This is a genomic window from Shewanella marisflavi (assembly GCF_002215585.1).
Lineage (GTDB): Bacteria > Pseudomonadota > Gammaproteobacteria > Enterobacterales > Shewanellaceae > Shewanella > Shewanella marisflavi.
In genome coordinates, this window is the sequence record NZ_CP022272.1 from 115344 (window position 1) to 346029 (window position 230686).

197 protein-coding genes, 10 tRNA genes, 6 rRNA genes and 1 other RNA gene (2 of these 214 only partly in view) are annotated in these 230686 nt (G+C 49.5%); 126 read left to right on the plus strand and 88 right to left on the minus strand.

From position 1 onward, the window contains the following. From CFF01_RS00520 to CFF01_RS00555, 8 genes are all read right to left on the minus strand, one after another. Nucleotides 1-419 carry the beginning of a chemotaxis protein CheA gene (locus CFF01_RS00520; RefSeq protein ID WP_088903521.1) on the minus strand. 1603 nt of this gene lie to the left of the window's left edge, so 419 of the gene's 2022 nt are visible here — the first part of the coding sequence; it begins with the start codon at nucleotides 417-419; its stop codon lies beyond the left edge, outside the window. Nucleotides 420-441: 22 nt separating this feature from the next. After that, on the minus strand, nucleotides 442-804 hold the full coding sequence (locus CFF01_RS00525) for a response regulator (protein WP_033538855.1): 363 nt from the start codon (nucleotides 802-804) through the stop codon (nucleotides 442-444). Further along, nucleotides 801-1100, minus strand: a complete 300-nt coding sequence (locus CFF01_RS00530; RefSeq protein ID WP_033538854.1) for an STAS domain-containing protein — start codon at nucleotides 1098-1100, stop codon at nucleotides 801-803. Before CFF01_RS00530 ends, CFF01_RS00525 begins: the two co-directional genes overlap by 4 nt. Nucleotides 1101-1262: 162 nt before the next feature. Further along, nucleotides 1263-1898, minus strand: a complete 636-nt coding sequence (locus tag CFF01_RS00535; protein ID WP_088903522.1) for an SCO family protein — start codon at nucleotides 1896-1898, stop codon at nucleotides 1263-1265. A 4-nt stretch (nucleotides 1899-1902) separates the two neighbouring features. Next, on the minus strand, nucleotides 1903-2805 hold the full coding sequence (cyoE, locus tag CFF01_RS00540) for a heme o synthase (RefSeq protein WP_088903523.1): 903 nt from the start codon (nucleotides 2803-2805) through the stop codon (nucleotides 1903-1905). Between the two features lie 12 nt (nucleotides 2806-2817). Continuing rightward, nucleotides 2818-3801 carry a COX15/CtaA family protein gene (locus CFF01_RS00545; RefSeq protein ID WP_088903524.1) on the minus strand — a complete coding sequence of 328 codons (984 nt, stop codon included), beginning with the start codon at nucleotides 3799-3801 and terminating at the stop codon, nucleotides 2818-2820. Beyond that, nucleotides 3801-4352 carry a hypothetical protein gene (locus tag CFF01_RS00550; protein ID WP_088903525.1) on the minus strand — a complete coding sequence of 184 codons (552 nt, stop codon included), beginning with the start codon at nucleotides 4350-4352 and terminating at the stop codon, nucleotides 3801-3803. The genes CFF01_RS00545 and CFF01_RS00550 overlap by 1 nt, the downstream gene beginning before the upstream one ends. 178 nt (nucleotides 4353-4530) lie before the next feature. Beyond that, nucleotides 4531-5271: an SURF1 family protein gene (locus tag CFF01_RS00555; protein ID WP_088903526.1), complete on the minus strand. Its 741-nt coding sequence runs from the start codon at nucleotides 5269-5271 to the stop codon at nucleotides 4531-4533. Between CFF01_RS00555 and CFF01_RS00560 the strand changes: the two genes are divergently transcribed. Continuing rightward, complete coding sequence (locus CFF01_RS00560; protein ID WP_198387100.1) at nucleotides 5270-5488, plus strand: DUF2909 domain-containing protein; 219 nt, start codon at nucleotides 5270-5272, stop codon at nucleotides 5486-5488. The two genes, CFF01_RS00555 and CFF01_RS00560, sit on opposite strands and share 2 nt — an antisense overlap. Before the next feature lie 15 nt (nucleotides 5489-5503). Here the strand turns inward: CFF01_RS00560 and CFF01_RS00565 are convergent, their stop codons facing one another. From CFF01_RS00565 to yrfG, 7 genes are all read right to left on the minus strand, one after another. After that, on the minus strand, nucleotides 5504-6379 hold the full coding sequence (locus CFF01_RS00565; RefSeq protein WP_033538848.1) for a cytochrome c oxidase subunit 3: 876 nt from the start codon (nucleotides 6377-6379) through the stop codon (nucleotides 5504-5506). Beyond that, complete coding sequence (locus CFF01_RS00570) at nucleotides 6376-6945, minus strand: cytochrome c oxidase assembly protein (RefSeq protein WP_088903527.1); 570 nt, start codon at nucleotides 6943-6945, stop codon at nucleotides 6376-6378. The genes CFF01_RS00565 and CFF01_RS00570 overlap by 4 nt, the downstream gene beginning before the upstream one ends. A 1-nt stretch (nucleotide 6946) precedes the next feature. After that, nucleotides 6947-8557: a cytochrome c oxidase subunit I gene (gene ctaD, locus CFF01_RS00575; protein WP_052125561.1), complete on the minus strand. Its 1611-nt coding sequence runs from the start codon at nucleotides 8555-8557 to the stop codon at nucleotides 6947-6949. Between the two features lie 9 nt (nucleotides 8558-8566). Next, nucleotides 8567-10093 (minus strand): cytochrome c oxidase subunit II, encoded by a 1527-nt coding sequence (gene coxB / locus CFF01_RS00580; protein WP_088903528.1) that lies wholly within the window; start codon nucleotides 10091-10093, stop codon nucleotides 8567-8569. Nucleotides 10094-10488: 395 nt separating this feature from the next. Beyond that, nucleotides 10489-10998, minus strand: coding sequence for a cell division inhibitor SulA (locus CFF01_RS00585; RefSeq protein WP_088903529.1), 510 nt, complete (start codon nucleotides 10996-10998; stop codon nucleotides 10489-10491). After that, nucleotides 10995-11612, minus strand: a complete 618-nt coding sequence (gene lexA, locus CFF01_RS00590) for a transcriptional repressor LexA (protein WP_033538844.1) — start codon at nucleotides 11610-11612, stop codon at nucleotides 10995-10997. Before lexA ends, CFF01_RS00585 begins: the two co-directional genes overlap by 4 nt. Before the next feature lie 120 nt (nucleotides 11613-11732). Beyond that, nucleotides 11733-12407, minus strand: a complete 675-nt coding sequence (yrfG, locus tag CFF01_RS00595) for a GMP/IMP nucleotidase (protein ID WP_088905835.1) — start codon at nucleotides 12405-12407, stop codon at nucleotides 11733-11735. A 97-nt stretch (nucleotides 12408-12504) separates the two neighbouring features. Here yrfG and nudE point away from each other — a divergent pair, with 97 nt between their 5' ends. The 5 genes from nudE to CFF01_RS00620 all read left to right on the plus strand — a co-directional run bounded on the left by nudE (nucleotide 12505) and on the right by CFF01_RS00620 (nucleotide 16932). Then, nucleotides 12505-13050, plus strand: a complete 546-nt coding sequence (nudE, locus tag CFF01_RS00600) for an ADP compounds hydrolase NudE (RefSeq protein ID WP_033538843.1) — start codon at nucleotides 12505-12507, stop codon at nucleotides 13048-13050. Nucleotides 13051-13101: 51 nt separating this feature from the next. Beyond that, nucleotides 13102-13914 (plus strand): 3'(2'),5'-bisphosphate nucleotidase CysQ, encoded by an 813-nt coding sequence (gene cysQ, locus CFF01_RS00605; protein ID WP_088903530.1) that lies wholly within the window; start codon nucleotides 13102-13104, stop codon nucleotides 13912-13914. Next, nucleotides 13907-14362: a GNAT family N-acetyltransferase gene (locus CFF01_RS00610; RefSeq protein ID WP_088903531.1), complete on the plus strand. Its 456-nt coding sequence runs from the start codon at nucleotides 13907-13909 to the stop codon at nucleotides 14360-14362. Before cysQ ends, CFF01_RS00610 begins: the two co-directional genes overlap by 8 nt. A 105-nt stretch (nucleotides 14363-14467) precedes the next feature. Further along, entirely contained in the window at nucleotides 14468-15079 is a 612-nt protein-coding gene (locus tag CFF01_RS00615) for a TetR/AcrR family transcriptional regulator (protein WP_088903532.1), read from the plus strand. Next, a complete protein-coding gene (locus tag CFF01_RS00620; protein ID WP_088903533.1) occupies nucleotides 15070-16932 on the plus strand; it encodes an MFS transporter in 1863 nt (620 codons plus the stop codon). The genes CFF01_RS00615 and CFF01_RS00620 overlap by 10 nt, the downstream gene beginning before the upstream one ends. Nucleotides 16933-16987: 55 nt before the next feature. Here the strand turns inward: CFF01_RS00620 and mnmH are convergent, their stop codons facing one another. The 3 genes from mnmH to CFF01_RS00635 all read right to left on the minus strand — a co-directional run bounded on the left by mnmH (nucleotide 16988) and on the right by CFF01_RS00635 (nucleotide 20431). Continuing rightward, a complete protein-coding gene (mnmH, locus tag CFF01_RS00625) occupies nucleotides 16988-18103 on the minus strand; it encodes a tRNA 2-selenouridine(34) synthase MnmH (RefSeq protein ID WP_408640500.1) in 1116 nt (371 codons plus the stop codon). Further along, nucleotides 18103-19146: a selenide, water dikinase SelD gene (gene selD, locus CFF01_RS00630; protein WP_088903534.1), complete on the minus strand. Its 1044-nt coding sequence runs from the start codon at nucleotides 19144-19146 to the stop codon at nucleotides 18103-18105. Before selD ends, mnmH begins: the two co-directional genes overlap by 1 nt. A gap of 178 nt (nucleotides 19147-19324) precedes the next feature. Beyond that, a complete protein-coding gene (locus tag CFF01_RS00635) occupies nucleotides 19325-20431 on the minus strand; it encodes a fatty acid desaturase (protein ID WP_033538837.1) in 1107 nt (368 codons plus the stop codon). A 140-nt stretch (nucleotides 20432-20571) separates the two neighbouring features. Here CFF01_RS00635 and fabR point away from each other — a divergent pair, with 140 nt between their 5' ends. Further along, entirely contained in the window at nucleotides 20572-21186 is a 615-nt protein-coding gene (fabR, locus tag CFF01_RS00640; RefSeq protein ID WP_033538975.1) for an HTH-type transcriptional repressor FabR, read from the plus strand. Nucleotides 21187-21247: 61 nt separating this feature from the next. Here the strand turns inward: fabR and trmA are convergent, their stop codons facing one another. Then, nucleotides 21248-22345, minus strand: coding sequence for a tRNA (uridine(54)-C5)-methyltransferase TrmA (trmA, locus tag CFF01_RS00645; RefSeq protein ID WP_088903535.1), 1098 nt, complete (start codon nucleotides 22343-22345; stop codon nucleotides 21248-21250). Between the two features lie 201 nt (nucleotides 22346-22546). On the opposite strand from trmA, the gene murI reads away from it, so the two are divergent. Continuing rightward, nucleotides 22547-23350: a glutamate racemase gene (gene murI / locus CFF01_RS00650; RefSeq protein ID WP_088903536.1), complete on the plus strand. Its 804-nt coding sequence runs from the start codon at nucleotides 22547-22549 to the stop codon at nucleotides 23348-23350. A gap of 29 nt (nucleotides 23351-23379) precedes the next feature. Here murI and CFF01_RS00655 read toward each other — a convergent pair whose 3' ends face one another. Next, nucleotides 23380-23838: an RNA recognition motif domain-containing protein gene (locus tag CFF01_RS00655; RefSeq protein ID WP_088903537.1), complete on the minus strand. Its 459-nt coding sequence runs from the start codon at nucleotides 23836-23838 to the stop codon at nucleotides 23380-23382. A gap of 619 nt (nucleotides 23839-24457) precedes the next feature. Between CFF01_RS00655 and CFF01_RS00660 the strand changes: the two genes are divergently transcribed. The 7 genes from CFF01_RS00660 to birA all read left to right on the plus strand — a co-directional run bounded on the left by CFF01_RS00660 (nucleotide 24458) and on the right by birA (nucleotide 32578). After that, a 16S ribosomal RNA gene (locus CFF01_RS00660) occupies nucleotides 24458-26002 on the plus strand. A gap of 70 nt (nucleotides 26003-26072) precedes the next feature. Further along, nucleotides 26073-26149 (plus strand) — tRNA-Ile (locus tag CFF01_RS00665). 54 nt (nucleotides 26150-26203) lie between these two features. After that, nucleotides 26204-26279, plus strand: a tRNA-Ala gene (locus tag CFF01_RS00670). Between the two features lie 334 nt (nucleotides 26280-26613). Next, nucleotides 26614-29506, plus strand: a 23S ribosomal RNA gene (locus CFF01_RS00675). Between the two features lie 312 nt (nucleotides 29507-29818). Then, a 5S ribosomal RNA gene (gene rrf, locus CFF01_RS00680) occupies nucleotides 29819-29934 on the plus strand. Together the 16S, 23S and 5S rRNA genes with 2 tRNA genes alongside form the textbook arrangement of a ribosomal RNA operon. A 651-nt stretch (nucleotides 29935-30585) precedes the next feature. After that, nucleotides 30586-31626 (plus strand): UDP-N-acetylmuramate dehydrogenase, encoded by a 1041-nt coding sequence (gene murB / locus CFF01_RS00685; protein ID WP_088903538.1) that lies wholly within the window; start codon nucleotides 30586-30588, stop codon nucleotides 31624-31626. After that, nucleotides 31619-32578 (plus strand): bifunctional biotin--[acetyl-CoA-carboxylase] ligase/biotin operon repressor BirA, encoded by a 960-nt coding sequence (birA, locus tag CFF01_RS00690; protein WP_088903539.1) that lies wholly within the window; start codon nucleotides 31619-31621, stop codon nucleotides 32576-32578. Before murB ends, birA begins: the two co-directional genes overlap by 8 nt. Before the next feature lie 43 nt (nucleotides 32579-32621). Here birA and coaA read toward each other — a convergent pair whose 3' ends face one another. After that, nucleotides 32622-33572 (minus strand): type I pantothenate kinase, encoded by a 951-nt coding sequence (gene coaA / locus CFF01_RS00695; protein WP_033540862.1) that lies wholly within the window; start codon nucleotides 33570-33572, stop codon nucleotides 32622-32624. Nucleotides 33573-33807: 235 nt separating this feature from the next. On the opposite strand from coaA, the gene CFF01_RS00700 reads away from it, so the two are divergent. The 44 genes from CFF01_RS00700 to rplQ all read left to right on the plus strand — a co-directional run bounded on the left by CFF01_RS00700 (nucleotide 33808) and on the right by rplQ (nucleotide 66185). Then, nucleotides 33808-33883, plus strand: a tRNA-Thr gene (locus tag CFF01_RS00700). Between the two features lie 7 nt (nucleotides 33884-33890). Further along, nucleotides 33891-33975: transfer RNA gene (locus CFF01_RS00705), tRNA-Tyr, on the plus strand. A gap of 36 nt (nucleotides 33976-34011) precedes the next feature. After that, nucleotides 34012-34085: transfer RNA gene (locus CFF01_RS00710), tRNA-Gly, on the plus strand. A gap of 188 nt (nucleotides 34086-34273) precedes the next feature. Beyond that, nucleotides 34274-35458 carry an elongation factor Tu gene (tuf, locus tag CFF01_RS00715; protein ID WP_088903540.1) on the plus strand — a complete coding sequence of 395 codons (1185 nt, stop codon included), beginning with the start codon at nucleotides 34274-34276 and terminating at the stop codon, nucleotides 35456-35458. A 278-nt stretch (nucleotides 35459-35736) separates the two neighbouring features. After that, entirely contained in the window at nucleotides 35737-36108 is a 372-nt protein-coding gene (gene secE, locus CFF01_RS00720) for a preprotein translocase subunit SecE (protein ID WP_033540843.1), read from the plus strand. A 9-nt stretch (nucleotides 36109-36117) separates the two neighbouring features. After that, on the plus strand, nucleotides 36118-36660 hold the full coding sequence (gene nusG / locus CFF01_RS00725; RefSeq protein ID WP_011863955.1) for a transcription termination/antitermination protein NusG: 543 nt from the start codon (nucleotides 36118-36120) through the stop codon (nucleotides 36658-36660). 126 nt (nucleotides 36661-36786) lie between these two features. After that, the gene (gene rplK, locus CFF01_RS00730; RefSeq protein WP_011863956.1) at nucleotides 36787-37215 is read left to right on the plus strand and encodes a 50S ribosomal protein L11; all 429 of its coding nucleotides are present in this window, start codon (nucleotides 36787-36789) and stop codon (nucleotides 37213-37215) included. 4 nt (nucleotides 37216-37219) lie between these two features. Continuing rightward, the gene (gene rplA, locus CFF01_RS00735; protein ID WP_033540842.1) at nucleotides 37220-37921 is read left to right on the plus strand and encodes a 50S ribosomal protein L1; all 702 of its coding nucleotides are present in this window, start codon (nucleotides 37220-37222) and stop codon (nucleotides 37919-37921) included. A 267-nt stretch (nucleotides 37922-38188) separates the two neighbouring features. After that, nucleotides 38189-38686, plus strand: coding sequence for a 50S ribosomal protein L10 (rplJ, locus tag CFF01_RS00740; RefSeq protein ID WP_033540841.1), 498 nt, complete (start codon nucleotides 38189-38191; stop codon nucleotides 38684-38686). Between the two features lie 53 nt (nucleotides 38687-38739). Then, a complete protein-coding gene (gene rplL / locus CFF01_RS00745; protein WP_033540840.1) occupies nucleotides 38740-39108 on the plus strand; it encodes a 50S ribosomal protein L7/L12 in 369 nt (122 codons plus the stop codon). Nucleotides 39109-39346: 238 nt separating this feature from the next. Beyond that, nucleotides 39347-43378 (plus strand): DNA-directed RNA polymerase subunit beta, encoded by a 4032-nt coding sequence (gene rpoB / locus CFF01_RS00750; protein ID WP_033540839.1) that lies wholly within the window; start codon nucleotides 39347-39349, stop codon nucleotides 43376-43378. An 82-nt stretch (nucleotides 43379-43460) separates the two neighbouring features. Beyond that, nucleotides 43461-47675, plus strand: coding sequence for a DNA-directed RNA polymerase subunit beta' (rpoC, locus tag CFF01_RS00755; RefSeq protein ID WP_088903541.1), 4215 nt, complete (start codon nucleotides 43461-43463; stop codon nucleotides 47673-47675). Between the two features lie 189 nt (nucleotides 47676-47864). After that, the gene (rpsL, locus tag CFF01_RS00760; RefSeq protein ID WP_011863962.1) at nucleotides 47865-48239 is read left to right on the plus strand and encodes a 30S ribosomal protein S12; all 375 of its coding nucleotides are present in this window, start codon (nucleotides 47865-47867) and stop codon (nucleotides 48237-48239) included. An 80-nt stretch (nucleotides 48240-48319) separates the two neighbouring features. Then, nucleotides 48320-48790 (plus strand): 30S ribosomal protein S7, encoded by a 471-nt coding sequence (gene rpsG / locus CFF01_RS00765; RefSeq protein WP_011863963.1) that lies wholly within the window; start codon nucleotides 48320-48322, stop codon nucleotides 48788-48790. Nucleotides 48791-48865: 75 nt separating this feature from the next. Next, nucleotides 48866-50962: an elongation factor G gene (gene fusA / locus CFF01_RS00770; protein WP_033540837.1), complete on the plus strand. Its 2097-nt coding sequence runs from the start codon at nucleotides 48866-48868 to the stop codon at nucleotides 50960-50962. A 79-nt stretch (nucleotides 50963-51041) separates the two neighbouring features. Further along, nucleotides 51042-52226, plus strand: a complete 1185-nt coding sequence (gene tuf, locus CFF01_RS00775) for an elongation factor Tu (protein WP_088903540.1) — start codon at nucleotides 51042-51044, stop codon at nucleotides 52224-52226. A 348-nt stretch (nucleotides 52227-52574) separates the two neighbouring features. Beyond that, the gene (gene rpsJ / locus CFF01_RS00780; RefSeq protein WP_011070616.1) at nucleotides 52575-52886 is read left to right on the plus strand and encodes a 30S ribosomal protein S10; all 312 of its coding nucleotides are present in this window, start codon (nucleotides 52575-52577) and stop codon (nucleotides 52884-52886) included. Between the two features lie 27 nt (nucleotides 52887-52913). After that, on the plus strand, nucleotides 52914-53552 hold the full coding sequence (rplC, locus tag CFF01_RS00785) for a 50S ribosomal protein L3 (protein WP_033540771.1): 639 nt from the start codon (nucleotides 52914-52916) through the stop codon (nucleotides 53550-53552). 16 nt (nucleotides 53553-53568) lie between these two features. Next, entirely contained in the window at nucleotides 53569-54174 is a 606-nt protein-coding gene (gene rplD, locus CFF01_RS00790; RefSeq protein WP_033540772.1) for a 50S ribosomal protein L4, read from the plus strand. Continuing rightward, nucleotides 54171-54470, plus strand: coding sequence for a 50S ribosomal protein L23 (gene rplW, locus CFF01_RS00795; RefSeq protein ID WP_028774664.1), 300 nt, complete (start codon nucleotides 54171-54173; stop codon nucleotides 54468-54470). Before rplD ends, rplW begins: the two co-directional genes overlap by 4 nt. A 16-nt stretch (nucleotides 54471-54486) precedes the next feature. After that, nucleotides 54487-55314, plus strand: coding sequence for a 50S ribosomal protein L2 (gene rplB / locus CFF01_RS00800; RefSeq protein ID WP_033540773.1), 828 nt, complete (start codon nucleotides 54487-54489; stop codon nucleotides 55312-55314). An 11-nt stretch (nucleotides 55315-55325) separates the two neighbouring features. Beyond that, nucleotides 55326-55604, plus strand: a complete 279-nt coding sequence (rpsS, locus tag CFF01_RS00805; protein WP_006083596.1) for a 30S ribosomal protein S19 — start codon at nucleotides 55326-55328, stop codon at nucleotides 55602-55604. 15 nt (nucleotides 55605-55619) lie between these two features. Further along, a complete protein-coding gene (rplV, locus tag CFF01_RS00810) occupies nucleotides 55620-55952 on the plus strand; it encodes a 50S ribosomal protein L22 (protein ID WP_011863971.1) in 333 nt (110 codons plus the stop codon). A gap of 9 nt (nucleotides 55953-55961) precedes the next feature. Next, on the plus strand, nucleotides 55962-56651 hold the full coding sequence (gene rpsC / locus CFF01_RS00815; RefSeq protein ID WP_033540774.1) for a 30S ribosomal protein S3: 690 nt from the start codon (nucleotides 55962-55964) through the stop codon (nucleotides 56649-56651). A gap of 11 nt (nucleotides 56652-56662) precedes the next feature. Next, nucleotides 56663-57073 carry a 50S ribosomal protein L16 gene (gene rplP, locus CFF01_RS00820; protein WP_011863973.1) on the plus strand — a complete coding sequence of 137 codons (411 nt, stop codon included), beginning with the start codon at nucleotides 56663-56665 and terminating at the stop codon, nucleotides 57071-57073. Beyond that, the gene (gene rpmC, locus CFF01_RS00825) at nucleotides 57073-57264 is read left to right on the plus strand and encodes a 50S ribosomal protein L29 (RefSeq protein ID WP_011863974.1); all 192 of its coding nucleotides are present in this window, start codon (nucleotides 57073-57075) and stop codon (nucleotides 57262-57264) included. Before rplP ends, rpmC begins: the two co-directional genes overlap by 1 nt. After that, on the plus strand, nucleotides 57264-57512 hold the full coding sequence (rpsQ, locus tag CFF01_RS00830) for a 30S ribosomal protein S17 (protein ID WP_033540775.1): 249 nt from the start codon (nucleotides 57264-57266) through the stop codon (nucleotides 57510-57512). The genes rpmC and rpsQ overlap by 1 nt, the downstream gene beginning before the upstream one ends. Nucleotides 57513-57692: 180 nt before the next feature. Further along, nucleotides 57693-58061 (plus strand): 50S ribosomal protein L14, encoded by a 369-nt coding sequence (rplN, locus tag CFF01_RS00835; protein ID WP_011863976.1) that lies wholly within the window; start codon nucleotides 57693-57695, stop codon nucleotides 58059-58061. Between the two features lie 11 nt (nucleotides 58062-58072). Continuing rightward, nucleotides 58073-58387 (plus strand): 50S ribosomal protein L24, encoded by a 315-nt coding sequence (rplX, locus tag CFF01_RS00840; RefSeq protein WP_033540776.1) that lies wholly within the window; start codon nucleotides 58073-58075, stop codon nucleotides 58385-58387. Between the two features lie 12 nt (nucleotides 58388-58399). Further along, complete coding sequence (gene rplE / locus CFF01_RS00845) at nucleotides 58400-58939, plus strand: 50S ribosomal protein L5 (protein ID WP_011863978.1); 540 nt, start codon at nucleotides 58400-58402, stop codon at nucleotides 58937-58939. A gap of 10 nt (nucleotides 58940-58949) precedes the next feature. Continuing rightward, nucleotides 58950-59255 (plus strand): 30S ribosomal protein S14, encoded by a 306-nt coding sequence (gene rpsN, locus CFF01_RS00850; RefSeq protein WP_033540777.1) that lies wholly within the window; start codon nucleotides 58950-58952, stop codon nucleotides 59253-59255. Nucleotides 59256-59278: 23 nt separating this feature from the next. Next, a complete protein-coding gene (rpsH, locus tag CFF01_RS00855) occupies nucleotides 59279-59671 on the plus strand; it encodes a 30S ribosomal protein S8 (RefSeq protein WP_033540778.1) in 393 nt (130 codons plus the stop codon). A 10-nt stretch (nucleotides 59672-59681) separates the two neighbouring features. Further along, nucleotides 59682-60212 carry a 50S ribosomal protein L6 gene (gene rplF / locus CFF01_RS00860; protein ID WP_033540779.1) on the plus strand — a complete coding sequence of 177 codons (531 nt, stop codon included), beginning with the start codon at nucleotides 59682-59684 and terminating at the stop codon, nucleotides 60210-60212. 10 nt (nucleotides 60213-60222) lie between these two features. Continuing rightward, entirely contained in the window at nucleotides 60223-60573 is a 351-nt protein-coding gene (gene rplR / locus CFF01_RS00865) for a 50S ribosomal protein L18 (protein WP_028764670.1), read from the plus strand. Between the two features lie 13 nt (nucleotides 60574-60586). Beyond that, complete coding sequence (gene rpsE / locus CFF01_RS00870; protein ID WP_011863983.1) at nucleotides 60587-61090, plus strand: 30S ribosomal protein S5; 504 nt, start codon at nucleotides 60587-60589, stop codon at nucleotides 61088-61090. A 5-nt stretch (nucleotides 61091-61095) separates the two neighbouring features. Then, complete coding sequence (gene rpmD / locus CFF01_RS00875; RefSeq protein WP_011863984.1) at nucleotides 61096-61278, plus strand: 50S ribosomal protein L30; 183 nt, start codon at nucleotides 61096-61098, stop codon at nucleotides 61276-61278. Nucleotides 61279-61281: 3 nt separating this feature from the next. Next, entirely contained in the window at nucleotides 61282-61716 is a 435-nt protein-coding gene (rplO, locus tag CFF01_RS00880; RefSeq protein WP_033540780.1) for a 50S ribosomal protein L15, read from the plus strand. A gap of 7 nt (nucleotides 61717-61723) precedes the next feature. Next, complete coding sequence (gene secY, locus CFF01_RS00885; RefSeq protein ID WP_041510733.1) at nucleotides 61724-63064, plus strand: preprotein translocase subunit SecY; 1341 nt, start codon at nucleotides 61724-61726, stop codon at nucleotides 63062-63064. 21 nt (nucleotides 63065-63085) lie between these two features. Next, nucleotides 63086-63199, plus strand: coding sequence for a 50S ribosomal protein L36 (gene rpmJ / locus CFF01_RS00890; RefSeq protein ID WP_006083579.1), 114 nt, complete (start codon nucleotides 63086-63088; stop codon nucleotides 63197-63199). A 116-nt stretch (nucleotides 63200-63315) separates the two neighbouring features. Further along, entirely contained in the window at nucleotides 63316-63672 is a 357-nt protein-coding gene (rpsM, locus tag CFF01_RS00895; RefSeq protein ID WP_011863987.1) for a 30S ribosomal protein S13, read from the plus strand. Nucleotides 63673-63689: 17 nt separating this feature from the next. Beyond that, nucleotides 63690-64082, plus strand: coding sequence for a 30S ribosomal protein S11 (gene rpsK / locus CFF01_RS00900; RefSeq protein ID WP_011863988.1), 393 nt, complete (start codon nucleotides 63690-63692; stop codon nucleotides 64080-64082). A 36-nt stretch (nucleotides 64083-64118) separates the two neighbouring features. Continuing rightward, a complete protein-coding gene (rpsD, locus tag CFF01_RS00905; protein WP_011863989.1) occupies nucleotides 64119-64739 on the plus strand; it encodes a 30S ribosomal protein S4 in 621 nt (206 codons plus the stop codon). A gap of 24 nt (nucleotides 64740-64763) precedes the next feature. Next, nucleotides 64764-65753 carry a DNA-directed RNA polymerase subunit alpha gene (locus CFF01_RS00910; RefSeq protein WP_011863990.1) on the plus strand — a complete coding sequence of 330 codons (990 nt, stop codon included), beginning with the start codon at nucleotides 64764-64766 and terminating at the stop codon, nucleotides 65751-65753. Nucleotides 65754-65792: 39 nt separating this feature from the next. Then, nucleotides 65793-66185 carry a 50S ribosomal protein L17 gene (rplQ, locus tag CFF01_RS00915; RefSeq protein ID WP_011863991.1) on the plus strand — a complete coding sequence of 131 codons (393 nt, stop codon included), beginning with the start codon at nucleotides 65793-65795 and terminating at the stop codon, nucleotides 66183-66185. Nucleotides 66186-66275: 90 nt separating this feature from the next. Here rplQ and CFF01_RS00920 read toward each other — a convergent pair whose 3' ends face one another. The 6 genes from CFF01_RS00920 to ccmA form a co-directional block, all read right to left on the minus strand. Then, nucleotides 66276-67004, minus strand: a complete 729-nt coding sequence (locus CFF01_RS00920) for an ABC transporter substrate-binding protein (protein WP_157704912.1) — start codon at nucleotides 67002-67004, stop codon at nucleotides 66276-66278. A gap of 352 nt (nucleotides 67005-67356) precedes the next feature. After that, a complete protein-coding gene (gene ccmE, locus CFF01_RS00925) occupies nucleotides 67357-67842 on the minus strand; it encodes a cytochrome c maturation protein CcmE (RefSeq protein WP_033540784.1) in 486 nt (161 codons plus the stop codon). Then, on the minus strand, nucleotides 67839-68039 hold the full coding sequence (gene ccmD, locus CFF01_RS00930; RefSeq protein WP_033540785.1) for a heme exporter protein CcmD: 201 nt from the start codon (nucleotides 68037-68039) through the stop codon (nucleotides 67839-67841). Before ccmD ends, ccmE begins: the two co-directional genes overlap by 4 nt. After that, on the minus strand, nucleotides 68039-68785 hold the full coding sequence (locus CFF01_RS00935; RefSeq protein ID WP_033540786.1) for a heme ABC transporter permease: 747 nt from the start codon (nucleotides 68783-68785) through the stop codon (nucleotides 68039-68041). The genes ccmD and CFF01_RS00935 overlap by 1 nt, the downstream gene beginning before the upstream one ends. Before the next feature lies 1 nt (nucleotide 68786). Continuing rightward, nucleotides 68787-69473, minus strand: coding sequence for a heme exporter protein CcmB (gene ccmB / locus CFF01_RS00940; protein WP_033540787.1), 687 nt, complete (start codon nucleotides 69471-69473; stop codon nucleotides 68787-68789). An 11-nt stretch (nucleotides 69474-69484) separates the two neighbouring features. Beyond that, on the minus strand, nucleotides 69485-70135 hold the full coding sequence (ccmA, locus tag CFF01_RS00945; protein WP_088903543.1) for a cytochrome c biogenesis heme-transporting ATPase CcmA: 651 nt from the start codon (nucleotides 70133-70135) through the stop codon (nucleotides 69485-69487). Nucleotides 70136-70468: 333 nt separating this feature from the next. Here ccmA and CFF01_RS00950 point away from each other — a divergent pair, with 333 nt between their 5' ends. Then, a complete protein-coding gene (locus tag CFF01_RS00950; protein WP_033540789.1) occupies nucleotides 70469-70762 on the plus strand; it encodes a c-type cytochrome in 294 nt (97 codons plus the stop codon). Between the two features lie 137 nt (nucleotides 70763-70899). Here CFF01_RS00950 and ccmI read toward each other — a convergent pair whose 3' ends face one another. After that, entirely contained in the window at nucleotides 70900-72144 is a 1245-nt protein-coding gene (gene ccmI / locus CFF01_RS00955; RefSeq protein ID WP_088903544.1) for a c-type cytochrome biogenesis protein CcmI, read from the minus strand. 411 nt (nucleotides 72145-72555) lie between these two features. On the opposite strand from ccmI, the gene CFF01_RS00960 reads away from it, so the two are divergent. The 9 genes from CFF01_RS00960 (at nucleotide 72556) to CFF01_RS01000 (ending at nucleotide 83891) form a co-directional block, all read left to right on the plus strand. After that, complete coding sequence (locus CFF01_RS00960) at nucleotides 72556-74532, plus strand: heme lyase CcmF/NrfE family subunit (RefSeq protein ID WP_088903545.1); 1977 nt, start codon at nucleotides 72556-72558, stop codon at nucleotides 74530-74532. Nucleotides 74533-74549: 17 nt separating this feature from the next. Beyond that, entirely contained in the window at nucleotides 74550-75107 is a 558-nt protein-coding gene (locus CFF01_RS00965; protein ID WP_033540792.1) for a DsbE family thiol:disulfide interchange protein, read from the plus strand. After that, nucleotides 75107-75586: a heme lyase NrfEFG subunit NrfF gene (gene nrfF, locus CFF01_RS00970; RefSeq protein WP_033540793.1), complete on the plus strand. Its 480-nt coding sequence runs from the start codon at nucleotides 75107-75109 to the stop codon at nucleotides 75584-75586. The genes CFF01_RS00965 and nrfF overlap by 1 nt, the downstream gene beginning before the upstream one ends. After that, entirely contained in the window at nucleotides 75583-76173 is a 591-nt protein-coding gene (locus tag CFF01_RS00975) for a TlpA disulfide reductase family protein (RefSeq protein ID WP_088903546.1), read from the plus strand. Before nrfF ends, CFF01_RS00975 begins: the two co-directional genes overlap by 4 nt. A gap of 524 nt (nucleotides 76174-76697) precedes the next feature. Then, a 16S ribosomal RNA gene (locus tag CFF01_RS00980) occupies nucleotides 76698-78242 on the plus strand. Between the two features lie 289 nt (nucleotides 78243-78531). After that, nucleotides 78532-81424, plus strand: a 23S ribosomal RNA gene (locus CFF01_RS00985). A gap of 183 nt (nucleotides 81425-81607) precedes the next feature. Then, a 5S ribosomal RNA gene (gene rrf / locus CFF01_RS00990) occupies nucleotides 81608-81723 on the plus strand. 36 nt (nucleotides 81724-81759) lie between these two features. Next, nucleotides 81760-81836: transfer RNA gene (locus tag CFF01_RS00995), tRNA-Asp, on the plus strand. A 780-nt stretch (nucleotides 81837-82616) separates the two neighbouring features. Continuing rightward, on the plus strand, nucleotides 82617-83891 hold the full coding sequence (locus CFF01_RS01000; protein WP_088903547.1) for a CinA family nicotinamide mononucleotide deamidase-related protein: 1275 nt from the start codon (nucleotides 82617-82619) through the stop codon (nucleotides 83889-83891). A 50-nt stretch (nucleotides 83892-83941) separates the two neighbouring features. Here CFF01_RS01000 and CFF01_RS01005 read toward each other — a convergent pair whose 3' ends face one another. The 3 genes from CFF01_RS01005 to argE all read right to left on the minus strand — a co-directional run bounded on the left by CFF01_RS01005 (nucleotide 83942) and on the right by argE (nucleotide 88403). Then, nucleotides 83942-84481 (minus strand): DUF1439 domain-containing protein, encoded by a 540-nt coding sequence (locus tag CFF01_RS01005; RefSeq protein WP_088903548.1) that lies wholly within the window; start codon nucleotides 84479-84481, stop codon nucleotides 83942-83944. After that, nucleotides 84481-87117: a phosphoenolpyruvate carboxylase gene (gene ppc, locus CFF01_RS01010; protein WP_088903549.1), complete on the minus strand. Its 2637-nt coding sequence runs from the start codon at nucleotides 87115-87117 to the stop codon at nucleotides 84481-84483. Before ppc ends, CFF01_RS01005 begins: the two co-directional genes overlap by 1 nt. Before the next feature lie 128 nt (nucleotides 87118-87245). Then, nucleotides 87246-88403: an acetylornithine deacetylase gene (argE, locus tag CFF01_RS01015; protein ID WP_088905837.1), complete on the minus strand. Its 1158-nt coding sequence runs from the start codon at nucleotides 88401-88403 to the stop codon at nucleotides 87246-87248. A 276-nt stretch (nucleotides 88404-88679) separates the two neighbouring features. Here argE and argC point away from each other — a divergent pair, with 276 nt between their 5' ends. From argC to argH, 5 genes are all read left to right on the plus strand, one after another. After that, nucleotides 88680-89660: an N-acetyl-gamma-glutamyl-phosphate reductase gene (argC, locus tag CFF01_RS01020; protein WP_033540432.1), complete on the plus strand. Its 981-nt coding sequence runs from the start codon at nucleotides 88680-88682 to the stop codon at nucleotides 89658-89660. Nucleotides 89661-89690: 30 nt separating this feature from the next. After that, nucleotides 89691-90476, plus strand: a complete 786-nt coding sequence (argB, locus tag CFF01_RS01025) for an acetylglutamate kinase (protein WP_088903550.1) — start codon at nucleotides 89691-89693, stop codon at nucleotides 90474-90476. A gap of 42 nt (nucleotides 90477-90518) precedes the next feature. Next, nucleotides 90519-91424 carry an ornithine carbamoyltransferase gene (locus tag CFF01_RS01030; RefSeq protein ID WP_088903551.1) on the plus strand — a complete coding sequence of 302 codons (906 nt, stop codon included), beginning with the start codon at nucleotides 90519-90521 and terminating at the stop codon, nucleotides 91422-91424. Nucleotides 91425-91479: 55 nt separating this feature from the next. Further along, a complete protein-coding gene (locus CFF01_RS01035; protein WP_088903552.1) occupies nucleotides 91480-92703 on the plus strand; it encodes an argininosuccinate synthase in 1224 nt (407 codons plus the stop codon). Between the two features lie 82 nt (nucleotides 92704-92785). Continuing rightward, on the plus strand, nucleotides 92786-94147 hold the full coding sequence (argH, locus tag CFF01_RS01040) for an argininosuccinate lyase (protein WP_033540428.1): 1362 nt from the start codon (nucleotides 92786-92788) through the stop codon (nucleotides 94145-94147). A 171-nt stretch (nucleotides 94148-94318) separates the two neighbouring features. Here the strand turns inward: argH and CFF01_RS01045 are convergent, their stop codons facing one another. Continuing rightward, nucleotides 94319-96868 (minus strand): penicillin-binding protein 1A, encoded by a 2550-nt coding sequence (locus tag CFF01_RS01045; RefSeq protein ID WP_088903553.1) that lies wholly within the window; start codon nucleotides 96866-96868, stop codon nucleotides 94319-94321. A 184-nt stretch (nucleotides 96869-97052) separates the two neighbouring features. Between CFF01_RS01045 and CFF01_RS01050 the strand changes: the two genes are divergently transcribed. From CFF01_RS01050 to CFF01_RS01090, 9 genes are all read left to right on the plus strand, one after another. Next, nucleotides 97053-98132, plus strand: coding sequence for a pilus assembly protein PilM (locus tag CFF01_RS01050; RefSeq protein WP_033540426.1), 1080 nt, complete (start codon nucleotides 97053-97055; stop codon nucleotides 98130-98132). After that, nucleotides 98120-98707 carry a PilN domain-containing protein gene (locus tag CFF01_RS01055; RefSeq protein WP_033540425.1) on the plus strand — a complete coding sequence of 196 codons (588 nt, stop codon included), beginning with the start codon at nucleotides 98120-98122 and terminating at the stop codon, nucleotides 98705-98707. The genes CFF01_RS01050 and CFF01_RS01055 overlap by 13 nt, the downstream gene beginning before the upstream one ends. Further along, complete coding sequence (locus CFF01_RS01060) at nucleotides 98704-99327, plus strand: type IV pilus inner membrane component PilO (protein WP_033540424.1); 624 nt, start codon at nucleotides 98704-98706, stop codon at nucleotides 99325-99327. The genes CFF01_RS01055 and CFF01_RS01060 overlap by 4 nt, the downstream gene beginning before the upstream one ends. Continuing rightward, nucleotides 99324-99839 (plus strand): pilus assembly protein PilP, encoded by a 516-nt coding sequence (locus CFF01_RS01065; RefSeq protein WP_033540423.1) that lies wholly within the window; start codon nucleotides 99324-99326, stop codon nucleotides 99837-99839. The genes CFF01_RS01060 and CFF01_RS01065 overlap by 4 nt, the downstream gene beginning before the upstream one ends. 22 nt (nucleotides 99840-99861) lie before the next feature. Next, nucleotides 99862-101913, plus strand: coding sequence for a type IV pilus secretin PilQ (locus tag CFF01_RS01070; protein WP_088903554.1), 2052 nt, complete (start codon nucleotides 99862-99864; stop codon nucleotides 101911-101913). Nucleotides 101914-102129: 216 nt separating this feature from the next. Further along, on the plus strand, nucleotides 102130-102645 hold the full coding sequence (gene aroK, locus CFF01_RS01075) for a shikimate kinase AroK (RefSeq protein ID WP_033540421.1): 516 nt from the start codon (nucleotides 102130-102132) through the stop codon (nucleotides 102643-102645). A 15-nt stretch (nucleotides 102646-102660) separates the two neighbouring features. Continuing rightward, the gene (gene aroB, locus CFF01_RS01080) at nucleotides 102661-103737 is read left to right on the plus strand and encodes a 3-dehydroquinate synthase (RefSeq protein WP_088903555.1); all 1077 of its coding nucleotides are present in this window, start codon (nucleotides 102661-102663) and stop codon (nucleotides 103735-103737) included. Between the two features lie 16 nt (nucleotides 103738-103753). Beyond that, nucleotides 103754-105187, plus strand: a complete 1434-nt coding sequence (locus tag CFF01_RS01085) for an AAA family ATPase (protein WP_088903556.1) — start codon at nucleotides 103754-103756, stop codon at nucleotides 105185-105187. Between the two features lie 52 nt (nucleotides 105188-105239). Next, the gene (locus CFF01_RS01090; protein WP_033540418.1) at nucleotides 105240-106079 is read left to right on the plus strand and encodes a Dam family site-specific DNA-(adenine-N6)-methyltransferase; all 840 of its coding nucleotides are present in this window, start codon (nucleotides 105240-105242) and stop codon (nucleotides 106077-106079) included. Nucleotides 106080-106184: 105 nt separating this feature from the next. Here CFF01_RS01090 and CFF01_RS01095 read toward each other — a convergent pair whose 3' ends face one another. After that, complete coding sequence (locus CFF01_RS01095; protein WP_033540417.1) at nucleotides 106185-106358, minus strand: DUF2970 domain-containing protein; 174 nt, start codon at nucleotides 106356-106358, stop codon at nucleotides 106185-106187. A gap of 8 nt (nucleotides 106359-106366) precedes the next feature. Beyond that, nucleotides 106367-106711: a hypothetical protein gene (locus CFF01_RS01100; protein ID WP_088903557.1), complete on the minus strand. Its 345-nt coding sequence runs from the start codon at nucleotides 106709-106711 to the stop codon at nucleotides 106367-106369. 211 nt (nucleotides 106712-106922) lie between these two features. Between CFF01_RS01100 and rpe the strand changes: the two genes are divergently transcribed. From rpe to trpS, 3 genes are read left to right on the plus strand one after another with little or no spacing between them, the layout of a single operon-like run. Continuing rightward, on the plus strand, nucleotides 106923-107597 hold the full coding sequence (gene rpe / locus CFF01_RS01105; protein WP_088903558.1) for a ribulose-phosphate 3-epimerase: 675 nt from the start codon (nucleotides 106923-106925) through the stop codon (nucleotides 107595-107597). 2 nt (nucleotides 107598-107599) lie between these two features. Next, the gene (locus CFF01_RS01110) at nucleotides 107600-108295 is read left to right on the plus strand and encodes a phosphoglycolate phosphatase (protein ID WP_088903559.1); all 696 of its coding nucleotides are present in this window, start codon (nucleotides 107600-107602) and stop codon (nucleotides 108293-108295) included. A gap of 6 nt (nucleotides 108296-108301) precedes the next feature. Continuing rightward, nucleotides 108302-109300 carry a tryptophan--tRNA ligase gene (gene trpS, locus CFF01_RS01115; protein WP_011864028.1) on the plus strand — a complete coding sequence of 333 codons (999 nt, stop codon included), beginning with the start codon at nucleotides 108302-108304 and terminating at the stop codon, nucleotides 109298-109300. Between the two features lie 68 nt (nucleotides 109301-109368). Here the strand turns inward: trpS and CFF01_RS01120 are convergent, their stop codons facing one another. Continuing rightward, on the minus strand, nucleotides 109369-110247 hold the full coding sequence (locus tag CFF01_RS01120) for a LysR substrate-binding domain-containing protein (RefSeq protein WP_033540413.1): 879 nt from the start codon (nucleotides 110245-110247) through the stop codon (nucleotides 109369-109371). Nucleotides 110248-110372: 125 nt separating this feature from the next. Between CFF01_RS01120 and CFF01_RS01125 the strand changes: the two genes are divergently transcribed. Then, entirely contained in the window at nucleotides 110373-111254 is an 882-nt protein-coding gene (locus CFF01_RS01125; protein WP_088903560.1) for a DMT family transporter, read from the plus strand. 4 nt (nucleotides 111255-111258) lie between these two features. On the opposite strand, the gene CFF01_RS01130 is transcribed toward CFF01_RS01125, so the two are convergent. From CFF01_RS01130 to CFF01_RS01145, 4 genes are all read right to left on the minus strand, one after another. After that, nucleotides 111259-111828, minus strand: a complete 570-nt coding sequence (locus tag CFF01_RS01130; protein WP_033540411.1) for a BON domain-containing protein — start codon at nucleotides 111826-111828, stop codon at nucleotides 111259-111261. Next, nucleotides 111825-112418 carry a phosphoheptose isomerase gene (locus CFF01_RS01135; protein WP_033540410.1) on the minus strand — a complete coding sequence of 198 codons (594 nt, stop codon included), beginning with the start codon at nucleotides 112416-112418 and terminating at the stop codon, nucleotides 111825-111827. Before CFF01_RS01135 ends, CFF01_RS01130 begins: the two co-directional genes overlap by 4 nt. A gap of 66 nt (nucleotides 112419-112484) precedes the next feature. Then, entirely contained in the window at nucleotides 112485-112829 is a 345-nt protein-coding gene (locus CFF01_RS01140; RefSeq protein WP_088903561.1) for a YraN family protein, read from the minus strand. Continuing rightward, nucleotides 112826-114691, minus strand: coding sequence for a penicillin-binding protein activator (locus CFF01_RS01145; protein WP_088903562.1), 1866 nt, complete (start codon nucleotides 114689-114691; stop codon nucleotides 112826-112828). Before CFF01_RS01145 ends, CFF01_RS01140 begins: the two co-directional genes overlap by 4 nt. An 88-nt stretch (nucleotides 114692-114779) precedes the next feature. On the opposite strand from CFF01_RS01145, the gene rsmI reads away from it, so the two are divergent. Further along, entirely contained in the window at nucleotides 114780-115622 is an 843-nt protein-coding gene (gene rsmI, locus CFF01_RS01150; RefSeq protein ID WP_088903563.1) for a 16S rRNA (cytidine(1402)-2'-O)-methyltransferase, read from the plus strand. Between the two features lie 79 nt (nucleotides 115623-115701). Beyond that, an RNA gene (gene rnpB / locus CFF01_RS01155) (RNase P RNA component class A) lies at nucleotides 115702-116047 on the plus strand. 95 nt (nucleotides 116048-116142) lie between these two features. Here the strand turns inward: rnpB and CFF01_RS01160 are convergent. The 9 genes from CFF01_RS01160 to CFF01_RS01200 all read right to left on the minus strand — a co-directional run bounded on the left by CFF01_RS01160 (nucleotide 116143) and on the right by CFF01_RS01200 (nucleotide 128133). After that, complete coding sequence (locus CFF01_RS01160) at nucleotides 116143-116616, minus strand: hypothetical protein (protein ID WP_088903564.1); 474 nt, start codon at nucleotides 116614-116616, stop codon at nucleotides 116143-116145. A gap of 16 nt (nucleotides 116617-116632) precedes the next feature. Continuing rightward, a complete protein-coding gene (locus CFF01_RS01165; protein WP_088903565.1) occupies nucleotides 116633-117301 on the minus strand; it encodes a TorD/DmsD family molecular chaperone in 669 nt (222 codons plus the stop codon). Nucleotides 117302-117350: 49 nt separating this feature from the next. Beyond that, entirely contained in the window at nucleotides 117351-118013 is a 663-nt protein-coding gene (locus CFF01_RS01170) for a DMSO/selenate family reductase complex B subunit (RefSeq protein ID WP_088903566.1), read from the minus strand. Between the two features lie 14 nt (nucleotides 118014-118027). Beyond that, nucleotides 118028-120547, minus strand: a complete 2520-nt coding sequence (locus CFF01_RS01175; protein ID WP_088903567.1) for a DMSO/selenate family reductase complex A subunit — start codon at nucleotides 120545-120547, stop codon at nucleotides 118028-118030. 32 nt (nucleotides 120548-120579) lie between these two features. After that, nucleotides 120580-122592 (minus strand): MtrB/PioB family decaheme-associated outer membrane protein, encoded by a 2013-nt coding sequence (locus tag CFF01_RS01180; protein ID WP_232479483.1) that lies wholly within the window; start codon nucleotides 122590-122592, stop codon nucleotides 120580-120582. 11 nt (nucleotides 122593-122603) lie between these two features. Further along, complete coding sequence (locus tag CFF01_RS01185) at nucleotides 122604-123548, minus strand: DmsE family decaheme c-type cytochrome (RefSeq protein WP_088903569.1); 945 nt, start codon at nucleotides 123546-123548, stop codon at nucleotides 122604-122606. A gap of 637 nt (nucleotides 123549-124185) precedes the next feature. Further along, nucleotides 124186-124974, minus strand: coding sequence for a substrate-binding periplasmic protein (locus CFF01_RS01190; RefSeq protein WP_157704914.1), 789 nt, complete (start codon nucleotides 124972-124974; stop codon nucleotides 124186-124188). Nucleotides 124975-125066: 92 nt separating this feature from the next. Next, on the minus strand, nucleotides 125067-126728 hold the full coding sequence (locus CFF01_RS01195) for a ShlB/FhaC/HecB family hemolysin secretion/activation protein (protein WP_088903571.1): 1662 nt from the start codon (nucleotides 126726-126728) through the stop codon (nucleotides 125067-125069). A gap of 184 nt (nucleotides 126729-126912) precedes the next feature. Beyond that, the gene (locus tag CFF01_RS01200; RefSeq protein WP_033540404.1) at nucleotides 126913-128133 is read right to left on the minus strand and encodes a threonine/serine exporter family protein; all 1221 of its coding nucleotides are present in this window, start codon (nucleotides 128131-128133) and stop codon (nucleotides 126913-126915) included. Between the two features lie 260 nt (nucleotides 128134-128393). On the opposite strand from CFF01_RS01200, the gene CFF01_RS01205 reads away from it, so the two are divergent. From CFF01_RS01205 to CFF01_RS01240, 8 genes are all read left to right on the plus strand, one after another. Beyond that, a complete protein-coding gene (locus CFF01_RS01205; protein ID WP_088903572.1) occupies nucleotides 128394-128789 on the plus strand; it encodes an MAPEG family protein in 396 nt (131 codons plus the stop codon). Between the two features lie 141 nt (nucleotides 128790-128930). Next, nucleotides 128931-131222, plus strand: coding sequence for a YgiQ family radical SAM protein (locus CFF01_RS01210; protein WP_088903573.1), 2292 nt, complete (start codon nucleotides 128931-128933; stop codon nucleotides 131220-131222). Nucleotides 131223-131296: 74 nt separating this feature from the next. Next, nucleotides 131297-131644: a YkvA family protein gene (locus tag CFF01_RS01215; RefSeq protein ID WP_088903574.1), complete on the plus strand. Its 348-nt coding sequence runs from the start codon at nucleotides 131297-131299 to the stop codon at nucleotides 131642-131644. Nucleotides 131645-132154: 510 nt separating this feature from the next. Continuing rightward, nucleotides 132155-132745: a hypothetical protein gene (locus CFF01_RS01220; RefSeq protein ID WP_408640501.1), complete on the plus strand. Its 591-nt coding sequence runs from the start codon at nucleotides 132155-132157 to the stop codon at nucleotides 132743-132745. Between the two features lie 739 nt (nucleotides 132746-133484). Then, nucleotides 133485-134372, plus strand: a complete 888-nt coding sequence (locus CFF01_RS01225; protein WP_088903576.1) for a hypothetical protein — start codon at nucleotides 133485-133487, stop codon at nucleotides 134370-134372. Between the two features lie 78 nt (nucleotides 134373-134450). Continuing rightward, complete coding sequence (locus CFF01_RS01230) at nucleotides 134451-134798, plus strand: Imm8 family immunity protein (RefSeq protein ID WP_088903577.1); 348 nt, start codon at nucleotides 134451-134453, stop codon at nucleotides 134796-134798. Nucleotides 134799-134947: 149 nt separating this feature from the next. After that, the gene (locus CFF01_RS01235) at nucleotides 134948-135523 is read left to right on the plus strand and encodes a GIY-YIG nuclease family protein (RefSeq protein WP_157704915.1); all 576 of its coding nucleotides are present in this window, start codon (nucleotides 134948-134950) and stop codon (nucleotides 135521-135523) included. Nucleotides 135524-135632: 109 nt separating this feature from the next. Next, nucleotides 135633-136268 (plus strand): hypothetical protein, encoded by a 636-nt coding sequence (locus CFF01_RS01240; RefSeq protein ID WP_088903579.1) that lies wholly within the window; start codon nucleotides 135633-135635, stop codon nucleotides 136266-136268. A gap of 636 nt (nucleotides 136269-136904) precedes the next feature. Here the strand turns inward: CFF01_RS01240 and CFF01_RS01250 are convergent. From CFF01_RS01250 to CFF01_RS01265, 4 genes are all read right to left on the minus strand, one after another. Next, on the minus strand, nucleotides 136905-137483 hold the full coding sequence (locus CFF01_RS01250; RefSeq protein WP_088903580.1) for a lipid-binding SYLF domain-containing protein: 579 nt from the start codon (nucleotides 137481-137483) through the stop codon (nucleotides 136905-136907). Between the two features lie 122 nt (nucleotides 137484-137605). Beyond that, complete coding sequence (locus CFF01_RS01255; protein WP_088903581.1) at nucleotides 137606-139684, minus strand: S9 family peptidase; 2079 nt, start codon at nucleotides 139682-139684, stop codon at nucleotides 137606-137608. Nucleotides 139685-139785: 101 nt separating this feature from the next. Then, nucleotides 139786-140673, minus strand: coding sequence for a hypothetical protein (locus tag CFF01_RS01260; protein ID WP_088903582.1), 888 nt, complete (start codon nucleotides 140671-140673; stop codon nucleotides 139786-139788). 124 nt (nucleotides 140674-140797) lie between these two features. Beyond that, entirely contained in the window at nucleotides 140798-141199 is a 402-nt protein-coding gene (locus tag CFF01_RS01265) for a nitrous oxide-stimulated promoter family protein (RefSeq protein ID WP_088903583.1), read from the minus strand. A gap of 321 nt (nucleotides 141200-141520) precedes the next feature. On the opposite strand from CFF01_RS01265, the gene CFF01_RS19190 reads away from it, so the two are divergent. The 7 genes from CFF01_RS19190 (at nucleotide 141521) to CFF01_RS01300 (ending at nucleotide 147009) form a co-directional block, all read left to right on the plus strand. Beyond that, on the plus strand, nucleotides 141521-142327 hold the full coding sequence (locus tag CFF01_RS19190; RefSeq protein ID WP_088903584.1) for a hypothetical protein: 807 nt from the start codon (nucleotides 141521-141523) through the stop codon (nucleotides 142325-142327). Between the two features lie 250 nt (nucleotides 142328-142577). After that, entirely contained in the window at nucleotides 142578-142889 is a 312-nt protein-coding gene (locus CFF01_RS01275) for a hypothetical protein (protein ID WP_088903585.1), read from the plus strand. Nucleotides 142890-142906: 17 nt separating this feature from the next. Continuing rightward, nucleotides 142907-144361, plus strand: coding sequence for a protein adenylyltransferase SelO (locus tag CFF01_RS01280; RefSeq protein ID WP_088903586.1), 1455 nt, complete (start codon nucleotides 142907-142909; stop codon nucleotides 144359-144361). A gap of 51 nt (nucleotides 144362-144412) precedes the next feature. Next, nucleotides 144413-144718 (plus strand): DUF3630 family protein, encoded by a 306-nt coding sequence (locus CFF01_RS01285; protein ID WP_408640502.1) that lies wholly within the window; start codon nucleotides 144413-144415, stop codon nucleotides 144716-144718. Further along, complete coding sequence (locus tag CFF01_RS01290) at nucleotides 144715-145716, plus strand: serine/threonine protein kinase (RefSeq protein ID WP_088903587.1); 1002 nt, start codon at nucleotides 144715-144717, stop codon at nucleotides 145714-145716. The genes CFF01_RS01285 and CFF01_RS01290 overlap by 4 nt, the downstream gene beginning before the upstream one ends. A 131-nt stretch (nucleotides 145717-145847) precedes the next feature. Beyond that, nucleotides 145848-146459, plus strand: coding sequence for a thiol:disulfide interchange protein DsbA/DsbL (locus tag CFF01_RS01295; RefSeq protein ID WP_088903588.1), 612 nt, complete (start codon nucleotides 145848-145850; stop codon nucleotides 146457-146459). A 337-nt stretch (nucleotides 146460-146796) separates the two neighbouring features. Further along, a complete protein-coding gene (locus tag CFF01_RS01300) occupies nucleotides 146797-147009 on the plus strand; it encodes a DUF1107 domain-containing protein (protein ID WP_088903589.1) in 213 nt (70 codons plus the stop codon). A 20-nt stretch (nucleotides 147010-147029) separates the two neighbouring features. Here the strand turns inward: CFF01_RS01300 and CFF01_RS01305 are convergent, their stop codons facing one another. The 3 genes from CFF01_RS01305 to CFF01_RS01315 form a co-directional block, all read right to left on the minus strand. Next, nucleotides 147030-147236: a cell division protein ZapB gene (locus CFF01_RS01305; protein ID WP_033540389.1), complete on the minus strand. Its 207-nt coding sequence runs from the start codon at nucleotides 147234-147236 to the stop codon at nucleotides 147030-147032. Nucleotides 147237-147422: 186 nt separating this feature from the next. After that, nucleotides 147423-147692, minus strand: a complete 270-nt coding sequence (locus CFF01_RS01310; protein ID WP_088903590.1) for a Rho-binding antiterminator — start codon at nucleotides 147690-147692, stop codon at nucleotides 147423-147425. A gap of 141 nt (nucleotides 147693-147833) precedes the next feature. Continuing rightward, nucleotides 147834-148424 (minus strand): outer membrane beta-barrel protein, encoded by a 591-nt coding sequence (locus CFF01_RS01315; protein WP_088903591.1) that lies wholly within the window; start codon nucleotides 148422-148424, stop codon nucleotides 147834-147836. A 183-nt stretch (nucleotides 148425-148607) separates the two neighbouring features. Between CFF01_RS01315 and CFF01_RS01320 the strand changes: the two genes are divergently transcribed. Continuing rightward, nucleotides 148608-149954 (plus strand): esterase/lipase family protein, encoded by a 1347-nt coding sequence (locus tag CFF01_RS01320; protein ID WP_088903592.1) that lies wholly within the window; start codon nucleotides 148608-148610, stop codon nucleotides 149952-149954. A gap of 58 nt (nucleotides 149955-150012) precedes the next feature. Here the strand turns inward: CFF01_RS01320 and CFF01_RS01325 are convergent, their stop codons facing one another. The 5 genes from CFF01_RS01325 to CFF01_RS01345 all read right to left on the minus strand — a co-directional run bounded on the left by CFF01_RS01325 (nucleotide 150013) and on the right by CFF01_RS01345 (nucleotide 155226). Next, a complete protein-coding gene (locus tag CFF01_RS01325) occupies nucleotides 150013-150756 on the minus strand; it encodes a cupin domain-containing protein (RefSeq protein ID WP_088903593.1) in 744 nt (247 codons plus the stop codon). A gap of 170 nt (nucleotides 150757-150926) precedes the next feature. After that, entirely contained in the window at nucleotides 150927-151991 is a 1065-nt protein-coding gene (locus CFF01_RS01330; RefSeq protein WP_088903594.1) for a hypothetical protein, read from the minus strand. A 168-nt stretch (nucleotides 151992-152159) separates the two neighbouring features. Beyond that, the gene (locus tag CFF01_RS01335) at nucleotides 152160-153293 is read right to left on the minus strand and encodes a hypothetical protein (RefSeq protein ID WP_088903595.1); all 1134 of its coding nucleotides are present in this window, start codon (nucleotides 153291-153293) and stop codon (nucleotides 152160-152162) included. 41 nt (nucleotides 153294-153334) lie between these two features. Next, nucleotides 153335-153703, minus strand: coding sequence for a cytochrome c3 family protein (locus CFF01_RS01340; protein ID WP_088903596.1), 369 nt, complete (start codon nucleotides 153701-153703; stop codon nucleotides 153335-153337). A gap of 5 nt (nucleotides 153704-153708) precedes the next feature. Next, nucleotides 153709-155226, minus strand: a complete 1518-nt coding sequence (locus tag CFF01_RS01345; RefSeq protein WP_088903597.1) for a flavocytochrome c — start codon at nucleotides 155224-155226, stop codon at nucleotides 153709-153711. Between the two features lie 343 nt (nucleotides 155227-155569). On the opposite strand from CFF01_RS01345, the gene CFF01_RS01350 reads away from it, so the two are divergent. Both CFF01_RS01350 and CFF01_RS01355 read left to right on the plus strand, forming a co-directional pair. Continuing rightward, nucleotides 155570-156355: a TetR/AcrR family transcriptional regulator gene (locus CFF01_RS01350; RefSeq protein ID WP_088903598.1), complete on the plus strand. Its 786-nt coding sequence runs from the start codon at nucleotides 155570-155572 to the stop codon at nucleotides 156353-156355. Between the two features lie 218 nt (nucleotides 156356-156573). Then, on the plus strand, nucleotides 156574-157671 hold the full coding sequence (locus CFF01_RS01355) for a branched-chain amino acid aminotransferase (protein ID WP_088903599.1): 1098 nt from the start codon (nucleotides 156574-156576) through the stop codon (nucleotides 157669-157671). 52 nt (nucleotides 157672-157723) lie between these two features. Here the strand turns inward: CFF01_RS01355 and CFF01_RS01360 are convergent, their stop codons facing one another. The 5 genes from CFF01_RS01360 to CFF01_RS01380 all read right to left on the minus strand — a co-directional run bounded on the left by CFF01_RS01360 (nucleotide 157724) and on the right by CFF01_RS01380 (nucleotide 162766). After that, nucleotides 157724-158143 (minus strand): hypothetical protein, encoded by a 420-nt coding sequence (locus CFF01_RS01360; protein WP_033540571.1) that lies wholly within the window; start codon nucleotides 158141-158143, stop codon nucleotides 157724-157726. A 223-nt stretch (nucleotides 158144-158366) separates the two neighbouring features. Next, on the minus strand, nucleotides 158367-159059 hold the full coding sequence (locus CFF01_RS01365) for a GntR family transcriptional regulator (RefSeq protein ID WP_232479485.1): 693 nt from the start codon (nucleotides 159057-159059) through the stop codon (nucleotides 158367-158369). A gap of 217 nt (nucleotides 159060-159276) precedes the next feature. Beyond that, the gene (locus CFF01_RS01370; RefSeq protein WP_088903601.1) at nucleotides 159277-160224 is read right to left on the minus strand and encodes an acyltransferase; all 948 of its coding nucleotides are present in this window, start codon (nucleotides 160222-160224) and stop codon (nucleotides 159277-159279) included. A gap of 24 nt (nucleotides 160225-160248) precedes the next feature. Then, the gene (locus CFF01_RS01375) at nucleotides 160249-161133 is read right to left on the minus strand and encodes an acyltransferase (protein ID WP_088903602.1); all 885 of its coding nucleotides are present in this window, start codon (nucleotides 161131-161133) and stop codon (nucleotides 160249-160251) included. A 112-nt stretch (nucleotides 161134-161245) separates the two neighbouring features. Then, nucleotides 161246-162766 (minus strand): YifB family Mg chelatase-like AAA ATPase, encoded by a 1521-nt coding sequence (locus CFF01_RS01380; protein ID WP_088903603.1) that lies wholly within the window; start codon nucleotides 162764-162766, stop codon nucleotides 161246-161248. Nucleotides 162767-163091: 325 nt separating this feature from the next. On the opposite strand from CFF01_RS01380, the gene CFF01_RS01385 reads away from it, so the two are divergent. Then, nucleotides 163092-164423, plus strand: a complete 1332-nt coding sequence (locus CFF01_RS01385; RefSeq protein ID WP_088905840.1) for a hemolysin family protein — start codon at nucleotides 163092-163094, stop codon at nucleotides 164421-164423. Here the strand turns inward: CFF01_RS01385 and CFF01_RS01390 are convergent. From CFF01_RS01390 to ilvY, 3 genes are all read right to left on the minus strand, one after another. Further along, complete coding sequence (locus tag CFF01_RS01390; RefSeq protein ID WP_088903604.1) at nucleotides 164420-165253, minus strand: GGDEF domain-containing protein; 834 nt, start codon at nucleotides 165251-165253, stop codon at nucleotides 164420-164422. The two genes, CFF01_RS01385 and CFF01_RS01390, sit on opposite strands and share 4 nt — an antisense overlap. 184 nt (nucleotides 165254-165437) lie before the next feature. Next, a complete protein-coding gene (locus tag CFF01_RS01395) occupies nucleotides 165438-166241 on the minus strand; it encodes a substrate-binding periplasmic protein (protein ID WP_232479486.1) in 804 nt (267 codons plus the stop codon). 69 nt (nucleotides 166242-166310) lie between these two features. Beyond that, the gene (gene ilvY, locus CFF01_RS01400) at nucleotides 166311-167195 is read right to left on the minus strand and encodes an HTH-type transcriptional activator IlvY (protein WP_033540565.1); all 885 of its coding nucleotides are present in this window, start codon (nucleotides 167193-167195) and stop codon (nucleotides 166311-166313) included. A gap of 182 nt (nucleotides 167196-167377) precedes the next feature. On the opposite strand from ilvY, the gene ilvC reads away from it, so the two are divergent. The 9 genes from ilvC (at nucleotide 167378) to CFF01_RS01445 (ending at nucleotide 178962) form a co-directional block, all read left to right on the plus strand. After that, nucleotides 167378-168859 (plus strand): ketol-acid reductoisomerase, encoded by a 1482-nt coding sequence (ilvC, locus tag CFF01_RS01405; protein ID WP_088903606.1) that lies wholly within the window; start codon nucleotides 167378-167380, stop codon nucleotides 168857-168859. Between the two features lie 495 nt (nucleotides 168860-169354). Then, entirely contained in the window at nucleotides 169355-171028 is a 1674-nt protein-coding gene (ilvG, locus tag CFF01_RS01410; protein WP_088903607.1) for an acetolactate synthase 2 catalytic subunit, read from the plus strand. Further along, entirely contained in the window at nucleotides 171025-171294 is a 270-nt protein-coding gene (ilvM, locus tag CFF01_RS01415) for an acetolactate synthase 2 small subunit (protein ID WP_033540562.1), read from the plus strand. Before ilvG ends, ilvM begins: the two co-directional genes overlap by 4 nt. Nucleotides 171295-171319: 25 nt before the next feature. Further along, nucleotides 171320-172243 carry a branched-chain amino acid transaminase gene (locus tag CFF01_RS01420; protein WP_088903608.1) on the plus strand — a complete coding sequence of 308 codons (924 nt, stop codon included), beginning with the start codon at nucleotides 171320-171322 and terminating at the stop codon, nucleotides 172241-172243. 118 nt (nucleotides 172244-172361) lie between these two features. Further along, nucleotides 172362-174212 carry a dihydroxy-acid dehydratase gene (gene ilvD / locus CFF01_RS01425; RefSeq protein WP_088903609.1) on the plus strand — a complete coding sequence of 617 codons (1851 nt, stop codon included), beginning with the start codon at nucleotides 172362-172364 and terminating at the stop codon, nucleotides 174210-174212. 1 nt (nucleotide 174213) lies between these two features. Further along, on the plus strand, nucleotides 174214-175764 hold the full coding sequence (gene ilvA, locus CFF01_RS01430) for a threonine ammonia-lyase, biosynthetic (protein WP_088903610.1): 1551 nt from the start codon (nucleotides 174214-174216) through the stop codon (nucleotides 175762-175764). A 231-nt stretch (nucleotides 175765-175995) separates the two neighbouring features. After that, nucleotides 175996-177138, plus strand: a complete 1143-nt coding sequence (locus CFF01_RS01435; protein ID WP_088903611.1) for a pyridoxal-phosphate-dependent aminotransferase family protein — start codon at nucleotides 175996-175998, stop codon at nucleotides 177136-177138. 423 nt (nucleotides 177139-177561) lie between these two features. Further along, entirely contained in the window at nucleotides 177562-178032 is a 471-nt protein-coding gene (locus tag CFF01_RS01440) for an Hsp20/alpha crystallin family protein (protein ID WP_033540557.1), read from the plus strand. 321 nt (nucleotides 178033-178353) lie between these two features. Then, the gene (locus CFF01_RS01445) at nucleotides 178354-178962 is read left to right on the plus strand and encodes a TetR/AcrR family transcriptional regulator (RefSeq protein ID WP_088903612.1); all 609 of its coding nucleotides are present in this window, start codon (nucleotides 178354-178356) and stop codon (nucleotides 178960-178962) included. 138 nt (nucleotides 178963-179100) lie between these two features. On the opposite strand, the gene CFF01_RS01450 is transcribed toward CFF01_RS01445, so the two are convergent. From CFF01_RS01450 to ubiK, 6 genes are all read right to left on the minus strand, one after another. Next, the gene (locus CFF01_RS01450) at nucleotides 179101-180438 is read right to left on the minus strand and encodes a metal-dependent hydrolase family protein (protein WP_088903613.1); all 1338 of its coding nucleotides are present in this window, start codon (nucleotides 180436-180438) and stop codon (nucleotides 179101-179103) included. Between the two features lie 588 nt (nucleotides 180439-181026). Beyond that, nucleotides 181027-182385, minus strand: coding sequence for a sodium-dependent transporter (locus CFF01_RS01455; protein ID WP_088903614.1), 1359 nt, complete (start codon nucleotides 182383-182385; stop codon nucleotides 181027-181029). Between the two features lie 237 nt (nucleotides 182386-182622). Then, nucleotides 182623-183126, minus strand: a complete 504-nt coding sequence (locus CFF01_RS01460) for an Lrp/AsnC family transcriptional regulator (protein ID WP_088903615.1) — start codon at nucleotides 183124-183126, stop codon at nucleotides 182623-182625. Between the two features lie 25 nt (nucleotides 183127-183151). Then, nucleotides 183152-183886: a phosphatase PAP2 family protein gene (locus CFF01_RS01465; protein WP_088903616.1), complete on the minus strand. Its 735-nt coding sequence runs from the start codon at nucleotides 183884-183886 to the stop codon at nucleotides 183152-183154. A 74-nt stretch (nucleotides 183887-183960) separates the two neighbouring features. Then, a complete protein-coding gene (locus tag CFF01_RS19340) occupies nucleotides 183961-184092 on the minus strand; it encodes a hypothetical protein (protein WP_269768268.1) in 132 nt (43 codons plus the stop codon). Nucleotides 184093-184359: 267 nt separating this feature from the next. Beyond that, nucleotides 184360-184620 carry a ubiquinone biosynthesis accessory factor UbiK gene (gene ubiK, locus CFF01_RS01470; protein ID WP_033540556.1) on the minus strand — a complete coding sequence of 87 codons (261 nt, stop codon included), beginning with the start codon at nucleotides 184618-184620 and terminating at the stop codon, nucleotides 184360-184362. Nucleotides 184621-184901: 281 nt separating this feature from the next. Between ubiK and rep the strand changes: the two genes are divergently transcribed. Then, complete coding sequence (gene rep / locus CFF01_RS01475) at nucleotides 184902-186914, plus strand: DNA helicase Rep (protein ID WP_033540555.1); 2013 nt, start codon at nucleotides 184902-184904, stop codon at nucleotides 186912-186914. 39 nt (nucleotides 186915-186953) lie between these two features. On the opposite strand, the gene CFF01_RS01480 is transcribed toward rep, so the two are convergent. Further along, nucleotides 186954-189599 carry a sensor domain-containing diguanylate cyclase gene (locus CFF01_RS01480; protein ID WP_088903617.1) on the minus strand — a complete coding sequence of 882 codons (2646 nt, stop codon included), beginning with the start codon at nucleotides 189597-189599 and terminating at the stop codon, nucleotides 186954-186956. Nucleotides 189600-189817: 218 nt separating this feature from the next. On the opposite strand from CFF01_RS01480, the gene CFF01_RS01485 reads away from it, so the two are divergent. From CFF01_RS01485 to CFF01_RS01500, 4 genes are all read left to right on the plus strand, one after another. Beyond that, nucleotides 189818-189894, plus strand: a tRNA-Arg gene (locus tag CFF01_RS01485). Between the two features lie 44 nt (nucleotides 189895-189938). After that, nucleotides 189939-190014: transfer RNA gene (locus tag CFF01_RS01490), tRNA-His, on the plus strand. A gap of 98 nt (nucleotides 190015-190112) precedes the next feature. Next, nucleotides 190113-190189: transfer RNA gene (locus tag CFF01_RS01495), tRNA-Pro, on the plus strand. 53 nt (nucleotides 190190-190242) lie between these two features. Beyond that, a tRNA-Pro gene (locus CFF01_RS01500) sits at nucleotides 190243-190319 on the plus strand. 107 nt (nucleotides 190320-190426) lie between these two features. Here the strand turns inward: CFF01_RS01500 and CFF01_RS01505 are convergent. The 12 genes from CFF01_RS01505 to hemC form a co-directional block, all read right to left on the minus strand. Then, complete coding sequence (locus CFF01_RS01505) at nucleotides 190427-192349, minus strand: bifunctional diguanylate cyclase/phosphodiesterase (RefSeq protein WP_088903618.1); 1923 nt, start codon at nucleotides 192347-192349, stop codon at nucleotides 190427-190429. Between the two features lie 8 nt (nucleotides 192350-192357). Next, a complete protein-coding gene (locus CFF01_RS01510) occupies nucleotides 192358-192996 on the minus strand; it encodes a transglutaminase-like cysteine peptidase (RefSeq protein WP_373681773.1) in 639 nt (212 codons plus the stop codon). An 85-nt stretch (nucleotides 192997-193081) separates the two neighbouring features. Continuing rightward, entirely contained in the window at nucleotides 193082-193687 is a 606-nt protein-coding gene (locus CFF01_RS01515) for an OmpA family protein (RefSeq protein WP_088903619.1), read from the minus strand. Beyond that, on the minus strand, nucleotides 193687-195099 hold the full coding sequence (locus CFF01_RS01520) for a TolC family outer membrane protein (RefSeq protein ID WP_088903620.1): 1413 nt from the start codon (nucleotides 195097-195099) through the stop codon (nucleotides 193687-193689). The genes CFF01_RS01515 and CFF01_RS01520 overlap by 1 nt, the downstream gene beginning before the upstream one ends. A gap of 31 nt (nucleotides 195100-195130) precedes the next feature. Further along, nucleotides 195131-196513, minus strand: a complete 1383-nt coding sequence (locus CFF01_RS01525) for an HlyD family type I secretion periplasmic adaptor subunit (protein ID WP_033540549.1) — start codon at nucleotides 196511-196513, stop codon at nucleotides 195131-195133. Then, the gene (locus CFF01_RS01530) at nucleotides 196506-198686 is read right to left on the minus strand and encodes a type I secretion system permease/ATPase (RefSeq protein WP_033540548.1); all 2181 of its coding nucleotides are present in this window, start codon (nucleotides 198684-198686) and stop codon (nucleotides 196506-196508) included. Before CFF01_RS01530 ends, CFF01_RS01525 begins: the two co-directional genes overlap by 8 nt. Before the next feature lie 134 nt (nucleotides 198687-198820). Further along, the gene (locus CFF01_RS01535) at nucleotides 198821-212416 is read right to left on the minus strand and encodes a retention module-containing protein (RefSeq protein WP_088903621.1); all 13596 of its coding nucleotides are present in this window, start codon (nucleotides 212414-212416) and stop codon (nucleotides 198821-198823) included. A gap of 240 nt (nucleotides 212417-212656) precedes the next feature. Further along, nucleotides 212657-220633, minus strand: a complete 7977-nt coding sequence (locus tag CFF01_RS01540; RefSeq protein WP_198387105.1) for a retention module-containing protein — start codon at nucleotides 220631-220633, stop codon at nucleotides 212657-212659. A gap of 290 nt (nucleotides 220634-220923) precedes the next feature. Further along, nucleotides 220924-222090: a heme biosynthesis HemY N-terminal domain-containing protein gene (locus tag CFF01_RS01545; protein ID WP_088903623.1), complete on the minus strand. Its 1167-nt coding sequence runs from the start codon at nucleotides 222088-222090 to the stop codon at nucleotides 220924-220926. After that, the gene (locus CFF01_RS01550) at nucleotides 222087-223232 is read right to left on the minus strand and encodes a uroporphyrinogen-III C-methyltransferase (RefSeq protein ID WP_088903624.1); all 1146 of its coding nucleotides are present in this window, start codon (nucleotides 223230-223232) and stop codon (nucleotides 222087-222089) included. The genes CFF01_RS01545 and CFF01_RS01550 overlap by 4 nt, the downstream gene beginning before the upstream one ends. Nucleotides 223233-223286: 54 nt before the next feature. Further along, a complete protein-coding gene (locus tag CFF01_RS01555) occupies nucleotides 223287-224018 on the minus strand; it encodes a uroporphyrinogen-III synthase (RefSeq protein WP_033539117.1) in 732 nt (243 codons plus the stop codon). 3 nt (nucleotides 224019-224021) lie between these two features. Beyond that, complete coding sequence (gene hemC, locus CFF01_RS01560; RefSeq protein WP_033539116.1) at nucleotides 224022-224951, minus strand: hydroxymethylbilane synthase; 930 nt, start codon at nucleotides 224949-224951, stop codon at nucleotides 224022-224024. 210 nt (nucleotides 224952-225161) lie between these two features. Between hemC and CFF01_RS01565 the strand changes: the two genes are divergently transcribed. After that, complete coding sequence (locus CFF01_RS01565) at nucleotides 225162-227582, plus strand: class I adenylate cyclase (protein ID WP_088905841.1); 2421 nt, start codon at nucleotides 225162-225164, stop codon at nucleotides 227580-227582. Nucleotides 227583-227588: 6 nt separating this feature from the next. Here CFF01_RS01565 and cyaY read toward each other — a convergent pair whose 3' ends face one another. Then, on the minus strand, nucleotides 227589-227921 hold the full coding sequence (gene cyaY / locus CFF01_RS01570; protein WP_088905842.1) for an iron donor protein CyaY: 333 nt from the start codon (nucleotides 227919-227921) through the stop codon (nucleotides 227589-227591). A gap of 541 nt (nucleotides 227922-228462) precedes the next feature. Here cyaY and lptM point away from each other — a divergent pair. The 3 genes in view from lptM to dapF are tightly spaced (at most 36 nt apart) and all read left to right on the plus strand, a layout consistent with a single transcriptional unit that may run on beyond the window. After that, nucleotides 228463-228627: an LPS translocon maturation chaperone LptM gene (lptM, locus tag CFF01_RS01575; RefSeq protein WP_081953805.1), complete on the plus strand. Its 165-nt coding sequence runs from the start codon at nucleotides 228463-228465 to the stop codon at nucleotides 228625-228627. Nucleotides 228628-228632: 5 nt separating this feature from the next. After that, a complete protein-coding gene (lysA, locus tag CFF01_RS01580) occupies nucleotides 228633-229877 on the plus strand; it encodes a diaminopimelate decarboxylase (protein WP_088903625.1) in 1245 nt (414 codons plus the stop codon). Nucleotides 229878-229913: 36 nt separating this feature from the next. Further along, nucleotides 229914-230686: the 5' portion of a diaminopimelate epimerase gene (dapF, locus tag CFF01_RS01585; RefSeq protein WP_033539113.1), read on the plus strand. 67 nt of this gene lie beyond the right edge of the window; the window shows 773 of its 840 coding nt (coding positions 1-773); it begins with the start codon at nucleotides 229914-229916; its stop codon lies off the right edge, out of view.

The window sequence follows — 230686 nt, forward strand, 5'->3', positions numbered from 1 at the left end:
TCTTCTTGTGCAGTTTCTCCTTGGGGCTGAGCTTGACTTAACTCGGCGGCAAACTTCTGTTCCAGTTCGGCGAGCATAGGATCGTCGAAGGTGCGCTGATGCATCACAGCGTCTAGCATATTGCGCAGCAAATCGACCGATAGCAGTAAGATATCTTGATGATGACCAGTCATCTCGCGGCGGCCATCGCGGATCTCGTCGAGTAGAGTTTCAAGTAGGTGGGTGTAATTGGCGACTTGGTTAAAGCCAAAGGTACCACTGCCCCCCTTGATGGAGTGTGCAGCCCTAAAAATTGTATTGATGGCCTCGGGATCTGGCGAGGAGATATCGAGCTTTAGCAGCTCTGACTCCATATTTTCTAAGCCTTCTAGACTTTCTTCGAAGAAGACTTGGCTAAATTGACTGAGATCAATTTCCATATCAATACCATCCGCGATCAGATTAACGTAAGACCTTGTTGACTGTGGCGAGCAGCTGGTCTGGATTGAAAGGCTTAACTATCCAGCCGGTAGCGCCAGCCGAACGTCCTTCCTGTTTCTTGTCGCTGCCCGATTCAGTGGTGAGCATCAGCAAGGGAGTAAACTTATAGTTGGGTAGGCTGCGTAGATTACGGATCAGGGTGATACCATCCATAACAGGCATGTTGACGTCCGAGATCACCAAGTCATAGTCTTGGCTTTTTGCCTGAGTCAGTGCTTCATCGCCGTTGCAGGCCTCGGTTACATCGAATCCTGCCGTTTTTAGGGTAAATCCCACCATTTGGCGCATAGAGGCAGAATCATCCACAGCTAATATTTTCTTCATTCCTGTTTTGTCTCCTGGGCAAGCGCAAATATCTGGGTAGCGTCCAGCCCCAGTTCGGCCAAGATCTGATCGACTTCTGTGGCAGGGCGGGTCCACTGGATGTTCTGGTGATGCGATTGACAATAGTGGCTCAAAAAATAAAGCAGCTGAGCTCCGGCAGTGTCGATACGAGACAACTGGCTGGCATCGACATGTAAAGCATCAGAATTGGCGAGTTGTTCGACAATATCGTGGTGAACCTGCTGGATGTTACGAATCGTCAGCTCAGATGCTAAGCGAATCGGACTCTGGGTCATGACGGGCTCCTCTACAATCCCTGTTATTAAAACTCCACTAAGATCAAAAGATAGACGGTAATTTAGAGGCTTGCCTGAAAAATAACAGTTTTTTAGCTAAATCTGATGTAATGGCAGCGACCCAGTCACCACCACTTAGAGGATGTTGGTAGGGCTATGCTGCTATTCACCATAGTGAGTGGCGACAGCGATCACGTCATGGATGAGATCTTTATTGCGGATTTGCGGGATTTGCTTGGGATCTTGGCTGCTAGGCTTTACCGTTGCCACCCGCGTGCCATCGGGTGAGATCAGTACCATAGAGGCACTATGGTCGACCTGATAGTTTTCTCCGTCACCCACCATGGTGTAGACGAAACCCAGCTCCCGTGTCAGTGGGAGTAACTGGGCGTGGGGTGCCGTGACGGCGATGAAGTTTGGATTGAAGAAGTTTATGTAATCATAGAGCTTTTGCTGGGTGTCTCTGGCGGGGTCCGCGGAGAGAAAGATCACTTGCAGATCAACGACGCCTTCGAGTTGCTGATAAGCCGCCGCCAGCTTTCCCATTGTGGTGGGGCAGACATCCGGGCAGGAGGTGTAGCCAACGAAAACCAGGTTCCATTTATCTTTTAGCTGCGCATTGGTAAAAGGGTTTCCTCGCTGATCTGTCAGGACAAAGGGCGACAGTGGCCGCTGCTGAGGATATATGTAGCTGGTGAGTAGTTCGGGCGGCGGTGTAGGCCGCGTGTAACTGACGGCAGCCAGCGTTCCCAGCAGGGCAAAAGCGAGTAAGGCTGAGATAACAAATACTGGCTTCATCGAGTTAGCTCCAAAGATAGTGGTCGACCAAGAGCAGCAAAAATAGCAGCATCAAATGGTAGATTGAGAAGCGAAATACCTGCATGGCAAGACCCGGTTCATCCCGGTATTTGAGCTGCCAGGCCTTGTAGATAAAGCCGCAGCTTAGCAAGGTAGAGCCTACAAGGTAGAGGGGACCGCACATACCCACGAGCACAGGGTAGAGACAAGCCAGAGCCAGCAGTACCGTATAGAGCAAAATACAGGTCTTGGTAAACTCAACGCCATGGGTGACGGGCAGCATAGGTACATCGACCTTGGCGTATTCGGCACGTCTGTGGATCGCCAGCGCCCAGAAATGGGGTGGTGTCCAAGCGAAGATGATGATGACCAGCAGCAGGGCATGGCCATGAAACTCACCGGTGATCGCCGTCCAGCCCAGCAGCGGTGGCATGGCCCCAGCGAGTCCGCCAACGACGATGTTTTGTGGTGTGGCTCGTTTCAGATAGGCGGTGTAGATCACGGCGTAGCCAACAAGACTAGCGAAAGTGAGCCAAGCGGTAAGCGGGTTAACGGCCCAATAGAGTAGCCAAAAGCCAAGTACCGCCATGCTGGTGGCAAAGGTCAAAGCCTTGGAAATAGAGACGCGCCCTTTAGGCAGCGGTCGGTTGTAGGTGCGAGCCATCAGCCCGTCGATGCGGCGATCGATCAGGTGGTTATAGGCCGCTGCTGCGCCAGCCATCATGCCTATCCCGACTAGGCCTGCAACCAAGGGCTGCAGGGGGACTGCACCAGGAACCGCCAGGCACATCCCGACTAATACTGTGAGTAACATGAGGGCGACCACCTTAGGTTTGGTCATCTCTAGATAGGCTCGCCAGGGAAGGGGCGTTACGGCATGCTTGGTCATTATCATAGGTTTGGCCATGGCAGTGCCTCCTTATGCTTTACGCCACAGGGCGTAGTTGATGAAGACTAACGTGAGTAATAAGAGTGCAGCACCAGCGTTGTGAGAGACGGCTATCCCTAACGGCAGGTGCAGTACTACATTGCTGATACCCAGTGCTATTTGAAGGCATAACAGGCCCAGCAGTATCCAGGCGCTGCGTTTCATTAGCTGAGACTGGGACAGTGTGACCATGCGATACACTAACCATAATATGGCGCAGGCGGTGATGATGGCCCCAAACCTGTGGGCGACATGAATCGTCATTCTCGATGAATAATCCAGGATGCCAAACTCATAGCTGCCCTCTGTCGTATGCAGAGGGTAGAAGGCGTGCAGTGGGTCTAAGTTGCTCATCCAGTCGCCTTCGCAGATTGGCAATGTAGTACAGGCCAACGCAGCATAGTTAGATGAGGTCCATCCGCCCAAGATGATCTGCAGTATGAGTAACATGAGGCAGAGCAGGGCATAGGGGGCCAGCTTTCTGAGCCTGGGGTCACCGCCGGGGATTCGTAGTGGCTTGGTTCTAAGGTAAAGCACCCACAGCAGGGAAAAGAGGGCGAAGCCGCCGATTAGATGAGACATCACCACTATGGGCATGAGCTTCATCGTTACCGTCCACATCCCTAATGCCGCCTGAAACAGGATCAGCAAGGCGATGAAACTGGGCAGTTTCTTCGGCGCGTCAGCTTGTCTGAAGCTGATAAAGAGAATGTATAGCACCAACAGCCCAAGCGTTCCGGCAATATACCTGTGTATCATCTCAAGCCAGGCTTTATCTTGTTCTATCGTGTGTTCGGGAAAGTTGTCTTGTGCTTTTGCCAGCTCATGGCTTTGAGTAGGCACCTTGAGCATGCCATAGCAGCCTGGCCAGTCTGGGCACCCCAAACCCGCGTCAGACAGCCGGGTATAGGCGCCCATGAGAATGACGCACAGGGTAAAGACTAAGGTGAGTTTAAGTAGGGATGTGATCTGCATTAGCCAACCCTCGACAGTTTAAGCATCTTTCTTAAGTCGGCGATCAGCGCCTTGCCAAGCATGATTTGGGCTTGTTCATCGTCTACCTGCTGATAGCGCATAACCAGAGAACCTAGGGGATCGACTATGATGATCTCTTGCTGGGTGAGCATCTGGCCCATTGCCTCAGTGGCCTTGGCCGTGGTAAAGCTAAATGTGCTTTTTTCTAATGCAGCCAGATCGCTATCTTCTTGCAGTAAAATAATCGGATTGACCCTATGTTGATCGCGTCCGAGTGCTATTTGGCTCTGATGCAGTATGTAGAGCCTATCCTGACAGGCTTGAGCACAATCTTGGGGTAGCAGATAGATCATCTGCCAGTGCTTAGGCATGGGATTGGTCATTGCCAGGCTAGCATAGTTGGTATCGGGCGGTAATAGCTCGCCCTTATTGGTGGCGCCACCATGATAGAGGTTCAGGCTGAGCACCAATTTAGCGACAGCGACCGGTAAGACAAATACCAGTAACAGTATGAGTAAAGGTTTCGCGCCTCGTGTCTTTGGGGATTTCATCTTAATCCTCTGGTTGATTATTTTATGGGCTTAGCACTGGCCAGACACCGAAAAATTATCAACTCCCCGAGACGGCTAGGAAGTGACGATTTATTGCGTTTAGTACGCCTGTGATCAGAAGTACTTAGTGTTTAACCTACAGGGTCTGGTTCATTAGCGCAACATTTGACAAACCTCTTTATTTTTCTTTGGATTTTTTATTTTTTCTCTTCAATATCAACAGGTAAATCATTAGTAGTAGAAAGGCGCCAGCCATTGAAAACCACTGTATGGCATAGCCTTGATGCTTCTGCGCGCTCAAGGGAATGGGTTGCCAGGGATGAGGTAAATCACTACCGGGTATCACTTGAGGCTGCAGTATGGCCGGGGCAAGCGCAAATTCGAGCCGCTGTGCCAGTTCCGGCAGATTAAGGTTCTGTATGCGCATGGGGTTACCGGTTTCCGCCAGTAGCTGTTCACTCAAGGGGTTAGTGGATTTCTGGTACACACGTCCTTCGAGAAATATGGGGGCGGTGAGCCTGTCCAGATGAGGTAACTGGCGACGATCTGGGCCCCCTGCAATGAAACCAAGTTCTACCAAGAGTCGTGGGCCGTTTTCTTGGACACGCATGACTTGGTAGGCCAGGTAACCGACCCGTCCTTCGTAAACCTGATTGTCGAGCAATATGATTGGCGCATCGACAGGACTCGCCGTTACCGCTAGCCGATAACCAGTTAACGATTCAGTTTTTCCCAGCGCCAGAAGCTGGGAATAGGTTAGGGGGGCCTCTGCTTGCCTGAGTTCAAGCGTTTGCTCAAGCGCCTGCTTCTCGGTCGCTCTTTCGAGTTGCCAAAGACCTAGCTTGACCAAGATAGCGAATACCAGCAAAGTAACTAAAACGATAAAAATCGTGCCGCCGCGAATTGTGGGAGCCTTCATGAGCGAAATATTGCTGTTTAAGATCGTCTTAGTACTGCTATTAGTCTTCATTATCTTTAATCTTGGTAGAGCTTTATTTGTCTTGGTGAAGGGAGAGGGTAAGGCGCCCATGAGCCAGTATCTGGGTCGGCGCGTGCTCTTCTCTGTGCTAGTGGTACTTTTACTCTTGATTGCGCTGGGGCTCGGCATTATCGCACCTAACCCCAGACCCTATTAGCCTGTCGATTTGTCGCTAAAGCACATAGACGAACACGAATAGGCAGAGCCAGACCACATCCACAAAGTGCCAATACCAACTGCCTGCCTGAAAGGCGAAATGCTTCTCCGGTGTAAAATGACCTTTTAGAACTCGTAAAAACAGCACGAACAGGAAGACAGTACCTAGGGTCACGTGCATACCATGAAACCCTGTGAGTAAGAAGAAGGTGTTGCCATAGATGCCTGAGGTGAGGGTGAGTCCCATCTCTTGGTAGGCGTGGGCATACTCTTTCGCCTGCAGGTAGAGAAAGACCAGGCCTAATAGTATGGTGATGCCGAGCCAAAGTGTCAGCGCCGTGCGCTTGCTCTTTTCTAAGCTTACGTGGGCAAAATGCAGGGTGACTGATGAGGTCAGCAGTATGATGGTGTTGTATAGGGGGAGGCCTGTCCAGCCCATGGCCTCCGTCTTAGTGCCATCTGGCGTGGTGACTAAGGGCCATACCGCCTGAAAGGTTGGCCAGAGCACCTCGTGGGTCATAGCGTTATTAGAGGCGCCGCCCAGCCAAGGCACGGAAATAGTGCGGGCGTAGAGCAGGGCCCCAAAGAAAGCGGCAAAGAACATCACCTCAGAAAAGATAAACCAGCTCATGCCTTGGCGAAAGGAGCGGTCCATCTGTTTAGAGTAGAGCCCGGACATGGACTCATTGATCACGGTTCTGAACCAACCAAATATCATATAGAGGATAACGGCAATGCCTGCGGTGAGAATGTAGCCGCCACTGGTTTTATCCGTTTGTAACTGTTGTATATAGCTGCCTGCGCCGAAGGCGATCAGGAAGAGACCAATGGCGCCAATAATGGGCCAGGCGCTCTGGGCGGGAACATAATAATGTTCATGTTTGCTTGTCATTTCACAGCTCCTTGCTCAACAGCACCCACGTACCCCTTGTCGGTGATGTTGTATAGCGTATAAGAGAGAGTCAGTGTCGATATCTGCTCTGGTAGCTCGGTATCGACATAGAAGATCAAAGGTAATTGTGCATCGGCATTAGCATCGAGTAACTGCTGGTTGAAGCAGAAACATTCTGTCTTGTGGAAGTAAGCGGCGCCCTGTCCTGGAGAAACGGAGGGGATAGCTTGTCCGACAATCTGCAGAGTCGAGAGGTTCTTGGCATTAAACTGGGTGCGAATGACTTCACCGGGATGCACCTGCATACGTTTCACCTCAGGAGCAAAGACCCAGGGCATATCTTTCTGGGTCTGAGCCATAAATTCGACCGTTACCGTGCGACTGGTATCTATGGTCATTGGTTTATACTCGGCGGGCGTCGACTGCGTTTTGCCATTGATGCCTAATTTTTCGCACAGCACATCGTAAAGAGGCACTAAGGCGAACCCAAAGCCAAACATGCCCACGCAACCAAGCAGTAGCAGGCCGATCAGTTTGCGGTTGGAGTGCGCCTTAGTGTCTGCCATGCTATTTCACCTCGGGTGGTGTCGAGAATGAATGGTAGGGTGCTGGACTCGGTAGGGTCCATTCTAAGCCTTCTGCACCATCCCAAGGTTTACTCGGTGCCGCTTCGCCACCGCGAATACACTTGATCACTACCACTAAAAAGATCAATTGCGACAAGCCGAAGGCAAAACCGCCGATAGAAACAATTTGGTTCACATCGGCAAATTGAATCGCGTAATCGGGAATACGTCTTGGCATGCCTGCCAGTCCCAGGAAGTGCATGGGGAAGAAGAGTACATTGACCGAGATAACCGAACACCAGAAATGTAGTTTCCCCAATTTCTCGCTGTACATGTGTCCGGTCCACTTAGGTAGCCAATAGTAGGCCGCCGCCATGATGGAGAAGATGGCGCCCGAGACCAATACGTAGTGGAAGTGAGCCACAACGAAGTAGGTATCATGGTACTGGAAATCGACTGGCGTGATTGCCAGCATCAGCCCGGAGAAGCCCCCTATGGTGAAGAGAATGATAAAGGCGAGTGCGAATAGCATGGGCGTCTCGAAGGTGAGCGAACCACGCCAGAGGGTAGCCACCCAGTTGAATACCTTGACCCCTGTTGGCACCGCAATCAGCATGGTGCAGTACATAAAGAAGAGCTCTGCAAATACTGGCATCCCAGTGGTAAACATGTGATGTGCCCAGACCAGAAAGGAGAGGATCGCGATACTGGCCGTGGCGTAAACCATGGAGGAGTAACCAAAGAGTTTCTTACGGCTGAAAGCCGGTACGATAGCTGAGATGATGCCGAATGATGGCAAGATCATGATATAGACCTCGGGGTGGCCGAAGAACCAGAAAATATGCTGGAACATCACAGGATCCCCGCCCCCGGCGGCATCGAAGAAGCTAGTACCGAAAAACTTGTCGGTAAGAACCATGGTGACCACACCGGCGAGCACCGGCATTACTGCGATCAACAGGAAGGCCGTGATCAACCAGGTCCAGACAAACAGAGGCAGTTTCATCCATGTCATGCCGGGGGCACGCATATTAACTATGGTGACGATCACGTTGATGGCACCCATGATGGAGCTGATCCCCATGATGTGAACCGAGAAGACAAAGAGCGCCGTGCTGTCCGGGCTGTAGGTCGTCGATAGAGGAGCATAAAAGGTCCAACCGAAGTTAGGGCCGCCCCCTTCCATAAACAGTGAGCTAAGGAGGATCGCAAAGGCAAAGGGTAGGATCCAGAAGCTCCAGTTGTTCATGCGCGGCAGCGCCATATCGGGCGCCCCTATCATCATAGGGATCAGCCAGTTGGCCAGGCCGGTAAAGGCCGGCATCACGGCACCAAACACCATGATAAGGCCGTGAACTGTCGTCATCTGGTTGAAGAAGTTAGGCTCCACCAGTTGCAAACCCGGTTGGAATAGTTCGGCACGGATCACCATCGCCATGGCGCCACCGGTCAAGAACATGATGAAACTGAACCAGAGGTACAGAGTGCCGATATCTTTGTGGTTAGTGGTAAACAACCAACGTTTTATGCCCGTTGGATGCTCCTCGTGGTGATCTGAATGTTCGCCAATATGAGTGGCATCCATTTCTGCTTCACGCGTTATTGCATTCATAATGCCTCCCTATTGACCGTGTTGGTTAACGTCTGTTGCCTGAACCGCATCGCCCGTATTGTTTCCCCAGGCGTTACGCTCATAGGTGATCACGGCTGCTAGTTCTTGCGGGGTTAATAGGGGGCCAAATGCCTGCATGGCTGTTCCTGGCTTCCCTTTTATCACCATCTCTAGGTGCTCACTTTTAGGCCCCGTGGCAATGGCGCTACCTTTCATAGCAGGGAAGGCGCCGGGCAATCCCATTCCGTTAGCCTGATGGCAGGCTGCACAATGGGACAGATACACTTGCTCCCCCTTGGTCATCAGTTCATCCATGGTTAAATCATCTAACACCACAGCTTTAGGTTCTTCTGTGGCCATCTCGGGCGCCACTTGATCGGCGCTGGCCGCTGGTGTTGTCGCTTCACTGCCGGACGGCGTGCTTACATTGCTGACATCGGCGGCTTGAACCGTGTCGCCTGAATCATTACCCCAAGCATTACGCTCGAAGGTGACGACAGCGGCAATATCGGTAGCGGTCAGCTGCTGCGCAAACGCCTGCATCGCTGTGCCTGTTCTGCCATTTAAGACCACATCGATATGCTCGGCAACTGGGCCTTTAATAGCTGGGCTGCCAATCAGCGACGGGAAGACTCCTGGCAAGCCGGCACCGTTTGGCTGGTGGCAGGCTGCACATTGCGCCATATAGACCTGTTCACCTCGGCTGATGAGTTCTTCTTTCGACAGTGTCTTAGACAGGGCTGCCTGAGCTTCGGCCGCAGCGGCGTTGGCCAGGGCTTTTTGATCGACCACCCATTTATCGAAGTCGGCTTCGGAAAGAACCTGTACCACGATAGGCATAAATCCATGGTCTTTTCCGCATAGTTCGGCGCATTGGCCACGATAGATGCCGGGTTTGTCGATGCGGGTCCAGGCCTCGTTGATAAAGCCGGGGTTGGCGTCTTTTTTCACCGCAAAGGCGGGGACCCACCAAGAATGAATTACATCCTCTGAAGTCATCAAGAAACGAACTTTACGGTTAACCGGGAGGACTAACGGTTTGTCGACTTCAAGAAGGTAGTGCTCGCCTTTGGCTTCTTTGCCCTCTATTTGGTCTCTTGGTGTCGACAATAGGCTGAAATAGGCAATGTCATGATCAAAGTAGCTGTAATGCCACTTCCATTGAGAGCCAGTAACCTTAATGGTGAGGTCCGCATTACTGGGGTCTTCCATGGCGATAAGTGTCTTGGTTGCCGGGATGGCCATCACGATTAAGATCACGAAAGGGACAATGGTCCAGGCGATCTCAACCTTGGTGCTCTCATGAAAGTTTGCCGCAACGGCACCCTTTGAGCGTCTGTGGTTGATGATGGAATAGATCATCACCCCAAAGACGACCAGGCCTATGGCACAGCAGATATAGAGAATCGTCATATGCAGGCTAAACACCTGATTACTGATCTCTGTGACCCCTGATGTCATGTTAAGGGGCATATCGGCTGCGAGTATGGTGGGCGTAATTAGCAACGCCAGCAAACAACACAACACTTGCTTCACTAGACTTCTCCTCTGTCAATTGCGAAGGCAACTACAAAGAAGAGCCACACAGTATGTCTCGGCTCTATGCAAACTCTTCAGTTCCCAAAAAAGCAACGATGACTTCAAAGTGCGTCGGTGGTGAATCTTTTGTTTTGCTGGTGGTAACCACGCTTGCACTTACGGCTGAATATATCAGACGAATTTCAGCTCTTAGGGCGATGTGGTGCAGATTTATTCGCCGCTCAAGCCGACAACCAAATTGTTCGACATAACAAATAATCGTTGATATCTACTACTAACTTAATGGCTGTTTAAATATTGATCAAGATCACTTTTATTTTATTTTGCTAAATAAAACAGATACAAAAACGCCCCTTTCGGGGCGTTAGTATGGAAAGAATTGGCAAGGATGATCAGTGAAGAGAGGTAAACTGATTGGCGGCCTTGGTACCAAGATCCTCTTGGCTAAAAGGGTTGGCAGGTAAGTGACTGTTCGCATCTTCGATAACCACCCCTAAGGCGCGGGTGTTTTTTGCGACGATCTGCAAGCGGCGATTGTCCCGTGCATCCAATGATTGTGTCCAGCTGATCACTGCACTGGATGTACCACTTGTGAGAGCCTTCTCCATAGCCCAAAGTGCTTCAACTTCATCTTTGGTGTGTACCAGCAAGATGCGATCCATCCGCACGCCGCCGTCGGCCAGCATCTGCTTATAGCCAATATTGGGTGGGCTGATCAGCACGACCCATTGCCCTTGCTGGCTGAGTCTCGCCAGTTCAGGTGTAAGACTCTGTAACTCTTGCTTGCCCTGAGTCGAACTGGAAACCGTTGAAATAGTGTTCTTGCTGCCGCTTTTAAGCGAACTGTCGAGATCGATCCAAAGCCCCGGATGACGAGGTGCCATGCCCATGAGATTATTCATTGCCAGTCTCCATTACGAATCACGCCGACGGCTAAACCTTCTATACTCAGGCTCTGAGTCGTCAGGTCAACAACGATAGGTGAGTATTCTTCATTTTCTGCATGTAGATAAACTGTGCTGCCACGCTTCTCGAAGCGCTTGACCGTCACATCATCCTCTACGCGAGCAACGACTATCTGTCCGTTTCTTGCTTGTTCGACCTTATGTACCGCTAGCAGGTCGCCCTCAAGGATGCCGATATCTTTCATACTGTCGCCCCTTACACGCAACAGAAAGTCTGCACTTGGGCGAAACATGCTCGGGTCAACCTGGTAGTGCTGTTCAACATGTTCCTGTGCCAGAATCGGCTCACCGGCTGCTACCTGGCCAATCAGAGGTAAACCGAGATCTTCAGGCTCTTCCTCTTGAGTCAGCTTAATGCCGCGAGAGGTGCCCGGCATGATCTCGATGCAACCTTTTTTGGCCAGTGCCTTAAGGTGCTCTTCGGCGGCATTCGCGCTCTTAAAGCCTAATCGGCGCGCAATTTCGGCACGGGTTGGTGGCATGCCCGTGTCTGCAATATTGCGTTTTATTAGCTCTAAAATCTCGGCTTGTCTTGGTGTTAAGGGTCTCATGATTAATCCTGTCTTTCCATACAGTACCTGTCAGTATATACAGTATTTTATACAGTGCAAGTATTAACCAGTTTTTCTATCAATCAGCTCAAATGGTTAGCGAGTTAACCCCACGAATATTTAGCCAGTAATCGTTTTCTCAAGGGAGATCAACAGCTGATGATAATCATCGATGGCGGGAAAATCGGTAAAGGTTTTGTGTGGCTTTTGGCTGTCGGGATTCTTGATGCCGAGTTGATAGCCAACTCCTGCGGTTCTGGCAGCCTGCAAGATGGGTTCGCTATCGTCGATAAACAGGCAACGGCTTGGATCTAGGGAGAAGCGCTCAAATAGGCTAAGCCAAAACTGGGGATGCTCTTTGGGGTAACCAGTGTGGTGGCTTGAGAGCATATGATCTAACCCGGAAGCCAGCTCGGTATGTTTGAGCTTTAATGACAAGCTTTGTGGGTGTGCGTTGGTGACTAAGATACGCTGCTTGTTGCGCCTGGCAAGTGCCGAGAGAAAGGGCATGCTGTCTTGGCGCAGTTGGATTCTGTCTACCAGAGTGTGGTGCAGGGCAAGAATATCTAGGCCAAGCTCTTGCTGCCAATATTCCAGACAATACCATTCTAAGGTGCCAAATACCTTGGCATAGGCGGTTTCGACCAGTTGCTGCGCCTCAGATAAGGGGATCTGTTTCTCTTGGCACAAGGCTTGAGGAACCAGGCTGAGCCAGAAGTGATTATCGAAATGCAGATCCAGCAGGGTGCCATCCATATCAAGCAGCACAGTATCTATCTTATTCCAGGGAAACATAAAGGTGTGAAAAAAATTCCTTGGTGAGAGTTGTGGATTAGGCACATCATAGTAAGATTGAGTGGTTAAGCAAACGCCATTTTTATCAGGAAGTTTCATGCCGGACAAAAAGCCGCAGATCCTACATGCCGAAGTTGTTGCACAAAGCCGTCTATTTCAGATTGAGCAGGTGCATTTAAAATTTTCGAATCAGGTTGAGCGTCAGTATGAGCGCATGAAAGGCAATGCCCGTGGCGCCGTCATGGTGGTGCCTGTGCATGGTAAAGACCTCCTTTTAGGGCGCGAGTACGCGGCGGGAACCCATAGCTATGAGCTTGGCTTCCCTAAGGGCTTGGTTGATCCAGGTGAGAGTCACGCCGAGGCGGCCAATCGAGAGCTGCAAGAAGAGATAGGCTTTGGCGCCCATAAGTTGACCCATCTGATGGAGCTAAGTCTGGCGCCAGGCTATTTTGCCAGCAAGATGCAGATCTTCGTAGCCGAAGATCTGTATGAGAGTCGACTGCAAGGTGATGAGCCAGAACCGATAGAAGTGGTGCGTTGGCCCTTGAGTCAGTGGTCTGAGCTGTTATTAGAAGACGACTTTTCCGAGTCTAGAAGCGTTAGCGCCTTGTTTTTGGCGCAGAAACATCTAAAACTAAAGTAGTTAATCTAAACGATAAATAGGCATTGCCAGATGTAGGCTGTTGGAGTTGTGATGAAGCCAGAAGAGTATATTGAGCAGGCGATAAGTATTGCCATCGAGGCGGGAGAGGCGATTAAGACTATCTACCTCGACGGAAGCTTCGAGCGAGAGGTAAAGTCTGACAATACCCCTGTGACCTCTGCCGATATCGCGGCGCATAAAATCATCTCTTCACAGCTTGAGCGCCTAACGCCTGATATCCCCGTTTTATCCGAAGAAGATGCTGATATTCCTTTCTCTGAGCGCGCCGACTGGCAACGCTACTGGTTGGTCGATCCCTTGGATGGTACCGGTGAATTTATTGCCGGCAGCGGCGACTTCTCGGTGATCATCGCCCTGGTTGAGCATAACCGCCCTATCATGGGGATCGTTTATGTGCCCATGACGGACGTGGTCTATTATGCGGTGGCGGGCCTGGGTGCCTACAAACGTAGCAGTAAGGGTGAGGTACGTATCGCCAGTAAACAGCTCACCACTGACGATGAACCCTGTCTGCGCTTGGCGGTGAGTCGCCGTCAAGATCCTCATTCAGTGCTGAAGTTATTCCATCATCCTAAACACTGCGAACTCGTGGTTTTGGGGGGCGCAGCACTAAAGAGCTGCCTGGTGGCAGAAGGGCGAGCCGACTGTTATGTGCGCATCGGCCCCACCGGCGAGTGGGATACCGGCGCGGCGCAGATCATCATTGAAGAGGCCGGCGGCCAGGTGATGGATCTTGAATTGCAGCCCCTAAGTTATAACGAGCGTGAGTCGTTAGAGAATCCCAATTTTATCGTTGTGGGCTCAACCCACCTGCCTTGGGATAAACTGTTAACCAGTGAATAATCCCGAATCTATTGTTATTCAAGCAGCCGCTAAGTCGCAGTTGTTGCCACTTTATCGTTTGGAGCAGCAGCTGTTTGGCGAGCATGCCTACCCCGATTTTTTCTTTCGTCAGAGTTATGATTGCTGGCCCAGTGGTCTGCGTGTTGCCTGTGATGCACAGGGCTGTGTGCTGGGCTATATCCTGCTGGCCAGAAGTGAACAGCCCTCTTGCGCCTGGATCCTTTCGGTGGCCGTCGATAGTGCCGCTCAGGGCAAAGGAATAGGCAAGCGGTTGATTGTCGAGACGCTAGCGTCGCTGCCCGCCGAAGTCAGGCAAGTTAAATTGACTGTCTCGCCCGACAATCCAGCCCGCCATCTCTACGCCAGGTTGGGGTTTGTTGAGCAGGGTTTAGAAGTCGACTATTTCGGTCCCCATGAAGATCGCATCCTGATGATCCTCGATCGTTAAAACTTCCCTTTTAAACATAGAGCTAAAAAACAAACTTATTATGAACATTGTTTTTTATTTTGTTTGCTGCTAACTTAACCCAAAAGCCAAAAAGGATGGGATGAGATGGCTAGGCGCAAAGAACATACTCATGAAGAGATTAAGGTAATGGCCATCGCGGCTGTGTTGGCGCATCTTAAGGATGAATCGCTCGATTCCCTCAGTTTACGCAAAGTGGCGGCGGTTATTGGCTATGTGCCTAGCACGCTGGTAAATCTCTTTGGCAGTTATCAGGGATTGTTGCTGGCGGTCGCCGAGCAGACCCTGAGTGAGCTATTTGAGCTATTGGCAGGTCAAGCGCAAACGCCAGAGTTCGGTGGATTAACGGCTATGGCTGCCGCCTATCAAGAATTTGCCTTTGAACAGCCAAGAGCCTTTCAATTGATCTTTGAACTTAAGGCCACCAAAGAGCAGGGGATAAGCGAGCGTCATGCCAGGCTAATTGAGCAGTTGTTTGCCTTGGTCGAGTCGCGTCTGGCGAGTTTGTTACCGGAACTACCTCAGCAGCAATGTCTGCTGGCAAGTCGCGCTGTGTGGGCTGGGGTGCATGGTTTGGTGAGTCTGGATCTGGAGGACAAGCTTTTTGCACCTGGGGTTAGCCTTACCCAAGCCATCCAGCATCATTTAGAGGTTCAACTTAAAGGATTGGGTTATCACAAGGAGACGTTATGCTGCTAACCAGACGCTTTTTTCCCTATTTTGCCACTCAGTGCCTGGGCGCACTTAATGACAATATTTATAAGAATGTGCTGCTGCTGATGGTGACCTATAGCCAGATAGACGCCCTGCCCATTAGTGTGAACCTATTCGTTAACCTCGCCGCTGGCGTGTTTATCTTGCCATTTTTTCTGTTTTCCGCTCATGCGGGAATGGTGGCCGATAATATGGATAAGGCAAAACTGATCAGACGCTTAAAACAGCTTGAGCTGGTGATCATGTCCTGCGCGGCCATGGCGATACTGACTCAAAGCTACATGGTGATGCTGGTACTGCTCTTCTTAACCGGTAGTCAGTCGGCCTATTTCGGTCCGGTAAAATACTCTCTGCTGCCTCAAGCGTTGGCTGAAGATGAACTGGTGACGGGCAATGCCTGGGTGGAGATGGGCACCTTTCTCTCTATCTTGATCGGTACCCTAAGCGCCGGGCTCTTGGTGGCCAGTGACAAAGGCGTTATCGCCACGGCACTAACAGTATTTGTACTCGCTATCGCTGGATACTTAGCCAGTCGAGCGATACCTGCCATGCCGCCTCAGGGGGCGATCACTAAAATACGTTTTGCACCCTTATCTGGCACTTGGCGCAGTATCGCTAAGGTGAGAAATACGCCAAGTATCTGGATGGCAATCTTGGCGATCAGCTGGTTTTGGTTTCTAGGTGCCACCTATCTGACTCAATTTCCTAACTTTGCCAAGTTACATCTGCACGCAGATGCTACTGTCGTTTCACTGCTACTGGCGCTCTTCTCAATCGGTATCGCGGTAGGCTCCTTTCTGTGTGAGCGTTTCTCCTATGGCCATGTCGAGCTGGGGTTGTTGCCTTTTGGGGTGGCAGGTCTGACATTGTTTGGGGTCGATCTCTTGTGGGCGCTTCCCGACTTACCTGCTCAGGGACAGGCGATCTATACCTTCAGTAGCTTTATTGATGAGTCACAACACTATCGGGTGATGTTTGCCCTGTTTATGGTGGGTGTGAGTGGTGGCTTGTTTATCGTGCCTCTTTACGCCTTTATTCAGTCGAGGGCAGAGAGGGGCGAGTGTGCTCAGGCGATCGCCGCAAACAACATAATGAATGCTTTGTTTATGGTGGTCTCGGCACTCTTATCTATCTTGCTGCTAGAAGTGTTTGAGTGGCAGATCACAGAGCTGTTTCTATTGTTGGCGCTGCTTAATGCCGTGGTGGCCCTGTATGTTTATAGTCAGGTGCCAGAGTTTACCCAGCGCTTTGTCAGCTATTTGCTGAGTCATATTCTTTATCGCGTCACTGTGTCTGGTCGCGAAAAGCTGCCCACTGAAGGCGCCGGCATCATAGTCTGTAATCATGTCAGTTATGTGGACGCTCTGATCATCATGGGCGCGTCGACTCGACCGATTCGCTTTGTGATGGATAAGTCGATCAGCGAGATACCTTTGCTGAAATATCTTTTTAGACACGCAGGGGTGATCCCCATCTGTTCGCCACGCCAGTGTGAAGCCACTTATGAGCAGGCGTTCGAGTCGATTCATCAGGCATTGGCCAATGAGGAGTTGGTGTGCATCTTCCCTGAGGGACGCCTGACGCCTAACGGCGAGTTGGGTGAGTTCAGACCTGGGATAGATAAGATATTGGCACGAGATCCTGTGCCTGTGATCCCCATGGCGCTCAAAGGCCTCTGGGGTTCCTATTTCAGCCACCATGGTGGGCATGCTCTCAGTACGCGTCCGAAGCGCTTCTGGTCAAAGATATCGGTGAGACTGGCCGATGTGATCTCCGGTACAGAGGCCAATCGCCATCAGCTGCGCGAACGGGTTGAGACCATGTTATCTGAGTCGTAGAGACGCTATGCACAAAGAGAAAAGCCAGACGTTTTGTCTGGCTTTTTTGTTGTTTCTATCGCTTGGCGTAGTCATCCAGCCATTGATGCATAGCCTGATGGTCACCTTGGAAGATCACCCGCTCGGCCTTTTTCTCTATCTGATACTGATACATGGGATCGTAATATTTATTGAGTAGTAGGGCGATCCACTCCAGATGAGCCTGGGTATCCCCATCTTGCCATTGCACAGCTAATGCCTGTTTGATTATGGCTTGTAGCTCATCATGTTGCTTGCCGCCCAGGCGTTTCTTGATGCCGCTGATGCTATTGGCCAGATAATGGCCAAAGGCTTCAAAGCCAGCTTCCTCACCCAGACGCTCGACATAACCTTGATGCATCTTATGTACATATTCGTCGAGTAATCGGGTGAGCCTGGCCTCCATTGGTTCCTCTAGGATCACGACCTTGGCCGCCTGCATCCCCATGTAGAAAGCTTTAGGCAGAGCTGAGCGACCAATCAGATAACTCTCATCTTCCAGTAACAGATCTCGTGCTTGGCTCTGCTGATGCTTTAGTAGCGCGACACCCAAACTATTTTCGAAGTTGATCTGTGTTGGCTGCTCTTCATGATAGCGGCCGAAACTGGAGCCTCTGTGGTGGGCCAAGCCCTCAAGATCGACGGATTCTGGACGTTGCAGCAAAAAGTCTGTCTTACCACTGCCTGTTATGCCGCTTAGGATCAGCATGGGCTTGACCTGCGGCGTCGTATCTATGGTGTCGATCAGGCACTGGCGCATCGCCTTATAGCCGCCCTGAATATAGGGTACCTCTTTGCCCGCCTCTTTAAGCCACTGTTGTGTCAGCTGTGAACGCAGGCCGCCACGAAAACAGTAGAGATAGGCGTTGGGGTGCTGGTTCAGATAGGTGAGCCAAGCGTCTACGCGCTGTTGCTTGACGCGGCCGCATACCAGCGAATGGCCGAGGGCGATGGCGGCGTCCTGTCCTTGCTCCTTGTAACAGGTGCCTACCTTCTGTCGCTCATCATCTTGCATCAGCGGCTGATTGCTACTGGCGGGAAAGGCGCCCTTGGTAAATTCTATCGGGGCGCGTACATCCATGATGGGATGATCGCCGGCCAGGATACGGGCATATTCGCTCGCGGGGATAACTCTGCCCATTTGATTGCCCATTAGATCAGTTCCACCAGAGCCTGCGCCTTGGTTGGCGGCACCAATTGTCCGATGCACTGGGTCGGGAGTCCCTCTTTCTCGAGCAGTGCAAGCAGCTGAGATTCATGGCTGGCCGAGACCGCAATCAATAAGCCACCGCTGGTTTGAGGGTCGCATAACAGTGCTTTTTGTTCATCAGTGACCTTGGGTAGGTGCTCACCATAGCTGTCGTAGTTGCGATGAGTGCCGCCGGGAATACAGCCAAGCTTGAGGTAATCCATCGCCTTTGGGAGTAAAGGGAGGGCGGCTAGATCAACTTTGGCGGCCAGTTCAGCCCCTTGGCACATCTCGATCAGGTGCCCTGCCAGACCAAATCCGGTCACGTCAGTCATGGCGGTAACGCCAGGGATCTTGGCGATGGTCGGCCCTGCCTTGTTGAGCTGGCACATAGCATCAGGGGCGATATTGATATCTTGCTCGGCCAGCTTTTTCTGTTTCTGCGCCGTCGTTAAGATACCTATTCCTAAAGGTTTGGTGAGGTATAACTTATCGCCAGCCTTAGCCGTATTATTTTGTTTTAGTTCGGGTAAGGGGATCTGTCCGGTCACGGCGAGGCCGAAAATAGGTTCTGGCGCGTCGATACTGTGGCCACCGGCCAACATGATGCCGGCATCTTTACAGGCCTGGCGTCCGCCATCGACGACCTGCTGAGCTATCTCGGCGGGTAGCGTATTGACCGGCCACCCAAGAATGGCGATAGCCATCATAGGCGTGCCGCCCATGGCATAGATGTCGCTAATGGCATTGGTGGCGGCGATGCGTCCGAAGGTAAAGGGATCATCCACAATCGGCATAAAGAAATCGGTAGTGCTGATAATGCCGGTTTCATCATTGAGACGATATACAGCGGCGTCATCGCGGGTTTGATTACCCACCAGAATGTTAGGGTCATCGAAGGTGGGCAGTTGGGAAGCCAGTATGGTGCCCAGTACCTTTGGCGATATCTTGCAGCCACAGCCGGCGCCATGGCTATATTCGGTGAGTTTAATCTTTTCTACTGACATGAACGCAAACTATCTCTAGATGAAGGATGAGCCGCTCATGATAGACCCATAGGTGCGGCACTTCAATCGCCCAGCGCTACAGATGTGAACGCAGAAGCTGGTGCCTAAGGGTGATAATGACCGTCGCACTATTGATATAAAAAGCCACCCAGTTTGGGTGGCTATTGAAAGTCGGATGTTAGGCAAATCCAGTGGTGAGGTTTTTCCACTGCTTTTTACGCGCCATCAGCTCTTGTTTGAGATGCTCAACCTGCTGCATTAAATGCTGTGTGGTCAGCTGTTTGCGCTTGGCCTCCAGCAGTTCCTTTTGTGCCTGATAGTAATCGGCGATATGGTTTTTCAGCAGTTCATATTCGGTATGGATCTTCTCGAGGATCTCTTCGTGATTGGCCAGCTGGGTGACCTTGTGCTGTGCCTTTTTCAGTTGCATCTGGAGTTTGGCGCTCTCGATACGCTCCTGGGGAGTGACTCTGAGATTGTGGGCCAGTCCCGTCCAGGCCAGGGTGTTGATCAGCCACTTGGTGGGATCGTAGTGCCACCAGAGGATGCCGTTGCGGTAATCGTTTTCGAAAATATGGTGGAAATTATGGTAGCCCTCACCATAGGTAAATACCGCCAACAGGCCATTGTCCCGCGCCGTGTTTTTGTCTGTATAAGGCTGGCTTCCCCAGATATGGGCGAGGGAGTTAATAAAGAAGGTGCAGTGATGGACTACAACTAAGCGTAGCAGCCCCGCCATCAGCAACATGCCCCAGATATCGCCGTTCAGCCAGCCTAAGAATACAGGAAGACCTATATTCATCAGGATGACCAGCGGCAGATAGTATTTGTGCTGCCACATCACAATTTTTTCGTTTTGCAGGTCTCGTACGTTCTTATAATCGTGATAACGCTGGGCCTGATACTCTCTTAGCATCCAGCCGATGTGGCTGTACCAGAAACCCATGTTAGCCGAATAGGGGTCTTTATCGTTGTCATCGACATGCTTGTGATGGATACGGTGATCCGATGACCAATGCAGGGCACTATTTTGCAGTGCAAGCGCTCCGCCCAAGGCAAAAAGAAAACGCACTGACCAGTGTGCCTTGTAGGTTCTATGTGACCAGAGCCTGTGGTATCCGGCGGTTATCGACAAACCACTGGCAAAGGCGAGGCCAATAAAGGCTGCCCATTCTGCCAGGCCGTAGCCATGGGTAATGCCGTACCAAGGGACGAGAATGGCAGCACCCAAGAAGGTGATGGCAAAGAGCAAAATATTGGTCCAGATGAGGGGAGGTTTTTTCATTATTGTTTCCAGGGTTTATGTTGAGCGTACAGCTGTAAGCCAATTTTACTGACTTCGCTGGAGAGATCAAGGCGGGCTGCGTTTTTGTATTAAAGAAGGTATTATTGGCAGATTGAGTTTTATCTAGCGGATTCATCATGATGGGTATCAGAGCACAGCAAAAAGAAAAAACGCGTCGCGCCTTGGTCGATGCGGCATTTAATCAATTAAGTGCCGAGCGCAGCTTTTCTAGTCTGAGTTTGCGAGAGGTGGCCCGTGAAGCCAATATTGCGCCGACCTCGTTTTATCGCCATTTTAAGGATATGAACGAGCTGGGTCTGACTATGGTGGATGAAGGCGGATTGACCCTGAGACAGATGATGCGTAAAGGGCGTCAGCGCGCGGAAGCCGGCGGCAGCGTAATTCGTATTTCTGTCGATACCTTTATGGAAGTGTTGGAGTCTAACCCTAACGTCTTTCGCATTTTGTTGCATGAGCGCTCGGGCACTTCAGCACCTTTTCGCGCCGCGGTAGCCCGAGAAATTGAACACTTTATCTCAGAGTTGGCCCACTACACCGAGGCGACTGCCAAACGTACGCCTGAACTGGCCAGGGCGCAGGCCGAAGCTTTGGTGACCTTGGTCTTTAATGCTGGCGCGGCGGCGTTGGATATGAAACGTGTCGATCGTAAGATTTTAGCCGACCGCTTGGTGATCCAACTGCGCATGGTGGCGAAAGGCGCCGAATCTTTGCAGCAGAAGATGGAACATCGCTAGGGTGCGTTATCAAAACGATAAAATAAAAAGGGCCATTTGGCCCTTTTTATTTTATCGCGGATTATCGGCGTTCCAACAGGACGCCAGACTCCATATGATCCGTATAGGGGAATTGGTCAAATAGCGCGAAGCGAGTGATCTTGTGGGTCTTATCTAATACCTTAAGGTTATCGAGTAAGGTATTAGGGTTGCACGAGATATACATGATCCGCTCGTAGCCTTGCACCATGGCCAGAGTATTGTCATCGAGCCCTGCCCGTGGCGGATCGACGAAGATGGTATTGCAGTTGTAACTGTCTAAATCCACCCCTTCTAGTCGTCTGAAGCTGCGCTTCTTTGCTAGAGCATCGGTAAAGTCTTCAGCCGACATGCGAATGATCTGCAGGTTTTCGACTTTATTGGCTTCAATGTTGTACTGCGCCGAGTCGACTGAAGGCTTAGCCAGCTCTGTGGCTAGGACGCGATTGAAATTTTGTGCCAGGGCGATGGAGAAGTTGCCGTTGCCACAATACAGCTCTAGCAGGTCGCCACTGCTGTCACGGGTGATGTCGATGGCCCACTCCAGCATCTTGATGGCGACTTCGCCATTGGGTTGGGTAAAGCTGTTTTCGACCTGTTTATAGACTAGCTGCTGCCCGTTAACCGGCAGGGTTTCTATTACGAAGTCGCGATCCAGCACCAGCTTCTGCTTGCGAGCACGGCCAATGATGTTGACATTGAATCTGTCTGATAGCTGTTGCTTCAGTACTTTAGCTTCGGCTTCCCACTGTGCATCTAGCTGTTTATGGTATAAGAGTGAAATTAAGATCTCGCCGCTAAGGGTCGACAAAAAGTCCACCTGAAACAGCTTGTGTCTGAGTGTCTGATTGGGACGCAGGGCGGCCATCAACTCTGGCATCACTTCGTTGATCAGTTTGCTCGCCGGCAAGAATTGATCACAACGCACCTTCTGGTTAAGTGCCTTATCGAACATATAGTAGTAGAGGTCTTCCCCTTCGTGCCAGACGCGAAATTCGGCGCGCATGCGATAATGTGCGTCTTGTGAAGCAAAGACTTCCAATTCAGGTGTTTCGAAGTCGGCAAATAGCTGAGCTAATTTCTCACGTTTCGCATCGAGTTGCTTATCGTATTGCTTAGGATCCATTGCGTCTAAATTCATTTCTTAACACCGTTACTATCATTGGGGGCGCAAATAGTATACTACCTGTCGTTGATGTCTAGGGGGTGTTTTACATTCCAAGTGTCTATAGAGTCAGGTTTGTCGCATGAGATACAAATCTGCACGTATCAGCTTTAGCTTTTGCACTGAATGTGAAAAAATCGCTGCTCGAGTGTCATATATCTTTATCGGAGAGCCAATTTGTCTGCAAATATACTCGTGTTTGATTCTGGGGTAGGGGGCCTATCTATTTTGGCCGAAGTGCGCAAACAACTTCCTCAGGCCAACTATTGTTATTTGTTCGACAATGCCAGACTGCCCTATGGTGAGCTCGACGAGCAGGAGTTGATCCAAGGTTGTGTTGAGCTGATAGCTCGAGCCGTCACTCTGAGCGAAGCTGATATTGTAGTCGTGGCCTGTAACAGCGCCAGCACCTTGATTCTGCCAGCGTTGCGAGAGACTTTAACTGTTCCTGTTGTCGGCGTGGTCCCAGCCATCAAACCGGCGGCGCGCCTATCGAAGAATAAACACCTCGGTTTACTGGCGACGCCGGGTACAGTGAATCGTCGTTATACTCAGGAGTTGATCGATAAATTTGCCCGTGACTGCCGAGTCGATCGCTTTGGCTCTTCTGAACTCGTCTATATAGCCGAAGCTAAGATGGCGCAGCAGCCATTAGATCTTCAGACCTTACATGAGGTGCTTAAGCCTATAAAGGAGTCTGGGTTAGATACCTTGGTTTTAGGTTGTACTCACTTTCCGATTTTAGCATCTGAGCTACAAGACTATTTAGGTGAGGGGGTTACACTGCTGGATTCATCCCGTGCAATTGCAGCTAGGGTGATGACTTTAATTCAGATGGAAGGTAAACAAGGGCTCCGTGGTCAAAGCCAGGCTTTCTATACAACAACTACTATTGCGGAAGGTCTTAAAACGACCTTGGCTGCCTGGGGATTCTCATCGGTAGTATCTTTTGCAGAATGTGCGATAGAGACAGGCAGCTAGTGTCGGTAATAAGCTAAGTGGTTTAAAGCTTAGCTTTCTTGCGTGGTCTCGTTTTTATCAGCGTCCTGAGACTTAGCTTCACGAACTTTCAGTGTACGCTCCTGAAATTCAAATTCGTTTAGTTTGTTCATTGCCTTTTTCGCGCCCGCCTCAGACATTTCGATAAAGCCAAAGCCTTTGCGACGGCCAGTCTTGCGATCGCGCACTAGGCGAACCGAGTTAACCGGGCCAAACTTTCCAAATAACTCTTTAACTTCACCCTCATGAACACGATAAGGCAGGTTTCCAACATAGAGTGTCATGGTTGGTCCGGTATAGGTCTCGGCGGTACCTGCAGTAGAAGGTGATGATTGCAGCGTAAAAATAACACTAGCGATAATGGCACCAGTAAAAAATGCGATTGCCGAATAAAGCTCTGGTGTGAATTGAGATATTGCCAATGCGCCAAGGATGGCGACTATCAAAACAATAAGAAATGGCTTTTGCATATAATTGGTTCTCTGAAGAATTGATAATTAACTGTTAACAGCTCGTATATGGTAATGAATTATTAGCAATTACACTAGCATATTGATGAAAAAACGAACTTTAGCTAGGTTTGATATAGAAAGGTTTCGTCCTGATTTGTCTAAATTCGACGCGTATTGCTAGTTAATTCAGCAAAGCGATTAAAAGATCGTCTTGCGATCGATGATCGTAGAAAAACCCCTTGCGCCCAAATCAGAACTGCCTATAATGCGCATCCACTGACACGGCAAAGCAGATAACGCAGCGTCGAAACACTTGGTAGCCAAGGCGATAAGGTGGTCAGTCACTGAAAAGTGAAGCCTCAAAAAGTTTGCAAAAACTGCTTGACGCGAACACGGGATTGCGTAGAATACGCAGCCCTAGCCACTCGGAACTACCGGGATGTGCTAAACGCTCTTTAACAATTTATCAAGTAATCTGTGTGGACATTCACAGGTGTTGAGTTAATCGAAAACGATTTATATCTCAATGCAACGATGAATGTTCATAGCAATATGTACAAACATTTAGATGATTCTTCCGAGTCATTTAAATGAATCAGAATTCATTGAGCCGAAGCTTTTAGCTTCACCAAAACTTTAATTGAAGAGTTTGATCATGGCTCAGATTGAACGCTGGCGGCAGGCCTAACACATGCAAGTCGAGCGGTAACAGGAAGGAAGCTTGCTTTCTTTGCTGACGAGCGGCGGACGGGTGAGTAATGCCTAGGGAACTGCCCAGTCGAGGGGGATAACAGTTGGAAACGACTGCTAATACCGCATACGCCCTACGGGGGAAAAGAGGGGACCTTCGGGCCTTCTGCGATTGGATGTACCTAGGTGGGATTAGCTAGTAGGTGAGGTAATGGCTCACCTAGGCGACGATCCCTAGCTGTTCTGAGAGGATGATCAGCCACACTGGGACTGAGACACGGCCCAGACTCCTACGGGAGGCAGCAGTGGGGAATATTGCACAATGGGCGCAAGCCTGATGCAGCCATGCCGCGTGTGTGAAGAAGGCCTTCGGGTTGTAAAGCACTTTCAGCGAGGAGGAAAAGTTAAGTGTTAATAGCACTTAGCTGTGACGTTACTCGCAGAAGAAGCACCGGCTAACTTCGTGCCAGCAGCCGCGGTAATACGAGGGGTGCAAGCGTTAATCGGAATTACTGGGCGTAAAGCGTACGCAGGCGGTTTGTTAAGCGAGATGTGAAAGCCCCGGGCTCAACCTGGGAACTGCATTTCGAACTGGCAAACTAGAGTCTTGTAGAGGGGGGTAGAATTTCAGGTGTAGCGGTGAAATGCGTAGAGATCTGAAGGAATACCGGTGGCGAAGGCGGCCCCCTGGACAAAGACTGACGCTCAGGTACGAAAGCGTGGGGAGCAAACAGGATTAGATACCCTGGTAGTCCACGCCGTAAACGATGTCTACTCGGAATTTGGTGTCTTGAACACTGGGTTCTCAAGCTAACGCATTAAGTAGACCGCCTGGGGAGTACGGCCGCAAGGTTAAAACTCAAATGAATTGACGGGGGCCCGCACAAGCGGTGGAGCATGTGGTTTAATTCGATGCAACGCGAAGAACCTTACCTACTCTTGACATCCAGAGAATTCGCTAGAGATAGCTTAGTGCCTTCGGGAACTCTGAGACAGGTGCTGCATGGCTGTCGTCAGCTCGTGTTGTGAAATGTTGGGTTAAGTCCCGCAACGAGCGCAACCCTTATCCTTACTTGCCAGCGGGTCATGCCGGGAACTTTAGGGAGACTGCCGGTGATAAACCGGAGGAAGGTGGGGACGACGTCAAGTCATCATGGCCCTTACGAGTAGGGCTACACACGTGCTACAATGGCGAGTACAGAGGGTTGCGAAGCCGCGAGGTGGAGCTAATCTCAGAAAGCTCGTCGTAGTCCGGATTGGAGTCTGCAACTCGACTCCATGAAGTCGGAATCGCTAGTAATCGTGGATCAGAATGCCACGGTGAATACGTTCCCGGGCCTTGTACACACCGCCCGTCACACCATGGGAGTGGGCTGCACCAGAAGTAGATAGCTTAACCTTCGGGAGGGCGTTTACCACGGTGTGGTTCATGACTGGGGTGAAGTCGTAACAAGGTAGCCCTAGGGGAACCTGGGGCTGGATCACCTCCTTACCTATACGATTGATTTAGTGCTTGTTGAGTGTTCACACAGATTACTTGATAGAAGATAGAGAAATACGTTGGGTCTGTAGCTCAGCTGGTTAGAGCGCACCCCTGATAAGGGTGAGGTCGGTGGTTCAAGTCCACTCTGACCCACCAATCTTTCCAAGGAAAGATTCGGTATTAAACGTATTATTCTCGCTGCATGTAAATGGGGCTATAGCTCAGCTGGGAGAGCGCCTGCCTTGCACGCAGGAGGTCTGCGGTTCGATCCCGCATAGCTCCACCATTTGCTCTTTGATGAGGGCATGCAGTTTAGGTTAGAGATGCCAAAGATAAATGCAGAATTTATCTTTGGCTTTTTTAAGCCCGGTCGAAATCGTTCCATACGATTTTCGACACTTCCACCATCCGTGGAGGTCGCTCTTTAAAAATTTGGAAAGCTGATAGTGTTAATGTGAAAGGGATAGTGACGTACTTGTACGTGATTATTTGTAGCATTAGCGCGAAAAAATAATTGAGTTCTCAAAACACACTTTAATCAAGTGCATTGAGTATTCTTTTGGCGAAAGTTGAAACCATTAGTTGCGATGCAGCTCAGATGAAACTCATTTGGGTTGTATGGTTAAGTGACTAAGCGTATACGGTGGATGCCTTGGCAGTCAGAGGCGATGAAGGACGTAGTAACTTGCGAAAAGCGTTGGCGAGCTAGTAACAAGCATTTGAGCTAACGATGTCCGAATGGGGAAACCCGGCAGCATAAGCTGTCATCATTAAGTGAATACATAGCTTAATGAGGCGAACGAGGGGAACTGAAACATCTAAGTACCCTTAGGAAAAGAAATCAACCGAGATTCCCCTAGTAGCGGCGAGCGAACGGGGATTAGCCCTTAAGCCTAGAGGGTGTTAGTGGAATGTGTTGGAAAGCACAGCGATACAGGGTGATAGCCCCGTACATGAAAACTAACTTTAGGTGAAAACGAGTAGGACGGGACACGTGATATCTTGTTCGAATATGGGGGGACCATCCTCCAAGGCTAAATACTCCTGACTGACCGATAGTGAACCAGTACCGTGAGGGAAAGGCGAAAAGAACCCCTGTGAGGGGAGTGAAATAGAACCTGAAACCGTATACGTACAAGCAGTGGGAGCGGTTCTTGAGACCGTGACTGCGTACCTTTTGTATAATGGGTCAGCGACTTACATTTTGTAGCGAGGTTAAGCGAATAGCGGAGCCGTAGGGAAACCGAGTGTTAACTGCGCGTTTAGTTGCAAGGTGTAGACCCGAAACCCGGTGATCTAGCCATGGGCAGGTTGAAGGTTGAGTAACATCAACTGGAGGACCGAACACACGTATGTTGAAAAATGCGGTGATGACTTGTGGCTGGGGGTGAAAGGCCAATCAAACCGGGAGATATCTGGTTCTCCTCGAAAGCTATTTAGGTAGCGCCTCGAGCGAATACCATTGGGGGTAGAGCACTGTTAAGGCTAGGGGGTCATCCCGACTTACCAACCCTTTGCAAACTCCGAATACCAATGAGTACTACTCGGGAGACACACGGCGGGTGCTAACGTCCGTCGTGAAAAGGGAAACAACCCAGACCATCAGCTAAGGTCCCAAAGTTATTGCTAAGTGGGAAACGATGTGGGAAGGCTTAGACAGCTAGGATGTTGGCTTAGAAGCAGCCATCATTTAAAGAAAGCGTAATAGCTCACTAGTCGAGTCGGCCTGCGCGGAAGATTTAACGGGGCTAAGCAATACACCGAAGCTATGGGTACTAGCGCTTGCGCTAGTGCGGTAGAGGAGCGTTCTGTAAGCCGTTGAAGGTGAAGGGGTAACCCACGCTGGAGGTATCAGAAGTGCGAATGCTGACATGAGTAACGATAATGGGGGTGAAAAACCTCCACGCCGAAAGACCAAGGGTTCCTGTCCAACGTTAATCGGGGCAGGGTAAGTCGACCCCTAAGGCGAGGCCGAAAGGCGTAGTCGATGGGAAACGGGTTAATATTCCCGTACTTCTGCTAACTGCGATGGAGAGACGGAGAAGGCTAGGCTAGCGCGGCGTTGGTTGTCCGCGTTTAAGACTGTAGGTAGGGTACTTAGGCAAATCCGGGTACCTAATACTGAGAGTTGACGACGAGGTTCTACGGAACTGAAGTAGTTGATGCCATGCTTCCAGGAAAATCTTCTAAGCTTCAGGTTAGCAGGAATCGTACCCCAAACCGACACAGGTGGTCGGGTAGAGAATACCAAGGCGCTTGAGAGAACTCGGCTGAAGGAACTAGGCAAAATGGTACCGTAACTTCGGGAGAAGGTACGCTGCTGTTGGTGATGGGACTTGCTCCCTAAGCTGACGGCAGTCGCAGATACCAGGTGGCTGCAACTGTTTATCAAAAACACAGCACTGTGCAAAATCGCAAGATGACGTATACGGTGTGACGCCTGCCCGGTGCCGGAAGGTTAATTGATTGGGTTATCTTCGGAGAAGCTCATGATCGAAGCCCCGGTAAACGGCGGCCGTAACTATAACGGTCCTAAGGTAGCGAAATTCCTTGTCGGGTAAGTTCCGACCTGCACGAATGGCGTAATGATGGCCACGCTGTCTCCAGCCGAGACTCAGTGAAGTTGAAATTGCGGTGAAGATGCCGTATACCCGCGGCTAGACGGAAAGACCCCGTGAACCTTTACTATAGCTTGGCACTGAACATTGACCCTACATGTGTAGGATAGGTGGGAGACTTTGAAGCGGGAACGCCAGTTCTCGTGGAGTCAACCTTGAAATACCACCCTTGTAGTGTTGATGTTCTAACTCTGGCCCCTGAATCGGGGTTGAGGACAGTGCCTGGTGGGTAGTTTGACTGGGGCGGTCTCCTCCCAAAGAGTAACGGAGGAGCACGAAGGTTGGCTAAGTACGGTCGGACATCGTACGGTTAGTGCAATGGCATAAGCCAGCTTAACTGCGAGACATACACGTCGAGCAGGTGCGAAAGCAGGTCATAGTGATCCGGTGGTTCTGAATGGAAGGGCCATCGCTCAACGGATAAAAGGTACTCCGGGGATAACAGGCTGATACCGCCCAAGAGTTCATATCGACGGCGGTGTTTGGCACCTCGATGTCGGCTCATCACATCCTGGGGCTGAAGTCGGTCCCAAGGGTATGGCTGTTCGCCATTTAAAGTGGTACGCGAGCTGGGTTCAGAACGTCGTGAGACAGTTCGGTCCCTATCTGCCGTGGGCGTTGGATGATTGAAGGGAGCTGCTCCTAGTACGAGAGGACCGGAGTGGACGAACCGCTGGTGTTCGGGTTGTCATGCCAATGGCATTGCCCGGTAGCTACGTTCGGAATCGATAACCGCTGAAAGCATCTAAGCGGGAAGCGAGCCCTAAGATGAGTCATCCCTAGACCTTTAAGGTCTCTAAAGAGCCGTCCGAGACTAGGACGTTGATAGGCAGGGTGTGTAAGCGTTGTGAGGCGTTGAGCTAACCTGTACTAATGACTCGTGAGGCTTAACCATACAACCCAAAAGGGTTTTTACTGCAAAGTACCGGAAATGAGTCCAATCATTTCTTGGCACTTCCTCCATCCATGGAGGTCGTAATAATGGTTACTGAATCAGAAGAATACAAGTACTTGATTGAAGTGCGAACTCAAATTAGCTCTTGAATAAAGAGTACAGCTTTTCAAATTTATTATTTTGGTTAATTACGCAGGTAATTGTTTGGCTGACAAAGCCGTAACGAAGCGAAGCGCGGAGTGTACTAGAGTACATGAGCACTGTAGCGAGGAAACAATGCCGTTAGACGAAGAATTAACCAGTAAAAATTTGTCTGGAAACCATAGCATTGTGGTCCCACCTGATCCCATCCCGAACTCAGAAGTGAAACGCAATCGCGCCGATGGTAGTGTGGGGTCTCCCCATGTGAGAGTAGGTCATTTCCAGACGCCTAATAAAGCAAAAAGCCCTAGCCTAAATCGCTAGGGCTTTTTGCTTTTTACGCTTCGCGAAAGCATCTACTTCACCTGCAGCCCAAAGCTGCTTACGCAGTGTGCGCCCCTCAGCTCGCAGTCTAGCCATCCATCAAGCTTCGCTTGATAAACGGATGCCTTTCGCCCCCATGTGAGCGTATGTTTGTACAAATATCTAAATGTGGCTGAAGCTGGCCATAACAGTCGCTTATTTTCGTCGTCCCGCCGCGGAGCTTGTTCATAAACAGCATCCTGCGTAATGACACTAGGCACATTTATGTGCCTTGCCCCAGTTCTCAGCCTAGCTGCTTTGTACTGCAGTCATTTATCAAGCTTTGCTTGATAAGCGGATGCCTTACGTGCCCATGTGAGATACGGCTTTCTATAAACGTGAGTGAAAAAATGCTTTTAGTTAGTAAATGCTAGTCTCCGAGGTGTTAGCAACTGTATGAGTACTCCTTTAACATGTGTTGATTAACGAACGGTACAATCCTTTCCATTCTCAGTGTCCATTGATAAGTGAATCATGAGCTCTATCGAGATTAATCTTTGTTGGGATTTAGGTTGCGGGGACCAGATACGTTACAATGGCTTTTTGGGCTAACTGACATAAATCACGCTTCCTCTATGGACTCCAAAATCACAGATTCTTTAACGCAATTTAATACCCTGGGCCTCAAGGCTGACTGCTTTCGATTGGTTAGAGCAAAACAGGATACTGAGCTGCTTGCCGTCTGTTTGCAGGCCTTTAAGCAGCAAGAGCCGCTATTGCTGATAGGTGGTGGTAGCAATATTGTACTGACTGAAACCTTTCAAGGGACTGCGGTATTGGTAGAGACCAAGGGGATCGAGGTGAGTCAGGATGATCAGTACTATTACCTCAAGGTCGAGGCAGGCGAGGTGTGGCATGAGCTGATTAAGTTCTGTCTCGATAATGAGATGCCAGGACTCGAGAACCTTGCGTTGATTCCTGGTTCTGTTGGTGCTGCGCCCATTCAGAATATAGGTGCCTATGGCGTTGAGTTTGGGCAGTTCTGCGATTGGGTAGAGTATCTTGATCTACCAAGTGGCCAGATAAAACGGCTTAATGGCAGTGATTGCGAGTTTGCCTATCGAGAATCCATCTTCAAGAATGCCCTAAGAAATCGCGCCGTGATCTTGCGGGTGGGCTTTGTGTTGCCCAAGGCCTGGCAACCTAATCTCAGTTATGGACCACTGCAGGAATTAAGCGAGCGTACTCAAGGCATTACCCCTAGAGAGGTGTTCAACTGCATCTGCGAGACGCGCATGGCTAAATTGCCCGATCCTGCCCTGTTAGGTAATGTGGGCAGTTTCTTTAAGAACCCTGTGGTTAGCCAGCAAAAATTCAACGCGCTTAAACAGCAATATGCAGACATTGTCGGCTATCACCTGGAGGATTCACAGGTTAAGTTAGCCGCTGGTTGGTTGATCGATAAAGCTGGCCTTAAAGGAGTGTCTGTGGGTGACGCTTCGGTTCATTTAAAGCAGGCGCTAGTGATCGTCAACAAGGGCGAGTGCACAGGTCAGGATGTGTGTAACCTAGCTAAGTTAGTGGTAGATAGGATATATCAAGAGTTTGGCGTAAGGTTGGAAGTTGAGCCGAGGATTATCGGTGCTACCGGACAGAAGGAATTAGCTGATGCATGATCAATGGGCCCGTCGTCGGGATATTATTCGCCTACTCAGCCAAGGTAGCTTCGTCTCTGGCGAGGCATTGGCAAGTGAACTGGGGATTTCTCGTGCTGCGGTGAGCAAGCAGGTGGCCAACTTAGAAGAGTTTGGTGTCGATATCTATAGTGTGAAAGGCAAAGGGTATCGACTTGCTACGCCTGTGTCTTTGATCGATGAGGCGCGTCTTAAGCAGGGGGTAAAAAATCGCTGCTTCTATTTCAATGAGATCGCTACGACCAACGGTTTCTTATTGGGCCATGTCAATGAGCTGAGTAGTGGTGATATCTGCGTGGCCGAGTATCAGTCGGCTGGTCGTGGTCGTCGTGGTCGTCAGTGGGTCTCGCCTTACGGTTGTCATCTTTATACTTCTTTTTATTGGCAATTTTCTCAAGGAATGGCTCAGGCGATGGGCTTGAGCTTGGTGGTTGCTTGTTCGTTAGTGACAGTGCTTCGCAGTCTGGGTGTTGAGGGAATTGGGGTTAAATGGCCCAATGATATCTACCTGAATCATAAAAAGCTGGCAGGCATTTTAATTGAGATGAGTGGCCAGGCAGACAGTGTTTGCGATCTGGTTATTGGTATAGGCATCAACCTCTCAATGTCACCGGCGCAGGCCGATAAGATAGATCAGCCCTGGAGCGATCTGTCAGAACTTGCGCAGCAGCCTGATAAGACAGATTTGATGGTTGCACTGCAGCAGCAACTGGTTAGGGATCTAGAGTTATTCCAGCAGCAGGGTCTTATGGCATTTCAGCAAAGATGGCGTGAGGCAGATCTCTTTGATGGCCAGCCGATTAAATTGCTGATGGGAGATAATAGCGTTGAGGGGATCTGCTGCGGTATCGATGAGCAGGGCGCCATATTACTGAAAACCGAGCAGGGAATTAAAGCCTTTGTGGGGGGAGAGATCTCCATGCGTCCCGTCTAATAGACAAACGGCCGTTAATTAACGGCCGTTTTTTTAGGAGGTTTTATTTACGCAGTAGCACCTGGTGCATCATATGATCGGTTCCCTTGCGTAAGATCAGGTGTGCTCTATCTCTAGTGGGTTGAATATTGAGATTAAGGTTAGGCCCGTTGATGCTATCCCAAATATTGCCAGCTATCTTAGTCGCCTCATCGTCACTTAACTCTGAGTAGTGATGAAAGTATGAGTTAGGATCGCTAAAGGCACCGGAGCGGAACTTTAAGAAGCGAGAAATATACCAGTCTTTTAATAGCGGTTCTTCAGCATCTACATAGATGGAGAAGTCGACGAAATCCGACACGAAAGGCTGCTGAATTGCTACGTGGGTGTCTTGTCCGGTTTGTAAAACATTGAGCCCTTCTATTATCAGAATATCTGGCTGTTGTATCGCCTGTTGGGTATCGGCAATCCTGTCGTAGCTTATATGAGAATAGATAGGCGCATGTACTAAGCTCTCACCTGCCTTAATCTTAGAGATAAACTCAACCAGCATCTTCATATCATAGCTTTCTGGAAAGCCTTTGCGCTGTAAAAGCCCTCGACGTTTCAGCTCAGATAATGGGTAGAGAAAACCATCTGTGGTCACCAAGTCGACCTTAGGATGCTCTGGCCATTGGCGTAATAAGGCTTGTAGGATACGCGCCGTAGTACTCTTTCCTACCGCGACGCTGCCAGCGATGCTGATAATATAAGGACGTTTAGGTGGCACACGACCGAGGAACTGACTCAATACCAGTCCTCTCTGCTGCTTGCCGCCGACAATGAGATTGAGCAGGCGGCTCAGAGGGAGATAGATGTCGGTCACTTCATCGAGGGAGATAGATTCGTTGATGCCGCGCAGGTCGTCAAGATCGGATTCGCTGAGTGTTAACGGCACTGATTTTCGCAGCTCTGCCCACTGCTGACGGGCAAAGGCAAGATAGAGTGCATTATGTATTTGGTTGTCGACGTGCATGAATAAAATCTCCCCTTAGGCAAGGCACAGTACACCATCGTCCTCAGGGGAACAACACCAAAAATGCGATTCCATTCTAGGCTATGAGGCTTACGGACTATTATGGATAAATAGTGAACTTTATTGTGCTTTCGTGGCGGAAAAAACGTCGTTTAAATGATTTTTTTGCAGATTTTTAAAATTAGGTATTGCACTTGTGCTCACTATTACCTAATATCCGCTACCGAAATGACACGCCGGCATAGCTCAGTTGGTAGAGCAACTGACTTGTAATCAGTAGGTCCCGAGTTCGACTCTTGGTGCCGGCACCATTTCTCTGGAGGGGTTCCCGAGTGGCCAAAGGGATCAGACTGTAAATCTGACGGCTCAGCCTTCGAAGGTTCGAATCCTTCTCCCTCCACCATTTTTCTAGGTAGTTAGGTAACCTTAGTTAGGTTGCGCGGATGTCGTATAATGGTATTACTCCAGCCTTCCAAGCTGATAACGCGGGTTCGATTCCCGCCATCCGCTCCAATTTTCGCTGATTGTGCCCGTATCTATGAGCCGCCCTTTCGGGTCCAGTTCTCGATAAACTGCCTTCAGCCTGCCAAACTAAGCTTCCGTAATTATCTTAATTAAATCGATTCGATGACATTATAGGCATCGGATTTTTTGTTGTATGTAGATTTCATCACCAAGTATCTCTTAATTGGGGCAATACCATGGCTAAAGAAAAATTTGAACGTAGCAAACCTCACGTAAACGTGGGCACCATCGGTCACGTTGACCATGGTAAAACAACTCTTACAGCTGCTATCTCTCACGTACTGACTAAGACGTACGGTGGTGAAGCTAAAGATTTCGCACAGATCGATAACGCTCCAGAAGAGCGTGAGCGCGGTATTACCATTAATACTTCTCACATCGAGTACGATACTCCTTCTCGTCACTACGCACACGTAGACTGCCCAGGCCACGCTGACTATGTTAAAAACATGATCACTGGTGCTGCACAGATGGACGGCGCTATCCTAGTAGTAGCTTCTACAGATGGTCCAATGCCACAGACTCGTGAGCACATCCTGCTTTCTCGTCAGGTAGGTGTACCTTTCATCATCGTATTCATGAACAAGTGTGACATGGTAGATGACGAAGAACTACTAGAACTAGTAGAGATGGAAGTTCGTGAACTGCTATCTGAATATGACTTCCCAGGTGATGACCTACCAGTTATCCAAGGTTCAGCTCTGAAAGCCCTAGAAGGCGAGCCAGAGTGGGAAGCTAAGATCCTAGAACTAGCTGAAGCTCTAGATTCTTACATTCCAGAGCCAGAGCGTGCTATCGACGGTGCATTCATTCTGCCAATCGAAGACGTATTCTCAATCTCAGGCCGTGGTACAGTAGTAACAGGTCGTGTTGAGCGCGGTATCGTTAAAGTTGGTGACGAAGTAGAAATCGTAGGTATCAAAGATACTACTAAGACTACTTGTACTGGTGTTGAAATGTTCCGTAAGCTGCTTGACGAAGGTCGTGCAGGTGAGAACTGTGGTGTACTACTACGTGGTACTAAGCGTGATGAAGTTGAGCGTGGTCAAGTACTGGCTCAGCCTGGTTCAATCACTCCACACACTCAGTTCGAATCAGAAGTATACGTACTGTCAAAAGAAGAAGGTGGTCGTCACACTCCATTCTTCAAGGGCTACCGTCCACAGTTCTACTTCCGTACAACTGACGTAACCGGTACTATCGAACTGCCAGAAGGCGTTGAAATGGTAATGCCTGGTGACAACATCAAGATGGTTGTTACTCTGATCTGCCCAATCGCGATGGACGAAGGTCTACGTTTCGCTATCCGTGAAGGTGGCCGTACAGTTGGTGCTGGTGTTGTAGCTAAGATCATCGCTTAATCGCTTTGATTTTAAATAGACACTGAAAAAGGCAGCTTAGGCTGCCTTTTTTGTTTTAAGTGATTTAGATTTTGTGTTTATCGGGCTGCAGCTTGCCTTGCCAACAGCACCGAATAAGAATACAATCTATGGCCGATTTTTGACCCTCTGGGCTTACTGTTTGCTCTGGGAGTAAGTTCGGAGAATGTAGTGGTATGGTCAGGGTGAGCGCTGTTTTGCCTGATGTTAAAAACTGACCAGACTTAAGCTCAGGTCGTAATGAGTAACGGAATTAACCGATGACAACAAATACTGAAAACCAGGGAAATTCTCTGGATATCGTTAAATGGGGCGTAGTAGTTATTCTGCTAGCGGCGGCCATTATTGCTAATCAGATGTATAGCGAAGCTAGTGTATTGGTTCGTGCTATCGGTGTCGTAGTGGCATTTGCGATAGCAGGTTTTATCGCACTTCAAACTGAGAAGGGTAAGCAAGCACTGTCTTTTGCTCGTGAATCTCATATTGAAGTACGTAAAGTAGTTTGGCCGACGCGTCAAGAAGCCCTAAATACGACATTTATCGTACTAGCGGCAACAGGCATACTTGCATTGATTCTTTGGGGAATGGACGCGGTATTGCTGAGAATTGTTAATTTTATTACGGGCGTATAGGCATTTCCTATGACTGAAGCTAAAAAAAGATGGTATGTGGTTCAGGCCTTTTCAGGTTATGAAGGTCGTGTATGCAAATCATTGCTTGAACACATCAAAATGCACGGTATGGAGCACTATTTCGGTGAGGTACTAGTACCGACCGAGGAAGTAGTCGAAATGCGTGCAGGTCAGCGTCGTAAGAGTGAGCGTAAGTTCTTCCCTGGCTATGTGTTAGTGCAGATGGAAATGAACGATGAAAGCTGGCACTTAGTGAAGAGCATCCCGCGTGTGATGGGTTTCATTGGTGGGACTTCAGATCGTCCAGCGCCTATCTCTGATCGCGAGGCAGATGCAATTCTGCAGCGTCTACAAGAGACTACTGAGTCACCGACTCATCGCGTGATGTTTGAGCCAGGTGAAGTGGTTCGTGTAACCGATGGTCCATTTGCCGACTTTAATGGCACAGTGGAAGAGGTTGACTACGAGAAGAACCGCGTCAAGGTGTCGGTAATGATCTTCGGTCGTTCAACGCCTGTAGAGCTAGATTTCAGCCAGATCGAAAAAAGCTGATTAAATAAAGCACAAAACGTATTGGAAATGGGTGCGGATTTTTGTATAATCCGCCCCCATTATTTTCGGGGAGCTAATCGGCATGTCGCCGCTAGCGTTTGTACCCAAACTTGAGGAAAATGTCTCATGGCAAAGAAAGTTGATGGTTACATCAAACTACAAGTAGCAGCCGGTGCTGCAAACCCGTCGCCACCAGTTGGTCCTGCATTGGGTCAAAAAGGTGTTAACATCATGGAATTCTGTAAAGCATTCAACGCTCGTACTGAAAAGTTCGAGAAAGGTATGCCGATTCCAGTTGTGATCACAGTTTACACTGATCGCTCTTTCACTTTTGAAACTAAGACTCCACCTGCTTCATTCCTGCTGCTTAAAGCTGCTGGTCTTAAGTCAGGTTCTGGCCGTCCTAACACTGAAAAAGTGGGAACTATCAAGCGTAGCGCTGTCCAGGAAATCGCTGAGACTAAAGCCGCTGATATGACTGGTGCTGACATTGAAGCGATGACTCGCTCAATCGAAGGTACTGCGCGTTCAATGGGTTTGGTAGTAGAGGATTAATATCATGGCAAAGCTAACTAAACGCGCGCGTTTGATCCGCGAAAAAGTAGAAGCAACTAAGAGCTACGACATCAACGAAGCTGTTGCATTACTTAAAGAACTAGCTACTGCTAAGTTCGTTGAAAGTGTTGACGTTGCGGTTAACCTAGGTGTTGACCCACGTAAATCAGACCAAAACGTTCGTGGTGCTACTGTACTACCACACGGTACCGGTCGTGATGTACGTGTTGCTGTGTTTACTCAAGGTGCTAACGCTGACGCCGCTAAAGAAGCTGGTGCTGAGCTAGTTGGTATGGACGAGCTTGCTGCACAAGTTAAAGCTGGTGAAATGAACTTCGACGTAGTTATCGCATCTCCTGATGCAATGCGCGTTGTTGGTCAGTTAGGTCAAATCTTAGGCCCACGTGGTCTGATGCCTAACCCTAAGACAGGTACTGTAACGCCTAACGTTGCTGAAGCTGTTAAGAATGCAAAAGCTGGTCAGGTTCGCTACCGTAACGATAAGAACGGTATCATCCACACTACCATAGGTAAAGTGGACTTCGAACCTGTTCAACTGAAAGAAAACCTGGACGCACTACTAGGCGCGCTTATCAAAGCTAAGCCTGCTTCTGCGAAAGGCGTTTTCGTTAAGAAAGTAAGCATCTCTACCACTATGGGTGCAGGTGTTGCTGTTGATCAGAGCACTCTGAATCCATCAGCTTAATTTCTTAGCTTGTTTTACAAGGTGTGGGTATTAGTCTATAATGCGCGCACCTTGTGGGTTGAGGACTATTTTCACTTGTGGATTTAGTTCACGTCCAAGATCGTAGGTGTTAGCGATAGCGTTAACTTAATTTCCTACGTAGACGGTGTCGGACCCCAGATAGATTTTATTCTGCCTGGATATTCGCGCCGTAAGTAACTGAGTATTTTGATACTTAGTATGGTAATTGCTAGGGAATTCCCTAGATTGAATCCAGGAGTAAAGCCAATGGCATTAAGACTCGAAGACAAAAAAGCGATTGTTGCTGAAGTCAACGAAGCTGCCAAAGGTGCTTTATCTGCAGTTGTTGCCGATTCTCGCGGTGTAACTGTAGGTGATATGACCGGTCTTCGTAAAACCGCTCGTGAATCTGGTGTTTACGTTAAAGTTGTACGTAACACACTAGTTAAGCGCGCTGTTGAAGGTACTGCTTTTGAGTGCCTAGCTGAGACGTTTACTGGTCCTACTTTGATTGCATTCTCTAATGAGCACCCAGGTGCAGCTGCGCGTCTTCTTAAAGATTTCGCTAAAGCGCAAGAGAAATTTGAAATCAAAGCAGCAGCCTTTGAAGGGGAATTAATCCCTGCAAGCGACATTGATCGTTTAGCAAAACTACCAACATACGAAGAAGCACTAGCACAGTTCATGATGACTCTGAAAGAAGCATCAGCTGGCAAGTTCGTTCGTACATTGGCCGCTCTACGCGATCAGAAAGAAGCTGCTTAATTTTACAAGCCGCTTAAATAAATTGAATTCAGTACAATTAGGAATTTTTTGTTATGTCTATCACTAAAGACCAAATCTTAGAAGCCCTTGCAGAAATGTCTGTAATGGAAGTTGTTGAACTAATCGAAGCAATGGAAGAGAAGTTCGGCGTATCTGCCGCTGCTGCTGTTGTTTCTGGTGGTGCTGATGCAGGCGCTGCTGCTGAAGAGAAGACAGAATTCGACGTAATTCTTACTTCACACGGCGACAACAAAGTTGCAGTAATTAAAGCTCTTCGTGGCGCTACAGGTCTAGGCCTGAAAGAAGCCAAAGGTATGGCTGAATCAGCTCCAGTAGCTGTTAAAGAAGCTATCTCTAAAGAAGAAGCTGAAGCTCTTAAGACTGAACTTGAAGCAGCTGGTGCTGCAGTAGAGATCAAGTAAGTTATACTCTAACTTACAACCTCCCGAGTGATCGGGCGGAGGCTGGCGGTTTTTTAACCGTCGGCCTTTTTTGCGCTGTAAGCGTAGGCGATTTTTTTTTCACCGTTTGTCGCCAGATTTCGCAGTTCCTAGCAGAGATTATTGGTTAGGTTCTTGCTTTCAACGGTGATGGGCAAACGTGCTGTTGCAACCTAAGGTTGTTTCAGTCTTGGTCATATCTCGCAATCAGAGGAAACCCATGGTTTACTCCTATTCTGAAAAGAAGCGTATTCGCAAAGACTTTGGTAAGCGTCCACAAGTGTTGGATATCCCTTACCTTCTGTCAATCCAGTTGGACTCGTTTAAGAAGTTCACCGATCAAGATCCTACAGGTGAGCGTGGTTTAGAAGCCGCTTTCCGTAGCGTTTTTCCCATCAAGAGCTTTTCTGGTAATTCAGAGCTGCAATATGTCAGCTATAAGCTAGGTGAGCCAGTTTTTGATGTGAAAGAGTGTCAAATTCGCGGTGTTACATACTCTGCGCCACTACGCGTTAAGCTGCGTATGGTGTTGTATGATCGTGAAGCTGCGCCTGGCACAGTAAAAGACATCAAAGAACAAGAAGTCTACATGGGGGATATCCCTCTGATGACTGAAAACGGTACCTTTGTTATCAATGGTACTGAGCGTGTTATCGTATCTCAGCTACACCGTAGTCCAGGTGTATTCTTCGATCACGACCGTGGTAAGACCCACTCTTCTGGTAAGGTGCTTTATAACGCACGTATTATTCCTTACCGTGGTTCATGGTTAGACTTTGAATTCGATCCTAAAGATGCACTGTTTGTGCGTATTGACCGTCGTCGTAAGCTTGCGGCGTCAATCATCCTACGTGCATTGGATTACTCTACCCAGGATATCCTAGATCTGTTCTTCGAACGTGTTCAGTACAAGATCAAGAAAGATACCTTGGTGATGACGCTAGTTGCAGACCGTCTACGTGGCGAGACTGCTAGCTATGACATCAAAGATGCTGAAGGTAACATCTTAGTTGAGAAAGGGCGTCGCATTACTGCACGTCACATTCGTCAACTTGAAAAGACAAATACCACAGAGCTTGAAGTACCTGTTGAGTACATTTCAGGTAAGATCGCTGCACAAGATTACATCGACCCAGATACGGGCGAAGTATTGGTTTCTGCTAACGCCGAAATCAGCCTTGAAGATCTTGCTAAGCTATCTATGGCCGGCATCAAAGAGATCGACACCCTGTACATCAACGAGCTTGATCACGGTGCCTACATCTCTGACACATTGCGTATCGATTCAACCACTAACCGTCTAGAGGCTTTGGTTGAAATCTATCGCATGATGCGTCCTGGCGAGCCGCCAACCAAAGATGCTGCCGAAGCGCTATTCCAAAACCTCTTCTTCAGTGAAGAGCGTTATGACCTGTCTAAAGTAGGTCGTATGAAGTTCAACCGTCGTCTCGGTATCGATGATGACGAAGGTACAGGTATCCTGACCAAAGAAGATATCGTTGCAGTAATGCAAAACATCATCAAGATCCGTAACGGTAATGATGAAGTGGATGATATCGATCACTTGGGTAACCGTCGTATCCGTAGTGTTGGTGAAATGGCTGAAAACCAGTTCCGTGTCGGTCTTGTTCGTGTAGAACGTGCCGTACGTGAGCGTCTAAGCCTTGGCGATCTTAACGAGCTGATGCCACAAGATCTGATCAACGCTAAGCCAATTTCTGCGGCAGTGAAAGAGTTCTTCGGCTCATCTCAGCTGTCTCAGTTCATGGACCAAAACAACCCGCTGTCAGAAGTGACTCACAAGCGTCGTATTTCGGCTCTTGGCCCAGGCGGTTTGACCCGAGAGCGTGCAGGTTTCGAGGTTCGAGACGTTCACCCAACTCACTATGGTCGTCTATGTCCAATTGAGACCCCTGAAGGTCCAAACATTGGTCTGATCAACTCGTTAGCAAGCTTCGCGCGCACTAACTCTTATGGCTTCTTAGAAACACCATACCGCAAGGTAGTTGATGGTGTGATCACTGACCAGGTCGACTACCTGTCAGCTATCGAAGAAGGTCGTTATGTGATCGCTCAGGCGAACATCGAAGTTGATGCGACTGGCCGTATGGTTGAAGAGCAGATCGCGTGTCGTCATAAGGGTGAATCTACCTTTATGCGTGCTGCAGACGTTCAATATATGGACGTATCACCACAACAGATCATCTCTGTGGCGGCATCTTTGATTCCGTTCCTAGAACACGATGATGCGAACCGTGCATTGATGGGTGCGAACATGCAACGTCAGGCGGTACCAACACTTAGAGCTGACAAGCCTCTAGTTGGTACAGGTATTGAGCGCACATTGGCTGTTGACTCAGGCGTGGTTGTTGCGGCTAAGCGTGGCGGTTACGTTGATTATGTCGATGCAAGCCGTATCGTGGTTAAGGTCAATGAAGATGAATTGACACCTGGTGAAGCGGGTATCGACATCTACAACCTGACCAAGTACACCCGTTCTAACCAGAACACATGTATCAACCAGCGCCCATGTTGTAGCGTTGGCGATCCAGTTGTTCGTGGTGATGTTCTAGCCGATGGTCCGTCTACCGATTTAGGTGATTTGGCACTTGGTCAGAACATGCGTATCGCGTTCATGCCTTGGAACGGTTACAACTTCGAGGATTCGATCTTAATCTCTGAGCGCGTAGCGCAAGAGGATCGTTTCACCACTATCCACATTCAAGAGCTTTCTTGTATCGCTCGTGATACTAAGCTGGGTAGCGAAGAGATCACTGCCGATATTCCTAACGTTGGTGAGTCTGCGCTATCTAAGCTGGACGAGTCAGGTATCGTTTATATCGGTGCAGAAGTGAAGGGTGGCGACATCCTAGTTGGTAAGGTTACACCTAAGGGTGAAACTCAGCTGACCCCAGAAGAGAAGCTATTGCGTGCTATCTTCGGTGAGAAGGCTTCTGACGTTAAAGACAGCTCTCTACGCGTACCTAACTCTGTTAAGGGTACTATCATCGACGTTCAGGTGTTTACCCGTGACGGCGTTGAGAAAGACAAGCGTGCGGTAGAGATCGAAGAGATGCACATCGCTCAGGCTAAGAAAGACCTGACCGAAGAGTTCAAGATCCTTGAAGAAGGTGTCTTTGGCCGTGCACGTAACCTGTTAGCCGCTTCAGGCTTTAGCGAAGCAGAGCTTGATGCACTGCCACGTCCTCAACTATTGGTGCAAACCATTGATGACGAAGGTAAGCAAACTGAGCTTGAGCAGCTAGCCGAGCAGCATGAAGAGCTAAAAGCTGACTTCGATAAGAAGTTTGAAATTAAACGCCGTAAGATCACCCAAGGTGATGACTTGGCGCCTGGCGTACTTAAGATCGTTAAGGTTTACCTAGCGGTTAAGCGTACTATCCAGCCTGGTGACAAGATGGCGGGTCGTCACGGTAACAAGGGTGTGATCTCTAAGATCAACCCAGTTGAAGATATGCCGTACGACGAAAAGGGTAACCCAGTGGACATCGTCTTGAACCCACTAGGTGTACCATCACGTATGAACATAGGTCAGGTTCTTGAAGTGCACTTAGGTGCCGCAGCCAAGGGCATAGGTGATCGCATCACCGCTATGCTTGAAGAGCAGCGTGAACTTGCAGAGCTTCGTGGCTACATCAAGAAGGTGTACGAATTAGGTGAAGACGTGCAGCAGCAGGTCGATATCGACTCGTTCACCGATGAAGAAGTTCTACGTCTTGCTAAGAACCTCAAAGGCGGTATTCCGACTGCGACTCCGGCATTCGACGGCGCGAAAGAGAAAGAGATTAAGGAAATGCTAGAACTAGCAGGTCTGCCAACCTCTGGACAGCTTAAGTTGTTTGACGGTCGTACCGGTAATGAGTTTGAACGCCCAGTAACCGTTGGTTACATGTACATGCTTAAACTTAACCACTTGGTTGACGATAAGATGCACGCGCGTTCAACAGGTTCTTACAGTCTTGTTACTCAGCAGCCTCTGGGCGGTAAAGCTCAGTTTGGTGGTCAGCGTTTCGGTGAGATGGAAGTATGGGCACTTGAAGCATACGGTGCTGCTTACACTCTACAAGAAATGCTTACTGTTAAGTCTGATGACGTTAACGGTCGTACTCAGATGTATAAGAACATCGTCGACGGTAACCATCAGATGCAACCAGGTATGCCTGAGTCCTTCAACGTATTGCTGAAGGAGATCCGTTCACTCGGTATTAATATCGAGTTGGATCAAGAGTAAGACTTGGCCATCGCCGAAGTTTGGCAATAAACGGTGCTCTGCGAGAGCAGGGCACCTGGTTTAACTCCTTCAGGAGAGAAACGTGAAAGACTTATTAAAGTTTCTGAAACAGCAAAGCAAGACTGAAGAATTTGAAGGCATCAAGATCGGCCTAGCGTCGCCAGATCTGATCCGCTCTTGGTCATTTGGTGAAGTTAAGAAGCCAGAAACCATCAACTACCGTACTTTCAAGCCTGAGCGTGAAGGTTTGTTCTGTGCGCGTATTTTTGGTCCAGTTAAAGACTACGAGTGTTTATGCGGTAAGTATAAGCGTCTAAAGCACCGTGGTGTGATTTGTGAAAAGTGTGGCGTAGAAGTTACCCAGACTAAAGTGCGTCGTGAGCGTATGGGTCACATCGATCTCGCTAGCCCAGTGGCACACATTTGGTTCTTGAAGTCACTTCCGTCTCGTATCGGTTTGATGCTGGATATGACTCTGCGTGATATCGAGCGCGTACTTTACTTCGAATCATTTGTAGTGATCGAGCCTGGCATGACCAGCCTTGAGCGCGGCCAAATGCTGACTGAAGAAAACTACCTCGACGCACTCGAAGAGTACGGTGATGAGTTTGAAGCTAAGATGGGTGCCGAAGCGGTACTTGAGCTGTTACGTGCTATCGATCTTGAGAAAGAGATTGAAGAGATGCGCGAAGAGCTGCCATCGATCAACTCTGAGACTCGTCGTAAGAAGATCACTAAGCGTCTAAAGCTCATTGAAGCTTTCTTCACTTCAGGCAACAAGCCAGAGTGGATGATCCTCAAGGTGCTACCGGTTCTGCCACCTGATCTACGTCCTCTAGTTCCGCTAGATGGCGGTCGTTTTGCTACGTCTGATTTGAACGACCTTTATCGTCGTGTGATCAACCGTAACAACCGTTTGAAGCGTCTACTAGACCTGGCGGCACCAGACATCATCGTACGTAACGAAAAACGTATGCTGCAAGAGTCTGTCGATGCGCTATTAGATAACGGTCGTCGTGGTCGTGCTATTACGGGTTCTAACAAGCGTCCGCTTAAATCTTTGGCCGATATGATCAAAGGTAAGCAAGGTCGTTTCCGTCAGAACCTGCTCGGTAAGCGTGTTGACTACTCAGGCCGTTCGGTAATTACCGTTGGTCCTACTCTGCGTCTACATCAGTGTGGTCTTCCTAAGAAGATGGCACTGGAACTGTTTAAGCCATTCATCTATGGCAAGCTTGAAGGTCGCGGTCTAGCCACGACAATTAAAGCGGCTAAGAAGATGGTTGAGCGCGAAGTACCTGAGGTTTGGGACGTACTTGATGACGTGATCCGCGAGCACCCAGTAATGCTTAACCGTGCACCAACACTGCACAGATTGGGTATTCAGGCGTTCGAACCTGTACTGATTGAAGGTAAAGCGATTCAACTGCACCCATTAGTGTGTGCGGCCTATAACGCTGACTTCGACGGTGACCAAATGGCGGTTCACGTGCCACTGACGCTAGAAGCTCAGTTAGAAGCACGTTCACTCATGATGTCGACCAACAACATTCTGTCACCTGCAAACGGTGAGCCGGTGATCACACCGTCACAGGACGTTGTATTGGGTCTGTACTACACCAGCCGTGAATGTGTAAACGGCCGCGGTGAAGGTATGGCCTTCGAATCAGTTGCAGAAGTTGAAAAAGCTTACCGCACTGGTTTTGCCGAGCTACATGCTCGCGTTAAGGTTCGTATCACTGAAACCACTATTGGTGAAAATGGTGAGCATACCGAGTCACGTCGCATTGTCGATACGACTGTAGGTCGTGCATTACTGTCTCAGGTACTGCCAAAAGGTCTGTCTTATGATTTGGTTAACCAAAACATGGGCAAGAAGCAGATCTCTAAGCTACTGAACACCTGTTACCGTCAGCTGGGTCTGAAAGATACAGTTATCTTTGCTGACCAATTGATGTATACCGGTTTCCACTTTGCGACCGTATCGGGTGCCTCTGTAGGTATCAACGACATGGTGATCCCGGATGAGAAGTACACGCTTGTTGCTGATGCAGAAGCTGAAGTACTTGAGATCCAGGAGCAGTTCCAGTCGGGTCTTGTAACCGCCGGTGAGCGCTACAACAAGGTTATCGATATCTGGGCAAGTGCGAACGAAAAGGTTTCTAAAGCGATGATGGATAACCTGTCTACCGAGACAGTGATTAACCGTGATGGCGAAGAAGAGACACAAGCTTCGTTTAACAGCATCTATATGATGGCCGACTCAGGCGCTCGTGGTAGTGCTGCACAGATTCGTCAGCTAGCGGGTATGCGTGGTCTGATGGCTAAGCCAGATGGCTCGATCATCGAAACCCCAATTACCGCGAACTTCCGTGAAGGTCTAAACGTACTCCAGTACTTTATCTCTACTCACGGTGCGCGTAAGGGTCTAGCGGATACGGCACTTAAGACAGCGAACTCGGGTTACCTGACTCGTCGTCTGGTTGACGTTGCACAAGACTTAGTGGTTATCGAAGAAGATTGTGGTACCCACGAAGGTCTGACCATGAAGCCGCTGATTGAAGGTGGTGACGTAGTTGAGGCGTTACGTGAGCGTGTTCTGGGCCGTGTGGTTGCAGAAGATGTTTACTACCCAGGTACTGAAGATGTGCTTGCTCCACGCAACACGCTGCTTGACGAGGCTTGGTGTGACAAGCTCGAAGAGCACTCTATCGATGAAGTTATCGTACGTTCAGTAATTAGCTGTGACACTGATTTCGGTGTATGTGCGGCGTGTTACGGTCGTGACTTGGCACGTGGTCATCTGATCAACCAAGGTGAAGCTATCGGTGTTGTTGCCGCTCAGTCAATCGGTGAGCCTGGTACACAGCTGACGATGCGTACCTTCCACATTGGTGGTGCGGCATCGAGAGCGTCTGCAGAGAACAACGTACAGGTGAAGAATGCCGGTACCGTTAAGCTGCACAACGCTAAGCACGTTAGCAACACAGACGGTAAGCTGGTTATCGTATCGCGTTCATCTGAAATCGCGATTATCGATGAGCTGGGTCGTGAGAAAGAGCGTTACAAGGTGCCTTACGGTACTATCCTGGAGAAGCTAGAAGATGCATCGGTTAACGCCGGTGAAGTCATCGCTAACTGGGATCCGCATACTCACCCAATCGTTTCTGAAGTAGCGGGTAGCATTAAGTTTGTCGATATGATTGAAGGTGTCACCATGACACGTCAAACCGACGAACTAACGGGTCTCTCTTCAATCGTGGTGCTAGATGTTGGTCAACGTCCTTCTGCTGGTAAAGAGATGCGTCCTGCGATTCGTCTGGTTGGTGCCGATGGCAACGACTTGATGATCCCAGGTACCGAAGTACCAGCTCAGTACTTCCTACCAGGCAAGGCGATTGTTAACCAAGACGATAATGCACAAATTGCCGTGGGTGACGCGCTTGCACGTATTCCACAAGAATCGTCTAAGACTCGCGATATTACCGGTGGTCTACCACGCGTTGCTGACTTGTTCGAAGCGCGTAAGCCAAAAGAGCCTGCGATTCTGGCTGAGTACTCAGGTACTATCTCCTTCGGTAAGGAGACCAAAGGTAAGCGTCGTCTAGTTATCACGCCTGCTGATGGTGGTAAGCCATATGAAGAGATGATTCCTAAGTGGCGTAACCTGAACGTGTTCGAAGGTGAGAAAGTTGAACGCGGTGAAGTGATCGCCGACGGTCCAGAAGCTGCACACGACATTCTGCGTCTACGTGGTATCCACAAGGTGGCTAACTACATCGTTAACGAAGTCCAAGACGTATACCGTCTACAGGGCGTGAAGATTAACGATAAGCACATCGAAGTGATTATCCGTCAGATGCTGCGTAAGTGTGAGATCACTGAGTCTGGTGACAGTGACTTCCTACCGGGCGAACAGGTTGAAGTGTCACGCGTGAAGATCGCTAACCGCGAACTTGAAGCGCAAGGCAAAGCACCTGCTAAGTTCGAACGTGAACTGCTCGGTATCACCAAGGCATCGTTGGCAACTGAGTCATTTATCTCAGCTGCATCCTTCCAGGAAACCACGCGCGTATTGACCGAAGCTGCCGTAGGCGGTAAGAGCGATAAGCTACGTGGCCTGAAAGAGAACGTGATCGTGGGTCGTCTGATCCCTGCGGGTACTGGTTATGCGTATCACAACAAGCGTAATCAGGCAGCACAAAGTGGTCCGGCAGAAGAAGTGCCGGCTATCAGTGCCAGTGAAGCAGAGCAGAACCTTGCCGATCTATTAAACCTGGCGGGAAGCCCTGATTAATCAGGTCTGTTGGTAAATAGATTGTAAAAAAGGCACCGCTGGTGCCTTTTTTTTACTTAAATTGGGTAAAAAGTTGGCTATTTCTTGACAGCGACCCATTACCTTTCTAAAATTTCGCGTCCCACACCTGTGGGATATAGATTTTTCACACCTTACTGTTGAGTTTATTCAACTGATTCGGAGCTATACATGGCAACTGTAAACCAGTTGGTACGTAAGCCTCGCTCGCCAAAAGTCATCAAGACTAATGTGCCTGCGTTGAATGCGTGTCCACAAAAACGTGGTGTTTGTACTCGCGTGTACACAACCACACCTAAAAAACCTAACTCTGCACTACGTAAAGTAGCTCGTGTGCGTCTAACTAACGGTTTCGAAGTAACTTCGTACATCGGCGGTGAAGGCCACAACCTGCAGGAACACAGCGTGATTCTAATCCGTGGTGGTCGTGTTAAAGACTTACCAGGTGTTCGTTATCACACTGTTCGTGGCGCATTAGACTGTGCTGGTGTTAGTGAGCGTCGTCAAGGACGTTCTAAGTACGGAGCTAAGCGTCCTAAGTCTTAACGTTTTCCGTTAAGTAAGGCCAAGCTAGAGATAATTGAGATTCCAGTTTTGGGGTCCCTGAAGCATACGGAGAAATTGTTATGCCAAGACGTCGCGTTGTAGGACAACGTAAAATCCTACCAGATCCAAAATTTAATAGTGAGTTGCTGGCTAAGTTCATCAACGTCATTATGCAGGACGGCAAAAAGTCGACTGCTGAAAAAATCATTTACAAGGCACTAGATGTTGTCGCTGAAAAGAAAGGCGAAGAGCACCTAGTAATCCTTGAAGCAGCCCTGGATAACGTTCGCCCAACTGTCGAGGTTAAGTCTCGTCGTGTTGGTGGTTCTACTTACCAGGTACCATGTGAAGTTCGTCCTGTGCGTCGTAACGCACTAGCGATGCGCTGGTTAGTTGAAGCTGCTCGTAAGCGTGGTGAAAAATCTATGGCTCTACGTCTAGCTGGTGAAATGCTAGATGCTGCCGAAAATAAAGGCACTGCTGTTAAGAAGCGCGAAGACGTGCATCGTATGGCAGAAGCAAACAAAGCGTTTGCTCATTACCGCTGGTAATCTTTTGGTGCAGGCGTTTGCCTGCACCATGTTTTACATCACTAAGGTTTTTACCTTAGTAAAGAGGGTTTAATCGTGGCTCGTACAACTCCAATTGAGCGCTACCGTAATATCGGTATTTGTGCTCACGTTGACGCAGGAAAAACCACAACAACAGAACGTGTCCTTTTCTACACCGGTATGTCTCATAAGATAGGTGAAGTTCATGATGGCGCAGCCACCATGGATTGGATGGAACAGGAGCAGGAGCGTGGTATTACTATCACCTCGGCGGCAACCACTACGTTCTGGCGCGGTATGGATGCTCAATTTACTGAGCATCGTATCAACATCATCGATACTCCTGGCCACGTTGACTTCACTATTGAAGTTGAACGTTCGCTGCGTGTACTTGATGGCGCAGTCGTTGTGTTCTGTGGTTCATCTGGTGTTGAACCTCAGTCCGAAACTGTATGGCGACAAGCGGACAAGTACCACGTCCCGCGCTTAGTGTTTGTCAATAAGATGGACCGCGCTGGTGCTGACTTTGAACGCGTCGTTGGACAGATACGTAACCGTCTGGGAGCGACCTGTGTACCGATCCAGTTAAATATCGGTGCAGAAGAAGAGTTTAAGGGTGTCATTGACCTGATCAAGATGAAGGCCATTAACTGGAACGAATCAGATCAAGGTATGACCTTCACTTATGAAGAAATTCCCGCAGAGCTGGCCGATAAGGCCGCTGAGATGCGTGAATACCTAGTTGAGAGTGCGGCCGAAGCCTCTGAAGAGCTGATGGATAAATACCTTGAAGAAGGTGAACTGTCAGAAGAAGAGATTAAGTCTGCATTACGTCAGCGAACTCTGGCTAACGAGATTGTGCTAGCTACCTGTGGTTCTGCATTTAAGAACAAAGGTGTCCAGGCAGTTCTCGATGCTGTGGTTGACTATTTGCCATCGCCAGTCGAAGTGCCTGCTATTAAGGGTATCGACGACAAAGAGAATGAGGTTGAGCGTCCTGCGGACGACAACGCGCCTTTCTCTGCGTTAGCATTTAAGATCGCAACAGACCCATTCGTTGGAACGCTCACCTTTATGCGTGTTTATTCAGGCGTATTGGAAACCGGTTCAGGCGTATATAACTCGGTCAAACAAAAGCGTGAGCGTATTGGTCGTATGGTGCAGATGCACGCAAACGACCGTAAAGAGATCAAAGAAGTGCGCGCTGGTGACATCGCCGCTGCCATTGGTCTTAAAGATGTTACTACCGGTGACACCTTATGCGATGCTGACCATAAAGTTATTCTCGAACGTATGGAGTTCCCTGAGCCCGTAATCACGATTGCGGTGGAACCAAGATCCCAGGCCGACCAAGAGAAGATGGGGATTGCGCTGCAAAAGCTTGCTGCGGAAGATCCTTCATTCAGAGTCGAGACCAACGAAGAGTCGGGTCAAACCCTGATCTCGGGAATGGGTGAATTGCACTTAGACATCATCGTTGACCGTATGCGTCGCGAGTTTAGTGTCGAGTGTAACGTGGGTAAACCACAAGTCGCGTATCGTGAAACTATTCGCTCGCGTGTAGAAGTTGAAGGCAAGTTTGTGCGTCAATCGGGTGGCCGAGGTCAATTTGGTCATGTTTGGTTGCGGCTCGAACCTCAAGAAGAAGGTTTTGGCTACGAATTTGTCAACGAGGTTGTTGGTGGTGTTGTTCCAAGAGAATACATCCCTGCAGTAGATAAAGGTATTCAGGAACAGATGAAGAACGGTGTATTAGCCGGTTTCCCTGTGCTGGACGTTAAAGTGACGCTGTTCGACGGCTCTTACCATGATGTCGACTCGAATGAAATGGCGTTTAAAGTTGCCGGTTCCATGGGCTTTAAGAAGGGTGCTCTCGAAGCAGATCCTGTGTTACTCGAACCTTGTATGAAGGTTGAAGTAACTACCCCTGAAAGTTACATGGGAGATGTAGTAGGCGACTTGAACAGACGTCGCGGCTTGATCGAAGGTATGGACGACGGCATTGGCGGCGTCAAAATCGTTCGAGCTGTAGTACCTCTATCTGAAATGTTTGGTTACGCAACGGACTTACGTAGTGCAACTCAAGGACGTGCTTCTTACTCTATGGAGTTCCTGAAGTACTCTGATGCACCGCAGAATGTTGCTAAATCAGTTATAGAAGCGCGCGGATAACCGCAAACTAGTCTATAACTCATAATTGAATGCTATTGCTCAGCGAGACTGAGCATTTCTGAAAAGAAAGGAATATATCGTGGCTAAAGAAAAATTTGAACGTAGTAAACCCCATGTTAACGTTGGCACCATCGGTCACGTTGACCATGGTAAAACAACTCTAACTGCTGCTATCTCTCACGTACTGACTAAGACGTACGGTGGTGAAGCTAAAGATTTCGCACAGATCGATAACGCTCCAGAAGAGCGTGAGCGCGGTATTACCATTAATACTTCTCACATCGAGTACGATACTCCTTCTCGTCACTACGCACACGTAGACTGCCCAGGCCACGCTGACTATGTTAAAAACATGATCACTGGTGCTGCACAGATGGACGGCGCTATCCTAGTAGTAGCTTCTACAGATGGTCCAATGCCACAGACTCGTGAGCACATCCTGCTTTCTCGTCAGGTAGGTGTACCTTTCATCATCGTATTCATGAACAAGTGTGACATGGTAGATGACGAAGAACTACTAGAACTAGTAGAGATGGAAGTTCGTGAACTGCTATCTGAATATGACTTCCCAGGTGATGACCTACCAGTTATCCAAGGTTCAGCTCTGAAAGCCCTAGAAGGCGAGCCAGAGTGGGAAGCTAAGATCCTAGAACTAGCTGAAGCTCTAGATTCTTACATTCCAGAGCCAGAGCGTGCTATCGACGGTGCATTCATTCTGCCAATCGAAGACGTATTCTCAATCTCAGGCCGTGGTACAGTAGTAACTGGTCGTGTTGAGCGCGGTATCGTTAAAGTAGGTGACGAAGTAGAAATCGTAGGTATCAAAGATACTACTAAGACTACTTGTACTGGTGTTGAAATGTTCCGTAAGCTGCTTGACGAAGGTCGTGCAGGTGAGAACTGTGGTGTACTACTACGTGGTACTAAGCGTGATGAAGTTGAGCGTGGTCAAGTACTGGCTCAGCCTGGTTCAATCACTCCACACACTCAGTTCGAATCAGAAGTATACGTACTGTCAAAAGAAGAAGGTGGTCGTCACACTCCATTCTTCAAGGGCTACCGTCCACAGTTCTACTTCCGTACAACTGACGTAACCGGTACTATCGAACTGCCAGAAGGCGTTGAAATGGTAATGCCTGGTGACAACATCAAGATGGTTGTTACTCTGATCTGCCCAATCGCGATGGACGAAGGTCTACGTTTCGCTATCCGTGAAGGTGGCCGTACAGTTGGTGCTGGTGTTGTAGCTAAGATCATCGCTTAATTGCTTTGATTTTAAACTGACACTGAAAAAGGCAGCTTAGGCTGCCTTTTTTATTGCTCGAAATAGGGCTGGTTTTTCTGATCGAGTTGAGTATAATACTCGCCACTTTGACAGTTAGCGCGAAAGTGATGCTAATTCGTTCAATGGGCTTGATCTCCGAGTTTAGATCAGTATAATAGCCCCTCGCCTTAACCATTAGGCGAAAGATTGTCGGTTCTCGAAGCCGACGTAAAATAATACAGCGACTCCGATTTGGAGTCGAACGGTTAAATCATCTCGCTCTGCTTTTCCAGTAAGGAAGAAGCTAGAGGGTGATTTTTTATGTGTCCATTTTAGGAGCTCTGGTCAATGCAGAACCAAAGAATCCGTATCCGCTTAAAAGGATTTGATCATCGTCTGATCGATCAGTCTACTGCGGAAATCGTTGAAACTGCTAAGCGCACAGGCGCCCAGGTACGTGGTCCAATCCCACTACCAACGCGTAAAGAGCGTTATACCGTTTTGATCTCTCCACACGTTAATAAAGATGCGCGTGATCAGTACGAACTTCGTACTCATAAGCGTCTTGTTGACATCGTAGAGCCGACTGAAAAGACTGTAGATGCACTTATGCGTCTAGATCTTGCGGCAGGTGTTGACGTTCAAATTAGCTTAGGTTAATTGAGATCCTTAGAAGAGGTTTGAGAGATGGCTATCGGTCTTATCGGTCGTAAAGTAGGTATGACTCGCATCTTCACTGAAGATGGTGCGTCAATACCTGTAACAGTAATTGAAATTGCAGCTAACCGTGTTGCTCAAGTGAAAACTTTAGAAACTGACGGTTACCGTGCACTTCAAGTTACTACTGGTACCAAAAAAGCTAATCGCATCACTAAACCAGAAGCAGGTCACTTTGCTAAGGCTGGCGTTGAAGCTGGTCGTGGTTTGTGGGAAATGCGTTTGGCTGATGGTGAAGGCGAAGGCATCGAAGTAGGTGCTGAGCTTAATGTTGATATCTTCGCTGACGTAGCGAAAGTTGATGTTACTGGTCAATCAAAGGGTAAGGGCTTCCAAGGCGGTATCAAGCGTTGGAACTTCCGTACTCAAGATGCAACACACGGTAACTCATTGGCACATAGAGCTAACGGTTCTATCGGTCAAAACCAAACACCTGGTCGCGTTTTCAAAGGTAAGAAAATGTCAGGCCACATGGGTGCCGAGCAAGTAACGACTCAAAATCTAGACGTTGTACGTGTAGATGCTGAGCGCAACCTGCTATTGGTTAAGGGTGCAGTTCCAGGCGCTACTAATGGCGACCTGATCATCAAGCCTGCCGTTAAAGCTTAGGTCTGAGGAGATAGTAATGGAATTGGTATTGAAAGACGCACAGAGTGCTCTTGAAGTTTCCGAAACTACCTTCGGCCGTGACTTTAATGAAGCACTGGTTCATCAGGTAGTTGTAGCATACGCTGCAAACGCGCGTCAGGGCACTCGTGCTCAAAAGACTCGCGCAGAAGTAACTGGCTCTGGCAAAAAGCCATGGCGCCAAAAAGGTACTGGCCGCGCACGTGCTGGTACTGTTAAAGGCCCAATCTGGCGTGGCGGTGGCGTATCTTTCGCTGCTAAAACACAAGATCACAGCCAAAAAGTAAACAAGAAGATGTACCGCGGAGCGCTTAAGAGCATTCTGTCTGAATTAGTACGTCAAGATCGCCTTGTTGTTGTTGAATCATTCGGTGTTGAAGCTCCTAAGACTAAAGAGTTGAAGGCTAAGCTTAAAGACATGAACCTGGAAGACGTATTAATTGTTACTCCAGAGATTGACGAGAACTTGTTCTTAGCTGCACGCAACCTATACAAAGTTGACGTTCGTGACGTTGCTGGTATCGACCCAGTTAGCCTAATCGCGTTCAACAAAGTACTAGTTACTGCCGATGCTGTTAAGCAAATCGAGGAGATGCTGGGATGATAAGCGAAGAACGTTTGCTAAAAGTTATTCTAGCGCCACACATCTCTGAAAAGAGTACTGTTTGCGCTGAAAATAACAACACGGTAGTTTTCCGTGTGGCTATCGATGCGACTAAAGCTGAAATTAAAGCTGCAGTAGCTAAGTTGTTCGAAGTTGAAGTAGATTCAGTTCGCACTCTAGTTAACAAAGGTAAGACTAAGCGTCACGGTGCCCGTACTGGCCGTCGTAGCGATTGGAAAAAAGCCTATGTGACTTTAGCTGCTGGTGCTGACATCGATTTCGTCGGCGCTGAGTAAGCAAAGGAGAATTATCATGGCAGTTATTAAGTGTAAGCCAACCTCTGCTGGTCGTCGCCACGTTGTTAAAGTGGTAAACAGCGATCTGCATAAGGGTAAACCCTTTGCTGGCCTGTTGGCGAAAAAGTCTAAGAGTGGTGGCCGTAACAACACTGGTCGCATCACTGTTCGTCACGTAGGTGGTGGACACAAGCAGCACTACCGTATTGTTGACTTCAAGCGCAACAAAGACGGTATCCCTGCAAAGGTTGAGCGTTTGGAATATGATCCAAACCGTACCGCAAACATCGCACTTGTTTTGTATGCTGATGGTGAGCGTCGTTATATCCTTGCAGCCAAAGGCATGCAAGCTGGTGATAAGATCCAGTCTGGTATCGATGCTGAAATCAAAGTGGGTAACGCTTTGCCATTACGCAACATCCCAGTAGGTAGTGTGGTTCACGCTGTTGAAATGAAGCCTGGTAAAGGTGCTCAGATCGCACGTTCAGCCGGTACTTATGTACAAGTTGTAGCTCGTGATGGCGCTTACGCCACTCTACGTCTTCGCTCTGGCGAAATGCGTAAAGTGCCTGTAGATTGCCGCGCGACATTAGGTGAAGTTGGTAATGCCGAGCATATGCTACGCCAGTTAGGTAAAGCAGGTGCTAAGCGCTGGAGAGGCGTACGCCCAACAGTTCGTGGTGTTGCAATGAACCCAGTAGACCATCCACATGGTGGTGGTGAAGGCCGTACTTCTGGTGGTCGTCATCCAGTATCTCCATGGGGTGTCCCAACTAAGGGTTATAAGACCCGTAGTAACAAACGCACCGACAAGTACATCGTACGTCGTCGTAACAAAAAGTAAGAGGATTCGCCATGCCACGTTCTCTCAAGAAAGGTCCATTCATTGACCTACACTTGCTGAAGAAGGTAGAGAAAGCGATGGAAGCGGGTGACAAGAAGCCTATTAAGACTTGGTCTCGCCGCTCAATGATCATCCCTAACATGATTGGGTTGACCATCGCTGTCCATAATGGTCGTCAGCACGTACCTGTGTTCGTAACTGACGAAATGATCGGCCACAAGCTTGGTGAATTTTCACCAACTCGCACTTATCGCGGCCATGCTGCTGATAAGAAAGCGAAGAAGCGTTAATACGGGAGACTCAAGATGGAAGTTTTAGCTAAACATCGTTTTGCCCGTACGTCGCCTCAGAAGTGTCGTTTGGTTGCAGATCAAATTCGTGGACTGCCTGTTGCTAAGGCTCTAGAAATTTTAACTTTCAGCCCAAAGAAAGCTGCAGTACTTGTTAAAAAAGTACTTGATTCTGCTATCGCTAATGCTGAGCACAACGAAGGTGCTGACATTGACGAGCTGAAAGTTGGAAAAGTCTTTGTAGACGAAGGTCCAACTATGAAGCGTATCATGCCACGTGCTAAAGGCCGTGCTGATCGTATTATCAAGCGTACCAGCCACATTACTGTGGTTGTATCAGATCGCTAGGAGTTAGCAATGGGACAGAAAGTACATCCTAATGGTATCCGTCTGGGTATCACTAAGCCTTGGATCTCGACTTGGTACGCTGATAAATCAGAGTATGCAAATAACCTGAGCAGCGACTGGGAAGTGCGTAAGTTTCTAGAAAAGAAACTTAAGCAAGCATCAGTCTCTAAGATTGTTATCGAGCGTCCAGCTAAGAGTGTTCGCGTTACTATTCACACTGCCCGTCCAGGTGTTGTGATTGGTAAGAAAGGCGAAGATGTTGAAAAGTTGCGCAACGAAGTTGCCAAGTTGACTGGTATTCCAGCTCAAATCAACATCGCTGAAATCCGTAAGCCAGAGCTAGATGCGAAGCTAGTTGCCGAAGGCATCGCTTCTCAGCTAGAGCGTCGTGTAATGTTCCGTCGTGCTATGAAGCGCGCAGTACAGAACGCAATGCGTCTAGGTGCTAAGGGTATCAAAGTTGAAGTGAGCGGCCGTCTAGGCGGTGCTGAGATTGCGCGTTCAGAGTGGTATCGTGAAGGTCGTGTGCCTCTACATACACTGCGTGCTGATATCGACTATTCTACTGCAGAAAGTCACACTCAATACGGTGTGATCGGCGTTAAAGTTTGGGTCTTCAAAGGTGAAGTTCTAGACGGCGTTGTACCTGCGCTAGAAGAGCCGAAACAGCAGCCGAAGCGTAAGCCTCGCGGTAAATAGGAGAGCTGGCAATGCTGCAACCAAAACGAATGAAGTTTCGTAAAATGTTCAAAGGCCGTAACCGCGGTCTGGCGAACGGCACTGAAGTAAGCTTCGGTGAGTTTGGTTTGAAAGCTGTTGGACGTGGTCGTCTTACTGCTCGTCAAATCGAATCTGCGCGTCGTGCTATGACACGTCACATTAAACGTCAAGGTCAAATCTGGATTCGCGTTTTCCCAGACAAGCCAATTACCTCTAAGCCTCTTGAAGTGCGCATGGGTAAAGGTAAGGGTAACGTTGAATACTGGGTTTGCCAGATTCAACCTGGTAAGGTTCTTTATGAGATGAATGGTGTTTCAGAAGAGTTGGCTCGTGAAGCTTTCACTCTTGCTGCTGCCAAGCTTCCTATTAAGACTACCTTCGTAACTAAGACGGTGATGTAATGAAAGCGAGCGAACTAACACAGAAGAGCGTTGAAGAACTGAACGCTGAACTGCTTGGTCTGCTGCGTGAGCAGTTTAATCTGCGTATGCAACACGCCACTGGTCAGTTGACTCAGACTCATCAGCTTAAAATCGTGCGTCGTAACATCGCGCGCGTTAAGACCATTATTACTTCTAAGGCGGGTGCATAATGTCTGATAAAATCCGTACTTTGCAAGGTCGTGTACTTAGCAACAAGATGGACAAGTCTATCACTGTAGCTATTGAGCGTAAGGTTAAGCACCCTCTATATGGGAAGTTTATCAAGCGCACTACTAAGATCCATGCACATGACGAAACAAATCAGTGTAATGCTGGCGATATCGTGACTATTCGCGAATGCCGTCCGCTGTCTAAGACTAAGTCTTGGACTCTGGTTGAAGTAGTATCAAAAGCCTAAGCTTATTAGGTAATTAGCGAAACGGCTCCTAGATTTGGGGCCGTTTTTATTTTTAATACTATCTATTCCTTTTTTGCGGTGTTATACTTGCGCGCCATTTTAGTCGATATTCTGGTCTAAAATGGTTTAAATATGCCCCAAATATGGGATTAGTGAAGTAACGATAGCGGAGCACTTAAAATGATCCAAATGCAATCGACTCTAGAAGTCGCCTGTAACAGTGGCGCTCGTAGAGTTCAGTGTATTAAGGTCTTGGGTGGCTCTCATCGTCGTTATGCCGGTATCGGCGACGTCATCAAAGTTTCTGTAAAAGAAGCAATTCCTCGCGGTAAAGCGAAGAAAGGTGACGTGTATAACGCGGTGGTAGTCCGTACTAAGAAAGGCGTACGTCGTCCAGATGGTTCTGTCATTCGCTTCGATCGCAATGCAGCGGTATTGCTGAACGCAAACCTTGCACCGATTGGTACTCGTATCTTTGGACCAGTGACGCGTGAACTGCGTACAGAACAATTTATGAAAATTGTTTCTCTGGCACCAGAAGTACTGTAAGGAGCTTCAAAATGGCAGCTAAAATCCGTCGTGAAGACGAAGTAATTGTACTAGCAGGTAAAGACAAGGGTAAACGCGGTAAGGTTTCTCGAGTTTTACCAACTGGTAAGTTAATTGTAGAAGGCATCAATCTTGTCAAGAAGCACCAGAAGCCTAACCCACAAATGGGTGTGACTGGTGGTATCGTTGAGAAAGAAGCGCCAATACAAGCATCAAATGTAGCGATTTTCAACTCTGCCACTGGCAAAGCTGATCGCGTTGGTTTCCGATTTGAAGACGGCAAAAAAGTCCGTTTCTTTAAGTCGAACAGTGAACTCGTTAAGTAATTGGAGTAAACGATGGCGAAACTGCATGATAAATATAAAGAGACTGTTATCGCTGAGCTTTCTAAGAAGTTCGGTTATACCAGTGTCATGCAAGTCCCTCGGATTGAGAAAATCACCCTTAATATGGGTGTTGGCGAAGCTGTAGCAGATAAGAAAGTTATGGAGCATGCGCTTCGTGACATGACTGCTATCGCTGGTCAAAAGCCAGTTGTAACTGTTGCTCGTAAATCAGTTGCTGGTTTTAAAATCCGTGATGGCTACCCGATCGGCTGTAAGGTGACTCTGCGTGGTGAACGCATGTGGGAATTCCTTGAGCGTTTAGTTGATATCGCAATCCCGCGTATCCGTGACTTCCGTGGTTTGAGCGCTAAGTCGTTCGACGGACGCGGTAACTACGCAATGGGTGTACGTGAGCAAATCATCTTCCCGGAAATCGATTACGATAAAATCGATAAAATCCGTGGTATGGATATTGTAATCACTACTACTGCGAAGAATGACGAAGAAGGCCGTGCTTTATTAGACGCCTTTAACTTCCCATTCAAGAAATAAGGGTAGCGAAATGGCAAAAAGTTCAATGAAAGCACGTGAAGCAAAACGTGCCAAGCTCGTGGCTAAGTATGCTGAAAAGCGTCTAGCTCTTAAGGCTATCATTAGCAATCCAACTACTTCTGATGAAGATCGTTGGGATGCAGTTCTTAAGCTGCAAGGTCTACCACGTGACTCAAGTTCTGCGCGTCAGCGTAATCGTTGTAGTCAAACTGGTCGCCCACATGGTTTCCTACGCAAGTTCGGTCTAAGCCGAATCAAATTGCGTGAAGCTACCATGCGTGGTGAAGTTCCTGGTCTGCGTAAGGCCAGCTGGTAATACTTGTCACGGAGTAAGCTAATATGAGCATGCAAGATCCAATTGCGGATATGTTAACTCGCATTCGTAACGGCCAAGCTGCTAACAAAGTATCAGTATCTATGCCTTCTGCTAAGCTGAAAGTTGCTATTGCACAGACGCTTAAAGAAGAAGGTTATATCACTGACTACACCGTAGCAGGCGAAGCCAAGCCGGTTTTAGAAATCACTTTAAAGTATTTCCAAGGCCAACCAGTCGTTGAGACTATCCAGCGCGTAAGTCGTCCTGGTCTTCGTATTTACAAAGGTAAAAACGAACTACCAAAGGTGATGGGCGGTCTGGGTGTCGCAATCGTGTCCACTTCTAAAGGTTTGATGACTGATCGTGCCGCCCGCCAAAATGGCATGGGTGGAGAAGTTATCTGCTACGTAGCATAAGGAGCTAGCAATGTCTCGTGTCGCAAAAGCACCAGTCGCTATCCCTGCAGGCGTAGAAGTGACTTTAAACGAACAAACTATCACCGTAAAAGGTACTAAAGGTAGTTTGACTCGAGTGATCAACGCTGACGTTTCTGTTGTTGTTGAAGACAACGAAATCAAGTGTTCTCCAGCTGAAGGCGTAACTAGCGCTGCACAAGCTGGTACCGCTCGAGCACTAATCAACAACATGGTTGTTGGTGTTAACGAAGGTTTTGAAAAGAAACTGACTCTAGTTGGTGTTGGTTACCGTGCAAAAATTGCTGGTAACGGTATCGACCTGACTCTAGGTTTCTCTCACCCTCTAGTACACCAGCTTCCAGACGGCGTAACTGCAGAGTGTCCAACTCAAACTGAAATCGTACTTAAGAGTACTGATAAGCAGCTTGTTGGTCAGGTTGCTGCAGAAATTCGTGGCTACCGTCCACCAGAGCCTTACAAAGGTAAAGGTGTTCGCTATGCTGATGAACAAGTACGCCGTAAAGAGGCTAAGAAGAAGTAGGTAACGCGATATGGATAAGAAAACATCTCGCTTGCGCCGCGCTACTCGCGCCCGTAAGAAGATCCAAGAGCTGGGCGTTAACCGTCTGGTTGTACATCGTACACCACGTCACACATACGCACAGGTTATTGATGCCAACGCGCAAGTTGTGGCGGCAGCTTCTACTGCTGAGAAAGCGGTATCAGAGCAGCTTAAATACACAGGTAACGTTGATGCAGCAAAAGTAGTGGGTAAAACCGTTGCAGAGCGTGCTATCGAGAAAGGCGTAACTGTAGTTGCATTCGATCGTTCCGGCTTTAAGTATCACGGACGCGTAGCTGCCTTGGCAGACGCTGCTCGTGAAGCTGGCCTACAGTTCTAAGGAATGATTAAAAATGGCTAAATTTGAAGCTCCACAAAAAGACGACCTGCAAGAGAAGTTAGTTGCAGTAAATCGTGTTTCTAAAGTAGTTAAAGGCGGACGTATCTTTAGCTTCACTGCACTGACTGTAGTGGGTGACGGTAACGGTAAAGTCGGCTATGGCTATGGTAAAGCGCGTGAAGTACCTGCTGCTATCCAGAAAGCAATGGAAAAGGCTCGCCGTAACATTGTTTCTGTTGAACTTGTAAATGGTACTTTGCACCACCCTGTTAAGGGCCGTCACACTGGTTCGCGTGTTTACATGCAACCAGCCTCTGAAGGTACCGGTATTATTGCCGGTGGTGCGATGCGTGCCGTATTGGAAGTAGCAGGCGTTCATAACGTTCTGTCGAAAGCATACGGTTCTACTAACCCGATCAACATCGTTCGCGCAACTGTAGACGCGCTGGTACACATGAAGTCACCAGCACAGATTGCAGCTAAGCGTGGCCTGAATGTTGATGAAATTCGAGGTTAAGCACCATGGCTACTAAAACTTTAAAAGTAACTCAGACTAAGAGTTCAATTGGACGTTTGCCTAAGCATCGCGCCACATTGACCGGTCTAGGTCTACGCCGTATTAACCATACTGTTGAGCTGGAAGATACTCCTGCAGTTCGCGGTATGATTAACAAGGTTTACTACATGGTTAAGGTGGAGGATTAATCAATGAAATTGAATACTCTATCACCTGCTGCAGGTGCAAAATCAGCAGCCAAGCGTGTAGGTCGCGGTATCGGTTCTGGCCTAGGTAAGACTGCTGGTCGCGGTCACAAAGGTCAGAAGTCACGTTCAGGCGGCGGCGTTCGCGTCGGTTTCGAAGGTGGTCAAATGCCACTTAAGATCCGTTTGCCTAAGTTTGGTTTTACTTCGCGTAAAGCGTTGGTAACTGCCGAAATTCGTGTAAGCGAACTGGCTAAAGTTAACGGTGATGTTGTCGACTTGAATGCACTGAAAGATGCGAATCTTGTTACTCGCAACATACAGTTTGCTAAAGTCGTTCTTTCAGGTACCATTGAACGCCCAGTGACCGTTAAAGGTCTGAAGGTAACCAAAGGTGCTCGTGCAGCTATTGAAGCTGCCGGCGGAAAGATCGAGGAATAATACGTCGATGGCAAAACCAGGACTTGATTTAAAAAGCGCGAAAGGCGGTCTATCAGAATTGAAAACCCGTCTCCTGTTCGTGATTGGTGCGATTATCGTCTTTAGAGCCGGTTCGTTCGTGCCAATTCCTGGTATTGACGCAGCTGTATTAGCAGAGCTGTTTAATCAGCAAAAGGGTACCATCTTAGGCATGTTTAACATGTTCTCTGGTGGCGCCCTTGAACGTGCTTCTATCTTTGCTCTTGGTATCATGCCGTATATTTCGGCATCGATTATCATGCAGCTATTGACTGTGGTACATCCTGCATTGGCCGAACTGAAAAAGGAAGGCGAGTCAGGACGTAAGAAGATCAGTCAATATACTCGATACGGCACGTTGGTCTTGGGTACATTCCAAGCGATCGGTATCGCAACAGGTCTGCCTAACCTGGTTCCTGGTTTAGTTGTAAACCTTGGATTCGGGTTCTACTTTGTTGCTGTTGTCAGTCTAGTTACAGGAACCATGTTCCTAATGTGGCTAGGTGAGCAAATTACCGAGCGAGGCATAGGTAACGGTATCTCGATTCTTATTTTCGCAGGTATCGTCGCTGGTCTGCCATCTGCTATCGGCCAAACGGCTGAGCAAGCGCGTCAAGGCGACTTGAACGTACTAGTATTATTGTTGATTGCAGTGATCGTATTTGCTGTGACCTATTTCGTTGTGTTTGTTGAGCGTGGACAACGTCGTATCGTTGTTAACTATGCTAAGCGTCAGCAGGGCCGTAAGGTGTTTGCCGCGCAGAGCACTCACTTACCGCTTAAGGTCAACATGGCAGGTGTGATTCCACCAATCTTTGCGTCAAGCATCATTTTGTTCCCAGGCACACTGGCTCAGTGGTTTGGTCAAAATGAAGGTTTATCTTGGTTAAGTGATTTTTCACTTGCTGTATCACCAGGTCAGCCGCTTTACTCATTATTGTATGCAACAGCGATTATCTTCTTCTGTTTCTTCTATACTGCGTTGGTATTTAACCCACGTGAGACAGCAGATAACCTTAAGAAGAGTGGTGCGTTTATTCCCGGGATCCGTCCTGGAGAACAGACTTCGCGATATATAGATAAAGTAATGACTCGCCTAACTCTGGCTGGTGCATTATATATAACCTTTATCTGTTTAATTCCGGAGTTCATGTTAATCGCGTGGAAAGTACAGTTCTATTTTGGCGGTACTTCACTACTAATTATGGTAGTCGTGATCATGGACTTCATGGCTCAGGTTCAGACCCATATGATGTCACATCAATATGAGTCTGTGATGAAGAAAGCTAACCTAGTTAACAAAGCGAATTTAGATCGCTTTGGACGCTAAGTAGCTTTACGGAGTGATGAAATGAAAGTTCGAGCTTCCGTGAAGAAGATCTGCCGTAACTGCAAGATCGTAAAGCGTAGCGGCGTTGTACGCGTTATCTGTGTTGAACCAAAACACAAACAGCGTCAAGGCTAAAAACTTTTGACCAGCTCAGTTTCTGAGCTGGTCAAAATATTATTTGCAAAATCGTCATCTGTCGAGTATCCTACCGGGCTTTTCACAGATGGCCTTTAACTTATGAGGAGTGCATAGTGGCCCGTATCGCTGGCATTAACATTCCTGATCAAAAGCACACAGTCATTGCATTGACTGCTATCTATGGTATTGGACTGACTCGCGCACAACAAATCTGCGCAGCTACTTCAATTGCTGAAGATGCTAAGATCAAGGAATTGAGCGAAGCTCAAATAGACACACTACGCGAAGAAGTTGCTAAATACATTGTAGAAGGTGACTTGCGTCGTGAGATCTCTATGAACATCAAGCGTCTGATGGACCTTGGTTGTTATCGTGGTCTCCGCCACCGTCGTAGCCTGCCCCTTCGTGGGCAACGTACTAAGACCAATGCGCGTACGCGTAAAGGTCCACGTAAGCCAATTAGAAAGTAACGGGAAGGTAAACCAATATGGCTAAAGTTCCGTCACGTTCAACGCGCAAGCGCGTACGTAAACAGGTTGCTGATGGCATGGCTCATATCCATGCATCTTTCAACAACACCATTATCACCATTACAGATCGTCAAGGTAATGCACTTTCTTGGGCAACTTCTGGTGGTTCAGGTTTCCGTGGTTCACGTAAATCTACCCCATTCGCTGCACAGGTAGCTGCTGAGCGCGCAGGTGTTGCAGCTCAGGACTACGGTGTCAAAAACCTTGAAGTTTTCGTGAAGGGTCCAGGTCCAGGGCGTGAGTCAGCTATTCGAGCGCTGAACGCGGTTGGTTACAAGATAACCAACATTACCGATGTGACGCCGATCCCTCATAATGGTTGTCGTCCTCCTAAGAAACGTCGCGTTTAATCGCCCCGTTTTTAATAGGATAGTTGGAGAAAGAACATGGCAAGATACTTGGGTCCAAAGCTCAAGCTCACTCGCCGAGAAGGTACAGACCTTTTCCTAAAAAGCGGTGTGAGAGCAATTGATTCGAAGTGTAAGCTAGAAGCTGCACCTGGACAACACGGCGCTCGTAAAGCTCGTTTGTCTGAGTACGGCGTACAGCTGCGCGAAAAACAAAAAGTTCGTCGTACTTATGGTGTGCTTGAAAAGCAATTCCGTAACTACTACAAAGACGCTGCACGTCTAAAAGGTAACACTGGTGAAAACCTACTTACTCTTTTAGAAACCCGTTTAGATAACGTAGTTTATCGTATGGGTTTTGGTGCTACCCGTGCTGAAGCACGTCAGCTAGTTAGCCATAAGTCAATTATGGTAAACGGCCGCGTTGTTAACATTCCATCATTCAAAGTGTCTGCGAATGATGTAATTAGCGTTCGTGAGAAGTCTCAAAAGCAAGCTCGTATTAAAGCTGCTCTAGAAGTTGCTTCTCAGCGCGAAAAGCCAACATGGGTTGAAGTAGATGCCGCTAAGATGGAAGGTGCTTTCAAGCGTCTGCCTGAGCGTAGCGATTTATCTGCGGATATTAACGAACAGCTGATCGTCGAGCTTTACTCTAAGTAAAGCTAATAAACAAGAGAGGACACAATGCAGGGTTCTGTTACAGAATTTCTTAAACCGCGTCTCGTTGATATCGAGCAGGTTAACCCAACACGTGCCAAGGTTACACTGGAGCCGCTTGAGCGTGGTTTTGGTCATACTCTAGGTAACGCGTTGCGTCGTATCCTATTGTCGTCTATGCCCGGCTGCGCGGTTACCGAAGTCGAGATTGATGGTGTACTGCACGAATACAGCAGCAAGGAAGGCGTACAAGAGGATATCCTAGAAATCCTATTAAACCTTAAAGGTTTAGCAGTGGTTATCGAGGGTAAAGACGAGGCTATGCTTACTTTAAGCAAGTCAGGCGCAGGCCCTGTTACCGCAGCAGATATCACGCACGATGGTGATGTTACTATTATGAATCCTGATCATGTTATCTGTCATCTGACTGGTAATAATGACATTAGCATGCGTATCCGTGTTGAACGTGGTCGTGGTTATGTGCCTGCTTCTGCACGTGCACAGACCGAAGACGATGATCGTCCAATCGGTCGTTTGTTAGTGGATTCATCTTTCTCACCTGTCGCGCGTATTGCTTACAATGTTGAAGCAGCACGTGTTGAACAGCGTACTGACTTAGACAAACTCGTTATCGATATGACCACTAACGGAACTATCGATCCTGAGGAAGCAATTCGTCGTTCTGCGACCATCTTAGCTGAACAGCTAGATGCGTTTGTTGAGCTTCGTGATGTCACTGAGCCAGAGCAGAAAGAAGAGAAACCAGAGTTCGACCCAATTCTGTTGCGTCCTGTCGACGATCTAGAGCTAACTGTACGTTCGGCTAACTGTTTGAAAGCCGAAGCGATTCATTACATCGGAGATCTGGTACAGCGTACTGAGGTTGAGCTACTTAAAACTCCTAACTTGGGTAAGAAGTCTCTTACCGAAATTAAGGATGTGTTGGCTTCTCGCGGACTTTCATTAGGTATGCGTCTAGAAAACTGGCCTCCGGCTAGTTTAGCAGACGACCTATAAGTCCTAGTTTGTACAGATTTAGGTAATAAGGATTAGGTCATGCGCCATCGTAAGAGTGGTCGTCAACTAAACCGTAACAGCAGTCATCGTCAAGCTATGTTCCGTAACATGGCAAGCTCTTTAGTCCGTCACGAAGTGATCAAGACTACTGTAGCTAAAGCGAAAGAATTGCGTCGCGTAGTTGAACCTCTAATAACACTTGCTAAGAGTGATAGTGTTGCAAACCGTCGTTTGGCATTTGCACGTACTCGCGACGCTGAAGTCGTAGGTAAGTTATTTAATGAATTGGGTCCACGCTACCAGGAACGTCCTGGTGGATATACCCGTATCCTTAAGTGCGGTCTACGTACTGGTGATAAAGCGCCTATGGCGTATATTGAACTAGTAGGTCGTCCAGAAGCTGCTGAAGCTGTTGAAGAAGCTGCTGAGTAACACTTAAGTTCATTGTTAAAAAGCCGGGCTATGCCCGGCTTTTTTATTTCTTATCTCAAATTCATCTCTAAAGGCATTCTTGCCGCCATATTAGTCAACCCACTGTGCCTTATCAGACATCTCCTTGGGAATCGACAGGTGCCATCTGGCAACGCCTGAGAGGCTAAAGCGAAAGCTGCCCTTGCTGTCACTGATATAGCCCAAGTCTTTGGCCTTGGCGCCATGTAATAACTTGTTGATTAAGGTTGCCGCTAGCTTGCCATGTTCATAGCCATTGAGCACATAACCACCTGTATTGGCTTGTTTACCTATAGTGAAATCCCAGAAACCAAAATTCGGCACGGGAGACTCCTTAGCTGTCCAGGCAATAATTTTTTCGGGGTCTACATGCTCTCCTTGCTCTGAAGTGATGGTGTGATAGAGGGCGATGAATATTCCCTGGTAGCCTGCTTGTTTCGCATTGAGTACTGCCTGTCGCCATGCTTGTTCAGAGTCAGCGAGCTTAAATTCTATGGTCAAATTGCCTAGCCTGATCGGTTTGAGCTCATCACTGATTGGACTTAGGGCGGCCCGACTCGTAGCGCTGTTATCCGAGAGGACAAGCAGTTTTCTCGACTCAGCTTTCGGCAATATGTGATCGACGAGTAATAGTGAACGTTTAAATAAAGGACGTTCTAAGACACCGGTGAATTGCTCGTATGTTTGGATTCCATGATCTCTTGGATTCGTGTTCAGCCCTAGAAAAACAACCGGGATATTGGTGGTCGCAATGCGTTCACTCAATAGCGTGATGGCATTGTCGTCGGCAAGGACTATCATATCTGGTCTACGGCTTTTTATGACGTTCCATGCCATATCAGCGCGTTTGACATATTCTTCAGAGGGTAGGCGTTTGGAGTCTAGGAGAAAGTCCTCTACTTGGACTGGTTGGCTTAGATTATCCAATATGGCTCGCCGGTAATCTTGCACCCAAGGGTAGCCTTCATGATAGCTATGTATAAATAGAAGGTTTGTTGCAGCGCCCGGCAGGCTGTAGAGCAATAGGAGTAAAACAAGGATACGCATGGATGATTTTCCAAAGCACTTTTATATAGTTATAGCTGATTTTCCTGTGTAAGTAAGTGGAAGCGCATTAAAAAAGGCCTCGTAAGAGGCCTTTAATGTAAGTGGCTTAATAGCCTGATTTTTGTGTCGTGTTGTAGTCGAGTTTTTCGTGGGTTTGTCCCATCGCTTCGGCGACTTCTGGCGGCATATAGTTTTCATCATGCTTGGCCAGCACTTCCGTTGCTTCCAACTTCCCATTTTCAATCAGTACGCCTTGAGCCACAATGCCCTGGCCCTCACGGAACAGATCAGGTAGCAAGTCGTCATAGGTCACTATGACTTCACCACCGGCTGCATCATGTACAGCAAATTCAACGTGGAGGCTGTCAGGATCGCGGATTAGAGACCCAACGGTTACCATGCCACCGACACGGATACGCTGGCCCACTTCGGGTTTAACGCCTGTGTCTTTTTTACCATGGACAATTTCTGTTGGTGTGTAGAAAAGGTTCAGGTTTGAATTTAGCGCATAAAGCAATAATGATGCGATTGCGGCTACGCCACCTATTAAGGCGGTTGCTAAGGCGAGTCTTTTCTTACGTCTGGCGTTCACTGTTCTTTACTCCGGTTGGCTTTAAGGCGTTCTTCGCGTTGCATTTTCTTTGAGATTTCAGTGAGGATTTTGCGCTTTTGGCGCAGGCTCACCAAGATCAAGGTGCCAAGTGCGAAGGCGGTTATGCCGTAAGATAGCCACACATAAAAGGCGTAGCCACCCATGTTAAAAAAATCTGTTAATGAATCGAACTGCATTATTTGACTCCTTCAGCTTTCGCGAGTTCCCTAACCCAAGGACGCATACCATTTCTGGCTAAGATCTCGGCTCTGAAACGTACTAAAGTGATGGCTCCAATCATGAGACCAAAACCAAAGATGTTGATCAGTAACGGGTACAGCATCTCAGGTGCCATCGAGGATTTCTCGGTGATTTTAATCGTTGCTGGCTGATGAAGTGAGTTCCACCACTCTACTGAATACTTAATGATTGGTATGTTGATCACACCTACAATCGCTAGGATGCCAGCGGCTCGTGCTGCAAGTACCTTGTCCTCGAAAGAGGCGTATAGTGAGATCACACCTAGGTATAGGAATAGCAGTACCAGCTCAGAGGTTAAGCGAGCATCCCACACCCACCAAGTACCCCACATAGGCTTACCCCAGGCGGCACCAGTGATCAGAGCGATAAAGGTGACAACGGCACCGATAGGTGCGATGGCTGCCGCCGCCCAGTCAGCCGACTTGATCTGCCATACCAAGCCAATGAAGGCTGAGGTAGCCATCGCCATGTAGGCCGACATAGACATTGAGGCGGCTGGTACGTGGATGAAGATGATGCGGTAGCTGTCACCCTGTTGATAATCAACCGGAGCGAACAGCAAGCCCCAGATAGAACCAACGCCAATAAATGCGATAGCAAGTGTTGCAAACCAAGGTAGTAGCCTGCCTGATAGGTTATAGGCCTTTTGAGGGTCTGCGTAAGAATGTAGCCATTTCCACATATTAGTTAGTACTCACTCTTAATGAGGCACCAATAGCAAATGGTGCCAATATTAACGAACCGACCAGCATAGCGCCTATAATAGCGAGATGGCCGCTGTAGGGTAGATTTAAACCAGCTGCATCAATAGCGCTGGTTGCAAAAATTAGAACTGGGATATAAAGCGGTAGAATCAATAGGCTCAATAAAACACCGCCTTTGCGTAACCCTACCGTAAGCGCAACACCAATTGCCCCTAAAAGGCTCAGTACAGGGGTACCAAGTGCCAGGGTGGACAGCAGCGCACCATAACTATTAGCTTCGAGGTGTAACAATACGGCTAACAGTGGTGCGACTAAGATAAGCGGTACGCCGGTTAATAGCCAGTGTGCAAGTACTTTAGCCAATACCATTAAGGATAATGGCTGTGGGCTTAGCAGCATCTGCTCTAAGCTGCCGTCTGAAAAGTCTGCCTTGAACAGCCGCTCAAGCGAAAGCATAGAGGCGAGCAGGGCGGCGACCCAAATAATACCGGGAGCAACGCGCGAAAGCACCTGAGGTTCAGGCCCAATGCCCAGCGGAAACAGAGTGACCACTAGGATAAAAAACAGTAGCGGATTGAAGATGTCGCCCTTGTGGCGGACAGCTATTTGAAGATCGCGCTTTAGCAGGGTAAAAAAAGCTTGAGTAAAGCTGATACCTTTGTTCATTCACTACACCTTTATATAAAGCGATAATCTAGGCGGATTTTACGCAGAATATCGTCACCGATAATACTCATATCCTGGTGGGTGGTCATGATGACGCAACCGCCGTTTTGAGCATGTTGTAAAAACAGGTGTTCCAATTCTTCGACGCCTTTCTTATCGATTGCAGTAAACGGTTCATCTAACAGCCATACCTTGCAGTTGGTGTGCCAGAGTCTGGCTAGGGCTGTTCGACGATGTTGGCCTGCCGAGAGGTGGCCAGCTAGCGCTTCTTCAAAACCAGATAGATTCACTTTCGCGAGGATCTGATTAGTATTGAAGTCATCATACCCACTGATTCTTAAATTGAAGTTAAGATTCTCTTCGGCCGTTAACTCGCTTTTTACACCTGCAAGATGGCCAAGATACAAAAGATCATCATTATATTCGTCGCGGCAGCGGGTAATGTCAGTGCCCTTGTACTTAGCTTCTCCGCCATAGGGTCTAGATAAGCCAGCAAGAATACGCAGTAGGCTGGTTTTTCCTGCGCCGTTAGGCCCTTCTATTTGTACAATTTCACCCGCTTGGATATCAAAACTGAGTTCGTCGAATAGAATTCGCTCTTCGCGGATACAAGTCAAGTTGTCGGCCGATACCAGTGTCGTTGCTGTTTTTTCTTCTACCACTGAACCCTCTATCTCAAGCCAGATGTGAACGTAAGCGATATTAACATAATCCCCTTGAGGGGTTTAGTCTTGGTCTCTGTTTAGTGTCAGCAATTTGATATGCTTCCAAAAAGCAAAACCTTTTAGTACTTGGGATTGAACTTTTTCAACAATTGCTAATGTATCAGTTAAAGGGAGTGCCTATAACATGTTGAACTGTCAAATTCTGATATTAGTCACAAAAAGGTGAGTTTTGTTGAAGTTTGATGTATCCTAGTACCGCTATAAAATAAGTCTGCCCCATATTTAGGGTGGCATAGAGCTCTGTTAATATTTGCATTAGGAACATTGAACATGAAAAAACTGTTAGCATTGTCTGCAGTGGCTGCATTGACCTTGTCTGCAAACGCTTTTGCACAAGAAGGTGAGGCTGTATATAACAAGGCATGCCAGGTATGCCACAGTATGGGTGTCGCTGGTGCGCCTAAAGCTCATGATGCAGCTGCATGGGAGCCACGTTTGGCTAAGGGCTTAGACGCTTTAGTTAGTAGCATTAAGACAGGTCTTAACGCTATGCCACCAGGCGGTATGTGCACGGATTGTACCGACGAAGATTACAAGAACGCTATCGAGTTCATGTCTAAGTAATCCAACTTCGTTGAGAAAAAGCCGACTTCAAGTCGGCTTTTTTTATGTTCGGGACTCAATGTTCGGGCAACAAAAAAGCCGGCGAATGCCGGCTTTTGGTTTCTGAGAGAGTAGCCCAGAATGTAATGACCTAGGGTTTACTGGACTAACGTGTCAATCACAAGTTTGGCCGTTGTACCGACTTCCATGGTTTCTAGGCGCCCCTGCATATCACCGGGTTGTGCCTTCACAGAACCATGCTTTGAAAGAACCGCAATGATCTCAACCTGTTTGGCATCACTTAGCTTGATGTCTCCGCCCATGCCGGTGCTGTCGTCTAGAGTAATGGAGACAGGTAAAGACTTGGCAGACACTTTGGTCGCAGCTAAAGGTACTTTAGGGCCTTCAGTGTTACGAGCAAAGATGAACAGCATATCGCTACCACCGACCTGTTGTGCTAGCTCTGGTGAGATGGAGACATCGATAGTCACTGTCTTACCTGCGGTGGCCGGCTGATGGGTTGCGTCATTTGGCATTTCACCGGTTTCAGCTTGTATTCTCATCTTGGCACTTTCAATTGCATTGATGATAGCGCTGCGATCGACATCGTTTCTGTCGCTGTCGAGAATGATCTGCCAAGCATCGATTGCTTTTTGATAATGGGCATTAAAGAAAGCATCCATTCCAACCAGTAGCAGTGTAGAAGGATCTTTAGGATCTAGCGCCAGAGATTGGTCTATGATGGACTGAACCGCGGGTGTTATACGCTGATTAGCCTTATAGTAGAGTGCAGTCGCTTTAGGCCCTAGCAATTCGGCATGAGTACCAACCAGTTCCATGGCCTTATCAAATGATTTTACCGCATCGTCATAACGATTGGCGTTGATGTAGGCATGACCTAGACTAAACAGCAGTTGGCTATTATCAGGCTCGGCTTGTAGTTGTGACTCCATCATCTGGATGCGCTGAGCCATAATCTGGCTAGCATCCATTCCTGCGTGTGGATTATCAGGGACGGCTTTGTCCAAGTTAGCATAAGCCCCTAAGGTGGCATAGAAGTAACCGGATAAACCGAGCAAGACGACAGACATAAAGGCTGGCCATAATATGCTCTTAGGTTTAAGCTGGCCGACTAAGGATTCATCCTCGCCCTGCTTCATGTCCTGTAGCAAACTGATTTCGAGTTCTTTCTTTAGAGCGTCAAACTCATCTTGATCCAGAAGCTCATCTTCGAGTTCCTTTTCCAGTGTCGCTAAACGGTTATTAAAGAGTTCGAGGTTAGTGGCCTTACGCACACCAGCCTCTTCGGCCTGCAACATCTGTTGCTGGCGAAAGTGTGGAAACCAAATCAGCACTAGGCTGACTAATACAAAAAGCGCAATAAAAATCCAGAGAGTGGTCATTATTTCTTTTTCACATTAGTTGCAGAAATGCGGGGATGCCGCGCGATATAGGGATCAGATTATACGGAAAGATTATTCATTGAACAGTAATATAAGGGATTAGTGTCGTTAAATACTGATACTTTTGCACTGGTTCACAGTTCGATTCTATTTTCAAAAATTGGCTGAAACTTAAGTTTCAAACAAGGGTCAGAGCATAAAATCTGTCAGTTTATAACAATTGTAACCCTGCGTTTCTGTTCGCAAGAATGAGACAGGTCACCCAGAATTGTGCGAAAGAGGCAGACAGATACAATAGCAAATACTAAAATGACTCAAATTTTGTACCTTGAGTAGTGTGAATTGCAAACTCTCGTGAATTAGTAGAGGCTAAAGCTTCAACTGATTCTTATATAGGACTGAGGAAACCCCATGATCCCTGAATTAGGACACTTTTCGTTGATAATAGGATTGGCATTTGCCTTTCTATTGGCCAGCGTCCCACTAATCGGTGTTGCTCGAAAAGATCAATATCTGGTTCGTTATGCTTGGCCGTTAAGTTACGGCATGTTTTTCTTTATTGCTCTTTCTGTCATCGTCCTCGGTTATAGCTTTGCCGTAGACGATTTCTCTGTTGCCTATGTTGCACACCACTCTAACTCACAACTGCCGATTTTCTTTAAGATCGCCGCGGTATGGGGTGGTCATGAAGGCTCATTACTCTTCTGGGTATTTGCCTTGTCAGTCTGGACTGCAGCTGTCGCCTTTTTTAGTAAAGGTCTGGAAGAGGTATTCACCGCTCGCGTTCTCGCTATTTTGGCGATGATAGTGATTGGTTTCAGTCTCTTTATGCTGTTAACTTCGAGCCCATTTGAGCGTCTATTCCCTATTCCTATGGAAGGACGTGACCTTAACCCTATGCTGCAAGACGTTGGATTAATCTTCCATCCGCCTATGCTGTACCTGGGTTATGTCGGTTTCTCAGTGAGCTTTGCCTTTGCGATTGCGGCACTCATGGGGGGGCGCCTGGATTCTGCGTGGGCACGTTGGAGCCGTCCGTGGACCTTGGCTGCTTGGATCTTCCTGACAGGTGGTATTTCACTGGGTTCTTGGTGGGCATACTACGAATTAGGCTGGGGCGGCTGGTGGTTCTGGGACCCCGTTGAGAACGCTTCATTCATGCCTTGGTTGATCGGTACTGCATTGCTGCATTCAGTAATCGTAACTGAGAAGCGCGCAACCTTCCGTAACTGGACTGTATTACTCTCTATCTTCGCTTTCTCTTTGAGTTTGTTAGGTACCTTTATTGTTCGTTCAGGGGTACTGACCTCTGTGCATTCATTTGCCGCCGATCCAAGTCGCGGTATGTTCATCCTGTTATTACTCGGTTTAGCCATTGGTGGCTCGCTCACCTTGTTTGCCTTCCGGGCCAGTGACATGAAGAGCCCAGCACGTTTCGAGTTGATGTCTAAAGAAACTATGCTGCTGGTGTGTAACATCCTGCTGACCGTTGCTTGCGGTACTGTATTACTTGGTACACTTTACCCACTGCTTATCGATGCCTTGAATATGGGTAAGATCTCTGTAGGCCCACCATACTTCAACGCGGTATTCGTACCTATTGTGCTAGTACTCTTTGGGTTTATGGGTATTGGTCCAAATATTCGTTGGAAGCGAGCGAAAGCTGGTGAGCTAAGGGCTAAATTGCTGGTTCCGGCAGTAGTGTCAGCCGTTATTGGTGCAGCTACGCCTTTCCTCGTCGATGGTAAGTTCAATGCTTGGGTGATGTTCGGTATTGGTGCTGCAGTTTGGGTTACTTTAGCAACCTTGCGTGCCGCTTACGAAATCATGCAGTCAAAAGAAGGCTTAAGCTTGGCGCGTATGGGGCGCAGTCAGCTGGGCATGATCATCGCTCACTTGGGTATTGCAGTGTCTGTAGTGGGTGCCACTATGGTGTCAAACTACTCGATAGAGAAGAGTGTTCGTATGGGACCTGGTATCACGCAAGAGTTGGCGGGTTATAGCTTCCATTACATCGAAACCAAAAATGTTGTTGGGCCTAACTATACGGCGCAGCAAGGTCAGGTTGAAGTTACCAAAGATGGCGAGTTTATTACGCTGCTAAAGCCTGATCGTCGTCAGTACAATGTGCGTACTATGGATATGACTGAAGCTGGTATTGATTGGGGGCTGTTCCGCGATCTTTATATCACTATGGGCGATCCGATTAGCCGCACCGAATTTGCGGTACGTCTAAACTACAAACCTTTTGTTCGCTGGTTGTGGTTTGGTAGCATTTTCATGATGGTGGGTGGCTTCTTCGCTGCGTCTGATAAGCGTTATCGTAGAGCTAAAGCTACTGATGCGGCTGACGAAAAAGCTAAACAAGAAAAATTAGCAACGGCATAACTTGAATTGGGGCAAGTATGAAGAAAAGGCTAGTATTATTTATTCCTTTGATTCTGTTTCTGGTGATGGGAGTCTTCCTTTATAAGGGACTCTTCCTGAACCCGCAGCAGTTGGACTCAGCATTGGAAGGAAAGCCGATACCGGCTTTCCAACTAGAGCGTCTTGAAGATGCCAATGAGATCATTTCCAATGAAAGTCTCAAGGGACAGGTCTCGCTATTAAACGTGTGGGCGACTTGGTGTCCTTCATGTAAATATGAGCATCCTTATTTGATGCGATTAGCAAGACAAAATATCTTGCCTATCTATGGGATTAATTACCGTGATGATCGCGCTTTAGCGATCCGCGAATTGAGCCGGGAAGGCGACCCCTACACCAAGAACATCTATGATCATGATGGCCGTTTGGGCTTAGATCTCGGTGTTTATGGTGCACCCGAAAGTTATCTGGTGGATCATAACGGCATCATACGTTTCCGTTATGCGGGGCCAATTGATATGCGAGTCTGGAAAGAGACCCTTTACCCAATGATTCAAGAGCTACAAGCACAGGCTAAAGCTGAGGGAGCATCTTAATGAAAAGCTTAGTCGGGATTATCTCCGCAGTATTCTTATCTTTCGTGCTGGTGGGGTCAGTAATGGCTACACCTGTCGATACCTATGAGTTTAAGTCGGTAGACAATCAGAAGCGAGCATTGGAGTTGGCGCATTCTCTGCGTTGTCCCCAGTGCCAAAATCAGAATCTGATTGATTCTAATTCACCTGTGGCACAAGACCTGAGACTCGAGGTCTATCAAATGGTTGATGAAGGTAAAGGAGATGAAGAAATCATCGAGTTTATGACCAGCCGTTATGGTGAGTTTGTTCTTTATAAGCCGCGTATGGAAGCCAAGACCTACGTGCTGTGGTTAGGTCCTTTAGGGTTATTGTTAGTAGGATTAATGATTGGCTTCGTCTTTGTTAGAAAGCAGCGAATCAGTAATGCTGTAGAGCAAGAAATAAGCCCTGAAGAGCAAGCTGAGTTGGATCGACTGCTGAAGCGAGACAACAAATGAAGTTAAAGTCTATCGCTGCTGCAAGCTTAGCCTTAAGCATGGCTGCACTAAGCTTTTCTAATGTTCTGCATGCCTATCCAGGCATGCAGAAGAAAAATAGTGGTGAAGTGCAATCAAGCGTAGACCTAATAAACGTATTGCCTAAGTCATATCCGATAGAAGCTGTACCTTTTAAGGACGCGCAGGGGAAATCGATAGACTTCAGTCAGTATAAAGGTCAGGTGGTGATGGTTAACATGTGGGCCACCTGGTGCCCACCTTGTGTGCGTGAGCTGCCGGCTATCGATCGCTTTAAGGCTAAGTTTGATCCAAATGAGTTCCGTATCTTACCTATTTCGATCGATATGAAGGGTAAAGAGCAAGTCGAACCTTTCTTAGCTTCTTTGGGCATGGACAAGTTTGAGACCTATTACGATCCTCAGCAGCAGCTAGGACAGGTCTTTCCGCTTGATACCATACCGGCAACCTTTATTCTCAATCAGCAAGGTGAATTGATCGCATTTGTCAGGACATTTGTCGATTGGGATGATGAAAAAGCGGTAGAGCTGATCCAGGGCTTTATTAAGCAGGCAGCCCAAAAGCCGTAAAACAGGCAGTTTTTGCTCGCTATCTATACGAAAAAGATCGTAATTGCCTAAAAGATCGGCATGCGATCTTTTTTTTGTAAAAAGCCCTTGCGTAAAAGATTCTGCTCCCTATAATGCGCTCCCACTGACACGGCAAACGGCGCTGCTTAGCAAAGTAAGTAAGCATGTAGGTTGAGTCAGGGTGGTAAGTGCCTTCGGGTTTTTAAGCCGTTAGTTACACAGCGAAAGCACAGTAATTAACCACTTAAAAAACTTTTGAAAAAAGCGCTTGACGCCGACAGGAAGAAGCGTAGAATACGCAGCCCTAGCCCGCTGGACTCCAGTATGAGGCAAACGTTCTTTAACAAGATGAAACAAGAAATCTGTGTGGACATTCACAGGTGTTGAGTTAATCGAAAACGATTTATATCTCAATGCAACGATGAATGTTCATAGCAATATGTACAAACATTTAGATGATTCTTCCGAGTCGTTTAAATGAATCAGAATTCATTGAGCCGAAGCTTTCAGCTTCAACAAAACTTTAATTGAAGAGTTTGATCATGGCTCAGATTGAACGCTGGCGGCAGGCCTAACACATGCAAGTCGAGCGGTAACAGGAAGAAAGCTTGCTTTCTTTGCTGACGAGCGGCGGACGGGTGAGTAATGCCTAGGGAACTGCCCAGTCGAGGGGGATAACAGTTGGAAACGACTGCTAATACCGCATACGCCCTACGGGGGAAAAGAGGGGACCTTCGGGCCTTCTGCGATTGGATGTACCTAGGTGGGATTAGCTAGTAGGTGAGGTAATGGCTCACCTAGGCGACGATCCCTAGCTGTTCTGAGAGGATGATCAGCCACACTGGGACTGAGACACGGCCCAGACTCCTACGGGAGGCAGCAGTGGGGAATATTGCACAATGGGCGCAAGCCTGATGCAGCCATGCCGCGTGTGTGAAGAAGGCCTTCGGGTTGTAAAGCACTTTCAGCGAGGAGGAAAGGTTAAGTGTTAATAGCACTTAGCTGTGACGTTACTCGCAGAAGAAGCACCGGCTAACTTCGTGCCAGCAGCCGCGGTAATACGAGGGGTGCAAGCGTTAATCGGAATTACTGGGCGTAAAGCGTACGCAGGCGGTTTGTTAAGCGAGATGTGAAAGCCCCGGGCTCAACCTGGGAACTGCATTTCGAACTGGCAAACTAGAGTCTTGTAGAGGGGGGTAGAATTTCAGGTGTAGCGGTGAAATGCGTAGAGATCTGAAGGAATACCGGTGGCGAAGGCGGCCCCCTGGACAAAGACTGACGCTCAGGTACGAAAGCGTGGGGAGCAAACAGGATTAGATACCCTGGTAGTCCACGCCGTAAACGATGTCTACTCGGAATTTGGTGTCTTGAACACTGGGTTCTCAAGCTAACGCATTAAGTAGACCGCCTGGGGAGTACGGCCGCAAGGTTAAAACTCAAATGAATTGACGGGGGCCCGCACAAGCGGTGGAGCATGTGGTTTAATTCGATGCAACGCGAAGAACCTTACCTACTCTTGACATCCAGAGAATTCGCTAGAGATAGCTTAGTGCCTTCGGGAACTCTGAGACAGGTGCTGCATGGCTGTCGTCAGCTCGTGTTGTGAAATGTTGGGTTAAGTCCCGCAACGAGCGCAACCCTTATCCTTACTTGCCAGCGGGTCATGCCGGGAACTTTAGGGAGACTGCCGGTGATAAACCGGAGGAAGGTGGGGACGACGTCAAGTCATCATGGCCCTTACGAGTAGGGCTACACACGTGCTACAATGGCGAGTACAGAGGGTTGCGAAGCCGCGAGGTGGAGCTAATCTCAGAAAGCTCGTCGTAGTCCGGATTGGAGTCTGCAACTCGACTCCATGAAGTCGGAATCGCTAGTAATCGTGGATCAGAATGCCACGGTGAATACGTTCCCGGGCCTTGTACACACCGCCCGTCACACCATGGGAGTGGGCTGCACCAGAAGTAGATAGCTTAACCTTCGGGAGGGCGTTTACCACGGTGTGGTTCATGACTGGGGTGAAGTCGTAACAAGGTAGCCCTAGGGGAACCTGGGGCTGGATCACCTCCTTACCTATACGATTGATTTAGTGCTTGTTGAGTGTTCACACAGATAACTTGTTCTTGTTAGAGCGAGTGGCACGTCCGAGCGACGATGCTTGTTCTTTAAAAATTTGGAAAGCTGATAGTGTTAATGTGAAAGGGATAGTGACGTACTTGTACGTGATTATTTGTAGCATTAGCGCGAAAAAATAATTGAGTTCTCAAAACACACTTTAATCAAGTGCATTGAGTATTCTTTTGGCGAAAGTTGAAACCATTAGTTGCGATGCGACTCAGATGAAACTCATTTGGGTTGTATGGTTAAGTGACTAAGCGTATACGGTGGATGCCTTGGCAGTCAGAGGCGATGAAGGACGTAGTAACTTGCGAAAAGCGTTGGCGAGCTAGTAACAAGCATTTGAGCTAACGATGTCCGAATGGGGAAACCCGGCAGCATAAGCTGTCATCATTAAGTGAATACATAGCTTAATGAGGCGAACGAGGGGAACTGAAACATCTAAGTACCCTTAGGAAAAGAAATCAACCGAGATTCCCCTAGTAGCGGCGAGCGAACGGGGATTAGCCCTTAAGCCTAGAGGGTGTTAGTGGAATGTGTTGGAAAGCACAGCGATACAGGGTGATAGCCCCGTACATGAAAACTAACTTTAGGTGAAAACGAGTAGGACGGGACACGTGATATCTTGTTCGAATATGGGGGGACCATCCTCCAAGGCTAAATACTCCTGACTGACCGATAGTGAACCAGTACCGTGAGGGAAAGGCGAAAAGAACCCCTGTGAGGGGAGTGAAATAGAACCTGAAACCGTATACGTACAAGCAGTGGGAGCGGTTCTTGAGACCGTGACTGCGTACCTTTTGTATAATGGGTCAGCGACTTACATTTTGTAGCGAGGTTAAGCGAATAGCGGAGCCGTAGGGAAACCGAGTGTTAACTGCGCGTTTAGTTGCAAGGTGTAGACCCGAAACCCGGTGATCTAGCCATGGGCAGGTTGAAGGTTGAGTAACATCAACTGGAGGACCGAACACACGTATGTTGAAAAATGCGGTGATGACTTGTGGCTGGGGGTGAAAGGCCAATCAAACCGGGAGATATCTGGTTCTCCTCGAAAGCTATTTAGGTAGCGCCTCGAGCGAATACCATTGGGGGTAGAGCACTGTTAAGGCTAGGGGGTCATCCCGACTTACCAACCCTTTGCAAACTCCGAATACCAATGAGTACTACTCGGGAGACACACGGCGGGTGCTAACGTCCGTCGTGAAAAGGGAAACAACCCAGACCATCAGCTAAGGTCCCAAAGTTATTGCTAAGTGGGAAACGATGTGGGAAGGCTTAGACAGCTAGGATGTTGGCTTAGAAGCAGCCATCATTTAAAGAAAGCGTAATAGCTCACTAGTCGAGTCGGCCTGCGCGGAAGATTTAACGGGGCTAAGCAATACACCGAAGCTATGGGTACTAGCGCTTGCGCTAGTGCGGTAGAGGAGCGTTCTGTAAGCCGTTGAAGGTGAAGGGGTAACCCACGCTGGAGGTATCAGAAGTGCGAATGCTGACATGAGTAACGATAATGGGGGTGAAAAACCTCCACGCCGAAAGACCAAGGGTTCCTGTCCAACGTTAATCGGGGCAGGGTAAGTCGACCCCTAAGGCGAGGCCGAAAGGCGTAGTCGATGGGAAACGGGTTAATATTCCCGTACTTCTGCTAACTGCGATGGAGAGACGGAGAAGGCTAGGCTAGCGCGGCGTTGGTTGTCCGCGTTTAAGACTGTAGGTAGGGTACTTAGGCAAATCCGGGTACCTAATACTGAGAGTTGATGACGAGGTTCTACGGAACTGAAGTAGTTGATGCCATGCTTCCAGGAAAATCTTCTAAGCTTCAGGTTAGCAGGAATCGTACCCCAAACCGACACAGGTGGTCGGGTAGAGAATACCAAGGCGCTTGAGAGAACTCGGCTGAAGGAACTAGGCAAAATGGTACCGTAACTTCGGGAGAAGGTACGCTGCTGTTGGTGATGGGACTTGCTCCCTAAGCTGACGGCAGTCGCAGATACCAGGTGGCTGCAACTGTTTATCAAAAACACAGCACTGTGCAAAATCGCAAGATGACGTATACGGTGTGACGCCTGCCCGGTGCCGGAAGGTTAATTGATTGGGTTATCTTCGGAGAAGCTCATGATCGAAGCCCCGGTAAACGGCGGCCGTAACTATAACGGTCCTAAGGTAGCGAAATTCCTTGTCGGGTAAGTTCCGACCTGCACGAATGGCGTAATGATGGCCACGCTGTCTCCAGCCGAGACTCAGTGAAGTTGAAATTGCGGTGAAGATGCCGTATACCCGCGGCTAGACGGAAAGACCCCGTGAACCTTTACTATAGCTTGGCACTGAACATTGACCCTACATGTGTAGGATAGGTGGGAGACTTTGAAGCGGGAACGCCAGTTCTCGTGGAGTCAACCTTGAAATACCACCCTTGTAGTGTTGATGTTCTAACTCTGGCCCCTGAATCGGGGTTGAGGACAGTGCCTGGTGGGTAGTTTGACTGGGGCGGTCTCCTCCCAAAGAGTAACGGAGGAGCACGAAGGTTGGCTAAGTACGGTCGGACATCGTACGGTTAGTGCAATGGCATAAGCCAGCTTAACTGCGAGACATACACGTCGAGCAGGTGCGAAAGCAGGTCATAGTGATCCGGTGGTTCTGAATGGAAGGGCCATCGCTCAACGGATAAAAGGTACTCCGGGGATAACAGGCTGATACCGCCCAAGAGTTCATATCGACGGCGGTGTTTGGCACCTCGATGTCGGCTCATCACATCCTGGGGCTGAAGTCGGTCCCAAGGGTATGGCTGTTCGCCATTTAAAGTGGTACGCGAGCTGGGTTCAGAACGTCGTGAGACAGTTCGGTCCCTATCTGCCGTGGGCGTTGGATGATTGAAGGGAGCTGCTCCTAGTACGAGAGGACCGGAGTGGACGAACCGCTGGTGTTCGGGTTGTCATGCCAATGGCATTGCCCGGTAGCTACGTTCGGAATCGATAACCGCTGAAAGCATCTAAGCGGGAAGCGAGCCCTAAGATGAGTCATCCCTAGACCTTTAAGGTCTCTAAAGAGCCGTCCGAGACTAGGACGTTGATAGGCAGGGTGTGTAAGCGTTGTGAGGCGTTGAGCTAACCTGTACTAATGACTCGTGAGGCTTAACCATACAACCCAAAAGGGTTTTTACTGCAAAGTACCGGAAATGAGTCCAATCATTTCTTGGCACTTCCTCCATCCATGGAGGTCGTAATAATGGTTACTGAATCAGAAGAATACAAGTACTTGATTGAAGTGCGAACTCAAATTAGCTCTTGAATAAAGAGTACAGCTTTCTAAATTTCCGAATTTGTCTGGAAACCATAGCATTGTGGTCCCACCTGATCCCATCCCGAACTCAGAAGTGAAACGCAATCGCGCCGATGGTAGTGTGGGGTCTCCCCATGTGAGAGTAGGTCATTTCCAGGCGCCTAATTTAGTATCCCGCGTAAGCGTTTTACTAAAGGAGCGGTAGTTCAGTTGGTTAGAATACCGGCCTGTCACGCCGGGGGTCGCGGGTTCGAGTCCCGTCCGCTCCGCCAACATTAAGACGAAAGCCCTAGCAGAAATGCTAGGGCTTTTTTCGTTTTATCGCTTTGAAACTTTTAAGTTATCGTGAGCTTGTGGGTCATGAGATAAGAAGCTTAGTCATATCGAAAATGATTACTTATCGGCACTTAGGGCTTATGACGATGCCTATTCACCCTGTCTCGCGTGTCGAAGACACAAGTATTCGAGTCCCGTCCGCCCCGGCTACGTTGACACTTAGCGCGCATGAGCACATCGCTTCGCGATATGCGCCCACCAACATTAAGACGAAAGCCTCTGCAGAAATGCAGAGGCTTTTTTCGTTGTGTGATGAAAACTATCGCGTGCTAAGGCACATGCAGTCAAATCTCGTCTTTCTTAGCTGTATTGGCTCTTTACGAGCGTAAGCACATCGCTTCGCGATATGCATCCATGCAAATTGGCTGCTCGACATTCCCAGTTTCTCGTTCATAGGCCTATGAGTACGTCATGAGATAAAAAGGAAATGATGGCTTATCGGCATTTCTCGCTTGTGATGGTTAAGAGCCAGAATCCTCATTAGGATTAGTTTATGCGTATCTCTTCCCTGCAGTTTCGTTTGCCATATTGATTTAATGAGTCTAGTTCGCTTGTAGCGGCTGACTTTAAAATTGTTTAGAGCGATAAGACCTGTAAAGGCGCGCTAACGCCGACGAATGTGAATATCTGCTGAGTTGTCCTATTGTCTATTGCTATTCAGAGCGGCCTTACCTACCTTATGGCAAAGTTAAATCGCTTAGTTTCAAGGGATGGATATGAAAATAGAAATGATCTGTACTGGTGAAGAGGTGCTGTCGGGACAGATAGTCGATACCAATGCGGCCTGGGCAGCCAATACTATGATGGACCATGGTATAGAGATGCAGCAGCGTATTACCGTTGGTGATCGTATGGATGATCTGGTTGAAGTCTTTCGTCAGCGTAGTGAGCACGCCGATGTCATCTTAGTTAACGGTGGTCTGGGGCCAACCAGTGACGACATGTCTTCTGAGGCAATGGCGATTGCCAAGGGGGAGCCATTAGTTGAATGCACCCTATGGCGCGAACGTATTCAAGAGTGGTTTACGCGCAATGGGCGACAGATGCCCGCAAGTAATCTCAAGCAGGCGATGCTGCCCGCTTCGGCCATCATGGTGGACAATCCTGTTGGGACAGCCTGTGGCTTTAGAGTGAAGCTTAATCGTGCCTGGCTTTTTTTCACGCCAGGTGTGCCCTTTGAATTTAAAAAGATGGTGACTGAGCAATTTATTCCCTTTGTCGAGCAGATTGCCGATAGTCATGTCGAAGTCGAGGTTCAGAAATTATTGACCATAGGTCAGGGGGAGTCGGCGCTGGCTGACAAACTCGAAAGTATCGCGCTTCCCAGCGGGATCACCTTAGGCTACCGCTCTTTTATGCCTTATATCGAAATTAAGCTATTTGCCAGAGGGCAGGATGCTATCGCCAAGTTAGATGAGCTAAAGGCTGAGGTGATGAGCCGACTCGGCAATGCGGTTGTCGGGCAGAATGTGACCTCCTTGGCGCAAGTGATTCATAACCGTCTGTTAGCCTCGGGCAAGCGTTTGAGTGTGGCCGAGTCTTGTACTGGCGGTATGATTGCCAGCAACCTGGTCGCCTTTGCCGGAAGCTCACAGTATCTAGATCAAGGGCTGGTGACCTACAGCAATGAGTCTAAGGTCAAGGTGTTAGGGGTTCAGCCTGCGACACTGGACGATCATGGCGCTGTTTCGATTGCAACGGTCGAGGAGATGGCTAAAGGCGCTAGAGCTCTACTAGATAGCGATTACGCGCTTGCCACCAGTGGCATTGCCGGTCCTGATGGTGGCTGCGATGCTAAGCCTGTGGGGACGGTGGCCATCGCTTTAGCCACCAAACAAGGGGTATATAGCCAGATGCTAAAATTTCCGGCGCGCTCCCGTGAGCTGGTGAGGCAGCTGAGCAGTGCCGTCGCCTTGGATATGCTCAGGCGCGAGTTGGACGATACTTCTGTATTGGTCGACTATGCTTCTTATCCCAGATTTGCCAAATAATCGGCTGATGTGAGACTCAGGCAATAGAGTTAGGGCGAGCCTTGAACGCCCTAGTCTTTAAAGATGAGATTAATTTTTCCGGGGACCACCTCGATGCGTTTGGTCATCTCTGCCAGAAGCGCCTGATTGCCTTCTTGTGTATCGAGTACATATACAGGCTGGGTTTCCAGAAAGTGAGTGATAAAGCGCATGACCTGAGGCGCGGCCTGTCCCATGGCTTGCTCAAGATCTTTGGGGCTAGAGGTCAGTTTGACCAGTTTTAGTTCTCTGAGGTAGAGGCTATGCTGGTTGGTATCATACCAAGGCTTAGCCTCGAACTCGGCCGTCGTGGTGGCGTTTATGGGCATTAGCGGATTTGCCACCTTAATCTGACTGTTTGCCGCAATCGCCATAGTGTCAGCCTTATGACCTAACTTGACCTTCACATCATTAATCTTCATCTCTATGCCGAAGAAGCGATTGCCTTCTTTGACCTCGAAATGCATCTCCTCATTGAGATAGTTGGTGAGCTGGCGCTCACTGATGCTGTATTGACTGACACAGGCGGTCAATAGCAGCATCATGAGGCCAAGTAGGGTCAGCTGTTTCATTAGCCTGTGTTTCTCATACCTGCCGCGACGCCGGCTATGGTCAACATTAGCGCTAATTCCACATTACTCGACCCCGCTTCTTCTTTGCGAGTTCGGGCCAATAGCTCTGCCTGAAGGAAGTTGAGCGGATCGATGTAGGGGTTACGTAGCTCTACCGACTCGCGGTTCCACGGCGTATGGGACATCAGGGCATCAGATTGTGTCAGCTCCAATACCACCTTGATCCCGGTTGCCATTCTGGCGCGCAGCGCTTCACCTAGGTGATGCAGTTCCTTAGGTACCAGACAGGTTTCATAGTATTTTGCCAGATTGGGTTCTGCCTTGGCATAGACCATCTCAAGCATGGAAATGCGGGTCTCAAAGAAAGGCCACTCTTTCTCCATCTCTCGTAGCAGGCCTAACTCACCTCTGTCGGCTGCTTGTTGTAGTGCTTCTCCCGCGCCTAACCAAGCGGGCAGCATCAAGCGGTTTTGCGACCAGGCAAAGATCCAGGGAATCGCACGCAGGCTTTCGATGCCTCCATCGACACGGCGTTTGGCCGGACGACTGCCCAGGGGCAGCTTGCCCAGCTCGACCTCTGGTGTCGCCGCGCGGAAATAAGCCACAAAATCGGGTTCCTCACGTACGATAGCACGGTAAGCTTGCACAGAATCGCCGGCGAGGCGCTCCATTGCTTCACGCCATTCAGGCTTAGGTTCTGGCGGCGGCAATAGGGTGGCCTCCATCACGGCTGAGGTGTACAGCGCCAAGCTTTGCACCGCCAGCTTAGGCAGGCCGAACTTGAAGCGGATCATCTCTCCCTGCTCGGTGACACGAATACGCCCATCTACAGAGCCCGGGGGCTGTGACAAGATCGCCTTGTGTGCCGGTCCGCCACCACGGCCTATGGTGCCGCCACGGCCGTGGAATAGCGTGAGTTTGATATCGGCTTGGGCACAGACCTTAACCAGTTTCTCCTGAGCACTATATTGAGCCCAGGCGGCGGCCATAACGCCGGCATCTTTAGCCGAATCTGAGTAACCTATCATCACCTCTTGGCTACCCTTGCAGTAGCCACGATACCAGTCGATGGCAAATAGCGCCGACATGCAGCTAGAGGCATTATTAAGATCGTCCAGAGTTTCGAATAGGGGGACGACACGCATTGGGTATTGGCAGCCAGCCTCTTTAAGTAACAGGAGTACGGCCAATACATCTGAGGGCTGGCTAGCCATGGAGATCACATAGGAGCCTAACGCCTTCGAAGACTGATTAGCGATCAGCCTGACTGTGCTGATCACCTCGGCCACATCGTCGCTGGGCTGCCAGTTATGGGGGATGAGAGGGCGTTTGCCACTTAACTCCCTGAGCAGGAAGGCCTGTTTTTCATGTTCGTCCCAGTGATCATAGTCGCCTAGACCCAGATAACGAGTCAGTTCGGCAATAGCGTCGCTATGACGCTGGGCATCTTGGCGGATATCCAGGCGTAGCATATGGATTCCGAAGCAAGCGAGTCGACGCAGCATATCCAATAGCAGACCGTTAGCAATCAGGCTCATACCCGACTCATTTAGGCTTTGGTAAAGCAGGGTCAATGGCTGCTTAAGATCTTCCTCGTGCCAGATCAAGGTGTCGAGATCCACTTCGGGCGAATGACCCTCAAGACGGGCATTTAAGTAATCTATGGTATCGCGCAGTTTTTGCCTTAGCTCGCGCAGCACCTCTCTATATGGCTCATGGCTATGATTGGTGAGGGCTAGCAGCTCGTCATTAGCCTCTTCCATCGACAGCTCATTAACGAGCAAGACCACATCTTTAAGGTAGAGACGTGCCGCCGTGTGGCGGTTGCGATCCAGCACTTCCTGAGTGATTTTGGCTGTGACGAATGGGTTGCCATCGCGATCGCCCCCCATCCAGCTAGAGAAGCGGATCGGTGCCATGTCGCTGGGCAGTTGTTTGCCGGTGCGCTCTTCGACTTGCTCGTTGAGTTGACGCATGAAATCGGGAATGGCGTGCCAGAGCGAGGCTTCTATTGTGCTGAGGCCCCAGCGGGCTTCATCCACTGGTGTTGGTCGCTCGTGGCGTATCTCGTTGGTGTGCCAAATCTGGGCGATAAGCTGTCTGAGCCTGAGGTGATTTCGTTTTTTCTCTTTTTCGGTGAGCAGCGGGTTTTCCAAGGTGGCAAGACAATCAACCACGGCGGAATATTTCTGGATCAGGGTGCGACGTGAGATCTCTGTTGGGTGGGCCGTGAGCACTAGATCGATATCGAGTGTCTGCAGACATTCAAGCATTTTATCTTGATCTATGCGGCCGTTGAGCATGCGTCCTAAGAGTTGATCCACTGGGTCTGGTACGCATACCAGTTCGTCACAGTTGCGGCTGATGGTATGAAATTGCTCTGCGATATTGGCTAGGTTTAAAAATTGATTGAAGGCTTTGGCAAAGGGGACTAGCTCTTCATCTGGTAAGGCGGCCAATAGGGTGAGCATCTGTTCTCTGGCGGTATCATTACCCTGACGAGAGCTTTTAGCAAGATGTCTTATCTGTTCAATTTTATCTAAAAATGGTTCGTCCATGTGCGTGCGAATGGTATCGCCTAATATTTGGCCTAAGGTGCCTACATTAGATCGCAGCGACGCGTACATATCTGTCATAAATGCTCCATACCCACTAGTTAATCAATCACCATACCTAGGCTATCAGGTTTAGGTCAATACAGCATATCTTCATATCGTATGCTTATGTGTTCTATATCACCTTGCGTGAATTTTTTATGGTGATCTTAAGACGGCTTTATACAAGCTTGGTAAATCAACTGCTTAAGTAAGTCTACGGTTTTGTTGATGTAGGCGGTGTCCAGATACTCGTCTGGTTGATGGGCCTGCTCTATGCTGCCCGGTCCCCACACCAGGGTTTGACAGCCTAGCTGTTGAATATAGGGGGCCTCGGTGGCGTAGTTAACGACTTCTGGCGCCGTATTAGATAGCTGGGCAACTAGCTGTGACCATTGATTATCGGCTTGTCCGGCAAAGGGCTGAGAGCCGGGATAAAGCTGACTAATCTTGATAGCCCCTGGGTAACGCTGGCTAAGCTCGGCAAGGTATTGGATCAGTAGTTGCTCCAAAACCTCTAGCGGCAGACCGGGAAGGGGGCGGATATCCAGATGGAGATCGCAGCAGCCGCAGATGCGATTGGCGGCGTCGCCTCCATGAATATGGCCGAAGTTCATGGTGGGATACGGCACGCTGAAGGCTTCTTCGCGATAGTTGTCGGCCAAATGTTGTTTTAGCTTGAGCAGCTGGCCAATGACCTGGTGCATGATCTCAATGGCGTTTAGCCCTTTGTCGGGATCGGAGGAGTGACCGCTGCGCCCCGTGATGCGAATGCCTTGGGCCAGATGTCCCTTATGCATATATACGGGTTTTAATCCGGTGGGCTCGCCTATGAGTGCATATTCAGGGGCAATGGCCTTGGATTGGGCGAAGGCCTTGGCGCCGTTCATCGTGGTCTCTTCATCTGCACTGGCGAGTATATAGAGTGGCCGAACGAAATCCTGTGTCGGCATCTGGCGTACAGCCTCAATAACCAAGGCAAAAAAACCTTTCATGTCGCAGGTGCCGAGCCCGTACCAACGGTTATCTTTCTCCGTCAGGGTAAAAGGATCTTGGCTCCAACGGCCTTCGTCGAAGGGGACTGTGTCGGTATGGCCTGCCAGTAGCAGACCGCCACGTCCCTGACCTATCTTGGCAAGTAGATTGTTTTTGCCGCGGGTATCGGCAACCGCTTGTATTTGGCATTCGAAGCCGAGATCACTGAGCCATTGACTGAGCAGCGTCACCACTCCCTGATTACTCATATCCAGCTCTGCTTCTAGGGCGCTGATAGAGGGGGTAGCGATGAGTTCACTGAAGGACTGTTTGATATCAGGAAAATTTTTCATCATTTAATTCAATTCACCAAATTTATTTGAAAATATCTATTCAATATTATTGCATAATTAGTTTGTTGTGGTAGTCTATCAAACAGCTGAAACAAGCGCCATTATTTAAGGCTTAACTTCGAGACAAAAAATGAACAATTCATTCTTACATTCTGCATATAAGGTTAGCTGTATTCACTTCCTGCGACGATAATCTTGTCATATTGGTATCTATACCAGGGCTTAAGTAGTGCCCCTCTCTTTTTTAGCGTTAACTTAATATAGAAGTCACAAAGTATGAAAAGCATAGCGATAATTGGCGCCAGTGGTTACACAGGTGCACAAATTACTTCACTGATCCAAGCGGATGATCAGCTAGAGATTCAAGGTCTTTATGTTTCGGAAAATAGCCTGGATAAGGGCAAAACATTGGCCAGCCTGTATCCGGTTTATAGCCATATCGATCTTTGTTTGGCGCCCCTGACTGAGCAGGCCAAGCAAGCTATAGTCGATGAGGCCGATGCCGTGGTGTTGGCGACAGATCACGGTGTGAGCCTGCATCTGGCTGCTTGGTTCTATCAGGCGGGTCTGGCGGTATTCGACCTTAGCGGTGCTTACCGTTTCGCTGATATCGAGCAATATCCTAAATGGTATGGTTTTGAACATCTCTATCCAGAGGTGTTGGCTCAGGCTGTCTATGGTCTGGCAGAGTGGAATGCCGAAGGGATTGCTAGTAGCAAGATGATTGCCGTGCCTGGCTGTTACCCAACGGCCTCGCTAACGGCACTGAAACCTCTTAAAGATCTCATGACAGACAGCCTACCCGTGATCAACGCCGTCAGCGGCGTGACGGGTGCAGGCAGAAAGGCCCAGCTACATACCAGCTTCTGTGAGGTGAGCCTGACTCCTTACGGCGTACTAGGTCACAGACATCAACCTGAGATCGCCACTCAGTTGGGGCAGCAGGTGATCTTTACCCCTCATCTAGGCAACTTTAAACGTGGCATTCTGGCCACTATCACGGTGCAGATGAAGCCAGGCGTGACTGAGAGTGATATTGCCAAGGCCTATCAAGTGTATGACTCAGCACCTTTGGTGAATGTGTACCATAATCAATTTCCTAAGGTGGACGATGTGGTGCACACCCCAAACTGCCTACTGGGATGGAAGTTTGATCCTCTCAATGGTTACCTGGTGGTGGCGAGCGCCATCGATAACCTGATGAAAGGTGCGGCCAGTCAGGCGCATCAATGCATAAAGATTCATTTTAATTATTAATTTTGTCACCTGGATAAGAGAGAAGTAGCTATGTCGGCAAGTAAGAAAACCTTAGTGCTTAAAGTGGGTGGCGCCTTAATGCAATGTGAAATGGGGCTGACACGCTTGATGGCCAGTGCCGCCAACATTATTAAGTCGGGGCAATCTGTCGTTTTGGTTCACGGTGGCGGTTGCCTGGTAGACGAGCAGTTAAAAGCCAATGGTATGGAGACGGTTAAACTGGATGGTTTGCGTGTCACTCCCGAAGAGCAGGTACCTATTGTCGTCGGTGCGCTAGCCGGTACCTCCAATAAAATTTTACAGGCCAGTGCGGTCAAAGCCGGCATTACCTGTGTCGGTATGAGCCTGTGTGATGGCGGCATTGTGAATGCAGCCATCAAAGATGAGCAACTCGGCTTTGTGGGTGAAGTCTCCCCTAACAATCCTGCTTATCTCGACTTCTTGTTAGCGCAAGGCTGGATGCCGATTGTTAGCTCAATAGCCGTAGATGACGCGGGCAATCTGCTTAACGTCAATGCCGATCAGGCGGCGACTGTGATCGCCAAGCTAGTGGAAGGTCAATTGGTATTGTTGTCAGATGTCAGCGGCGTGCTAGACGGCAAAGGGCAGTTGATTAAGACCTTGGATAAGGCTCATGCCGATGAGTTGACCAAGTTGGGCGTTATCGAGAAAGGTATGAAGGTTAAAGTTGAGGCGGCATTAGAGGTTGCACAGTGGATGGGGCAACCTGTGCAGGTGGCTTCCTGGCGCGACGCCGAACAGTTAATCGCGCTGGAGAAGGGCGAGTCTATTGGCACTCAGGTATTGCCACATTAATTAAACGGAACATGAGAAGAGTATTCATCTAGGAGTAGAGCTATGAATCACCTATTATCGATAAAAGAGCTAAACCAGCAGCAACTGATCGACCTACTCGCTCTGGCGAAAACGATCAAGGCCAATCCAGAAGACTATCGCAAAGCACTCGATGGTAAGAGTGTCGTGATGTTATTCGAAAAGCCATCGCTGCGTACTCGCGTGAGCTTTGACATCGGTATTAATAAGTTAGGTGGTCATTGTCTTTACCTGGATCAGCAAAATGGTGCCTTGGGCAAGCGTGAACCAGTATCTGATTTCGCCGCTAACATCTCTTGTTGGGCCGATGCCATTGTGGCGAGAACTTTTGCTCACTCGACCATTGAACAGCTTGCAGAGTATGGCAGTGTGCCGGTGATCAACGCGTTGTCGGACATGTACCATCCCTGTCAGGGATTGGCCGACTTCCTGACTCTGTCGGAACAGTTCGACGATGTCAGCAAGGTTAAGCTAGCCTATGTCGGTGATGGTAATAATGTGACCCACTCGCTCATGTATGGTGCGGCGTTACTCGGTGCCAAGATGACGGTGATCTGTCCCCAAGGTCATTTTCCTGATGGTAAGGTGGTTTTGGAGGCGCAGGCGATAGCCGAGGCCCATGGCGGTGAGCTGGTATTGAGCTCAGATGTCGAAGCGATCGCTGGCCATGATGCCATCTATACTGATACCTGGATCTCCATGGGAGATAGCGCCAGTCTAGATGAGATCAAAGCTAAATTTGCCCCATATCATGTCGACACCGATTTGATGAACAAGGCCGGGGCCAAGTTCTTCATGCACTGTCTGCCAGCCTACCGTGGGGTGGAAGTGGCCGCCGAGGTGGTCGACGGGGCTGGCTCATTGATCTTGCAGCAGGCAGAAAACCGCATGCATGCACAAAATGCCGTATTAGTGACCCTACTGAGTTAATGAACAATCCCAATGGGTGAATTGGGCCAACGAATTGAGTATTTAGGAAAACGAAATGTCTATCGAAAACAACAACACATCAGTGAAGAAAGTGGTACTGGCCTACTCAGGTGGACTGGATACATCGGCGATCATTCCTTGGCTAAAAGAGAACTATGACAATTGTGAAATTGTCGCTTTCTGTGCCGACGTCGGCCAGGGTGAGGCTGAGCTCGAAGGTCTGCATGAGAAGGCAATCGCCTCTGGTGCGTCCGAGTGCTATATCGTCGATCTAAAAGAGGAGCTGGTGGCCGATTACATCTATCCGACTATCGCGACCGGTGCCATCTATGAGGGGACTTATCTGCTGGGTACCTCTATGGCCAGACCTATTATCGCCAAGGCCCAGGTGGAAGTGGCGCGTAAAGTCGGTGCTGATGCCGTTTGTCATGGTTGTACCGGTAAGGGTAACGATCAGGTGCGTTTTGAAGGCTGTTTTGCCGCCTTGGCACCGAATCTTAAGGTGATTGCCCCATGGCGTGAGTGGAGCATGGTCAGCCGTGAAGATCTGTTGGATTATCTGGCGGAGCGTAACATCAAGACCACAGCCTCGGCGACTAAGATCTATAGCCGTGACGCTAACGCCTGGCATATCTCTCACGAAGGCGGTGAACTGGAAGAACCATGGAACGAGCCTAGCAAAGAAGTATGGACCATGACGGTTGCACCGGAAGATGCCCCTGATGAGCCTGAGTATGTTTCGGTTGAGATGGAAGCTGGTCGCATCACTAAGGTTAATGGTCAGTCATACACTCCCTATGGTGCCCTGATGGCGCTCAATGAGATTGCCGGTGCTCATGGCGTAGGACGTATCGATATCACCGAAAACCGTTTGGTGGGCATGAAATCTCGTGGTTGTTACGAAACCCCGGGCGGTACGGTAATGTTCGCCGCGCTAAGAGCGATTGAAGAACTGGTGCTAGATAAGACCAGCCGTGAATGGCGTGAGCAAGTTGGCGCTAAGATGGCCCATCTTGTATATGACGGTCGTTGGTTTACCCCATTATGTGAGTCACTGCTGGGGGCTTCACAGCCACTGGCAAATCTGCTCAATGGTGAAGTGGTGCTTAAGCTTTACAAGGGTCAGGCTCAGGCGGTGAAGAAGCGTTCGCCAAACAGCCTCTATTCCGAAGAGTTTGCCACCTTTGGTGAAGATGAAGTCTATAACCAGAAAGATGCCGAAGGATTCATTCGTCTTTATTCATTGGCGAGCCGTATCCGGGCGCTGAACGTTAAGTAGAGTCGACGAGTTAATAAAGGGGCGGCGGACGCCCCTTTATGTTAAGAGCAGATTTAAAGAGCTTATTTAAGAGGATAGTAAGATGGCGTTATGGGGCGGCAGATTTAGCCAAGAAAGCAGCACATTGTTTAAACTTTTCAATGACTCATTGCCGGTCGACTATCGTCTGGTAGAAGAAGATATTATCGGCTCTATTGCCTGGGCCGATGCCATCACAGGGGTAGGGATTCTCACCCAGGAAGAATGCCAGTCACTTAAGCAGGCGTTACAAGATTTACTCGATGAAGTAAAAGATCAGCCTGAGACGATTTTAGCCTCGGGTGCCGAAGACATTCATAGCTTTGTCGAACAAGCCTTGATTGCCAAAGTAGGGGATCTGGGTAAGAAGTTACATACAGGCCGCTCGCGTAACGATCAGGTGGCGACCGATCTTAAGCTCTGGTGCAAGAAGGAAGGCCAAGCCTTGCTTGAGCTGCTGGCACAGTTAAAGGCAGCCTTGCTGTCGCTTGCTGAGCGTGAGCTGGATGCTGTGATGCCTGGCTATACCCATCTGCAGCGGGCGCAGCCTGTAGCCTTCGGTCACTGGTGTCTGGCCTATGTGGAGATGTTTGAGCGTGATATTAGCCGTCTGCAAGATTGTTTACAGCGTCTCGATACTTGTCCGCTGGGCACAGGTGCGCTGGCCGGTACCGCATATCCGATGGACAGACATGCGTTGGCCAAGTCGCTGGGATTTGCCTCGCCAACCCTTAACAGCCTAGATACAGTGTCAGATAGAGATCACGTGATTGAGCTATGCTCAGACGCTGCAATCAGTATGATGCACCTTAGCCGTATGGCCGAAGATCTTATCTTCTTCAACAGTGGCGAGGCGGGCTTTATCGAGCTGGACGATCAGGTTACTTCGGGCTCATCGCTGATGCCGCAGAAGAAAAACCCAGATGCACTTGAGCTGATCCGGGGGAAGACGGGTCGGGTATATGGCAGCCTGATGGGTATTCTGACGACCATGAAGGCGTTGCCACTGGCCTATAACAAGGATATGCAGGAAGACAAAGAGGGCTTGTTTGACGTGATGGACAGCTGGTCTATCTGTCTGGAGATGGCGGCTCTGGTGCTATCAGGCCTTAAGGTGAACAGAGAGAATACCCTGTCGGCCGCCCAACAAGGATATGCCAATGCCACAGAACTGGCCGATTACCTAGTCGCGAAAGGCATGCCATTTAGAGAGGCGCATCATGTAGTGGGTGAGGTGGTGGTCGAAGCGATTGCACAGAAAAAGCCTATCGAAGACTTTGAGTTATCTAGCCTGCAGGCGTTCGCTGGTGTCATCCAAGAAGATGTTTATCAATGTCTGACGATCGACTCTTGTTTAGCGAAACGTGAGGCCTTGGGCGGCACGTCACTCACTCAGGTGAAGGCTGCGCTCGCATCGAAAAGCTAAATTAGATAATTCCAGCCATATCAATCGATTAAAAAACCTGCAGTCGCAGGTTTTTTTACGTCTAAAGTTTTATAAGCTCCAAAAAATTGGCGCTATAAATTCACTGAAAAATGGCTTGAAGCTAGTGAAATGTACTGGGCTGGTGGCGAGTGACACCAGCCCATCTGAAGGTTATTGGAAGAGATCTTCCACCGAATCATCGATAAAGATATCTTCTTGAGTCTGTGCCTCGGTAGCGAACTCTTTGGGTTCGGTTCCCTGAATGAAGTACTCGAACTTACTCGTGTGATCTGTTTTGCGGCTCAGTTTACCAGTGGCCAGATCGATACGAGCCGATACTATGCCTTCCGGTGGTGGAGACGGCAGTTCAGGCGTGCCTTCGAGGGCATGTTTCATAAACTCGTTCCAACCAGGACCGGCCGTCTTGGCACCAGCTTCGGCGCCCGAGATCTGATCTTTCGCGCCATTGGTATTCCAAGCGGTGCGGCCTAGCTCAATACTATGATCATCGAATCCGACCCAGACAGTGGTCGCGAGTGTCGGTGTGTAGCCGCTGAACCAGGTGTCCTTCGATTCATTGGTGGTACCTGTCTTACCCGCGATATCGCGGCGGTTAACGACACGCGCAGCGCGCCAGGCCGTCCCGTTCCAGCCAGTACCTTTACTCCAGTCGCCGCCACCCCAGATAACACTCTTAAGGGCTTCGGTGATCAAGAAAGCGGTCTGTTCGCTGATGATCTGCGGTGCATGGCGTGCCGTGCTGGGGCAGTTAGGATCCTCTGTCGCGGTAACGTCCTGGCTAGGCAGTTCTTGGGCCATAGCGGCGAAAGGATCGTTTGGCTGAGCCTCCTGCGGCTCTGGCAATTCCGGGGTACAGGCTAACGTTGGGTTGGCCTGCTCTACAGTTTGCTCGTAGGCATTATCGATATGATCAATAAAATAAGGTTCTACCCGGTAGCCACCGTTAGCGAATACCGAGAAGGCAGTAACTACCTGTAGTGGAGTCACAGAAGGTGAGCCCAGTGCCAGTGATTCGTTTTGCGGCAAGTCTTCACGATCGAAACCGAATTTGACTAAGGTATCGATGGCACTCTCCAGTCCGGTATAACGCATGGCACGTACCGACATCACGTTGATCGATTGCGCTAGGCCAACTCGCAGGCGTGTCGGCCCCGTGTATTTGTCGGGCGAGTTTTTAGGTCGCCATGCCGTCCCCTGACGTATGTCAGCATTGTTGATAGGCGCGTTATTGATCAGTGTGGCTAGGGTATAGCCTTTTTCGAGTGCACCCGTATAGATGAAAGGTTTGATGTTAGAGCCCAATTGGCGCTTAGCTTGGGTGACACGGTTGTATTGACTGGTGTGGAAGCTGTAGCCGCCTACGAGTGTCCTGATGGCGCCGTTATGAGGATCTAAGGAGACGATTGCGCTAGCCACCTCTGGTATCTGTGAAAGCTGCCAGATGTTACCGTTGTTTCTGATCCAGATCTGTTCGCCAACCTTTAGGATTTCGTCGGCTGTCTTAGGGGCCTTGCCTTGACGCTTATTGGTGATGAACTTGCGTGCCCATTTGATCCCTTCCCATTCAAGGGTAATGGTTTCGCCTTTATCATTGATGACCTTAACACTCTGTTCGGCGATCTCCATCACCGCAGCTGGCTCTAGCCCCTGGAAGCTTTTGGTCTGTTTAAGCTGTTCGATGATCTGGGCTTGAACGGGTTGGCTCTTATCGCCAGTCTCGCTCTCCCACAACACCTTAGTCGGCCCGCGGTAGCCGTGGCGCTCGTCATAGGCATAGACATTATTACGTAAGGCTTCTTGGGCCAGCAGCTGCAGGCGAGAATCGATGGTGGTATAGACGTTATACCCGCCGGTATAAGCTTCTTCTTCGCCGAGCGTTTCAACCAGATAGTCACGAGCCATCTCGGAAATATAAGGAGCGTATAGCTCAACCTCGGCTCCATGGTATTTGGCCGTGATCGGTGCTTGAATGGCGGCTTGATACTCTTCCTGAGTGATATTTTCCTTCTCCAGCATACGGCTGAGTACCCAGTTACGACGATTCATCGCACGGGCTGGATTACGAATAGGGTTCGCCGCAGATGGGGCCTGTGGAAGACCGGCAATCATGGCCATTTCGGGCAGGGTAAGCTCTTCGAGCTCCTTACCATAATAGACCTGTGCAGCAGCACCTACACCGTAGGCGCGATTACCTAAAAATGAGCGGTTGAGATAGAGGGTTAAGATCTCTTTCTTGCTTAGGGCTTTTTCTATCTTAAGCGCTAAAAAGATCTCTTTGATCTTACGTATGTAGGTTTTTTCTCTAGATAGGAAGAAGCCGCGAGCAACCTGCTGGGTGATGGTACTCGCCCCCTGGCTCTTCTTACCTGTAGTGGCCAAAATAAAGGCTGCACGTATGATCCCTATAGGATCGATACCTTTATGTTCGAAGAAGCGGGCATCTTCTGTGTCGAGTACCGCATTAATTAACTGTTGCGGTACCTGTTCATATTCGACGGGAATGCGGCGTTTTTCTCCAAATTGTGAGATTAGTTTGCCATCAGCGCTGTAAATTCGTAATGGAGTCTGTAACTTTACGGTTTTAAGGGTGGTAACATCGGGAAGATCCGGTAGTACATAAAAATAGGCCGCAGCAATTGCACCTATTCCCAAAAGGGCTAGGCTAAATAGAGCGATGGTAATTCGTTTAAACCACTTCACCAGATTATTCCAATAAATTTAGCAGGCACAATAGTATATAAGGCGAGCAGCTATTGGTGAAGCAAAAATGGTTGTCAAAAAAATGGCAATTGTAAAAGTTACAAACATTTTGTACAAATATCTATAACGAGTTGATTTTGTGCTAATCTAATTCCAGAAACTATAACAAAAGTGATGATGGACTATGCTTTCAAATTTATGGAAGCGTCAGGCTCCGCAGATGGTGGGCATCGATATCGGTTCCCACGAGATAAAAGCAATACTGCTGAGTAAGACTGCTGATGGTTTTAAAATTTTGAGTCACGCAGCGGCACCGGTGAAGAAAGGTGCCGTTAACGATCATGAAATAAGAGATACTGATGCAGTTTTGGAGTCATTAAGGCTCATCAAACGCTCTTTGCCTAAGAGTGTAAAATACGCGGCGGCGGCAGTATCAGGATCGGCGGTGATGACCAAGGTGATCTACATGGATGCTTCGCTTAGCGAAGAGGAGATGGAAACTCAAATCGAGATTGAGGCCGACAACCTTATCCCCTATTCACTCGATGAAGTCAGCATAGATTTTGAAACGCTCAGTGTTAACAGTGCCGACCCTTCCAAGGTTGATGTGCTGCTGAGTGCATGCCGAACTGAAAACATCGATGCCAGAGTCGACAGCTTAGATGACATTAATCTCGAAGCGAAAGTGATTGATGTTGAAGGCTATGCACTGGGACGTTCTTTTGAGTTGGTCGCGGCGCAGTTACCCGATGGTGCCGAAAATAAGGTGGTTGCCCTGGTGGATATCGGTGCCAACATGACCACCTTTGCCGTGGTGGAGAAAGGTGAAACCACCTTTATTCGAGAACAGGCCTTTGGCGGCGAACAGTTTACCCAGTCGATCTTATCTTTCTACGGAATGTCCCATGAGCAAGCTGAGAAGGCTAAGCTCGAAGGGGACCTTCCTCGCAACTATATGTTTGAGGTGCTTTCACCTTTCCAAACGCAACTGCTTCAGCAGATCAAGCGAACCTTGCAGATTTACTGCACTTCGAGTGGTAAAGATAAGGTGGATCATATCGTCTTGTGTGGCGGCACCTCTAAGTTGGAGGGGATGGCGAACCTTCTGACTAATGAACTGGGTGTGCATACTATCATTGCCGATCCTTTCTTAGGCTGCCTGCATGCAGATGAAGACGTGAAGACGCAATTACAGCCCAATATTAATAAATACATGGTCGCGTGTGGATTGGCGCTGAGGAGTTACTCTCAATGGCGAACATAAACCTATTACCCTGGCGTGAAGAAGCGAGAGAAAAACAAAAGCGTGACTATCTGGGGATATTGGCCGCAGTTTTTATCGGTGCTTCATTAGTCGTTTATTTAGCCTTAATGGTTATTGATATGATGACCGAAGAGCAAAGAGGCAGAAATGCTTATTTGCAGGGTGAAATTCAACTACTAGAAAAACAAATTGCCGAAATTAAAAAGATCCGCGAGCGCAAGAAAGATATCGAACGCCGCACAGAAATCATATTAAACCTACAGCAGGCACGAAATTTACCGACTCATGTATTAGATGAGTTGGTGCGTATTGTGCCACCAGGAATATATCTTTCTAGCATAGAAAAGAAGGGTAGCCTGCTGTGGATCCAAGGGCGCAGCGAATCCAATAACAATGTCGCTAATATGATGCGTAAAGTAGAGGCCTCCATGTGGCTGCATGATCCTAGTATGCAGTCGATTGTTGCTCAAAACGATGAGATGCGTCAGCTTCAGCGCTTCAGTTTAAGGGTGTCTATCGGTGAAGAAAATGCAGACGATGCTGATGCTAAAGCAACACAAGGAGCGAGCAAATGAAACTCGATCTGAGTGACTTTAATGATATCGATTTTGAGAATATTGGTGGTTGGCCAACTAAGGTTAAGGTCGTCTTTGCTTCCTTCCTGGCCATTATTATTTTCATCGCGGGTTATTTTCTTTTTGTCTCGGACTCCATAGATACGCTGAAGCGAGAACAAGCTCAAGAAGTGACCTTGAGGGATGATTTTAAAGCTAAATATCAATTAGCAGCTAACCTTAAGCTATACAGGGAGCAGTTGGCTGTAATGGAAGTTCAGTTTGCCGAGCTGCTAAAGATGCTGCCTTCGCAGAATGAGATGCCGGGCTTATTGGATGATGTGACCTTTGTTGCCACTGATTCGGGGCTGGGGATTCAGAGTCTGGAGTGGCAAGAAGAGATACAGCGTGATTTCTATATTGAATTTCCGATCAGTATGTCGGTGACAGGTGAGTACCATGAGATGGGGCATCTGGTGAGTGGCGTGGCGAAACTTCCGCGTATCGTGAGTCTGCATGACTTTGTGATTAAGCGCAGTGATAGTGGTGAGTTGGCTATGGAGATTCTGGCTAAGACCTATCGCTTCAAAGAGGGAGCCCAGGTACCACAAGATAACGCGGCTAAGGGGGCGAAAAAATGAAGAAGCTTCCTCTGTTGCTCATTGGTTTGATGATGACAGGTTGTATGGGGGATCGCAGCGATCTCGAGGCATTTGTGACGACGACAAAGGCTCAGCATGTTGCACATGTTCCACCATTGAAAGAACCGCCTAAATTTGAGCATTTTGCTTATCAAGCCGAGTTGATGCGTAGTCCTTTCGTGCCGCCTTCAAGAGAATTGACCGAAGAGGTCATTGATACGACGAAAGATTGTCTTCAGCCTGACTTGAAACGACGCAAGGGTCGCTTGGAAACTTATGCGTTGGATAACTTAAAGATGCGTGGCACTTTAAGTGAAGATAAAAATGTTTGGGCATTGATTGAGACCAATGATGGCAGCGTATATCGTTTGGGTGTAGGTGAGTACGTAGGTTTGTATCACGGGCGAATTGCTAAAGTTACACAGCAAATGGTCGAAATAATTGAATTAATTCCAGATGGAACAGGTTGCTGGGCTGAAAGATTAAGCAACATGGAACTAACTGGTGAATAACAAAGCGAAGGATGAGGGAATAATGGAATCTTCTGCCGCGAAAAGCGTTTTATTAAAAAAGTCGCCTCTATTTAAAGTGGCCTTCGGCTTAGCTTTATTACTGGGTGTGGCGCCGTATTCTTCTGCTGCGAACCGTTTGATAGACGTCAAATACCATTCGATAGTCGATCATCAGTTAGAGTTACAATTGGTGTTTGAAGAGGCGGTGACGGAGCCAGAGATCAATCTCAATGCCTCTCCGGCACAGATCGTCCTTGGATTTGACGACAGCTTATCTGGATTGGAAAAAGATATCTTGCCGATCAATAACGTGGGCGTGAAGTCTCTGTCCACTTTGCAGGAAAGCGAGCAACTTAAGGTGCTGGTGGACTTGGCAAAGGTGAAGGCTTATCAAGGTAAGGTGCAGGGTAATACTTATCGCCTGACCATTAATGACGAGGTTGCCAGTCGCAGCGATACAGCATCGAATCCTTTCGTCAACGGCATTAAAAATATCGATTTTCACCGCACCGCAGATGGTGGGGGTGAGTTGTTGGTTAAGTTGAATAATTCATCTGTTGCGGCAAATGTGCAGCAAGTGGGTGCGAAACTCGAGCTTAAGCTATACAACACGGATATTGGCTCTGATCTTCTTTATGTCATGGATGTGCAAGACTTCGCGACACCAGTGAAGAGCTTCGAGACCTTTAAGGATGACCTGACTGCTCGCTTATTGATGGATATCTCAGGTCAGTATGATTACAACTACAAGCAGGAAGGCAACCTGTTCAGACTGAATGTTCGCAAGGCTGAGCGCGCTACTGTCGTCAAGGAAGAAAAGAAATATGAGGGACGTTCGCTTTCATTGAATTTCCAAAGTATTTCCGTGCGCACCGTGTTGCAGATCATCGCAGACTATAACGATTTCAACCTAGTGACCAGTGATACGGTTGAAGGGGACATCACCCTGAGATTGGACGATGTACCTTGGGATCAGGCGCTTGATCTGATCCTACAAACCAAAGGCCTGGATAAGCGCATTGAAGGCAATATTCTGATGGTAGCACCGGCCGAAGAGATTGCTATTCGTGAGAGCCAAGAGCTTAAAAACCAACAAGAAGTGAAGGAGCTTGCGCCGCTCTATTCTGAGTACCTGCAGATCAACTATGCCAAGGCGACCGATATTGCCGAGTTGTTGAAAGGTGATGACGCCAGTTTGCTGTCGGCCCGAGGCACAGTTGCCGTCGACGACAGAACCAATACCCTGTTGGTGAAAGATACAGAAGAGAGCCTGGAAAATATTCACCGTTTGGTGGAAGTATTGGATATTCCAATTCGTCAGGTATTGATTGAATCTCGCATGGTGACGGTGAAAGACGACGTCTCAGAAGATTTAGGTATTAAATGGGGTGTCACCGATCAGCAAGGTAGCAAGGGGACTTCTGGTAGTCTGGAAGGGGCTAACGATATCGCGAACGGCATAGTGCCGGATATTGGCGATCGCCTGAATGTTAATTTACCTGCGGCCGTAGCTAATCCAACCAGCATTGCTTTCCATGTGGCCAAGTTAGCCGATGGTACTTTGCTGGATCTTGAGCTGAGCGCATTGGAGCAAGAAAGTAAGGGTGAGATTATCGCGAGTCCACGCATTACGACCTCTAACCAGAAGGCTGCTTATATCGAACAAGGTGTGGAGATCCCTTATGTAGAGTCGGCATCGAGTGGTGCGGCGACGGTTCAGTTCAAAAAGGCGGTGCTATCGCTACGAGTCACGCCTCAGATCACTCCGGACAATCGTGTAATTCTGGACCTTGAGATCACACAAGATTCTCAAGGTAAGACGGTTGATACACCACTTGGTCAGGCGGTATCTATCGATACCCAGCGCATTGGTACGCAAGTACTTGTTGATCATGGCGAGACTATTGTGCTCGGCGGTATCTACCAGCAACAGTTAATCAACCGTGTAAGTAAGGTACCTGTGCTGGGTGATATTCCTTTCTTGGGTTATCTGTTTAGAAACACCACAGATAAGAATGAGCGCCAAGAGCTGTTGATCTTCGTGACACCTAAGATTATCTCTGAAGATATCTAGTTCGTAATTCAACCTAGTGTAAAAGCCAGCAATTAAACGCTGGCTTTTTTGTGCCTGAGTCTAATTTCACAGAATTTACTCACCCTACTTGCCTTTAAGGTGAGTTAGCTGAGATAATCCGTGGTCAAGTCTCATTAGAGCAAGGTAACATTTAAGGTCGGCCTGATTTTTTGGCTGGCATAGGCAAACTTCCATATAAGATTCAGACGTAAAACAATGGCTGAAAAACGTAATATTTTCCTAGTAGGTCCTATGGGGGCTGGTAAAAGCACTATAGGCCGTCATCTGGCGCAGATGCTTCATTTAGAGTTCCACGATTCAGATCAAGAGATTGAAAACCGTACTGGTGCTGATATCGCGTGGGTATTTGATGTTGAGGGCGAAGAAGGTTTTCGTCGTCGCGAAACACAAGTTGTCGCCGACTTAACTGAAAAACAAGGTATTGTTTTAGCAACTGGCGGTGGTTCAATTCAGAGTAAAGATATTCGAAATAACTTATCTGCTCGTGGCATCGTGGTCTATCTGGAAACCACTATCGACAAGCAAGTTGCGCGTACACAGCGTGATAAGCGTCGTCCACTACTTCAGGTTGATGATCCTAGGGAAGTGCTAGAGAAGCTTGCCGAGATCCGTAATCCTCTTTACGAAGAGATTGCCGATGTGATCGTTAAAACTGACGAGCAAAGCGCAAAAGTTGTAGCAAATCAGATTATTGAACAATTAGGCTTCTAAACATTAGGCGGTAGAATGGAACGGATTCAGGTTGAACTTGGTGTACGCAGTTACCCTATCTTAATTGGCCAGAATCTCCTCGAAAATAGCGAACATTTTGCTAGCTATCTTCAAGGCAAAAAAATTCTTATCGTAACTAATGACACAATAGCGCCTCTGTACCTAAACAAGGTACAGGCGCTATTAGCTTCCTTCCAATGTGCAGATCCTGTCATCCTGCCCGATGGCGAACAATACAAGACACTGTCGCAGATGGATGCGATTTTTACCTCACTGCTAGCGCAGAACATGGGGCGTGACTCTGTATTGATAGCTTTAGGTGGTGGCGTAATTGGTGATATGACTGGTTTCGCGGCCGCCTGTTATCAGCGGGGTGTCGATTTTATCCAGATCCCTACTACCTTGCTGTCACAGGTGGACTCTTCGGTCGGTGGCAAGACGGCCGTCAATCATCCTATGGGCAAGAACATGATAGGCGCCTTTTATCAGCCCAAGATGGTTGCTATAGATACCGCCTGTCTCCATACCCTACCCGCTAGAGAATTTGCCGCCGGTATGGCCGAGGTGATTAAGTACGGCATTATCTGGGACGGTGGGTTTTTTACTTGGTTAGAACAGAATGTGCAGGCGCTAAAAGCACTAGACGAGCAGGCTCTGACCTACGCGATTGCTCAATGCTGTCAAATCAAAGCCGATGTCGTCGCTCAGGATGAAACTGAGCTGGGGGTGCGCGCCTTGTTGAATCTGGGACACACCTTTGGCCACGCTATCGAAGCTGAGATGGGGTACGGTGTCTGGTTACATGGAGAAGCCGTAGCTGCTGGCACAGTACTTGCTGCACAAACTGCATCTAAGATGGGATTGGTGGATGAGTCAATTGTTTGTCGAATTACGCAGATATTCGAGGCATTTGATCTTCCTACTCAAGCTCCTGAGACGATGAACTTTGATCAGTTCATGAAGCATATGCGGCGTGACAAAAAAGTACTGCAGGGCAAACTCAGACTCGTACTGCCAAAGGCGATAGGCCAGGCAGAAGTGTATGGCGATGTTTCCGAGTCCCTTCTACAAGAGGTCATTAGCCGCGCCTAGTTTGTGTGGTGATTAAGTGACTTTTCAAACAGCTATCCTTTTACCTAGTCAGGAATCCTTGCTGCATCGATTGCAGCATGTGGTTTTGTATGGGCAACAGCTGACGGTGTTAACCGGTGATGCTGGCTCGGGCAAGACGACGCTGACAACTGCACTTGTGGATGCGCTGGACGAAGTGAGTTCGGCGTTAGTGGTCTGTCCGCAACATGTGGATAGCGCCGAGATCCGCCGTAAGATCTTAGTGCAGTTACTCACAGAGCCTCTGTTTGACGATGAGGTGCCGCTTCCTGAAACCTTATTACGTCTGGTTGACGCCTTACCATCGCACAGTCATATCGTGCTCGACGATGCCCATTACCTTCCGCTGGAGCTATGGGCCGAGTGCATAGTGCTGAGCCAATTAACCTTACCCGGCAAACAGCTTTCATTAACGCTCACCACCCCGGTGGAATATTTTAATCAGATCTTGGCGCAGTTACCTGACTCGCAGCGTCTTTTGCTACTCCCTATGGCTATAGCACCGCTGACTGAGGCTGAGCGCGAAGGCCTCTATTACAGCTTGTTGCATCGTAGTGAAGAAACGCCTTTCACCCCTAGAGAGATAGTGAAAGAGCAATTATTGAAGCAACAAGGCATGCCAGCAGAGGTCGTTAGCCTGCTTTACTTGGCATTACATGGCGATCCCCATGAAACTTCTCAGCGCTCCTGGCAACGAAATGTCTTTATCTGTGTTTGTTTCACACTGTTGTTGCTGGGGAGTTATTGGATGTTCGCCGAATCTGATGAGGCCAGCATTATCCCCTCGCAACAGACTGTATCGGCGGTGCGCGCCAGCGAGTTTAACCAGGCTTATGGCAAGCATCTACTGAGTGGTTATTTCGCCGCTAAGAGTCGGGTTGCATCGGTTGAAGCGACTGAGCCGATAGAAACTGATACCGCTTTGCAGCAGGAGTCCAAGACGGTAAGCGAGATCCCTGAGCCGCCCTCGGAGGAGATTATCGCTGCTGAAGAGTTAGTGGATCAAGTGGTGGAGCCAGCTACGGAGCAAGCCTTGGCGTTTAATGAAGAGAGTGAGAGCCGGGTCAATGAGCGTGTCGAAACATTTGCCGTTACGCCACCGGCTGAACCCCAAGAAGCATTAAAGTCAGCCCTGTCATCGCCAGAGGCCGAGCATCCTCAGGGGTTTACCTTGCAGTTAGCCACGGTGAAAAATATCGATTCTCTTAAACAGACTATCGCTAAGTTACCCGATGCCAATCAGGTGCAGATTGCGCGCTATAAGGCTTATTGGGTTTTGCTCTATGGACAATATGCGGATAGGGAGCAGGGTAAACAGGCGGCGCTGAACCTTTCCCAGCAAGCGCAATTGCCTTCACCTTGGGTGAGAGCCTGGGCAGATTTATCTGGCTATCAGTTGCAACAAGGGTCTGCGAGCAGTGAAATTCATTAATAAACAGAGTACAATCGGCAACTTGTTTTCATTGTGCATTCAATCGATTTAGATGATTAAAAAACAGAGAGCCTTCTTAAAATGGGCTGGCGGAAAATTTAAACTGGTTGATGCGCTCACCCAGCACCTTCCTGAAGGCGACAGATTGGTTGAACCCTTTGTTGGCGCCGGTTCGGTATTTCTCAATACGCAGTATAAGCGTTATCTGTTGTGCGACATTAATCAGGATTTGATCAACCTCTATCAGATAGTGCAGACCACGCCTGAGAAATATATCCGAGCGGCGAAGGCGATGTTTATCGACGCTAAAAACGATAAAGAAGCCTATTACCTGGTGCGCAGTGAATTCAATCAGACTAGCGATCCCTTCCTACGCTCAGTTTACTTTCTCTATATGAATCGTCATGGATTCAATGGCCTATGTCGCTACAACTCCAAGGGCGGCTTCAATGTGCCTTTTGGATCTTACAAGAAGCCCTATTTTCCTGAAGAGGAGATTAAGGCGTTTGCCGAGAAAGCCCAGGCCGCTGAATTTAGATGTATCGGCTATGAGCAGGCCTTTGATATGACAGAGGCGGGCGATGTGGTCTATTGCGATCCGCCATATGCGCCACTGTCTACCACTGCCAGTTTTACCACCTATGTAGGGGCTGGCTTTAGTCTGGATGATCAAGCGCTGCTGGCACGTAAGGCGCGTCACACGGCGATCGACAGAGGGATCCCTGTGCTCATCAGCAATCATGATATTCCCTTGACCCGCGAGCTTTATCACGGGGCACGTTTCGATAAAATTCAGGTGCAGCGCAACATCAGCCAGAATGGCAATGGCCGTAAGAAGGTTGATGAGTTGATGGCCCTGTACGATGACAGATACCACAGCGAAAACGACTAAGCCTTTAGCTAAGCGGTTAACTAAGTCTTTAGCTAAGTGATTAATTAAGCCCTTAGCTAAGTGATTAATTAAGTCTTTAGCGACCCAGTTAACTGAGTTTTTGTACTAGGCCAGTACCAGTTTTACGACAAAAATCAGCGAAGCGACCAAGGCGATAGCCAAGAGTATTCCCATGATAATAAAGGGAACCGGTGAGCGAGACTGAAAGTCGCGGGCGCGATTTTGCTCGGTTTGCACACCAAAAAAGGCGGCTAGGGTGCTCAGAAAGAGTTGCAGCAAAAGCCTGCCTAGAGGTGTTGATTGCTGGTGGGAGTGACATCATCCATAGGGCTATCTTGGTGCCCATGGAGAAGTTCTAGCAGATCGACAAAGTGAAGCTGACTAGAGCGGCTCTTACCTGTTAGCCAATTTCCCCAACTGACATTTTCAGCCTGCTGGGCACAGCGGTTGTTTGGATGGCTTGCGGGAAGAGAGGTGTTATAGCTGGCGCTTCCATCGCATACACAGGCGGTTGCAGACGAGTTATTTGTGAGACTTTGCACTCCTATTGCAGTAAAGCCGACTACGGCGGCAGTCACCGTAAACACGGTTGCCGATTTCATCTTGGCTGAAGGTTTGGCCTTATCTCTCATCTCTACATCCTGTGAACATGAAAACCCCTAATCAGCGCATTATAGCAAAGGCGTTTATATTTTGAACATAATTTTTAGGTGCCCATTCAGCAAGGCAGTGAAAATTACTCAATTCTGAGCCAGAACACGTTTAATCCAGTATCGGCTATAGAGGCAGGGTCAGGCTATAAGGTAGAATAGCGTAATTCTTATTCAGCTTAGCGAGTTTATCATGCGCCCATTTCTTATTGCTCCATCTATCTTATCTGCAGATTTCGCCCGTCTTGGGGAAGATGTTGAAGCCGTGCTTAACGCCGGTGCCGATGTGGTTCACTTCGATGTGATGGATAATCATTATGTACCTAACCTGACCATAGGTCCTATGGTGTGTAAGGCGCTGCGAGACTATGGCGTTACCGCCGAGATCGACGTGCATCTTATGGTGAAGCCTGTTGATCGCATCATTCCTGATTTTGTTGAAGCCGGTGCGTCGATTATTACCTTTCACCCAGAAGCGTCAGAGCATATCGACCGTACCCTACAGCTAATCAAAGAAGCAGGTTGTAAGGCGGGCTTGGTGTTTAATCCTGCAACGTCACTGTACTATCTGGATCATGTGATGGATAAGCTGGACGTGATTCTGCTGATGTCAGTTAACCCAGGATTTGGTGGCCAATCCTTTATCCCATCGACCCTGGATAAGTTACGTCAGGTGCGCGAGCGTATCGATGCCAGTGGTTTCGATATCCGCCTAGAAGTAGACGGTGGTGTTAAGGTTGATAACATTGCCGAAATCGCGGCGGCGGGTGCCGACATGTTCGTAGCCGGATCAGCGATTTTCAATAAGCCGGATTATAAAGCGGTGATCGATGAGATGCGCAGTGAACTGGCTAAGGTTGATGCTTAAGTATGAAAGCGCAATCTATTAAGGCAATCGCCTTCGATCTTGATGGCACGCTAATCGACAGCGTCCCCGATCTGGCGGCCGCCACCCAAGATATGTTGGCCGAATTAAACTTGCCCCTGTGCAATGAACAACAGGTGCGCAGTTGGGTCGGTAACGGCGCGGCCAAGTTGGTTGAACGCGCACTGACCTTCGCCCGCGGCGAGTCAGTGACTCAGGCCGATATCGACGATGCAATGCCATTGTTTAGCAAGCATTACGAAGCTAACTTGCAACAGCATAGCAGACTCTATGATGGCGTGAAGCCGGTTTTAGAGCAGTTGGCTGAGCAGGGATACCAACTGGCGGTTGTGACCAACAAACCGTATCGTTTCACCGTGCCTCTGTTAGCGGCATTTGGTATAGACCACCTGTTTCATGAGGTATTGGGCGGCGACTCGTTAGCCAAGATGAAGCCAGATCCACTCCCCCTTAATCATCTTAAGCAGCAATGGCAGCTCAACGATGAGCAGCTTTTGATGGTGGGCGACTCTCGAAACGATATTTTAGCGGCGAAAGCGGCGGGTATTTCTTCGATCGGCTTGACCTATGGGTACAACTACGGTGAAGATATTGGGCTCAGCGGCCCAACCGCCGTATGTGACACATTTAAAGAAGTATTGGCGCAGATAACAGACAGCCAAATTGTATTGGAGCAATAAAACATTATGACTAAACCTATTGTGCTTAGCGGTGCCCAACCGTCAGGTGAATTGACCATTGGTAATTACATGGGTGCACTACGTCAGTGGGTTGCGATGCAAGATAGTCATGATTGCCTATATTGTGTGGTCGATCTGCATGCCATTACTGTACGTCAAGATCCGCAGAAACTGCGTGATGCCTGCTTGGATACTCTGGCCTTATACCTGGCCTGTGGTGTCGATCCTAAGAAGAGCACTGTGTTTATCCAGTCTCAGGTGCCTCAGCACACTCAGCTGGGCTGGGCGCTGAACTGCTATACCCAGATGGGTGAGCTAAGCCGCATGACCCAGTTTAAGGATAAGTCACAAAAGCATGCTAACAATATCAACGTCGGCCTGTTTGGCTATCCGGTATTGATGGCGGCGGATATCCTGCTGTACCAGGCTAATGAGATCCCTGTGGGTCAAGATCAGAAGCAACACCTTGAACTGACGCGTGATATTGCGACTCGCTTCAATAATGCCTATGGCGAAACCTTTACCATTCCTGAGCCATTTATTCCTGAGCTGGGTGCCAAGGTGATGTCGCTGCAGGATCCTCTGAAGAAGATGTCTAAGTCTGACGACAACCGTAACAATGTGATTGGCCTGCTGGAAGATCCAAAGGCGGTGATGAAGAAGCTGAAGAAGGCGATGACAGATAGCGACGAGCCGCCTGTGGTGCGTTTCGATGTCGAGAACAAGCCAGGGGTTTCTAACCTGCTGAGCCTGATGTCGGGCGTCACAGGCCAGAGCATTGCAAGTTTGGAGGCTGAGTTCGAAGGTAAGATGTACGGTCATCTAAAGGTCGCTGCTGGTGAGGCGGTTGTGGGTATGCTTGAGCCGCTGCAAGAGCGTTTCAAGGAATACAGAGCCGATCAGAGCTTCCTTAATCAGGTGATGCATGAAGGCGCAGAAAAGGCCCAGGCCCGCGCCGAAGTCACCCTGAAGAAGGTCTACGAAAAGATAGGTCTCCTGCTCTAATCTAACAGATTGAAAAGCCGGCATTAGCCGGCTTTTTTTATGCTTACCTGATATCCGTGGTGAAGTATTTACTCGTGCTGCTGGGTTAGCCAGTTCACAAAGGCAGCGATGGCGGGTTCCTGGAGACGCCGCTGTTTACAGAGAAAATTGAACTCAAAGCCGGTATCTATGCTGGCAAAGGGCAGGGCTACCAGGCGCTGTTTGGCGATATCATCCAGTACCATGAAGTCAGATGCCAAGGCTACACCTTGACCAGCGATAGCCGCCTCAATTGCCATTAGTACATGACTAAAGAGCTGTTGTTGGCTCTCCTCAGGATCTGCGAGTTGGTTATGTTCAAACCAACGCTGCCAATCCAAGCCAAGTGGCCCCTCGTCGACAGTCAGTAACTGCTGTTTCATTAACCAGTCGAGATCCAGCTTGTCACCGCTGCCGATCAATTCAGGACTGCAGACAGGGATCAAGCGCTCGGCGTGCAGTAGTTGCTGCCAGTAGCCCTTCTGATCTTGCTGGCCCGTGATAAACATATCGGCACTGCTGTGGGACAAGACAGGGTCTTCGGTGATCATATCCAGCCGCACCTGAATGCCCGGATATAGACGGCGAAACTCGCTGAGTCTGGGGATCAACCACTTCACCGCAAAAGAGCTGTAGACCGCCAGCCGCAGCGCCTCGGGTTTCTCACCCAGCAGGGTTTGATTCAGCTCTGCCAATTCGTTAAAAATTCGCGCGGTTTCCTGGTAGAGCTGCTCACCCTTGTCGGTGAGTCGTAGACTACGCCCCTCGCGTTTAAACAGAGACAATGAAAAGTGTTCTTCCAACAGACGAACCTGATGAGACACCGCGCTCTGGGTAATACACAGCTCCTGCGCGGCACGGGAAAAGTGCTGTAGGCGCGCCGCGGCCTCGAACACCTGCAGCGCTCTCAGTGGTGGGATCTTTCTCATTTCAGGTCTCTATTGGTTCTCTCTAAGTATGAATTTAATTCATCTAAGATAAGAAATCATCATTTTAGCTACAGTATCTTGCTCGTTATCATGCTGCCAGATAAGTCTTGATGATGGAGCCTGCAATGCAGCGCAATTTGATGTTGGGCCTAGGGCTCTTGTTGCTAGGTAATGTATTCACTGCTCTTTATGATGTGTCGATCAAGTGGCTGCCAGCCCAGAGTGATGCGGCGATGTTTCTCTTGCTGCGTCAAGTGACGGCAATCTTGATGATGCTGCCGCTATGGTTTTATGCCGGGCGGCCGAGAACGGCTTTTTTGAAACTGCATATGATGCGGGCCAATAGTGGCGCCGTTGGTGGACTGCTGTTGATCCTCGGGCTGCTCTCTTTGCCGCTGGCGACCGTTAGCTCGCTGTTTTATTCGGCGCCCTTAATGATCATCGTCATGGGAATGTTATTCCTCAAAGAGCGGCTCAGTGGTCATCAGATCTTAGCCACTGTGTTGGGCTTCATCGGTATTTTGGTTATCTTGCGCCCGAGCGAGATGAATCTGGCGGCGCTGGCCGTTTTGGTGTCGGCCATCGTCTTTGCCGCTAACCAGTTAATGCTAAGGTGGCTGCCCAGCAGCGAAGCAGCCAGCGTCACAGTGATCAGCTATAACCTCTTGAGTTTGCCTTTGGTGCTCATGTTTGTTGCTTGGCAGGGATTTGTGGGGTTTAGTTGGCCAGTGTTAGGAATAGCTCTGCTAAGCAACAGTTTTTTATTGGCTTACCAACTTTTTAGCGTATTGGCCTATCGTAAGGCTCAGGCGGGTGAAATCGCGGTTGCCGAATACAGTGGTCTGCTGTTCTGTGTCTTGTTTGGTTGGCTATGGTTTGATGAGTGGCTAGATCCCATGGGCTGGCTAGGTGCCGCCCTGATCGTACTGCCTACCTTAATATTGCCGAGCCTGAGTAGAAGGTGGCGAAAATTCAGAGGGCTTGAAGTGGTGCGCGAGCAGACCTAGCAGGTTAACTGCTAGGTGTATCAAAGACCTTAATCACTTTTCGCACCCCGGCCGTGTTGCGGGCGATATCTACCGCCAGAGCGGCCTGATCTCGGCTAACGACTCCCAAGAGGAAGACCTCGCCGTTTTCGGTGATCACCTTAATGCGAGTAACATCTAACTCTTTGTCGTTGAGCATCCGTGTCTTCACCTTGGTAGTGATCCAGGTGTCGTTGCTTCGAGTGGTGAAGGAGGTTGGATTGCCGATGCGGATCTGATTGTGGATCTTGCCGCCCAGATTCAGTTTCTGAACAGTGTTGACCGCCTTGTCCCGCAGCATGGAGCTGGGGGCCTGGCCTATCATGAGCACATTGCCATTCATCGCGACCCCGGTGATATTAGTTTGATTCTTAATATCTTCGTGGGCCGCCAAAGCACTGGCGATTTTAAAGTCGGCGTTGGTGTCATCCAGCTGAGTCGAGAAGCTGCGTTCATCATTGACCATCATGGCCCCGCCCACTGCGCCGACCATAATGGCCCCGGCGCAGCCTTGTAACATCAAGAGAACAGCTAGGGTTGGGAGCAGAGCTCTCATGCCTGATCGTCCTGTGGGAATAGAGTACGGTCGATGTTGTCGCATAGGCAGTGGATCACTAAGAGATGCACTTCCTGAATACGCGCTGTAACGTTTGAAGGCACGCGTACCTCGACATCGTTCACGCCCATCAAACCGGCCATGGCGCCACCGTCTTTACCCGTGAGGGCAACTATGGTCATATCACGGCTCAGCGCCGCTTCCATCGCTTTGATAACGTTACCAGAGTTACCACTGGTGGATATCGCCAGCAGAATATCGCCAGGTTGTCCCAGGGCTAAAATCTGCTTAGAGAAGATCTCGTCGTAGCTATAGTCGTTACCAATAGCGGTGATGGTCGAAGTGTCCGTTGTTAGTGCGATAGCCGGCAGTGGCGGGCGCTCTATCTCATAGCGGTTTAGCAGCTCGGCCGAAAAGTGTTGTGCATCGCCAGCACTACCACCATTACCACAGGCCAAGATCTTGTTGCCGCCCAGTAGGCATTGCACCATCATCTCGGCTGCTTTTTCGATTGATTCAGGCAGGGCTTCTGCTGCATCGATCTTGGTTTGGATAGAATGGGTAAAGCTATCTTTAATACGTTCTAACATGGAATTATCCTTCAAAAATAAATCTGTTTAACAAGCCTTTACTTGCGTTGTGGCGGCTATCGATCACTAAAATGCATTGGTGATCCACTGAATGTCATTGCCATCTATGGCCACGAGATCGAAGCGGCACTGGGCATCTATCTGTTTGAGTTGCATATAATGGCTCGCCGCGCGGTTAAGCCTGGCTATTTTGCCTCGGCTGACTGCCTGTATTGCTCCGCCAAATTGTTTCGATTGGCGGTATTTTACCTCAATAAAAATCCATTTTTGACCTTCGCGCATTATGAGGTCTATTTCACCAAATGGGTAGCGTACGTTACGTTCGACCAGCGTGAGCCCCTGTTGTTCCAAATAGGCCAGGGCGTTGTCTTCTGCCTGCTGGCCTCTGGTGAGGTGCTCTGCATCCGTCATAGGGGCTTCAAATTGCCTCTTTGGTAACGGCCCCAACTTAGCTGACGGTTGATTGTACCATCGGGCAGGACAGAGAGCAGGCCGCTGCGACCCGAATACTGATAACCCGGTAGAGCACGCATCTGCGCCAGCTTACTCACCAGTTGCAGGGCATCGAATCCCATCACATAGAGGCGCTTCTGGCTATTGCCCCAGCTTGGCCATAGACGAGCGACCTCGGCAGTTTCGGCGTTAGTCTCGATAAGCCAGGGAATATCACTGATGGTCAGGTTGTTCAGCTCCTGAGCGGCGGCGCGCGATTGGCTCTCTAAACGGCTGCGGCTGGTGGTGTACAGTGGTACTGGCTCGGCAAATACACTGAAGTTCACGTCGATAAAAGGCTTGAGTAGCTGCAAATCCTGGCTGCTGGCGATCATATAGATGGCATCGATATCACGGCGAGATCTAAAGTCGGCCTCTATCTTATTGCCCAGCAGAGCCTTGATACGGGCGATCCGCTCTTTACTGTCGATAACGCCCAGCGACTTCTGCACCGTCACCTTCATCTGATCGCCGCGATCGTAATAGTGAATCTCGGCCTCTTCCTGAGTGAGTGCCTGCCACTTAGTGTTGAAGGCCTCGGCCATGCGACGACCAACGCTGTCGTTACTGGCAAGCAGCAGTGGCTTTTCGACACCGTCATTATAGAGTTTCTGCGCGGCATCTAGGGCTTCATCTGTAGGAGATAGCGCAAAGAAGAACTGGTCATTGGTGGCGACAACATCGTCCACATGATTGAGAAACAGCTGTGGCACCTTAACCTGTTGTAGCGTTGGCTGCGCGGCCCCATCGGCCGACTGGCTCGCGGCTGCCTCAGCTTTTAATAGCGTTTCGACCTCAGATTGCAGTAAGGGGCCTATGATGAAGTCGGCGCCGGCGGCTATCGCTTGCTGCTGAGCGACTTCTGCGCCCTGGGCTGAATCGAAAAAGTTGACCGATACTGTATCGTCTGGATTGGTCAGATAGCTAGAGATGATCCCCTGCTTGACCGTATCGGCAATGGCTGCCCTTGGCCCGGTAAGTGGCAGCAGCACAGCAATATTCTTAGGTTTGTATGGCTTGGTATTTAACGCGCGCTCCAGATCCGTCGGTAGTTTCTTGGCACCAGGGTGACCAGGGTTATCCTGTTGCCAGTTACCCAATTGCTGCACTAATAGCTGGGGGTCTATGGCATAATGTTTAGCGATATAGGCCAGCTGCAACCACCCGGTAAACACTGGGTTGCTGTTATCTTGGCTGAAGGCCAGTAGTGTCTGTTCATGCAGGGGCTGCAAAATGCGCCAAATGTCATCGTTGACCTGATTCGCCTCGGCACTCGGCAGATAAGCGCTCAGCAGGCTGAGCTCTTTCGCTTGCTCTATCGGTTGCTTGGTATATTGATAGAGGCGCGCTTTTAGTTGATGGTAAGAGACCATCTGCCAGTTGGCGAGTCGCCACTGGCTCGGGTAATCGAGTTGTGCTAAGGCATCATCATAGGTGGAGGTTAACTCCAGCACTCTGGCGGTTAAGTATTTGTGTTCGGCCAATATCTCGGGCTTGCTACCCAGATTCGGCTTAATGGCGGTCAGGGTTTTGCTTGCATTGTTTGTATCACCCTGATTAATAAAGGCGTGAGCCGCCAGCAGCATCAAACGGTTTTTCTGTTCAGGTGTCGAGGCCTGGCTGGCGTCGCTCAGGTATTGCGCCGGGCTTAGGGTGACATTCACCAAAGAGACTTGGGTGCTGGGTGCTTTTTTGGGCGCTGGTGATGTGGCACAACCGAATAATACAGTGGCCAACACAGCGGCGGAGATAAATTTAGTTGTATTCAGTCTTTTTAACACAGGACTTCACTCTGGTAAGATGCTGGCTGTAGTTTAACCTTCTCTTACGCCTGACGAAAGTCTTGTGACAATCATTACAGAGGTAGATATGGACCTGTCGGTCGCACTTTACATAGTTCCTACTCCAATTGGTAATCTTGGAGACATCAGCAGCCGCGCCTTAGAGGTTTTAAAACAGGTTTCCCTTATCGCCTGCGAGGACACACGTCATAGCGGTAAGTTATTGAGCCATTTCGGGATCGAGACTCGTAAAACGGCGCTGCATGATCATAACGAGCGCGATAGGGCTCAGGGGATCATTCAAAAGCTGGCTAATGGTGAATCGGTCGCCTTGATCTCGGATGCGGGTACGCCGCTGATCTCCGACCCAGGTTATCATCTGGTGTCTCAGGTACGAGAGGCGGGTTTTAACGTCGTTCCCTTGCCGGGTCCCTGCGCGGCCATCACAGCGCTGAGCGCCTCGGGTTTGCCCTCAGACCGTTTCTCTTTTGAAGGCTTTCTGCCCGCTAAAGAGAAGGGACGCATCGATAAATTGACCGAGCTAAAAGAAGATCCCCGCACGTTGATTTTCTACGAGTCGCCGCATCGCATCGTCCACAGCTTGACCTCTATCGTCGCGACGCTGGGTGAAGATCGTCAGGTAGTGATGGCCCGAGAAGTCACCAAGACTTTCGAGACCTTCCTCTCTGGCCCCGCAGCCGAAGTGCTGGCGACAGTGATTGCCGATGCCAATCAGCAAAAAGGCGAAATTGTACTCATGTGTCATGGCTACCGAACCGATGAGGATGCTGGCGTGCCTGCCCAAGCTCTTGAGACACTTAAGCTCTTGAGTCAGGAGCTGCCGCTTAAGAAGGCATCGGCACTTGCGGCGCAGATCCATGGATTAAAGAAGAATGCCCTGTATAAGTTGGGTCTTGAGCTGGATCTCTAATCCTTAGCTATCTTGGTCGCCGCTTGGCTTGCGGCAATATAAGGTGGTGCGCCGCACGGCATTAGGCTATAATCCGCGCCGAGTTGGCCAGACAGTTGCTGCGTTCGCAAGAACGGGGAGGAAAGTCCGGGCTTCAAAGAGCAGGGTACCAGGTAACGCCTGGGCGGTGTGAACCGACGACAAGTGCAGCAGAGAGAAGACCGCCAATCTTAGGATTGGTAAGGGTGAAAGGGTGCGGTAAGAGCGCACCGTGCGGCTGGTAACAGTCCGTAGCAAGGTAAACTCTACCCGAAGCAAGACCAAATAGGGTTCCGTATGGCGTGGCTCGCGTTGGAACCGGGTAGGTCGCTTGAGCCTGTGAGCGATTGCAGGCCTAGATGAATAACTGTCCACGACAGGACCCGGCTTATCGGCCAACTCAACCTCTTTAGATAAAAAGCCTCACAGCGATGTGAGGCTTTTTATTTTTACATCTGTATGCGGTTAATTTCATTTCAATATTTTAAGAGTGTTGGCTGCATTAGCACATATTCCCCATATTCCCCATATTCCTTGTCTGCTTTTTTTGATTTTGTCGCTGTTTTTCAAGCTGATGCATCGCATTGATTATTAGTTGGGCTTTTGTTTTGGCTTCCTTGCTTACCTGTGATTCAGTTTCTTCTTTAGCATGGATCTTATTGGCTAGGGCTTTAGAAATTGAAAGAATTAATTGCTCTGCTTGTGAGAGTGATTGATGTTCAACCTCTTTAACAAAAAGCAGGGTAAAACATTGATATAAGCAATCGAATACTTGCTCAAGGCTGAGCGAGTATGAGTCATCTTCTGGCTTAGAGGGAAGCTCGCACATAGCAGCAATTAAGTTACATACAGTGTTATAACTGGTCGCGCCAACAAACAGCTCTGTAATTGTCTCTTCTTGTTGAAGAAACCTCTGTAGCTGGTGGGAAAACTCTGCTTTTTCCCACTGATGCTGTATTGAGCGTATCACTCCCATGTTGTTTCTCTTTTGATTAGCGAAATAAGCGGGTTTGTATTGGCACAATATTTAATATCTGGCTTAACTGAGTTTCAAAATCCTGCGCGAGTAATGCTAGTCCTTTATAGAAATTGGTACATGCATTGGATTCAGCTAATGTTAAACAGCGATTTGACCAAGGTAGTAAATGATGTTGTAAAATGACAAATAGCGCGTCTTTAGCTTCATTGGCATTTTTATTGTCGCCATCAAGCATTTGTTCTATCAGTTGATCAATGACAGCATAAAACAGTGCAATATGATCTACTGGTTGATTATCTTTTACGTTAAAACTAACTTGAATTTTCTGATAAAAATTCATTAATTGAATTGTAGAGTCGTCATTAATTATTCCTTGTTCCCCCAAATATACTGAGCCCCATGGCATGGCTTTGGGCTCACCTGGCCCAAAAAACAATTGACCATAATCTAGCTTGAGTTCAATCAGCTTTGTATCATCCCACTGCGAGATATATTCTGTTAGTAGTTGTTTACCTTGCTTATTCTGGGTTGAATGTGTAAATGTAGGCCAGCTTTGAGCAATATCATTTTCAATAAAAAATGTGATAGTGTCTTTAGTTGGGTAATCAATGAAACTGTGATGTAAAACCCTGGATATGGCTTGTAGCTCACGTAACTCATTCGTTGATTTAAAGGTTGTCATGGAAATATCCTATGAAGTTAATGGCGCCCTGTTCGGGCGCCAACAACATTTATACTTCAGCGAAATTCAAAATTTCACCTTGGCGACCACCGTGCTTATTCGCTTTAATGATCAAATTGGGGGATGTGATACTTTCTGGAGGTAATGGTGCAACATGGCCATCACTATTACCGTATTTGGCTTTGAGATTTTCCATGGTATCAAAATCTAATGCTCGTAAAGGGCATGAACCAACACAAATAGGTTGTTTACCTTCCGCTAAACGGTCATAGCAGCCATCGCACTTCGTCATAACTTTGCGCTCTGTATCAAGCTGTGGCGCATCGTATGGGCAGGCTTTGGCGCAACTACTACAGCCGATACAAAGTTCCGTTGCGACATGTACAAGGCCGTCTTCACGTCGTTTATGCATTGCTCCAGTAGGACATGCTTTTACACAGACAGGTTCGCTACAATGATTACAACTAATTGAAGCGTAGTAAGTAAATACATTCTGTTCAAAACTGCCATCAGCGTTTGTTGACCAACTACCGCCACCATATTCATATACACGACGCCAATTGACCCCTGTTAAGGCTGGAATCCCTTGCTCTGGTGAGGTTGTTGTTCGAATAATATCGCCTTGTCTATCTTTACAAGATACATGGCAAGCCTTACAACCCGTACACTTGGTGGTATCTAAATAAAAACCATATTGAGTTTGTTCAGTCATTGTTTTTTACTCCATCAAGCTCTAGCAATTTGTACGCGGTTTGTATGTTGTGGGTTACCTTTAGCCGAAGGGCTGGGTTGGTAACGAGTTAACGTATTAATACAACCACCAATATCAATAACATGCCCTGATGGACCGACTCGGCCCGAAGGATCTGGTTGATACCAAGCGCCTTGCCCAAGTGCGGCTACACCAGGCGCAATCCTAGGAGTAATTCTTACTGGAAGTTCAATTGTGCCTCGTTGGCTCCAAACATGGACTGTAACACCTTGCTCTAAGCCTCGGGCATGGGCATCTTGAGGGTTCATCCATACCGCATCCTCAACGGCTTCACGCAGCCAAGGAACATTGTGGTAACTGGAGTGAGTGCGTCCTTTGGTGTGATAGCCTATAAGCTGAAGAGGATAATCTTCTAGGGTTTCTTCATCTTCGTAACCCTCCCATGTCGCTTGGTATTTAGGCAAGGCGGTAATGGAGTCACCTTTAACTTCACTATTAAACTCCCATTCTGCTGCTTTTTGGGCAAAATCAAGCGAGTAAATTTCAAGTTTGCCTGATGGTGTTCTTAAGGGTTGGCCACCATTAATGTAGCTGTCTAGTGCTAATCGTTTAGTGCCATTGAATGAACGGAATACACCAATTTTTTGCGCTTCTTCATAAGATAAAGGAAGCGCTGGGATAGCGGCAGCACTTGTTGGCTTTGTTAGTGTTTCAGCATAAAGCTGATTTAGCCATGCGGCTTCATCTTTGCCTTCTGAATATTGAGCATAAACCCCCATTTTTTGAGCAATTAAGCCGCACATGTCATACATTGACTTGCAATCCCATAGCGGGTCTACGGCGGCTTTCATAGCGACTAAATAGCCCATGAGGCCCGTAGCATAGCTGTTATCAATTAAGTCGTTTGACTCTAACCATGTGGTATCAGGTAATAGAATATCGGCGTATCTGGCCGAAGGTGTCATCCAGCAGTCGCTAACGACGATAAGCCCACAGCCACCTTCTGACTCCTCAAGCTGCAAAATTTCATGGGTACCGTTTGAGTCAGAATGTTGATTAATTAGGGCATTTGAATTCGCAGCGAAGATAGCTTTTACATCATGTCCTAATGGTGTGTCTAAGTCCTCTGTGCCTCTTACGCCATCTTTTCTGCCGGTCATTTCATGCCCACGAATAATGGCATCTGAGAAGGTGTAAAAGGAAATAGACTCTTTGATTGGATTAGATAACCCGCCCAATCCCGCTTTACTCATTCCACCTTGTACAGGCAAGGCCCCATTACTGACACCAGCTTTACCTAATTTGCCTGTTAATAATGGCAACATGTAGCATGAACGCATGGCTTGTTCGCCATTAGCGTGACGGTTTACACCTGCGCCAATGGTGATAAATGGGGCTGAGGCATTCATTATTTTGTCGGCAATTTGTTTAATGTTACTTGCTGAAATACCACAAATCTTAGCAGCCCATTCAGGAGTTTTGGCTTCAGTAAATTTGCCAACACCTAAAATATAATCATGATAGTTTTCTTCAATATCAATAAATTGGGCATAACTTCTTTTATCTGAATCATTAGATATTTCCAGATCAGCTTTAGCTTGTTCTAATGAAGCCTTGTCATACCCAACACAATATTTATCTAAAAATGCTTTTGAGTTTTGTTCAACCCATCCTGAGTTGATCATCTCATATGCAATGGCTTCAGCTAATACCGCATCTGTTCCTGGGCGAATCGGTAGCCATTTATCTTCTTTGCCCGCCATAGAGTCGGTATAGCGAGGATCAATCATAATCACTTCAAGGCTGGGATTATTTTTTAAAGCTTGTAAAAAGTCGTAGCCTTCTCCTGAGCCTGATTGGCGCATTTCGCTTGGGTTGTAGCCAATACCAATAAATAAATCACTGTCTTCTAAGCAAACAACTGAAGAACCATTTGTTGAAGAACCGGCCCAGGTTGCATAAGCCGCATCAATTTGCTGCGCCCAAGAATAGTTACCGTAAATGTTTAGAAAACCGCCATTTAAGTTTAATAAACGATTAAAGCAGTTTGAACTTGCAAATCCATAATAAGCACCAGAACCATATAGTTTTAAAATAGAACGGTTACCATATTGTTCAGTAATTCTTGCTAGTTCACTGGCAACAGTTGAAGCGGCTTCGTCCCAAGAGATAGGTACAAATTTACCTTCCCCACGTTTGCCAACGCGTTTCATTGGTCTTTTTAAGCGGTCTGGAGCGTAAGTGCGTTGTTTTAAAGAGCGGCCGCGAGCACAAGCACGAATTTGGTGGTTATGACCATATTCATCAGTAGTTTCGTTATCAGCTTCTACACGAGTAATGACACCATCCCGGCTGAACACTTTTATTGGGCAATTTGAACCACAATTCACTAAGCAGGCTGACCATGTTTGGTTCTCTTCTACAGGCGGTGTTGGTGGTACTTTATTGGGCTCATCAGAGCTGGTTTTACAGCCAGTAACAGTGGCTGCACAGCCAAGTGCAGCGCTGGCCTTTAAAAAACTTCTACGTTCCATTTATATATCCTCTCGTAACATCGCGATGCGGCTTAGCGCAATACGTAGGTAAACGACAACATCACTTGGTGTGCGTTATAGTTGTGGTTGATATCGCCCAAGGTGATCATCCCTGGGATATCATTTACCCCTACGTTGGCTGCATCGGTATCGAAATAGCGTTCATAGCGGTAAGTAACTTTGAATGCCATCTGGTCATTAATGGCATAGTTGGCATATAAGCTGGCGCTGTGGTTGTAACTGTAATAGTCGCCAAAATCAGTTGTGCTTGGATTAGTGTTAGTGAAATCTCGAATAGCTGTGTTACTCACCGAGTTACTAAATAAGTAATCTAGCCCTAGAGTAAGCTTGTCTTGCATTAACCCGCCGTAACTTAGCCCAGCGCCTAGGTTGATAAACTCATCCTCAATATCACCGTACCAATCTGCAGCGGCAAATTGCTGGCTGCCAGCTTGTGTTGAGTTAATCCATTGCTGACCAGCAAAGGCATAGCCATCAAGATGTTGATTAAAGGCAATGTTTAAATTGACGTCGTAACCATAATCTTCTGAAGAGGTTAGACCTATTTGAGTATGGTCATAATCATCTTTGGCATAGCGGGTGGTGACATCCACACTTAACCAGTCGGTAGGTGTGTGGTTCATGCGCAGTTCTAACGCATTACGGCTGCGGTCAGCTAAGTAATACTTTCGCAGCAAGGCATTGTTTTCTGATGAAGTTAGGTCACTGGCTTCATATTCAGAGCCGCTGCGATTGGCATGTTCAGCCTTCATGTTAATGTTGAACTTATCTAATGCGCGAACATTAAACTTCATCCATAGGCTGTCATCATTGGTGCGTTCTCGGTCGCTAAAACTACGTTCAACTTCTTTGCGGTCGTACCCGGCTTGTAGGCGATAACCGCTGGCTATACGGTAGCTAGCGTTAACTTTGAAACTATTACGCTCGAAGTCTTGTGGTACATTCTGCCTAAAAGTGCCACTTAAACTATCGAAGTTGTACTGCATAAATTCTGCTGTAGAGCTTTGATTGTCGCGCTTAGAGTAGTCATAGCTGCCGCCAATACGTAAACGATTGGTGATCATTGAAGTGATGGCGTAATGACCATCTAAGGTATCAACTTGACCGTCCCAATTTTGTAATGGGTTGCCCGTCACTTGGATCAGATTATCGTCTTGAATCATTCGGCCTGTCCCAATTCGGCCGTTCATAAAGGTTCGGCCTATTTGGTATTGGCCAGATAAAGACACTTGATGCGCTTGGTTATCAGGGGTGGCTGAGAAAACATCATAGGCATAAGGCAAGCTTAAGTGGTCGATGTGGTTTTCATACACGCTACCGTAGTAGCTCAGCTCTGTTAGCCAATTTTTGCCAGAGAAGTTAATACCCGCATCAAATTGTGAGGTGGTCGCATCAACGGGTAAGCCAAAGTTAATGGGCGTAGGTGATACTAAACTACTTGATTTTGTACCTTTTTTGCTTCCTTGGCTGTAGTTGGCAAATACGTTATAAAAATCTTGCCCATACTCAAACCCTAAGCCAAATTTTTCCCGTTGTAATGCTAAATCAAACAGGTTGGTACTGTCTGAAGGAGTAAGCATTCCCTCGTTGTGCCAAAGTGTGCTTTCTACTTCGCCAGCACGATAAGTTTTAATGGCGTCATAGTCTAACGTCAGTTGATATTGGCCCGCTTTGCCTGCTGAGATGTGGGCGAAACCGTTGTCCATACCGAGTTGATGAGCCTGGAACTTTGTTTGGTAACCCGACTCATTTTGATAACGAACATCACTAGAAATCGCTGCCACACCACCGTCTTTTGCTGTGCCTAAGTTATTGCCTGCATGAATATCTGCTATGTCGTTATATCCTGCGCTTACGCCGACAGAACCCTGATAACCATAGGTATTTGTGCAGCGCTTACATTCATAGCGTTCAGTGTCGACAGACTCTGTGTTGGCATTGCCGACACCAAAGTTGGCGGCCATCGCGGGTGTCGTTGCAACAGCTATGGCAAGGGTGATCATATTGCGTTTAAATGATTTCATTTTGCTCTCCATTAGCGTTGCAACTGGCTGCCAGCAGGGTGGTTAGAGCCATGTATTTGTCCATGACAGTTAAGACAGCTTTTACCGCCACCAAAAGCATCCATTCCGGCTTCAGGTACGACACGAGAAGCATGTCCGTCAGGTGCGTGGCATTGCTGACATAGTTGAGGAGCACGATTGTCTAGCATGTTGTCATTCACGCTGCCGTGTGGGTTGTGGCATGAGCTACAGTCCTCGGTAACTGGTGCGTGTTCCCATAAGAAGGGGCCACGTTTTTCTGCATGGCAGCTATAGCAGGTGTCGTTGACCGTGGGCTTGTTCAGCGAACTTTCGTTCATAGAACCGTGGGGTGAGTGACAGTCAATACAGGTCATCTGATCCCATTTCATCGGATGAGATGAGCGTTTATTCATATCTGCTTTTTCTTTGGTGTGACAAGAGGTGCAGGTGTCATTCACTGAAAGCTTGTCTAAGGCTGGGTCTTTGGCTGCATGAATAGTGTGGCAATCACTACAAGCAATTTCTTCAAGGTTATGTGTGCTGGTGTGCCATGCCATTTGGCTAGCATCATTGTGGCAGCCTTGGCAGACGGTATTTTGAGTTTGCGGGGCGAGCTTACTGTTTTTGCCAAAGGCAATCATTGGCTCTTTACCGCCTTTGTTATGGTTACCTTGCGGCCCATGGCAAGCTTCACATTGCAGTCCGGCCATTGGTGATTGCTTGTTATTAATTTGGCCGTGTGTTCCATCAAATAACGCCATCACAGTGTCATTTTTGCGGTGGCACATAAGGCATGAATCTGCGCCCTTAGATGAGTATTGACCTTGCTCGAATTTTTTAACTAATTTGTTTTCTAGCTCTTGGCTATTGAGGTTATTCCAAGGGGACGCATGTGCAGTTGTAAATAACAGGCTAATTATCCCCGTTATCACTAATCGCTTATATATATTTATCATGTCGACTATTCAGGTTGAGGCTAATTAAATAGCTAAGTGGTTTTGATGGGGCATGCTATCTGAAAAAATATATTTGTAGTTGTTTGTTAAATTAATTCAATTGTGTTTTGGGGAAGCAGTCTTGTTTTGACCGTGAAGTGTGATCAAAAACTTATAGGGAATGATATTGATTCTTGTTTTTGGTTCTCTACACTCTCGTATGTTTATGTTTTAAATGGTTATTTTTGTTTTTGCTGAATATTGGTTTATAACTGTATTGTTATTGAAGTGTTGTTGCCTGATAAGTTTGCGGATTTTAAATTAAGTGCTTTCGGTGTTTTTATTGATCTGCGTTTATTATTTGTGAGGCGTGTCAATGGTGTATATATTTTGCGTATTTAAATATTTGAAATTCATCCTTACCTTACCTTATTTTCATTTTGGTTAAATAAAAGCGCAGGGTAGGTTTGTGTTTTATATTGCTTACGAGTATTAAGGTAAGGTTTGTTTTGTTAAGTTGTGGTGGCTTTTATGTGGGCCGTTATATGTTAGTGCTGAGGTTGCTTGTAATTTTGTAGATAGATATCTTATCTACTTAATAGTCCTCATTTACTTTTGGGTGGGGCTTTTTGTTTATGGCCTATCGTGTCGTCATGTCTCAATAGGGTATGCTCTTGGCGGCTAAGTCCTCTTCTGGCAGCCGTATCGGTTGCATCTCATATTTCTGGTAGATCTTATCTAAGCGACCCTGCTGCAAGAGTTTAACAAACAGATGATTAAACTGGCGTACCGTTTCGCTGTCGGTGACGGCCTTGTTGAAGGCGACGCAGTATAATATTTCCCTGTCGGCGCTGAGATAATGCAATTCGCTTAAGCCTATCTGCCTGGCGTAGAAACGGCCCACATCCTTGTTGACATAGTAGGCGTCAAATCGACGTTTTTGGAGCATGCGCATCGGCAGGTCGTCTCCTTGGGGATAGATGTCGGTGAGGAGGGGCGGCAGCGACAGGCGTTTGATCTTGTCTTGTTGCAGCATGAGTGAGCTATAAGTGTTGGAGGGGCCATAGACGCCGATTATCTTGCCAGCCAGCTGGTTTAACTCAGTAAGCGGAAAATCCTTTAGGGTGTAGAAACCGTACTCTGTCTGTACCAGAGGTAGGGAGAACCACATGGTCTCGGCCCGCTCTCGATTCCAGCCGAGGAAGATCCCTTTAGCCTCGCCGTTGGCAAACAGGTGAATAGCCCGGCGATAGGGGCGAATCGAGATGTCACATTGCCCCGGCCATTGCTGACAGATCGCTTGGGTAAGCTCGACTAATATTCCTTGTGCCTGACCTTGATTGTCTTGATAGCTAAAGGGGGCAAAGTCATGGTAGACGATATTTAGATCGCTGTCGTTACTCCATATTTGAAAAGGTATCTGCAACAGCATGATCACAAATAGCATTTTTATTCCCGGCGGGATCATGGTGAGAGGTCTACCTTTGTTGTCACGCTAGTTATCAGTTTAGTCTCATGGCCGAGATATGCTCGTTTGGCTTAGAAATGGCTTCTGACCTGGAAGCGCCACTCCCAGCTGTTGACCTCGGCGCCGCTGGTAAAAGGTAGAGTGAGATCTATGTGAGCGACGCTGCCATAACTGGAACGCGAGGAGTAGATACGGGCGCCGATGCCAACGCTGCCGATAGGACCCGATACTTCATTGTCATGATCCGGGCCGCCACTTGCCTGACCCACATCGGTAAACAGGGCCCAGCCTAGCTCAGCCAATTGATACAGATTGATGTTGGGATAGTTTCTGATTTCGGCGCTGATCAGCCATTGATTATCGCCATATTGGTAGTCGTTGGGATAGCCTCGTACGCCAGTGTTATCCCCTAAGGCGAACGGCGCGTCTAGATAGTTATTGTTAGATGTACTTAGCCGCATTTTCGAGTAAGCGGTCCACTTGGGGTTGAACTTGTAAAAATATTCGGCTGTGGCGCTGACCTTAAAGTAGTCGGGCTGACGGGTCGCTAACACTCCTTCGCCGTCCATGCGCAGCAGGACTAACTGTTCATCGCTTTTATACCCACGAGAGGAGTACCAGTTGAAATGATAACCTGGTGACGAATGGCTATCCGTATCTTGGGTCTCTATGCCTAATTTGAGATAGTGTTGCCAGCCTAAGTTTATGTCTTCGTTGTAGTTAATCAGGTAGATATTGTTCAGCACCCTATAGTCGTCTTCAATAAATTGATAGGCAACCCAGGGGTATAGGAAGTCTCTGTCTTGTGGCAGCTCACTGTTGGGGTACAAGGGGATATTGTCGAAGCTGTGTTTATCTTGGGTCACTCCCACTATGATGCGTGAGCGCCAATTATCTTTCTTATTTAGTCGCCAGCCATATTGGGCGTTGAGGTATTCGACCTGATGTTCAAATTCATTAATGTCGAAGCCGTTCTGTCTTATGGTATCTGTGCGTAGATCGTTGATAAAGTGCGCCGAATACATATTTTTGCTATCAAGGCGGTAGAAGGGCTTAGTGAAATTTAAAATAGTAGCCTGGCCATCACTGTTGTCATAAAAGTTGGCACTGAAGGTGGAGTGTTTCACCAACCAGTCGCTAGGGACGCGAAAGGCGAGTTGATAGCCGGTGCGATCGATATCGGAAGTGTATTTCAGGCGCGTACGCACCCCTAAACCCAGTAGGTTGTCTTCTTTGATCCCGACGGAAAACTTATTTTCGCCGCCACTGTGGCTGGCACTAAAGGTGGGAAGCAGTGACCAATTGTCCCAGGTCTCAACCAATACGGTTTCACCTTCGCCGATCTCTTCTTGTGTGGCATCTGGGTCACGCTGGGCGAAACTAATTTTGGCGTCGCGAATGTAGGACTCATAACGCAGAATACGTTGCGCTTCATCCAGATCCTTTTGGGAAACCTTTTCAGTATCATCAAAGCTGAGTTTGTTGAGTATTGTCGATTCTAGGGTATTAATGTGCAGATAATTAGCCCAGCGATGAATAAAGAAGGCATCGGGATCTGATTCATCGAAGATGGCGTTACTCACGACTACGATTTTTTTGATTGGGCGCTTTTGCTCGGATGATGCTGTTTCATTCTCTGTTGGTGCTTGCGTCATTTCCTGATTGTCGGCCGCCATCAGACCGCTGGCCCATAGGCAGCAGAGCAGAGGAAGGAGGCGCGCACCAGTTCGCATTATGATCATCCTTATCTTGGCTTGTTATCTTTAAGAAGGACGCAGAGATTAAATTCTAGACACAATTTAATAACACACCTGTAATGACAAATAGTCAAGGTGCGGGCAAGAATAAGGTGATGATTTTACTTGAGCAATTTCTGATGCAGCCCTATTGGCCGCATCAGAACTCGGGGTGATGTTTTTAGAGGGTGCGTCGCGGCGGTACGGCCACGTTTGCAAAGATTAGCCCTGCGATCAATGACATGAAGATCAGAAAGATCTGGCTGCCAATATGGGACTGATTCAACATGGTCTCACCTAAGATCAGGGTGTTCAGACCAATATAAGTCTTACTGCCGGGCACCAAGATCACTATCCCCTGGAGCAAGGCTATCGATGCAGGAGCCTTCATCCAACGGGCGTAGAGGTTTGAGTAAATCCCCACCGCCAAGGCGCCGAAGAAGATGCCGATAGATTCGCCAAGATAAATTCCCGCGAGCATGGCCGAGAAGAAGGCGACGATGCCGGCAAAGATCCCCCAAGGGGAGTCCTTTAGCCTGGCTTTAAAGATGATCACCAGCGCGGTTGAGAGTATGGGCACGGCCGACCAGATGGCCCAGCGAGGCAGGGGCTCAGGTTCAAAGTAGATCGCCTCACCAAAGATAGCGTTGCCGATCACCATGCCGAATATGGCTCCAAAATAGAGCTTAAACAGCAACATGGAGGCGTCCATGATACGGGCGGTGCCCGAGATCAGATCCCGTGCAGCCAGCTCTGCCAGCCCTAAGGTGAGTGCCAGTCCAGGAATAAAGACGATAATGCCCGAGAGGATCACCACTGGGATATTAATATAAGGATCGAAATAGGCGATGCCGCAGGCTGCGATAGCACATAGGATAGCCGCGAGTGGCTCCAGGGTTTCCGCCATACGCTTTGAGCGTTCGGCGCGGTACACCAGCCCATAGACCATGAAGCCGAGAATCGCCGACCAGAAGACATCGTTCCAGCTGGTGCCCATTAGCATGGCGAAGGCGCCAGCCGAACTGCCAAAGGCCAGCAGGGTAAGCAGCGGGCCATAGGGATTAGGTTTATTGGCGATCTCTTCGAGGCGCTCAAGCGCCTCGGTCAGGGTGCGCTTGCCCGAGAGCACCTCTTCCACGAGTTCATCTGTGCGTGCCAGTGAGCCCAGATCCAGTTCGCCCGGTCTGACACGGGCCATATGGTTGTATTCCTGATCCGTATCATGTTGCAACACAAAGGTCATGGAAGTGGGGGAGATCAGAAAGTAGCCCTCGATACCTAAGACTTTAGATATCGATTGCAGATGAGCCTCTAAGCGGTAGGCAGGGGTACCAAACTTGTGCAGTGCTTTACCTAATTTTATGATAAATCTGCGTTTTTCAAGAAACTCTGCGTTGTCCAATTGTACAGTCCATGATGATGAAAACTGGGGGTGATGCTTAAGCGAGCGCATCTTAACCTATCTTGTACCAAAAAGGTTAATGGCTTGGGAAATTTTTTAACGGTACAAATTGTGTCAAGGCCAAGATTCTGCGGTGTTTTTCATTGTTCTCCTCACGGCTTTTTGATTGGTCAGCGGTGAAAGCTTTGTGCTAGGTTAAGTGAGTTTTGCGTGGGAAGTTGCCATGCGGGTTGTATGGTCAAATATTTAAGGATAATCATATGTCGGTAAGCGTTTCGGGATTTTATATTGCTCTCACTGCTATCATGGCGGTGTTTTTCACCTATCGGGTGGTGCGCCTAAGGCGCGGACTCAAGATAGGTCTGGGCTCAGGTGGCAGTGATGAACTACGCTTAGCCAACCGAGTACACGCCAATCTTATCGAGAATGCCCCAATTGCGCTCTTGTTACTGCTGGTGGCCGAACTTAACGGCCTGGCAGCCGTCTATCTGCACGGGGCGGGCACAATATGGCTGGTGGCGCGTATCCTACATGCCATCGGCCTGACACAGGGTCGCGGCGGCTATCACTTTGGTCGTTTCTGGGGCGTACTCTTGAGTTGGATAGTGATCCTTGCTTTGGCGCTGGTGAATCTGTTTTATTTTATGTTCGCCTAGAAAATCGCCGTTATTGCTGCTTTTTTGTTCACACTTAAGTAGGTTTCACTGTTATACTCCGCCTCCTTTTTAGTGGTCGTTACGCCGAGCCGCATGGCGACTACACTTACTCTTTGGTTTGAAAGTTAGGCAGTATCATACATGCAGGTTGAATCCACACTCTTTACCTATCCTAAGTATCTGGGCCGCAATGCAAAACCGGCTCCCTTCTTGCCCATGTCTCGTAAGGAGATGGCCAAGCTAGGCTGGGATAGCTGTGACATCATTATCGTCACGGGTGACGCCTATGTAGATCATCCCAGCTTCGGCATGGCGGTGATCGGCCGTATGCTGGAGGCCCAGGGCTTTAGAGTCGGCATCATCTCTCAGCCTGACTGGTCGAGCAAAGAGGATTTCATGAAGTTGGGTAAGCCCAACCTCTACTTCGGCGTGACCGCGGGTAACATGGACTCGATGATCAACCGCTATACCGCCGAGCGCCGTCTGCGTCATGACGATGCTTACACGGCAGGTAATGTGGGCGGTAAGCGCCCTGACCGCGCCGTAACAGTCTATACCCAGCGCTGTAAAGAAGCTTATAAACAGGTGCCTGTGGTGATTGGCGGCATAGAGGCTAGCCTGCGCCGCATCGCCCACTATGACTACTGGTCTGATAAAGTGCGCCGCTCGGTGATCTTAGACGCTAAGGCCGATATTTTGGTTTACGGCAACGCCGAGCGTCCGCTGGTGGAACTGTCCCATCGCCTCGCTGCCGGTGAACCCATAAGCGAGATACACGATGTACGCGGCACCACAGTGATCCGCAAAGAACCCCTCTACGGCTGGAAGGGGATGGACTCGCGCAAGTTAGATCAGCTGCACAAGATAGACCCTATTCCTAACCCTTATGGCGCTGATGATGTAGGTTGTCAAAATCTCTCTGGGCCTAGCGACGTTAAGGTGTTTGATAACGAAGCGCCGAAAGCCATTTCAGTGCAGCCGCCGCGTCCCAAGCCTTGGGAGAAGACCTATGTCTTGCTGCCGAGCTATGAGAAGGTTGCCGCCGACAAGTATCTCTATGCCCATGCTTCGCGCATTTTACATCAGGAGCAGAATCCGGGCTGTGCCCGCGCCCTGTTTCAGCCCCATGCCGAACGCGCCATCTGGGTCAACCCTCCGGCCTGGCCGCTCAATACCGACGAGATGGACGGCGTGTTCGATCTGGCCTACAAGCGTGTACCGCATCCCGTCTATGGCAAGGAGAAGATCCCCGCCTATGACATGATCAAGACTTCGATCAACATCATGCGCGGCTGTTTCGGTGGATGTTCTTTCTGTTCTATTACAGAGCATGAGGGCCGCATCATTCAGAGCCGCTCGCAAGATTCGATCATCAAAGAGATCAAAGATATTCAAGACAAGGTGCCAGGTTTCACCGGCGTGATCTCGGATCTTGGCGGCCCGACGGCCAACATGTACCGACTGGGTTGTACTTCGGTGAAGGCCGAGAGTACCTGTCGCCGACTCTCCTGTGTGTTCCCCTCAATCTGTGGTCACTTAGACACCGACCATCAGGCGACGATCGATCTCTACCGCGCCGCTCGCGACGTGCCGGGCATTAAGAAGGTGCTAATCGCCTCAGGTGTTCGTTACGATTTAGCGACGGAAGATCCCCGTTATGTGAAGGAGTTGGCCAGTCATCATGTGGGTGGGTATTTGAAGATCGCCCCCGAGCATACCGAAGAGGGCCCGCTAAACAAGATGATGAAGCCGGGCATGGGGACCTACGACAAGTTCAAGGAACTGTTTGACAAGTATTCCGCCGAGGCGGGCAAGAAGCAGTATCTGATCCCTTACTTCATCTCGGCTCACCCTGGCACCACGGATGAGGATATGGTCAACCTGGCGCTTTGGCTTAAGGGAGAGAAGTTTAAGCTAGATCAGGTGCAGAACTTCTATCCGTCACCCATGGCGAACGCCACGACGATTTATCACACTGAGCTGAACTCGTTGAAAAACGTTAAGCACACCAGTGAAACGGTCGAAGTACCCAAAGGCGGCCGTCAGCGTAAGCTGCACAAGGCGCTACTGCGTTATCACGACCCCGCAGGTTGGCCAATGATCCGCGAAGCGCTCATCAAGATGGGTAAAGAGCATCTTATCGGCGGTGGGGTGAATTGCTTGGTGCCAGCCGAGACGCGCCAGGAACGTCAGGGCTATCGAGCCAAGACAGCTAAGACACCAGCGGGCAAAAAGGCTGTGACTCGCTTCAGCGCTAACCAGTTCGATGAGCGTAAGGGCAATGGCCAAGGTAAGACCAAGTCTAATGCTAAGCTTCAGGGTAAGTCGACGGGAGCAGCAGGTAAAGGCGGAGCCGGCAAAGCTAGCACAGGTAAGCCAGGCAAACGTCCTGTGAAGAATGCTTGGGGCACCACGCCGAAACATCAGCGCTAAAGCACCGCTGGTCAAAACGATGAAAAAAGGGGAGTATCTAATGACTCCCCTTTTTTATTGTACAGGAGCTTCTTATGAGCGACTCAAATGACGCGGCCAAGGTCGATGGTTACAGCGATGAGGGTTTTTGGCGTAAGGTCAAACAGTTTGCCAAGCAGGCCGGACGTGAGGTGATAGACAACGCCCTGTGCCTCTACTACGCGGCGCAGAGGCCTGATACTCCCAAGTGGGCCAAGTCGGTTATCTTTGGCGCCCTGGCTTATTTTATTATGCCGCTGGATGCCATACCCGATCTCACCCCAGTGGTGGGATTCTCCGACGATCTCGGCGCCTTAGCTGCCGCGCTAGCCATGGTCAGCATGTATGTGAATGATGAAGTGAAGCGCCAGGCGGCGGAGAAGACCTCCGCCTGGTTCGATTGACGCCTCGATTGTCAGCTGATTGAAAGCTCGATTGCATTAGCCCGCCAGCCGCACCTGGATCAGCTAGTTGTCCAGGTTGATTGCCTTAATGACGCTGCGATACTGACAAGCTTGGTGGTGGAGAGGTTAAAAGAGGCCTTCAGGCTGAAGGCCCCAGGGAGTGGTTGATACTTGAGACTCAATCGCGATTGAACAGTCCTATTATCTGTTTCAGCTAAAGGTTAGCCTTTCCAGTTTAAGTTGAAGTCATAGCGGAAGCCGAGAGTAACGGCGCGATCATCGTTTAGGTTGTCGTAGTTCTTGTCCAGATATTCCAGGTGTACGCGCACATTGGTCAGTGGATTCCATTATTATGTCAGTAGAGCAAGCGGACAAAAAGTAAGCCAATCTTAACCTGTCGTTAAATAGGTCTCCTGTAAATCACCTGCCCTTTAGGGGCTGTTTTATTCAGCTTTAATTTATCTCTTCATGCTAGTGTGGATACTCAATCCAAAGGAGCATAAAAATAAAATGGCTAAATCCATATCAATATTCCTATCCTTAGGTGCCGGCGTTTCCCTAATGTTAGCCGCACCCGCAATGGCCACTAGTACCGAGCAGACTCAGTTTTTCGATGCGATAGCCGCCCATTGTGGCCAGGCCTTTGAGGGCAAGGTGACGGCGGGCAACAGCGCCGACTCGGCTTTCTCTGGCAAACGCTTAGTGATGCATGTACGGGAGTGCAGCGACAGTGAGCTTAAGGTACCGTTTCATGTGGGTGAGGATCGCTCTCGCACCTGGGTGATCACTAAGACGGATACAGGGCTGCGCCTTAAGCACGATCACAGACATCAAGATGGCAGCGAAGACAAGGTTACCATGTATGGTGGCGATACCCAGGATGGCGGCAGCGCAGAGCTGCAATCTTTCCCTGTCGATGCCTATTCTATAGACAACTTCAAACAGAATGGTCTCTCCCAATCGATCACCAATGTGTGGCACATGGGGATCACCGATACCCAGTTTATCTACCGCCTCACTCGGGAAAATCGTGACTTTAAGGTGACGTTTGATTTGACTCAGCCAGTTGAGTTACCGCCAGCGCCATGGGGGCACGAGTAGCCTTGCAATGAAGGCTGGGCATTTTGTTTGGTGTCTGGCCTAGTTGGTATTTGATAGGGTTTCGAAGGTCTAACCTTCACTGTGAACTATCGCCTGCCTGGCGGGGGACTTTGTTTGCACTTTCGCTATTGTAACGTCTGGCGCTGTCGTCATTGCTATATGAGTTGAAGGTCGTACCTTCATGGAAACCTATCGCCTGCCCGGCGAGGGGCTTTGATTGCACTTTTGCTGTTGTAGCGTCTGACGCTGTCGTCATTGGTATATGAGTTGAAGGTCGTACCGTCATGGCAACCTATCACCTGCGGTGGGCTTATGTGCAGATACGCCTGTGACACGCTGTGTGCCATCCCTGGCCGCTCTGCGGTTTCATCCCTGAAACCGAAGGTCACCGGCGTATCTACACCGAGTATCTAACGTCTCTTCGATTTAACCTCACTGAATTCTCCCTAAGACAAGCTATTATTTTTCTATAAAAAACAGACAAATATTTGACATAACATGTTGATAGCCACTAACAAGGTAGATTAAAGTATCACCACTTAAGGACAGAGCTAGGCCTACTCGAGTCAAACATCGACCACGCCGTTCAGGGAATGAAAAAGCCAATCTCCACACGCCAATCAACTCCCTTATAAAGTTAACTCTGACCCCATTTATTTCGCGTTTTCACTGGTCCAACGAGGTAAACGCGCATGCGCACTAATAAAATGTTAAGCATCAAACTAAATCGAGACTTTAAATGGATCAGCAAGAAGCAAAAAACATTGATGACGAGATAGCTTTCCAAAGACATCAGAATGTAAGGCGACGGATGGTTGAGTTGTATCTATGGGTGTTTATAGGTTTTCTCATATCTGGCCGCGCTATATTCGATATGGTCATCGGGCGGGCAGAACCCATTGAAGTTATTCAAGTTAGATATTTTGAATTTTTGGTATCTATAGTTGTTGTGATTTTCCCAGTTCTGTATCGGCTTATCTTTAACATGCTTCCTTTGGAGACTTTGCGCAGAAGACGGGAGTTGATTTCTCGTGAGGTTGCTCACGATCAAATAGCATTGAATAAGCGGGAAGAGCATTCGGAAAATCTAGAGTCGCTGATATCTAGGAAAACAAGTACAGAAACCCCGGAAGAGTTCCTTACAAGCTTAACTCTAAACTCAAGACAACTGGCGAAAGGTCTATATTCTAGATCCGGCGTGTACTTGCTAATTGGAGTTTTGATTGCTTTTTCTGGACTTGCTTTCTTCTATCTCCAAACAACGAGATTAGCTGGAGATATAGATACCACAAAGCTACTAGTTTCATTGGCGCCAAACTTTGGAATTCTATTCTTTGTCGAGTTCATTGCGCTATTCTTCCTGAAGCAATATAAATCTGCCATGGATGAATTTCGATATTATGAATCTCTTCAGAGATCCAGAGAGGAAACGCTGGCCATTGTTAAATTGATAAAATCAAGTGGTGAAGATTTAAAAGTATACGAGCTAATTGAGAAATGCGGATTTAGGTCTACATCTGAGAAATTAGAAGGCGGCCAAACAACAGAACTCCTAGAATCTAAGAAGCTAAACAAAGATGAAGCGGAGATATTTGGGAAAATTCTTGATATTGTCGGCAAGCGGTAATGCTTAACAAGCGCATTTTGTCGGACTGGTTTTCCGCTGCGCTCCAAATCAGCCGCAAATGCGAGCGTTATACACCAAATGAATAATTTCGTTCCCGTCATCAGAAGTTTTGACTGTTCAGACTTTGATCCTATTGATAAATGGATATTTGAAGATCCAGCGGAAGTAGATTTCTGGTTAAATATTTCTGTTGGAGCAGAAGGAATGAAGGGAACCAATGACTTTCAGGTCCATGTGATAACACAAAAATCTCTGTCTCAATCGACCGATAAAGGTCATCTCCTTGTATTGCCTTATTATTCTTGGGATGAGACTTTAAAGGAATTAAACAAAGTTCTTTCCAATTGCGCTGACGTTAGTTGGGAAGGAATGTTTAGGCAAATTTCCAAACACTATTGTTGGGAATACGAATGGACGCATCGGTAAATGGTGTATAACAAGTTGCGTAAGTTTGCCCAAACAGCGGGCGGGACAAATACTCGCGGGGCTCGCATTTGCCCTTTCGCAAAGCGTTAGGTTCTTTGGTGCCCTGCATCTAGTCAGCATCTTGCATGGTAAAATTTTTAGAGGTTGGAATGGCAGGTAAAGTTTTTGGACATGACTATAAAATGGAGTGGCTTGAGCAGGAAAGGATCAGACAAGAAAATTCAATCGAAAACTGGATTTATATTGGAACTGATATTCACCGCCCAAACATGGCCAAAATAGGATTAACTACAGGCTTGCTGAGAACAAGGGCAAGCGGAAGTCAAAATCCTTTTTATACTCTATTCTGTTCTTTCAAAATAAAAGATGGGATTGACCCTAAAAAAGTGGCTGCAATAGAGGATTCAGTAAAAGAATTTTTGAGTGGGCTATACACGTGCATACCACATGAAACTTCGGGTAGGCGGTCTGAATGGTTTTATGTAACCCCAATGGAGATGAGGGAGCGTGTTCACGATTTTCTTTATGATAACTTTAGTTGGGAAATGTATTGCTATCATTGCAACATTCGCGATGTCGGTGTGATCTACTCTTGGGAAAATTCTAAATTGATTGAAGGTTCATCGCGTGCTCCTTATCAGGCACAAGATTTAAGTTCACCACCGGTCGATCCCAACTGCTATATGCCAGGTGGCTGTGGTGCAGACTGCAATTGCTGGGATTAAACGTAAGCAAATTTAAACAGAACCTAACAAGCGCATGTTGTCGGACTGGCTTTCCGCTGCGCTCCAAACCAGCCGCAAATGCGGGCGTTAGGCTCTTTAGAGGAAAATAATGAACGAAAGTATATTTACGCTAATTGGTGTCTCAGTTAGTTTAGTGATTGCTCTGCTCTTTGCATTTTGGCAGATTTTGACTGTTTTGGTGGATGTAATTAAGTCTAAGAATGATCGTAAGCTAAAAGAAGATATTGCTAATGCACTTAAAAATGGTGTGCCAACCTGGGAACATATCAAAGCAATCGAATCATGTTACTCTTTGCTGTCTCCCAACTCCTTAAAGCGAAGTTTAAATAACCTAATAAAGCAGGAGGTTGTAAACGGAGTTACAGAAGATAGTAAATCCTTGACCTTGCTTGAGGAGTGGGCAAACAAGCTTAAGTCAGACGAACCATTTGAGGGAATACCACCAGAGTTAAAGCTACCATTAGAACGAATAAGGCAGGAAGCTCCAGAACATCAACATATGATAGAGCTGCTTGTTTCCCAACTTCAAGAATATACGGACCAAGCTAGAGGAGAGAAAAAAAGAAACTCCGTAATTTCCATTGTTGGTCTTCTAGTCGGTATTGGTGGTTTTGCTATTGGAGCGTATCAAATCTATGTTTCAGCTGATTCTGAGCATAATAGTCCACAACAAGAGGCTGTACTGACCACAGAGCCTAACAAATTGCTTAAGAGTGATTCGTAACGCGTGGCATTTTTACTGTGCGGTGGCTAATGTGATTAGGGCGCTGTGCGGTAGCTTTTGAATTGCGTTACTCACACCTTAATAACAGGGCGTTATTTATACAACCATTAATCTGTATTTGATGATTGCTAGAGCGGAAAATCTAACGCACTTTTATCCGAAAAACTTGGCTTAACCAAGCTCATGGATACCAATTGTGACTAAATCGAAGAGACAGATAACTCGGTGTAAACACATTTGTGACCTTCCGAGGCATGGATGCCGAGGTAGAGCTCACATGGAGGTGCTCGTAGCGTGTCACAAATGTGTTTGCACATAAAGCCTGCGGCAGGCAATTAATACATGATTAAGTCATGGTTCAAAGCTAACTTTCCAAATACCAAAGTCAGTTTAATGCTCAGTTAACAAGACCTTTCCTGAAAAGGCCAGTTAGGCAGCTTTGTGCTGCATAAGCTGCAGGCAATTGATACACCATGAAGCTATGGCTTCAAATCCCCTTTATAAACCCCTAAGCAGGTCGAAGCTTCACTCCGAAAAGCGCAGAACAATCTTCGTTATCAAGTCGATTATCGAAAATCACCCTGAGATGGGAAAGAAGAAAGGAGGGAGCCATCTGACTCCCTCTCAGATAGCCCCTTATTTGGGGTCAAAGGTAAAGGATTGCCCTGCGAGCGCGGCCTCATACATCAGGCCACCTTTGGCGGCGGTGAAAATCGCCATGCCGTTGATGTAGGCGGCACTGGCGGTCTTGTTACTGCCTGATTTGCCGGCGGCTGCCGAGTTACCCGTGGTGCCCACTTGGGCATTGGCGCCGACATTGATGGCGACAGCCGAGGCGCTGGCACCGAACTCGAAACTGCCACTGGTGAACTCTTGATAAGCTTTGGCATCTTTGAAGAAGATGATCTCGCTATAGGCCTGGCCACCTAGCTGAAAACCGATGGAAAGTTGTGACAGGCTGGAGTCGCCAGTGTGAACGCCCCCCTTATAGACCCGGCCCTTACCGTAGGCTGCACCTATACCTATACCGCCCTTACCGACGGTGGGAAAGATGGCGTAACCATAGGCTGTGTTAAAGAAACTCTGAGTGTCGGGAGCTTTTTTGAAGTTGGCGATCGCCTCAGCGTAGCTGTCGGCGGCGAGTGTCATGGGGGATGTCAGTAATCCCAAAGCAACACAACAACTTAAAATTAAGGTAGACAGATACTTTTGCATGATGACCTCCATTGATCTCGATGGCTTTAGCATAGTCTGCCTTAAGGAGGATTGAAAATGGAAGTTGATGAAAAAAGCGCCAAAATTGGCGCTTTCTTGTTTTGTGTCAGCTCTGGTTAAGTTTACTTTGTCTCGTTGAGGCTTTTACCCAGAACATAGTGCTCAAACCATTGCTTGTCCCAGTCCATCTTGGCCTGTCTGTGCTGGTATTTGCTCAGCCCATGGCCTTCGCCCGGATACACCACGAGTTCGACCGGTACATCCAGGTAGTGCTTTAGGGCACGATAGAGGCCTTGAGCATGTCCAACAGGCACACGCTGATCGTTCTCGCCTATGTGGATCAGGGTCGGTGTCTTGATCTTGTCGGCATGGGTCAGTGACGAGCCGTGGGTATAGGCCTCAGGTTTCTCCCAGGGCAGTCCCTGCATAAAGTTGATCACATGGCCTGGGGTGTCCTCAAGCATCCACTGCAAACGCTGGTCGAACACGCCGGCGCCGGAGCTGGCGGCCTTAAAGCGGTTGGTGGTGCTGATAAGGGCGTTGGTGAGGTAGCCGCCGTTGCTCCAGCCCATTACCGCCATCTTGTCGCCATCGGCAATGCCTTGCTTGATCAGGTGATCGACACCGGCCATGATGTCGGCCACTTCAATCTCATGCTCATGGCCAACGAGATCCGTGAGGAACTTGTCACCATAGCCGGTGGAGCCACGATAGTTGGGTGACAGGAGTGCCCAGCCGTTGGCGGTAAAAGTGCTGCGGCCATAAGATCTGTGTTGCAGCGCGTACGGCGTGGCAGAGGTAGGGCCGCCGTGGATCTGTACGATCAGCGGCAGAGGGCCGTCGCTCTTCTTGTAGCCAGCGGGAAGATCCAGTATTCCCTCTACCTGACTGCCATCTGGCGCCGTCCATTTCACCACTGAGATCTCTGGCAAAATCCAGCTGTCGACCTGAGGGTTGATATTGGTCAGTCGCTTGTATTTGGCCTTCTTGCTGGCGGCGTCGGCGATGAAAAGATCGCTGAAATGCTCCAGACCATTGTGGCTGAAGGCCAGTTTCGTACCGTCTTGGCTGAAACTATAGCTGCCCATCACCAGATCACCGGCCAGCACGGTACGAGTGTCGCCCTGTGATTGACCATCTATCTCGCTACAGAAGAGTTTTACCCTGGCGTGGTCGTAACCGCGGTAACAGAGCTCGTCGCTGTTAGGTCGCCAATGGATATCGCTGGAGTTGAAGGTGGTGTCACCCTTGGTTTTAAGCTCGATAGGCTTGGCTTTGTCATTTTGTGGTTCAGCCACAAACAGCTTGCCTGGATGGCCATCAAAGTCGATACGAAATGCCAGACGTTGGTTATCTTGGTGCCATGCCAGGCCTAGTAGCCAGCCGTAAGGTGAAGGCGCCTTTTCACGCCAGGCGGTGTCTTCTAATACCTTGTTTTGCTTTGACTGGGTGTTGTACACCTCAATGTTCGACCAGCCCTCGAGGTTGACCAGTTCGTTATCTTGGGTGGTGATACGGGCTATCTGACTCGCATCAGGGGTGACACTAAAGTCCCATACTACCTTGTTATCGTCCAGAACCAGGCTCTGCTGGTAGTGGTCGAGATCTAACTTGTAGAGGGGGTTAGTCGTAACCTTGCCATGACCATATTTAGGTGCACCATGTTTGGCACGCATATCGGCCCAGATATCTTTGTCTGTGGTGCTCTTGTTGGCGAGGAAGTAGAGGTTCTTACCATCTTGACTGAGCTGGAACTGTTTTACCCCTTCGGCCTCTTTGGTGATGGGCACGGCTTCTGAGCCGTTAACGGCGATTCTAAATACTTGAGCCTTGCCGTTATAGGGGGCTTTGTTCTCTTCGCGGGTTTGCTTGACCAGGTAGTAGACGTAGCTGCCGTCAGGACTCCACTGAGGGCTGGACTCGCTCTCGTTGGTAAAGGTCAGGCGACGGGTCTTACGTGACTTGGTATCGATGAGCCAGAGGTCTTTTTGTGCCTTGTCGAGCTCTTTATCCCAGCGGGACTCCAGCCAGATGGCATGTTTGCCGTCAGGGCTGAGCTTAACGTTGCCCATGTTGCCTATAGTAAAAAAGTCGTCCGTGGTGATCTGGTGAGTACGTTCACCTGCATAAACGCTGCTTCCTAGCCCCATGGCGCCCGCACAGATCACCGCTAGTGTGGTGAGTTTATATCCCCTTCCCATCTTGATCCCTTCTGTCGTGATTGCTTGAGTATTTCTTGTTTATTGAGGTGTTTAAGCTCGGATACATTAACGCAAAACCGCTTTGGTATAAATTGCGTTAATTATTTTTTGTCGGATCGCAGCAGTTGTTGCAGATAGTTGAGCTCTTCGGCGTCGAGCAGTTGACGACTGCTGCTAGGGCCATTCTGGGACTTGAGTTCGGGAGAGAGGCGACCCCTAAGGTAGGCTGATATGGTGATCTGCTTCAGGCCATAGAGGGCCAGTAGATAGAGACTGAGCAGCAGAAATAGGCGGGTACTTGCCTGCGCTGCCAGGCTCACCTTATCGCCCAGCAGGTAGGGCAGTATGACTAAGCCCATGCGCATTAACCAGTTGGTCAACAAGGCGAGGGTAAGGGCCAGTAGCCACCTGAATTTAATGTCTTTGAGACTGTCTTGATGGAGCCTGTGTGCCCGGCCTCTAAATTGTCGCAATAATCTTACGATGGCAAAGAAATAGAAGCAGGTCTGTAAGATAAGCAGCACGGGCAGTAGCGACCCGAGTAAGGTGACATGGTTGAGCAGTATGAGATCTTGCATCAAGAGGATGTGGCGCATCTGGTCACTAAACAGCATGCTCAGGCCTATCAAGACGACCAGGGCGAAGGCAGGTAGGAAGTGTTGCGACATACCGATAGGCCGTTTGACATCATGCAGGCTGCGATAGCAATAAAGATAAAGCATGGGCATCAACAGAAAATAGGCCGGGATGATCAAGACAAACAGTAGCTCTAATGGCACTGGTGAGTTTTCTTTGTTGAGTAGGCCGGTCAGAAAATAGAGGGCGAGTAAGCTAAAGATGGCGCCGAGCAGCTTATGGTTGTCATTTCGGTCGTGATACAGATAACGTAGATACAGGGCAAGACCGATACAATGCAGGCCGCCTAATAGGGAGAGCCACCAGTATCCTTCAAATAACAAGCCGTGCGAGAGTGTGTTCATGCTGCTCATTGTCGACGTAAAACAGCTTTATAGGCAAGTCTGTCGCCCAGGTTTAACGTGAAAAAATGCCTGGGGTTAAGCCGCTGATGCCGGCTTGGAAATAACGGGTTAACCTTGGGTTATCACTCCTACCTTAAGAGACCGATTTTTGTTCTTTGGCCAGACGCTGATGACGATTCGATGCGGCCGCGGGTGGCTTGCCCGGTACTGGGCCGCGCTCTGCCCAGAGATGGCGAATGGCCATAATAGGGTGGGGCAGCAGCATGCGTGGACCTGAATAGATCATGATCTCACGTGCCTTAGCCTTGGGCTCTGGCTTATAGCAATGCACGGGGCATTTGTTGCAGGTGGGTTTGTCTTGGCCGTAGGGGCAGCGGTCTAGCCGGGTGTGAGCATAATCGAGAAATTCACTGCATTCTGGGCAGTTGGCGACATCGCCCTTTGCCTCGCAATGATCCTTGCAATAGATATGTACCATAGCAGCGATCGTTTTAAACTCTCGCAGTAACTTACCACTTAGAATCTCTTGGCTCATACAATATCCGACTTCTTTACTGGGTTATAGCTAGCCTAGCCCGAGGCGTTATGGAACACAAAAGCTGTGCTCGAAATTATGAAGATGCGCACAAAATAGTGCTTTTATCTGGCGTAATTGCCCCGGAAGGATGAGGGATGAACCGCTATTTTTACCCCCTAAGCATGATTTTGGGCGCTCTTTTTGATACCCGAGGGAAAAAGAGGTATAAATATTTGATTTATAGCAAGAGAATCGACTAATAATATCGGTTACTATCTAGACAAATTTACGATATGAAAATGCCTGATACTGGGCACGAATAATCAACGGTGGATGATAATGAAATATATAGCCATTATTTTGCTGGTAGCAGTGGGTGTGTTTTTGTACAAACGAGCACAGCGATTGGCACAAGAAGAGCAACAAGCAACCCAGAAGCCGGTTGAGAAGATAGTATCGGGCGAAGCGGTAGATGTGCCGAGCCAGGCAGCGGAGAAAGTTGTTTCGACGCCAGCTGATGAGGGGATCACCTTCGAATCTGCCGAAAAGGCAGAAGTTGCCCAGACCGTCGAAGAAACAGTTGAAGAGGCTGTCAAAGAGGTGAAGCCAGCCGATGCGCCGCTTGAGGTAGAAAAAGCCCCCGAGCAGGCTGCTGCAGAGCCAGAGCCAGAGCCAGAGCCAGAGCCAGAGCCAGAGCCAGAGCCAGAGCCAGAGCCAGAGCCAGAGCCAGAGCCAGAGCCAGCCTTCAAGATGCTGGCGGTGACTGATGAGTCTTGGGCCAACGATAAGCTGACGGCTTCACTGGCTCAATATCGCTCCGAACCTGAGGCTGAAGGCAAGCATGTGGCGCTGTTACAGGCGATCGCCGAATGCTATAAGCAGCGTAAGCAAGAGGAATACCGTGAATATGGTGCAGCCCTGTCACCCTACTATCAATCACTGTTTGCGGCCTTGCCCGCTCCTGAGCAGGAGAAAGGCGTTGGCTTTATGCACCTAGCCACTCTGCTAAACGACTGTGGTGACTTTGATGGCGCCATCAAAGTCTGCCAGACCGCCATCAGTTATGAATTGACCGACGGCACTGTGACTGGCTTCGAAGGGCGTATTACCCGTATCGAGAAGGCTAAGGCCAAGGCGCAGTCCTGATTTAATGCGCAGCAGTAATCTACTGCATCTCGGCCAATAGCCGTGTAAACTAGTCAAGATAAACTTAAAGAGGCGAACTGAGTGTCGCCTTTTTTATGTCCGGAACATTTATGCCCTATCCGCAGGATGACTGACAAGAGTCCCATGGATAGAAAGGAAATGGCGTTATGTCTGGAACATTTATCTCTTTATGAGATGGGCGTCGATGACGCTCCATAGCTCGGTAATCTGTGGTGAACAGGAGATCAAAATGCGCAGCTTTATAGTGAGTGTGGCGTTACTATTAACGGTAACGGCGTGTACTGAAGTGCCACAGTGGACACTGTTTTACTATCCGGATGCGAAGAGCGATGCCCAGCAGACGGTTTCGCAGAACGCAGATAGCTTGGATAAGCATATCGCCGGTTACTATCAGCAACTCGACCAGTGTCTGGCAAAGGGGGCGGGTATGGTTAAATTGAGTCAAACTGGCAATGGACGTTATAAATGTGGTTACCTCTGCGAGGTAAAAGATGACGGTCAGCTTAGCTGTCAGCGCATGGAAACTTTGGTAAGCCAGTGAAATCTAGGGGCAAGCCAATGAAGTTTAAACAAGATTATGTCGACCAGCTCAATGGTTTCTATTCTCGGGTGACGCCCCAGGGCTTACCGCGACCTCAGTGGTTGGCCTGGAGCCAAGATGCTGCCAAGCTCATCGGTCTCGACCAGCCCGATGAGCAGCTACTGCAAGGGCTCGCCGGAAACCAAGCCATTGACGGGGCGAGTTATTACGCCCAAGTCTACAGCGGACATCAGTTTGGTGGGTATTCGCCGCAACTGGGCGATGGCCGCTCTATTATTCTCGGCGAAGCCGAGGGGCCGCAGGGCTATTGGGACGTCGCCCTAAAAGGGGCGGGTATGACGCCCTATTCTCGCCATGGTGATGGCCGCGCCGTGATGCGCAGTGCGGTGCGGGAGTTTTTGGTGTCCGAGGCGCTGCACCATCTCAATATTCCTACCACTCGTGCCTTAGCGGTCATAGGCTCAGATCTGCCGGTATGGCGAGAAACCCAGGAATCAGCGGCGATAACCGTGCGTCTGGCTAAGAGTCATATTCGTTTCGGCCATTTCGAATATTTTTGTCATAGTGAACAGGGCAGTAAAGAGAAGCTCAAGCAGTTGCTCGACTTTACCCTGACCCAACATTATCCCGGTTTAAGCTGTGATCAGGCCGGTTATATAGCCTGGTTTAACCGGGTCGTCGCCGATACGGCTAAGTTGATTGCCCACTGGCAGGCCATAGGTTTTGCCCATGGGGTGATGAATACCGATAACATGTCGATACTCGGCGATAGCTTCGACTTTGGCCCCTTCGCCTTTCTCGATACCTTCGAGGAGGACTTCATCTGTAACCATTCAGATCCCGATGGTCGGTATGCCTTCGGCCAGCAGCCGGGTATCGGCCTGTGGAACCTGCAGCGTCTGGCTCAGGCGGTCGTGCCTCTGATCGCCTCCGATGACTTAATTGCCGCCTTGAATACATACCAGCACCATTTGGTGCAGGCATATCTGGTCTTGATGCGCGGCAAATTGGGGATTGGCTCGGCAGAAGCGGCGAGCAGCGAGCAAGATGACGCAGATCTTAAGCTGATTGGCGCCTTTACTCAGTTGATGGAAGCCAATCGCCTGGATCACACCAATACTTGGCGCCGCTTTGCCCAGTTGGACCCGAGCAGTCAGTTTTCTTCGCTCAGGGATGACTTTGTCGATCTGGCGGGTTTTGACGCCTGGTATCGCAACTATCAAGACCGCTTGGGCAAGGTGAGCGATGTAGCCAACTGGCAAGCGGCGAGGGCACAAGTTAACCCTAAGTATGTGCTGCGGAATTATCTGGCTCAGGAGGCGATTATCGCCTGTGAAGAGGGCAATACTCAGCCGCTGACAGAACTGCACCAATTACTGACCCGCCCCTTCGATGAGCAGCCTGATAAAGAAGACTTTGCCAAGCGGCCACCCGAGTGGGGCCAGGGGCTGATCATGTCCTGCAGCAGTTAGCCTGATGAAATGAATAAGCGTTAAGAGAATGGGGTAACCCTAGGTAAAGTGATGAATCAAGAGATGAAGATCAGCACCATCAGCGTCGATCCGCAGGCGAAGAGTCTGTCGATTGTTGCCGAAATCGATTTTGACCGTTTTGAGCTGTTTGCCGAGGCGCTGGTCAAGGCGCTCGATTGCCGAGTGATAGAACGCCATTGGGGCGCCGACAGGCATCAATGGCTACTGGATTTCGAGGGCAGCCTATTGCAGCTTAACTATGAATTTTACGGCGATGTTTGCTGGTTGTCGGTCGAGCGCGACGATGAGGTCGAGGTGCTGGTTTATCTGGCCACACTATTGGAGTCACAGCAATGAATGACACTCGGCAAGGCGCAGGCTTTCATTTTCAGGCGTTAACGCCTGATCTGATCATGGACGCTATCGAATCCGTGGGCATCTATCCTGAAACAGGCCTGCTGGCGCTCAACAGTTATGAGAATCGTGTTTACCAGTTTCGCTGCGATCTCGGTCGACGTTATGTGGTTAAGTTTTATCGCCCAGAGCGTTGGAGCAATGAACAGATCCAGGAGGAGCATGATTTTTGCGCCGAGTTACAGGCTCAGGAGATCCCTGTGGCGTCGCCCGTGCTTATCGAGGGGCGCTCTCTGCATGATTATCAGGGATACAGGTTTGCGCTATTCCCCTCTATGGGCGGGCGGGCCTTTGAAGTCGATAACCTGACGCAGCTTGAGGAGGTGGGGCATTTCATCGGCCGTATACATCTTCTCGCCAAGCAGCGACCATTTACCTATCGCGAAACCCTGTCTCCGACCTTGTTGGGGGATGAATCTCTTGCCTGGCTTAAGGCATCTCAACATGTGCCCGCCAGCCTGGAAACGGCTTATTTCACCATAGTGGAGCAGGTGCTAGCCAAGGCGAAATCCTTGTGGCATCAATATCCCACCGAGGCGATTCGTCTGCATGGGGATCTGCACCCCAGTAATATTTTGTGGACACCCGATGGCCCTGGATTTGTGGATCTCGACGATGCCAAGATGGGGCCTGCAGTGCAGGATATCTGGATGATGTTAGCAGGGGATCGTGCGCAGCAGACCTTGCAGTTAGAGGTGTTGCTTGAGGCTTACGAGGAGTTTTGCGACTTCGATAATCGCCAGTTGCATCTCATTGAGCCATTGCGGGCGATGCGCATGTTGCATTACAACGCCTGGCTCAGTCGTCGCTGGCAAGATCCAGCCTTTCCAATGAACTTCCCCTGGTATGGTGAGGAGAAATATTGGGAGCAGCAGATCTTGGCGTTTAAGGAGCAGTTGGCGAAATTAGATGAACCATCGATCAGCCTGATCCCCTATTAATTAACGGGAATTGCGTCGTAGTTTTTGTAACAGAAAAATGAACTTATCCCCTTGAGGTGGACTCCAAACCACTTTAAGGTATGTTCAATCTTATTGTCATAGTAGTGCTTAGGCACTGAGAAGGAAGCATAATGAAGAAAGCGTTATTGGTAGCACTGGCACTCTTGGTTGCCCCTATGGCCGCGTTGGCCGCCGACTACAAAGAGGGAGTTCACTACACAGTGATCAATGAAGGCCCGGCAACTGCCAAGCCAGAGATCGCAGAGTTTTTCTCTTTCTACTGTCCACATTGTTACAACTTCGCCAAGGTTCAGGTACCACAGATAAAGGCTAACCTGCCTGAAGGCGTGGTCTTTAAGCAGAATCACGTAGAGTTTATCGGCCGTGAAATGGGGCCTGAGATGTCTCGTGCCTTCGCAGTGGCTCACCAGCTGAAGGTAGAAGATAAGATGGAACATGCTCTCTTCTCTGCGATTCACGATAAGAAGCAACGCTTCACTAGCCGCGACGATATTCGCAAACTGTTTATTGCCAATGGCATAGATGGTAAGGATTTTGATGCTGCGGCGAACTCATTTATGGTGAGTGCACAGATGGCGCAGATGAAGCGTGCTACCGAGAATGCCAAACTGTCTGGCGTACCGGCTTTGGTTGTGAATGGTAAGTACCGTGTTGAAACGGGTGCGATTAAGTCTTACGACGAATTGCTGCAGATCGCTTACTACCTGACTAGCTTAAAATAATCGTCAACTTGTTATCGAAAGGGGCCTAGCGCCCCTTTTTGTTGCCCAAAATAAAAAAAACCGTATTTCCGGTCGCTATGGAAATACGGTTATCGAGCTATAAAGCTCTATTTACCCTGAGTAACAGTTTCAATCTAACAGGGTGTCAAAAATTTGGCAAGTGACAATTTTTTATTGTTCTAATCTATTAGTCTGATAGACAACACAAAATTTTAGTTCTATGGCATCTAGCTCAAGCTTCTCTAAAAAAATGCTCAAAAAATTGAAACTAACATGGTAAAAATCCTGTCGAAGTTAAGTATAAAAATAAGAACGCAGAGTCTTGCTTGGAGGTCTCATGAGAGTTTTTCCTGTCTACGCACCGAAATTAATTGTCAAACATGCCCGTATCTTTGTGTCTGGAGTGATCTGGGTGAAGGATTTGGGACGATTGGAGTTTGAGAAAGGAAAATTTTTGCTGCCGCGTCAGAGTCTGCCTCAGGTAAAACGCGCCATTATTGAATTGAATGAGTTAATCGAAAATCAACATAACGAAGCGAAGATGGCTTAGATCTTCGCTTCACGTGAGAACTACTCACTGACTTCGTCGTTAAGCAAACCAACAAGTCCGGTGACTTTTTCGTTCCAAGAGTTGAGGTCTTGGCTGAGTTGTTGGTTTTGTTCGCTCAGGGTGTGGTTCTTCTGCTTCTCTTCCTCAAGCTCCATTTTTAGTAGCTCAATGGTTTCGAGTGCCGCTTGGATTTTTGTTTCCAGCTTGGACAGTAGTTCAAGGCTCATCGGGAGGTCCTAATAGTTTCTGGATGGTGGTTCGATTCTATCAGTGCGGCTATCTGAGTGAATAGCTAATTCGTGTTAAATGTCTAAAAATCCGTCTATAAATGGATTAAAGATTGTTTATTCCATCGGCCGCGGTCACTTTGCTGTATCTGTCGCGACTTTTGACTGACAAAGCGGCTTTCAAGCCTACTTATCTTGGGGAGTCATTAGAACTCGACCAAACTCCGCAGGTTGCGACAACGGCGTGATTGCCAGGATCTGATCTAGCCTGATCTGTTGCTCCTGCGAACCATTGCTTACCACCAAATATTCCGTTTTATCCGCCAAAGTGATCAGGTTGATTGCCACGCTCTGGATATCACCTTGTGTCGTCTCAATCAGTAACGGATAGCCTCGCATGCAGGCAAGTTCCAGATAGTCGTGGGCATGGCAGTTGATGATCCTATAGGGGGGCATAGCGTTTCCTTGTTGGCCGACTCTATTCGCATCTTAGCCTATTTGAATTTAATTGGCCTGAGTTGTAGAGCAAGGTGACACAAGCGGAGGAAGATGCCCAATAAAAAAGCCCCTTACGGGGCTTTCTGCTAATGACTCGACTTAGAAGCGGTAGTCTACAGACAGGTAAACCTGTTGGCTGTCGTCGAGTGAGAAAGATGCCTTGTCGCCAGCGTCTGAGGCGAAGCTTCGCTCATAGTCCTGCTTCAGGTAACGATAGCCGATCTCTGCGTTCACGCTGTCGTTAATCTTGTACATGAAACCTGTTTGACCACCCCATACGAAGCGATTCTTAGACTCCAGCAGATCTGTGTCTGGACTCTCGTGGTTCACACCAGCCGTCGCACCGATAAACCAGTTGAACTTATTGTTGGCATCCAGGCCGACCAGGTAGTCGTAAGAGAGTAAAAGGCTCTGTTGCTCAGCGAAGTCGTCTGAATTGTACGAGTAAGTACCGTATACGCGGTTGTTGTCATTCAGGTAAGCCCCGCCACGTAGTCCATAGATGGCGTCGTTATCTGAATCTTTGTAGGAGCCATTGTTGAATTCAGGGTCGACGGCTTCGGTGATCTTTGCCTTGTAATTGTTTTCCTGTGAACCAATACTGCCACCGATGAACCAATCTGCCGCCATCGTTGGTGCTGATAATGCTGAGGTGATAATGGTGGCGATTGCTAATGTCTTCTTAGTCATAATATGCTCTCTTTTTGTAGGTGTGTTGTTTTTGTTGAGGGCATAGTAAGTTAGCCTTACTGAACCAAAACTGAATGAAATCTGCAGGTTAGTTTGCGTTTGTTTGACCAATAGCTAAGTTGTTTGTGTGACTTAATTGGGTTATTCACTCACGTGAGCCTTGTTTGATAAAGGAGTAAATTGATGAAACTGGTGTTTGTACATGGATGGAGTGTCACCAGTACACAAACCTACGGCGAGTTACCTCAGGTGTTGCATCGTGAAGCGCCACCAGGATTAGCCCTGGATATCCAACACATTTATCTTGGGCGTTATATCAGCTTCAACGATGCGGTGACGCTGGAAGATTTGAGCATAGCCTTCGAGGCGGCCCGCCGCGCCGAGCTGGGTGATGAACCTTTCTCTGTGATCACTCACTCGACCGGTGGGCCGCTGATACGCCATTGGTTGTGTCGCTATTACCTGGATGATGTTTCGGCGGTCCCGCTACAACATCTGATCATGCTGGCGCCAGCCAATCATGGCTCGGCCCTAGCGCAGCTGGGAAAATCTAGAGTGAGTCGGTTAAAGGCTTGGTTCGATGGTGTCGAGCCGGGTCAGCGTGTGCTGGACTGGCTGGAGTTGGGCAGCGATGGCCAGCATGAACTTAACCTCATTTGGCAGCAACAGGACTGGTTGGCGGCTGGCGTCTATCCCTTTGTTCTCACCGGCGAGACGATAGACAGTGCACTTTATGATTATATGAACAGCTACACAGGTGAGCCTGGCTCGGACGGTGTGGTAAGAGTGTGCGCTGCTAACATGAACTTTGTTCACGCTAAGCTGGAGCAGCAAGCTGGCATGCAGTGCGAGAGCTTTGACGGTGAGTGCGCTGAAACACTGGCGTTGACTCAGGTGATTCAACCTCGTGAGGCCTGCGCCTTGGCGATTATTCCTAAGGCAAGCCATAGCCATCGCAAGTTTGGGATCATGAATTCTGTGACACTGCGTAACGGTAAAAATAAGCCTGTGGTCGGTGCGATTTTGGCCTGTTTGGCGGTAAATGACACCCAGGGTTATCGGCAGTTGCGTGAGGAGATGGCTGTTGTATCTGCCAAGCGCAAGAAGCGCTTTAGCATGCTGGTGGTGCGGGTTAATGATCACCTAGGCCATAGAGTGACAGATTTTGATTGTTATCTGCTGGCAGGTGACGAGTATCATGCATCACGCTTACCTAAGGGGCTGGTGGCGGATAAACAGCGCAACAGCGTCAATGGCAATGTGATCACCTTTTACTTGGAGGCTAGCAAGTTAACTAAGCTTCGCGCTGGTAAGCTGGGGCTTAAGCTGGTTCCTCGCCCTAATGAGGGCTTTAGCTATTACAAATGCGCCGAGTTTCGCTGTGAACCTAACCAGTTGAGTGAGCTGCTGAGCGGCGATCAGACTCTAATGCTGGATATCGAGCTTGAACGATATATCGCCCCCAATACCTTTAGCTTTGCCAAGATTGGCGATCCGGAGGATTTCAAGGGGATCTCCCCAGAAGGTTAAGACTGGATAGCAAAAAGCGGAACCTGGGGTTCCGCTTTTTTAGTTTGAGAGGCCTAGATTATTTCTTGAAGAAGGCTTCGTTGGTGCCGTAGGGGCCTAAGTTTAGGTCGCGCTTACGGATGGCATCTACGCGGTCGAAGGCTTCTTCGGCAACACGTAGGTTTTTCACGTCTTTACGCCAGTAGTATTTGAAGCCGTCGAAGTGGGCGTTTTTAGGGTACCAGTAGATCACGCCAAGGCCTTTTTCAGACATGATAGGCGTGTTGTGGATGGTGGCACCTGGAATATAGAAGTATTGGCCAGTACCCAGCTTCTTAAACTGGTTGTCCGCCAGAGTTTGTCCTTCGCCGTTGACCACATAGTAACATTCTGGTTGGCCGTGGAAGTGTGGCGCATGGTCAGACTTGCCGCCATCGGTAATGCCTATCACGACTGGGCTGTCAGATAGCTCTTTCCAGATGTAACCAACGGGTGACTTAGTACGATCACAGTCTTTGACTTCTGAAATGTTGCCGTCGTCATCTAAGGTCTTACAGAAACGCTGATCGGCGGCGATGCTGTCGTTGGCCTGGATGGTTGTGAAGTCGATCTTGCCCGCTTCCCAATCCGCAATATAGGCCTCAACTTCAGGGTTACTGCACTGCTCAGGCATAGTGTCTTGCGGTGAGTAAGGTGTGCTGTCGTAAGGCACCGGCGTCATCTGCTGAAATGGCAGCTGCGCATGGTTGCACTGTGGGCCTTGGGCCACGGCTGTGGTTGAAGCCAGTGCGGCAACACCTAAAAGCATTTTTAATTTCATCATTCCTGTCCTATTTTCTGCGGCCTTTGGCCACGTTATTTTGGGTGTAAACTTGTGTATGGACTAACGATAAAGTGATTAGATTGTTGTAAAGGTGAAATAGATCACGTCACTTTTTTAACAGCAAACTTATTCGTGACTTGGCTCGCGAATAATCTTACCTATCGCGCCTCTTACAGTGAAAATTGCATGCTTAACTGAGCGTAATTGGAGGCGCCTTGCGGGCGCTGGCCGGCCGCCTCGCTGGAGGCATCCTCTATTTCATATCGCCCTAGTTCGATGCCAACACTGAGTCCAGGCGTGAGATCGGTAAACAGATTGATGCCCCAATGGTGACGATCTGTCTGTTCGACCTCTGTGGTGGTGCGTCCATAGAAGAGGGTTGAACGGCTGTGATCGGTCCAGAAGTGGCGGTAGGCAAACATGCCCGACAGCGAGGTCTCTATCTCGCCATTGAAGATATCTTTCGCCGCATCTGTGCCTACATAACGTCCCAGATTGCCATAGTGGAGTTGCAGGCGTAGGTCATCTCGCGCATAGGTGAAGAGTTTGGCCCCCATAGAGAGCCCGCCGCCCCATTGTTGGCTGCCGTCGGGGTCGAGATAGCGGATCAGGCTAGATAGTGAAACGTTGCCCCAATCCCCCTCTAGGTTATACCTGATGATAGCATCGGGCAGATAGTCATTACTGGTGTCTATCCATTGCGTTTGCCCTTGGTTATCAGGGCTGGTGGTGCCGTAGGTGTAAGGGTTTTCCAGGGCAAACTGCCAGTGGGCGGTGCTGAAACGGAACTGTGCTTGTCTGACCATGGCCTGGCCAACTAAGGGGCCGCCGAGATCGGCGGTTTCGGCAAAGCTGCTGGTGTTGACCAATGTCGACCAGGTTTGCCCCGCGGTAATGCCTTGATACTGAATAAAGGCGTGTCTGAGTCTGGGGGCATAAGAGTTTGAGATGATAGGGTTGCCCTGATGCGAGCCAACAAAGTCTATCTCGGCGAAGCCGAAGATCTGCTCATGATTGAGTTTGACATTGAAGCGACTCTCCTGAGCGCTAAATTGGGTACGTTTGGCCGCTTGCACTACCTGCCCACCGCCGGACCAGCTGTCTTGAAAAGCGATATTACCATCGACATAGCGTGCATTGGCCTTGAGAAATCCACCCACTTCAATGTTGGTGGCGTAAGCCGTTATGGCTGGGAAACTGAGGCAGATGAGGGCACAGCTTAAGTATTTTTTCATAGTCTTGGTGTTGATTGATACAGAGGGAAATGAAAAAAGCCCTATCAGATAGGGCCAGATTTAAAATGCGTTAGCGCTTGGGGAGCCGCATCGAATCTCAATAAAGGGAAAAAAGGCAGAAACCGGGTGAGAGCGAGCCGATTTCTGCTGGGTACTTAGGTTGCTAGGTTAGAAGTAGTAACCAAAGTTGATGTTGACCCGCTTATCCCAATCGTCGCCCACTTCGGGTAATCCTACATGGTCGTTGTTGGCGGTAGAGAAGGTCATGTTCTTACCCATGATGAAATCAACCATAGTGTAGGTAGGGCCTGCTGAGATGGCACAACCTGTTACGTTTTGCATGCTGTCATCATAGCTGGTATCGGCAACGTCAGGCGTCATCAAGCCGAAGTCGTTATAGCACTTCACACTACCCCAGTCGGTGTTGAAGGTCTTGGCGATGTTGACACTGTATGCCTGCCCCTTGGAAGCGATCTCATACTGCCAGCTCACCACTGAGACCCCAATCTTGTTAGGATCGACGGCATCGGCGGCGTCATATTCATACTGCATCGCTTGCAGTTGAAGATTCCAGCCCTTGTAGTTGCTGTCCAGGTGCAGGGCTGCGGCATAGCGATCGCCATTGTTACCTGTCTTGCTGTTGTAGATCTGACCGTATTGCACCGAGCCACCTAAAGTGGTCGAGCCGCCTTCATGCTCCAGGGTATAGGTTTGGCGCACGTTGAACTGGTTGGTCTCTTCGTTGTTGTACTCGGTGCCATTGATGGTACCCGTATAGAGATCGGTGGCGTAGCGTTTGTTCTCTGTCGGGCCGTATTCAGGGTTCTTGTAGAAGGCTAGGTCTGTGTGCCAGCCGTTCTTCTCATAAACAGCCTTGATACCTACATCATGATCGTCTTCGAAGCCTAGGTAGTAAGGAATACCGAACCACCAGCTGTTAGAGATGAAGTCACGGTTACCAAAAGGGACCTTGTTGATACCAAACTGTAATTGCCAGTCGGGGTCGATGTTGTAGTAGCCATAACCGTACTTGATGTAGTCGGTGCTTGAGGTGAAGCGGTACTCGGCCGCTAGACCCCAGTCGCCTTTCTTGCCGTTGAACTTGATGGCGGCCATATCGAAGGTCAGATCGCCGCCTTTGTCTTTAGAGGCATCGCTATAGTCTTTATAGCCATAGTTAACACGTACAGCGCCGCCGATATTGATGCCATCTTCTTGCTCCTCGGCAAATGCCGGAGAAGCAGAGAGGGCGATCGCGGTGGCGACCATGGACAACATAAATTGAGTGGTCTTTTTCATCATCATTACCTATTAGTATTTTTAAGTATTTACGTCAGAATTTGTTACATCTCACCAAACCAGGTGCGGTGACATTCGGCGCAGACTGGCGCCTTCTTCTCATGTTCACCGTGGCAGGCCAGGCAGCTTGCACCTTGGTTGTAGTGCAGCGACTTATGTGGATGCGCCTCAGGGATCGCTAGCTTGCTCTCGTCTACCGGGATGCTGTTGATCTCGCCATGACACTCGACACATGCGCTGTCAGTGGCGTTTTTCTTACCTGAGCCCTGGTGACAGCTTTGGCAGCCATCTTGATAGATAAATTCGTGATTGGTGCGCCCTTGGGTCTTGCCTTTCATCTTGACGAGTTCACCAGCGTAGGCGCTCGAAGTGAGTGTCAGGCCAAGTAAAAGGGTTAAAATGTATTTGTTCATAGTGGTTATGCCTGCGCGTCAGATTTGATGGATTCAGAGACGACGATTCCCATCGCCAAACATTCGAGACAAGAGGTTGAGCTGAGTCTGGCTTCGCCATGAATACCACCTGTCACTTCGCCTATGGCATAGAGTTTCTTGATTGGGGCCATAGAGCGACCATCGATAACGCGGGCGCCGAGATCGGTTTTCAGGCCACCCATGCAGTAGTGCACTTTTGGCCAGATACGAGAGACGACATAGGGGCCGGTTAAGACTTCGGCCGTGTCCATCTTACGGTTGAACAGCGGGTCCTTACGGGCGCTGACATGGCCGTTGTATTCGTTGACGGTGCGTTTTAGCTCGGTGGCTGGAATGTTAAACTTGCTGGCGATCTCGTCGAGGCTGTCCAGTTTCCAGGCCATCTTGTCGCGCAGCGCACGCACCACACGGTCATCGTCTTTGTATTTCTCGTAGTTGAACAACACTATTGGGTAGGCTGGGCTGTTGTCTGGATAACGGTTTTTCATGATGGCTTCGGAGCAGGTCTTGCGATCTGCACGCTCATCCATAAAACGTTTACCATTGAGAACACTAATGGCGGCGCCTTGGTGCCAGCCGATAGAGAGTAGGGCGTTTGACCAGCCAAACCCGCCCTCATCAGGAGAGCCCCAGTGACCTGTTTGAATCAGGTTCATGTGCACGGGTAGTGCGCCGTGTGCCATAGCGGTAAGAGTGACCTCGCCGGTGGCGCCTAGGGCATTGGTGCAATCTAGTGTGGGGTCCAGTGAAGGATCGACCATTTCGCGCAGCTTCATGTTGCGGGCAAAGCCACCATTGGCCAGGATGACCGCCTTGTTAGCCTTGATGTAAATCGTGCTGCCTGTGGTGATATCAGGGAAGCGGTAGTTCTTACGCACCTTGACGCCGATGATCTCCTGACCTTCCATGATGAAATCTTCGATGTAATGTTGCAGGCGGTATTCCACCCCCTCTTTTACCCCCGCCTCATACAGCTTGGTGGTGATATCGCCGCCCGTGCCGTGCTGTGTCCGTATGGCGCGGGCCTTATTGTGGCCGCCGACCTGAATGTTAAAGCCTTCGCGGAATTTAACGCCCGTGTCGATACACAGCTCGTAGGCGTCTAAGGCTCTATTGGCGATCTGGCGCAGTGCCGCCTCGTTTTGCATACCACGACCCGAGATGATCTGATCTTTGACCAGCTCTTCTGGTGAGTCATCTTTGATGCCTTGGGCCAGCTGAATGGGGTTCTTGGGGATAGCTAACCAGCCGCCGTTGATCGCCGAGTTGCCACCGATGACCTGCATTTTTTCGAGTACTAATACGGATTTAACGCCTTGGCGCTTGGTATTGAGCGCGGCTGATAGTCCGGCAAAGCCGGAGCCAACCACGATGACATCATGAGACTCGTCCCATTTAATCTCTTGGCACTCGTTGGCTAAGCTGGTGCTTGGCAAAGCGGCAGTCATACCGCCGATGGCAGCACCCGCACTAAGCTTTAAAAAGTTTCTTCTGTTGTGCATCTATAAGTGTCCTCTGTCTCTTTATGCCAACAAAGATAGAGGTTCTGTGAAGGGGTAAAGTTGAACTAAGTCACGCCATTTCTTGGGTGGCAAACTTATTCGTGAACCATGTCTCGAATAAGTTTTCCGAAATGTTTCGGTTGGTCCTGAATGTTACGGCGAATGTTACCGCGAATGTGTGTGCGGTGAATTTTATTGTGCGAATGTTTGTTTGACGTGATTCACAAAGCGGTGCAATAAAGGCCGTATTGCGTGAGGTTTATCCCGATTAAATCAGCAATCGCTGTTACTCGAAGTCAAAATGAGCGCATACTCTCGCCTCTTTCAAGATGAGGGTTAAATGATGAAGTGTCCGACTGAAACCTTGCCTATGATGCGTTGTAATCAGATATTAGATGCCGCAGAGCAGCTAATCGAGTCACAGGGTGTCGTATCATTTAAGTTCTCACAGTTGGCTAAAGAGGTGGGATGTTCCACCGGAACCCTGTATAAGTTTTTCGAACGTAAAGAGGATGTCCTGGTTTGCCTGTTTTTGCGCAGTGCGACCTCGAATCACTTGCCTATTTTCATCGACAAGCATCCAGAGTTAACCGAACAGGAAAAGGTGTTGCTGCCCGTTCTGTTCACCTTTGAAACCATTAGTCGCAGCAAGAGTTTCTTTACCCTGAGATCCGTCTCCGTAAATACCATGGTGTGGCAACTTGCCAGCGATGAGAAGGTGGAGCGTTTTAAGAAACGTATCAATGCGTTTTGGGGCTGGTTTACCGATTCGCTTCATGCCGCCGTCGAGCAAGGGGAGTTGCAGGCGACGCCACTGCAAATCAAAGAGCTGGTGCAGGGACTCACCTTCTATCTAACGGGGTCATTAACTCAGTTTGAGAGTCAGCTCATTGCGCCAGAGTATCTCTCTAATCGGCGTGAAACCTGTTATCGCCATCTGGCTAAGCTGATGGGGTTGTACAAGTGGGATAAACCATTAACGCCAGAGTTGTTCGACAGTCTCGAGGCAAGAACCAAAGTGTTTTTCGATCAACATTATCGAGACCACATGACCTGTGCGGCCTGTAGCGCCTTATCTAGTGTGAATTTGAAAGATAAACCCACCTGCGTCAGACAATCCTACCAATAAAAAGCCCTCGATAGGCTCGAGGGTTGGGCCAAAATTGTCATCACTGTGGTGAGTTAGCCTCGTCGGAATGAAGAGATAACACCCCAGTGCATCAGGCCTTCTCTGTCTAAAAATCTGTACTGCGAGTCAGATGAAGAATTTGCTGCTACCCCGCCTATGGCTTGACTTTCAAGCAGGTCATACATAGTCTGCTAGATCAGTCTTCAAGGTGGTATGAAATGCAAATAAACTATAACTTAAAACCTGCGTCTGAACGCCGTACAGAACAGTTTGAGCCGGAAACCAATGTGGGCTTTGGCAATCTGAGAACTGATCATATGTTTTTGATGGATTACCGCGATGGGGAGTGGCGAGATCCGAGAATTGTACCTTACGGGCCTTTTGAGATGGCGCCCGGTGCAATGGCACTGCATTATGGTCAGTCAATATTTGAAGGCGCCAAGGCCTTTATGCATGACGACGGTGAGATCTACACCTTCCGCTTAAAGAAAAATGCCGAGCGCCTCAACTGTAGTGGCGAGGTGTTGTGTATTCCTGAGGTGCCAGAAGCGATGCAGCTGGCCGGTATTAATGCCTTAATCGATGTCGATAGGTTGTGGTTCCCCATGCAAGAGGGCGCCTGTCTCTATATTCGTCCCTTTGTGTTTGCCACCGAAGATAGGCTGTCGGTAAGCCCAAGCAAGCAGTATACCTTCTGTGTCATGTTAAGCCCGAGTGGCGCCTATTATGCAGATGGTTTCGATAAAGCGATCCGTTTGTTGATCACCGAGCGTTTTCATCGCGCCGTGTCTGGCGGCACGGGTGCATCTAAGGCGGCGGGTAACTATGCTGCGTCGCTTAAAGCAGGTAAGGCGGCTGCCGAATATGGCGCGGCCCAGGTGTTGTATCTGGATGCCAATAACAAGCAGATAGAAGAGGTGGGGGCAATGAACCACTTCCACGTGCTTAAAGATGGCACCATTATCATTCCTAAGTTTACCGATACGATTTTGAAGTCCATTACCTCTCAATCCATCATGGAGTTAGAGAAGGAGCTGGGTTGCACCGTGCGTCAAGAGACAGTGATGTTAGAGCAGTTTATTGCCGATATCGAGTCGGGAGAGATTATTGAAGCTGGTGGATTCGGGACCGCTGCTGTGGTATCGCCGGTGGGTTCCTATATTTTTGAAGATCGTCGGGTGCTAACGGTAGGCTCTGGAGAGGTGGGTGAACATACTCGCCGCATTTATCAGGTTCTGACGGACATTCAAAAGGGTAAGCGTCAAGGCCCCGAAGGATGGATGCAAAAGGTTGAGCGCGTCGCGCCTAACTCTTGAGTTTGATATAAAAAGGGCGCCTATTAGGCGCCTTTTTTAATTGAACACTTTTTTAATTGAACACTACGGTCGCGGACACTCTAACCGGCTGCGCGGTTTTATTATCGACGGTGGCATTAAACCTCTGTTCGCTAAACCTCGCCAGCAAAAGCTCTTTTTGTTGTGCAGTCATCGCCAGCTGTTCATGGTCTATGTCGAGATCGACCAGTTGCCCCGCCTGATTAATGCTAAAACGTATATTGAGCTGCTGCTGATTAGATTGATAATTAAGCAGGTCTTGCCAATTGAGCGTGTTGTCTTGAATTACCCAGTATTTGCTAAGTTGGGTTGGGGTGACCTCAAGGTAATCCCGTGATGTTTGTGGGGTGCTGTTGAGTTGGCAACCGCTGATCATAAGGGGAAAGGCGATAGCTGCGACCAAGCGAGCAAATGATGACTGCTTGAGTCTACCGATAAACGTAACTGGGTTCAAAACTACTATTCTCTGCTGATGCATAGCTATGCATTTAAGGTAATCATTCAGGCGGGCAATTATATTAACATTTTGTTAAAGTTAATAGTCAAATTTATGACACTTACAACAAAATGACTCAAATGATACAAAGTGTTACGTCCAAAAGAAAAGGCCTTGCCGGAAGGGAGGGGCAAGGCCTTTTCGAGTCGATGTCAACGAATATTCGCTGGCATGAACCTGGTTAACGCTGCTCTGCTTGCAGCGCCTTGAGTCGTTTCTCTGTGTTTATCCTGCCTTGCTCAATATGACGACGCATCAGTAGGCTGGCGAGCTCGCCGTCACCTTCGGCGATAGCATTGACTATATTTCTGTGTTCGGCAATCGCCCTGGTGGGCCGGGTCTCGCTGGTACATTGGTAGCGGTACATGCGCAGCAGATGGTATAGGTTACCTATAAGTGTCTCCTGCAGGTGTCGACTGCCACTGGCACGTATAATGCGATAGTGAAAATCCACATCGCCATCTTGTTGAAAATAGGTATCTCCCTTGGCTAGGGCCTCTTCCTGATTATCCATCAGACTTTGCAACTGCATCAGTGCCGCAGGGGTAATATGTTGCGCCGCTAATTCGCAAGCCATCCCTTCGAGCACACTGCGTAGACGATAGAGATCGTTGAGCTCCTCAATCGACAACTGAGCCACTCTGGCGCCAACATGTGGCACTCTCACCACCAAGCGGCGGCGCTCTAGTGTCAACAAAGCTTCGCGAGTCGGGCCGCGGCTGATGCCATATCTTTGTGCCAGCATCTGTTCATTGATCTTGCTGCCTGGGGCGAGCTCTCCCTTGATGATACTGGTCTGGATAGCCTGTAGTGCCTTATCGGCTAAGGTGAGCGCCGGCGGCGTGTCGGATAAGGCTAATGATTCAAGACGCATCTCAGGGCTCAAACATAAATAAAGTCAGTAAACAAATTAGTGCTACAAGCCATTATTGTCAACAATATGCTTGTTGAACTTAAGTCTAAGTCAAACTTTATACCTGTTTTTATGCTGCTTTATGGAAAGGCGCTTCTTTGGCTTTGCTATTTTTGTCGACAATAGGTATTAAAAAGCCGCCTTAGGTGGGCGGCTTATCATGTGTGCCAAGATGAGGCTAGCGGCTCTCAGCCAGCGAGGCGGTCTCTTTTGTCACCAGGCGGTCAGAGTTGTAGCGGGTTAAGATCTGATGAATCTGCTCATCCTTTTGCTGCCAAATACCATTGAGCCACCGCTGGAACTGGGCACGGCATTCTGCATCGTTGAAATATTGCTTATCGTCCACCTCTGGTACAGGCATAGATTCGATGCGGACCACAATACGTTTCACCTTACCGTGCATCACTTCTGATAGCGTGTTGTCGGCCGAGTCAGGGTAGACCAGGGTGACGTTCAGCAGGCTGGTAAACTGCTCGCCCATTGCAGAAATGGTAAAGGCGATACCACCGGCCTTGGGCCGCAGCAGGTAACGATACGGCGAGCGTTGACGTGCCTTCTTCTCGGCGGTGAAGCGACTGCCCTCAACATAGTTGATGATAGAGGTGGGCATAGTCTTGAATTTTTCACATGAACGACGTGTGGTGGCTAAGTCTTTTCCCTTAAGCTTGGGGTTTTTACGTAGTTGCTTGGCGCTGGTGCGATTCATAAAGGGCATATCCAATGCCCAGCAGCCTAATCCTAAGAAAGGCACATAGAGTAACTCTTTCTTTAGGAAAAACTTGAGCATGGGGATATTGTTACGCAGCACATAGGTGAGGGCGGCAATATCGAATCCGCTGAGGTGATTGCTGATCAGCAGGTACCAACCATCTTTCTTTAAACCTTCAAGCCCTTCGATATCCCACTCTATCTTGGCGATCAAAAACAAAATGCCGCCATTGCAGCTGGCCCAGCTCCACATACAGCGATTCATCAGGTGAGTGATCCCGGTTCGTAGCGGTGCGATTGGCAGCAGGAGTTTGATTAAGCCGCCAACGCAGATTAAAGAGCTCCATAACACAGTGTTGATGATCAACAGAGTTAGGCTGAGCGCAAATAGGAGGGGTCCGGGTAAAAAATTTAGCATCGTTCTAAAGCACCTTATCTGCGGTTATTGCTGCGCCATTTTCGTTAACATGGCGTCCTTTTCTTGCCAGATACGATTGAGTTGTTCCTGAAAACTGATCTTGTAGGCGCGATCATTGAGGTAGTCGCCACGCATCTCAGGGGCGATTTCGCTCACCTTGATGTGGACTCTGACCTGTTTGACTCGGCCGCAGATATAGTCCCAGTAACTGGGTGTGTTGTCTGGATAATAGATGGTCACATCTACCAGTTTATGGATTTGCTCGCCCATTGCCGAGAGCGCAAAAGCCATACCACCAGCTTTAGGCTTGAGCAGGTGGTTAAATTCTGAGTTTTGTTTCTTGTGCTTTTCAGGGCGAAAGCGAGTGCCTTCGACAAAGTTCATCACGCTGACTGGTTTAGTCTTAAATTTGGCGCAGGCCTTACGGGTGATCTCAATATCTTTCCCTCTGAGCTTAGGGTTTTTACGCAGTTGGGCACTTGAGTATCGGCGCATAAAGGGGAAGTCCAGCGCCCACCAGGCAAGTCCCAATACAGGAACGAAGATAAGCTCCTGTTTAAGAAAGAACTTTAAGAAGGGGATCTTGTGGTTGAAAATACGCTGTAGGATCAAAATATCTACCCATGATTGATGATTAGCAATCACCATATACCACTCTTTGGTGGAGAGGTTGCTGTCACCTTCGATCTTAATCTCTACCGGATGAAACAGGCGCTCAATAAAGGTATTAACGCTGATCCAGGCGGTCGCACAGTGATCCAGCAGATAACTACATAGGGTGCGCATAGGTGCGATGGGGATAAGTTTTATTATACTTACCAACAAGATAGGTATTACCCAGAAGAGAGTATTGATTACATAACAGCTAAAAGCCAAGCTGCCTCTTATTAGTGATAACACTGCGCCCATTAAAGCCCCCATAAAAATTCGGAGACCTATGTTACTCGCCTGAGCCATTTTGCTCAATGTTATCCTGTTCAATCTGCCTTTATAGCCCAGAAAAAGCTGAAAAAATCCTCCGTTAATAGGGATTCTTCAAGCTATTAAGCAGTCTATCCATGGCGCGATAGCCAAGTGCCTGGGCGATATGGTGGCGGGCGACAGTTTCGCTTTGTTCCAGATCCGCTATGGTACGGGCGACGCGTTGCAACCTGTGATAGCTGCGAACAGATAACCCCAGTTGATTGACACTCTGTTCGAGAAACTCGAGATCCCTTTGACTGATCCCTGCGGTTTGTGTGAGCTGCGTGCCGGTGAGTTCAGCGTTGAGTACTCCTGCGCGGCACAGTTGACGCTCCCTGGCTTGATGTACCCTTTGGGCGACAACCTGGCTTGGCTCGCCCTGTTGGCTAGTGGTGAGCGTGCCTTGGGGGAGGCGTGGTACCTCTATGGTGAGATCGAAACGGTCAATAAAGGGGCCGGAGAGTCGTGACAGATAGCGCTGTATCTGATCGCTGCTTGCTCTGGCGTTTGCACTGTCGCCGCAGGGGCTGGGGTTCATGGCGGCGATCAGCTGAAAACGGCTGGCGAAGGTCAGTTTGGCGGCGGCGCGGGAGATCACCACTTCACCCGTCTCCATGGGTTCACGCAGGCAATCGAGTACCTTACGGGGAAATTCGGCCACCTCGTCGAGAAACAGCACGCCCCTGTGGGCCAGGGAGATCTCACCGGGTTTAGGATGGCTGCCGCCGCCCACCAGCGAGATGGCTGAACTCGTGTGATGAGGGCTTCGAAAAGGCCGCTGGTAAAATTGCTCTTTAGGGATACTCTGCCCGGCGACCGAATGAATGGCGGCAACTTCTAACGCTTCGTCGTAATCCAATGGCGGCAGCAACTGCATCATGCGACTGGCAAGCATGGTTTTCCCCGTGCCGGGTGGCCCTAGAAACAACAGATTGTGATTGCCTGCAGCGGCGATTTCCAGGGCACGTTTTGCCTGGTATTGGCCGATCACATCGCTTAAGCATTTGCCTGGCGCTCTGGGAGTTGAATCTATCCAGTGCAGATCTTGGCTGAGGCCGGGAAGTGAGCCTTGTCCGTGCAGGTATTCGCTGAGCCCTTGTAGGTGTGCAGCAAAATGGCTTTTCTGATAACCCACCAGTTCGGCATCGTCGCGATTTTCCAGGGGAAGTATTAAGGTTTTGTCCTGTTTGCGCGCATCGATGATCGCCGGCAATAGGCCGGGGCAGGCACGTATATGGCCCGATAAGGCAAGTTCACCGATAAATTCGTGATCGCTTAAGTGGGTGTCTGGCACTTGCTTGGAGGCGGCCAGTATGCCGATGGCGATGGGCAGATCATAGCGGCCCCCCTGTTTGGGGAGGTCGGCTGGCGCCAGATTGACCGTTATTCTGCGTTGAGGAAACTCAAACCCGGCGTTGATTAGGGCGCTGCGCACCCGCTCCTTGGCTTCTTTTACCGAGGTCTCGGGAAGGCCCACTAAGTTGAAGGCGGGTAGCCCATTGCTGAGGTGCACTTCCACTGTGACTTCGGGGGCTGCCACGCCCAAACTGGCGCGCGTGGTGACGCAGGCTATGGCCATAAACAAATCCTTTTGTTTTTATTATTAAACCTTTTCCGAATAAGTGTAGCACAAGGCTTTTTTAGCGCCTTTGTTCAAAATCTAGTTGCCTATTTTAGGATTTCTGATAAAAGGTGCTCCACGTTCTCAGCCGTATCTTATCGCGGCGCTATTCCCGCCATTTTGGCATCTTGAGGTGGTATCTCAATCACGTCTTATGTAGGCATAAGTCACTATAATTGTCGGCGTCTTCATACTGCTTACATCATCTAGGGTTATTTTTGGCATTGCTCCAGCCTTGAGGAGCGCCTTGGCCGTGGTCGGCCGCAATGAGGTTAGGTTTAACATGAGTCTATTCGATAATATTCTGATTATTATGGTGCTTATTGCCACCAGCTGTTTTTTTTCCATGTCTGAAATTGCCCTGGCGGCGGCGCGTAAGATCCGTTTGCGCCAGATTGCTGATGAGGGGGATGAGCGGGCCCAGCGGGTATTGCTGCTACAGACTCACCCCGGCAGCTTCTTTACTGTGGTACAGATAGGCCTGAATGCGGTTGCCATCATGGGCGGTATTGTGGGGGAATCGGCCTTTACCCCTTCGATTAAGGCTGCGCTACTGCCGTTTCTGGCCGATCCTTGGCTTAGCCAGCTGAGTTTTATCTTGTCCTTTATCATAGTGACCAGCCTGTTTATCTTGATTGCCGATCTTATGCCGAAACGGGTCGCCATGGCGATGCCAGAGCAGGTGGCCTTGGTGCTGGTGGGTCCTATGACTTATTGCATTAAGTTACTCACCCCCTTGGTGTGGGTGTTTAACGGCTTGGCGAATGTGATCTTTCGAGTGCTGCAGATCCCCACGGCGCGTAACGACCAGGTGACATCCGATGATATCTATGCAGTGATGGATGCTGGTGCCGAAGCGGGCGTGCTTGATAAGGGTGAGCAGCAGATGATTGAGAACGTGTTTGAGATGCAAACAGTGCCAGTCACCGCTGCCATGACAGCGCGGGAAAGCCTGGTCTATTTTCTACTGCAGGACGATGAAGAGGTGATAAAAAGCAAGATTGCTGAAGATCCCCACACCAAATTTTTGGTGTGTGATGGTCAGCTCGATTCGATTAAGGGAATCGTTGATGCCAAGGAGTTGTTGATTCGGGTTATCAATGGTCAGAGTATCGAACTCAAGGACAGCTCACTGGTGCATAGCTGCTTGATTATTCCCGATAGTCTGAGCCTGTCTGAGTCGATGGAGTATTTTAAAAATCACAGAGCCGATTTTGCCGTGGTGATGAATGAGTATGCGTTGGTGGTGGGCATAGTGACCACCAATGATCTGCAGAGCGCCGTAATGGGCGCCTGGTCGCTGCATGAGAGTGAAGAGCAGATCATCGCCAGGGACAAAGATTCCTGGCTGGTGGACGGCGTAACCCCCATTACCGACGTAATGCGAGCCTTTGGTATTGAGGCCTTCCCCCAGAGCCAGAACTACGAGACTATCGCAGGCTTTATGATGTTTATGCTGCGTAAGATCCCCAAACGCACCGATTATGTTAATTTCAGCGGCTATAAGTTTGAGGTGGTTGATATCGATGCCTATAAGGTGGATCAGCTATTGGTGACCCGCATTCCTGCCGAGGCGATCTTACCTATAGCGCCGAGTATCGAGGCTGTGCACTAGCCTCTTAGCAGATCTAGCGACTGTGGGATATCTGTGATGGGAGAGAAGGTCTCATAGTCGCTGTTGTTCTGTTTACTGCGATACATGGCGATATCGGCATTTTTCATGAGAGTCTTCCTGTCATCGCCATCTTGTGGGTAGAGAGCAATACCTATGCTAATGCCGATGGCGAGTAGATGGCCTTCGCAGTGAATATCCTCAATGACGACTTTTTGGATCTGTTTAGCCAGTTGTTCGGCCTGGCTCAGTTCGCTGCTTGGTAGTAGCACGGCAAACTCATCGCCCCCTAAGCGAGCGGGTAACGCCTTTGATGGCACAGCCCGTTCGATACGATAGGCAATGATCTCGAGCACCTTGTCGCCTGCGTCGTGGCCAAGATTGTCGTTAATCATCTTAAAGTCATTGAGATCCATCATCATAAAGATAAAAGGATTACCATTTCCCTTAATCTGTTGCTCCATCGATTCATAGAGCATGTGACGGTTGGGAAGATCGGTCAGAGAGTCGTGATAGGCCAGATAATGTTTATCCTCTAGTGTGTCCTGCAGTTTGATGATGGTCTTTTTGCTCATTTTGACCACCAGCCAGACAAAGCTACCGCCGGCGGAAAACACCAGGGAAACCACGGTTTCCAGTGGCCCGGTTTCCCGATGGAGCAGCATCCAGAGAAAACCTATATAGCCAAGAATAAACAGCCCTATCATCAATAGCAGCAGGTACCAACCTTGAGACTGCGCAGGCTTAAGCAGGCAGATCTGATAGGTAGGAATGAGCGAAGCGAGCAACCCCATCAAACCGAGAAGTACGATAAAAATAGCAAAGGCGGTCATGTATCCCCCTTTCAGGGCTTATTGGCGTCGAGTGTGTCGGGCCTTGGCATGGAACTCTATGTTTATTTGTGAGATCAAAAGTCCGTGAGATTCGCCAACCGCTTGAAAGTCTTGTGGCTGTTAAGTCGCTATTAAGTATAGGCGAAGTTGGCTATAAAGTAGGATCAAGCGGCGATCTTCTCAGCTACTTAATTTGGTTAAGTAGCTGTAAATGGTGTTCCAATAAGTTTTGCAGTTTCCCCTCTTTGTTTAGCCTATCTACCTTGGTATCAAATAGCTGCTTGATGGTCTCTTTGTGGGGCGAGTTTTTAGAGATCAACATATAAAAAGGCTCGGGCTGAGTGTCAGGGGTAGAACGACCGACCAGGCGCGCCGCAAATTCATCCATCTTATTAATGGCCAAGGTGCCTGCCAGTGTCTCCTTTCTGGCAAGAAAGAACTGGCAGCGCTTCTTGGTTAACATGTCTGGTAAATGAGATAGTTCGCGGATTTGAAACAGATGAAAGTTTGGACTCAGACCAAAGTTGTCATAGTTGAAATTTTTGATGCCGCACACGTTGCCATATTCTTTGAGCTGTTCTAAACGCTTAACCTGCACGCCTTGGGGAAAGTCACTCTTTAGGTAGTAGTTGGGGGTGAGGTAATAGTAAGGCGTCGAGATAAGATAATCACGCTGGCGCTCATGATTGAGTGAGGCGCTCATGGCCGCATCCACGGCTCCTTGTTTAACTTCCTTTAGGCAGCGATTCCAGGGCAGGGCAATCACCTTGTGCTGCAATAGGGTTTCTTTGAAGGCGAGATCCAATATATCTATGTCGTAGCCAATGCTGCGGGGCTCGACACTCTGGGCGCGATCGAAATAGTTAAAAGGGGGAAATTCGGTATTTTCGACGCAGATAGTGACTGAAGCCTTAGCCCATGTAGGCAGAGACAAGATGATTAAGATGAGGCCGCTACATAAGTTCCTCGCTAAGCTTCCCCATTTCACTATGGCTAACCCCTTGAAAATACGTTGATGAAATCAGTATAGCAGAGCTCTGCCTGATGCCATCTTTGGTTAGGCGACCTCGTTAAGTTCTTCGACAAAGGCAGCGATCACGGGTTCGTTTTCGCGGCTTTTCTTACTGCAACAGCCAAGCTCAAAGGGCGGGATGGCCACCGGAGAACTCAGTTGTTGGATCCTGTCTTTCACCGGACTGTTTTGGATCACCACTTCTGGGGTGATACTCACTCCACAGCCCAGAGCCACCATTGAAGCGATCGCTTCCTGGCCCGAGACCTGGGCATAGACATTAGCATTGAGCCCAAGCTGCTTGAACCAATTCTCGATTCGTTGTCGCCCAGGGCCGTGTTCCGGCAGGATAAAGGGCAGCCTGTCCCAGGGAATATAGGGTTCGGTTAAAAGTTCTTGGACGGCACATTTGAAGGTCGGGGCTATGATGGCCAAGGGCACATTATCTATCTTGATGAAATGCAGAGATTCCGGCAGTGATTCTGGTTTGGCTGCAATGCTGATGTCGGCGCGATTCTGGCGCACCATCTCCACCGCATTGGCGGCGTCCCCTGTGGTCAGGGCTATCTCAACCAAGGGGTGTTCATTACGAAAGCGATCCAGCAGCGCCGGTAGATGACTGTAGGCTGCCGTGACCGAGCAATAGATATTGAGACGGCCGCGCAGCAGATCCTGTTTGGGATCCAGTCTGTGTTTCAGCTTGCTCCAGTTGTCCAGCGTCTGTTCGGCGAAGTGGCGATATTCGACCCCTGCGTTGGTTAACGTCACGCTGCGATTATCCCGTTCGAACAACTTGGCACCGACCTCCTCTTCAAGGCGCTGCATGGCGCGACTGAGAGTTGAGGGGCTGACATGCATCTGCTGGGCGGTGCGCGCGAAATGCAGGCTATTGCTCAGGTGCAGATAGAGTTTGATGGTACGAATATCCATGTTCCCGCCTCGCTTATTCGTCTTGCTTTAGGTGATATCTGTGTTGCATAAAACGCAACATGATGTTTCGAATATATCATTTTAAGCAATAAATAACATGGGCTATAGTTGATCGCAATCACAGCTTGGCCAAGGCGGTTGAGCCCATTTTCAACGATTTCGTTTTAAAGGTAGGGAATCTGATGGCTAATTACTTTAACTCTCTGAATTTACGCCAACAATTAGAGCAGCTTGGCCAGTGCCGTTTTATGGACCGCAGTGAATTTAGTCTGGGCTGCGACTATATCAAAGGCTGGAACATCGTTATCTTGGGCTGCGGTGCCCAAGGGCTTAACCAAGGTCTTAACATGCGTGATTCGGGCCTGAATATCTCTTTTGCCCTGCGTGAGCAGGCGATTGCTGAAAAGCGCGCCTCTTATCAGAAAGCCACAGGTAATGGTTTCCGCGTTGGTACCTTTGAAGAGCTGATCCCAGATGCTGATCTGGTGCTGAACCTGACGCCAGATAAGCAACATACTGATGCCGTCAATGCCGTGATGCCACTGATGAAGCAGGGCGCGGTACTTTCCTATTCTCACGGCTTTAACATAGTGGAAGAGGGGATGCAGGTGCGCCCTGATATCACAGTCATCATGGTGGCGCCTAAGTGCCCAGGTACCGAAGTGCGCGAAGAGTATAAGCGTGGTTTCGGTGTGCCAACTTTGATTGCAGTGCATCCTGAGAACGATCCTAAGGGTGACGGTCTGGAAGTCGCTAAGGCCTATGCTAGTGCCACAGGCGGCGATCGCGCCGGTGTGTTGCACTCTTCCTTCATCGCCGAGGTGAAATCAGATCTGATGGGTGAGCAAACCATCTTGTGTGGCATGCTGCAAACTGGCGCCATCCTAGGTTTTGAGAAGATGGTGGCCGATGGTGTAGAGCCAGGTTATGCCGCTAAGCTGATCCAACAAGGCTGGGAAACCACCACAGAAGCGCTTAAGCATGGCGGTATCACCCACATGATGGATCGCCTATCTAACCCTGCCAAGATCAAGGCATTCGAGATGGCCGAAGAGCTCAAAGTGATTCTTCAGCCATTGTTTGAAAAGCATATGGACGACATCATCAGTGGTGAGTTCTCTAAGACCATGATGGAAGATTGGGCCAACGATGACGCTAACTTGTTGAAGTGGCGCGCCGAGACCAATGAGACTGGCTTTGAGAATGCGCCAGAGTGTGATGAAGCGATCGACGAGCAGACCTACTTCGATAAGGGGATCTTCCTGGTTGCCATGATTAAGGCAGGTGTGGAACTGGCCTTCGATACCATGGTATCGGCTGGTATCGTCGAGGAGTCAGCCTACTATGAGTCGCTGCATGAGACGCCGCTGATCGCCAATACTATTGCCCGTAAGCGTCTGTATGAGATGAACATAGTGATCTCAGATACCGCCGAATATGGCTGTTATCTGTTTAACCACGCCGCGGTGCCATTACTGCGTGACTATGTTAACCAGATGTCTCCCGAGTACCTGGGTGGCGGCCTGAAAGACAGTGGTAATGGTGTCGATAATCTGCGTTTGATCGAGGTGAACGATGCGATTCGTCACACCGCGGTAGAGTATATAGGCGCCGAGCTTCGTGGTTATATGACCGAGATGAAGCGCATCGTAGAAGAAGCTTAACTATCAATACATTAATCCACGATTTTTTAGTGGTTGGGCCGAGTTTTCTCGATTTCGAAGTCATGAAATCGAGTCGGCCTAAGAGTCAAATGAGTAGGGAAATATCTGGTCTTGATTGGCTTGCTAGCGCGGCTCAAGATGCTTGTGATCAGGCTTTTAACAGATAGTTGCAGGTTTTGGTTGTGTTATTCGTTGGCTTTGTGGTATTGATTAAAAGGTCGGCTAAATTGAGTCGACCGAGATACAGAATTTAAGCAAACAGAGATTAGGAAATACAAAGACACCATGTTTAACCAAGCTGCCCTCCTCATTATTGAGATTATTACCGTAGTGATTATTAAATCACAGCGGGGGCATCGCATGGCGCGTCGACACACCTAACTCAGGTCAAGATTGCAACAAGAACCCCCGCTCCGAAAGGACCGGGGGTTTTTTGTTTTTAGCACTCATGACTTGCTTAACCCAGAAAACACTTAATTACGCAGGATAGGGCAGATGGAACAAGGGCAGAAGATCAGAGGCGCAGACGCCGTCATCAAGGCATTGGCCGCGCACGGCGTGACCACGGTATTTGGTTATCCAGGTGGCGCCATCATGCCTATCTACGATGCCCTGGTCGGTGCGCCGGTTGAACATCTGCTCAGTCGTCATGAACAAGGCGCCGCCTTTGCCGCAGTGGGGTATGCCAGAGCGAGCGGTAAGACTGGCGTTTGTTTCGCCACCTCGGGACCTGGCGCGACTAACCTAGTGACCGCACTGGCCGATGCCCTGCTAGATTCTGTGCCTTTGGTAGCGATCACGGGTCAGGTGTCTACCGCAGTTATCGGTACCGATGCGTTTCAGGAGATCGACGTGCTCGGCATGTCACTCTCTTGTACCAAGCACAGCTTCATGGTGACTGATGTCGAGGAGTTAGTGCCGACACTGTACCGCGCCTTCGAAATTGCCGCTTCTGGCCGCCCTGGTCCTGTGTTGGTGGACATACCCAAAGATATTCAAATCGCCCTGCTAGATTACAAGGCGCCGCTACAGGCGATACAGCCTGAGCCTGAAGTTGAACCCAGCCAGCTTGAAGCTGCCAGAGCGCTGATCGCCCAGGCGCAGCGTCCCATGCTCTACGTGGGCGGTGGTGTTGGCATGGCAGGCGCAGTGGAGCAACTGCGCCACTTTATCAAGCAAACCGGTATGCCCTCGGTCGCAACCCTTAAAGGACTCGGTAGCATAGCCCATGACCATCCGGGTTATCTTGGCATGTTAGGTATGCACGGCGGTAAGGCCGCTAACCTGGCGGTGCAGGAGTGCGACCTCCTCTTGGTGGTGGGCGCTAGGTTTGATGACAGGGTTACCGGCCGTCTGGCCAGCTTTGCCGAGCATGCCAAGGTGGTGCATCTGGATATCGATATCGCCGAGTTGGGTAAACTTAGACGCCCGGATGTAGCTATCGCAGGGGACCTGCGTGAGATTTTGCCTGCCTTGGCGCAGCCACTTGAGATCGCGCCATGGCTTACCGAGGTGGCCGCATTGAAAGCTCAGCATCAATGGTGCTACGACAGACCCGGCGAGCTGATCTTCGCCCCTAAGTTGCTTAATTGTCTGGCGGGGAAATTGCCAGAGGATAGCGTGGTGGCTTGTGATGTGGGCCAACATCAGATGTGGGTCGCTCAGCATATGTGGTTCAGACGCCCGGAAGATCACCTCTCCAGCGCAGGTTTGGGCACCATGGGCTTTGGTCTGCCTGCTGCTATCGGCGCTAAGGTCGCCCGGCCCGATGCTTGTGTGGTGGCCGTCTCAGGCGATGGTTCTTTCATGATGAATGTGCAGGAGCTGACCACCATCAAGCGACGTCAGATCCCGCTTAAGATCCTGCTGATCGATAACCAAAAACTAGGGATGGTGAAGCAGTGGCAACAGCTATTTTTTGAAGAGCGTTTCAGCGAGACCGACCTTTCCGACAACCCCGACTTTGTCACCATGGCCTCGGCCTTCGACATTCCCGGACGCACTATCACTCAGGCGGGTGAGGTGGAGTCGGCACTCGATGAGATGCTTGATGCAAAGGGGCCCTTCTTACTGCATGTAAGGATCGATGAGGCCCACAACGTTTGGCCTTTGGTGCCGCCCGGTGCCAGTAACCGCGACATGATGGATGAAATGGAGAAGCAGACATGATCTATAACCTAGCCTTAACCCTAGCCCAGCAACCCGAGGTGGTAGAACGTGTCCTGCGAGTCACCCGTCACCGTGGATTTAAGATCACCGAGATGGACATGCACCTGGGTGACAATGGTACCACCCGGCTCGGCATGGTGGTCGAGAGTGAACGTGCGCTGGAGCTTCTGAGCCATCAGCTGAATAAATTGATCGACGTGACCGAGTGCAAGGTGTTACCCACAGAGCAACTCGCAACACAATTAGCCCATAGTGCAAGCGCCTAAACGCAAAATAGACAGGTGAGAGAAGATGGCCGCAAAAACAGCAGAATTGATTTGGTTTAATGGAGAGATCATTCCTTGGGGGGATGCCAAGGTGCATGTGATGTCACACGCCCTGCATTATGGCACCTCAGTGTTTGAGGGGATTCGTGTCTACAACACGCCGCAGGGCCCGGCGGGATTTCGCCTCACCGACCATGTGCAGCGTCTGTATGATTCTGCCAAGATCTATCGCATGCCTGTGCCCTATAGTTTCGAGCAGACCATGCAGGCCTGTCGCGACATAGTGCTGAGCAACAATCTCGACAGCGCCTATATTCGCCCCCTAGTGTTTTTTGGTGATGTGGGCATGGGCATCACACCGCCGAAAGATGCCGAGTGCGACCTTATGGTCGCCGCCTTCCCTTGGGGGGCCTATTTAGGTGAGGGCAGCATGGAGCGTGGCGTCGATGTGGCCGTGACCTCCTGGAATCGACTGGCACCCAATACCATTCCTACCGGGGCTAAGGCGGGTGGTAACTACCTCTCATCGCTGCAGATCTCCACCGAGGCCAAGCGTAACGGTTTCGACGAGGGGATTGCCCTGGACGTTAACGGCCTGGTGAGCGAAGGCGCCGGTGCCAATCTGTTTGTGGTAAAGAAGAATAAGCTCTATACCCCGCCAGCCACGGCCGCTATCTTAATGGGGATCACCCGTGACACTATCATCACCCTGGCAAGAGATCAGGGTTATGAGGTGGTCGAAGAGCCTATGTCGCGTGAGTTCCTCTATCTGGCGGACGAGATCTTTATGACGGGCACCGCCGCCGAAATTGTCCCGGTACGTAGTGTCGATCGCATCGAGGTGGGGGCGGGTGGACGCGGACCCGTGACCAAGGCCTTACAGGCGAGCTTCTTCGGCCTGTTTAACGGCGAGACTCAGGATAAGTGGGGTTGGTTAGAGCCGCTTTAACCTCCCGGCTGCAAGTTTTAAGATAAGATTAGTTATTCCCCCTGATGGCCCTATGGCGTCGGGGACCCTATTTTCGCTCAGGTGGCCAGGCCACCTAATGCAACAGAAGGAAAGTGTCATGGCAAAATTACGTTCAGCTACCAGTACTCAAGGGCGCAACATGGCGGGAGCGCGTGCCCTCTGGCGTGCGACCGGCGTAAAAGATAGCGATTTTGGCAAGCCAATTGTCGCCATTGCCAACTCCTTTACTCAGTTTGTGCCTGGGCATGTTCACCTCAAGGATATGGGCTCGCTGGTTGCCGGCGCCATCGAAGCGGCGGGCGGTATTGCCAAAGAGTTCAACACTATCGCCGTAGATGATGGTATCGCCATGGGTCATGGCGGCATGCTTTATTCTTTGCCTTCGCGGGAGCTGATCGCCGACAGCGTCGAGTATATGGTCAATGCCCACTGCGCCGATGCCCTGGTCTGTATCTCTAACTGTGACAAGATCACTCCGGGCATGCTGATGGCGGCCCTGAGGCTCAATATCCCTGTGGTATTTGTTTCGGGCGGCCCCATGGAGGCCGGTAAGACCAAACTGTCGGATCAATTGATCAAGCTGGATCTGGTGGATGCCATGGTGGCGGCGGCAGACGATCGCATCTCAGATGAAGATAGCGAGAAGATAGAGCGTAGTGCCTGTCCAACCTGTGGTTCTTGCTCGGGCATGTTTACCGCCAACTCGATGAACTGCCTGACCGAGGCCTTAGGCTTGTCTTTGCCGGGTAATGGCTCTATGTTGGCGACCCACAGCGATCGCCGCGAACTCTTCTTAGAAGCTGGACGCCGCGTGATGGAGCTGGCTAATCGCTATTACCGTGAAGATGATGAATCGGCGCTGCCACGCAATATCGCCAGCTTTAAGGCCTTTGAGAATGCCATGGCACTGGATATCGCCATGGGTGGCTCTTCTAATACTGTATTACACCTGCTCGCTGCGGCGCAGGAGGCCAAGGTGGACTTTACCATGGCCGACATCGACCGCCTGTCGCGTCAGGTGCCGCATCTGTGTAAGGTGGCGCCGTCGACCCCTAAGTATCATATGGAAGATGTCCATCGCGCAGGTGGTGTGATGGGTATCTTGGGTGAACTGGACAGAGCCGGGCTGTTACACACAGATGTCAGCCATGTGGCCGGCGAGAATCTCAAGGCCGTGCTGGCTAAATATGATATTGCCCAGAGTCAGGATGAGGCGGTGCATCAGTTCTTCTCGGCGGGCCCAGCAGGGATCCCGACGACCCAAGCCTTTAGCCAAAGTTGTCGTTGGCCGAGCGTCGATATCGACCGCGAGGGTGGCTGTATCCGTACCCGCGAATTTGCCTTTAGCCAAGAGGGCGGCCTGGCAGTGTTGTCGGGCAACATCGCTCCCGACGGCTGTATCGTCAAGACCGCCGGGGTGGATGAAGCCAACCATACCTTCGTGGGCCATGCCCGGGTCTATGAGAGCCAGGACGATGCTGTGGCCGGTATCTTAGGCGGCGAAGTCGTTGCCGGTGATGTGGTAGTGATCCGTTACGAAGGCCCTAAAGGGGGCCCGGGTATGCAAGAGATGCTCTATCCCACCAGTTACCTTAAATCTAAGGGGCTGGGTACTTCTTGTGCGCTTATCACCGATGGGCGCTTCTCAGGTGGTACCTCAGGTTTGTCTATCGGCCATGTTTCACCTGAGGCGGCGGCCGGTGGCACGATTGCATTGGTGGAAACCGGCGATCGTATCGAGATCGACATTCCCGCAAGGTCAATCATTCTGGCGGTGAGCGAAGAAGAGCTTGAGACGCGTCGCCAAGCCATGGAAGCCCGTGGTAAGCAGGCCTGGAAGCCGGTCAATCGTGAGCGTAGCGTGTCGCTGGCGCTGAAAGCCTATGCCATGCTCGCCACCAGTGCCGATAAAGGCGCGGTGCGCGACGTCAGTAAGCTGGAGGATTAATATGTTGGCTCTTGCCTCTCAGTCCCAGCTGGATCTCGCACACTATTATCTGCAGAAGATCTTGCTGTCGTCGGTTTATGATGTCGCCAAGGTGACGCCGCTTTCCAGCCTCAATAAGCTGTCGGCGCGCCTCGGGTGCCAGGTGTTTCTCAAGCGCGAAGATATGCAGCCAGTGCACTCCTTTAAGCTGCGCGGTGCATACAATCGTATTGCCGAGCTGAGTCAGGAAGAGTGTCAGCGTGGCGTGGTATGCGCCTCAGCGGGTAACCATGCCCAGGGGGTTGCCATGTCGGCCTCGGCGCGGGGCGTGAGTGCGGTGATCGTCATGCCTCAGACTACGCCGGATATTAAGGTGGATGCGGTGCGCCGCTTAGGTGGCACAGTCGTTTTGCATGGCCAGTCCTTCGATATGGCCAATGAGCATGCCCAGCAGCTTGCAAAGGACGAAGGGCGCATCTATGTCGCGCCGTTTGACGATGAGGCGGTGATCGCGGGCCAAGGTACGGTCGCCCAAGAGATGCTGCAACAGCAGCGAGATCTTGAGGTGGTGTTCGTGCCTGTGGGCGGCGGTGGCCTGATAGCCGGCATCGCAGCCTACTATAAGGCGGTGATGCCCCAGGTGAAGATCATTGGTGTCGAGCCAGAAGATTCGGCTTGCCTCAAGGCAGCACTGGAAGCCGATGAGCGGGTGGTTTTGTCTCAGGTAGGCCTGTTTGCCGATGGTGTTGCGGTAAAGCAGATCGGCGCCGAGCCCTTCAGGCTGGCCCGTGAGTATGTGGATCAGGTGGTGACGGTAACCTCAGATGAGATCTGCGCTGCGGTGAAGGATATCTTCGAAGATACCCGTGCTATTGCCGAACCTGCGGGCGCGCTCTCTTTGGCGGGGCTGAAGAAATATATCGGTGATGAGGGCAAGGGGCAGAAGGTCGCGGCGATTCTCAGTGGTGCTAATGTCAACTTCCATAGCCTGCGTTATGTGTCCGAGCGCTGTGAATTGGGTGAGCAGAAAGAAGCGATTTTAGCGGTTAAGGTGCCGGAGCGTCCGGGGATCTTCCTGCGTTTCTGTGAGCTGCTGGAAAAGCGTGCCATGACAGAGTTTAACTATCGCTTCTCTAGCCGTGAAAAGGCAGTGGTGTTTGCCGGTATTCGCCTGTCTCACGGTCAGGCGGAGCTAGACGAGATAGTGGCGCGGCTCGAAGGCGATGGCTTTGAGGTGCAGGACCTGTCTCACGACGAGACCGCCAAGTTGCATGTGCGCTACATGGTTGGCGGCCTGCCGCCAGAGCCGCTGCAAGAGCGTCTGTTTAGCTTCGAGTTCCCCGAGCATCCTGGCGCCCTGTTTAAGTTTCTCACCACCTTGCGCAGTAAGTGGAACATCAGCCTGTTTCATTACCGCAACCATGGTGCGGCCTATGGCCGGGTGCTGGCCGGTTTCGAGGTGCCTGAGAGCGATAGCGTTGCTTTTCAGCAGTTTCTTACCGAGCTGGGTTTCGTCTATCAGGAAGAGACTCAGAGCCCTGCCTATAAGCTGTTTCTGGATAATCGCGACTAATGACTTGCGCTTTCGCGAGCGGAGACAAACTTTCACTTTTAAAGGGCGCGATGGCGCCTTTTTTTATGTTATCTTGCAACAGATTTAAAGCAATAAGATGCCAGTCATGGCACGAAAGTAACTGTTCATCCGTAGGGTGGTGATGGCATTTGTCATAATTCCATCATCAATTAATCAGACAGTTAGCCTTAACCCTTACTTCTCAAGCTCAGGCTTGATAGAGGACATGAGATGTTAGCAGCACCTAAAGTTATCCCTTTTAATCCCCCGCGTAGAACCTTGATGGGCCCGGGCCCGTCGGATGTCTATCCCGAGGTCCTAGCGGCGCAGGCAAGGCCAACCATAGGCCACTTAGATCCCTTGTTTGTCGGCATGATGGATGAGCTTAAATCTCTGATCCAATATGCGTTTCAAACCGAAAATGCCATGACCTTAGCGGTTTCAGCCCCTGGCAGTGCAGGTATGGAAACCTGTTTTGTTAATCTGGTTGAGCCGGGTGAGAAGGTGATTGTCTGCCGTAACGGCGTATTTGGCGAGCGTATGCGCCAGAATGTTGAGCGCGTCGGTGCCACCGCTGTGGTGGTGGATAACGAGTGGGGCACACCGGTGTCACTAGGTGATGTCGAGGCGGCGCTTAAGGCCCATCCCGATGCCAAGTTTCTTGCCTTCGTCCATGCTGAAACCTCAACCGGGGCGCTGTCGGATGCTAAGGGCCTGTGTCAGTTGGCCAAGGCCCACAACTGCCTGTCGATTGTCGATGCAGTGACTTCTCTTGGCGGTGTCGAGCTTAGGGTCGATGAGTGGGGCATAGATGCTATCTATTCGGGCAGTCAAAAGTGCCTCTCCTGTGTGCCAGGCTTGTCGCCAGTGTCATTCTCGCCGGCGGCGGTAGAAAAGCTCAAGGCGCGTAAGACGCCGGTGCAGAGCTGGTTTTTAGATCAGAGCCTGGTCATGGGCTACTGGAGTGGCGAACAGGGGGCTGGCGGCAAGCGTAGCTATCATCATACGGCGCCTGTAAATGCCTTATATGCGCTACATGAGTCGCTGCGTCTGCTTGCCGAAGAAGGGCTGGAAAATGCCTGGGCGCGCCATAAAGCTATGCATGGCTTACTGCGTGACGGCTTAGAAAATTTAGGCCTTAAGTTCGTGGTCGAGGAAGGCTCGCGCCTGCCACAGCTTAACGCGGTTTATATTCCTGAGGGGGTAGACGATGGCGCGGTGCGTAAGCAACTGCTTGAGGAGTATAACCTGGAGATAGGCGCTGGGTTAGGCGCGCTGGCAGGCAAAGCCTGGCGCATCGGTTTGATGGGGTTTGGCGCGCGGCGTGAAAATGTCGCCCTTTGCTTGAGGGCGTTGCAGGAAGTGTTGCGTTAGCTACGGACTCAATTGAATTAAAGGGGGCTTTAGCCCCCTTTTTGTTGGCTAGCGAAAAGCGGTTTTTAAGAAGGTCTTGAACCTCAGCTTTGCCTGATGTTGAGTGACATGCATCAATCGTCAGATATCAGAATTTGGCAGATTTAAACCATTGTTATTTATAGTTTTACACTGATTGGTGATCTTCGCGTTGTAGACTGGCGTTTAGCGCATATTTTGTGCCTAATCGGCGGGGTGAAAGTCACTTTTTAAAGCTGTTTTGATCTGGATTAATTGACCTGCAAACAATGCTTAGTTGCCCGTGAAAAGTGCGGGCTAACAACTAAAATTAAGGTATGGGAGCCCAGAGGGCTTGCGCTTTGGGCTGTTTGTAAATCCTCTGAATCTCTCGCTATGGAGATTCAGCCGACAAAGGAGCTTGTTATGCGATCTTTCTTCCCCTCCATCTTTCATAAAGATGATCCGCGAACCGCTCTGCATTCGCGGCTAGACAACGTATTCGATGATTTTGCTAAAGATTGGTTAACGACTTGGCCTAATGCACGTGCCGAGCTAGGCGTCATGCCTGCCATCGATGTTAAAGAGTGTGCCGAATATGTCGAAATCAAGGCGGAACTGCCTGATATGGAAGAGAAGGATATCGATGTCGACATTCGCGGTAACTATCTCACCATCAGCGGTGAGAAGCGTCATGAGCAGGAGAAAGATGAAAAAGGCTACCACTTGAGAGAGCGCTCATTTGGATCCTTCCAACGGCAGATCCCATTAGGCTTCAATATCGATGCCGATAAGATCACGGCGAAGTATAAGAAGGGTGTGCTCGCCATTCATGTACCTAAACCTGCCGAGTTGCAACGAGATGCGAAGAAGGTAAAAGTCGATTTCCACGAATAGCAAGTCAATCGAAAGTCAGCCAAAAGGCGCCAAATTGGGCGCCTTTTTTATCGATTTATATTAACTGATGCGAGCAGAGGGCTGGTGGAACATCAGCGGCTTAGTCAGAGTTTACCAATAAAGGATCGCGGCCGCGCTAAGTATGCTGGCGATTGAAAACTTCTTCAATGATGATGTAAAACGCAATGAGGTCGTTAAGCTTGATAGTCACCAGCAAATATAAACTTGCTAGTGTTGTTTATGTAGACTTGGTTTAAAAAGTAAACTAAGCAGTGTAAAGTAATCACTGTTCGCCAGGGTAAACCTAATTAGCTAATCAAAATGAAAGATAAAAAGTTAACTCGCTCAGAGCTTAAACGCGCCGCCATTGTCGGCGCGGCCAGTGTTGAGTTTCAAAACAAGGGATTTAGCCTGGCGAGTATGGACGAGATCGCCAAACGTGCCGATGTATCAAAGCGCACTGTGTACAATCACTTTCCCAGCAAAGAAGCGTTATTTAGTGCCATCATGCTTGAGATGATGGCGATGCTGTGTGCGTTCGAGGTTGTTCCTTATCGCGCTGATGAAGATTTGGCCGTGCAGTTGACACAATTAGTGCAGCATGAAATTAAGCTGCTCAGTGCCAAAGGTTTTATTGATACGTCTAGGGTGATTATTGCCGAGGCAATTCATAAGCCTGAATTGATTCAGGGTGCCATGTCAGAATTCACAAAGCAGGAGTCTCCCTTGGCGGGCTGGTTTAATCAGGCGATTGCTGCTGGGGCGCTCAAGGCTGCGAATAGCGAAGTATTAGTTATTCAGTTTACCGCAGTGATCAAGGCGTTTTGTTTCTGGCCACAGCTGATTCAAGGTGAGCCACTGCCTAGCCAAGCTAAGCTTGATGAGATCACCCAAACTGTGGTCGAGATGATCATCAAACAGTACACCTAAGCCGGGTTACTTGGCTATTGTCTTGAGTTCAAAGGTTAAAGAAAAGCCTAGTCATATTGCTATAACCAGGCTGTTGTGGAGTACTATCTTTGGCTTCACCAGTTTTGCTTTCGCAATTCTTGTGTCGCTGCTGCCGATTTAGTCCAGCTTATTTTTAAAGATCTTCCCATCTTTCATGATCAGGTCGAAGTTCGTGGCGGCATCGCTAATAAGGTCAATATCCTTCAGTGGGTTACCATTGACTAAGATCAGGTCGGCGTAGGCACCCTTACGCACCTCGCCGAGAACCCCTTGTCTATAGGGAGTGCGTGGACCGGCTAGAGTGAGTAACTCTGCGTTATTCGAGGTTACCATCTTCATGATCTCGTAAGGAGTAAACCAGCGCTTCATCTTGGCGACAAAAGTGCCTTGCTTGCGCGCTAATTCTTTATCGAAAAGCATGTCAGTGCCCCAGGCCATTTTAACCCCTAACTTTTTCGCGAGTTCGATGACACGATCAGTACCCTCAGTGACTTCTATAAACTTCTTAGTGCTGACGGGGTTATCAAATTTAATGGCATCATCATCGTTGATAATGGGTTGAACTGACAGCCAAGCGCCTTTTTTCTTCATCAGCTTCAAGGTTTTTTCACTGAGCAAGTTGCCGTGTTCAATTGACTTGACGCCCGCTTCGACCGCTATCTGCGCGGCTTCATCGGTGAAGATATGTGCAAGTACATAGGTGTTATAGGTTTCTGCCACTTCGACGAAGGCTTCAAGTTCTGCCTTGGTGTATTGTCGTACGTCCAGGGGATCATAGAGGGAAGACACACCTCCGCCAGCGGCGATTTTGATCTGGCTGGCGCCCATACGCATCACTTCGCGGGTGCGCAGTATGACTTCTGGTACGCCGTCTGCCTGCAGCATCATTGCATTTTTATACCAATACCAGAGTGAGTCTGCGGGATTAGAGGGGACCGCTTGGTAGGGGCGATAGTCAAGATGCCCGCCAGTTTGTGTGATTGGAGGGCCAGAAGGAAAGATTCTGGGCCCGATGATCTCACCCGCATCGATTAATTTCTTAGTTGAGAACGGATTGCCACCCACATCACGTACCGTGGTGAATCCCCTGAGCAAAGTCTCTTCGGAGCCGAGTGCGCCGCGAATGGCGATCTCTAAGATATCACCGGTAATGACCGTACTTTGGGCTGTACAGCAGTAAGTGGTGTGCCAATGGGCGTCAATCAAGCCGGGGATCATGGTGCGGCCGCCACCATCAATGACCTTCCCGCCTGCAACGGCGAGAGGCTCGGTAGAGACTTCAGTGATTAAATTCCCTGTTACGACAACATTCGCATTTTGAATGAGCTTTTCGTTAACGCCGTCGAATACATTGACGTTAGTGAATAAAGTCACGTTACTCGTTTCTTCCGCGAAAAGCGCATTACTACTGAAAACTAGTGTTAACGAGGCCAATAAGCCAACTATTCTCTTCATGAGTGCATTTCCTTGTGAGATAAGCAAAGACGCTGCCTATCTGTCGTGGTCAGTTTTACTTGCTAAAGAGCGAGATATAGAAATCTCTCTGCTGCCCTAAAACATAATAGGTAATGTTTGGTGTGCTCGCTTTAAAAAGAGCATTGCCATGCGTGGCTGGTCTTTCGTTTCTTTATGAATGGGAGAGTTGGGGGAAGACTCTGTAAGATTAAGTTTCTGTGTATTGGGCTGCACATATAAGCTCCCTTTATAGGCATCCTTGCTGCCAACTTTAAACTAAAATGGTGAGGGTGACTGTTAGACAACCTTCTTTAACAGTCTCTGAATAGCACAGTATCAGCTCTGCATAGATGATGCTATTTCACCCCTTGCGCTGTCATGAAATATTCATTTATGTCAGTAAGATCTGCCTGTCTTCGCCAACAAATAATGCTAGTCCTGGCTAAAAAATATACGCCTGCTCAGCGTTAAATACAAGTGGTTGGAGCGACAAGCAGCCCCTTAGCAATGGCTTATGACGAGGGCGAATTAAATCACCCCCGACATCTGTCTGGAAATCAGGTTCAGGAGGTATCCTTGCCCCTATTTTTAGGCGGTTAATAGCTGCAATATGATGGCCAGGATTAGCACTGGACAGACATATTTAACGTAGATAGGCCAGATGCGCCAAAAGAATCCTTTTAGGTTAGCGCCTTCTTGGGCAGCAATGGAGCTGAGCAGACTGTTTCTGTGCCATACCCAGCCAGTATACAAGGCGATACCCAGTGCAATGAAAGGTTGCGCTCGCTCCGTGGTCAAGGTGATCACCAACCCAAACAGGGCATCAAAATTAAACACCATAATTGCTGCCAGCAGGGCGATGACGGTACCGACCAGGTAGGTGGCGCGGTGACGATTGATCTTGGTTTTCTCTACCATATAGCTGGTGGGCACTTCAACGATAGAGATAGCCGATGTTAGCCCTGCTATGGTCATCAAAATGAAGAAGATAATCGCAATAATCTGCCCTAAGTTACCGCCCAAGCTGTCGAAAAGCGCCGGTAATACGGTAAATACCAGGGTGTCGGCATTTAGCAGGCTACCGTCTTCGGCGAAGATCTCGACCCCATTGTGGTGTGCCACATACATGGCGGGGATGATCATCAAGGCTGCAAGAAAGGCCACACAGGTATCGGTTAGGGTGACATAAGCGGTCAGCTTGGCCACATTTTCTTGCTGATTCAAGTAGGCGCCGTAGACCATCATGGCACCTGTCCCCACGGTCAGCGAGAAGAAGGTTTGCCCCAGGGCACCGATCAGTACTTGCGGTTCCCAAATGTTGTCAAAGTTTGGCAGTAGCAAAACCTTCAGCCCTTCGCTGGCCCCTGGTTGCATCAGAATATAGCCAACCCCTAATACTAAGATCACCAGCAATAAGGGCATGAGACGTTTAGACCACAGCTCTATGCCTTGCTGCACCCCTTGGCGGATCACCAGAACCACCATTAGCATGAAGAGTAAGCTAAAGAGTAAATTACGCTCTAACGAGAAGGCCATTAGCCATTGAGCTAAGCTCTCTGATCCCATGAGTTGAGCTATAGGTGCTAAGGTAAAACTGACAAACCAGCCTGACAATATGCTGTAAAAAGTGCAGATGAGGGTCGCGGTGATGATTGAGGCGAAGCCTATGGCTTTACCCAAGCCGCGACTTAATGAACTGCTGCCCAGCTTGGCCATGGCATCTGCGGGGTTAGTCTGGCCATGGCGGCCTATCATAAGCTCGGCGACCAACATGGGATAACCCAAAATAAAGATGAGCACCAGGTATACCAATAGGAAGGCACCGCCGCCATGGGTGGCTGCCTGAGTGGGGAATCCCCAGATATTTCCAACCCCAACGGCCGAGCCCGCCGCAGCCATGATAAAACCTATGCGGGAGCTGAAGTGTCCCGTATCTTTCGTGCTCATCTGTACCTCACCTCTGTGCTAAAGAGGGCGCATCATAGTCCTTTATTATAGTGGGTCAAGGGCGATAAATGGCGTAAGGCCAAGGTATGGCTTGAAACTATTTCAACTAATTTTAAAAACAAGCAATAAATTGTCGCTAAATGGCTTTGGTTAGGCATTTATTGCATAGCTTGGGCTGTGAGTCAGGCAGACGCGATAGGATTGCGCGGCAAAATAAATGAAATATTGTGCAATCTATCAAGTTATCTCATCAATCTGCTCATCGATTTGGGGCAGTGGGATGGCAGTGCGGTTTTTGACCTGCTTAAGGACGAAGCTTGAGCGTATGCCGGCGATATGTGGACTGCTGGTAAGTTTCGTCAGCAAAAAGTGCTTAAAGGTGTCCATGTTTTTGACCAATACTTTTAACTGGTAATCGGCGTCGCTACCTGTCAGTAGGGCACATTCGAGCACTTCGTCGTAGCTATCTATTGCCTGTTCAAAATCATCGAGAATCGTTTGGGTGTGTTTTTCCAGGCGGACTTGAACATAGGCGGTTAGCGTGAGATCGAAGTAGTTGGCATCGACCAGGGTGGCATAACCGGAAATGATCCCAGCCTCTTCCATCGCCTTAACTCGGCGAGAACAGGGTGAAGGTGACAGGCCTATACTCGCGGCTAACTCTTGATTGGCCAGGCGTCCATGGGTTTGCAATAGCTTTAGAATCTGAATATCTATCTTATCGAGTTGTAGTTTTGTCATGTTGGTTGCCGGAAAAAGTGAAACCTTAGCTTTGCCTGATGGCGCGCCACCTTTCTATGGTCAGCAAGGAGGTGAGGGCGATCAGGCCACCGAGTAAGGTGGCGGCCAAGATATCTTGCGGCCAATGCATGCCGAGCAACATACGGCTAAACCCCATTGCTATCGCCCATAAGCATAACAGAGACGGTAGCAAAACATGTTGCGATAACAGCAGAAAATAACTAATAACCAGGGTCAATGTCACCGCGAACAGAGTGTGACCTGAGGGAAACGAAAACCCTACCTCTTGCTGCCAGTGGTGGCGAATATTGGCCGATAGTTGCATCTCTTGTGAAGGTAAGGATGCCAAGCTGTGCGCCATGATCTCCCGCCGTATGTCTCTCGGTGCTTGATAAAACTGCTTTATAGGCAAGCCTAGGGTTTCCGCCAGAAATTGCACATTGGGTCTGGCTTCAGCGAAGTGAGGCTTTAGAAAATGATTTAGCCCTAAGCTGAGTCCCATGGCCAGAGAGACGCTTAATATCAGCGGTGCGAAGTATCGGCCACGTAGGCGTAAGAAGCTGAGCAGGAGCAAGGCTAAGACGGTCAAGATGCCATAGGGAGACGTTCCCGAACTGGTGAGACCATAGGCTACTTGTGCCCTAAAAGAGCTGAGATCCAGTAGAGGAAACATTGTCAGGCCGCTGAGGTAAACGGCGGCAGGAATCAAAGTTAAACCGCCCCAGAGAAGCAGTAGTTTGAACAATGGAGTCTTTGGCATCAATTTCCCCCCTCAAAAGCACTAGGCTAACCTATAAGCAGGGTGTTGGGCTAGGCTAGTGTCTGTGAGTGTGATTAAGCGAGAGCCGAGCTGCATACTTCGCTGGCGACTGGCGACTGGCGACTGGCGACTGGCGACTGGCGACTGGCGACGATACTGGCAATATAGGCTGAGATTGAAAGCAGTGGGGTTGCGGCGGATAGCATAATAAGTACTGCCTAGGCTAATCTACTTGTACAAAAATAATCGTTGTAGATAGAAGGGCGTCAGCACACTCACCAGAGTTAGGTAAGCGAGTTAACATGAAAATCCCCCTTGAATCACCGTTCAGGGGGAGTACCGCCATTAAATCTTAAGCTTGTCTATAGAGGTGGGCGGAGTGATGAGCACTTGTGGTCAAATAAGGGCAATAAAAAAGAGCGTCTCGCGCTCTTTTAAAGGGGGCTGTTTAGGCTAAGGCCCAGGAACAAGGATTACACTTCGTCTTGCTGTCTGAGTCTGGCTTCCAGCGCGTCGACTTGTGCCTGCAGAGCTTCCAGTTTCTCTCGGGTTTTTAGCAGGACATGCTGTTGCACATCAAACTCTTCACGAGAGACGAGATCTAGCTTCATCAACTGATTTTGCAGTATCTGTTTGCTCTTCTCTTCAAACTCACCGGCGAACTGCTTAAGCCCGCTGGGGAGGTTATCGCTAAGTTGCTTAGCTACTTCTTCGATCTTCTTGGGATTAATCATCTTTGTTGTCCGCCATTGGCCATCTAATGCATATGCTCGAATTGTACCTAAGCCGCCTAGGATGACAACTAAAAACCTAGCGACGCACATTCTTATGTAATGTCGATCTGCGCTTGAGCTAGCAATGCTTGTTGGGATTACCTGGTGTTGCCGGCTCAGTTAAAGCCGATTCTCGAAGTGGTGGCGGTATTTGGATAAATATTTTGTCTCAGCCCAGGTAAAGATTCTGGTATGATCCCTGGCCGATCTTATGATTTCTCTTGTTTGGTAACTCTTGTTCAATGAAGCTCAATCCCGGTCAAAATGATGCTGTTCACTATGTTTCTGGTCCCTGTCTGGTGCTTGCTGGCGCTGGGAGTGGTAAGACGCGTGTGATCATCAATAAAATCGCTTATCTGGTACAGAAGTGCGGTTATCAGGCGCGCAATATTGCGGCGGTGACCTTTACCAACAAGGCGGCGCGGGAGATGAAGGAGCGTGTGGCCCAGTCGATGGGGCGCAAGGAGGCCAGAGGCTTGTGGATCTCGACCTTTCACACCTTGGGGCTGGAGATCATCAAGCGAGAGTATAAGGTGGTCGGCCTTAAGCCTGGTTTCTCTTTATTTGATGACCAAGACACCCTGGCGCTGCTGAAAGAACTTACTGAAAAGGAGTTCGATGGCGACAAGGATCTGCTGCGCATGCTGATGACGGCTATTTCCAATTGGAAAGGGGATCTGGTGATCCCTGAGCGTGCCCGCAAGACGGCCAAAGATGAGCAATCTCAGCTGTTTGCCCTGCTTTATCAGCGTTATGCTCAGCACATGAAAGCATATAATGCGCTGGATTTTGACGATCTAATCTTATTGCCGACCTTGCTACTGAGACACAATCAAGAGGTGCGCGAACGTTGGCAGAAACGGATCCAGTACCTCTTGGTGGATGAGTATCAAGATACCAACACCAGTCAGTATGAGCTGGTGAAGTTGCTGGTGGGGGAGCGCGCTCGCTTTACCGTTGTGGGAGATGACGATCAGTCTATCTACTCCTGGCGTGGGGCTAAGCCGCAAAACCTGGTGCTCTTGGGGAAGGACTTTCCCAGGCTTAAGCTGATTAAGCTTGAACAGAACTATCGCTCCAGCCAGCGTATTTTGCGAGCGGCCAACATATTGATCGCCAACAACCCCCACGTTTACGACAAGTCGCTGTTTAGTGAGTTGGCCTATGGCGAGCCGCTGCGGGTATTGATTGCCGCTAATGAGGAGCAGGAGGCCGAGCGTGTGGTGGCCGAGATGATTCGCCACAAGTTTGTTGGCAAGACCCAGTATGGCGACTATGCCATCTTGTATCGAGGTAACCATCAATCACGCCTGCTTGAGCGTGCCCTGATGACCAACCGTATTCCCTATAAGTTGAGTGGTGGCACCTCGTTTTTCGGCCGCGCCGAGATTAAAGATATCATGGCCTACCTACGTCTGGTGGTGAATCCGGACGATGACAACGCCTTTTTGCGTGTGGTTAACTTGCCAAAGCGCGGTATAGGACCGGCAACACTGGAGCGCCTGGGCAATTACGCCAACGAGAAACATATCTCCATGTTTGAGGCGATTTTTCAGGCGGAGTTGAATCATCATCTGCCGCCGGCGGCCATGTCGGCCCTGTACGAGTTTGGTAAGTTTATTGTCGATACCGGTGAGGCTGCGAACCGGGGCGAACCGGTAGAAGCGGTAAAACACCTGATTCGTAACATCAATTACGAAGATTACCTGTACGAAACCAGTACCAGTGCCAAGGCCGCCGAGATGCGGATGAAAAATATCTCCGAGCTCTATCGCTGGGTAACCGAGATGCTTGAAGGCGATGAGCTGGATGAAGGGATGACCCTGCCAGAGGTGGTGACTCGGCTTACGCTCAGAGACATGATGGAGCGTAACAGTGAAGATGAAGCCGGCGATCAGGTACAGCTGATGACGCTACATGCTTCTAAAGGCTTGGAGTTTCCCTATGTCTTCATGGTTGGGGTGGAGGAGCGCATCTTGCCCCATCAAACCAGCATAGATGAAGACAATGTCGAGGAGGAGCGTCGCCTTGCCTATGTGGGGATCACCCGCGCTCAGAAGGAGCTATGGTTTATGATCTGCCGTGAGCGCCGACAGTTTGGTGAGGTGATGCGTTGTGAGCCGAGCCGTTTCTTGATGGAATTGCCCCAAGATGATCTCATCTGGGAAAACCGCAAACCACCACAGTCCGAGCAGCAAAGAGTGCAATCTGGCCGCGCCAATATTGCCAACATACGGGATATGTTGAAGAAATAACGGTTCATTATGGAGAAGCAATCAAGCTGGCGCTATCGCTTAGGCGGAGATGCAGCCGCTTTGCGTTTGCTGTTCTGGTAGGGTGCTGGGATCGATAGACTCGCCCAGTGCTTGCCCTTGCCCTTGATCAAAGCCGAGGCTGACCAGCTGCTGCCTGTGCAGATCGGTTTTGACGCCTTCTACAAATAGCGTCAGTTCTAGTGCCGAAGCCGTTAGCTGATGGGCTTTTAGCAGTTTCTTTTGCTGTGGATTATTGAGGTGGGTGATATAGCTGGGATCTAGCTTGAGGCCACTCAAGGGCAGGAAGCTAAGGCTATTTAGCGCTGTATGGGCGCTGCCATAGGCACACAGACCTAGCTTTATCGCCTGCTTATCTAGGATGTCAAAGGCCTGTATGTGGCTGTCACTGTCTTCAACAAACGCCTTTTCACTAAAGAAGAGCCAGATGGCGGAGGCGTTAAAGTAACTTTGTTTAATGCGATTTTTGAGTTTGCGAACCGCATGTTTATGTTTGAGGTGCTGACTGGCGATCTTGATGTGCAGCTGCACGTCGCCACTGAGCTGCTGCATTAGTTTGGGGTAATCGACATTAAGCTGATCAAACAGGTAGAGATCTAACTCCTTGGTCAGATTGCAGTGCTCGGCAATATTATTGAGCTGATCTTGCTTTATTTTCCCCAATTGTTCGTGCTGCCAGTATAGTCTGGGCTCCAAGGCAATAATCTCTTGCTCAGCCAAGGTCATGACAGGAAAGTACTGTAGCGCCAAGTCCTGTTTGGCAATCGCTTCTCTTAGTTCGATTTCTAATGTGACGTCATGGCTTTGTTGATGGGTCGTGCTGTTGTCGAAGACCACAAAGCAGCCTTTGCCATTGGACTTTGCCTGGTACATGGCAGCGTCGGCATCCTTAAGCAAGGACTCGCTGGTGTCGCCACTGCTTTGGCCACTAAACGCGATACCTATACTGGCGCCAGAGGTAAAGTTCTGGTTAGACAATTGGTAAGGCTCGCTCAGTTCCCCCAGAATGCGCTCGGCGACTTCGATGGCGTCACTATTGGTGTTGATACTATCGAGTAGAATGACAAACTCGTCACCGCCAATCCGGCCTAAGGTGTCGTTGCTGCGGATACAGAGGTTGAGACGGCGGGCGGTCTCAATGAGGAAGCGGTCGCCTTGCAGATGCCCCAGAGTATCGTTGATCAGCTTAAAGCGGTCGAGATCGATAAACAACAGGGCAAACCTGTCTCTAGCGTGGCGTCTGACATGTTTGACCGCCTGTGCCAGTCGCTCCATGAACATGGCGCGATTGGGGAGACCGGTAAGCGTGTCGTGATTGGCATCATGTACCAGCTGCCTTTCTACCTTACGGCGTTGGGCGATCTCTTTTTCCAGATCTTGGTTGAGCATGGCTAAGGCGCGGGTACGCTGCGCGACTTTCTCTTCGAGTTGTTCGTAACTTTGCTTTAGGGACTCGGCCGATAATTTACGCTCGATCGCCGCTGCTATGTGTTGCGACACGAAGGTGAGCAGATCCAGATCTTTCTCTTGATAGGTTTGTGAGGGGGTAAAGCTGTAGATGGTCAGCGCTCCCTTCACGATTCCCTGAATGAACAGGGGCACGCCTATCCAATGATGTATCGTTTCGGCATTGTTAAGCTCTGGCGCTTTAGCATAGAGCTGCCCCGCATTGATTAGGGCCTTGATATCATTGCCATCGAGTAACAGAGGACGTTTATGCTTTAGAATGAACTCGGTCAGTCCATCGGCAAGAGGGCGCTTTTGCGGTGAGCCAACATTTAGCTGAGAGACGTAAAAAGGAAAATGTAATTCGCGGCCATTATCTTCCAACAGAGCAATATAACAGTTGTTGGCTGGCAATAGATGGCTGAGCACCCGATGCAGTTCACTATAGAAAGTGTTGTGATCCATGGTCGAGTTTGACAGCTCGGCGATTTCAAACAATGACTTTTGCAGGCTTTCTGCGCGGCGTCGCTCGGTGACTTCCTGTTTGAGCTTATCATAAGCAACACTGAGCTCTTTAGTTCTGTGCTCAATTGCTGCTTCGAGATTATGTTGATATTGAACCCGCTCGATAACACCAGAGATATGTTGACTGATAAAGGTCATCAACTCGACCTCGATCTCCCCATAACTGATATTGGGATCATAACTCTGTACGGCGATCACTCCTATGGTCTGATCGCTACTGAAAATCGGTACCCCTAACCATTGGTGGCAGCTAGAACCACGGCTGACAATTTCTTCAGCGGCCAGCAGTTGTTCAAATTTGTCATCATCACACAGTAGCGGTACTTGAGTGCGCATTACATAGCCAGTAAGACCGCTATTGAGCGTGACTGATAACTCTTCGCTGGGATATAGCTGGCTGGGATGTTGATCTTTTTCATCGACAAAGAAGGGCACCGCTAACTTGTTGGTGTCACGGTTGGCGATAGCGATAAAAAAGTTGTCGGCGGGGAGGAGTTTGTTGAGATTGGTTTGAATGCCAGCGTAAAAGTCTTCGGCGCGCTCTACGCGAGCAGCCAAGTTGGAAATATCCAATAAGGTATTCTGGATTATCTCAGATCGCTTGTACTTCCGAGCCAGGCTCTTTAAGCGAGATATCCTTTTGTATAAACGGCCAACTTCATGAAGTGAATGCTGGTCTGTTTTATCCCTAAACATGGTTCCGCCAATCACAAGTAGTTATAATTTTTCGCTACGATCTGGGGTAATGGTTATAAATAGCATAAAAAAACACCATCACCAAGTCATTATTTTGACGTTGTCAGCTTAATAACACTTCAAATATGCTAAAACTTGAGCAAACGCGTAAAAAAAAGCGTGTTTGCTATAGACGTGCAGTAAAATAATCCATACTATATGCGGCGCTAACAAGGCAGGCACCCATAGCTCAGCTGGATAGAGCGCACCCCTCCGGAGGGTGAGGCCGAGGGTTCGAATCCTTCTGGGTGCACCAGTTGGACAAGAAGCCAAGTTAGTGTAAAGAAGTCAACATCAGTGGTGATTGTAGCTCAGTTGGTAGAGCCCCGGATTGTGATTCCGGTTGTCGTGGGTTCAAGTCCCATCAGTCACCCCACTTCTTCTTGCAGTAGACTTCACGAGTCACTCAGGTAGCCGTTAGGCCATTTTGTAAACGTGAAGCAGAGGCGGCACCTCGTAAAATATCCATTGTTTCGGTGATTAGCGCAGCCCGGTAGCGCATCTGGTTTGGGACCAGAGGGTCAGAGGTTCGAATCCTCTATCACCGACCACTTTCAAAAATAGTGATTCTTATTAGAGTCGGTATTGAGTACAAAAAGATTTTCGGTGATTAGCGCAGCCCGGTAGCGCATCTGGTTTGGGACCAGAGGGTCAGAGGTTCGAATCCTCTATCACCGACCACTTTTAGAGAAGCCCTTCGAGTAATCGAAGGGCTTTTTCTTTATCTAAATCAAAATGATGCTTCTATCTTAGTTATAAAAAAAGCCGCATGAAGCGGCTCTTTTGTTTTATAGCTCTACGCGAGTGGGCGGATAGATATACCCCATGTAGGCATTGGTCTTCAGCGGCTCGAAGCGCGCTAGCTGAGGCTGTTCCTGAATGCCTGTGACAATGATTTGGATCTCAAGGCCTCTGGCAACGTTCACCAAGGCGCGGCACAGCTCGCTGTTGTGCTCGTTCTCATCATAATAGGCAAAGGATTGATCCAGCTTGACGTAGCTTGGTCTTAAACTTTGCAGGTAAGACATAGAACCAAACTGACGGCCGAAATGGTCGATACCAAAATGAGCACCGTTATCACGAATGATGTTACACAGTGCCTGACAAGCGTCTGGATCACTGTAGACACCGGCCTCAGGGATATCAAACACGATACGTTGCGCCAGAGGGGTATTACGCAGGAACTTATTCAGCCACTGGTGGAAGTTGGCATCGCTGAGGCTGTTAAAGGTCAGGTTGATGGCCACAGGTTCATAGTGACGCTCCAGCAGGCCGTTATCGACTATGGTCTCTATCAGGCATCTGTCTAGCAGGGAGCCTAAAGAGAGCAGCTCCACATAAGGCATAAATTGCCCGGCGTGTATCTCCTTGTCCCCAATCGTTAATTGGCAATAGAGTTCACGTTGTACCACCTCTTCCTTACCACTGAGGTAGACAGGCTGCCACTTGAATTGGAAGTTCTTGCCAGTGATAGCTTTGCTCAGGTGCTCACGCCACTGTTCGCGGGTGTAGAGCTGTTTCTCGTTGCTCTCAAACCAGTGGAACACCTTATTCTCGGCAATTGCCTTTTGCAGGGCGTTATCCGTCTGCGCCAGGATGTCTGATACCGTCATGTGATCGGTGCGCTGGGCGATACCTATGGCAAATTGCTCATTAGGTTTACAGCCAGCCTTTGAGATCTCCTGATTGACGGTTCTGATCAGGGTGTGCAGGTATTTGCTGCTCTGTTCCTGCTCGGCACTGGTGATCAAAAAGGCAAATTCATAGGCGGCAATACGCGCAATGACAGAGGGAGCGACATCGTCGAGTTGCGTTTGCATCTTTTCTGATAGCAGACGTATGGTTTCGTCACGTACCTGGTAACCGTACTTACTGTGTACCTCTTCTAACCAGTCGAACTTGGCCATCATCAAGGAACCGTTGTTGGGTTCGCTGAGCCAGCTGTTGAGGCGCCCCATCATATACTGGCGATTAGGGAGTTTAGAGACCTGATCGACCAGGTTCTTTTTACGTAACTCGGTTACCTCTTCATCCAGTGAACTAAAGATCTGCTTGAGCTGATGAGACATGCTATTGAAGGCTTGGACCACAGACTTGAGCTCTGATGTCTTGGGGATAGCCATATCTGGGCCAAACTTGCGCTGAGCGATCTCAGAGGCGTGCTCGGCGATCTCATGCAGTGGGCGTAGTATCCAGGTGAGGCCGAAACGTGCCAGCATGATGGCAAGCAAAAACAGAATGGAGATAACTATGATGGCGTTGGTTAGGGTGCGCCACAGTTCGTTATAGCCAAAGCCCGGATGAGCGGTGATCTCTAGCTTGGCTAACTGGATCCAACCTGAGGTGATGGTGCTTTCACGCTTGATTGTCTCGAAGAATCCCAAATCGATAAACCATTGAGGCACACCTTCGATTTTCAGATCGTTTTCCCATACCTGCTGTTTGCCATCGACCAGCCAGGTCAATTTGACCTGTTGATAGTAGCCGCCTTCAAAAATCACGTTGATCAGCGTCTCGGCGCCGACTATGTCACCCGCTTCGAGATCAGGAACCAGCATGATCCCCAGGCTATGGCTGGTGTTATTGAGATCAGACTCCATCTGCTTGGTTAAAAAGCTTTGTGTCTCGGTAAATTGCACATAAGCCAAGCTGATGACAACGACCAAAAACAGGCCAAAAAGCAGTGAGTATATCTGTCGAAACAGTGTCATTGTTTTCGCTACTCCAATCTTAAGATAGGCATATTGAGTCGTTTAACACCTAATCTATTTTTGAGATCATTCCATTTTTCAAGGCGTTCAGATGAGCCTGCCAGCACACCACGACCTTTCTCTTTGTTTAGCCACAATTGTCGACCGTTAAAACTGTATACGGGGATCAAATCTTGCCTTTGCGTGGCGGGCTTTATCTGTCTGTCTAAGTTATCCAATACCAAGGGGATGGAGCCCGGCGTCTCATAGTAGGCCAATACCATGTGGTATTGATTTACCGAGGTTGCCTTGACCATAGTGATACGCAGCTTGTCATCGGGAATACCCAATTGCAGCAGGGTAAAATATTTGGCGATAGAAAAATCTTCGCAATCGCCACCATTTACTCCGATGAACTCCATTGGACTTGCCCAATAGTTGCTGACACCCCACAGCTTGATGTCGTCGACAAATCTAAACAGATTGAAAAAGTTATTTACCTTGGTGATCTTCTCTTGTTCACTCAAGCCTTGCGCTTCATCCAGCACCTTAAACCAGGCGTCTACACGCATGCCTGCACGCCCACCATAGCGAGCCTCTAGTGTGGATTTTATGTAACCAGCATCGAGTGTTTGTGTCGGAGAAGCGTACAGGCAAGAAAACCCCATGGCCGTTGCCACAACACAAAGTTGGCAGACCCTTTGAAAGCGCTTTTGCCTGCCAAATTTTGCCTTCATCTTCTCCGACTATTTTTTATTTTACTTGTTCATCAACTGTGTAGATATGCCACTTCATATCAGCTTTGGTATCTTCACCCGTCACTTCGGCGATCACGCGGCGATTGCGGGTATGTGCCATCTGAGTATGAGTTGGATCTACGGGTCTGTCGTAGCTATAACCAATGGCGGTCAGACGATCGGTGTCGATACCAAAACGTTCAGAAAGCAGTGAGGTCACCGCGTTAGCTCTGTTTTGTGATAACGTCAGGTTATGCTCATAGCTACCCGTTTTACTGCAGTGACCTTCGATGGTGACCTTAGTACTAGGGTACTGTCTCATGAAAGTCGCTACCATTTCTACTTGATCATAATATTGGGGATCAATATAGAAAGAGTCATTGGCAAACAATATCTTAAGTTCTTGACGCTCATTGATGGGTTTAATTTTACCGCAACCATAGTTGTCTATGGTGGCGCCTAAGACAGTATCGTTGCAACGCTCACGCGCTACGATGACACCGTCTTTATCATTGTCGTTAAGATCGAATACCTGATTGGTCGGATTGTCCATGGTGACTATGTCACGAGAACCACAACCGCCAAGTAAGGCAAGGCTTATAATAATCAGTAAAGCTTTCATTATTTCACTCCCCCTTCGTATTCGCGCTCGCCTTTCCAGACATCGGGGCGAGTCACACGAAGTGATTCCAGTAGTCTACCTGTCGCGTTAAGGATGCGATATTCAGAAAGAATTTCGTCATATTCGGCATCGAGATAATCTTTACGCGCTTCAAACAGTTCGTTTTCAGTATCCAGCAAATCCAATAAGGTACGTTGGCCCAGATTGAACTGCTGACTGTAGGCGACTTGGGTATCTTTTGCGGCAATGACATGATCGCGAATATACAGCTTTTGCGGCTCAAGCATTTCGTAGGCATTCCAGGCTAGGTTAACTCCTTCGACAACTTGGCGGTAGGCACGTTGGCGGATCTCTTTTGCTTCACCTACTTTGTAAGCCGCTTCTTTTTCGCGGGCCAGATCTTTACCACCGGCAAATAGGTTGTACTTAACGCGTACCATGGCGACGAGGTCATTGCTGTGGCCGCCGACATTTTGGTTGGCAAAAACTGAGTAACCATCTTCACCGTCTATGTTGTCGTTCCAGTTACCGCCAAGCTCTAATGATAGCTTTGGATAGTAGTTGGACTTGGCCGAAGAGCGCTCATTCTCCGCTGCTGAAATATCGCTTGTAGCGGATTTCAGAATTGGGTGGTTTTCCTGAGCGACTTTAAGACCGTCGGAAAGATCCGTTGGTAGCATGTCGTCATCAGGCACAGGAACGATCAGGTTTTCAGGCTCTTTTTCAACAATACGAATAAACTGCGCCTTGGCATCGTAGAAGTTGTTCTTTGCTGCAATCACGTTGGCATTAGCGCGCGCTAGACGACCGGTTATTTGCGAAAGATCGGCGATTGAGCCCAGACCTGAGTCGGTACGTTGCTTGATCTGCTCGTAAATGTCTTTGTGACTCTGTAGGTTTTTCTCTGCCAGGGTTAGCACCTGTTCGCTACGAATATAGTTGATGTAGACCTTAGCCACATCTAGGGCAATATCTTCTGCCGCAGCAAATAGCGCCCATTGGTCGGCACTGGCTTCGAAGCTGTAACGATCAACCTCGCTTGAGGTATAAAAGCCGTCAAATATCATCTGCTTGATGCTGAATCCGACTTCACCACGCATTAATTCGATAACACCATCATCGTCCACATCGCCCTGTCCTGCGCGACGTCTGGTCGATGGACTGTTGGTCTGCTCCCAACCGTAACCACCGCTGATGTCGATACTTGGCATATAACCAGCTCTCGCTTGGTTGACCTGCTCTTCTCTTGCTTTAAAGCGATTGAACGCGATGCGAATATCTGGATTGGTATCCAGCGTATGGGCAACAGCCTGTTCCAGCGTTTGGCTAGAAGCTGCCCCAGTGATCAACATCGCACTAACAGCGAGTGCCATGGCACTGCGCTTTAGTTGATGTATGGTTTGCTTACTCATTTGGTTAACCCCCCTGGTTATTGTTGTGAACTTATCGTTCACGCAGAGCAGTGTCTCTTGCTCTCAAAATTGGATTAAGTATGTACTCTAGAACGGATCTTTGCCCAGTGATCACATCTACCGAGGTTAACATGCCTGGTATGATGGGCATCTGGGTGCCATCCTCTTTGGTCAAACTTGATAGTTCAGTTCTAACCCTTACAAGATAGAAACTGTTTCCTTCTTCGTCCTGTGTTGTATCGGCACTAATGTGCTCCACAACGCCATTGAGGCCTCCATAACGAGTGAAGTCGTAGGCGGTGACTTTGACAACGGCGGGTAAGCCAGGATGTAAAAACGCAATATCTTTTGGAAGAATCTTGGTTTCGATCAGTAGTTGGTCTTCAGACGGGACTATCTCTATGATGTCGATTCCCGGCTGTACAACTCCCCCCAAGGTATTCATATGGATTGTTTTAATGGTGCCATTGACCGGTGAAACAATTTCGGCCTTGCTGACCTTATCGCGTGCACCGACCTGAGCCTCGCTCATACGAGACAGACGGGTTTGCATCTCGTTTAGCTGAGTTCGCACCTCGGCGGCATAGACAAATACCGCTTCTCGACGCTTCAGAATCGCTTCATCCTGTGAGGCTTTCACCTTAGGTCTGAGCAGTCTGACCGAGCTTAACTCGCCACGAATGTCGTTGACGATACGCTCGAGCTTAAGCAGTTCCACTTCGGGCACTATGCCTTTATCTGCCAAGGGGCGTGTGAGCTCCAACTCTCGGGTCACTAGCTGGAAACTGGTGGTCAAGGTACTAATTTTTGAGGCGAGCTCTTCAGTTTCTTGCTGTTTCTGTTGGATCTGCCGCGCAAGGATTTCTAGCTGATTGCTTAGATTATCCAATCGGCCCGCGTATTCATCTTTTTGGCGCGCGATCAAGTCAGGCTCGCTGTCGATCAGTGACTGAGGAAACTGCAGTGGTTGTTTGACGATCTTGACCTGTTCGCGCCAATCGGTGGCCACATCTGAAATCGTGATACTGTTAAGCTCGGCGCGCAGGCGAATCACGTTAGCCTGTAGGCTGTATACCTCTTGTTCTTGCTGGGCGAAGTCTGAACGAAAACGCGTATCATCGATTCGTACCAAGGGCTGCCCCTTAGTGACCACCATGCCTTCGTGTACATAGAGATCCTGCATGATGCCGCCATCCAAACTTTGGATCACCTGCACTTGAGATGAGGGAATCACCTTACCCGTTCCCGTGGTTACTCGGTCGAGCTCGGCAAAATAGGCCCAAAGCAAAAAGCTGAAGGCGAGGGCGGTAAGTGCCCAGATGATCAGCCTGTGACTGGTAGGCGCATCTGTCATCATGGCGCCATAGACGTCATCGACCATCTCGAGATCATGGGTCGTTAAGTGCTTACTCACTCTTTGGCCCTCCAGATAGCAGGCCTTTGGCGAGCTGGTTGAGCACCTGATCTTTAGGACCGTCGGCGACCAGATGACCTCGGTCAAGCACTATGATGCGATCAACTAGATTCAGCAGATGCATCTTATGTGTAATCAGCAGTAAGGTGCGCTCCTTGGAGACATTGCGCATGGCGCGGATAAACTGCTTCTCGGCTCGGGCATCCAAACTAGCCGTTGGCTCATCCATTAACAATACCGGTGGATCGTTTAAAGTGGCTCTTGCCAGGGCGATAGTTTGCCGCTGCCCGCGACTGAGTGCTTGCCCACCTTCGCCGACCTGTTGATCGAGGCCTTCGGTTTCGATATCGGTGAACTGATTGACGCCCGACAATTGCACGGCGCGGATAAGCTGATGCTCGGTCACCTGACGGGTACCGAACAAGATGTTATCGCGGATCGAACCATGAAATAGGGTAATGTCCTGAGGCAGGTAACCAAAGTTTCTACGCAGATCCGTTGGGTGGATCTGTGCCGAATCCAGACCGTCATAACGCAGGCTGCCTTTGGTTGGCTGGTACAGACCGACAAGCAGCTTAGCTAGAGTACTCTTGCCTGAGCCGTTGCGACCTATGATGGCGATACGTTCCCCTGGTGCTATCGACAAAGACATAGGATGCAGCACCGGACGCTCTGAACCTGGGTAGTTAAAGCTGATATGGTCGGCATTAATCTGCCCCATCAGGCGCTGCTTACTGACCAAATGACCTTTATTCTCAAACTCATCTTCTTGAGTCATGATCTGGTCTAGCTGGCGTAAAGCGCTGGCGGTGTGATTGCCGCGAGTCATGAGATTGGCTAGTTGTGCCATGGGCGAGATCGCCCGGCTCGACAGGATCACCGCCGCGATAATTCCCCCCATGGAGATCTCATTGTCGGCGACGCGATAAACACCGAGTATCACCACACACACAACCGATAGCTGTACCGTAAAGTTGGCGACGTTAGTGACAGAGGTTGAGATCTTTTTCACTTTTAGCTGCCAGTTAGCCGTGTGGCCGATCATCTGCTGCCAGCTTTTTTGGACTAAGCCTTCGGCTCCACTGGATTTTATCGATTCGATAGAGGCGAGGGATTCAATAAGGTGACCATGTTTTAGTCCGGAAAATTTGTTGCTCTCTTCGATAGCGGCTTTGAGCTTAGGCTGCATGATCAGGGTGTAGATGATGATAATCGTCCCGCCGATAAGCGGAATAATGGCCAGATCGCCGGCGACTATATAGATGATGATCATGAAGAAAATAGCAAAAGGAAGATCGACCAAAGTGGTGATGGTTGCCGAGGTTAAGATGTCCCGGATGCTATCAAACTCCCCGAGCTGCCTGGCCATGCCGCCGACGCTGGGAGAGCGTTTTTCAAGAGGAATGCCGATTGCCTTAGCAAACAGGCGTGATGACACTATGATATCGACTTTTTTACCGGCAACGTCGATAAGGTAGGCCCTAAGTTGTCGCATGACGAGGTCGAAGATATAGGCTATACCCGCACCGATAGCCAGTACCCAAAGGGACTCAAATGCCAGGTTGGGCACCACCTTGTCATAGACATTCATGATGAACAGTGGTGAAACGAGGGCGAAGAGGTTAACCAGTACCGAGGCGATCAGGGCATCCCGGTAGATGGGGGCTGAATCCTTTAAGGTTTGCAGCAACCAATGGGTGCGGCTGTCGTGTAGATGCAGATCTAGGCCCATGTCACCGCGATATTGCTGCTTAACCAGGAACAGATAACCCACATACATGGCTTCGAGTGACTCTATGGTGAGCTCTTCCTCCCCCCCGGTTTCAGGCAGTTGGATCACCGCCCTGTCTTTGTCTATATCGATCTCGCGCAGCAAACAGGCATTTTTGTCTTTGAGTAGCAAGATGCAAGGCAGCAGGATTGGGGAGATCTGATCGAGCCCTTTACGGGTGAGTTTAGCCGCTAGGCCTGCTCGACTCGCAGCCTGAGGGACAAGTTCGGGTGTCAAAATACTACCTGACAGCGGAAGACCAGCGGCTAAAGATTCGCTGGAGCAAGGACTGCCGAAGTATTCGGTCAATAAAACTAAACTGTCTAACAAGGGATCGACAGTCACTCTTTGGGAGGCTGAAACTGTCCATTGTTCAGTTTTTGGAGACGCTGAAGCTTGCACCTTAAAAACTTATCCTTAAGATTTTATTAAAAAATTATCGTAGAACAATTATAGAAGTAATACCAAAACATAACAAAAGTAAAAATGACACCAATTAGCTGGAAACTAGTTGGTGTCATTTGTTATTGACGGGTTTAAGGTATTAGATGCTGGATCTGTCCGTCGTCATCATGAGTCGCAGGAACGGCGAAGCTCGAGGCCGACTCAGTTGAGCTGGCGTTATCCACTATCAGCGCTCCGTTACCGTCATTGCCCAGCAAGCCATTAATGATCTGGCCATCTGTTGTGCCTAGGTAGCTTAAATCGACACCGTCGAGCACTATCGTTTGATCCACATGGCCGTCATTATTGGCATCGATTTCAATTGTGGTTGAGCCATTGTCCACGGTGAAGTGCAGGTAATTTTCCAAATTCCCGGCATTTTCGCCTTGGAGCAGATCACTCAGATCCAGCTTGTCTTGATTGATATTGAAATCGGTAATGTGGTCTGTGCCAGTATCGCCTTGCTGCCAGACGAAGGTGTCCGTTTCGGTATCGGCTTTACCACTGCCACCAGTTAAGGTGTCGTCACCCAAGCCGCCGATGAGGATATCTTCGCCAGCACCGCCGATGAGCTCATCGGTTCCCATGCCGCCAAGCAATAGATCATCGCCACTACCACCATGAAGCTCATCACCACCGCCTTGACCGAAGAGGATGTCATCTCCTTGGTTGCCATCGAGCACATCATCCCCGTCATTGAGGTGAGCAGTATCGAACATCTCAGGGTGGCTAGTGATGAAACTGTGAATATCACTCACAGTAATATCGGCAGCATTTTGGTTTGTCTCATTGGCAACCAGCTTTTGTAGTGCACTAAAGCCCTGCCCATCAATGCCATCGAATTGTGCAAGGTCACCGAAAATAATATCGTTACCCAGTCCACCGCTGGTGTGGTCATCGCCCTGAGAAAGCAGAGTCTCTGAACCTAATATCACACTAGCTAGATTATCCACGCTGATCTTAGCTCTAACGTTTCCATCGCTGTCGTAACGGGTTAGATCTGATTCGTTAACTTCGTTCTTGAGGCCAATCGCTTCAACTTCAGACACGTTGTTGAGTAGGTTAAAAGCGTGATTAGGATTATCATTCCCATTGTGCTTACCATCAGTAATGAAGTAGGTGACATTGTGACCCGTATTGTTTGCAACATCACTTGAAGTAAACCAATTTTTGGCTTCAGTGAACGCAGCTTTGTAATCGGTATATCCACCGCTCAATATATTTTTCCAAGCGTCATTGTCGTTGTTAGCCAATGCGTTGATATTTAAATCAAGAATATTGACTGCAAGACTGGTAACGGCAGAACCGTCAAAATCGATCACTGCTATATTAACTGTGCCGGCGTGTTTGCCTGAAGCTGCTGCCTGCAGCGTTTTAAATACCTCAAGCAGCTGATTTTTAGCAGTTTCGACTGCGTCTGAGCCCATGCTGCCTGATGAGTCCAGCACAAATGCAATGTTATAGTTTTCGCCTTGTACGATTTCCAGACCTGAAGTATCGCTCACGATCACATCGTGATCATCTGAGCCTGATAATCTGTTGTCGCCGTCGGTTCCACTGCTGTATTGGTAGTCACGTACAACTGACTGAGGATTAACGGCAAAATGACCTACGGCAGTATCGCCATCTGAATCAGTCGCGATGACATTAAAGTCCAACTGTCCGTCGTGAGTTTGTTCAATCGCCTGGTATTGATAAAACTCCCACTGGCCTGTACTCGGGGTAAATTCTACCTTAAAGACCAATTCGCCAGACTCTGTTTCTCCAATGAGTGTATTGCCTGAAAGCGTAGTAGATATGCTTTGGCCATCAGTGGTTAACAGACCCGTTTCATCGGTACCTGTTAAGCTTAGAGAGCCCATACCATCGGCGCCCCAATCAGTACTTAGCATGCCAGTCGCATAACCTGTTGCTATGTCATTATAGCCAATGAAATCAATGGCTTTAATGGAAAAGTCGCTGTTGTCACCATGAGCAGCACCAAAACCGTTATCCGTGGCCCTGATAACCATCTGGTCGAAACCACCCTCTAATACTTCAAATATCGCAGCGTAGTTACCGTCTTTGGCATCTGAGCTAAAGGCTTGAGTGGTGACCAGTTTGCCATCTCGATAAAACTCGACAATACCAACCTCAAGCTCACCGCCAAACATGGCAGAAAACTCGATGTTGACACCGTAAGCCAGGGTATTGGCATCTAGCGTGACGACTATTTCTTCAGAACCTTCGCTACCGTCGGCAAACTTTCTGAAATCAACTTCACTACGAATATTATGATATGGACTTTCAACGCTCTGTACGCCTATACCATCACTTGAACTAAATACATCCGCAGCTGTGAGCTCTGAGTTAGTGGCAGAGCTGAAGCCCCTGGCCGTTATAGTGAAACCGTCAAAATCCAGCGAGTTGCTAGCCCCATAGCCACCAGATAATGAGTACTTGCCAACCAAGGCGTCTGGAATGTTATCGCCAGTAACGTCAACGGTTTGTCCTGCCGCTATTTCAGGTGCATCGTCTTGTACGGTAACAGAGTAAGTGCTCGCTGCCGTCTTGCCATTAGCATCAACCGCAATGATATCAATGCCGCTGATCGTTAAGTCTTCGGTGCTGACATTGTGTGGGAAGGTGTCGAGAATCTCAGCAGTAACACTCACGCTTCCTTCTTCGCCACTTTCAATACGGTCACCATTGAGGGTGAGACGGATAGCCTCTTTACCCATAAAGGTACCTATGAGCTGCCCTTCATCGTTGAATGACCAGCTTATCTTAGCGTTGACGCCAGAGACTTGAATGCTGTCCGTATCGCCAAACTGGAAAGCTGAAATGGACTCACTGCCAGACTTAAAGCGTAACGTCTGTATATCTGACTCAGCACCATCTTTGTAGAGATCGGCTTCGCTTAGGAGTGATATCGCGTTTGAGGTCAATGCCGTTGGTGCTGTAGTTGTACTGCCTGGTGCATCCAAGTCGACATGGATAGAACCTGTCGAGGTATCGCCATCGCTGTCGGTAACATCGACTACGAAGTCGAGATCTACGTCCACGGTAGAGCTGACAATATTCTCGGCTGAAGTCCCAGTAAACTGGAAGTTAGCATGATTATCTAGCGCACTGGTTGAGACTTCGATATAGCTTATCTCGCCTAGGTTTCCTATGGTTTGACCGCTAGTTACATCACCTTCACCGAGCAGATTACCATTGGCGTCATATGCCTTGAAATGAATTTTATTGGCGTCGGTAAAGTTTATGGAGGCCGAGGCGACATCATTGGTGTAGTCGATGATCATCGCCTCACCTTGATTGACAAAGGCATTCGCGACACCGAAACCGTTAGTATTACCGTTTACCGTACTGGAAATGTTACCAGAGGTAGAGGTTAGTGTGAACACCATGGCATTGCTAGGATCAACATCATTGATATTGTTATCTATGATGTAGTTAGTGCCGTCGAAGGTGACGTAAACCGCTGGTGTATTACCTCCTTTACCGCCACTCATATTGGCCACTGTAACACTGCTCAGTTCATCAATAGCTTGTTTTAAATCTAACTGATAGCTATCGCTATTAGGGTCGATAGCTAAAGTAAAGATTACCGATTGTGCGATATTGCCTGAATCATAGGCCGAAGGTGTTCCACTGGTATCAGAGTAGGCAATCAATATTCCTGGGTTGGCTGGATCGACATAGTAGAATACCGTCAGGCCACCTGCTGTAATGCCAGAGTCTGAGAAGGTACCGGTTCCAGAAATATTGCCTGAGAGATCGGCACTAAAGTCCTGATCGGCACCATCTACATTAATAACTCCATTGTAGATACCTTCGGCATTCTTTCCTGCCAAGTCTAGCGGATCGAGTGTTACGCCATCATCGATGACTTTAACTGAAACAGAACCTGTGGCAGTAGCCTTAGATGCATCTGTTGCTACTACTGTTATGCCGTTAATGATGAGTTCATCGACATTAGTACCATGAGGCAAGTTATCCAGTAGGGTCACAGTGACAGCCACTGAGCCTGTTGAGCCAGCGCTGATCGTGCTGCCAGACAGGCTAAGCTGAAGCACAGGATTACCACCTATGCTGCCGATCAAGTTGCCGGCTCCATCTAAGCTCCAGCTAATGCTTGCGTCAAGGCCGCTAATATTAATATCGCCAATGTTGCCGAAGGCAAAGCCAGTAACATCGTAAGCGCCTGCAGTGAAGCTCAGGGCTGAACTGTCACTGTCGGTCGCTGTGCCTTGGGTATTGGCATCATCGACTGTGAGGTCAACATTGTTGTTTCCTGTAATTAGAGCATTGACGGTGATATTTACCGTTGTCGTTTCGGTGACGCCGCCCGAGGTAACGGTGTAGGTGAAACTGTCGCTGCCATGGAAATCAGGTGCTGGGGTGTAGGTCACGGTGCCATCGGCGTTAATGACCACGGTACCGTTGGCCCCATTGGTGACACCAGTGATGGTGGCATTGCTGTTTTCGAAGTTGTCGTTGCCCAGCGGATTGAAGGTCACGGCGGTGTCTTCGTCGGTGCTGATGCTGTCGGCGACAATATCGGCCACCGGAGTGACGTCAACGGTGATCACTTGTGTGGTGGTGTGACCTTCATCATCGGTGATGGTGACGGTGAAGCTGTCGCTGCCGTTGTAATCGGCGATAGGGGTATAGACCCAGGCGCCGGTGGCGGCGTTGATGGTGACGCTACCGTTAGCAGGGTTACCGCTGATACTGAATACCGAGCCATCGCTGACGCCATCGGCGTCGGTGACACTCAGGGTGCCGCTGATGCTGCCATCTTCCAGGCCGGTGCCGGTCAGGTCACCAGAGATGATGCTTGGGTCATCGACGCTACCGACATTAACCGTGACGGTAGTGGTTTCGGTGACGCCGCCCGAGGTAACGGTGTAGGTGAAACTGTCGCTGCCATGGAAATCAGGCGCTGGGGTATAGGTCACGGTGCCATCGGCGTTAAGGACCACGGTACCGTTGGCCCCATTGGTGACACCAGTGATGGTGGCATTACTGTTTTCGAAGTTGTCGTTGCCCAGCGGATTGAAGGTCACGGCGGTGTCTTCATTGGTGCTGATGCTGTCGGCGACAATATCGGCCACCGGAGTGACGTCAACGGTGATCACTTGTGTGGTGGTGTGACCTTCATCATCGGTGATGGTGACGGTGAAGCTGTCGCTGCCGTTGTAATCGGCGATAGGGGTATAGACCCAGGCGCCGGTGGCGGCGTTGATGGTGACGCTACCGTTAGCAGGGTTACCGCTGATGCTGAATACCGAGCCATCGCTGACGCCATCGGCGTCGGTGACACTCAGGGTGCCGCTGATGCTGCCATCTTCCAGGCCGGTGCCGGTCAGGTCACCAGAGATGATGCTTGGGTCATCGACGCTACCGACATTAACCGTGACGGTAGTGGTTTCGGTGACGCCGCCCGAGGTAACGGTGTAGGTGAAACTGTCGCTGCCATGGAAATCAGGTGCTGGGGTATAGGTCACGGTGCCATCGGCGTTAAGGACCACGGTACCGTTGGCCCCATTGGTGACACCAGTGATGGTGGCATTACTGTTTTCGAAGTTGTCGTTGCCCAGCGGATTGAAGGTCACGGCGGTGTCTTCATTGGTGCTGATGCTGTCGGCGACAATATCGGCCACCGGAGTGACGTCAACGGTGATCACTTGTGTGGTGGTGTGACCTTCATCATCGGTGATGGTGACGGTGAAGCTGTCGCTGCCGTTGTAATCGGCGATAGGGGTATAGACCCAGGCGCCGGTGGCGGCGTTGATGGTGACGCTACCGTTAGCAGGGTTACCGCTGATGCTGAATACCGAGCCATCGCTGACGCCATCGGCGTCGGTGACACTCAGGGTGCCGCTGATGCTGCCATCTTCCAGGCCGGTGCCGGTCAGGTCACCAGAGATGATGCTTGGGTCATCGACGCTACCGACATTAACCGTGACGGTAGTGGTTTCGGTGACGCCGCCCGAGGTAACGGTGTAGGTGAAACTGTCGCTGCCATGGAAATCAGGTGCTGGGGTGTAGGTCACGGTGCCATCGGCGTTAATGACCACGGTACCGTTGGCCCCATTGGTGACACCAGTGATGGTGGCATTGCTGTTTTCGAAGTTGTCGTTGCCCAGCGGATTGAAGGTCACGGCGGTGTCTTCGTCGGTGCTGATGCTGTCGGCGACAATATCGGCCACCGGAGTGACGTCAACGGTGATCACTTGTGTGGTGGTGTGACCTTCATCATCGGTGATGGTGACGGTGAAGCTGTCGCTGCCGTTGTAATCGGCGATAGGGGTATAGACCCAGGCGCCGGTGGCGGCGTTGATGGTGACGCTACCGTTAGCAGGGTTACCGCTGATACTGAATACCGAGCCATCGCTGACGCCATCGGCGTCGGTGACACTCAGGGTGCCGCTGATGCTGCCATCTTCCAGGCCGGTGCCGGTCAGGTCACCAGAGATGATGCTTGGGTCATCGACGCTACCGACATTAACCGTGACGGTAGTGGTTTCGGTGACGCCGCCCGAGGTAACGGTGTAGGTGAAACTGTCGCTGCCATGGAAATCAGGCGCTGGGGTATAGGTCACGGTGCCATCGGCGTTAAGGACCACGGTACCGTTGGCCCCATTGGTGACACCAGTAATGGTGGCATTACTGTTTTCGAAGTTGTCGTTGCCCAGCGGATTGAAGGTCACGGCGGTGTCTTCGTTGGTGCTGATGCTGTCGGCGACAATATCGGCCACCGGAGTGACGTCAACGGTGATCACTTGTGTGGTGGTGTGACCTTCATCATCGGTGATGGTGACGGTGAAGCTGTCGCTGCCGTTGTAATCGGCGATAGGGGTATAGACCCAGGCGCCGGTGGCGGCGTTGATGGTGACGCTACCGTTAGCAGGGTTACCGCTGATACTGAATACCGAGCCATCGCTGACGCCATCGGCGTCGGTGACACTCAGGGTGCCGCTGATGCTGCCATCTTCCAGGCCGGTGCCGGTCAGGTCACCAGAGATGATGCTTGGGTCATCGACGCTACCGACATTAACCGTGACGGTAGTGGTTTCGGTGACGCCGCCCGAGGTAACGGTGTAGGTGAAACTGTCGCTGCCATGGAAATCAGGTGCTGGGGTATAGGTCACGGTGCCATCGGCGTTAAGGACCACGGTACCGTTGGCCCCATTGGTGACACCAGTGATGGTGGCATTACTGTTTTCGAAGTTGTCGTTGCCCAGCGGATTGAAGGTCACGGCGGTGTCTTCATTGGTGCTGATGCTGTCGGCGACAATATCGGCCACCGGAGTGACGTCAACGGTGATCACTTGTGTGGTGGTGTGACCTTCATCATCGGTGATGGTGACGGTGAAGCTGTCGCTGCCGTTGTAATCGGCGATAGGGGTATAGACCCAGGCGCCGGTGGCGGCGTTGATGGTGACGCTACCGTTAGCAGGGTTACCGCTGATGCTGAATACCGAGCCATCGCTGACGCCATCGGCGTCGGTGACACTCAGGGTGCCGCTGATGCTGCCATCTTCCAGGCCGGTGCCGGTCAGGTCACCAGAGATGATGCTTGGGTCATCGACGCTACCGACATTAACCGTGACGGTAGTGGTTTCGGTGACGCCGCCCGAGGTAACGGTGTAGGTGAAACTGTCGCTGCCATGGAAATCAGGTGCTGGGGTATAGGTCACGGTGCCATCGGCGTTAAGGACCACGGTACCGTTGGCCCCATTGGTGACACCAGTGATGGTGGCATTACTGTTTTCGAAGTTGTCGTTGCCCAGCGGATTGAAGGTCACGGCGGTGTCTTCATTGGTGCTGATGCTGTCGGCGACAATATCGGCCACCGGAGTGACGTCAACGGTGATCACTTGTGTGGTGGTGTGACCTTCATCATCGGTGATGGTGACGGTGAAGCTGTCGCTGCCGTTGTAATCGGCGATAGGGGTATAGACCCAGGCGCCGGTGGCGGCGTTGATGGTGACGCTACCGTTAGCAGGGTTACCGCTGATGCTGAATACCGAGCCATCGCTGACGCCATCGGCGTCGGTGACACTCAGGGTGCCGCTGATGCTGCCATCTTCCAGGCCGGTGCCGGTCAGGTCACCAGAGATGATGCTTGGGTCATCGACGCTACCGACATTAACCGTGACGGTAGTGGTTTCGGTGACGCCGCCCGAGGTAACGGTGTAGGTGAAACTGTCGCTGCCATGGAAATCAGGTGCTGGGGTATAGGTCACGGTGCCATCGGCGTTAAGGACCACGGTACCGTTGGCCCCATTGGTGACACCAGTGATGGTGGCATTACTGTTTTCGAAGTTGTCGTTGCCCAGCGGATTGAAGGTCACGGCGGTGTCTTCATTGGTGCTGATGCTGTCGGCGACAATATCGGCCACCGGAGTGACGTCAACGGTGATCACTTGTGTGGTGGTGTGACCTTCATCATCGGTGATGGTGACGGTGAAGCTGTCGCTGCCGTTGTAATCGGCGATAGGGGTATAGACCCAGGCGCCGGTGGCGGCGTTGATGGTGACGCTACCGTTAGCAGGGTTACCGCTGATGCTGAATACCGAGCCATCGCTGACGCCATCGGCGTCGGTGACACTCAGGGTGCCGCTGATGCTGCCATCTTCCAGGCCGGTGCCGGTCAGGTCACCAGAGATGATGCTTGGGTCATCGACGCTACCGACATTAACCGTGACGGTAGTGGTTTCGGTGACGCCGCCCGAGGTAACGGTGTAGGTGAAACTGTCGCTGCCATGGAAATCAGGTGCTGGGGTGTAGGTCACGGTGCCATCGGCGTTAATGACCACGGTACCGTTGGCCCCATTGGTGACACCAGTGATGGTGGCATTGCTGTTTTCGAAGTTGTCGTTGCCCAGCGGATTGAAGGTCACGGCGGTGTCTTCGTCGGTGCTGATGCTGTCGGCGACAATATCGGCCACCGGAGTGACGTCAACGGTGATCACTTGTGTGGTGGTGTGACCTTCATCATCGGTGATGGTGACGGTGAAGCTGTCGCTGCCGTTGTAATCGGCGATAGGGGTATAGACCCAGGCGCCGGTGGCGGCGTTGATGGTGACGCTACCGTTAGCAGGGTTACCGCTGATGCTGAATACCGAGCCATCGCTGACGCCATCGGCGTCGGTGACACTCAGGGTGCCGCTGATGCTGCCATCTTCCAGGCCGGTGCCGGTCAGGTCACCAGAGATGATGCTTGGGTCATCGACGCTACCGACATTAACCGTGACGGTAGTGGTTTCGGTGACGCCGCCCGAGGTAACGGTGTAGGTGAAACTGTCGCTGCCATGGAAATCAGGCGCTGGGGTATAGGTCACGGTGCCATCGGCGTTAAGGACCACGGTACCGTTGGCCCCATTGGTGACACCAGTAATGGTGGCATTACTGTTTTCGAAGTTGTCGTTGCCCAGCGGATTGAAGGTCACGGCGGTGTCTTCGTTGGTGCTGATGCTGTCGGCGACAATATCGGCCACCGGAGTGACGTCAACGGTGATCACTTGTGTGGTGGTGTGACCTTCATCATCGGTGATGGTGACGGTGAAGCTGTCGCTGCCGTTGTAATCGGCGATAGGGGTATAGACCCAGGCGCCGGTGGCGGCGTTGATGGTGACGCTACCGTTAGCAGGGTTACCGCTGATACTGAATACCGAGCCATCGCTGACGCCATCGGCGTCGGTGACACTCAGGGTGCCGCTGATGCTGCCATCTTCCAGGCCGGTGCCGGTCAGGTCACCAGAGATGATGCTTGGGTCATCGACGCTACCGACATTAACCGTGACGGTAGTGGTTTCGGTGACGCCGCCCGAGGTAACGGTGTAGGTGAAACTGTCGCTGCCATGGAAATCAGGTGCTGGGGTGTAGGTCACGGTGCCATCGGCGTTAAGGACCACGGTACCGTTGGCCCCATTGGTGACACCAGTAATGGTGGCATTACTGTTTTCGAAGTTGTCGTTGCCCAGCGGATTGAAGGTCACGGCGGTGTCTTCGTTGGTGCTGATGCTGTCGGCGACAATATCGGCCACCGGAGTGACGTCAACGGTGATCACTTGTGTGGTGGTGTGACCTTCATCATCGGTGATGGTGACGGTGAAGCTGTCGCTGCCGTTGTAATCGGCGATAGGGGTATAGACCCAGGCGCCGGTGGCGGCGTTGATGGTGACGCTACCGTTAGCAGGGTTACCGCTGATACTGAATACCGAGCCATCGCTGACGCCATCGGCGTCGGTGACACTCAGGGTGCCGCTGATGCTGCCATCTTCCAGGCCGGTGCCGGTCAGGTCACCAGAGATGATGCTTGGGTCATCGACGCTACCGACATTAACCGTGACGGTAGTGGTTTCGGTGACGCCGCCCGAGGTAACGGTGTAGGTGAAACTGTCGCTGCCATGGAAATCAGGTGCTGGGGTGTAGGTCACGGTGCCATCGGCGTTAAGGACCACGGTACCGTTGGCCCCATTGGTGACACCAGTAATGGTGGCATTACTGTTTTCGAAGTTGTCGTTGCCCAGCGGATTGAAGGTCACGGCGGTGTCTTCGTTGGTGCTGATGCTGTCGGCGACAATATCGGCCACCGGAGTGACGTCAACGGTGATCACTTGTGTGGTGGTGTGACCTTCATCATCGGTGATGGTGACGGTGAAGCTGTCGCTGCCGTTGTAATCGGCGATAGGGGTATAGACCCAGGCGCCGGTGGCGGCGTTGATGGTGACGCTACCGTTAGCAGGGTTACCGCTGATACTGAATACCGAGCCATCGCTGACGCCATCGGCGTCGGTGACACTCAGGGTGCCGCTGATGCTGCCATCTTCCAGGCCGGTGCCGGTCAGGTCACCAGAGATGATGCTTGGGTCATCGACGCTACCGACATTAACCGTGACGGTAGTGGTTTCGGTGACGCCGCCCGAGGTAACGGTGTAGGTGAAACTGTCGCTGCCATGGAAATCAGGTGCTGGGGTGTAGGTCACGGTGCCATCGGCGTTAAGGACCACGGTACCGTTGGCCCCATTGGTGACACCAGTGATGGTGGCATTGCTGTTTTCGAAGTTGTCGTTGCCCAGCGGATTGAAGGTCACGGCGGTGTCTTCGTCGGTGCTGATGCTGTCGGCGACAATATCGGCCACCGGAGTGACGTCAACGGTGATCACTTGTGTGGTGGTGTGACCTTCATCATCGGTGATGGTGACGGTGAAGCTGTCGCTGCCGTTGTAATCGGCGATAGGGGTATAGACCCAGGCGCCGGTGGCGGCATTGATGGTGACGCTACCATTAGCAGGGTTACCGCTGATGCTGAATATCGAGCCATCGCTGACGCCATCGGCGTCGGTGACACTCAGGGTGCCGCTGATGCTGCCATCTTCCAGGCCGGTGCCGGTCAGGTCACCAGAGATGATGCTTGGGTCTTCTTCAGGCGTAATAATAATGGTCAGGGTGGCACTCTCACCAGTGTTAGTGGTGTAGGTGATCGCCGGTACGCTGCCGTTCCAGTTGTCATTTGGCGTAAAGGTGTAAGAGCCATCGGTGTTGATCACTAGGCTGCCGCCTTCTACGTCAACCGTGGTGCCTGCGGTAACGGTTTGACCGTCGACGCTGAAGCTGACGACCGACAGCTCGCTGTCGATATCGCTGTCATTATCGAGCACATTGCCGCTGGCAATTGTGTCCTCGGCAACCGTGTTGCTGTCGTTGGCCAGTATTGACGGGTCATCTACCGGAGTGACGTTGATAGTCAGGGTGGCGCTCTCACCAGTGTTAGTGGTGTAGGTGATCACCGGTACGCTGCCGTTCCAATCTTGGTTTGGCGTGAAGGTGTAGCTGCCATCGGCGTTGACTACCAGGCTGCCGCCTTCTACGTCAATCGTGGTGCCTGCGGTAACGGTTTGACCGTCGACGCTGAAGCTGACGACCGACAGCTCGCTGTCGATATCGCTGTCATTATCGAGCACATTGCCGCTGGCAATTGTGTCCTCGGCAACCGTGTTGCTGTCGTTGGCCAGTATTGACGGGTCATCTACCGGAGTGACGTTGATGGTCAGGGTGGCACTCTCACCAGTGTTAGTGGTGTAGGTCACCTCTGGTACATAGCCATTCCAGTCTGCATTGGGAGTAAAGCTATAAGAGCCGTCTGCATTGAGCACCAGGGTACCGCCGTCGAGTTCGACGCTGCTGCCGGCGGCATAATTGTTGCCATTCACTTCGAAGCTAACCACAGATAGCGTGTCATCCGCGTCGCTGTCGTTGTCGAGTACGTTGCCACTGGCCACGGTATCTTCAGGTACGTTGATGTAGTCATCCACGGCGTTGGTGGCATCATCCACTGGAGTGACGACGATAGTCAGGGTGGCACTCTCGCCAGTATTGGTGATGTAAGTCACCACCGGCACGTTGCCGTTCCAGTTTTCGTTCGGAACGAAGCTGTATGAGCCGTCGGCGTTGAGGAAGAAGATACCGCCGTCGAGCGTGGCGACGTTGCCTGCGATATAGCTGTTGCCGTCGATTTCGAAGCTGACTACGGACAGCTCGCTGTCGATATCGCTGTCGTTGTCGAGTACGTTGCCGCTGGCGACGGTGTCTTCGCTAACCGTGTTGCTGTCGTTGGCCAGTATTGACGGGTCATCTACCGGGGTGACGTTGATGGTCAGGGTAGCACTCTCACCAGTGTTCGTGGTGTAGGTGATCACCGGTACGCTGCCGTTCCAGTTGTCGTTTGGCGTAAAGGTGTAGCTGCCATCGGCGTTGATCACTAGGCTGCCGCCTTCCACTTCAACCGTGGTGCCTGCGGTAACGATTTGACCATTCACGCTGAAACTGACGACCGACAGCTCGCTGTCGATATCGCTGTCATTATCGAGTACGTTGCCGCTGGCAACGGTGTCTTCGCTAACGGTATCGCTGTCGTTGGCCAGTACTGATGGGTCATCTACCGGGGTGACGTTGATGGTCAGGGTGGCGCTCTCACCAGTGTTAGTGGTGTAGGTGATCACCGGTACGCTGCCGTTCCAGTTGTCGTTTGGCGTAAAGGTGTAGCTGCCATCGGCGTTGATCACTAGGCTGCCGCCTTCTACGTTAACCGTGGTGCCTGCGGTAACGGTTTGACCGTCGACGCTGAAGCTGATAACGGATAATTCAGTATCAAAATCAATATCATTATCTAAAACATTACCCGTGGCTATACCGTCTTCTGCAATTGTATTGCTGTCATTTTCAGTAACGGTAGGGGCGTCATCACTGCTGACAGTATAGGTTTGAGAGGTGGGTGGGGTTTGTTCAATGCCGGAAGTAGTGTACCCAGCATTAGCGATAGTTTGAGCACCAGTTCTGTTTACCGATATGAAGTCTGAGCCACCTTCATTGCCGTTAGTGTTACCAGCTGCAGTTTCTGGGAGTTCGGCAGTCGGATCTTCTCCAGAAGCGATTAGTGCTTGAAGTTGCTCAATTTCATTTAAAGCATCTGAGTCTGAGACAGCTAAAGTCTCTGTATTTTGGCTCGTAAAAGAGGTGCCGTCATCAAACTGCATCGCTAAATCAGCTTGTTCAGCGATAAGGATTGTTGTTCCTTCGGGTATGACTTCTCCGATAGCTACCTCTTTCTGTTCGGTTTCCGTTACGATGGAAACCTTTCCTTTAACATCTGTTACTTGTCCATTTTTTGTTGTAACTATCGATTTCATGCCTGCCCCCGCAGAATAAAGTGACACCACTTATCTCGTAATGTTGTAATTGTTAGCGTGTTTTTTCGCCTAGCATTGAATGTTATCAGTAGTCTATATAGTGGTCAATTTTTTGACGGGCAAATAATACTGAGGGTTAGCTTTGTTGGTAGTTTATAATGCTTAAGAATTACAAATAAAAAGGCCAAACCTCTGTTTACTTTGGTTTGGCCTTAGATGGTGTCGCGATATTGTGTGCCGTTATGGAATTGTATCAATTATTAAATTGTCATTGCCTAACAGGTTATTAATTATTTGTACATCACTTAGGGTGTTACTGTTGGTTAAGTCAACATTGTTTAACACAATGGTTAGGTCTGTTACGCCATCATGATCTGAATCGACAGAGATCTCTGTGTTACCGCCACTAAAGTTAAATGATAGATATTGGTCCAAAGCATAGGTCCCTAGCTCCTCGTCAATTAATATGGCAGATAAATCTAGCTTATCCAGATTGACATCAAAGTTAAGTACAGTATCCAAGCTGTTGTCATCAGAGCCCAAATCCCACACTAAAGTGTCGATATCGCTGTCTATACCAGCATCAATGCTGTCGCTACCCGCTCCACCAATGAGGATGTCTGCACCAAGGCCACCATCTATAATATCGTTTCCTAACCCACCTAAGATAACGTCGTTACCGTTACCGCCGTAGATTAGATCATTTCCCGAACCTCCGATTAATTGATCATCTCCATCCAATCCGTATATAGAGTCGTTGCCTTCACGACCATAGATTTCATCATTAAGATTTGCACCGGTGAGCGAGTCACCCTCGGTGCTACCGAAAATCAGGTTATCTACATTGTCAGAGCCTGTGACTGTAATGGCTGTGTCAGGTAATAATTCATGGGTAAAGGTAGCCTGAACAAAGCGAGCCTGATATGAACCACCGTCATTGTCTAGATAAGTAATGGTCCAGATATCACCAGGATCAACCGGATTGGCGGCTAAGTAATCGGCAAGTGACACGCTATTGTCTGATTCCATTAGAATGTTTGTGTAGGCTATTTGAGCACTCATCAGTCCTGAGTTAACGTCGTAGAACCAGTCTGTCACGCCATTAGCAGCAGCAATCACAATAAAGGTGATACCGTTGATGGTCAGCCTTACTGATACTTCCTCCTCCCTTTCTATACCTGTTTGCCCACCAATTTCACTGTTAGGAATAGGTATATCGAAAGGTGACTTCTGGAAGTCGGTAAAGAGATTTAATGCTCCGCTGCTAGGATCTAAATTGATAGCGTTGGCAAATGCACTGCTAACTGTCAGGTAAGCATCTTGATCATTACCAGAAGTCAGAGGTGATGAGCCATCGCCGATGAGTACCGTATTACCACCCAAACTGTTAGCTGGTACAGTATGGATGATGAAATTACCATCGACACTGTCGGAACCTGAGTTGATGGTAAAGCTAAGGTTTATATCCAATTGATCTTCTATCGCACCATTATTGCCTGGCACGTAGACTAGACTACCAAGCTCAGAAGCTGATAAGACGACAGGATTGTCGAAGTCATATAGAGTCAAGATTCCGGTATCGTCGTCTAGATACCAGATTTCGCCTATCTCAGCTGTTTCGCCTGGATCAACGAATGACAGGCTTAACCCTGTAATAGTGATGACATCGCTATAGTCCTGATCGGTTGGAACATCAATATTGAGTGGATAACCATCCAGATACGGAATCGCTATTTCTGCAAGCGATGCTGGTACCCAGATCTCTTTAGCAAATTCACCCTCAATCGGGTCGTTAGTACCATTGATCGTGATGGTGACTGTTTGTGTATCATAAGCACCATGCTTGTCTGTGACTGTTACATCGAAGCTGAGCGTGATTGTTTCATCGGTAGCTAAGAACTGCACTAATGAGTTGAGGACAGAGTAATCCCAATGATCTTGGTATACGCTGAAACCGTCAATAAGTGCTTGAATTTGATCTGCACTCAGGACGTCTGTTATTTCTCCTCCACTCCAAGTTAAGCTGTTAGCGACATAACTCGCAGACAGATCGTGGCCTACATATTCAGGTAAATATTCAACGTCGACATCAGTAAAGCTTAAGGTTCCAGTATCGGTCAACATAGGATCTGAGTCATCTTCAGTGACCATGCCACTTGTCTTATCTATTGTCAGAACAGGAATATCGTTGGTGCCGGTGACGGTGACCGTAACCTGCTGGGTGCTGTAGGCGCCGTGCTCGTCAGTGACGGTGACCAGGAAGGTCTCCTCATGGGTCTCGCCTTGGGCAAGGGCATCGACCAGGGCGTTATCGGCCAGGGTGTAGCTCCACTCACCGGTGTTGGCGTTGATGCTGAAGGTACCGTAGTTGCTGACCAGAGGCACGCCGCTCCAGGTCCAGCTGGCGCCGTTATCGACATCACTGGCGGTTAGGGTGCCGCCAGTGACCAGGTTGCCGTCTACTGTGGTATTGCCATCATTACCGTCATCGAAGACGCCGGCTTCTTGTACCGCACCGGTCGCATCTTCAATGCTGGAGGTGATGAGCGGAATATCGTTGGTGCCGGTGACGGTGACCGTAACCTGCTGGGTGCTGTAGGCGCCGTGCTCGTCAGTGACGGTGACCAGGAAGGTCTCCTCATGGGTCTCGCCTTGGGCAAGGGCATCGACCAGGGCGTTATCGGCCAGGGTGTAGCTCCACTCACCGGTGTTGGCGTCGATGCTGAAGGTACCGTAGTTGTTGACCTGCGGTGCAAAACTCCAGGTCCAGCTGGCGCCGTTATCGACATCACTGGCGGTTAGGGTGCCGCCAGTGACCAGGTTGCCGTCTACTGTGGTATTGCCATCATTACCGTCATCGAAGACGCCGGCTTCTTGTACCGCACCGGTCGCATCTTCAATGCTGGAGGTGATGAGCGGAATATCGTTGGTGCCGGTGACGGTGACCGTAACCTGCTGGGTGCTGTAGGCGCCGTGCTCGTCAGTGACGGTGACCAGGAAGGTCTCCTCATGGGTCTCGCCTTGGGCAAGGGCATCGACCAGGGCGTTATCGGCCAGGGTGTAGCTCCACTCACCGGTGTTGGCGTTGATGCTGAAGGTACCGTAGTTGCTGACCAGAGGCACGCCGCTCCAGGTCCAGCTGGCGCCGTTATCGACATCACTGGCGGTTAGGGTGCCGCCAGTGACCAGGTTGCCGTCTACTGTGGTATTGCCATCATTACCGTCATCGAAGACGCCGGCTTCTTGTACCGCACCGGTCGCATCTTCAATGCTGGAGGTGATGAGCGGAATATCGTTGGTGCCGGTGACGGTGACCGTAACCTGCTGGGTGCTGTAGGCGCCGTGCTCGTCAGTGACGGTGACCAGGAAGGTCTCCTCATGGGTCTCGCCTTGGGTAAGGGCATCGACCAGGGCGTTATCGGCCAGGGTGTAGCTCCACTCACCGGTGTTGGCGTCGATGCTGAAGGTACCGTAGTTGTTGACCTGCGGTGCAAAACTCCAGGTCCAGCTGGCGCCGTTATCGACATCACTGGCGGTTAGGGTGCCGCCGGTGACCAGGTTGCCGTCTACTGTGGTATTGCCATCATTACCGTCATCGAAGACGCCGGCTTCTTGTACCGCACCGGTCGCATCTTCAATGCTGGAGGTGATGAGCGGAATATCGTTGGTGCCGGTGACGGTGACCGTAACCTGCTGGGTGCTGTAGGCGCCGTGCTCGTCAGTGACGGTGACCAGGAAGGTCTCCTCATGGGTCTCGCCTTGGGCAAGGGCATCGACCAGGGCGTTATCGGCCAGGGTGTAGCTCCACTCACCGGTGTTGGCGTCGATGCTGAAGGTACCGTAGTTGTTGACCTGCGGTGCAAAACTCCAGGTCCAGCTGGCGCCGTTATCGATATCACTGGCGGTTAGGGTGCCGCCAGTGACCAGGTTGCCGTCTACTGTGGTATTGCCATCATTACCGTCATCGAAGACGCCGGCTTCTTGTACCGCACCGGTCGCATCTTCAATGCTGGAGGTGATGAGCGGAATATCGTTGGTGCCGGTGACGGTGACCGTAACCTGCTGGGTGCTGTAGGCGCCGTGCTCGTCAGTGACGGTGACCAGGAAGGTCTCCTCATGGGTCTCGCCTTGGGCAAGGGCATCGACCAGGGCGTTATCGGCCAGGGTGTAGCTCCACTCACCGGTGTTGGCGTCGATGCTGAAGGTACCGTAGTTGTTGACCTGCGGTGCAAAACTCCAGGTCCAGCTGGCGCCGTTATCGATATCACTGGCGGTTAGGGTGCCGCCAGTGACCAGGTTGCCGTCTACTGTGGTATTGCCATCATTACCGTCATCGAAGACGCCGGCTTCTTGTACCGCACCGGTCGCATCTTCAATGCTGGAGGTGATGAGCGGAATATCGTTGGTGCCGGTGACGGTGACCGTAACCTGCTGGGTGCTGTAGGCGCCGTGCTCGTCAGTGACGGTGACCAGGAAGGTCTCCTCATGGGTCTCGCCTTGGGCAAGGGCATCGACCAGGGCGTTATCGGCCAGGGTGTAGCTCCACTCACCGGTGTTGGCGTCGATGCTGAAGGTACCGTAGTTGTTGACCTGCGGTGCAAAACTCCAGGTCCAGCTGGCGCCGTTATCGACATCACTGGCGGTTAGGGTGCCGCCGGTGACCAGGTTGCCGTCTACTGTGGTATTGCCATCATTACCGTCATCGAAGACGCCGGCTTCTTGTACCGCACCGGTCGCATCTTCAATGCTGGAGGTGATGAGCGGAATATCGTTGGTGCCGGTGACGGTGACCGTAACCTGCTGGGTGCTGTAGGCGCCGTGCTCGTCAGTGACGGTGACCAGGAAGGTCTCCTCATGGGTCTCGCCTTGGGCAAGGGCATCGACCAGGGCGTTATCGGCCAGGGTGTAGCTCCACTCACCGGTGTTGGCGTCGATGCTGAAGGTACCGTAGTTGTTGACCTGCGGTGCAAAACTCCAGGTCCAGCTGGCGCCGTTATCGACATCACTGGCGGTTAGGGTGCCGCCAGTGACCAGGTTGCCGTCTACTGTGGTATTGCCATCATTACCGTCATCGAAGACGCCGGCTTCTTGTACCGCACCGGTCGCATCTTCAATGCTGGAGGTGATGAGCGGAATATCGTTGGTGCCGGTGACGGTGACCGTAACCTGCTGGGTGCTGTAGGCGCCGTGCTCGTCAGTGACGGTGACCAGGAAGGTCTCCTCATGGGTCTCGCCTTGGGCAAGGGCATCGACCAGGGCGTTATCGGCCAGGGTGTAGCTCCACTCACCGGTGTTGGCGTCGATGCTGAAGGTACCGTAGTTGTTGACCTGCGGTGCAAAACTCCAGGTCCAGCTGGCGCCGTTATCGATATCACTGGCGGTTAGGGTGCCGCCAGTGACCAGGTTGCCGTCTACTGTGGTATTGCCATCATTACCCCCATCCATGACGCCGGCTTCTAATACGCTACCGGTCGCATCTTCAATGCTGGAGGTGATGAGCGGAATATCGTTGGTGCCGGTGACCGTGATGGTCACTAGCTGGGTGCTGAACGCGCCGTGCTCGTCGGTGACGGTGACCAGGAAGGTCTCATCATGGGTCTCACCTTGGGCAAGGGCGTCGACCAGGGCGTTATCGGCCAGGGTGTAGCTCCACTCACCGGTGTTGGCGTCGATGCTGAAGGTACCGTAGTTGTTGACCTGCGGTGCAAAACTCCAGGTCCAGCTGGCGCCGTTATCGACATCACTGGCCGTTAAGGTGCCGCCGGTGACCAGGTTACCCAGCTCGGGATCGTTCCCCCCATCCATGACGCCGGCTTCTAATACGCTACCGGTCGCATCTTCAATGCTGGAGGTGATGAGCGGAATATCGTTGGTGCCGGTGACCGTGATGGTCACTAGCTGGGTGCTGAATGCGCCGTGCTCGTCGGTGACGGTGACCAGGAAGGTCTCATCATGGGTCTCACCTTGGGCAAGGGCGTCGACCAGGGCGTTATCGGCCAGGGTGTAGCTCCACTCACCGGTGTTGGCGTCGATGCTGAAGGTACCGTAGTTGTTGACCTGCGGTGCAAAACTCCAGGTCCAGCTGGCGCCGTTATCGACATCACTGGCGGTTAGGGTGCCGCCGGTGACCAGGTTACCCAGCTCGGGATCGTTCCCCCCATCCATGACGCCGGCTTCTAATACGCTACCGGTCGCATCTTCAATGCTGGAGGTGATGAGCGGAATATCGTTGGTGCCGGTGACCGTGATGGTCACTAGCTGGGTGCTGAATGCGCCGTGCTCGTCGGTGACGGTGACCAGGAAGGTCTCATCATGGGTCTCACCTTGGGCAAGGGCGTCGACCAGGGCGTTATCGGCCAGGGTGTAGCTCCACTCACCGGTGTTGGCGTCGATGCTGAAGGTACCGTAGTTGTTGACCTGCGGTGCAAAACTCCAGGTCCAGCTGGCGCCGTTATCGACATCACTGGCGGTTAAGGTGCCGCCGGTGACCAGGTTACCCAGCTCGGGATCGTTGCCCCCATCCATGACGCCGGCTTCTAATACGCTACCGGTCGCATCTTCAATGCTGGAGGTGATGAGCGGAATATCGTTGGTGCCGGTGACCGTGATGGTCACTAGCTGGGTGCTGAATGCGCCGTGCTCGTCGGTGACGGTGACCAGGAAGGTCTCATCATGGGTCTCACCTTGGGCAAGGGCGTCGACCAGGGCGTTATCGGCCAGGGTGTAGCTCCACTCACCGGTGTTGGCGTCGATGTTGAAGGTACCGTAGTTGTTGACCTGCGGTGCAAAACTCCAGGTCCAGCTGGCGCCGTTATCGACATCACTGGCGGTTAGGGTGCCGCCGGTGACCAGGTTACCCAGCTCGGGATCGTTCCCCCCATCCATGACGCCGGCTTCTAATACGCTACCGGTCGCATCTTCAATGCTGGAGGTGATGAGCGGAATATCGTTGGTGCCGGTAATGGTAATGGTTAGCGGGATGAGTACAGAATCGCCGTCGCTATCTGTAAGTAGGTAATTAAAGGTTTCGATAACCTGCTCACCCAGTGCTAGAGACTGGACTGTGTTTGACTCATTATTTAATTGATAGGTGTAACTACCATCGGCAAATACGGTTAACAGGCCAAATTGGCCTTGAATACTGTTGCTATCGGCAAGGCTTATAGAGGTGCCTTGGTTATTCGTCACAGCGGTGATCTGGGCAGAGTCAGCGCCCAGTGTGTCGTTGATAAGTAAATCGCCGGTTGCAGTGGGTGCTGTATCTTCTGTCACGTTATTCGTGTCGGCGAGTCCAGTTGGCTGATCATCGATGATATTAACTGTGATAGTACCGTTAGCCGCAGCGCCTTGGTTGTCGACCAGTTCGATATTAAAGAGGAGTTGAATTTGGTCAGTACTAGTGTGATCGGCTGCGGAATTAAAGTTGTAATCGTAAATGAATTGGCCTGATGCGCTATCAAAGCCCGTAATGGTCAGAACACCATTTGGTGTATTGATGACGATAGGGCCAACAAACTCACCACCACTGATAATATTGATGCCGTTAATGGTTAAACTGCTAATGCCTGCATCTGCTGCCGTTTGAATTCTGTTGGCTATAGTGGTTAATAGAGCTGAGGGGGAGCTACCCTGTGCTAAGTTGGCTTCAAAGAGTGAGAAGGTCGCTGACGAGACTGTTGGGGCGCTTGCTTGAATTTCGGGAATGATGACTTCTTCAACACTTGTATCAGGCGTAAGTGGGATACCGGTAGTGTCCCATCCTGCACCTGCAAGGGTTTCGTCACCGGTTCGTCCTAGCGTCACGAAATCTGAGCCGCCTTCATTACCAGCGGTTCCTGCTCCAGCAGCGGTTTCGGGTAGGCCTAGGGTCGGGTCTTCACCTGCTAGAATCTGTGCCTGTAATGCGGCTATTTCATCGTCTAACGCTACCGGCGTATCCGTTAGTTGCTCAATAGCTGTATCTTGCCCTTGGTTTGCACTATTGCTTACCGTTTCACCTTGATTAAGCGTGTCTTGCATCAAGTTGGCTTGGGTCGTTGATGAGCCATCTTCATATTCAAGATTAAACTTAACATTGGGTGAAAAAATGAGTTGCTCACCTGCCTGAATCAGGTCGCCTATTTTCACCTCTCTGATATTTCCTTGTTCATCTTTAACCTTGAGTTCGCCTACAAGGTTAACAACTACTGCATCCTGTGTTGTGATTGAAGCACCCATAATCATATCTCGCTCTACAAAGAGAAAAATCAAGAGCAAAAGAGTTCTGTTTTGCGCTTGCTATTGGTATATCCACGTGATTTGTCTCTTTAAGTGTGGTTGGCATTGAATAGCTGTCAAATAGCGGCAATTGAGCGAAAAATAGGGGGAAATAGTGTGTTTTTGTAATAATACAACTAATTAATTGTTTTAAAGCAGGTTATATGTCAGGAAGGTAGTTTAGAATTTTCTGATAAATAAAAAACCACCAGTAGTGGTGGTTCCTTATTTAAAAACAGTATAAAAAAGCGTCAAAAAATTGCCGCTTTACGGTAGTTTTGCAGTGCTTGGTTCTGTTCGCCCAGGTGTTCATAGGCTTCAGCGAGTGCCAACCAGCGCTGTTTACTAGGGGATTGTTGGCAAACTTTGAGCCACCATTTTTGGGATTCTCTGAACTCTTTGCTTTGATCATATAGCGAAGCAATACAAGCTTGGTAGTCGACCTCTTCACCAAGTTTCTTTTCAAGTTCAAAAAGTTGTTTTCTGGCATCTAAGTCGGCTGGCGTGAGTATTTGCGGTAGCGCTTCGAAGATGACTTGGGTTGGATGATGCTTAATTTGCTTCAACATTAACTTTATCGCTTCATCACGGCGATCAAATTTAGCCAACCCCAAAGCGTATTGTGCGATAAACTCGGGTTGCTTGCGTTCTGCGCGGCTAAGCCAATGCCAGGCTTTTTCGAGCGCTTGTTCATTCTGACTCACCGCTTGCTTAAGTAGTGCTAAATTGACTTCGGCGTTCAATTGTTGCTGTTCCGATTCGTCTATAATGCCGCGTTTCTTCACTATGGGGAGTAGTAATTTGAGGGCTGCCCAATCTTCTTGAGCGTGATAGAGATCAAGAGCCAGGCCTAGTACAGGAGGCTTGCTCTTGCTGGTCGGATTTAGCTCGTCGAGTAGGCTTCTTGCCTGTGTCAGCTCTCCCTGTTGCAGCAGATAACGCACTCGTGTGGTCAATACAGCCTTGTATGCTGCAGGATCTTTAGCTGCCTCATTGAGATAATGGTCGCGGGCATTGTGATCATTTCTATGTTGGGCAGCGCGGGCCGCGGCTAACAGGTTGAGCGCTGGGATCTCACCTTTGTCAGCGCCTTTAGCCATCGCTTTTTCAGCGGTAGACCAATCCTCTTCAGCCAAGGCCAATGCACCAGTTAAGGTATGTTTGCGTGCGGCTTTACGGCGCCATTTTTCTGGTAAGAGACGACTATTTAAGATCAAATTAAATAGCCAGACGACCAGCATTTCCAGTAGTACCAATGCCACGTAAAACATAACGGCGGCAAACAGTGCAAAGACCAAGCTGGTTTCTAACTCATAGTCACCAATCGCGATATAGATGTAACCTTTAAGCCAAGAGAGATAAGGGCTGGCAATCAAGCCTATGATAACAATCGTCAGGTAGATCAAGGCTCTTATCATAATGAGGTCTCCTGATCTGTGGTTAGGCGACCATGGGTGACCAGTTGTTGCAATAGCGGTGTTGCGGCGAATTGCTCAATGTCTGGTGACTGAATTTCCAGAGTCGCTAAGGCATCAAGCGCCGCTAGCGTCTGCTCTGTTTTGTTATCAGCCAGATCGAAATATTGAAAGATCCATTTTCTGGCCATGGTCACTGACTGGCGATAATTAACCTGGTCCTGACGAAACAGGGCTAACTGGGCTTGTAAAAGCTTATTACGAATATTTTCAACTAAGTACCACTGTTGATCTGGCGCTAGCAGTGGCGCAGGATCTGTGGTGCGCTTGCGTATGATGACAAACTCTTCGATTAATGCCTGCCAAGACTTTGCTAAGTTGCTTTGCCAGTCGTCGAGAGACTCGGTTACTTGCAGCGAGTCATCTTTGGCATTGAGCTTAGATTCGCTACGGTTGACCTTTAGGTTAGGCAGGCGCTCTATGATGGTGTCTAGGCTAAGGACTGTGCCGGCAACATCCGTGCTCTTGATGGCGGCAACGCTGTTCATATCACGTGCTAACGCCTTACGAATTGGCGTTAGCGAAGGATCTTTCATGGTTTCGATACGGTCATCGGCGGCTTCCAACAGGCTCAAGGCTGTCTGTGGATCCTTTTCTAGCCAAAGCTTATTGCCGGCCATTCTGACCAAGTATTTCGCTTCTTCGGCCATCCAATGATTCGGATTACGCTGAGCCAGTTTGTTGACCTGTTCTTGTACCAGTCCTTGTTTATCCCGCAACTGAGCTAATTTTTGATCAAATTGATTTTCCACCGCGCGTTGCTGCTGCTCCAGATGAGTGATGCGCGAGAGGGGATCGTCCAGCCCTTGCTGCAGCTGCTTGGTTAATGTTGCTGTTTTTTCTTTCTGAACCGTCAGTTCCTGGTACAGGTAGAAGCCGCCAGTTGCCGTGGCAAACAGGAGTAATAAGATAAATACCAGGTTAAATAGAAATCCCCAGGAGACGCCGCTGTTTCGGGATTCAGAACGAGATGGCTCTTTGGGGTCAGTCGATGTGGCCTGTGGTGTGTCGTCAAAGGTCGCATCGATAGATTCATCGACATCTGTTGTAGCGACCGCTTTACTCTCTTGGGTATTTTTGTCCATTCGGCAGATCCTTGAAGACGAGGGGCGACATCGGCGAGCAGAAAGTAAGAAGGTCTATTCCCGTAAACCTAAGGCTATGAGCACTGCGTCGCGGTTTGCTGCTTTTGCATTGGTGACATGTGTAAAACCAGCCTCAATGGCTTGGTCATAGACACGTGCGCTGGGCACTATAATATGACAAGCGTGCAGCCAAGCAAATAGTTCTTTAGGTACAAGTGTAATTAGGTTCGCTAGAATTTCACCACTGGTGATGACAATGGTATCAATTGCTTGGTGTTGCCATTCATAGGCAGTCGTGACACTTAGCTCAGGACAGGTACGTCGATAAACTTCCCAGTAGGTCACTTGGGCACCGCGTTGGATCAAGGCGCTGGCCAGGGCTTCTCTGCCACCGACGCCCCTGACGATGGTGATACGCTTCCCAGTCAGGTTTTGTAGCGAGGGTAGAGTCAGTAGGCCTTCGGTTTGCTGACAAGACTCGGGAGCTTCCGTGGCCTGAATACCTTTGGCTTGTAGGACGCTAAAGGTTGCCTGACCGACAGCAAAGTATTGCTTATCTTGTGGCCATATTGAATCGAGGGCGATATCGGCATATTCAACGGCATTGGTGCTGATAAATATAATGATATCAGATTGATTAAATTCGGTTTTCTTTTGCTTGTGGTCGACGTTATCGTTGGCGACCACTTGCAAAAGTGGCGTAACGGCAAAAGGCACTTCGAGTGAAGAGAGTGCCTCGACCATAGACTGATTGCGTCCTTCTGGACGCGTCAGCAGAACCTTCATTGCTTACTTAGCGTAAACAGCATCTAATATGGCTTTGGCGCCTTTAGATAGCAGCTCGTCGGCCAATGCAATACCTAACTGCTCTGCTTCCAGCTTCGAACCGCTTGTTGTGCCTTGGATCACTTGGCTACCGTCAGGGTTACCTACCAGACCACGCAGTGTCAGGGTGTCGCCTTCGATTTCGGCATAGGCACCAATTGGCACCTGACAGCCGCCTTCAAGACGTGTGTTCATGGCACGTTCGGCGATGACGCGATGACGAGTTTCGGTGTGCTCTAATGGCGCCAGTAGCGCTTTTACTCGCTCATCGTCGGTGCGACATTCGATACCTACAGCGCCTTGACCGTTAGCAGGTAAGGATTGCTCTGCCTCGATAAAGCTAGCGATACGCTCTTCAAGCTTTAGACGCTTTAGGCCCGCGGCAGCGAGAATGATGGCGTCATAATTTCCAGCATCTAGTTTTGCTAAACGAGTCCCCACGTTGCCACGTAGATCGCGGATCTCAAGGTCTGGACGAGCCGCGCGGATTTGACACTGACGTCTAAGGCTAGAGGTACCCACTACCGCCCCGTGAGGAAGCTCTTCTATGCTCTTGTATGTGTTAGACACAAAGGCATCGCGTGGATCTTCGCGTTCACAGATCACCTGCAGACCAAGCCCCTCGGGGAAGTCTACCGGTACATCTTTCATCGAGTGCACGGCGATATCAGCCTTGCCTTCAAGCATGGCAACTTCTAATTCTTTAACGAACAAGCCTTTACCACCCACTTTTGCCAGTGGTGTGTCAAGGATAACATCGCCTTTAGTGCTCATTGGCAAGAGTTCGACGACTAATCCCTCATGGGCTTTTTCTAGCTCGGCTTTTACAAATTCAGCTTGCCACATTGCCAGTGGACTTTTACGTGTAGCGATACGAATGACGTTTTGAGACATGCTCGATATTCCATCAGAGGCCATAGTTGCGCTAATGCTAACATTGCTTATTGCTATATGTAAGAAATGGCTGTCGATTCTTTGAAGTTCACCCGTTTACAGTGCTAAGCTCTCGATACAAAAGTGTGATCTAGCTCTCATATACTTGCTGTTTTCGTATTAACTGTTAGCATGCAATTAGGAGAGCAAATTTGACTAGGCTGTTTGAAATTGACAGAGCAAGATCATTTTATTGCAACAGCAGAGCGATTGAATAGGGTACGCTTAGCACGTGCACTAGCCATTCTTACGCCCTTGCAGCGTCATTTGATGCAGCTTATTCCTGTACTTTTTCATTATCACCGCAACGACTATCCCGGCTATAACGGCCCCATGACCCCAAGCGGCATCTTTGAGTATTTCCCCAGTAATGAGGCGTTAGAAGCCTGCCGCACCTTAGAACTGAATGAGCCACAGGTTTATCATCAACAGCAGAGTGCCATCTATGGGGTGTATACCATGGGCAGTACTGCCAGCTTTGGTCAAAACCCCAAGAGTGATATCGATGTGTGGTTGGTTTATGACCCTACACTCTCAGAAGATGAAATTGCCTCTTTGCAACAAAAGTCCCTGATATTGAGTGAATGGTTTGCACAGCATGCGCTCGAAGTGAACATTTATCTTGTTCATCCTAAACAGTTTCTTTCAAATACCGATGCGTCAGTGCCCAACATTGCGGCATTGGGATGTGAAAATAGTGGCAGCGTGCAGCACTGGTTATTGTTGGAAGAATTTTATCGCAGTCAAATTTGTTTGGCAGGTAAGCGGGTGGCATGGTGGCCAGGGGCCGAAGCCATTGAAAGCCATCTGTTTCTGGGGGATGTTAGAAATCTGCCTGCGAGTGAGTATTTTGGTGCATCGCTGTGGCAGTTATACAAGGGGTTAGACAAACCCCACAAGGCACTGCTTAAAGTAATGCTGCTTGAAGCTTATGCCAGTGACTATCCCAACAGTGAACTGGTGGCTACTCAAGTGTGGAAGCGCACTCTGGCAGGAGATTTCTCGGCCTTTAACGATGCCTATTTCCTTTTATATCAATCTATTGAACGCTATCTTGAACACAAGAATGATAAACGACGACTCGAGATTGTGCGGCGCTGCTTCTATTTGAAATGCGGTATCAGGCTGACGGTGGCCGAGCATCCGAAAGATTGGCGTTATTATAAGCTACAGTCTTTAGTGACCCGTTGGGGATGGTCAGATAATCTACTTGGTACACTCGATCAATGTGATAGTTGGCATTGCGGTCAGTTGCAGTGGTTCAATGAGCAGCTCAATGAGTTGATGCTCGGTAGTTATCAGACGCTGTTGCAATTTGCTTCAGCTAATCAATTAAGCGACAGCCTGAAAATTTCTGAGTTGGGTCTGCTCACGCGCAAGCTTCATACCTATTTTAGTGATGACGACAAGCAGATCATTAGTCTCAATCGTCTCTGGACTCGCTCAGTGGCAGAGGAACACCTTACGGTGATCTATAGCCACAAGACCCAGGAATATTATCTATATCGCTGCACGCCCGAGTCGAAAAATTTCATGGGCAATCGTGCCGTATTTCATTCTCACAGCAAGGCCAAGTTGCTTATCTGGGCCAGCCTGAATGGAGTATCGACCGCCCAAACACAATGGTATGGCTTTGGTAAAAGTAAGGGGTATGACAAGGCCGTGACCAAGGCGGCTAGGCGATTGCCCAGCATCATGGCCGATGGTGGTTGGCGGGCCTCTAAGTTGGACCTTTGTCAGCCCTGGCATTTTCGTCAGTTGCTGTTTTTAATCAATTTCAATCGTGACGAAACTGCTCAATGGCGTGGCCAGGAGATCATATTCGATTATATGAATGCCAATATTTTCTCTCAGGGACGTCAGCATAGGAATATGGTGCAATCGCTGGATGTGATCTGCCAAAATAGTTGGGGTGAATGGCACTGCCATCATTTCGAAGGTAACGAAGCCATGTTGGATGCTCTGGTATACATTACGCCCGGTATGCAGCGGGCACCGCAGGCGGTTAAAGTGGATGTAGTGAGCTGTTCGAGCCGCCTGAAAACTCAGATAGAGCGTAGCGTCGGCCAGTTGGTGCAAAGGGCTAATCGTCTCTGTACCAAGGCCAAGAGTTCGTCGACTATGGTGCATCCATTGCAGGTAGGGGGCGTTAAATATGGATTGTTTTTCAATTCTAAGGGCATGTTGTATCAGGATTTGAGTGAATCCACAGCCTTTTATCAACATCTGTCCAAGCAGCGCATGCTTGAACTGCCTAGGCCTAACCTGGGTAATGAGCCATTTAGTAAGATCCCCGAGGTGATTCAAGATTTTGCCGCTGTGGGCGCGATTCAATATTTCCTGCGTCAGGGCAAGGAGGGGATAGATGTGTTTGTGCTGGATGAGCACAATGAGTTAAATCATTATGTTCAGCCGGGCAATAACCTTGAGGAGTTGGTGAGTCAGGTGAGTCATCACCATGCCTTTGCCGATTCCTACCTAGATAACGAAAGGTTTAACTTACCGCAGTTTTTCCGTTTAGTGCGTATCGATGGCCGACTGGAGGCGTTACCCTTTGGGGTTAACGCCGATGAGGCAGCCATCGAGTTTTAATCTTGCCTAAAGCTCTAGCGTGATGCCGCCTTGACGATGAATCGAGGCGAGTACGAAAGGCATAAATTCACCAGCGTCGCTGCGCTCATCTAACCACTTTCCATCGACGTAAGAGAAGTGATAACCACCGAACTGAGTCGCTACCCAGATCTGGTGCAAAGGTTCTTGTTTGTTGATGACGATCTTGGACTTATCTTGAAACTCTAATTGCAGCACGTTACCTGATGCATCGATATCGATGTCGGCATCTTGCTCATCGATTGCATTTTCTATGGCATCTTCAAGGGCGTTAAACATTTCGTCAGCGAGCTTATGGTACTCGGAATCTGTCATTGCCATCTGGGCATCCTTCAGTGAAGTGAGTTGTTGCAGAGCCCACATAGTAATACCAATTTTGATAAATATCTAACTTTGCCCCGCTATACCTGAGAGTCCCCGCGATGTGTGTGGGTTAACTTGCCTTGCTGTGTTATAGGAAAAAGCCTCACCACTCCTACTGGTTTGCCTCTACTGGGTAATAATGAATAAAAATATTCACATTAGGCGTTTTTCGCCTTCGTTAGGCTTGACGTTTTAGTCCTAACTCTGCAAACATCAAGCATACTCGTCCCAGCTATGCAAGGGGCTAGCCTGGCTGACCAAAGTGCAGTGTTTGAAAGCGCTCGCGGAGATTGGTCGTCAGGAGGGTACTTATTTCCCGGGGATGGCTGTTCTCGTGAAATGTAGATTTTTATGCGTTTTAGCGGCTTTTTATCCTGTTTGGGCTAAAAACCATTATTTTCATCCCTATTGCTTGGGGAGCGCGTACAATCGTCATTACCATTAGTATAGGTAACGGGGCCTTTTGCTCCGTGTGATCTCCTCGATTCTGGAATCTCTGATGTTTACTAAGATAAAACCGATTTTATTGATGTTGTTGGCAAGTATCGCTTTGGCCGCTTGTGGTCAGAAGGGGCCTTTGTATAAATCGCCAACGCCGCAGGATAACCAGACAGAGCAGGTGAGCCAGCCAGCACAAGATACGCAGCAGAAGAATAAGGACTAACCTCAGTGGATCACTTTCTTTATCAGCAAGATGAGCTTCATGCCGAGCAATGCGCGGTTGCCGATTTAGCCAAGCAATACGGCACGCCTCTGTACATCTATTCTCGTGCCACGCTAGAGCGCCATTGGCATGCCTTTGATAATGCGGTGGCAGATCACCCACACATGATCTGCTATGCGGTAAAGGCCAACTCAAACCTTGCTGTGTTAAATGTGCTTGCCCGTTTAGGCAGTGGCTTCGATATCGTCTCAGGTGGCGAGCTGGCTCGGGTGTTAGAAGCTGGCGGTGAGGCGAGTAAAGTGGTGTTCTCCGGTGTGGGTAAGACGGTTGAAGAGATGGAGATGGCCCTGCAGGCGGGCATTTACTGCTTCAATGTGGAGTCGGCGGCCGAACTTGAGCAGTTAAATCAGGTGGCGCTGCGCCTAGGCAAAGTTGCCCCTGTTTCTTTGCGGGTAAATCCTGATGTGGATGCCGGTACGCACCCTTATATCTCGACGGGATTAAAAGAGAACAAGTTTGGTATTGCCATGGAGGAGGCTGAGGCTATCTTCCTGCGGGCACACCAACTGCCTGGCCTTGAGGTCAAGGGCGCCGATTGTCATATCGGTTCACAGCTTACCGAACTACAACCTTTCCTCGATGCTATGGATCGTATGTTAGCTCTGATCGATCGCTTGGCGGCGCAGGGCGTTAAGATTTCCCACCTGGATGTGGGTGGCGGACTTGGGGTGACCTATGATGGCGAGCAGCCTCCGGAGCCTAGCGCTTATGCCAGTGCGCTACTCGGCAAGTTAGATGGCCGTGAACTTAAATTGATTTTTGAACCCGGCCGCGCCATTGCCGCCAATGCGGGGATTTTTGTCACTCAGGTGCTCTACCTAAAAGAAAATGCCGATAAGAATTTTGCCCTGGTGGACGGCGGCATGAACGATCTCATTCGCCCTTCCTTGTATAGCGCCTGGCAAAAGATCATTCCGGTTCGTCCAAGAGCGGGTGAGCCGCGCCACTATGATGTGGTGGGACCTGTGTGTGAAACAGGTGACTTTTTAGGTAAAGACAGGGCACTAAATATTGCAGCCAATGATCTCTTGGCGGTGCGCTCATCGGGCGCCTATGGCTTTACCATGTCGTCAAATTATAACTCTCGCCCCCGCGCTGCCGAAGTCATGGTAGATGGCGATCGTCATTATTTGGTGAGAGAGCGAGAAAAAATCTCTCAGTTGTGGCAAGGTGAACAACTCCTCCCCTAAGTCGGGAGTCAGTTACTTTTTGAAGGAAAAACACTTTTGATCCATTTCACCAAGATGCACGGTTTAGGCAATGACTTTATGGTGGTCGATGGCGTGACACAGAATGTCTATTTCTCGCCCGAACAGATAAAGCGCTTAGCGGATCGAAACTTTGGTATCGGCTTCGACCAACTGCTATTAGTCGAGCCGCCCTATGATCCTGATCTGGATTTCCACTATCGCATTTTTAATGCCGACGGCAGTGAGGTGGAGCAGTGTGGCAATGGTGCCCGTTGTTTTGCCCGCTTCGTAAAGAGTAAAGGGCTGATCAATAAGCAGAAGATAAAAGTCAGTACCTCTTCAGGCAAGATGACCCTAAGGCTTGAACGTGACGGTAGCGTAACGGTCAACATGGGAATCCCCATACTGGAACCCAGCAAAATTCCTTTTAACGCTAAAAAAGCGGAGAAAACTTACCTGCTACAGGCGCAGCAGCCGGAGGGAATGCAAACCTTCTTATGTGGCGCCGTGTCTATGGGCAACCCGCATTGTGTGTTGGACGTCGATGATGTTGAAAACGCCGAAGTGGAACAGATTGGAGCCTTGCTGACCAGGCATGAGCGCTTCCCCAAGGGAGTGAATGTCGGTTTTATGCAGGTAGTCGATGCAAATCATATTAAACTTAGAGTCTATGAGCGCGGCGCGGCGGAAACCTTAGCCTGCGGCAGCGGTGCCTGTGCGGCCGTGGTTGTTGGCCAGCTGCAAGGCAAGCTGGGCAGACGCGTTCGCGTCGATCTTCCTGGTGGTAGTTTAACCATTAACTGGGAAGG

Excerpts from the sequence above, each read along its gene's own strand:
- CFF01_RS00525 (WP_033538855.1), bottom strand. The coding sequence starts at position 804 with ATGAAGAAAATATTAGCTGTGGATGATTCTGCCTCTATGCGCCAAATG.
- CFF01_RS00530 (WP_033538854.1), bottom strand. The coding sequence starts at position 1,100 with ATGACCCAGAGTCCGATTCGCTTAGCATCTGAGCTGACGATTCGTAAC.
- CFF01_RS00535 (WP_088903522.1), bottom strand. The coding sequence starts at position 1,898 with ATGAAGCCAGTATTTGTTATCTCAGCCTTACTCGCTTTTGCCCTGCTG.
- cyoE (WP_088903523.1), bottom strand. The coding sequence starts at position 2,805 with ATGGCCAAACCTATGATAATGACCAAGCATGCCGTAACGCCCCTTCCC.
- CFF01_RS00545 (WP_088903524.1), bottom strand. The coding sequence starts at position 3,801 with ATGCAGATCACATCCCTACTTAAACTCACCTTAGTCTTTACCCTGTGC.
- CFF01_RS00550 (WP_088903525.1), bottom strand. The coding sequence starts at position 4,352 with ATGAAATCCCCAAAGACACGAGGCGCGAAACCTTTACTCATACTGTTA.
- CFF01_RS00560 (WP_198387100.1), top strand. The coding sequence starts at position 5,270 with ATGAGCGAAATATTGCTGTTTAAGATCGTCTTAGTACTGCTATTAGTC.
- CFF01_RS00555 (WP_088903526.1), bottom strand. The coding sequence starts at position 5,271 with ATGAAGGCTCCCACAATTCGCGGCGGCACGATTTTTATCGTTTTAGTT.
- CFF01_RS00565 (WP_033538848.1), bottom strand. The coding sequence starts at position 6,379 with ATGACAAGCAAACATGAACATTATTATGTTCCCGCCCAGAGCGCCTGG.
- CFF01_RS00570 (WP_088903527.1), bottom strand. The coding sequence starts at position 6,945 with ATGGCAGACACTAAGGCGCACTCCAACCGCAAACTGATCGGCCTGCTA.
- ctaD (WP_052125561.1), bottom strand. The coding sequence starts at position 8,557 with ATGAATGCAATAACGCGTGAAGCAGAAATGGATGCCACTCATATTGGC.
- CFF01_RS00585 (WP_088903529.1), bottom strand. The coding sequence starts at position 10,998 with ATGAATAATCTCATGGGCATGGCACCTCGTCATCCGGGGCTTTGGATC.
- lexA (WP_033538844.1), bottom strand. The coding sequence starts at position 11,612 with ATGAGACCCTTAACACCAAGACAAGCCGAGATTTTAGAGCTAATAAAA.
- yrfG (WP_088905835.1), bottom strand. The coding sequence starts at position 12,407 with ATGTTTCCCTGGAATAAGATAGATACTGTGCTGCTTGATATGGATGGC.
- nudE (WP_033538843.1), top strand. The coding sequence starts at position 12,505 with ATGCCGGACAAAAAGCCGCAGATCCTACATGCCGAAGTTGTTGCACAA.
- cysQ (WP_088903530.1), top strand. The coding sequence starts at position 13,102 with ATGAAGCCAGAAGAGTATATTGAGCAGGCGATAAGTATTGCCATCGAG.
- CFF01_RS00615 (WP_088903532.1), top strand. The coding sequence starts at position 14,468 with ATGGCTAGGCGCAAAGAACATACTCATGAAGAGATTAAGGTAATGGCC.
- CFF01_RS00620 (WP_088903533.1), top strand. The coding sequence starts at position 15,070 with ATGCTGCTAACCAGACGCTTTTTTCCCTATTTTGCCACTCAGTGCCTG.
- mnmH (WP_408640500.1), bottom strand. The coding sequence starts at position 18,103 with ATGGGCAATCAAATGGGCAGAGTTATCCCCGCGAGCGAATATGCCCGT.
- selD (WP_088903534.1), bottom strand. The coding sequence starts at position 19,146 with ATGTCAGTAGAAAAGATTAAACTCACCGAATATAGCCATGGCGCCGGC.
- CFF01_RS00635 (WP_033538837.1), bottom strand. The coding sequence starts at position 20,431 with ATGAAAAAACCTCCCCTCATCTGGACCAATATTTTGCTCTTTGCCATC.
- fabR (WP_033538975.1), top strand. The coding sequence starts at position 20,572 with ATGGGTATCAGAGCACAGCAAAAAGAAAAAACGCGTCGCGCCTTGGTC.
- trmA (WP_088903535.1), bottom strand. The coding sequence starts at position 22,345 with ATGAATTTAGACGCAATGGATCCTAAGCAATACGATAAGCAACTCGAT.
- CFF01_RS00655 (WP_088903537.1), bottom strand. The coding sequence starts at position 23,838 with ATGCAAAAGCCATTTCTTATTGTTTTGATAGTCGCCATCCTTGGCGCA.
- murB (WP_088903538.1), top strand. The coding sequence starts at position 30,586 with ATGGACTCCAAAATCACAGATTCTTTAACGCAATTTAATACCCTGGGC.
- birA (WP_088903539.1), top strand. The coding sequence starts at position 31,619 with ATGCATGATCAATGGGCCCGTCGTCGGGATATTATTCGCCTACTCAGC.
- coaA (WP_033540862.1), bottom strand. The coding sequence starts at position 33,572 with ATGCACGTCGACAACCAAATACATAATGCACTCTATCTTGCCTTTGCC.
- tuf (WP_088903540.1), top strand. The coding sequence starts at position 34,274 with ATGGCTAAAGAAAAATTTGAACGTAGCAAACCTCACGTAAACGTGGGC.
- secE (WP_033540843.1), top strand. The coding sequence starts at position 35,737 with ATGACAACAAATACTGAAAACCAGGGAAATTCTCTGGATATCGTTAAA.
- nusG (WP_011863955.1), top strand. The coding sequence starts at position 36,118 with ATGACTGAAGCTAAAAAAAGATGGTATGTGGTTCAGGCCTTTTCAGGT.
- rplK (WP_011863956.1), top strand. The coding sequence starts at position 36,787 with ATGGCAAAGAAAGTTGATGGTTACATCAAACTACAAGTAGCAGCCGGT.
- rplA (WP_033540842.1), top strand. The coding sequence starts at position 37,220 with ATGGCAAAGCTAACTAAACGCGCGCGTTTGATCCGCGAAAAAGTAGAA.
- rplJ (WP_033540841.1), top strand. The coding sequence starts at position 38,189 with ATGGCATTAAGACTCGAAGACAAAAAAGCGATTGTTGCTGAAGTCAAC.
- rplL (WP_033540840.1), top strand. The coding sequence starts at position 38,740 with ATGTCTATCACTAAAGACCAAATCTTAGAAGCCCTTGCAGAAATGTCT.
- rpoB (WP_033540839.1), top strand. The coding sequence starts at position 39,347 with ATGGTTTACTCCTATTCTGAAAAGAAGCGTATTCGCAAAGACTTTGGT.
- rpsL (WP_011863962.1), top strand. The coding sequence starts at position 47,865 with ATGGCAACTGTAAACCAGTTGGTACGTAAGCCTCGCTCGCCAAAAGTC.
- rpsG (WP_011863963.1), top strand. The coding sequence starts at position 48,320 with ATGCCAAGACGTCGCGTTGTAGGACAACGTAAAATCCTACCAGATCCA.
- rpsJ (WP_011070616.1), top strand. The coding sequence starts at position 52,575 with ATGCAGAACCAAAGAATCCGTATCCGCTTAAAAGGATTTGATCATCGT.
- rplC (WP_033540771.1), top strand. The coding sequence starts at position 52,914 with ATGGCTATCGGTCTTATCGGTCGTAAAGTAGGTATGACTCGCATCTTC.
- rplD (WP_033540772.1), top strand. The coding sequence starts at position 53,569 with ATGGAATTGGTATTGAAAGACGCACAGAGTGCTCTTGAAGTTTCCGAA.
- rplW (WP_028774664.1), top strand. The coding sequence starts at position 54,171 with ATGATAAGCGAAGAACGTTTGCTAAAAGTTATTCTAGCGCCACACATC.
- rplB (WP_033540773.1), top strand. The coding sequence starts at position 54,487 with ATGGCAGTTATTAAGTGTAAGCCAACCTCTGCTGGTCGTCGCCACGTT.
- rpsS (WP_006083596.1), top strand. The coding sequence starts at position 55,326 with ATGCCACGTTCTCTCAAGAAAGGTCCATTCATTGACCTACACTTGCTG.
- rplV (WP_011863971.1), top strand. The coding sequence starts at position 55,620 with ATGGAAGTTTTAGCTAAACATCGTTTTGCCCGTACGTCGCCTCAGAAG.
- rpsC (WP_033540774.1), top strand. The coding sequence starts at position 55,962 with ATGGGACAGAAAGTACATCCTAATGGTATCCGTCTGGGTATCACTAAG.
- rplP (WP_011863973.1), top strand. The coding sequence starts at position 56,663 with ATGCTGCAACCAAAACGAATGAAGTTTCGTAAAATGTTCAAAGGCCGT.
- rpmC (WP_011863974.1), top strand. The coding sequence starts at position 57,073 with ATGAAAGCGAGCGAACTAACACAGAAGAGCGTTGAAGAACTGAACGCT.
- rpsQ (WP_033540775.1), top strand. The coding sequence starts at position 57,264 with ATGTCTGATAAAATCCGTACTTTGCAAGGTCGTGTACTTAGCAACAAG.
- rplN (WP_011863976.1), top strand. The coding sequence starts at position 57,693 with ATGATCCAAATGCAATCGACTCTAGAAGTCGCCTGTAACAGTGGCGCT.
- rplX (WP_033540776.1), top strand. The coding sequence starts at position 58,073 with ATGGCAGCTAAAATCCGTCGTGAAGACGAAGTAATTGTACTAGCAGGT.
- rplE (WP_011863978.1), top strand. The coding sequence starts at position 58,400 with ATGGCGAAACTGCATGATAAATATAAAGAGACTGTTATCGCTGAGCTT.
- rpsN (WP_033540777.1), top strand. The coding sequence starts at position 58,950 with ATGGCAAAAAGTTCAATGAAAGCACGTGAAGCAAAACGTGCCAAGCTC.
- rpsH (WP_033540778.1), top strand. The coding sequence starts at position 59,279 with ATGAGCATGCAAGATCCAATTGCGGATATGTTAACTCGCATTCGTAAC.
- rplF (WP_033540779.1), top strand. The coding sequence starts at position 59,682 with ATGTCTCGTGTCGCAAAAGCACCAGTCGCTATCCCTGCAGGCGTAGAA.
- rplR (WP_028764670.1), top strand. The coding sequence starts at position 60,223 with ATGGATAAGAAAACATCTCGCTTGCGCCGCGCTACTCGCGCCCGTAAG.
- rpsE (WP_011863983.1), top strand. The coding sequence starts at position 60,587 with ATGGCTAAATTTGAAGCTCCACAAAAAGACGACCTGCAAGAGAAGTTA.
- rpmD (WP_011863984.1), top strand. The coding sequence starts at position 61,096 with ATGGCTACTAAAACTTTAAAAGTAACTCAGACTAAGAGTTCAATTGGA.
- rplO (WP_033540780.1), top strand. The coding sequence starts at position 61,282 with ATGAAATTGAATACTCTATCACCTGCTGCAGGTGCAAAATCAGCAGCC.
- secY (WP_041510733.1), top strand. The coding sequence starts at position 61,724 with ATGGCAAAACCAGGACTTGATTTAAAAAGCGCGAAAGGCGGTCTATCA.
- rpmJ (WP_006083579.1), top strand. The coding sequence starts at position 63,086 with ATGAAAGTTCGAGCTTCCGTGAAGAAGATCTGCCGTAACTGCAAGATC.
- rpsK (WP_011863988.1), top strand. The coding sequence starts at position 63,690 with ATGGCTAAAGTTCCGTCACGTTCAACGCGCAAGCGCGTACGTAAACAG.
- rpsD (WP_011863989.1), top strand. The coding sequence starts at position 64,119 with ATGGCAAGATACTTGGGTCCAAAGCTCAAGCTCACTCGCCGAGAAGGT.
- CFF01_RS00910 (WP_011863990.1), top strand. The coding sequence starts at position 64,764 with ATGCAGGGTTCTGTTACAGAATTTCTTAAACCGCGTCTCGTTGATATC.
- rplQ (WP_011863991.1), top strand. The coding sequence starts at position 65,793 with ATGCGCCATCGTAAGAGTGGTCGTCAACTAAACCGTAACAGCAGTCAT.
- CFF01_RS00920 (WP_157704912.1), bottom strand. The coding sequence starts at position 67,004 with ATGATAGTCCTTGCCGACGACAATGCCATCACGCTATTGAGTGAACGC.
- ccmD (WP_033540785.1), bottom strand. The coding sequence starts at position 68,039 with ATGCAGTTCGATTCATTAACAGATTTTTTTAACATGGGTGGCTACGCC.
- CFF01_RS00935 (WP_033540786.1), bottom strand. The coding sequence starts at position 68,785 with ATGTGGAAATGGCTACATTCTTACGCAGACCCTCAAAAGGCCTATAAC.
- ccmB (WP_033540787.1), bottom strand. The coding sequence starts at position 69,473 with ATGAACAAAGGTATCAGCTTTACTCAAGCTTTTTTTACCCTGCTAAAG.
- CFF01_RS00950 (WP_033540789.1), top strand. The coding sequence starts at position 70,469 with ATGAAAAAACTGTTAGCATTGTCTGCAGTGGCTGCATTGACCTTGTCT.
- ccmI (WP_088903544.1), bottom strand. The coding sequence starts at position 72,144 with ATGACCACTCTCTGGATTTTTATTGCGCTTTTTGTATTAGTCAGCCTA.
- CFF01_RS00960 (WP_088903545.1), top strand. The coding sequence starts at position 72,556 with ATGATCCCTGAATTAGGACACTTTTCGTTGATAATAGGATTGGCATTT.
- CFF01_RS00965 (WP_033540792.1), top strand. The coding sequence starts at position 74,550 with ATGAAGAAAAGGCTAGTATTATTTATTCCTTTGATTCTGTTTCTGGTG.
- nrfF (WP_033540793.1), top strand. The coding sequence starts at position 75,107 with ATGAAAAGCTTAGTCGGGATTATCTCCGCAGTATTCTTATCTTTCGTG.
- CFF01_RS00975 (WP_088903546.1), top strand. The coding sequence starts at position 75,583 with ATGAAGTTAAAGTCTATCGCTGCTGCAAGCTTAGCCTTAAGCATGGCT.
- CFF01_RS01000 (WP_088903547.1), top strand. The coding sequence starts at position 82,617 with ATGAAAATAGAAATGATCTGTACTGGTGAAGAGGTGCTGTCGGGACAG.
- CFF01_RS01005 (WP_088903548.1), bottom strand. The coding sequence starts at position 84,481 with ATGAAACAGCTGACCCTACTTGGCCTCATGATGCTGCTATTGACCGCC.
- ppc (WP_088903549.1), bottom strand. The coding sequence starts at position 87,117 with ATGACAGATATGTACGCGTCGCTGCGATCTAATGTAGGCACCTTAGGC.
- argE (WP_088905837.1), bottom strand. The coding sequence starts at position 88,403 with ATGAAAAATTTTCCTGATATCAAACAGTCCTTCAGTGAACTCATCGCT.
- argC (WP_033540432.1), top strand. The coding sequence starts at position 88,680 with ATGAAAAGCATAGCGATAATTGGCGCCAGTGGTTACACAGGTGCACAA.
- argB (WP_088903550.1), top strand. The coding sequence starts at position 89,691 with ATGTCGGCAAGTAAGAAAACCTTAGTGCTTAAAGTGGGTGGCGCCTTA.
- CFF01_RS01030 (WP_088903551.1), top strand. The coding sequence starts at position 90,519 with ATGAATCACCTATTATCGATAAAAGAGCTAAACCAGCAGCAACTGATC.
- CFF01_RS01035 (WP_088903552.1), top strand. The coding sequence starts at position 91,480 with ATGTCTATCGAAAACAACAACACATCAGTGAAGAAAGTGGTACTGGCC.
- argH (WP_033540428.1), top strand. The coding sequence starts at position 92,786 with ATGGCGTTATGGGGCGGCAGATTTAGCCAAGAAAGCAGCACATTGTTT.
- CFF01_RS01050 (WP_033540426.1), top strand. The coding sequence starts at position 97,053 with ATGCTTTCAAATTTATGGAAGCGTCAGGCTCCGCAGATGGTGGGCATC.
- CFF01_RS01055 (WP_033540425.1), top strand. The coding sequence starts at position 98,120 with ATGGCGAACATAAACCTATTACCCTGGCGTGAAGAAGCGAGAGAAAAA.
- CFF01_RS01060 (WP_033540424.1), top strand. The coding sequence starts at position 98,704 with ATGAAACTCGATCTGAGTGACTTTAATGATATCGATTTTGAGAATATT.
- CFF01_RS01065 (WP_033540423.1), top strand. The coding sequence starts at position 99,324 with ATGAAGAAGCTTCCTCTGTTGCTCATTGGTTTGATGATGACAGGTTGT.
- CFF01_RS01070 (WP_088903554.1), top strand. The coding sequence starts at position 99,862 with ATGGAATCTTCTGCCGCGAAAAGCGTTTTATTAAAAAAGTCGCCTCTA.
- aroK (WP_033540421.1), top strand. The coding sequence starts at position 102,130 with ATGGCTGAAAAACGTAATATTTTCCTAGTAGGTCCTATGGGGGCTGGT.
- aroB (WP_088903555.1), top strand. The coding sequence starts at position 102,661 with ATGGAACGGATTCAGGTTGAACTTGGTGTACGCAGTTACCCTATCTTA.
- CFF01_RS01090 (WP_033540418.1), top strand. The coding sequence starts at position 105,240 with ATGATTAAAAAACAGAGAGCCTTCTTAAAATGGGCTGGCGGAAAATTT.
- CFF01_RS01100 (WP_088903557.1), bottom strand. The coding sequence starts at position 106,711 with ATGAGAGATAAGGCCAAACCTTCAGCCAAGATGAAATCGGCAACCGTG.
- rpe (WP_088903558.1), top strand. The coding sequence starts at position 106,923 with ATGCGCCCATTTCTTATTGCTCCATCTATCTTATCTGCAGATTTCGCC.
- CFF01_RS01110 (WP_088903559.1), top strand. The coding sequence starts at position 107,600 with ATGAAAGCGCAATCTATTAAGGCAATCGCCTTCGATCTTGATGGCACG.
- trpS (WP_011864028.1), top strand. The coding sequence starts at position 108,302 with ATGACTAAACCTATTGTGCTTAGCGGTGCCCAACCGTCAGGTGAATTG.
- CFF01_RS01120 (WP_033540413.1), bottom strand. The coding sequence starts at position 110,247 with ATGAGAAAGATCCCACCACTGAGAGCGCTGCAGGTGTTCGAGGCCGCG.
- CFF01_RS01125 (WP_088903560.1), top strand. The coding sequence starts at position 110,373 with ATGCAGCGCAATTTGATGTTGGGCCTAGGGCTCTTGTTGCTAGGTAAT.
- CFF01_RS01130 (WP_033540411.1), bottom strand. The coding sequence starts at position 111,828 with ATGAGAGCTCTGCTCCCAACCCTAGCTGTTCTCTTGATGTTACAAGGC.
- CFF01_RS01135 (WP_033540410.1), bottom strand. The coding sequence starts at position 112,418 with ATGTTAGAACGTATTAAAGATAGCTTTACCCATTCTATCCAAACCAAG.
- CFF01_RS01140 (WP_088903561.1), bottom strand. The coding sequence starts at position 112,829 with ATGACGGATGCAGAGCACCTCACCAGAGGCCAGCAGGCAGAAGACAAC.
- rsmI (WP_088903563.1), top strand. The coding sequence starts at position 114,780 with ATGGACCTGTCGGTCGCACTTTACATAGTTCCTACTCCAATTGGTAAT.
- CFF01_RS01160 (WP_088903564.1), bottom strand. The coding sequence starts at position 116,616 with ATGGGAGTGATACGCTCAATACAGCATCAGTGGGAAAAAGCAGAGTTT.
- CFF01_RS01165 (WP_088903565.1), bottom strand. The coding sequence starts at position 117,301 with ATGACAACCTTTAAATCAACGAATGAGTTACGTGAGCTACAAGCCATA.
- CFF01_RS01170 (WP_088903566.1), bottom strand. The coding sequence starts at position 118,013 with ATGACTGAACAAACTCAATATGGTTTTTATTTAGATACCACCAAGTGT.
- CFF01_RS01175 (WP_088903567.1), bottom strand. The coding sequence starts at position 120,547 with ATGGAACGTAGAAGTTTTTTAAAGGCCAGCGCTGCACTTGGCTGTGCA.
- CFF01_RS01180 (WP_232479483.1), bottom strand. The coding sequence starts at position 122,592 with ATGAAATCATTTAAACGCAATATGATCACCCTTGCCATAGCTGTTGCA.
- CFF01_RS01185 (WP_088903569.1), bottom strand. The coding sequence starts at position 123,548 with ATGATAAATATATATAAGCGATTAGTGATAACGGGGATAATTAGCCTG.
- CFF01_RS01190 (WP_157704914.1), bottom strand. The coding sequence starts at position 124,974 with ATGCTATTTGTGATCATGCTGTTGCAGATACCTTTTCAAATATGGAGT.
- CFF01_RS01195 (WP_088903571.1), bottom strand. The coding sequence starts at position 126,728 with ATGCGAACTGGTGCGCGCCTCCTTCCTCTGCTCTGCTGCCTATGGGCC.
- CFF01_RS01205 (WP_088903572.1), top strand. The coding sequence starts at position 128,394 with ATGTCGGTAAGCGTTTCGGGATTTTATATTGCTCTCACTGCTATCATG.
- CFF01_RS01210 (WP_088903573.1), top strand. The coding sequence starts at position 128,931 with ATGCAGGTTGAATCCACACTCTTTACCTATCCTAAGTATCTGGGCCGC.
- CFF01_RS01215 (WP_088903574.1), top strand. The coding sequence starts at position 131,297 with ATGAGCGACTCAAATGACGCGGCCAAGGTCGATGGTTACAGCGATGAG.
- CFF01_RS01220 (WP_408640501.1), top strand. The coding sequence starts at position 132,155 with ATGGCTAAATCCATATCAATATTCCTATCCTTAGGTGCCGGCGTTTCC.
- CFF01_RS01225 (WP_088903576.1), top strand. The coding sequence starts at position 133,485 with ATGGATCAGCAAGAAGCAAAAAACATTGATGACGAGATAGCTTTCCAA.
- CFF01_RS01230 (WP_088903577.1), top strand. The coding sequence starts at position 134,451 with ATGAATAATTTCGTTCCCGTCATCAGAAGTTTTGACTGTTCAGACTTT.
- CFF01_RS01235 (WP_157704915.1), top strand. The coding sequence starts at position 134,948 with ATGGCAGGTAAAGTTTTTGGACATGACTATAAAATGGAGTGGCTTGAG.
- CFF01_RS01240 (WP_088903579.1), top strand. The coding sequence starts at position 135,633 with ATGAACGAAAGTATATTTACGCTAATTGGTGTCTCAGTTAGTTTAGTG.
- CFF01_RS01250 (WP_088903580.1), bottom strand. The coding sequence starts at position 137,483 with ATGCAAAAGTATCTGTCTACCTTAATTTTAAGTTGTTGTGTTGCTTTG.
- CFF01_RS01255 (WP_088903581.1), bottom strand. The coding sequence starts at position 139,684 with ATGGGAAGGGGATATAAACTCACCACACTAGCGGTGATCTGTGCGGGC.
- CFF01_RS01260 (WP_088903582.1), bottom strand. The coding sequence starts at position 140,673 with ATGAGCAGCATGAACACACTCTCGCACGGCTTGTTATTTGAAGGATAC.
- CFF01_RS01265 (WP_088903583.1), bottom strand. The coding sequence starts at position 141,199 with ATGAGCCAAGAGATTCTAAGTGGTAAGTTACTGCGAGAGTTTAAAACG.
- CFF01_RS19190 (WP_088903584.1), top strand. The coding sequence starts at position 141,521 with ATGAAATATATAGCCATTATTTTGCTGGTAGCAGTGGGTGTGTTTTTG.
- CFF01_RS01275 (WP_088903585.1), top strand. The coding sequence starts at position 142,578 with ATGCGCAGCTTTATAGTGAGTGTGGCGTTACTATTAACGGTAACGGCG.
- CFF01_RS01280 (WP_088903586.1), top strand. The coding sequence starts at position 142,907 with ATGAAGTTTAAACAAGATTATGTCGACCAGCTCAATGGTTTCTATTCT.
- CFF01_RS01285 (WP_408640502.1), top strand. The coding sequence starts at position 144,413 with ATGAATCAAGAGATGAAGATCAGCACCATCAGCGTCGATCCGCAGGCG.
- CFF01_RS01290 (WP_088903587.1), top strand. The coding sequence starts at position 144,715 with ATGAATGACACTCGGCAAGGCGCAGGCTTTCATTTTCAGGCGTTAACG.
- CFF01_RS01295 (WP_088903588.1), top strand. The coding sequence starts at position 145,848 with ATGAAGAAAGCGTTATTGGTAGCACTGGCACTCTTGGTTGCCCCTATG.
- CFF01_RS01300 (WP_088903589.1), top strand. The coding sequence starts at position 146,797 with ATGAGAGTTTTTCCTGTCTACGCACCGAAATTAATTGTCAAACATGCC.
- CFF01_RS01305 (WP_033540389.1), bottom strand. The coding sequence starts at position 147,236 with ATGAGCCTTGAACTACTGTCCAAGCTGGAAACAAAAATCCAAGCGGCA.
- CFF01_RS01310 (WP_088903590.1), bottom strand. The coding sequence starts at position 147,692 with ATGCCCCCCTATAGGATCATCAACTGCCATGCCCACGACTATCTGGAA.
- CFF01_RS01315 (WP_088903591.1), bottom strand. The coding sequence starts at position 148,424 with ATGACTAAGAAGACATTAGCAATCGCCACCATTATCACCTCAGCATTA.
- CFF01_RS01320 (WP_088903592.1), top strand. The coding sequence starts at position 148,608 with ATGAAACTGGTGTTTGTACATGGATGGAGTGTCACCAGTACACAAACC.
- CFF01_RS01325 (WP_088903593.1), bottom strand. The coding sequence starts at position 150,756 with ATGATGAAATTAAAAATGCTTTTAGGTGTTGCCGCACTGGCTTCAACC.
- CFF01_RS01330 (WP_088903594.1), bottom strand. The coding sequence starts at position 151,991 with ATGAAAAAATACTTAAGCTGTGCCCTCATCTGCCTCAGTTTCCCAGCC.
- CFF01_RS01335 (WP_088903595.1), bottom strand. The coding sequence starts at position 153,293 with ATGATGAAAAAGACCACTCAATTTATGTTGTCCATGGTCGCCACCGCG.
- CFF01_RS01340 (WP_088903596.1), bottom strand. The coding sequence starts at position 153,703 with ATGAACAAATACATTTTAACCCTTTTACTTGGCCTGACACTCACTTCG.
- CFF01_RS01345 (WP_088903597.1), bottom strand. The coding sequence starts at position 155,226 with ATGCACAACAGAAGAAACTTTTTAAAGCTTAGTGCGGGTGCTGCCATC.
- CFF01_RS01350 (WP_088903598.1), top strand. The coding sequence starts at position 155,570 with ATGAAGTGTCCGACTGAAACCTTGCCTATGATGCGTTGTAATCAGATA.
- CFF01_RS01355 (WP_088903599.1), top strand. The coding sequence starts at position 156,574 with ATGCAAATAAACTATAACTTAAAACCTGCGTCTGAACGCCGTACAGAA.
- CFF01_RS01365 (WP_232479485.1), bottom strand. The coding sequence starts at position 159,059 with ATGCGTCTTGAATCATTAGCCTTATCCGACACGCCGCCGGCGCTCACC.
- CFF01_RS01370 (WP_088903601.1), bottom strand. The coding sequence starts at position 160,224 with ATGCTAAATTTTTTACCCGGACCCCTCCTATTTGCGCTCAGCCTAACT.
- CFF01_RS01375 (WP_088903602.1), bottom strand. The coding sequence starts at position 161,133 with ATGGGCGCAGTGTTATCACTAATAAGAGGCAGCTTGGCTTTTAGCTGT.
- CFF01_RS01380 (WP_088903603.1), bottom strand. The coding sequence starts at position 162,766 with ATGGCCATAGCCTGCGTCACCACGCGCGCCAGTTTGGGCGTGGCAGCC.
- CFF01_RS01385 (WP_088905840.1), top strand. The coding sequence starts at position 163,092 with ATGAGTCTATTCGATAATATTCTGATTATTATGGTGCTTATTGCCACC.
- CFF01_RS01390 (WP_088903604.1), bottom strand. The coding sequence starts at position 165,253 with ATGACCGCCTTTGCTATTTTTATCGTACTTCTCGGTTTGATGGGGTTG.
- ilvY (WP_033540565.1), bottom strand. The coding sequence starts at position 167,195 with ATGGATATTCGTACCATCAAACTCTATCTGCACCTGAGCAATAGCCTG.
- ilvC (WP_088903606.1), top strand. The coding sequence starts at position 167,378 with ATGGCTAATTACTTTAACTCTCTGAATTTACGCCAACAATTAGAGCAG.
- ilvG (WP_088903607.1), top strand. The coding sequence starts at position 169,355 with ATGGAACAAGGGCAGAAGATCAGAGGCGCAGACGCCGTCATCAAGGCA.
- ilvM (WP_033540562.1), top strand. The coding sequence starts at position 171,025 with ATGATCTATAACCTAGCCTTAACCCTAGCCCAGCAACCCGAGGTGGTA.
- CFF01_RS01420 (WP_088903608.1), top strand. The coding sequence starts at position 171,320 with ATGGCCGCAAAAACAGCAGAATTGATTTGGTTTAATGGAGAGATCATT.
- ilvD (WP_088903609.1), top strand. The coding sequence starts at position 172,362 with ATGGCAAAATTACGTTCAGCTACCAGTACTCAAGGGCGCAACATGGCG.
- ilvA (WP_088903610.1), top strand. The coding sequence starts at position 174,214 with ATGTTGGCTCTTGCCTCTCAGTCCCAGCTGGATCTCGCACACTATTAT.
- CFF01_RS01435 (WP_088903611.1), top strand. The coding sequence starts at position 175,996 with ATGTTAGCAGCACCTAAAGTTATCCCTTTTAATCCCCCGCGTAGAACC.
- CFF01_RS01440 (WP_033540557.1), top strand. The coding sequence starts at position 177,562 with ATGCGATCTTTCTTCCCCTCCATCTTTCATAAAGATGATCCGCGAACC.
- CFF01_RS01445 (WP_088903612.1), top strand. The coding sequence starts at position 178,354 with ATGAAAGATAAAAAGTTAACTCGCTCAGAGCTTAAACGCGCCGCCATT.
- CFF01_RS01450 (WP_088903613.1), bottom strand. The coding sequence starts at position 180,438 with ATGAAGAGAATAGTTGGCTTATTGGCCTCGTTAACACTAGTTTTCAGT.
- CFF01_RS01455 (WP_088903614.1), bottom strand. The coding sequence starts at position 182,385 with ATGAGCACGAAAGATACGGGACACTTCAGCTCCCGCATAGGTTTTATC.
- CFF01_RS01460 (WP_088903615.1), bottom strand. The coding sequence starts at position 183,126 with ATGACAAAACTACAACTCGATAAGATAGATATTCAGATTCTAAAGCTA.
- CFF01_RS01465 (WP_088903616.1), bottom strand. The coding sequence starts at position 183,886 with ATGCCAAAGACTCCATTGTTCAAACTACTGCTTCTCTGGGGCGGTTTA.
- CFF01_RS19340 (WP_269768268.1), bottom strand. The coding sequence starts at position 184,092 with ATGCTATCCGCCGCAACCCCACTGCTTTCAATCTCAGCCTATATTGCC.
- ubiK (WP_033540556.1), bottom strand. The coding sequence starts at position 184,620 with ATGATTAATCCCAAGAAGATCGAAGAAGTAGCTAAGCAACTTAGCGAT.
- rep (WP_033540555.1), top strand. The coding sequence starts at position 184,902 with ATGAAGCTCAATCCCGGTCAAAATGATGCTGTTCACTATGTTTCTGGT.
- CFF01_RS01480 (WP_088903617.1), bottom strand. The coding sequence starts at position 189,599 with ATGTTTAGGGATAAAACAGACCAGCATTCACTTCATGAAGTTGGCCGT.
- CFF01_RS01505 (WP_088903618.1), bottom strand. The coding sequence starts at position 192,349 with ATGACACTGTTTCGACAGATATACTCACTGCTTTTTGGCCTGTTTTTG.
- CFF01_RS01510 (WP_373681773.1), bottom strand. The coding sequence starts at position 192,996 with ATGGGGTTTTCTTGCCTGTACGCTTCTCCGACACAAACACTCGATGCT.
- CFF01_RS01515 (WP_088903619.1), bottom strand. The coding sequence starts at position 193,687 with ATGAAAGCTTTACTGATTATTATAAGCCTTGCCTTACTTGGCGGTTGT.
- CFF01_RS01520 (WP_088903620.1), bottom strand. The coding sequence starts at position 195,099 with ATGAGTAAGCAAACCATACATCAACTAAAGCGCAGTGCCATGGCACTC.
- CFF01_RS01535 (WP_088903621.1), bottom strand. The coding sequence starts at position 212,416 with ATGAAATCGATAGTTACAACAAAAAATGGACAAGTAACAGATGTTAAA.
- CFF01_RS01540 (WP_198387105.1), bottom strand. The coding sequence starts at position 220,633 with ATGGGTGCTTCAATCACAACACAGGATGCAGTAGTTGTTAACCTTGTA.
- CFF01_RS01545 (WP_088903623.1), bottom strand. The coding sequence starts at position 222,090 with ATGATAAGAGCCTTGATCTACCTGACGATTGTTATCATAGGCTTGATT.
- CFF01_RS01550 (WP_088903624.1), bottom strand. The coding sequence starts at position 223,232 with ATGGACAAAAATACCCAAGAGAGTAAAGCGGTCGCTACAACAGATGTC.
- CFF01_RS01555 (WP_033539117.1), bottom strand. The coding sequence starts at position 224,018 with ATGAAGGTTCTGCTGACGCGTCCAGAAGGACGCAATCAGTCTATGGTC.
- hemC (WP_033539116.1), bottom strand. The coding sequence starts at position 224,951 with ATGTCTCAAAACGTCATTCGTATCGCTACACGTAAAAGTCCACTGGCA.
- cyaY (WP_088905842.1), bottom strand. The coding sequence starts at position 227,921 with ATGGCAATGACAGATTCCGAGTACCATAAGCTCGCTGACGAAATGTTT.
- lptM (WP_081953805.1), top strand. The coding sequence starts at position 228,463 with ATGTTTACTAAGATAAAACCGATTTTATTGATGTTGTTGGCAAGTATC.